Here is a 230,686-nt window from a genome sequence, read left to right as displayed (position 1 = left end):
CGGCCGTCGTCGACGAGCTGCTCGGCGCCGGGCACGAGGTCACCGGCCTCGCCCGCTCGGACAGCGCCGCGCTGGCACTCGGCAAGAAGGGGGCCCGGGTCCGCCGCGGCGACCTCGACGACCTGGCCGGCCTGCGCGACGGCGCGCTCGACGCCCACGCCGTCGTCCACCTGGCCAACAAGCACGACTGGGCCAACCCCGCCGAGAGCAACCGGGCCGAACGGGCCGCCGTCGAGACGCTCGCCGACGCGCTCGCCGGCACCGACCAGGCCCTCGTCGTCGCCGCCGCGCTTTCGGGCCTGGTACAGGGCCGGCCCGCGGTCGAGACCGACGTCTCCCCCGCGGTCGGCCCGGATTCGCCGCGCGGGGGAAGCGAAAACCTGGCGCTCGAATACGCGGGCAAGGGCGTCCGCGCGATGAGCGTCCGCTTCGCGCCGTCGGTCCACGGCACCGGCGACCCCGGCTTCCTCGCGGCGGTCACGGCGGCGGCCCGCCGCCACGGCGTGTCCGCGTACGTCGGCGACGGTTCCGCCGCCTGGTCCGCGGTGCACCGCCCGGCCGCCGCCCGGCTCGTCCGGCTCGGCCTCGAAGCCGCGCCGGCCGGCTCGCGGCTGCACGCCGTCGCCGAGGAAACCGTTACGACGCGCGAAATCGCGGAGGCCGTCGGGCAGGCACTCGCGCTGCCCGTGACGTCGGTGGCGCCGGAAGCGGCCGCCGGGCACTTCGGGTTCGTCGGCCGGTTCTTCGCGCTGGACATGACCGCGTCGAGCGCGCTCACCCGCGAACTGCTCGGCTGGGCACCGTCCGGGCCGACCCTGGTCGAAGACATCGCCGCCGGCGCCTACTCCTGAAAGGAAAGACCATGTCCTTCGAAGCGAACGTGACGGCGTTCATGCTCGTGAAGACGACCCCGGAGTGGCTCGGCCTCACGGTCGAGCAGCGGGTGCACGCCTTCGAAACCGAGGTCCTGCCCGTGGTGCGGGAGAAGGCCGAAGGCGTCCGGTCGCGGTTCTTCGACACCGAGTTCTACTCGGCGCGCGTCACCGACGTCTGGGTCTGGGAAGCCGTCGATCACCAGGCGTACCACCTGGTGATCGAGGCCCTGCGCGAAACCCCGTTCTGGGACCGGTACTTCGAGATCGTCGAGATCCTCGTGGGGGTGGAGAACGGGTACGCGAAGAACTACGGCGTGCCGGCGGTCGCGACGATCACGACCTGACCTGGGGTCCGATCATCGAAGCCGCGTCGATCGGGCCGTTGATCGCGCCCAGCTGCAGCAGCAGGTCCGGGACGCGCTGCATGCGCCTCGAGTCGAGGGTCGTGCGGTAGCTCGGGAGCGTGAGCAGCTTCGCGGTGTCCTCGTCGATCTTGGCGAAGCGGACCAGCAGGGGCTCGACCTTGGACCGGTCGTTCGTGGCTTCGTGGGTGGCTTTCTGCATGGCGCGCTGGAAGGCGGCCAGGGTCTTCGGGTTCTCGCGCACCCACCGCTTCGTCGCGCCGTACCCGGTCAGGGGGAAGTCCTGGCTGGCGCCGGAGTTGATGTCGACCACCGGGATCGCGCCCGCGGTCTTCGCGGCCTGGGTGATGTAGGGCTCCGGCAGGTACGCGGCGTCGACCTGGCCCTGCCGCAGCGCTTCCGCGATGTCGGGCAGCGGGATCAGGATCCATTTCACCTTGCCGAAGTCCACGCCGTGGTCCTGCATCACCGAACGGGTCAGCAGATCCGAAGCGGTGTTCTTGGCCGTGATCGCGATCCGGCTCCCGGCCAGGTCGTAGACCGTTTTGACCGGCGAATTCGGCACGGTGACGATCGCGTTGGTCTTGGCGTTGACCGAGGTCGCGTCGGCGACCAGCTGCATGTCGGCCGCACCGCTGTTCTTCGCGATGAAGAACGGCGGGTAGGTCGAGAACGCGATATCGGCCTCGCCGGAGATCGCTTTCATCAACGACGCCTGGCCGCTCGGGGCGATCACCGACTCGACCTCGAGGCCCTCGGCCTTGAAGTAGCCCTCGGTCTGGGCCAGCCAGAACGGCCCGAGGTCCGTGGTCGGGAGGATCGAGACCTTCAGGTACGACCTCTCCAGGCCGGCCGCGCTCGCCGCGGCGCCCGGGTCGGCCAGGCCGAGCGCGCCACAACCGGTGGCGGCGGCCAGGGCCGCGGCGAGGGCCAGCCCGAGCGCGGCACGGCGAGTGCTCTTGACGGTGTCCAGCAAAGCCTGCTCCTCGAAGAAAGTGCTACGGAGGTACCGAATCCCTGGGAAGTACGTGACTCATTCCCGGGAGTGATGCAGGTCACTGTAAGCACTTCGACTTCGGCTGACAATGAGATGAACCCGATGAAACCTTCCGTTCATCTTGAATACAGATCGAGGTTAATCAAAGCAATTGCCGCCGGTGCCCTCGAGAATAGTTGATCTGACCACAAACGTGGTCACCGGCAAAAGAAGATCTACGAATCTCCGCACGGAACGGGAACCGCCATCGATTCGACGATCGAATCGCGGATCGATGGCGTTTTCCGCTGCTAGAGGACGAAGCCCGCCGGGAAGGGGTCGTCGGGGTCGAGCAGGTAGGTGGCCGTGCCGGTGATCCACGCCCGGCCCGAGAACTCGGGGATCACCGCCGGCACACCGCCCACCTCGGTCTCGCCGACGAGTTCGCCGGTGAACGTCGTGCCGATGAACGAGCTGTTCTCGAACGGCGTGTGCAGCGGCAGCTCGCCGCGCGCGTGCAGCTGTGCCATCCGGGCGGACGTGCCGGTGCCGCACGGCGAGCGGTCGAACCAGCCCGGGTGGATGGCCATGGCGTTGCGCGACGCCCGCGCGTCCGAGCCCGGGGCGAGGAACTGGACGTGCTTGCAGCCACCGATCAGCGGGTCGGCCGGGTGCTCGGGCGGACGCTGCTCGTTGATCGCGCCCATGATCGCCAGCCCCGCGCCCAGGATCCGGTCGCGCTCCGCCCGCTCGAACGGGATGTCCACTTGGGACAGTTCGAGAATGGCGTAGAAGTTGCCGCCGTAGGCCAGGTCGTAGCGGACCTCGCCCAGGCCGGGGACCTCCACCACGGCGTCGCGCTCGGCGAGGAACGACGCCACGTTGCGGAGCTTGACCCGTTCCGCGCGGCCGTCGCGGACCGTCACCTCGGCGTGCACCAGCCCGGCCGGGGTGTCCAGGCGCACCACGGTCGTCGGCTCGGTCACCTCGACCATCCCGGTCTCGACCAGCACCGTGGCGACGCCGATGGTGCCGTGGCCGCACATCGGCAGGCAGCCGGACACCTCGATGTACACGACGCCCCAGTCGGCGTCGTCGCGGCAGGGTGGCTGCAGGATGGCGCCGCTCATCGCGGAGTGCCCGCGCGGCTCGTGCATCAGGAACTGCCGGATGTGGTCCAGGTGCGCCATGAAGTAGCGGCGGCGCTCGGCCGTCGTCGCGCCGGGGATCGTCCCGACGCCGCCGGTCACGACCCGCGTGGGCATGCCCTCGGTGTGCGAATCGACCGCCGTGATCGCCCGTGAGGACCGCACTCACGCCACCCCCAGCGCCGCCAGTGCGCGGCCCATGTCGGCGCGGACCTGCTCGCGCTGGACGTCCGAGAGCGGGCCCCGCGGCGGCCGGCACGGGCCGCCGTACCGGCCCACCATGTCCATCCCGAGCTTGATGGCCTGGACGAACTCGGTGCGCGAGTCCCAGCGGAAGGCGGCGACCAACGGCTCGTACAGCGCACGGGCTTCGTCGAGCTTGCCCGCGGTGGCCAGCTCGTAGAGCCGCGCCGACTCGGCCGGGAACACGTTGGGGAACCCGGCGAACCAGCCGGTCGCGCCCATCAGCAGGCTTTCCAGGACGACGTCGTCGGCGCCGCTGATCACGGCCAGTTCCGGCGCGCGCTCGCGGATCTCCAGCACGCGCCGGACGTCGCCGGAGAACTCCTTGACGGCCACGACGTTGTCGATCTGCGCGATCTCGGCCAGCAGGTCGGGCGTGAGGTCGACCTTGGTGTCGAAGGGGTTGTTGTAGACCATCACCGGCAGCCCGGCCGAGGCGACGGCTTCGAAGTGCGCGAGCACCTCGCCGCGGTTGGCGCGGTAGAGCGTCGGCGGCAGGCAGAGCACGCCGTGCGCGCCGTCCTCGGCCGCCGCCTCGGCCCAGTACCGGGCCTGGTGCGCGCCCGGGCCGTGCACGCCGACGACGACGATCCCGTCGCTGCCGACCGCTTCGATCGCGGTGCAGGCGACGCGGCGGCGTTCCTCGCCGGTGAGCGAGGAGTACTCGCCGAGGGAGCCGTTCGGGCCGACGCCGCGGCAGCCGTTGGCGACCAGCCAGCGGCAGTGCTCGGCGTAGGCGTCGTAGTCGACGGCCAGCCCGGCCGGGGCGGCATCGTCGGCCCGGTAGGGCAAAGCGGCGGCGACGACCACGCCGCCGAGGTCACGGGTGTTCACGGCTGGGCTCCTTCGGGTCGGCGAGCTCGCCCAGGCGGATCGGCTGGGCGATCGGACGGTGGTGGCGCTCGGCGCCCCCGCACAGTTCGGCGACGGCGGGCCCGCACATCCGGCCCTGGCAGGGGCCGAGCCCGGCGCGGGTCCCGAGCTTGAGCGCGTGCGGCCCCGGGTTCGTCGCGTCGCGCGCGGCGCGGGTCAGGGCGCCGTAGGTGGTTTCCTCGCAGCGGCAGACGACCGTGTCGTCGCGCAGCCAGCCGGGCCAGCCCGCGCCGATGGGGTGCGCGGCGGCCAGCCGGCGCGCGAAGGAGCGGGCGTGGTCACGCTCGCGCCGCAGGGCACGGCCGGGGGTGCCGCCCGCCGCGGCCGTCCCGGCGACGGCACCTTCCGCGGCCGCGAGGGCCGCACCGCCGATGCCGGTGATCTCCCCGGCGGCGAACACCCCGGGCACGCTGGTGCGCTGGTCGCCGTCGACGCGGACGAAGCCGCCGTCCAGCACGCAGCCCGCGGCGACGGCCAGTTCGGGCTGCGGCACGAAGCCGTGCCCGACGCACACGGCGTCGACCTCGTAGGTCCGTTCGGTGCCCGGCACGACCGTCCAGTCCGCGCGGAGGCGGGCGGTGACGACCTCGCGGACCCGGTCGTCCCCGCGGGCTTCGACGACCGCGCGGCCGAGCTGGACCGGGACGCGGTGCCGCGCGAGGGTCGCGGCGTAGCGGGCGAGTTCCGCGGCCTTGCCCGCGTGCGCGGCCGCGCGCCACGACCATCCTTTGAGGACGGTCGCGGGCGGGTTCGCCTCCAGGACGCCCACCACTTCCGCACCGACGGTCAGGAGGGATTCGGCCACGGGCAGCAGGAACGGCCCGGCGCCGGCGACGAGCACCCGGCGGCCGACGGCCACCCGCTCCCCCTTCGCCAGCGCCTGCGCGGCGCCCGCGGTGAAGACGCCGGGCAGTTGCCAGCCGGGGAAGGGCAGGACGCGGTCGTGGGCACCGGTGGCGAGCACGAGCGCGTCGGGCTCGACGGTGTGACGCTGCCGCCCGGTGCCGTCGGCCGGGCCGCGCAGGACGTGCAGCCGGTTGCCTTCCAGGGCCCAGACCGTGGTCTCCGGCCACCACGTGCACCGGTCGAGCACCCGGCGCTCGAAGGCCGGCCGGCCGTGCTGCGGGTGCCGGACGGCGGGCAGCGTCCGGTGGTACTGCCCGCCCGGCGCGTCGGCCTGGTCCAGGACGGTGACCTCGGCCCCGGCCCGCAGCGCGTGCTCCGCCGCGGCGAGCCCCGCGGGCCCCGCGCCGACGACCACGACGTGGCTCATGCGGGCTCCTGCCGGGACTGGGTCCGGACGTCGTCGCCGTCGGCGGCGCGACGGCGGCAGGCGCGGACGTCCGGCACGCCGTTCACGGTCAGCAGGCAGTCGAAGCAGGCGCCGATGCCGCAGAAGACCCCGCGCGGCGCGCCGGATCGCGTGGTGCGCCAGGACAGCCGTCCCGCGGCGAGGAGGACACCCGCGACGGTCTGGCCGGCGATGCCCGGCACGGGTTCGCCGTCCACGGTGATCCGGATCGGCGTGTCGGTGCGGCCCACCGGGTCCCGGCGCGCGCTCACGCGAGCACCGCCGGACGGTCCACAGTGAACTCGCCGACCGGCATCGACGGCGCTGCCCCGGTCAGCAGCTCGCGCAGGAGCCTCGCCGTGCCGACACTCAACCCGATCCCGGCGCCTTCGTGTCCCGTTGCGTGCCAGAGGTTTCCGAGCCGCGGATCCTCCCCGAGGACGGGCAGGTGATCGTCCACATAGGGCCGGAACCCGCCGTAGGCCCGCATCACCGCGGCGTCCGCCAGGGACGGGAACAGCCGCAGCGCCTTGGCCGCGATGGCACTCAGCACGCCGGGCAGGATCGCGTCGTCGAAGCCCACGCGGCGGCGGGACGAGCCGATCAGGACCGTGCCGCCCCGGGTCGCCTCGACGACCGCCGACGTCTGCAGCTCGCGGTCGCCGGATTCGACCGCGCCGACGTAATCGGCGTCGTACACCTTGTGCCGCACCACCCCCGGCATCGGCGTGGTCACCAGGACTTCGCCGCGGCGGGGGCGCACGGCGACCGGTGCGCCGAGGCGTGCCGAGACCTCGCCGGCCCACGGACCGGCGGCGTTGACGACGACGTCGGCGTCGATGACCTCGCCGGGCACGCGGACCCCGGTGATCCGGCCGGTCCGGACGGCCGCGCCGATCACCTCGGTGTCGGTGCGCAGCCGCGCACCCTGTTCGAGGGCCGAACCCAGCAGGGCCGACGTCGCGCCGGCCGGCTGGACCTGGGCGTCCTCCGGGTAGTGGACGGCGGCCGTGACTGCGCGCGTCAGCGCGGGTTCGGCGGCGGCCAAGTCCACTGTGGACAGCGACTCGGTGCGCACGCCGGCTTCGGCCTGCTGCGCGGCGAACGCGGTGAGCGCCTCGGCTCCCGCTTCGGTGGTGGCGACGACGATGCCGCCCTTGGGGTCGTACTCCGTCGCCCGCGGATCGAGGTCCGCCGCGATTTCCGGCCACAGCCGGGCCGACAGCTGCGCCAGCCGCAGCTCCGCGCCGGGTCCCTTGTCCGAGACGAGGAGGTTGCCTTCGCCGTGCGAGGTGGTGCCCCCGGCGGGCCGGCCGCGGTCGAGGACCAGGACGTCGAACCCGGCGAGGCTCAGCTCCCGGGCGCACGCCGCCCCGACGACGCCGGCCCCGATCACCACCACCCGCGTTCGGTTCATCGACCCTCCTGCGTTCGGTAAAGCGAACGATCGGAGGTTAAGTCTCGCGGGGCGCGGGTGTCAACGGGTGCGGCCGGCCGTCGAGCCGCTCGTCCGCGCGGTACTGCAGGAGCAGCACGGAGTGCACGGGAGCGGCGAGCGCGGTGTAGCTGTGCGGCTCGCGGGCGTCGAAGGCGACGTAGTCCCCGGGCCCGAGGTCGACGGTCCGCCCGCCGACCCCGACGCGCAGCCCGCCGGTCTGCACGACGGTGTGCTCGACGCCGACGTGCCCCTGCGACCGCTGCGGCGCGTCCCCGCGGACGACCTGGTCGTAGACCTCGAAGACGCTGCTCTCGGCCTCGATCCGGCGCAACGGCCGCAGGTCGACACCCTCGCCGCGGAGCACCTCGACGTCGGCGCCCCGCACGACGGTCAGCCCGCCGCGCGGCCGGTGGTCGAGCAGGTCGGAGATCGCGACCTCGAGGGCGCGCGACAGGCTGAAGACGGTCTCGATGGTCGGGTTGCCGGTGCCCGCTTCGAGCTGGGAGAGCGTCGCCTTGCCGATGCCGGAGCGCCGCGAGAGCTCGGACAGCGACAGCTCACGCGCCGACCGCGCGGCCCGCAGGTTGACGGCCAGCATGTCCCGGATCGACGGGCCGCCGTCTGCGGTCTCGCCGTTCGGTAAAGCGTCCATCCAGCCCCGCCTCCGTTCGGCTTGCCGATCGGGCCAGGCTCATGATGCCACGCCGACCCGCCCGCCGATGAGCAGCCTGCCGCGACTCACGACAGGCCCAGCCAGCGGTAGTAGCCCGGCAGGTCCACGTTGCTGCCGCAGACGATGCTGACCACGTGCCGGCCGGCGAAGCGGGCGCGGTCCTCCAGCACCGCCGCCAGGCCCAGCGCCGCCGACGGCTCCACCACCAGGCCCGCGTGCTCCAGGAACAGCCGCATCCCGGCGATGATCGACTCCTCCCGGACGACCACCGCGTCGTCGGCCACCACCAGGAGGTCGTCGAGCACCTCCGGGATGGGGAACCGGCCGGCCACACCGTCGGCGATCGTGTCGGCCGAGTCCGTCGTGACGACCCGCCGCTCCCGCCACGACCGGGCCATCGCCGGCGCGCGCTCGGGCTGGACGGCGATCACCTCGGTCGCCGGGGCGCAGGTCTTCAGGACGTAGCCGACGCCGGTCGCCAGCGCGCCGCCGCCCAGCGCGACCAGCACCGCGTCGAACGGGCCCGCGTCCGCCAGCTCCAGGCCGATCGTCGCCGCGCCTTCGCACGTCTCGACGTCCAAACTGTCTTCGACCAGCCGGACGCCCCGCTCCCGCGCGAGAGCGACCGCGCGGGAGCGGGCCAGCTCGAAGTCGCCGTCCACCAGCTCCAGGTGCGCGCCCAGCGCGCGGATGCGCTCGAGCTTCGCCGCCGGCGCGAACCGCGACGCCACGACCGTGACGTCCAGCCCGTGCCGCCGGCCGGACAGGGCGAGCGCCTGGCCGAGGTTGCCCGCGCTCGCGCACACCGCGGCGCTCTCGCCGCGCTCGGCGAGACCGTGCACGACGAGCTCGGTGCCGCGGCCCTTGAAGCTGCGGACCGGGTTCGCCGTTTCGAGCTTGATGCTCACCCGGCACCCCAGGGCGCGTTCCAACGGTTCACAGCGGTAGAGCGGGCTGTCGAGGAAGACGGGATCGATCACCCGGCGGGCCGCGCGGATCCGGGTGAGGTCGAGGCGCGTTTCCGGCACGGCTTCGCAGCCTAGCCGCAGCGCGCCACGGCACGCCGTATCCCGGCGGCGGCCCGGTGCCTCCTACTAACCTCGGGGTTGTAACCACCGCCGAGATCGACGCGACTCCCAGGCATCCCCTGTGGACCGAAAGGTGATCGGATGACCGACCCGGACGCCGGCCGGCGCCACCTCGTCGTCTGCTGCGACGGCACGTGGAACACGCCGGACCAGCTGCAACAGGGCCAGCCGGCCCCGACGAACGTCGCGCGGATCCACCACACCGTGGCCGACCGCGCCGACCAGCCGCGGTACTACCACCCCGGCGTCGGCACCGGCTCGGGGCTGCTGAACCGCCTCCAGGGCGGATTGGTCGGCAAAGGACTTTCGGACAACGTCAAGAGCGCGTACGGCTGGCTCGCCCGCACCTACCGGCCCGGCGACGCCATCTACCTCTTCGGCTTCAGCCGCGGCGCGTTCACCGTCCGCAGCCTGTGCGGCATGATCCGGCGGTGCGGCCTGCCCGCCGAGCTGGTGGACGCCGGGTCGACCGAGTTCTGGGCCCGCGTGGACGAGCTGTTCGCCGACGGCTACCGCGCAGAGGTCACCGAAGCCGCCGAGCCGGTCCCGATCGAGTTCCTCGGTGTCTGGGACACCGTCGGTTCCCTCGGCATCCCGGACTGGCTCGGCCCGCTGAAGCTCCTGGAAGACCACACCGGGCACCTCCCCCGGTTCCACGACACCAAGCTCGGCGACCACGTCAAGCACGCCCGGCAGGCGCTCGCGCTCGACGAGATGCGCGGCCCGTTCATGCCGACGCTGTGGTCGAACCTGGCCGAGGTGGGCGAGGGCCGCACCGCCAAGCAGGTCTGGTTCCCCGGCGACCACTGCGACGTCGGCGGCGGCCACGACCACACCGGCCTTTCCGACGGCGCCCTGCAGTGGATGATCGACGAGTGCCGCGCGGTGACGGACCTGACGTTCGACGACGCGATGTACAAGCAGATCGCGCCGGACCCGCAGGACGTGCTGCACAACTCGCTGCACAGCATCTACACCGTGCTGTGCCCGGCGCCGCGGGCGATCCCGTTCCTCACGGCCGGTTCCCCCGACGTCGCACCGTCCGCTGTGGACCGCCAGGCGGCGCCGCCGATCACCACGGGCCCGTACCGGGACGGTCGGCTGCTCGCGGTCGGCGAGTCGGCGACGGTCGACGTCTACGCGGGACGGCCGTGGAACTGGACGGGCCTCTACCTCGAACCCGGTGACTACGAGTTCGGTGCGGAAGGCACCTGGCTGGACGGGAAGGTCGCGCACCACCCGGACGGCACGGAAGCCGACCCGGGCCTGGACTTCCAGGACGTGCTGCACGCGATCGCGACGACGTCGTCCTGGTTCCAGACCCAGCTCGCCAAGCTCGGCGACGACCGCCGGGCGCGTTCGTTCGGCGGCCGCCGCTGCGAAGGCGAGCGCTGGATGGCGCTGATCGGCTCGGTGGCCGCGCAGAAGCTGGACGCAGAGGACGTCCAGCAGTCCTACGACCCGTTCCTGATCGGCGGCCGGCGGACGAAGTGGAGCAACGAGAAGCGGGGCTACTTCTACGCGTACGCCAACGACAGCTGGCTCGGCTACGCGGGGAACCGCGGCTCGCTGCGGCTGACGGTCCGCCGGCTCTCCTGAGGCGGCACGTCGTCGTCGAGCGGCACGCCACGGCGGTCGCGGCAAGCCGGTCACGTCCAGGCGGTCGCGGCCACGAACGCCACCACGACCTTCGCGCAGGCTCGTCAGCAGGCCGGTGAGCAGCCGGGCCACGGTTTCGGGGACGCCGTAAGCGGTTTGGCGTCCGATGAACGCCTCGGGGTCGACGTCGGCGTACTCGATCTCCCGCGCGATCAGCCCGGCCGCTTCGCCGAACCCGACCACCCGCGGGCCGGTCAGGTCGTGGACCTCGCCGGAATGCCGGTCGCCGGTCAGCGCTGCCACCGCAACGTCGGCGAGGTCGCCGGCGTCGACGAACGGCGCGCCGCCGGCCCCGGTCGGCAGGGCCAGGACGCCCTCGCGATCGTCCAGCCGGCACCGGATTCCCGCACGGCCTCCTCGGCCGCGTGCAGCAGCGAGCCGCCGCGCGCCCACCTCCGCCGCGGTGGCCAGGGCGGTCGGGTACGCAGACCCGACCCGTTCGCGTTCAGCGTGGCGTTCAAACGCGTCCGCGGCGCCGGCCCGTCGGACTGGCGCCGCGGCGCGCCGGACGTCACTTCGTGAGGATGGCCGGGTCGCTCGTGCTCGGGCGGCCGGTCTCCAGGTGCCCCGCCAGGCGGCGCAGGAACTTCGGGTCGCGGTCGGAGGTGATCGAGACGTCGTACCAGTTGTTGCTGCGCCGGGTGTCCACGTGCTCGACGACCCGCGCGCCCGGGCGCAGCTGGCGCGTGGTCGAGCAGCGGCCGTAGGCGTCCGCCACCGTCAGCCGCACCGTGGTGGTGCCGGTGTTGGTCAGGACCAGCGCGAGGTCCCCGCCTTCCTGGCGCGCGCTCACCTCCGGCCCGGCGCCGCCGGCCCGGAACTGCCGCACGAACCCGTTGGGCCCGTAGGCGGTGTAGTCGTAGGCCCCGGCCGCGGGCAGCGCGGCCGGCAGCGACTTGCCCGCCCCCGCCGTGTACGTCCGCGGTTCGCCCGAAGGCGTCACGACGTAGAACGTCGCGCCGGCGCGGCCGTGGTTGGCGAACGTCACCGTGAGGGTGCCGCCGGCCAGCTGCGCGTCCGCCGCCAGGTCGTAGGGCAGCGCCCGCGCCGGCCGCAGCCCGCGTTCCTGCTTGGGCAGCACGTTCTTCGCCGGGACGGCGGGCACGTAGTCGGGGTGCCGTTCGCGGTCCGGCGGCTCGTAGCCGGCGGTGTCCGGCAGCGCGGGGACGCGGGCGTCGGTGCGCCCGAAGTCGAACGCCGAGGTCAGGTCACCGCACACCGACCGCCGCCACGCCGTGATGTTCGGCTCGTGCACGCCGAAGCGGCGTTCGATGAACCGGATGATCGAGGTGTGGTCGAACGTCTCCGAGCAGACGTAGCCGCCCTTGCTCCACGGCGACACGACGAGCATCGGCACGCGCTGGCCGAGCCCGTACGGCCCGGCCGGGTTCGCCGCCGAGCCCGCGAAGATCTCACCCGTGGTGTCCACAGTGGACTGCCCGGCGGACGCGTACGGCGGGACGACGTGATCGAAGAAGCCGTCGTTCTCGTCGTAGGTGATGAACAGCGCGGTCTTGCTCCACACGTCCGGGTTCGCCGTCAGCGCGTCGAGCACCTGCGCGATGTACCAGGCGCCGTAGTTCACCGGCCAGTTCGGGTGCTCGCAGAACGCCTCCGGCGCCGTGATCCACGAAACCTGCGGCAGCTTCCCGGCCTTGACGTCGGCACGAAGCTGGTCGAAGTAGCCTTCGCCGGCCTTCGCGTTGGTGCCGGTGCGCGCCTTCTCATACAGCGCGTCGCCCGGCTTCGCGGTGCGGTAGGAGTTGAAGTACAGCAACGAGTTGTCGCCGTAGTTGCCGCGGTAGGCGTCGTCGATCCAGCCCCAGCCGCCGGCGGCGTCGAGGCCGTCGCCGATGTCCTGGTAGATCTTCCACGACACGCCGGACTGCTCGAGCCGCTCCGGGTAGGTCGTCCAGGAGTAGCCCTTTTCGTCGTTGCCGAGGACCGGGCCGCCGCCCTTGCCGTCGTTGCCGGTCCAGCCCGTCCACATGTAGTAGCGGTTCGGGTCGGTCGAGCCCATGAACGAGCAGTGGTAGGCGTCGCAGATGGTGAACGAGTCGGCCAGCGCGTAGTGGAACGGGATGTCCTCGCGCGTCAGGTACGCCATCGTGGTCGAGCCCTTGGCGGGCACCCACTTGTCGTACTTGCCGCCGTTCCACGCCGCGTGGGTGTCGTTCCAGCCGTGCGGCAGGTCCTGGATGAACTGCAGGCCCAGGTTGTCCGCATCGGGGCGGAAGGGGTAGATGTCGCGCTTGCCGTCGGACTGCGCCCAGACGGACTTGCCGGACGCCAGCGTCGCCGGGCGCGGGTCGCCGTAGCCGCGGACGCCGCGCAGCGTGCCGAAGTAGTGGTCGAACGACCGGTTCTCCTGCATCAGGACCACGATGTGCTCGACGTCCCGCAGGGTCCCGGTCGGCCGGCTGGCCGGGATCTCGGCAGCGCGGGCGATGCTCGTGGAAAGCGCGGAAAGGGCGGCGGTGCCGCCGGCCAACTGCAGGAAACGCCGTCTGTTGACGTCCGTCATGGAGACTCCGGGGGTGTCGTGGTGGAGAGCCGGGTCAGTATGTGCGGGCCTTCGAGAACCTGTGCCGGGCCCGAGGCTAACGGCGGGCGAAACCCTGGTAAACGCCTCTCGACGGACATGATCTTGACACAATTACGGAAGCACGTACTAATGTAGTACTTCACTATGAACGACGTATTCGCTCGTGACCTCGACGACCACCTCTACTCCCCCGGCGTCCGCGGCGCGCTGGCCGAGTTCACCCTCGGCGAGGACACCGGCGTGCTCGAAGCGGCGGCGGCCGTCCGCGCGGCCGCCCGGAGCCTGGACCAGCTGCGCGCGCACGGAACCGACAGCCGCGGGCTCAGCCCCGGCGCCCTCGACGTCCTGATCCGGATCGGCACGGCCGAGGCGAACGTCAAGGACCTGGCCACGTCGGCCGGGGTCAGCTCCCGCAACGTGACCGGCCTGGTCGACACCTTGGAACGCGCCGGTCTCGCCGAACGCGCCCCGGACCCGCGTGACCGCCGCTCGGTGCTGGTCCGGATCACGGCGGCCGGCCGCCGGTGGCTGGAGGAGTTCCGACGGCCGTCACAGCTGGCGATGGCCGCCCTGTTCCGCGGCTTCACGGCCGCCGAGACGGCCCAGCTGCGGCACCTCTGCCTGCGGCTCGTGGAGAACCAGCAGCACCTCGCCCGCCACCTCGAGGACCGATGACGACCCGCGCGACGTCCCGGCCCAGTCCCGCGCCCGCTTCGCAGGCGATGCCCGCGGCTACCTGATCGGATCTTCGACGCCACCCGGTGCTGACAGCGGTGCCCGCCCGCCTGCCCGGGGTCTCGGGCTGAGCTCGAACGCGGGCGGCACCGCCGCGCCTTGTTTACCCGGCTCGCCCCGGCGCAAACCCGCGAACCGGATCAGCCAAGCCGGATCGGCTAAGCCGGGGGCCGCCCGGCGCCGGGGTCGCTCGGGTGCGGCTTCACCGGGGTCACCGTGACCGCCATCCACGCGTGCAGCGGCATCGACTCCAGCACCGCCCGCAGCTCGCCGTCGTCGGCGGCGGCGAACAGGCCGATCGTGTGCCACTCGCCCGGGGCTTCCGGCGGCTTCCACAGCCGCAGGATGTGGCCCTGCGCGGCGAGTTCCTTGCTCCGCGCGGCCTCACGGCGCCGTGTGTCGGCGACCGTCTCCTCGGGGGTGCCCGGCGGGACCGTCGTCACCATGTCGACGAGGAACTCCATGCTCGTGCTCCTTTCAGAGCCGGGAGACCTGGTAGTGGGCGATGCGCCAGCCTTCCCCGGTCCGCCGGACGAGCACGCTCAGGTGCACGGAGATCGTCGGCCGGTCGGGGAACGAGAAGTCGACCGCGGCGTACCCGAGGACGACGTCCTCGGCCAAATGGCGGGTCTCCACGATCCGGTAAGCCGCTGTCATGCCGAGCGGCTGGGCGTCGTAGTACGCCGCCACGCCGTCGCGGCCCACGCTGTACGGGTGCAGGCCCTGGAAGATCGCGTCCTCGGTGAAGGACGCCGCGACCCGCTTCGGGTCGTGCGCGTCGACCGCGGACTTCCAGGCGTCCAGCACCTCGGTGAGGATGTCCATGACGTCAGTGTCCCGCGCTCTGGCCGCCGTCGACGTGCAGGATTTCGCCCGTGACGAACGGCGCGCCCTCCAGGTAGACGACCGCGTCGACGATGTCGCCCGGGTCGCCCATCCGCCCGACCGGGTGCAGCCCCGCCAGGGCGTCGTGCGTCGACGCCGGGTGCATCGGGGTGCGGATGATGCCCGGCGACACGGCGTTCACGCGCACCCCGCGCGTCGCGTATTCGATGGCCAGGGACTTCGTGACCGCGTTCAGACCGCCCTTGGTCAGCGACGCCAGCGCCGAGGGCACCGCGCTGTTCGCGTGGTCGGTCAGGCTGGTCGTCACGTTGACGACGTGCCCGCCCCCGCCGTCCAGCATCGCGGCGATCGCCCGCTGCGTGACCGCGAAGAAGCCGCGCAGGTTCACGCCGGTCACCAGGTCGAAGTCGGCGCCGGTGTACTCGGTGAACGGCTTCGCGACGAACACGCCGGCGTTGTTGACCAGCGCGTCGACCCGGCCGAACTTCGCCAGCGCCTCGTCGATCACGCGGGCCCCGACGGCCGGGTCGGCGATGTCGCCCGCGACCGTCGCGATCCCGGCGTCCCCGGACGGCGTGATGGACCGCGAGTTCGCGACGACGGCGTAGCCGAGCTTCCGGTACGCCTCGACCAGCGCCGCGCCGATGCCCTGCGAAGCGCCGGTGACGACCGCGACCTTCTGGCTGTTCATGCATCCTCCTCGTGAGTGGTCCTCCCGAGCCGAGGATGTGCCGGGCGAACCCGCTTCGCCACGACCGGTTCGCTCTCAGCTGGGAGGCCCGGCCTCCCACCGCACTAAGCTCCCGGTATGGAGCTACGCCAGCTTCGGTACTTCGTGGCGGTCGCCACCGAACTGAACTTCGGCCGCGCCGCGGACCGGCTGCGCATCGCCGGGCCTTCGCTGTCCCAGCAGATCAAGGCCCTCGAACGCGACCTCGGCGTGCGGCTCTTCGACCGCGACCGCCGGTCGGTCACGCTCACCGAGTGCGGCGAGGCGCTGCTCCCCCGGGTCCGCGCGCTGCTGGAGCAGGCCGACGAGCTGCGCCGCACGGCCGCCGGGATCGCGGACCGCGAGCCGGTGCGGCTCGGCTACGTGAACTGGCACCCCGCCGACCTGCCCGACCGCGTGGCGGGCGTCGCGCACCTGCACGTCGACACGTGGGTGCTGCCCTCGCACGCCCAGCTGCGCCGGGTCGCCGACCAGAGCATCGACCTCGCGATCTGCTGGACGCGGGCCGCCGACCTGGCCGAGCACGACCTCGAGGCCCGCCTGCTCGGCGCAGACCGGCTGCACGCGATCGGCACCGGCACGGCCGAGGTGCGGGCGGCGGACGTCGTCGTGCTCATCGACGCCGACACGGCGAGCTGGGCGTCGTGGAACGGCTACGCCGAGGAGTTCGCCGAGACCACCGGCGCCCAGGTTGTCCGCACGCACGACGGCGGGATCACCGGGCCGGCGTTCTTCGACCACGTCCGGCGGCTGCGGCGCCCGGTGCTCAACTCCCCGAAGGGCCAGACGGCTCCGGTCCCGCCGGACCTGGCGCGCCGGCCGATCACCGGCCCGGCGCCGTTCTGGACGTGGTCCCTGGTGTCCCGGCGGGACGAGACCCGCGCGCCGGTCCGCGCGACGATCGCGGCGCTCACCCGGGACGTCGGCTCGCTCGGCCTCGACACCGGGTGGGTGCCCGCCGACGACCCGCACGCGGCGCTCAGCCGAACGCCCGGACCGCCACGGCCTGCCAGTCTTCCCACGTCTTCAGCCGGTCCCGGTACTCCTCGCTGACGGCCGCCAGGGACTTGCCGAGGAACATCCGCAGCGGCGGCTCGGGCGCGTCGACGAGCTCGAGGACGGCTTCGCGCGTCGCGGCCGGGTCGCCGACGTCCCAGTGGCCCTCGCCGGCGGCCGGGTAGTCCGGGTTCGGGGTGCTCCGGCGCGAGCCCACGCTCAGCCAGTCGGTCGCGTACGGGCCCGGCTCCAGGTTGGTGACGTGGATGCCGAACTCCGCGACCTCCTGTGCCAGGGACTGGGAAAGCCCTTCCAGCGCCCACTTCGACGCGTGGTAGGCGCCGATGCCGGGGAACGCGACCACGCCGCCTTCGCTGGTGACCTGGACGATGTGCCCGCGGCGCCGGGCGCGCAGGATCGGCAGTGCCGCCTGGGTCACCCACAGCGCGCCGAAGAAGTTCGTCTCCAGCTGCGCGCGGACGTCTTCTTCGCTGAGTTCTTCGACGCGCCCGAAGTGCCCGTAGCCGGCGTTGTTGACGACGACGTCCAGGCCGCCGAAGTGGCCGGCGGCGCGCCGGACCGCGGCGAACGCGGCGTCGCGGTCGGTGACGTCGAGTTCGAGCGGGAGGATCGCGTCGCCGTGCTTCTCGACGAGGTCGTCGAGCCGCGCGGGGGTGCGCGCGGTCGCGGCCACCCGGTCTCCGCGGTCGAGGGCGGCTTCGGTCCACTGGCGGCCGAAACCCTTCGAAGATCCTGTGATGAACCAAATCATGCTTCCATGCTGAGCCCGTCGAGGCATGAGCACCAGCGATGGTTTCGCATGCTTCCCATGCGTGTTCGTGATGGCTAGGCTGCCGCTGTGGCAGAGGTGACGCTGGTCGGCCTGCGCGTGCTCCGCGAGGTGGCGGCCACGGGCTCGTTCACCGCGGCGGCCGCGGCGCTCGGTTACACCCAGTCCGCCGTCTCGCGGCAGGTGGCGATGATGGAGGCCGCGGCCGGCACGGCGTTGTTCGAGCGGCACGCCCGCGGGGTGCGGCCGAGCCCGGCCGGCGCGCTCCTGGTCCGGCACGCCACGACGGCGCTCGCCGTGGTCGACACGGCCGAGCAGGAGCTGGCGGGGCTGCGCGACCGGCTGGCCGGCCGGCTCTCGATCGGTGTGTTCCCGGCCGCGGCGGCGGTCCTGGTCCCCCGCGCGCTGGCCGTCCTGCGCACCCGCCACCCCGGGTTGGTCGTCACGCTCGACGAAGGCGCGACACCGGCGTTGCTCGCCCGGCTGCGCGGCGGACGCACCGAAGTCGTCGTGATCGGCGTCGGCGACGGGCTGCCCGGCTACGACCTCGACGGCCTCCACCAGGACGTCCTGACCGAGGACGACCTGCGGGTCGCCGTCCCGGCCGGGCACCGGCTCGCCCGCCGCGGCCACGCCGGCGTCGCCGACCTGCGGGACGAGACGTGGATCGTCGGGCGCGGCGGCCGCGGTGAACCCCAGTTCGGCGCCTGGCCGACCCTCGAGGAACCCCGCGTCGGCCACGCGGTCCGCAGCTGGACGACCCGCCTGGGCATGGTGGCGGCGGGGCTGGGCATCGCTCTGCTGCCGGGCGTGGCGGCCGCGTCCGTGCCGGCCGGGGTCGAGGTCGTCTCCGTCGAGGACCCGGCGTGGCGCGGCCGGTCGGCGGTCGTCGTCACCCGGCCGGACCGCTCGGCGGGCGCGGCCGCACTGGTCGACGCCCTCCGCGAGCAGGCGGCCCGGCTGCCCGGCTGATCACGCGCCGAAGAACCCGGCCAGCTCGTCGACGACCGCCGCCACCCGGCGGTCGTACAGGTCCACGTGCGTCGCACCCTCGATCCACCGCAGCCGCTTCGGCTCGGCGGCGTTCGCGAAGGCCTCGGTCGTCATGTGCTTCGTGACGGCCTCGGTGCCGGCGATCATCAGCAGCGGCCGCGGCGCGATGAGCCCGATGAAGCGGGCGGCGTCGAAGGCGACGATCCGGTCGAGACTGTCGGCAGTGAACTCCGCGGCCGAGCGCGGGTGGTGGGCGCGCTCGGTGCGGTAGTACTCGAAGCCCTCGAAGCCGTGCTGCCCGCCCGCGGCCCGCGCCTCCTCGGCGGTCGGCGGGAAGATCGGGAACGAGCCCATCTTCTCGCCGCGCGCCTCCGCGGTCCGGGCCGCGGCCGCCACGTCCAGCATCCCCTGGACGATCGCGGGATCCTGGGTGCCGTCGGCGCCTTCGCGGAACATGCGGCCGATGTCGGCGGCGCTGACCGTCGCGACCGCCTTGATCCGGTGGTCGGTCGCCGCGGCGGGGAGCACGTAGCCGCCCGACGCGCAGATGCCGAGGGCGCCGACGCGCTCGGCGTCCACTTCGGGCCGGGTGATCAGGAAGGACACGGCGGCCTTGAGGTCCTCGACCCGGTGCGCCGGGTCCTCGAGGCCGCGGGGCAGGCCTTCGCTCTCGCCCTGGAAGGCGGCGTCGAAGGCGAGGGTCACGAACCCGCGTTCCGCGAGGAGGCGGGCGTACAGGCCGGCGGCTTGCTCCTTGACGCCGCCGGCCGGGTGCCCGACGACGATCGCCGGGCGAGGCCCGGCCTGCTCGGGCAGGTACAGGTGGCCGGCGAGCTCGAGGCCGGCGCTGGGGAAAGTCACGTTCTCTGGCATGCGTCCAGGTTCATCCCGGCGACGCCGGCGCGTAAGAGGCGGGTCTTCGCCCGGGACGCCGTCTTCGGGGGAAGGATCCTGCCCACCCACGGGCGGCGGATCCCGGGGACAATCGACCCCATGGAGCCCACCGGACAGCCGAAGGAGCTCGGCGCCTTCCTCAAAGCCCGCCGAGCCCGGTTGAGCCCGCAGGACGTCGGCCTGCCTGAGCCTGCCTCGCAACGGCGCGTCGCCGGGCTGCGCCGGGAAGAGGTGGCGCAGCTCGCCGCGATCAGCGTCGACTACCTGACGCGGCTCGAACAAGGCCGCGTCCAGGCGTCGTCGGCCGTGCTGGCGACGCTCGCCCGCGCCCTCCGGCTGAGCGACGACGAACAGTCCTATGTGCACGAACTGGCGGCCAAGCCGTTCCGCCGTCCGCGGCGCCGCTCGGCGGAAAAGCCGCGCCCGGCCGTGAAACGGCTCCTCGACCAGCTCGCCGAGACGCCCGCGATGGTGCTCGGCCACCGCCTCGACGTCGTCGCGTGGAACTCCGCGGCGGCGGCGTTGTTCACCGACTTCGCCCGCTACCCGGCCCACCGGCGCAACTACGTGTACCTGCTGTTCGCGGACCCGGCGATCCGCGCCCTCCACGTGGACTGGGAAGAGGCGGCCCGCACGGCGGTGGCCTCGTTGCACCTGGAGGCCGCGCGCGACCCGGACGCCCCGGAGCTGGCGGACCTCGTCGGCGAGCTGTCCGTGCACCACCCGGAGTTCCGCGGCTGGTGGGCGGCGCACCGGGTGACGAGCGCGGGCTACGGCGTCAAGCACTACCGCCACCCCGTGGTCGGCGAGCTGACGCTGGACTGCGACATGTGGGAAAGCCCGGACGGCAGCGGCCAGCGGCTCATGGTGTTGACGGCCGAGCCGGGCTCACCGGCCCACGAAGCGTTGCGGATCCTGGCTTCGTGGACCGCCGAGCCGGTCACCGGGTGAGGTCCGCCGGAGTGGCCGGTCAGCCGGCCGACGAGTCCGGTTCCGGCGTGTTCCGCCGGCGGACGAGGACCGCCGTCGCGAGGATGCCCGCCGCCACCACCGCCGCCAGCGCCAGCATGCCGATCCCCATGCCGTGCGCGAAAGCCGCCCGCGCGGACGCCACCAGCGGTGAGCCCGGCTGTCCGCCGGCGACGGCCAGCGCGCCCGCCAGCGAACCTTCCGCCGCGTCGCGGGCGGGTGGCGGCAGCGCCGAGACGGCCGAGCGGACCGAGTCCGTGTAGGCGGCCGAGAGCACACTGCCGACCAGCGCGATCCCCAGCGCCGCACCGACTTCGCGGGTCGCGTCGTTGACCGCCGACGCCACGCCGTACTGCGACGGCGCCACGTTGTCGAGGATCGCGCTCGTCGCCGCCGGGGCCGTCACGCCGATGCCGCCGCCCAGGACGCACACCGCGACCGCCAAAGCGACATAACCACTGTCCACAGTCAACTGTCCGATGAGGATCATCCCGGCGCCGATCACCGCGAGCCCGCCGCACGTCACCGCCCGCAGGCCGAACCGGCGGACCAGCGGCGCCGAGGCCAGCGCCAGCGGGAACAGCGAAACCGCGACCGGCCACAACGCCAGCCCGGACTTCAGCGCCGAATACCCCTGCACCAGCTGCAGGTACTGCGCCAGCGCGTAGAACATCCCGAACGCCGCGGTGAACTGCACGGTCACCGACACCGAACCGGCCGCGAAAGCCGCGTTGCCGAACAGCCGCACGTCCAGCAGCGGGGCCGCGCGCCGCAGCTCGTACCCGACGAACAAGACGCCGAGCACCAGCCCGGCCGCGATGGACCCGAGCACGACGCCGTCGCCCCAGCCACGGTCGGCGACGCGCAGGATCCCGAACACCACCCCGCCGATCGCCAGGGCGCCGAGCACCGCTCCCATGACGTCGAACCGCTGGGGACGCGGGTCCCGCGACGTCGGCACGGTCAGGCTCGCGACGACGAGAACCACCGAGAACACCGCGGGCCCGAGGAACACCGAATGCCACGAAAAGTGCTGCAGCAGCACCCCGGCGAGCACGAGCCCGCCCAGTCCGCCGATGCCGGCCACCGCCGCCCAGATGCCGATGGCGCGGCCACGCCGTTCCGGCGGGAAGCTCGCGTTGATGATCGACAGCGTCGCGGGCATGATCATCGCGGCGCCGAGCCCGGTGACGGCCCGGGCCACGACCAGCCACGCGGACGTCTCGAGGAACACCGGCGCGGCGCAGCCGAGCGCGAACACCAGCAGCCCGGCGACGAGCACCCCGCGGCGGCCGAACCGGTCCCCCAGCGCGCCGGCCGGCAGCACCAGGGCCGCGAGCACCAGCGTGTAGACGTCGACGATCCAGGTCTGCTCGGCCTGGCTCGCGCCGGTGTCGCCGGCCAGCGCGGGCAGGGCCGCGTTCACGATCGTCACCATGGCGATCACCAGGCCGACGGCCGTGCACATCACGCCCACCGTCCACGCGCGGCGGCCCGGGGTCGGCACGGCCACGCCGGCGGGTTCGAGGTCTGCCCGCATGCACCTCGCTCCTCGTCGCAGGTCTCCCCTCCGACGCTACGTTCGGATACCGAGACTCACCGGCGGGGCCTGTCTCGGTTCCCCGGCTTGAGCACGTCCTCGACCAGGGCGCTCACCATGCCCCGGGGAACGCCCGCGCCGGTCAGGACCGCGTAGACGATCGGGCCGACGAGCGCGTCCAGCGTCGCGTCGAGGCCGAGGCGCGGCGAGACCTCCCCGGCGTCGATCGCGGCGGCGAGCAGGGCGCGTTCCTGCTCGCGGCGCGGCCCGAGGTAGCGCTCCTGAAAGCTCTTCGCGGCGGCGGGATCGTGCTGCGCCTGCGCGAGGAGCGCCAGGTAGACCTGGCCCGCCGGGTCGCGGGTGAGGAACCGCGCGAACGCCCTCAGGTAGCCGCGGAGGCCGTCCGCCGTGGGCTTGTCCACCGGGACGGGCACCTGCTTGGCGCTGTCTTCGATGAGCGTGTCGAGGAGGATCTCGACCTTGGACGGCCACCAGCGGTAGATCGTCTGCTTGGCGACGCCGGCGCCGCGCGCGATCGCTTCGACGGTCAGCGCGGCGAAGCCGTGTTCGGCGAGCAGGTCGTCCGCGGCGTGCAGCACGGCCAGGCGCGCGGCTTCGTCACGCCGGTTGCCGGAGCGCGTCCGGGGCGGCGGAGAGCTGTCGGGCATGCGCGTCACGATACCCGGCGCGGCATTTGCCGAGACGCACCGTCTTGTCTAGACGCAACGTCTCGTCTAATCTCGCGGTCGTCGACCACGAAGGAGTCACCGTGTCCCACCGTCAAGCCCTCGTCATCGGCGCTTCCCGCGGTCTCGGGCTCGTCCTCGCCGGCGAACTCGCGAAGCGCGACTGGCACGTCATCGCCACGACCCGACGTCCCGGCGAAGAGCTGACCGGCGCCGTGGAGGCCGAGACCCTCGAGATGACGAGCCAGGACGAACTGGCCGCGCTCCGCGAGCGTCTCGCCGGCCGCCGGCTCGACCTGCTGTTCGTCAACGCCGCGATCGACCGCGGGAACCTGCCGATCGGCGACGTCCCGACCGCGATGTTCACCGAGGTGATGGTCACCAACGCACTGAGCCCGCTGCGCGTCCTCGAGGCGCTGCGCGACCTCGTGGTGCCCGGCGGGACCGTCGCGGTCATGTCGTCCGAGCAGGGCAGCATCACCCGGAACACCGAAGACGGTTTCGAGCTCTACAAGGCCAGCAAGGCCGCGCTCAACCAGCTGATGCGCAGCTACGCGACCCGGCACGCCGGCGACGGGCACACCAAGCTGCTCATCGACCCCGGCCACAACCGCACCCAGCTGGGCGGCCTCGACGCGCCGCTGGCCCCCGAAGAGAGCATCCCGGCCGTCGTCGACGTCCTCGAAGCCCAGGCCGGTGCACCCGGCCTGCAGTTCCTCGACCGGAACGGCGAAACCGTGCCCTGGTAGCGGCCGCCCGGCCTTGCAGGCAGCAGCGACACCCGAGCGCGCCGGATAAAATGGGTCCGTGATGCTGTCCGGGGAAGAGTGGTTGGCGCGGGTCTTTCGCCCGGCCGTGGCCGGGGTGAGCCGTGCTCAGCCCGTCGGCACCGTTTCCGTGGATCCGTTGCGCCTGCTGGGAAGCCGGCTCGCGGCGCAGGTCGAGGCGCTCGGCGACACCGGGGTGCTCACCGACGAGCAGGAACGAGCCGCGCTCGCCGCTCTCGAGGAAGCAGGGATCGGGCCGGAAGTCCGGTCGATGTCGGCCTCGGCATCGTCTTCGGCGTCCACGGGCGCCTTCGCGGCCGTGCGGGCAGGCGCGGCGCCGGTCAAGCCGCCCGCCCCACCGACGTTGCAGGGCGTGCTGGCGGGACCGCGGCAACTCGGACAACTCGACGGCCGGCCCGTCACGCTGATCTCGGCGGAGCTGTGGAGCGACCGGATCGTGGTCGACCTCTACACGAACCCCGGCCCGGAACACCGCGACAGACGGGCGCAGGCCGCGCGCGAGCACCTGGAATGGGTGAAACGCCAACGCCGCGGGCAGGCCACCGGACGACCGGCCCGGGCGCCCGCCGGCTCGCCCTTGGCCGACCTCACCTGGGACCTACGCGACGCGCCGGGTACCGCATACCGCCGAACCGGTGGCTCGGCCGAATCGGGCGACCACCTCGACCGGCAGCGAATGCACTGGTTTCCGGCACCCCCGGCGGACTTCGGACGGCTGACCCTGCTGGCCACCGACCCCACCGGCACGACCGTGCTCGACACCGAAATCCCCGTCCGTCCGTCAACCGCGTAACGCCACCTGCCCGCAGGGTCACCATTTCCCGAACCGCGTCAATGCCCTGTTATCCGTTCGCGCATTGGTAACCTGACTTGGCTCAAATTAGTGTGCACCGCGGTCGTGGATGCGGGTGAGAGCATCGCGGAGGTCGTCGGGTAGCGGGTCGACGGCGGTGAGGATGTGCTCGCCGGCCGCTGCCTCGCCACCGCCTTGAGTGCCTCCAACGCCGCATCGTCATGCGCCGAGCCGATGTGCTCGATGTCCCGCGACCCGCGACGCGAGGAGTGCACGATCTGCACCGCCCTGGCCCCCGACGCCGTCTTCACCGTGCACACGACGAAACCGCAGCTCATCAGCCAGCACCCTACCCAAGATCAGCGATCTTGAGCCAAAGCCAGGTAAGGTGACGGAATGGTCATGCGGGTGGCGATTCCCGTGCTGCCGTGCCGAGATGTGCAGGCAGCGCGGTCGTACTTCACGGACGCGCTCGGATTCGACACCATATTCACCTGGGAGACCCCGCCTAGCTACGCGGCCGTGATCCGCGACACCGCCGAGTTCCACCTGTACGCCGAAAGCAGCGTCAGCCCGGCCAGGGTGACGGTTATCGTCGACGACGTCGATTCCTGCCACGACGAGCTGCGCGCCCGCGGCGCCGACATCGTCGAACCACTGGCTGACCGGCCCTACGGGATGCGCGACTTCACCGTACGGACACCCGATGGGCACTTGTTGATCTTCAGCCAGCCGCTCACCGAGAACGGGTGACCATCAGCGGACCAGCCGGAAGAATGACCGGACCTCGTCGGCGAACAACGCCGGCTGCTCGAACGCCGCGAAGTGGCCGCCCTTGCCGGGCTCGTTCCAGTACCGGATGTTCGGGAACCGGCGCGCCGGCCGACGCGGAGATCCATTCGTCGACCTGCCGGAGGCTTTCCCAGTACAGCCGGGTGGATGAGGCACCGGTGCCGGGCAGCCAGTAGAGCATCAGGTTGTCGAGCAGCTCATCCCGGGTAATAACCCGATGCAGGTCGCCACCGGAGTCGGTCCACGACCAGGACTTCTCGACGATCCAGGCGCAGAGGGCGGCCGGCGAGTCGACCAGCCCGTAGCCGACCGTCTGCGGCCGGGTCGACTGCTGCGCCGAGCATCCGGAGCCCCTCCCGCAATGTCGCGAGCGCCGCCCGCTCGGCACCGGTGAGGACGTCCAACGTGGCCGGATCGGGCGGTGCGAGCGGCGGCATGAGATGGATGCCGGCAACCCGATCGGGTTGCCGTTGACCGATGCTGGTGCCCCAGTCGCTGCCCTGGGCGCCGAACCGCCGGTAGCCGAGCCGGGCCATCAGCTCGCACCACGCGTCGGATATCCGCTCGATCCCCTACCCAAGAACAGCGATCTTGAGCCAAGTCAGGAACCGCGTAACGCCACCTGCCCGCAGGGTCACCATTTCCCGAACCGCGTTAATGCCCTGTTATCCGTTCGCGCATTTGTAACGGCAGGCATAGTCAGCACGATGCCTCGGCGTGAGCAGACCAAACCCGGCCTGCCCGCCGCACGCGCGCTCCGAGCAGGCTCGTAGGTTGTGGAGAACAAATGGAGATCGTCAACACGCTGTACGAGGTCGGGTTGCCCACACTCGCGGGTCTGTTCGTCTTCCTGGCCTACCTCAAACCCACGATCCGGCTGCTCAACCGCACGATCCACCGAAGGTTCAAGCTCACCCGACTGGTCCGGGCGACCTGGATGGTGCTGACATTCCTCAGCTACGGCCGATCACGCACGGAGCTCTACCGGGCGGCGTGCATGCGCGTCGAGGCCGAATTGCTGCACCCTCGACCACTACGACCGGACCGCTGGGAGTACCGGCACCGGTCCGATTTCCGGCTGGACGTGCAGACCTACCGCAAATCGCTCCGAGAGTGGCGTCGCAAGATCGGTTTGCTGGCCGACAACCTGATGAAGAAGTCCGACAAGAACAAGATAGTCGTGGATACCTGCTTTGCCATTTCGGACGTTCAGGACGAAATTCTGGGCTATTTTCGGGTCCGGCTCGCGGAAAACGCGAAGATCGACCCCAACCCGGAAGTCTTCGTGGCCGAGGTGCACGTGCTGGAGGCCTTCGTGGCGCCCTTGCAGTTGCTGTCCGGGCTACTGGGAAAGTACGACGAAGATTGGCCCCGGCTCATCGAAGGCCACCGCGCGACCGTCGACGAACTGGACGACAGTCTCGGCGACCTCCCCAGGTTTCAGGCTTTTCTGTTCACGTGCTGGCTGACCTGGGGTCCGAGCATCCCGTTCGGCACGTGCCGGCGCTGGGGCGGGCACAAACTCATGCAACTCGGCTACGGAGACGAGAGCAACTCCATTGCGCTCGCCGTGCAAAGCGCCGACGAACCTCCTCCGCCTCGGTCGGCCCGCGGCGGGCACGTGGTCCTCGCCGAAGGCTGGCAGGTGACCGGGGTGATCAAGACGGCGGCCGCGGTCGACCACCTGAAGCTGTGCAGCGCTCAGACCGAGGTGCTGCGCGCCGGACACAACCAGCTCGTGCTGGAGGCGAGCGGCCCGATCAGCGCACCGAGTGAGGCGGACAGCATCTACTACTCGGCCTACATCTGGGTGATCGTCGTCCTCTGCGACACCGATGGGCGACCGAGGCACAGCGAACCGTGGAAGAACATGTTGACGTTCTTCGAGCACGGCAACGTGGCCGACGACGCCACCTACCTGATGCTCAAGCGGCAGCTGGCCACCAAGGTGCAAACCTCCCTGGAGTCGATCCTGCGCGATCATCCCGAGCTGGTCCTGAGCTTTGCCTGCGCGATCGACGAATGCGGCTGTGGTGAGCCGATCAGGTACCCGGCCCCGCCCGGTGAATCCATGCGCGAGCTGCTGTTCACCGAGTCCTGGCTGACGCGGCTGGACGCCGAGGGCCGGCGCGCCCGGATGCGCACCGCGCTCAGCGGCAAGGCCCGCGTCGCGCACGCGGCCTGCAAGCTCCCGAACACCGTGGCCGGCTACCAGAAGGACCAAAGCAGCACGAAACCCGACCCGACCGACCGGCGGCACCCGGAGGTGCTGGTCGGGTGATCCACTTCCACGACCTCACCGCCACCGACGCGGACATCGCGACGCTCACGGCGTTCTACCGGGACCACTACGCCGCCGAGTTCCCCGACCCCGACGAGCGGGAATCGCTGGCCAACATGATCGAGTACCTGCGGCTGCGCGAGCGGGGTTGGTACGGGCACAACAACTACCACATCATTCTCGCGTCGAGGAACGGTGTCACGGTCGGCTGCTCGGTCCTGGACTACTTCGCCGGGCCCAACGCGGGCATGATCGAATTCCTGATGGTGGTCCCCACGATCCGCAACGCGGGCGTGGGACGGGCCCTCCTCGCCGAGACCGAACGCGTCCTCGACGCGGATGCCGTGTCGGCGACCGGCACCCCGCTCGCCCATGTGTTCGCCGAGATCAACGACCCCTTCGTCCCGACCGGGACGCCGGACAACATCGACCCGGCCGACCGCGCGCTGATCTGGGACCGGTGGGGCTTCCGCGGTCTGGACCTGCCCTACGTCCAGCCGGCCCTGTCCGAAACCCAGGAACCGGTCACCAACCTGCTGCTCATCTGCAAGACGTTCGGCAAGCCCTGCACGCCGCGGACCGTGTGCTCGGCCGTGGCCGACTACCTCCGCTGGGCCATGCGCGTGGCGGACCCGGAGCACTGCCCGGAGTTCAAGGCGCTCGCGGCCCACCTGGCCACGCTCGCGTCCGTCGGAACGTTCTCCCTCGCGCGCTACGTGGGACATCCGATCCCGCACGTGCGGCCGCTGACCGCGCCGGCGGACCCCGACTGGGCCGCCACCATGGACCTCTACCGCGGTGCCTTCGGCACCACGGAATACGGCATCCCCGAGTCGGAGTTCACCAGAAAATACCCGGTCCCCCGGCATTTCTGGGCACTGCGCCGCACACCCGGTTCAGCGGTCGCCGGCCTGGTCACGTTCTTCACCCTGACCACCGCCGGCTTCGGCGGCTACGGGCTGTTCACCGGCGACCTGCGCGGCATCGGCGCCCTGCGCCCGATGATCGCCCAGGTGGAGCTCCAGCTGCTCGCCGACCGCCCGGCCACCCGGGGCTGGTACGTCGAAGCGGCGCCGAAGACCGACCGGGCCCCGCTCCGGGCCGTCGGCTTCGTCGAGCTACCGGTCCGGTACACCGTCCCGTCCCGAACCGGCGACGAACTGCCCGCCACGCTGATGTACAAGCCGATCGGCCGGCACTATCCACCGACGCTCCCGGCGGAGTCCGAAGTGGAGGTCGCTGTTCGGGAAATCAGGGAAGTCGTCTACGGAATTCACCCGGGCGAATCGGTTCACCGGCCCTGAAGGAGCGGTCAGAGCTCTCGGACATGACGGACTCTGGAGGCAATCGGGTTTGGCCTACCGGCCGGAACGAGCCCGAGCCGGTGGTGCGGGGCGACGCACCGGCGCCGCCCCGCACCCGACCCGGTGCTACTGGATCAGGAACGGCGCCGACACGTCCACCGCGTACGGTGTCGTGCCGTTCTTGTCCAGCTGCAGCACATAACTGCCCGGCACCACGGCGGGCGGGCCGGACGCGTTGATGTCCGGTGCGCTTTCCGCCAGCGCCGCCGCCGGGAAGGACACGCGCACGACCTGGGAGCGGCCCGGGTCGAGCGTCACCCGTGCGAAGCCGACCAGCCGTTGGGGCGGGACGACCACCGGGCTCACCGGCTGGGCCACGTACACCGGCACGATGTCGGTGCCGGCCCGGGTTCCGGTGTTGGTGACCGTGAACGTCGCCGTGGCTGTGCCGTCGCGCGCGATCTTCGGTGTCACCGCCAGGTTCGTGTGGGTGAACGTCGTGTACGACAGGCCGTACCCGAACGGGAACTGCGGGTTGTACGCGTTGCCCGCCCCGGACGCCGTGCCCGGCAGCTGGTCGAAGAACTTCGGCTGGTCCCCCAGCGGGGACGGGGCCGTCCCGGCGAAGTCACCGCCGACCGCCGGCGCGTCGGACGGCCAGCTGATCGGCAGCTTGCCCGCCGGGTTCGTCTTGCCGAACAGCACGTCCGCCACGGCCGTGCCGGCTTCCGTGCTGCCCTGGTAGGCCATCAGCACCGCGTTCGCCTTCTCCGCCGGGCCCAGCCCGACCGGCCGGCCCGCGACGACCACGACGATCACCGGTTTGCCGGTCGCCTCCAGTGCCGAGATGAGGGCCTGCTGGTCGGGCGCCAGCGCGGGCGCCGGGTTGTCGCCCAGCCCTTCCGCGTAGGCCTTCTCCCCCACCACCGCCACGTAGGCGCTGGTGTCCGCCGCGGCCGCGACGGCGCTGGCCTGGTCCGGCGCGTAGACCGCGGCCGGGTTCGCGGCCCGGATGCCGCCCAGCACGGTGGTGCCCGGCGGAATCTGGTTGTCCGGGCCCATGCAGCACACGTGCCCGGCACCGGCGACGCCCTGCCAGCTGACGCTCCAGCCGCCGAGCTGGTTGGTCATCGAGTCCGCGCTCGGGCCGGTCACCACGACCTTCGCGCCCGCCGGCAACGGCAGCGCGTTGTTCTCGTTGCGCAGCAACGTGACCGACTCCCGCGCGGCCTTCAGCGTCTGGTCACGGCCCGCGGTGACAGCGGCGTTGGCGGCGTTCGGGTCGACGCACGGTTTCGCCGGGTCGGCCACGCACGGCTGGTCGAACAGGCCGAGCTGGAACTTCAGCGTCAGGATGCGGCGCACGGCCTGGTCGATCCGCGCGCGCGAGATCTTGCCCGTGTCCACGTCCTGCAGGATGGCGGTCTGCCACCCGGCCGCGTCGAAGACCTGCATGCTCATGTCGACGCCCGCGTTCACGGCGGCGGCGATGGCCCCCGGGAGGTCCGCCGCGATGTGGTAGGCGGTCTGCAACGCGGTGACGTCCTGGTAGTCGCTGATCACGACACCCGGGAAGTGCAGCTGGTCGCGCAGGACGTCGGTCAGCAGGTAGTGCGACGCGGTGGCGGGCACGCCGTTGATCGAACCGGAGTCGACCATGACGGTCCCGGCGCCCGCGTCGACCCCGGCCGCGTAGGACGGCAGGATCGTCGTCTGGAGGTAGTTCATGGGGAGCAGCGCCTCGACCCGGTCGTGGCCGTTGACCGACTGCGAGTAGCCGGCGAAGTGCTTGACCGTCGCGCTGACGTTCAGTTCACCCCGCTTGCCGGGCGTCTGCATGCCCTTGATGTTCGCGGCCCCCATCGCGCCGGCCAGGGCCGGTTGCTCGGCCCACGTCTCGTAGGTGCGGCCCCACCGGTTGTCGCGCGCGAGGTCCTGGACCGGGGCGAAGTCCCAGTTCCAGCCGGTGGCGCGCAGCGCGTCCGCGGTCGCCTTGCCGCCGGCCTGGGCGAGCGCGGGGTCCCAGGTCGCGCCCATGCCGAGGGACTGCGGGAACAGCGGCGCCTGCCACGGGTGGCCGAAGCCGTGCACCGCGTCGACGCCGAACACCACCGGCAGGTGCAGGCGCGAGTTCTTGATCGCGTACTGCTGGATGATGTTGTACTCGGTGGCCCAGTCGTAGCCGGTGTTGCCGACGCCGCCCTTGCCCGTGGTGTCGACCGGGTTCTCGGTGCCGCCCGCGAGAATCGAACCGACGTTGGCGTCGACCAGGATTTTGCGCATGCAGTCGGGATTCGGGAGGTTGAATCCGTTGTTCCCGCACGTCGTGCCGTTCGGGTCGGTCAGCGTGGTGACCAGCTGCTGGTCCATCTGGCCGACTTTCTCGGGCAGCGTCATCGCGTGCAGCAGCGCCTCCACCCTCGCCGGCACCGGGCGATGGGTGTCCAGCCAGGGCGTGGCGCCCGGGTCGATGGCGGCGCTGCTACTGGCGGTGAACGCGGATACCGTGAGTGAGATCGCTGCCGCGAGCACCGTGACGGTGGCGCGGGTACTGCGTCTGTTTCTGCGGAACACCAGACCTCCTTCAGCCGTGGTCGGCACGGACCGGCCGCGTGGATGCGAGCGCACCGTAGGCACCTTCCGCCGGGCTGTAAAGCGCCGAACGGCGGCCTGGCGCCCATTTGTCCACACCTTTAAGTAAGAGTCGTCCCCGTTGTACGTTGTCGACGAGCCGTCGACGCCGATGGAGAACTTTGGCCGCGTGGCTAGGAGGCAGGGTGCTGGAAGCGCTGGGCATGACTCCCGAGGAAGAACGCGTCTACCGCGTGGTCGTCGGCGGGTACCGGACCGCGCCCGACGAGATCGCGGGCAAGATCGGCGTGGGCCTCGGCGAGGTGGAGCCGATCCTCGACGTCCTGCTGGCCAAGGGGCTCGTCAACCGGACCGAGGGGCACTACGTGTCCGCGCCGCCGGATGTCTCCCTCGGGCCGCTGCTGGTGCACGGCCAGGAGAAGCTGGAGGCCGCGCGGGCCGCGGTGTCCCAGCTCGCCGAGGAGTACCGCGGCAGCGCGCGGCGCCGGGACTCCGCGCAGCTCGTCGAGGTCATCACCGGGGTGGATGCGATCCGGCGGCAGGCCCTCGCCATCCAGCGCGGCGCGCGCGAAGAGTCCCTGTGGTTCTGCCTGGAGGGCAACGTCGCGATGGCGGCGTCGGAGAACGTCGAAGAGGCGCTGGCGCAGGCCCGCGGCGTGCAGTACCGCGTGATCTACGAGACCGGCCTGCTCGAGGAGCCCGGCCGGATCGTCAACGTCCTGGAGGGGATCGAGGGCGGCGAGATCGCCCGCTCGATCCCGAAGCTGCCGGTGCGCCTGGCCATCTCCGACCGCAAGGTGGCGCTGTGCCCGCTGGTCAGCCACGACAGCACGGGCGAGCCCACCGCCGCGCTCGTCCGGGAGAGCAGCCTGCTGTCCGCCTTGGTCGCGTTGTTCGAGGTCTACTGGGAACGCGCGTCGCCGCTGCGGATCGGCGACACCGCGCCCACTCCCCACCTCGATCCCGACGAGCGGCGGCTGTTGTCCCTGCTCATCGGCGGGGTCAGCGACAAGTCGATCGCGACCCAGCTCAACGTCAGCTACCGGACCGTCCAGCGGCGCCTGCAGGACCTGATGCGCCGGGTCGACGCCCGGACCCGGATGCAGCTGGCCTGGCAGGCCAGCAAGCTCGGCTGGCTGGACGAGCCGAGCCCCGGGCACCTCCTGCCGCGTGACGGCGGGAGGCGCCCGGAGCCCGTCCGCTAGCTGAGCCCGTACGCCCGCAGCACCGTCTGGTCGACGGCGTTGCCCGCGGTGTCGGTGGCCTGCACCCGCAACGCGACGTAGGAGTTCGTGGCCCCGAGCGCCGGGTGGTCGATCGTGGCCTCGTAGGACTTCCCGGTGCGCTTGACGTCGGCCGCGCGCCAGGTCTTGCCGTCGTCGTAGGACGCCCAGGCCTGCACCGAACGCACGTCCGGTGTGGCCATGCCGTCCTGGAACCGGGTGGTCAGGCCGATCTTGGCCCGGCGGCCGGCCGGGAGCCGGTTCCCGGCGTCCGCGTCGACCGCGTAGTCCAGCTGCAGCAACGGGAGCAGCGCCGGGGCCGCCGACCGTGCCGAGTGGAACGTCCACGACGTCTGCGTGCTGGTGCCGAACAGCCACTCCGGCGAATCCCGCCGCACCGACAGGTCGAGCCGGTAGGTCGCCGGGTCCGCGCCGGCCGGGAAGGTGCCGAACGCGTACGGCTGTTCCGACACGAGCTTGCCGTCGCGGAACAGCTTCGCCGCCGTGACGGCCGGCCCGGCCTGGTCGTCGCCTTCGTTGAAGCCGTAGTGCCCGGCCTGGCTGTCGACGAACTCCGGGATCCTGATCTGGAGCTTGTCGCCCTCACGGGTCGAGTCCATGCCCGGCACGCCCCGCGGGACGGCCGGACGGACGACCGGCGCGAACCAGTCCTCGGTGACGTTCTCCTTGCCCGTGTAGGTGCGCGGCGCCGCAGTCATGCCGCCCTGGAGCGGGGACATCTCGTCCCAGATCAGGCCGTGCTTGACCCGGTGCTGCCACAGGGTGTCCCCGGAGCTGACGTACTCCTGCCGGGTCGACGGCGTCGTCACGTACCGCTGGTACTCGTTGACGGCGAAGTCCTGCCACGGCTTCCAGGCGAACCGCTGCTCCTTCGCCTCGCCGCCGCTGCCGGTCTGGCGGTAGTGCGTGGTGACGGTCGCGGTGTTCGCCGCGGTGACCTTGTGGACGGGCTTGTCCGGGATCCGGTCGCGCTCGGTCTGCACCACGTCGTAGAGGTACGGGCTGACCGCGACCCCCTGCAGGCTCAGGAACGTCGGGAACCGCTTGATCTTGGCGAGCAGGGCGAGCCCTTCGTCCCGGTCGAGCTGGACGGTCGGGATCGTCAGGAACGGCGCCGCGCTGATCGACGGCACCGAGGCGGTGCCCCAGCCGTCCGGCACGACGATGAAGACGATCGCCGCCCCGGCGGCCGCGGCGGCGCGGGAGACGTCGTCGCGGTTGTAGTCGGCCGGGTCCGGGTCGACGATCGCGGCCTTTCCGCGCACGTTCTTGAAGTCCGCCGGTTTGCCCTGCCCCGCGGAGACGGCCTGCAGCAGCCGCCAGCCGTCGAGCTTGGGCGACCCGGCGAGGTAGCGGTTCGTGAGCGGGTCCCGGCTGCCCAGGACGTTCACCGTCAACGGCGGCGCGATCCTCGACCAGCGGGAGCCGAACTCGAAGGCCCCGGTGGTCACCTTCGGCGTCGGGGTGACGCGGAGTTCCCGGGTGTAGTCGAACTGCATGGCGTAGTTCGCGATCCGGCGCGGGCCGAGCTCCCGGTAGGTGTAATAGCTCCAGATCCCGGCCTGTTCGGACGGCTGCGGGGTCTGGATGTCCACCTTGACCGCCTTGCGGGCGTCCAGCACGACGGTCGTGTCGCCGGTGACCCGGATTTCGGGCAGGACGACCTGGAAGGCGGTGAGCCCGTCCTCCGTGCCGTCGACCTGGGCGGTCAGGTAGTACACGCCGTCGCCGACCTCGACGGTCAGGCTGCCACCGCCCAGCCAGGTGTTGACGTCGTAGCGGTAGTCCTCGCCGTACATCAGCAACCACGGCGCCATGGTCGGCTTGCCCTGCAGGTCGAGGGCGGTGAGGGTGACCTTGTGCTTGGGCGCGGTCTTGTCCGCGCCGAGCGCGGTGTGCACCACCACCCCCTCGGCCGTCGCGGTGAGCCGTCCGCTATAGGTGCCCGCGGCCAGCTTCGCCGGGTCGCCGGTGATCGTGACGCTCGCCCGGCCACCGGCCGGAACGTCCACAGTGGACTTGTCGAGCCGGATCCCGTCCCCGGCGGGGACACCGCCGAGGGACCTGGCGTCCAGCACGAGCTTCAGCGAGACCGGCGTGGTGCCGATGTTGGTGTAGGTGACCTCTTTGGCCACCGGCGCCTTGGCGTTCTCGACCGCGCCGAGGTCGAGCGTGCCGGTGCCGAAGACCTTCTGCTTCACCGCGCGCGCCACGTCGACCCGGCCGCCACCCTGCTCGAACACCGAAAGCCCGTTGGCTGTCAGGGAAGTGCTCGCGAGTGCGTCCTTGAGCTGGCTGCCCTTCCAGTCCGGGTGCTGCTGGGCGAGGATCGCCACCGCGCCCGCGACGTGCGGTGTCGCCATCGAGGTGCCGGAGGCGGCGGTGTAGTGGTCGTCGACGACGTCGCCCATGGCCGTTCCCGCGGCGCGGGCGGCGACGATGCCGACGCCGGGCGCGGTGATGTCGGGCTTGACGGCGTTGTCGCCCAGCCGCGGGCCGCGGCTGGAGAACGACGCCAGGCCCTCGTCCCGGCCGACCGCGCCGACGGTCAGCGCGGCGGCGGCGGTGCCCGGCGAGCCGACCGTGTAGGCGCCCTGTTCGCCGTCGTTGCCCGCGGCCACGACGAAGAGCGTGCCGGTCTGTTCGCTCAGTGCGTCGAGGCCGACGCTGAGTGCGTCGGTGCCGTCGGTCGGGCCGCCGCCGAGGCTCATGTTGACCGCCTTGGCGCCGGAGTGCGCCGCCCATTCCATCCCGGCGAGGACCCAGGACTCGTACCCGAAGCCGTCGTCGTCGAGCACCTTGCCGACGAGCAGTTTCGCGCCCGGCGCCGCGCCCTTGAGCCGCCCGCCCGAGGCGGCGCCGGAGCCCGCGATCGTCGAGGCGACGTGCGTGCCGTGGCCGAAGTGATCGGTGGTGTCGGGGCTGGTCGTGAAGTTGACCGCCTCGCTCACCCGCCCGGCCAGGTCGGGGTGGGTGGGGTCGTAGCCGGTGTCGAGCACGGCGACCGTGGTGCCGGTGCCGTCGAAGCCCGCGGCCCACGCCTCGGGGGCGCCGATCTGCGGGACGCTGCGGTCGAGGGAGACGCGGACCCTGCGGTCCAGGGAGATCCGCTCGACGTTCCCCGACGAGGCCCAGAACGCGGCGGCGTTCGCCTTGCTGGCCCGTGCCGAGCGGCCGTTGACGCTGGTCAGGGTCGCACCGAGGTCGGCTTGGGCGGTGGTTTTCCGGAGGTCCGTGCCCTGGCGGTAGGTGAGGATCAGCGGGAGGGTCGCCGACTGCTCGTCGGCGTAGCCCTCGGCGATCAGCTCGGTGACGTCGAAGAGGGTCTTGTCGACCTGCTTCGCGCCCAGCCGAGGGGTGACGTCCTCGGGGAAGACGCTGAGGTGGCCGTCGACCTCCTGCTGGTGGAACCGGATCTTCTCCCGGCCCGGCGCGGGCTGGACGGTGGCGGCCTGCTTGCCGCCGGGCTGCCGTTCGACCTGGACGACGTCGCCGGTGAGCAGGGTGACCGAGTGCCGTTCGACGCCCGCGGGTGCGGCTTTCGGGGCGGCGTCCGCGACCCCGGTGGTGCCCGCGGCGAGGGCGCCGACGCAGGCCAGGACCAGAACAGATGATCTCCAGTGCATCGCACCAGGCTCGCGCCGGCGCCGTCGGCCGTCACTAGGGCCGGCGCGTCCGAATCACGACACGTCGCATCTTCGTCAGCGGGGGAACGCCGCCACGAGGAGCCGCCGGAGCTCGTGCCGGCCGTGGTCGTCGAGCCCGGCGAGGACCCGGTCCTCGGCCTCGGCGACCTCGGGATCGAGGCGCGCGAGCACGGTCATGCCCTCGCGCGTCAGCGTGGCGGGCAACGCCCTCCCGGACGGCACCGTGGCGGGGCGCGTCACCAGGCCGCGGTCCTGCAGCTCGCGCACCACCTTGTTCATCGCCTGCGGTGACACCTGGGCTTCGCGGGCCAGCTCGGCGTTGGACTTGGGCGACCGCGCCAGCATCCGCAGGCAGAGGTACGCGGGCGCCGCCAGGTCCGCGGGCCCGAGCACGGTGGCGGCCACCTCGGCGCGCAGGGCCGCGGTGACGCGGTGCAGCAGGTAGCCGAGCGGCTCGTCCCGGAAGCTGTCCATGTCAACCATGTTGACATATATCAACCCAGTTGACACTCTGGGGTGCATGAACTCACCGTTGTTCGAATCCGCCTACCGTGGCCAAGCTCCCGAGATGGGGGTGGGCTTCCGTCCGCCCTGGAGCATCGGCGAACCGCAACCCGAGATCGCCGCGCTCATCGACGTGTTCCACGGCGAGGTCCTCGACGCCGGCTGCGGCGAGGGCGCGACGTCGCTCCGCCTCGCCGAGCTGGGCTTCACGACGGTCGGTCTGGACCAGTCGCCGACGGCGATCGAGCTGGCCCGCGCGGAAGCCACCCGCCGCGGCTTGCCCAACGCCGCCTTCGCGGTCGCCGACATCAGCACGTTCACCGGCTACGACGGCCGGTTCGGCACCATTGTGGACAGCACGTTGTTCCACTCGATGCCGCTCGAACTGCGCCGGGGGTACCAGGAATCGATCGTGCGCGCGGCGGCGCCCGGCGCGTCCTACTTCGTGCTGGTCTTCGACAGCGCGACCGTGCCCTCGGACAAGGTCAACCCGGTCTCCGCGGCGGAACTGCGGGAGGTGGTGGGCGCGTACTGGACGATCGACGACATCCGGCCGGCCCGCATCCACGCCAACGTCGCCGAGAACTTCCCGGACTTCGCGGCGTTCGCCGGCAGCGACGTCCGGGAGGAGGGCAACGGCCGCAAGTCGGCCCCGGCCTGGCTGCTGTCGGCGCATTTGTCCTGATCGCGCCGACGAGCGGAAGCTAGAGTCGCGGGGTGGACGACGCTTCGACGCGAACCGCGCTCTTGGTGGCGAGGGCGGCCGAATCCCGCGGTTGCCTGCAGCCGGGCGACTGGCCGGATGTCGCGGTCAGCCTGCTGCTGGAAGGCAACGAAGATCCCGAGATCGCCGAACTGGCCGGGTTGAACCGTCGGGCGAACGGGTGGGACACCGCCCCGTTGGCGGACGCCGTGTGCGCGCGGCACGAAATCCTGGTTCCCGGTGAAGACGAGTCGACGGATCTCGTCGCCCGGTTGATGGCGGACGACCTCCGCGCCCGGCCGGCTGAGGTCAGTGCGCCGATGATTCGCCTCCTGGCCCGGTTCGCGTCCCCGGACTTCGACTCGGACCTGGCGAACCGGTGCTTCGCCGCGGAGGAATATCTGGATTGCGGCTGCGGAGAGGTCGATCTCGAATTCGAGGCAGAGCTGCAATCGATGCCGACTTTGGGGCTGCCCGCGCGTGTCGTGCAAGCACTCGCGCGACGATTGCGTTCGACTCTTCCCGCGACCCAGCCCGCTCACGGGCATCACTTGCCGCCTCCTGGGGCGGTGTCTACGGTCCGGTGATGCCTTTGCGACTGCTGGCGGTGACGTTCGAGGCCGACGACGCGGGTGAAGCGGCACGCTTCTGGGCCGCCCTGCTCGGCCGGGAGGTCGTCGAGGACAACGGCGGTCTGCTGCTGCCCGGCGGGGATACCCAGCTCGGCCTGCGGTTCGTGCCAGGCCGCGCCGGCCGGCCCGGCGCGAACCGGATGCACCTGCACCTGATCGGCGCCGACCAGCGGCACACGGTAGCCACGGCGGTCCAGCTCGGCGGCCGCCACGTCGACGTCGGGCAGCGGCCCGAAGAGACGCACGTCGTCCTGGCCGATCCGGCGGGCTACGAGTTCTGCGTGATCGAGCCCGGCAACGCCTATCTCGCCGGGTGCGGCCCGCTCGGCGAACTCACCTGCGCCGGCAGCCGCGAGACCGGCCTGTTCTGGAGCAAGGCCCTGGACTGGCCCCTGGTGTGGGACCACGGCGAGCAGACCGCGATCCAATCACCGCACGGCGGAACGAAAATCGCCTGGGACACGTGGGACGGCCCGCCCGCGTCACAGGACCGGCAGCGCTTCGAGCTACTCCCCACGGACGGCGACCAGCAGGCGGCGGTCGACACGCTGATCTCCCTCGGCGCTACGCGCCTCGAGGCTCACGACGACGGCACTGTCGTACTGGCGGATCCGGACGGCACGGAGTTCTGCGTGCGATCACCTCAGCCGGGGTGACCGCCGCCGCGTCGTTTCGGACGTACCCCCGGTGATGCCGAACATCCGCACCTGCCACGAGCCGGTCGACGACGGCCGGTTCCCGGCCCTCCCCCGGCTTTCGTCGCCGGGGTTTCAGCCGCACCCTATTTCGCTGGTCACTCCACCAGTGGAATCGCGCCCGATATCAGGCCACATGTACTATTCTCGCGACTGCGTGGCCGGAACGGACACGAAGGGGAGGACCGTTGGGGTTCAGTCGTGACGATGTCGCGTTCGCAGAGCTGGACATGCCGGACGTGTCGGCGGTCAACGCGCAGCTGGACGACCTTTTGCAGCCTGGTGGCGAGCGAGTCGAACCGGCGGCCGAATACGAAGCGCGCGACCCGAGCCGCACCGTCAAGGTGACCGTTGACGCGCAGCGCCGGTTGTCCGATGTCGACATCCAGCTCAGATGGGCCTCGCGCATCCCTGCCGAGCAGCTCGCCGGCGTCCTGTTCGACACCTATGTCCAGGCCGTCCAGCGCGCGATGGTCGTCGAGCTCGCCAACGCCGGCGACGAGCAACCCGGCCGGCCTGGTGAAATCGAGCCCGATGACGTCACCGGAAAGACCTTCGACGAGTGGATCGCCGGCATCAAGGCACGGATCAGCGACGTGGACACGCAGCTGGAAGCGATCCAACGCCTCGAGGCCGGCCGGAGCGGTCCGGTCTCGGCCGAGGTCCGCAGCCCTCTCGGATTCTTCCTGCTCCACCTGCGGGACGGCAGTCCGACCGGAGTGTCCGGCTCGGTCACCACGCTGAGCAGGGCCGGCGCGGACCGGCTGCGGCAGGACTTCGTCGAGGTGTTCGCCACCGCAGGGCTCGCGGCACCCAGCGCAGCGGTCAGCCGGCCGGCACCGCGGTCCCCCGCGAGCCCGGGGGACGACGAAGAGCCCTTCGAATTCCGGTACGACGAGTAGAGGAGGCAGCCAGCCATGGTCGGCTACAAGGTAATCACCTCTGCGGTCCGCGCCGAGGGAACGAAATGGCGTGGATTCGCCGACACCGTGAACAAGGTGACCCCCGTCGTCACCAACGCGACACTGGGCCCGGCCGCGTTCTTCGTCGGCGACCCCGTCACTCTCGTCGTCGGGATGTTCAACGCGTCCGCGCTCAGCGACACCTACGAAGCCTTGCGCTCCTACGTCGAAGGCGCGCTCAAGGGCGCCGCCACCGAATTCGACCAGATCGACGGTGCCCTGCAGAAGACCGCGCAGCTGTACGACCAGGCCGAAGAGATCACCGAAATCGATCTCACACAGATCTACGGAACGCCGCCGAGGTAGCAGATGGACACCCCGTTCAACCCGTTCGGCCCCGCCGGGCCCGAAGAGTTCACCGGCCCCCTCGACGACTTGTTCGGCAAGGTCGAGGCCAAGATCAAGGAAATCATCGACAAGTACAACGCGGCCGTGCACCACATCAACGACTGGAAGTACGTGCTCGGTCCGGCCATGATCTGGATCTCCGACGGGCTGCAGAAAATCCGCGACGGCCTGGACAAGGTCGTGAAGCTGGTCCAGTACGCGGTCGAGCACCACACGCCGGTGGTGTCGCTGGTCGTGCAGAGTTTCAACTGGCAGGACCACGTCCAGAAGGACATGTCCGCAATGGTCGGTTCGGTGGAAACCCCGGCGGATCCCAACCTCGCCTACTGGGAAGGCGGGGGCGCAGAGGCGTATGGGAAACGGGCGGAGAAGCAGCGTGAAGCAGTCGAGGCCATCGGCGCCCAAGGCGGCAAGGCCGATGCGATCAGCAGCTGGCTGATGACCATCGCCAAGCTCAACGTCAACTTCATGACCGGTCTGGTGGAGGTGGTCGCCAACTTCCTCGGCGCCCTGGCCGAAGCCGCGCTCGACGGCGCGACCGTCATCAACCTCCCGTTCGCGGTCAAAGACCTCGCCGGCGCGATCGGCGGGCTGGTCACGGACGCCGTCAAGCGGCTCGGCGCCATCGCCAACCAGGTCATGGACACCCTCAGCAGCATCCGCGACGCCAAGAGCCTGATGGTCGACTCACGACTGCCCGGCGGGCAGTGGCCGCAGGCGGTCAACCTGTGACTCCCGGCCACCCGCCCCACAGCGGGACGCCCCGGCCACCGAAACGCGGACTCGGCACCGGCCCGGTCATCGCCATCGTCGTCATCGGGGTCATCGTCGTGGCCGGCATCGCGGTGGGCGCGTTCGCCCTGCTCGGCCGCGGCGGCGGCCAAGGTGACGTGGACGGCAAGTACCCGGCCACGGCGCTGCCGACCTGCGACGACGTCGCCGGCCGCGTCGGAGATCTCCCGCCGAAGAGTTCCGACACGAAACTCGAGGCGAGCCCCGGCTGGCTGTGCACTTTCACCGATGCGGCAGCTGCGAAATCGACGCATCTCGACTTGGAGGTCGGCACCGTCCAAAGGGAGCACACCGCGTTCGACACGGCTGCCTCATCGGGCGTGTACGAGCTCGACCCGGCCCTGCAGCTGGGCGAGAAAGCGGCCTGGGGTCTCGCGCCCAGCGGGCAGATGTGCGAGCTCGTCGTCCTGGACAGCAACGCGAAGTTCAAGGTCGGCGTCGACGACCCCAACGCCGCCCGCAACGACACGCAAACCTGCAAGGATCGCGCGACCGCGATCGCGCGCACGATCTACGACTTGCTGCAGCCTCGGTAGCCCACGATGAATGACCGGGCGTCGCCGGTCTCCATGAGCGTCAACGCCAGCAGGCTGTCGGCGTTCGGATCCGGGCCCCCTACCTCGGTGCCTGAAAGCCGCCGATCTTCTGCTCCACCAACTCGGCCAACCGCAGCGGGGTGCGGTCTTCGAACATCGGCCCGATGAGCTGGACGCCCACCGGCAGGCCCTCCGGGGACCTGCCCGCCGGGATGGCCGTTGCCGGCAGGCCGGGCATGGTCGCCACCCCCGCCCAGACCAGCTGGTCGAAGTACGGGTAGTCGGTTCCGTCGATGTCGATTCGCCGTTCCAGCGGGTTCGGGTGGTGGTCGTGCGGGAACGCCGGCGTCGGCGTGATCGGGCACAGCACCGCGTCGAACTCCTTGAACAACCGCCGCCAGGCTTGGCGGTGGTGGTCTCGGCGGGTGTTCGCCGCCAGCCAGTCGTGGTGGCTGAACGACAGGGCGCGCCGCCGCACTGCGTCGAGGTTCTCGGCGTCCGGCAAATCGTTCGGGTCCAAGGGGAAACGCGCTACCGAGCCGGAAATCAGCAGTTGCATGTAGAGCGTCGCGGCTTCGGTCAGGTCCGGCAGCAGCGGGCTGTGGCGTTCGACGCGGGCGCCGCCGTCGGTGAGTGCGGCCGCCACGCCGTTGACGGCTTCCCGGACCGCGGCGCCGGTCGGGATCAGCGGGTGCTCGTCGAGGACCAGGACCCGGAAGTCGCGGAGGTGCTCGTGGCGGGCCGGCGGCAGCTCCAGGCGGTACGCCACGCCGTGCGTCAGGGGGTCCGGCCCGGCCATGACGTCCAGCAGGAGCGTGAGGTCGCGGGCCGCACGCGCCATCGGGCCCACGACGGCGAGGTCCAGGTCGACCGGCAGGGCCGGCTCGGACGGCGGGACCATGCCGCGGTACGCCGCCAGGCCGAGTGTCGGCTTGTGCGCGTAGACGCCGCAGAAGTGCGCGGGGGTGCGCAGCGAACCGGCGAGGTCGGAACCGAGGGACAACGCGCCGAACCCGGACGCCAGGGCCGCCGCCGACCCGCCCGAGGACCCGCCCGACGTGCGGCCGTGGTCCCACGGGTTGTTCGTCGTGCCGTAGATCTCGTTGAAGCTCTGGATGTCCTGCAACCCCAGCGGCACGTTGGTCTTGCCGAGCACCACCGCGCCCGCGGCCTTGAGCCGCGACACCTGGACCGCGTCCTCGGCCGGCACGTGGTCGCGGTGCGGCGGCATGCCCCAGGTCGTCGGCAGCCCGGCGATGTCGTACGACTCCTTGACCGTCACCGGGACGCCGAGCAGCGGCCGGTCCTCGCCCCGAGCGCGGGCCTGGTCGGCCCGGCGCGCGGTGGCGCGTGCACGGGCGAAGTCCGGTACGCAGATCGCGTTGATCGCCTTGTCTTCGCGCTCGATCCGCGCGATGGCCTCTTCGGTCAGTTCCACCGACGTCACCGCACCGGCGCGCATCGCGGCGACGAGTTCTTCGGCCGTCTGAAAGCTCCACTCCATGGCGCCGAAGCTAGCCACCGGCCGGAGCAGCCACGAAATTCCCGTTCACGCAACGGCCGGAAGGCGGCGCTCCCCCGTCGAAGGTGCCCCGCCGCAGGTCAGAGCCCCGAAAGTGGCCGGTTGAACGCGCAGGAGCCACGAGCCGCCCCGGCGGGCAACAGGATGGACGTCTCAATTTCCGGGGCCGTTGTCGGATCCGGTGCCGGCCGTTCGTGGAGCAGGTGAGCGGGCCACGACGAGCGCACCGCCAGGACCACAGGAGACGAGATGGCACACCCGGAACCCGTAGCCCGCCGCATGTTCGACCTGGTCGAGCCCATCGGCCTGGTCCCCTACTTCGCCGACGAGCCGGACGCCGCCCTGATGGCCCTGGGCCTGCGCAACCCGTGGGACGCCTACTTCGCCGGACGCGCCGCGCCGCTCGGCCGCGGGGTGCCTGCCGAGCTGGTCCACGCGATCTTCTACAACTTCGCGCCCGGCGAAGTGGCGCGCCACCTCCCGCGCGTCTGGGACCTCACCACGCCCGAGGCCGCACTGGCCGCCCGCGAGCAGGGCTGCGCCGCGGGCATGCGGCGCATCCTCGGCGACCTCGCCGGCGACCCCGCCGTCGCGCGCGCCGGCGATCTCCTGCTGAAGGCCGCGACCAGCGCCCCCGTCGAGGGACGCGCCCTCTTCGCCGCCCTCCGCGCGCTTCCGGCACCGCAGGAACCCGTGGCCCGGCTGTGGCACGCGGCCACGCTGCTGCGCGAGCACCGCGGCGACGGCCACGTCGTCGCCTTGCTCGCCGAGGGCATCGGCGGCACGGAGGCCCACGTGCTCCACGCCCTGTCCGCCGGCATGCCCGCGAAGGAGTTCGGCCGGGTCGGTCACCTCCCCGCCGCGCAGCTCACCGCGGTCATCGACGGCATGCGTGAACGCGGCTTGATCGGGACCCACGGCTGGCTGACCGCCGCCGGCCGGGCCGCGAAGGACCGGGTCGAGGCCATGACCGACCGGCTCGCGAAGGCGCCGTACCGCGCGCTGAGCGCCGACGAGTTCGACCGCCTGGTCGCCGACCTCGAACCGCTCTCCGCCGCCTTCCGGAAGGTCTTCCCGCTGTAGTGGCCGGCGCAGCACGGCGAGGTGGCGGGGACACCTCGGGCGGCGAAAGCTCCCAGGCGCGGGCCTGCTCGCCGGTGGCGTGCCGGCCAGGGTGCGCAGCGGGACCGGGTGCGCGAGTGCCTCCAGCCGCAGCGTGACCGGCTCCAGTGAGACCGGTTTCGACGACCCCGCCGCCGCCGTGCTCCGGACACCGGGACATTTCCCCAAAATCTTGGTAAAAGTCCTTCCGTCACCGAGGTCGCCGGTGGTCCCCTCAGTTAGGAAAGGTTCCTAACGATTGAAGGGAGACACCCCCAGCCATGTCATCCCGTAAGCGCTTCGCTCTGGCGGCCACGACGGTTCTTACGCTCGCCACGCCCTTCGCCCTCCACTCCGCCGACGCCGCCACGATGACCACCACCACCGCCACCCCGGACAGCGCGACCTACACGGCCGCGCAGGTCCTGGCCGGGGTCAAGAAGAACAGCACGACCGCGAACAAGGTCAACTCCAAGCCCCACATCAACACCATGACGCGGTCCCAGAACGTGAACGTCTACCAGGTGACGAAGGGCGTCTACGCCTACAGCTCGAGCTTGGCCGTGGACGACGACGGCAGCGACCCCGACCCCGATCCCGACCACCAGGGCGAGACGACCTTCCAGGACAGCAACGGCAAGCAGCTGGCCGCGCACCACGTGCCGTTCTACGTCCTGGGCGACGACTGCTACGACCGCAAGTCCCCCTGCCCGCACTTCTTCTACAAGGAACACAACATCAAGGGCAGGCAGTTCGCGCTGATGTTCTACAAGAGCAAGGTGATCGGCGCGATCTTCGGTGACACGCAGACCGGCAACAACCAGACCACCTCGGACAACGACTCCCGCGAACTGGGCGAGGCGTCGGTGAAGTCGGCCTCGCTGCTGGGCATTCCCAGCAGCGGCACCACGGGCGGCGTCGACAACGGCGTGACGGTCGTGATCTTCTCCGGCTCGTCCTGGGTCGTGAACGGCACCAACGCCACCCTGAACGGCAACGCCCAGGCCCTGGTCGACAAAGCGCTGAACACCCTCGGCGCGAGCATGGGTCTCTAGCCCGGTCCCCGGCCCGGAGTCAGCGGTCCCTTTCGGACGGCCGGCCCCGGGCCGGGTTCACCGCGGCGTCCTCGGGCCAGTTCCAGCGAAGCCCGAAACACCCGGGGCGGACGTTGCCCGCCGCGGCCGTGAACCCCGTCGCGGTCCGCCGGACGCCCCCGTGCGGGCCGGGTGCCACGACGGCGACCGCGGCCGGCGTCATCGGCGGCGTGAACACCGCGGTCAGCCGCAGATCCCGCACCGTGCGGTGGGTCCGGTGGAACCAGTGGTCGTTGCGGACGTCGTCGTCGAACAGCACTTCGCACTCGATCCGGCCGGCTTCGGACGCGAACAGCGGCCGGTCCAGGTCCAGTTCCAGCAGCGCGAGCCCCTGCCCGGCGACGACCCGGCGGCGGCGCAGGACGCAGCCGCGGGTCCGGCCGAGCACGGGGATCCGGTCCCGGGAAGCACCGCGCACCAGCACGACGGCACTGTGGGCCGTCCCGGTGGCGACCAGCGTCACGGCGGCGACCAGCCGCTGGTTCACGCCCTCGTGGTCGAGGTACAGCGTGTCGCACCGGGCAACCGTGCGCACCGGCGGCACGGTGCAGTCGGCCAGCGCGTCGCGCAGGGATACCGGGGCGCCCCAGGCGTTCGCCAGCCGGTGCACGTCCTGTGTGGACCGGACGGCCGGGCCCCGGCCGCGACGGGCACTGAGCACCGCGGACAGTTCGCCACCGCGCAGGTGCAGGACCTCCTCCAACGTGGCCAGGGTCGTGGCCACGTCGCGCTCGGGCCGGCTGCGACCGCTGCTCCAGTAGCTCAGAGTCGCGACGCTGACCCGCGTGCCGCGCACTTCCAGGGCGCGCTGGAGCCCGCGCAAGCTGAGCCCCGCGCGGCCGATGGCGGCGCTGAGCGCGCAGGCGAACGACGTCTCGGGCATGCGCCGATGATCCTCGCTTTCGCCGCGGAGCACGAGCCCCGAATACTGTTAACGACTTTTGCCGGGTACCCCGCCGAGACGGGAGTGGTCACCCTCGTGGACGTCGAAACCGCTGCGGCACAAGGATTCGCCGCCGACCACGAAGGACCACACCCATGCGGAAAACTGCTGTCACCCGCGTCGCGGCCCGCGCCCTCGCCTGCGCCGTGCTCGCCGCGGGAACCGCCGCGCCCGCCTCGGCGAGCGGGCTGCCGAGCTTCGAGACCTGGCTCGCCGACGTCCACCAGGCCATGACCGGCGGTACCGGCTACCTCGACACCCGGGTCTCCCACGGCGGTTCGAAGCTCGCCATCGTGACCGACATCGACAACACCGCCCTCGAAACCCACTACCGGCCCGGCCACGCCACGCCGGACGTCCTCGACTTCGCCCGGCACGCCAAAAGCCTCGGTGTCAGCGTGCTCGTCGCCAGCTTCCGCAGCGACGCATCGGACGCGAAGGAGGCTCTGACGAGCGTCGGCTACCCCGTTGACAAGGTGTGCGTCCGCCGGAGCGGCGAGCAGCACGCCACCGACACGAAACAGCGCTGCCGCAAGGAGTACGCGGCCGCGGGCTACACGATCATCGCCAACGTCGGCAACCGCCCCGGCGACTTCACCGGCGGAAACTACGAAAAGGCCTTCAAACTGCCCGACTACGACGAGCAGCTGCCCTGACCCACCCGAGCCGGAAGCACCTCCGCCGATACCGCACCACGAACCGGCAAGTCAAGGGTTCCGCGCACCGGAGTACCTGAAGCGGTTCCCCCGAGTGGAGCATTCCGGGTTCCGGTCTCCGGCCATGGCTATGATCCTGCGCAAGGTCACACGACTCCGGGGGCGATCACGCGTACTGTGCGGGTGACCAACCGCTTAGTAGGCTCGCGGGCACGAGCCCGCTTCTCAACGACGAGGAGGTCCCCGTGACCGATTCCCCTTCCCGTGTCGCCGTGGTCACCGGTGCCGGCCGCGGCATCGGTGCCGCCGTCGCCGCGCGGCTGGCCGATGACGGCTTCGCCGTCGCGCTGCTGGACCTGGACGAGGCCGGCGTCAAGCAGGGCGCCGAGGCGATCGTCGCGAAGGGCGGCAAGGCCGTCGGCGTCGCGCTGGACGTCAGTGACGCCGAGCAGGTCGAAGCGGCCGTCACCCGGGTCGCCGACGAGCTCGGCCCGCCCGTCGTGCTGATCAACAACGCCGGCATCACCCGCGACAACCTGATCTTCAAGATGACCGAACAGGACTGGGACTCCGTGCTCGGCGTGCACCTCAAGGGCTCGTTCCTGATGACCCGCGCGGTGCAGAAGTACATGACGCAGGAGAAGTACGGCCGGATCGTCAACCTGTCCAGCACGTCCGCGCTGGGCAACCGCGGCCAGGTCAACTACTCCGCCGCCAAGGCCGGCATGCAGGGCTTCACCAAGACCCTCGCCATCGAGCTGGGCAAGTTCAACGTCACGGCCAACGCGATCGCACCGGGCTTCATCGCCACCGACATGACCGCCGCGACGGCCGAGCGCCTGGGCATGGGCTTCGAGGACTTCAAGGCCGCGGCCGCGTCGCAGATCCCGGTGCAGCGCGTCGGCACGCCCGAAGACATCGCGAACCTGGCGTCGTTCCTGGTCAGCGAGGGTGCCGGGTTCATCTCCGGCCAGGTCATCTACGCCGCCGGCGGACCGAAGGACTGATCACGATGCGCGAGTTCGAGAACCTGGACGCCTTCGCCGCGGCGGTCGGCGAGCACCTCGGCTACAGCGACTGGTACACGATCACCCAGGACCGGGTGAACCAGTTCGCCGACGCCACCGACGACCACCAGTGGATCCACGTCGACGAGCCGATGGCGGCGGCGGGCCCGTTCGGCGGCACCATCGCCCACGGCTTCCTGACGCTGTCGCTGCTCTCGGCGTTCGGCCCGAAGATCTACAAGGTCAACGGCATCAAGATGGGCATCAACTACGGCCTCAACAAGGTCCGCTTCCCGCAGCCGGTGAAGGTCGGCTCGAAGGTGCGTGCCGGGGCCGAGCTCGTCGAGATCACCGACATCGAGGGCGGGAAGCAGGCGGTGTCGCGGTGGACCGTCGAGATCGAGGACGCGGCCAAGCCGGCCTGCGTCGCCGAATGGGTCACCCGCTTCCTCGCGTGACACCTCCCGGTAAGCGTCACTTTCCCGGGAAAGTGACGCTTACCGGGCGTCTCTGTACGTCATACCGACTAGTCGGTATGCTCGCCCGGACGAAGCTTGAGGAGGCTGCATGAACCCGCCAGGACTCGACCTGGTCCGCCTGCGCGCCCACCTGGACGCGCACCGGCCCGGGATGGTCGCCGGGGAGCTGACCGCGGACGTCGTGCAGGGCGGCCGGTCGAACCTCACCTACGTCGTGGGCGACGGCCGCTCGCGCTGGGTGGTGCGCCGCCCGCCGCTCGGGCACGTGCTGCCGACCGCGCACGACATGTCCCGCGAGTTCCGGGTGATCTCCGGCCTGCACGACACCGCCGTGCCGGTGCCCGAGGCGCTGCTGCTCTGCGAAGACCCGGACGTCCTCGGCGCCCGGTTCTACGTCATGAGCTTCGTCGAGGGCACGCCCTACCGCACCGCCGAAGAGCTCGCGGAACTCGGCGAGACCCGCACGCGGGTGATCGCCGACGCGCTCGTCGACACCCTGGTCGACCTGCACGCCGTGGACCCGGCGGCCGTCGGGCTCGGGGACTTCGGCCGGCCGGAGGGCTTCCTGGAGCGGCAGCTGCGGCGCTGGAAGAAGCAGCTGGACGGCTCCCGCAGCCGGGACCTGCCGGGCATCGAGACGCTGCACGACCGGCTCGCCGCGGCGGTGCCGGTGTCCGGGCAGCCGTCGATCGTCCACGGCGACTACCGCCTGGACAACGTGCTGGTCGACGCCGGTGACGAGATCTCCGCGGTGCTCGACTGGGAGATGTCGACCCTCGGCGACCCGCTGACCGACCTCGCGCTGCTGGTGGCCTACGCCGAGCGCGACAAGGTGTCGCTGCAGTTCGTCTCGAACGCGAGCTCGGCGCCCGGCTACCCGACGACCGACCAGGTCGTCGCCCGCTACGCCGAACGCTCGGGGCGCGACGTCTCGCAGCTCAACTGGTACGTCAGCTTCGCGTTCTTCAAGCTGGCCGTGATCCTGGAAGGCATCCACTACCGCTACCAGCAGGGGAAGACGGTCGGCGCGGGCTTCGAGGGCGTCGGGGCCGGTGTCCCGCTGCTCATCTCGCACGGCAACGAGATTCTCAAAGAGGAGAAGTAAATGGACTTCGCGTTCGACGAGAAGACCGAGGAGCTGCGCGGGAAGCTCCTCGAGTTCATGGACTCGCACATCCACCCCGCCGAGCCCGTGTTCGAGCAGCAGCTGGCCGAGCGCGACGACCCGTGGGCGATCCCGCCGGTCATGGACGAGCTGAAGGCCGAGGCGCGCAAGCGCGGCCTGTGGAACTTCTTCCTCCCCGGCGAGCACGGCGCGGGCCTGACGAACCTGCAGTACGCGCCGCTGGCGGAGATCACCGGGCGCAGCATCCGGCTCGCGCCGACCGCGCTCAACTGCGCGGCCCCGGACACCGGGAACATGGAAGTGCTGGCCATGTTCGGCAGCGACGAGCAAAAGAAGCTGTGGCTGGAACCGTTGCTGGAAGGCGAAATCCGGTCCGCGTTCGCGATGACCGAACCGGACGTCGCCTCCTCCGACGCCCGCAACATCGAGACCGCGATCCGGCGTGACGGCGACGAGTACGTCATCAACGGCCGCAAGTGGTACATCTCCGGCGCGATGAACCCCGCGTGCAAGATCTTCATCGTCATGGGCAAGACCGACCCGGACGGTCCGCCCCACAAGCAGCAGAGCATGATCCTGGTCCCCCGCGACACCCCGGGCCTGACGGTCAAGCGCGGCATGCACGTCTTCGGCTACGACGACAGCGACCACGGCGGCCACGCCGAGGTGCTGTTCGAGGACGTCCGCGTGCCGGCCGAGAACCTCATCGCCGGCGAGGGCGACGGCTTCGCGATCGCCCAGGCGCGGCTGGGCCCCGGCCGCATCCACCACTGCATGCGCGCCATCGGCATGGCCGAGCGGGCCCTGGAGCTCATGTGCCGGCGCGCGATCTCGCGCGAGGCGTTCGGCAAGCCGATCGCCCAGCAGGGCGTGGTGCAGGACTGGATCGCCGAGTCCCGCGTCCGCATCGAGCAGCAGCGGCTGCTCGTGCTCAAGACCGCGTGGCTGATGGACACCGTCGGCAACCAGGGCGCGCACACCGAGATCCAGGCGATCAAGATCTCGACGCCGGCCGCCGTGGAGTGGATCCTGGACAAGGCCGTGCAGGTGCACGGCGCGGGCGGTGTCAGCCAGGACTTCCCGCTGGCCGCGATGTGGGCGGGCAACCGCACGCTGCGCCTGGCCGACGGGCCGGACGAGGTCCACAAGCGGTCCCTGGCCCGCCGTGAACTGAAGAAGTACCTGTCGGAGGGCGCGAAGTGACTGTCACCGCCGAAGATCTGACGCGCCAGGCGCAGGAGTTCCTGGCCGCGCACGACCCCGCGTCGACCGACCGCATGGACTTCCTGCGGGCCCGGTTCGACGCCGGGCTCGCCTGGATCCACTTCCCCGCCGGGCTCGGCGGGCAGAACGCGCCCCGGGCGCTGCAGTCCGTTGTGGACGGTGTGTTCGCCGACGCGGGCGCGCCGGACAACAACCCGCGCCGGATCGGCATCGGCCTCGGCATGGCCGCGCCGACCATCCTCGCCTTCGGCACGCCGGAGCAGCGCGAGCGCTACCTGCGTCCCCTGTGGACCGGCGAGGAGGTGTGGTGCCAGCTGTTCAGCGAGCCGGGCGCCGGCTCCGACCTGGCCGCGCTGGGCACCCGGGCCGTGCGCGACGGCGACGACTGGATCGTCACCGGCCAGAAGGTGTGGACGTCGGGCGCGCACGAGTCGCAGTGGGCGATCCTGGTCACCCGCACCGACCCGGACGTGCCGAAGCACCAGGGCATGACGTACTTCCTGTGCGACATGACCGCGCCCGGCGTCGAGGTCCGGCCGCTGCGCCAGATCACCGGCGAGGCCGAGTTCAACGAGGTCTTCCTGACCGACGTCCGGATCCCGGACACCCAGCGCCTCGGCGCGGTCGGCGAGGGCTGGAAGGTCGCGCAGACGACGTTGATGAACGAACGCGTCGCGATCGGCGGGCACGTCCAGCCGCGCGAAGGCGGACTGATCGGCATCGTCGCCAGGACCTGGCGCGAACGCCCCGAGCTGCGGACGCCGGAGCTGCGTGACCGCCTGGTCCAGCGCTGGGTCGAGGCCGAGACGCTGCGGCTGGCCGGCACCCGGCTGCGTCAGCAGCTGACCGCCGGGGCGCCCGGGCCCGAGGGGTCGGCGATGAAGGTCGCGTTCTCGGAGCTGAACCAGGCGCTCACCGGCCTGGAGGTCGAGCTGCTCGGCGAAGAAGGCCTGGCCTACGACGACTGGACGTTCCGGCGCCCGGCGATCGTCGACTTCACCGGCCGCGAAGCCGGCTACCGCTACCTGCGCGCGAAGGGGAACTCCATCGAGGGCGGCACCTCGGAGGTCCTGCGCAACATCATCGCCGAGCGCGTGCTGGGGCTGCCCTCGGAGCCGCGCGTCGACAAGGACGTCGCCTGGAAGGACCTCCCCCGATGACCGACCTGCTCTATTCCGACGTCGAGGAGGACCTGCGGGCTTCGGTCCGGGACCTGCTGAAGGCGAAGGCCACTCCGGAGGCGCTGCTGGCGCGCGTCGAGACGGCCGAGGGCTACGACCTGAAGCTGTGGCGCACGCTGGCCGACGAGGTCGGCGTCGCCGGGCTGGCCGTGCCCGAAGACCTGGGCGGGCACGGCGCTTCGGCCCGCGAGGTGGCCGTGGTCGCCGAGGAGCTGGGCCGCAGCGTGGCGCCGGCGCCGTTCCTGGGCAGCGTCGTGCTGGCGACGACGGCCCTGGTCCGCGCGGGTGCGGCCGAGTTCGTCCGCAAGCTCGCCGAGGGCCAGGCGATCGGCGCGCTGGCCGTTCCGCTGTCGACCGCGCCGGGCGCGGGCTTCCCGTCCTCGGTGACCGTTTCCGGCGGCCGGCTCAGCGGCCGGGTGGGCACGGTGGCCGACGCGTCGGTGGCCGACCTCCTGGTCGTGCCGGCCGCGGGTCCGGACGGGCCGGAGCTGTACGTGGTCGAGGCGGCGGCCGCGACGGTGACCGAGCTGGTGTCGTTCGACCTGACGCGCCGGGTGGCCGACGTGGCGCTTTCGGACGCCCCGGCGGTGCTCGTCGCTTCGGGCCCGGACGCGGCTTCGGCCCTGGAAGAGGCGCTGCTGTTCGGTGCCGGCATCCTGGCCTCGGAGCAGACCGGCGTCGCCGAGTGGGCCCTGACCGAGACGGTCTCGTACCTGAAGGGCCGCTACCAGTTCGGCCGGCCGGTGGGCGGGTTCCAGTCCCTGAAGCACCGGCTGGCGAACCTCTACACGGACCTGGTCCTCGCCCGCGCGGCGGCCCGCAACGCGGCCGACGCGCTGGCCACGGGCACCGACGTCCCGATCGCGGTGGCGGTCGCGCAGGCCCGCAACGCACCGATCGCGGTCAAGGCGGCCGAGGAGGCCATCCAGCTGCACGGCGGCATCGGCATGACGTGGGAGCACCCGGCCCACCTGTACCTGAAGCGGGCGAAGGCGGACGAGCTCGCCCTCGGCACCCCGGGCCGCCACCGGGCCCGCCTGGCCGACCTCGTCAACCTCCCGGCCTGACCCGTCCGTGAAGGCCACCTCGGCTCCCCCGAGGTGGCCTTCACGGACGATTTGTGAATCCTCTTCGGATTCTTTCGTATTTTCGCTCAGATGAGCGAAAATTCTGTGAGCCAGGCCACCCGGTCGGCAAAAGGGTGGCAAAAGTGCCCTTCTTCCCATGGTTCTCCCCTGCCGCCGGGATCTAGCCTGGGCGCCATGGAATTCGCCGTCGCGCCGACGGAAGCCGGGACGCTGGAAGAATTGACCGTCGTCGCCGGCGGCCGGCACCACAGCGCGCTCGCGGCCGGCCCCGAGACGGGCGAGCTCGTCCTGCTGCTGCACGGCTGGCCCGAATTCGCCGACTCCTGGACCGAGCAGCTGCACGCCCTCGGCGAGGCCGGCTACCGCGCGCTGGCCGTCGACCAGCGCGGTTACGCCCGCGGGGCGCGCCCGGACGGCGTCGAGCACTACTCGATCGAGCAGCTGGCCGGCGACGTCCTCGCCTTCGCCGACAGCCAGGGCGCCGACCGGTTCCACCTGGTCGCACGCGACTGGGGCGGCATGCTCGCCTGGGTCGTCGCGACCACGCACCCCGAACGGCTGCGCTCGCTGAGCGTGCTTTCGACACCGCACCCGAAGGCCCTGCAGCACGCCGTCGCCACCGACGACGGGCAGTTCCACGACCTCGGCTACATCCGCTTCTTCCGCCGCGGCGTCGGCAAAGCCGAGAAATTCCTCTTACGCGACGAAGCCGCGCAATTACGCGCTGTCTACAACCGGCGGATTCCGGTCGAAATCGTCGAACGGACCGTCGATCGCCTTTCCGAACCGGGCGCGCTCACCGCGACGCTGAATTGGTACCGCGGCGCCACGAACGACGCATTCGACGTCCCGGCGGGCCGCATCACCGTGCCGACGCTCTACCTGTGGGGCAGCGAGGACCCGTACCTCGGCCAGAGCGCGGCCGAGCTCACGGTCCACCACATCGACGCGGAGTACCGCTTCCAGATCATCGAGGGCGCGAGCCAGTGGATGGCGATGGAGGCGCCCGACGAGGTGATCGCTCTCCTGCTCGACCACCTCCGGCAGCACTAACCGGCCGGCTTGAGCAGCGGCACGTCCCGCGACAGCTCCCGGAACCCGACGCCGTGGTAGAGCCCGCGCGCGGCGGGGTGCCCCGGCGCGCCCAGGCACGCGACGATCGCGTGGTTCGCCCCGGCGTCCCGCGCCAGCCGCATCCCGTGCAGCAGCAGCGCCCGGCCCAGCCCGAGCCGCCGGTGGCCCGGGTGTGTCCCGACCGGCTCGAACTCGACGGTCTTGGTGACCTCGTCGAGCCAGAGGACCGCCGAAGCCGCCATCGTCCCGTCCGGTGCTTCGACGAGGACGTGCAGGTCACCGCGGTAGGCCGGCGTGGCGCGGACGCCCGCGTACGCGACGACGTCGTACGTCGAGGCGGGCCAGGCGCTGCGGTGGGCCTGGACCACGGCCTCCGGGCTCGTTTCGCCGGCGGTGCGGAAGCGGTAGCCGTCCGCCAGGACGGGCGTTTCGACGTCGGTGAGGTCGCGCTCGTTGAGCAGGGTCCACGAACCGGTGTCGCCCTGCCCGTCCGGGTCCGGCCCGTAGCCGTGCGCGGCCCACCGCGCGAGGCCGTGCTCGTCGGCGGCGCCCGGCAGCACGGTCCGCTCGACGGCCCCGGCCGTGGCGTCGAACCAGCCGATCACCTCGTCGGCCAGCTCGGCCGCACCGGGGTGCACCTGGTACGCCAGATAGGCACCCCTGACGTCCTTGACGGACCCGTCGGTCCGCCGCACCCGGTGCGGCAGCTGCGCCCAGCCCCAGGCGACCAGCTCGGCCCCGGAGAACCACAGCCGGCGCCGCCAGCTCGCACCCAGGGTCGCCTGGCCCCTGCCGAAGTTCCAGGCCAGCTCGCCGTACGACGCGTCGCTGTTCACCAGATCGGGGCGCGTGGCGGTGACCCGCTGCGCGAGGTCCTGCATGAGCTGGACGTCCGCGGCGGTCAGGAGGTCGTCGTCGGCCATGGCGCGACTGTGCCAGCACTCCGCGCGGCCGTCGAACCGATTTCCGGGCTAGGCGACCGGCGGCCTCAGGGCGTCCAGCAGCAGGTCCGCGTAGTGGTCACCGACCTGGCGCGCCGTCAGGGTGCCGCCGCGGCGGTACCAGGAACCGAGGTGGTGGACCGAGCCGAAGAAGAAGTCGACGACCACGTCGGCCGGCTTGTCCGTGCGGAACTCCCCCGACGCCTGGCCTTCCTCGATCAGGCCGCGGAAGCGCTCGTGGTACTTGCGGCGCTCGGCGCGCACGTCCTTCTGCTTGTCCGGGGACAGCTGGTGCATCGACTGCAGGAAGATCGTGTTGTCGTCGAGGTTGTCGATGCTGGACACCACGACGTCCGACGCCGCGGCTCCGAGCCGCTCCCGCAGCGGGGCGTCCGACGAGGCGACGCTCTCCAGCTGCCGGGTCTGCTCGCGCAGGACGCGCGCGTAGATCTCGTAGAGCAGGTCGTCCTTCGAGCCGAAGTAGTGGTACATCGCGCCCTTGGTGACGCCCGCGGCCTCGACGATCTCCTGGACGGACGTGCGGTCGAAGCCCTTCTTGGCGAACAGCTTCGTGGCGTGCTCCAGCAGCCGCCGCGGCACGGCGGCCTGGTCGTCGCCCGCTTCGCCGGGCTTACGGGTGCTTGCTCGGGTCACCGCAAGAACCCCCTCTCCGCGTCAAGACGCACCAGGATAACGGCTCAGCCGCGCCACGACAGGAAGCGCCGCGGATTGTCCACGAGCATCGTCGTGATGTCCGGTTCGGACACCCCGCGCTCCCGCAGCGCGGGCAGCACGTCGCGGGTGATGTGCAGGTAGTGCCAGTTCGGCGTCAGCACCGGCAGCTGCTCGGCGGGCAGCCAGTCGATGTAGCAGGACGCGTCGTGCGAGAGCACCATGCTGCCCGCGTAGCCGCGTTCGCACATCGCCGCGACCGTGTTCACCCGCTGCTCGAACGGCAGCAGCAGGTCGAGGCCGAACCGGTCCATGCCGAGCAGCGACCCGCGGTCCGCCAGCTCGGTCAGGTAGCCGAGGTCGGTCGAGTCGCCGGAGTGCCCGAGCAGCACGCGGCCGAGGTCGACGCCCTCGTCCTCGAAGACGTTCTGCTGCTCCAGCCCGCGCCGGGTGCCGGCGTGCGTGTGGGTCATGATCGGCGCGCCGGTCTCGTTGTGCGCCTTGGCGACCGCGCGCAGCACACGCTCGACCCCGGGCGTCACCCCGGGTTCGTCGGTGGCGCACTTGAGGAGCCCGGCCTTGACGCCGGTCCCGGCGATGCCCTCGCGGATGTCGCCGACGAACATCCCGACGAGCGGGTCCTCGCCCTGCAGCATCGTGCCCGGCCCGCGGAAGTGCAGGTAGTGCGGCACATCGTGGTAGGTGTAGAGCCCGGTCGCGACGACGATGTTGACCTCGACTTCGGCGGCGACCCGCTGCACGCGCGGGATGTAGCGACCCAGGCCGATCACCGTCGGGTCGACGATCGTGTCGATCCCGGCGTCCTTCAGCTCCTTGAGCCGCCGGATCGCTTCGGGGACGTGCTCCTCCTCGCGGAACCCTTCGTGTTCCGGGTAGTTCTCGGCGAATTCGGGGCTGAGCACGAAGAGGTGCTCGTGCATCAGGACCTTGCCCAGTGCTTCCGGCGCGATCGCGCCACGGACGGTCTCGACCACGCCGCTACCCCCGGGCCCGCAGTTCGCGGCGCAGGATCTTGCCGCTGGTGGTCTTCGGCAGCTCGTCGAGGACTTCGATGGTGCGCGGGTACTTGTAGGCGGCGAGCCGCTCCTTGCACCAGGCCACCAGCTCCGCGGGATCGGCGTTCGCGCCGGGCGCCGGGCTCACGTACGCCTTGACCGTCTCGCCGCGGTACTCGTCGGCGACCCCGACGACGGCGGCCTCGCGGACCGCCGGGTGCGTGTACAGGACGTCCTCGACCTCGCGCGGCCAGACCTTGAAGCCCGACGCGTTGATCATGTCCTTCTTACGGTCGACGACGTAGACCCAGCCGCGCTCGTCCATGAACCCGATGTCGCCGGTGAGCAGCCGCCCGCCGGGCAGCGCCTCGGCCGTCGCGTCCGGCCGGTTCCAGTAACCGGAGACGACCATCGGGCCCTCGACGGCGATTTCGCCCGCCTGCCCGAACGGCAGCTCTTCGCCGTTCTCGCCGAGGATCCGGACGATCGTGTCCGGCACCGGCAGGCCGATCGAGATCGTGCCCGACTCCGGGTCGATCGGCGCCTCGAGGTGCCCCGGGACGACGACGCAGCCGGCGGTCGTCTCGGTGAGGCCGTAGCCGTTGTGGATGTAGTGCCCGGTCTTCGCGCGGAAGGCCTCGACGACCGCGGGCGGCAGCGCGGCGCCGCCGGAGTAGAGCAGGTGGAACGACGAGAAGTGGTCGCGGCCGAAGTCCGGGTGGGCCATCAGCGCCATGTAGGCGGTCGACGGCCCGACCGTGTAGGACGGCCGGTGCTCGAGGAAGGCGTCGAGCACGACCCCGGCGTCGAAGCGGTAGGCCAGGGCGAGCGTGCCCTCGATGTCGATCGCGGAGCCGACTTCGCAGACCATGCCGGTGATGTGGAACAGCGGCGCGAGCCCGAAGAGCGTCGAGCCGGCGGGCAGGCCGCTGAACGAACCGAGCCCCGCGGCGTTGGTGCCGAGGTTGCCGTGGGTGTTGGTCGCGCCCTTCGGCGTGCCGCTGGTGCCGGAGGTGTAGCTGATCAGCGCGGTGTCGTCGAGCGCGAACGCCGGTTCCGGCGGCTTGGGGCCGGGGGTGGCGGCGGCTTCGAGGAGTTCGGTGGCACCCGGCGTTTCTTCGCGGGTGACCTTGCCCAGCACGCGTTCGTCGTTCCGGGTCTGGAACTCCAGCTCGCTGGTGGTGAGCCTGATGTCCAGGCCCGCGGCCGTTTCGCCGATGTAAGCGTTCCAGCCGCGCTGCGAGCAGACGATCGCCTTGACGCCGGCGTCGGTGAAGACGTGGGTGAGCTCGCGCTCGCGGTACATCGGGTTGACCGGGACGACGATCCCGCCGGCCTTCCACGTGCCGAGCAGCGCGATGACGAACTGCGGGATGTTCTGCAGCACCAGGGCGAGCCGGTCACCGCGCTCGAACCCGTGCCCGGTGAGGTAGCGGGCGACGCCGTCGGAGAGCTCGTCGAGCTCGCGGTAGGTCAGGCTCGCGTCGAAGTAGGCGATCGCCGCCCGGTCGGGCACGTGGTCCGCGGCGCGGCGGAACGTCTCCGGCAGGGTCGTCGGCTTCGCCGGTTCCGCGGCCCGGACCCGTTCGTCGTAGCTCGCGAGCCAGGGCTTCGCGTCGTACCAGCTCACTCCAGTGACCTCCCTTGGACACCGACCGGTCGGTATGGCGACGCTAGGAGGCCGTGGTGGTCCACGTCAAGACCCGGGTTCCCCGCGTGGCCAGGAATTGCGCTTCACCGGACAATACGGCGCCCGGTTCGAAATGGTTCAGCCGCGCGCCGCTCGTCGCATTCCACTGGACAACGCCCTGGTCGAGTGGCCACGATGACGTCCGCGGCCGGCTCGGCCGCACCATTCGGAAAAACCGCGCGCTGCCCGGGTGGCACCTCTGTGTTCACGCTAACTTGGAGTGATTCATGCCTGGTACCGGACGGCACCGCCTCTCGCGGCGGACGAAGATCGCGACGGCGGCCCTCGGCCTCGCCCTCGCGGCGGGAGCACTGGTGATCGCGACGACGGTCGGCCGGCCCGGCGCGGCGAGCGCTGCCTCGGGCGGCCGGATCAGCTGCCCGGACGTCGCCGCGCAGCTGCCCGCCATCCCGGCGTCCGCGCAGGCCGAGGTGCAGCGCAACCTCGCCCTGCTCGACACGCAGGTCACGGAGGCCGACAACCGGCTCGCGACCAGTGCCGGGCAGGGTGGGCCGAACTTCGTGCAGAACGCGATCCTGGGGCCGCTGAAGGACAAGCGCGCCTCGACGATCGACCGCATCGCGATCGCCATCGGCCGTCAGGGCACGAAGCCGCAGAACCTCGGCGGCCTGGCGACGTGCTCGCTGGGCGGCCAGGCCCCTTCGGCCACCACCCCCGCTTCGAACACGGGCGCCGCCGCGGCCGGGCGGATCACCTGCCCCGACGTCGCCTCGCAACTGCCCGCCATCCCGGCGTCCGCGCAGGCCGAGGTCCAGCGCAACCTCGACCTGCTGAAGACGCAGATCGCCGAAGCCGACAACCGGCTCGTCACCAGCGCGGGCGAGGGCGGTCCGAACTTCGTGCAGAACGCCATCCTCGGCCCGCTGGAAGACAAGCGCGTCGCGACGATCGACCGGATCGCCACCGCCATCGGCCGCACCGCGGCCAAGCCCCGGGGCCTGGACGCGCTCGCGCCCTGCAGCCGTTAGCGCGCTGATCCGCGGGAAATCCAACCCCGGCCGGCCGAGCGCGGCCGGAAAGCCCTATCGCACAGGGTTTTCCGGCCGGCCGGCGGGTTCGGTGGTTTCGAACCGCGAGTCCGCCGGGTGCGCGGGGCGTTCCGTGGTTACGATGCAGTCGACGATCACGGGAGCGGGAGGGCATGTGGCGCACGAGGGTGGGTCCGCGCCGGAGCCGCAGAGCGTCGTCGCGCCGCTGACCCGGACCGCGGTCTTCCTGCTGGTCCGGATCGGGACCGGCGGTGAGCAGGCCGTGAAGGACCTGCTCGCCGACCTGTCCGGGTTGTGCCGCACCGTCGGGTTCCGCGCCCAGGACGGCGGGCTGACCTGCGTGGCCGGGATCGGCTCCGCGGCGTGGGACCGGCTCTACGGCGGGCCGCGGCCCGCCCTGCTGCACGAGCTGCCGGTGTTCGAAGGCGCCCGCCACACCAGCGTCACGACCGACGCCGACGTGCTGTTCCACCTGCGCGCCGAGCGGATGGACCTGTGCTTCGAGCTCGAGACGCTGATCATGGACCGGCTGCGCGGCGTGGTCACCGTCGTCGACGAGGTGCACGGCTTCCGCTACTTCGACGCCCGTGACGTGCTCGGCTTCGTGGACGGCACCGAGAACCCCACCGGCCGGGGCGCCGCCGCGGCCGTGTTCGTCGACGACGACCCCGCGTTCGACGGCGGCAGCTACGTGGTCGTCCAGAAGTACCTGCACGACATGGCGGCCTGGAACGCGCTGAGCACCGAGCAGCAGGAGCTGGCCATCGGCCGGCGCAAGCTCTCCGACCTCGAGCTCTCCGACGAGGAGAAGCCGTCGAACGCGCACATCGCGCTGAACGTGATCACCGACGAAAACGGCGACGAGCTGGAGATCCTGCGGGAGAACATGCCGTTCGGCCGGCCGGGCCACGACGAGTTCGGCACCCTCTTCATCGGCTACTGCAGGACGCCGGCCGTGATCGAACGGATGCTCGAGAACATGTTCGTCGGCTCCCCGCCCGGCAACCACGACCGCATCCTCGACTTCTCGACCGCGCTGACCGGCGCGTTGTTCTACGTTCCCACGGTGGACTTCCTCGAGGACCCACCGGACTTCCCGGCCGCGCCGGGGCCTGCGGCGACCGTGCCGGATTCGCCGTCGTTGGGTATCGGCAGCCTTCGAAGGAGCACTCGGTGACGAACAACCTGCATCGCGAACTCGCCCCGATCTCGGCCGCCGCGTGGGCGGACCTGGAAGCGGAGGCCAAGCGCACGTTCAGCGAGTACTCCGCCGCGCGGCGGGTCGTCGACGTCGTGGTCGCCGGGGACCCGGCGCTCGCCGCGATCGGCACCGGCCACCGCGACGCGGTCGACGGCCCGGCCGACGGCGTCTCGGCGAGCCTGCGCACGGCCCAGCGGATCGTCGAGCTGCGGGTGCCGTTCACGGTGTCGCGGGAGGACGTCGACTCCGTGGAGCGGGGTGCCCGGGACGCCGACTGGCAGCCGGTCAAGGACGCCGCGCGGCGGATCTCGCTCGCCGAAGACCGGATCGTGGTCGACGGGTTCGCGAACGCCGGCATCCAGGGGATCCGCCCGGGTTCGTCGCTGGCCGCGTTGTCCCTGCCGGGCGAGGCGCGGAACTTCCCGAAGGCGATCGGCGACGCGGTGGCGGCGTTGCGCGCGGCCGGGGTCGGCGGCCCGTACGCCGTGCTGTTCAGCGACGCCACGTACGACGCCATGGTCGAGACGGCCGACCACGGCTACCCGGTGCTCGACCACGTCAAGGAGCTCGTCGACGACCTGGTGCGCGCGCCCGCGATCGACGGCGCCTGCGTGCTGTCCACCCGGGGCGGTGACTACGAGCTCCACTTCGGACAGGACCTGTCGATCGGCTACGCCGGCCACGACGCGTCCACTGTGGAGCTGTACTTCTACGAGACGCTGACTTTCCTGGTCAACACGGCCGAAGCCGCGGTCGGCCTGACGTCCTGAGCCCGCAACCCCGAGGAGACGTCATGTCCACAGTGGACGGTGTGCGGTACGCGGCGGACGGCGCGGTCGCGACCCTGACGTTCGACAAGCCCGAGCGCAGCAACGCGATGGACGTGCCGATGCAGGCCCGCTACGGCAGTCTCCTGCGCCAGGCCGACGCGGACCCGGACGTGCGCGCGGTGGTCGTCACGGGCGCGGGGAAGGCGTTCTGCCCGGGCGCCGACCTGGGGTTGCTGGACGACATCGCGACCGCTCCCCCGGCGGGCGGCGGCGGGCACGAAAACTTCCGCGACGTGCTGGCGGCGTCGTCGGTGGGCGTCCCGGTGGTGGCGGCGATCAACGGCGGCTGCGCGGGCCTGGGGTTCGTGATCGCGTGCTCGGCGGACGTCCGGTTCGCGGCAGCGGGCGCGAAGTTCACGACGGCGTTCGCCCGGCGCGGGCTGATCGCGGAGTACGGCGTCGCGAAGCTGCTGCCGTCGCTGATCGGCGAGGGCCGGGCGCGCGACCTGCTGCTCTCGGGCCGGACGTTCACCGCGGAGCAGGCGTTCGACTACGGCCTGGTCCAGGAAGTGGTCCCGGCGGAGGAACTTCCGCTGCGCACCCACGCGTACGCGACCGAGCTGGCGACGTACAGCGCTCCGCGCTCGATGGCCGTGATGAAGGCGCAGTTCCTCCGCGAACCGCTGCTCCCCCTGGCGGACGCGGCCCGCGAGGCGACGGCGTTGATGATCGAGTCGTTCGGCCGTCCGGAGCTGGCCGAGGGCCTGGCCAGCTGGAACGAGCGCCGCGAGCCGAAGTTCCCGCCCTATCCGGCCTAGGGGTCTGCCGCAGTGGTCGTGAATGGTCAGGGCGGCGGGAACCGCCCTGACCATTCACGACAGCGTCAGCCGAGGGTCCACTTCTGGGCCGCGCTCTGGTTGCAGTCGTAGATCTGCAGCTGGGTTCCGTCCGTGGTCGTGCTGCCCGGGTCGTCCAGGCACTTGCCCGACTGGGGGTTGACCAGCGCGCCGCCCGTGGCGGGCTGCCATTTCTGGGCGCCCGTCGTGTTGCACTGCCACAGCTGGACCTTCGTGCCGTTCGCCGTGCCGCTGTTGCTCACGTCCAGGCAGCCGCCCTGGGCCTGCAGGGAGCCGTCCGCGGCCGCGAACCACTTCTGGGCGCCCGTCGAATTGCACGTGTACAGCTGGACGTGCGTGCCGTTGCCGGTGCCGCTCTGTGCGACGTCCGCGCACTTGCCCGCGATGCCCGACGTCAAGGCGCCCAGGTGCGGCAGGGTCCCGTCGTACGACGGCGGCGGGTTCGACGCCGCCCACGACGTGTTGGCCGAGGTGCCCAAGGCGTACGCCAGGGTGCCGCCCGAGGTCAGGGCCGAAGTCGGCGCGTAGGCGTTGTTCCACGCCGAGCCGTTCCACGACGCGCTCTGGACGTACGGGGCGTTGTCCGCCGCCGCCGGGGCGTTCACCGTCAGCGTGGTGCCGCTCGGGAGCGTCACCACCGCCTGGGTGAACAGCGGGCTGCCCAGCGCCAGGTCCGCCGTGCCCGGCGTCATCGGGTAGAAGCCCAGCGCCGAGAACACGTACCACGCGCTCATCGCGCCGAGGTCGTCGTTGCCGGCCAGGCCGCCCGGGGCGTCCGTCCAGATCTGGTCCTGCACCTGCCGCACGACCTTCTGCGTCTTGTACGGCTGGCCGACGTAGTCGTACTCCCACGGCAGTTCCAGACTCGGCTCGTTGCCGAGGTCGGCCTGCGTGCCGCCGCTGCCGTGGAACCCGGCCAGGACGCTGTCGAGGTAGCTCACCAGCGACGCGTTGCCGCCGCGGGCCGCGGCGAGGCCCGCGACGTTGAACGGCACCATGCCGGTGTACTGCCACGACGTGCCCTCGACGAAGTTCGAGCCGCTCGCCGGGGTGAAGCCGCCGGTCCAGCCTCCACCGGCGTCGCGAGGCTGCATGAACCCGCTGGCGCTGTTGAAGGTGTTCTTCCAGTTCTGCGCGCGGCCGGCGTAGAACGCCTGGTTCGCGGTGTCGCCCAGCGCCCCGGCGAACGCCGAGAGCGCGAAGTCCGCCGTGTCGTACTCCAGCTGCGTCGAGACCGGGCCGTAGAAGTTGCAGCACTGGTAGGTGCCGTTGGCCGGAAGGTAGCCCGGTGCGTTCGTCGCGTTGAGACCCGGCCGGACGTTGTTGGGCGTGCTCGCTTCCTTCAGCATCGCTTGCAGGGCCGCCGCCGTGTCGAAGTTCCGGGCTCCGAAGGCGTAGTAGCTCGCGAGGATCGCGGTGCCGGGGTCGCCGACCATCACGTACGTCTCGCCGTTGTTCTGCGACCACTTCGGCAGCGTGCCGCCCTGGGCGTAGTCGGCGATCATCGACTGCGCGATGTCGCTCGTCTGCGCCGGCGCGAGCAACGCGGACAGCTGCGCCTGCGTCCGGTAGATGTCCCAGCCGGAGAAGTTGGCGTAGTGCGCCGAGTGTCCACTCGCGACGGTGTGCACCTGGTTGTCGAACCCGATGTACTGGCCGTTGCGGTCGGAGAACACGTTGGGGTGCAACAGCGAATGGTACAGCGCGGTGTAGAAGACGTGCTGCTGCGCGGAAGTCCCGCCCGCGACCTGGATCCGGCCGAGCAGGGCGTTCCAGCTGTCGTGCGCAGCCTGCTTGGTCGCGGCGAAGTCGAACGCCGGGATGTCGGCCGCGCGGTTGGCGACCGCGTTCGCCACCGAGACGTAGGAGATGCCGACCTTCGCCTGCACGGTCGGGTTGCTCGTCGTGTCGAACCGGACGTACGCGCTGCCCGGGCCCGCGTCCGGGGTGGCGGCCTTGGCCGTGGCGGTGCCGTGCAGCTTCCCGGGCGACGCCTTCGGGGTGACGGCGGCCGCGGCGGCGGTCCCGCTGGAGCTGAACGCCCGGTCGAAGACCACGTCGAAGTACAGCGTGTAGGTGAACCCCGCGCCGCAGAAGTGCCCCGAGGTGACCGAACCGGACACCTCGGTCGGGCTGACCACCGTCCACGTCTGGTTCGACGTGCCGTTCTGGCTGCCGTTGAGCTTGAACTGCAGGTTGGCCTGCGACGTCGAGGGGAACGTGAAGCGGCCGATGCCGGACCGCAGCGCGGTGGTCAGCTCGGTGTTCACGCCGTTCGCGAGGTTCACCGAGTAGGCGCCCGGGCTCGCGGATTCGTTGCTGTGGCTGAAGGACACGCTCGCGCCGGTGTTGACCGCGCCGACGGTCGGCAGGATCGGGACGTCGCCGTCGGCACCGCAGCCCGGCCCCGAAAGGTGCGTCAGGCTGAAGCCGGTGATGGACGAGTCGTTGTACTCGTAGCCGCCGCCGTCGGGGCGGCTCGGGGTGTCGGGGCTCCACTGGACCATGCCGAACGGGACGTCCGCGCCGGGGAAGTCGTCGGCGGCGTTGGACGTGCCGATGAAGGGGTCGACCAGCGACGCCGGATCGGTGACCAGCTGCGCCGCGGACGCGGGGACGGGGATCAGCCCGGCCAGAGCCAAGGCGGTGGCGGCGGAAAGCCGCACGAGGGTACGCAAGACCATGTCACTTGTCCTTCGCCGTTGAGCACAAGTTCAGCCGATGCGAATCGGAACGGTCCTCGCGCGGTGACACCGTTGTCAACGGTCCGTGGTGATCCTGTCGCGTTCCGGACACGGCCGGGTGAAACCGATGACTTTTTCCGGCCGCCGCCGTCAGTACTGAAGTCCGCGAACCGGCTCAAAGGAGACATCATGGCGAAACTGCTCTACGGCTTCAGCTGCTCGGTCGACGGCTTCATCGCCGGCCCGGGCGGCGACATGTCCTGGCTGACGCCGTACCTCGGCCCGGATCCGCTGGTCGACGAGCTGATCCCGGAGATCGGCGCGCTGCTCGTCGGCCGCCGGACCTACGGCGGCGACGATCCGCACCGGGGCACCGAAGGCGAGGGCAAGGCGTTCGGCGGCGGCTGGGAGGGACCGCAGTTCGTGCTCACCCACCGGCCCGCCGCGCCCGCGCCCGGCGTCACCTTCGTCGACAACCTTGTCGGCGCGGTCGCCGCGGCCAAGGAGGCAGCGGGCGAGAAGTACGTCAACGTCCTCGGCGCCGACGTCGCGCGGCAGTGCCTCGACGCCGGCGTGCTCGACGAGATCCTCGCGATGCCCGTCCCGGTGCTGCTCGGGGACGGCGTGCGGATGTTCGACCGCCCCGGCGGCAAGCCCGTCGGGCTCGAGCCGCTGCGGCCGAACTGGTACCGCGTGGTCTAGGGGCGCATCCCGAAGGACGGGCGGCCCAGCAGCTTCGGCAGCACCGCGTAGGCGTCCGGCACCCAGTCGCACAGCCGTGCGCGGGTTTCGCGCGGGTCGATGACGTCCTCGACCGAAAACCGCTCGGCGGTCCGGAACGGCGAGCGCACGGCGTCCAGGCGGGCGCGGATCTCCTCGATCCGCGCCTCCCGGTCGTCGGCCGCGTCCAGCTCCGCGCGGTACGCCGCCTCGATGCCGCCTTCGACCGGGAGGGAACCCCAGTCGCCCGAGGGCCAGGCCCAGCGGCGGACCAGGCGGTGCCGGTTGACCTGGCCGGCGCCGCCGACGCCGAACACGCGCCGGACGATCACTTCGGCCATCGGGACCCGCGCCTGGTAGACCGCCGTCACCGCGCGGGCGCCGTGCCGGATCGCGCCCGCGCGTTCGGCGGCCGCGCCGATCACCATGCCCGCCTGGTCGGTCAGCGACACCAGCGGCAGGTGGAACGTCTCGCAGAGGTCGACGAACCGCGTCATGACGTCGGCGCCCTCGGGTGTCAGCGTCGCGCCGCGGTACGGGTCGGTGGCGAGGACGCCGACCGGGTGCCCGTTCAGCCGCGCGAGTCCCGCGTAGGCCGGGCCGCCCGACACGGCGTAGTCGAACACCGAGCCTTCGTCGAAGACGCCGTCGAGCAGGGGCCGCAGCCGGTACGGGTGCCGACGGTTGCGCGGCACCAGGGAAAGCAACGCTTCGTCGCGGCGGTCAGCCGGATCCGCGGCGGACCCGACCGGCGGCAATGCGTCCACAGAGGACGGCAGGTACGACAGGAACTGCTTGGTGACGACGAACGCCTCGGCCTCGGACGCGACGATCCGGTCCACGGCGCCGCTGCGGCGGTGGACCGCCGCGCCGCCGAGCTCTTCCTTGGTGAGGTCCTCCCCCGTCGCGTGCTTGACCACCGGCGGCCCGGCGACGAACAGCTGCCCGGCGCCCTCGACCAGGACGTTCAGGTGCGACATCACCGCCCGCGCGGCGCCGAGCCCGGCGACCGGGCCCAGGCAGAGCGCCACCACCGGCACCGTCGAGAGGTTGTCCACCACGAGGTCCCAGCCCGGGTTGACCGGGACGTAGGTGAACCCGTGCTGCTCCAGCATCTTGACGCTGCCGCCGCCCCCGGTGCCTTCGATCAGCCGCACCAGCGGCAGGCCCAGCTCGTTCGCGAGCCGCTCGGCGTAGACCTGCTTCTCCATGATGGCAGCGTCGGCGGCGCCACCCCGGACGGTGAAGTCGTCGCCGCCGATCGCCACCCGGCGACCGTCGAGCTTCGCGGTGCCGAGCACGAAGTTGGCCGGGGTGAACGCGCCGTCCACGGTGGTGCCGGCGAGCGCGCCGATTTCGTCGAAGCTGCCGGGGTCGGCGAGCGCGGCGATGCGCGCGCGGACGGTCGAGCGCCCGGCCGCGTGCTGGCGGGCCACCTTCTCCGGCCCGCCCATCCGCTCGGCCAGCTCGCGCCGCCGCGCGATCTCGTCGACCTCCGGCTGCCAGCTCATTCGGCCTCGAGCGCCGCTTCGACCTTGCGCTGCAGCTTGTTCATCCCGCCGAGCCACCGGTCGGTCTCGGTCGCCCGTGCCGCGTAGTAGCCCGCGACCTCGGGGTGCGGCAGCACCAGGAACCGGTTCTCTTCGATGGCCGTGAACAGCGCGTCCGCGACCTGCTCGGGCTCGATCGCCGAAGCGCCCATCAGCAGCTGGCCCGCGGTGCCGGTGCTCTCCAGCATCGCCGTGCGCACGCCCTGCGGGCAGATGGCCTGCACGGTGATGCCGCGGTGGCGGTAGGTCGCCGAGAGGTACTCGGCGAACGCCAGCGCGCCGTGCTTGGTCACCGAATACGGCGCCGAGCCGAGGCTGGTCAGGAGGCCGGCCGCGGAGACCGTCGCGATGAAGTGGCCCTTGCCGCGCTCGAGCCACGCGGGCAGCAGCAGGTTGGCGGCGCGGACGTGCGCCATGACGTTGACTTCCCAGGTGCGCGCCCAGACGTCCTCGGGGCTCTCCGGGCCGCCGAACGGCGCGATGCCGGCGTTCGCGCAGAAGACGTCGATCTCGCCGAGGGTCTCGCGGGCGCTCTCGACCAGCTTCGCGACGCCTTCGGGGCTCGCGACGTCGCCGGCGAACGCCGTGCCCTTGACCTCGGCCGCGACCTCGGCGGCCTTGTCGCCGTCGAGGTCGGCGACGAGCACCTGGGCACCGTCGGCGGCGAAGCGGCGGGCCAGCGCGGCGCCGATCCCGCCGCCACCGCCCGTGACGACGACCCCGGTCACAGGCCACCGCCGAGGGTGACGCCGCCGTCGAGGACCATGGTCTGGCCGGTGATCCAGCCCGCGTCGTCGGACAGCAGGAACGCGACGGCGCCGGCGATGTCGGCCGGCACGCCGAGGCGCTTCATCGGGTAGGCCGCCGAGACCTCTTCTTCGCGGCCTTCGTAGAGCGCGGTGGCGAACTGCGTCTTGACGACGGCGGGCGCGACGGCGTTGACGCGGATCTTCGGCCCCAGCTCGGCGCCGAGCTCGACGGTGAGGCGGATCAGCGCGGCCTTGCTGACGCCGTACATGCCGATGCCGGGCGACGCGCCGAGGCCGGCGACGGAGGCGACGTTGACGACGGCGCCGCCGTGCTCGCCCATCCACGCGTCGCGGGCGCGCTTGGTCCAGCCGAGCGGCGCGAGGACGTTGACGCCGAGGATCTTCGCCGCGGCGGCGGGGTCGATGTCGAGGGTGGGCCCGTAGACCGGGTTGATGCCGGTGTTGTTGACCAGGTAGTCGAGCCGGCCGAAGGTTTCGATCGTCTTCGCGATCGCCTCGTCCTGGTGGTCGGTGTCGTCGGACTTGCCGGGCACGAACAGGGCGACGTCGGGCCCGCCGAGCTCGTTGACGGCCGCTTCGAGGGCCTCGGGCTTGCGCGCGGTGATGCACACCTTGGCCCCGCGCTCGACGAGCGTCTTCGCGATCCCGAGGCCGATGCCCCGGCTGGCCCCCGTGACGATCGCGACGCGATCCTTGAACGAGTTCACGGCAGTGTGTCTCCTTCGCTGTGGTGCCCGGCACATACCAAGCGGTCGGTCAGGTGCCCATTATGCGCGATGCCGCCATCCTCTCAAGCCGACGCTCATCACACCGCCCGGCGACCCAGCGTGTTCGGCGGTCACGCAGCGCCAGACCGCCGCGCTGTAACGCGTCACCGCGTGGCCGACGACTCCTGGGCCGGAAGACTCGGTCAGGAGGAACACCATGACGGTCGGTGCCGGCACGAGGCGGAACCAGAACTGCTGGCGGTGCCGGGAGATCAACCTGCCGGGCGACGGGTTTTGCCAGCGGTGCGGTGCTTCGCTGGTGACCCGGGACAACACGACGCGCTACCTGTGCGCCGCCGCGCAGATCAGCGAAGACTACGCGAACGCCGCGATGCGGGAATTCCTCGTCGAACCCCTGCGCTCGATTCCACCCGCTCCCGGGGTGGACAACGCCTCGGTGCTGCGGGAGGCGGTCGCGTCGCGGGCGCGGCGGCGCATCCGCGACGCCGCGCTGCTGGTGCTCGTGCTGGTGTTCCTGTTCGTCGACCCGTCGCTCCTGGTGTTCTGGGTGGTCACCGCCGTCGTGCTGGCCGTGCTGCCGTGGCGGTTCCGGGTGCGCCGGGCCGGTGACTACGTCGTCGCGGTCGGGTTGCTGGCCGCCGCCGCGATCGTCATGGGCGCCGACGTCGCCGGCGGCTTCGGGGAGCTGTCCGGGAGTGCCTCGGGCCTGCCGTACTCGATTTCCCCGCCCGCGGCCGAGGACAGCGTCGTCCGCACCGTGGTGCTCACGATCCTGCTGACCGTGCTCATCGCCGGCGTCCTGCTCGCCGACCGGCTGGTCGTGCGGTTCCTGGTGTTCGGGCGGTTCCGCCGCGGCACCTTCGTCGCGGACGGGCGCGCCAGTGCCTCCGAATGGGAACGGCGGCTGCGCGGGCTGGGGCTCGACGCCTTCGACCAGCCGCTGGAGCGGGTGGTGGCGGCCGAGGAGGGCGGCGCGGGTCACGAGGACAGCGCGGACGTCGTGGTGCACCGCGGGTTCTCGCCGTTCGTGGGCGCGGGGATTCCGGTGCACCGGCAGGTGATCACGCTGCCGCTCGACTCGTCGGACGACGGCGCCGTGCCGCGGGGCATCAGCGTCACGGAGCTGCAGCAGCACGTCGGCGCGGCGATCGAGCAGCTCAAGGAAACGTCGTCGCTGGGGCCCGGCCGCCGCTTGGAGCACCTGACCCACCGCGAGCAGGTCCTGGTGCCCGCGGACCGGCTCGTCGTCGACCACCGGTCGGTGCCCGAGGTCCTCGCCGGCCTCGACCGGCCACCGGCCCGCCGGCTGCCGCTCGAGCGCGCGCGGGCCCTGGCCGACAGCGTGGTGGAATGGGCGCGCTACTACCGGTGCTACCGCGTCGAGTCCTGGGACCGCGACCTGACCACGTCGTGCTACCTGCACGCCGGGACCGACCAGCGGATGCTGTACCTGGAGTGGCAGTTCCTCGCGCTGCTGCCGATCGACCCGGAGTTCCGCGCGATCGACCGGCACCCGTCGACGGCGCGGCTGCTGGGCCACACCCTGGTGGACCTGTGGCTCCTGCCGGCGACGATGTGCCACCGCGCGGCCTCCGTGGTCCGGCCGTTCAAACCGCTGCGCCAGGACCACGACGAGGTCGTCCCGGCCAAGTACGGCGCCGATCGCAGCCTGCGCGAGCTGGCCCAGGCGGACCGGGTGCAGAGCTACTTCCAGGACGTCGACGCCGAACGGTACGTGAAGATCCTGGACGCGACGCTGTTCCGCGCGGTCGGGCAGTACCTGCAGGACCGCGGCTACTCCGTGGTCGAGTTCATGAAACTGGCCGACCCGGTCGTCAACAGCTACGACATGCGCGGCAGCACGTTCGTCGACTCCGCGGTCGGCACGAACAGCAAGGTGACGAACTCCGGTACGGCGAAGGGAAAGCAGACCCATGGGTGACCGGTTCGACCTCCGGGACGCGACCATCTCCGGCAGCGCCTTCGGCACGGGCGCCACCGTCCACAACGACTCCGCGGCGGCCGCGTCGGTGCCGGACCTGATCGCGGCGCTCACGCGCTCGCGGGAGGCGATCGCCGATTCGGCGGCCGAGCACGACCGCGCGGAAGTGCTCGAAGCACTCGGGAGAATCGAAGCGGAACTGCGGAGCGACACCCCCCGCGGCGCGGTCGTCAGCTCCCGCTGGAAGACGGTCACCACCCTGCTCGGCACCCTGACCGAACCCGCGGTCAAGGTCGCCGACCTGGTGGCCAGGCTGTTCGGCTAGCGGGGCTTGGAGTTGCCCGCGGGGCCGCCGGTGTGGGTCAGGCGGCTCGCGTGGCAGTCCTCGCGGGCGAAGTTCTGTTCGTCGCACCAGGTGTTGGCCGCGTCGGCCGTCGGGAAGGCGGTCGCCGCCAGGGTGACCCAGAAGTCCTTCTTCGAAAAGTTCGCGTAGTCGCTCGAATTGACCAGGACGGCGCCGGGGAAGCGGGCGCGCAGGCTCTGGAAGTCGGCCACGATCGCCGGGTAGTCGTAGGTCACGGTGCCGACGACGAGACCGGGACGCTTCGAGGAAAGCTGCGGAACCCACTGCCCGACAAGGCTTTCGGCCACCGCGTGGTCTTCGGCGGTCTGCCGGCGGAGGTCCGCTTCGGTGGCCGGTGCCGCGACCGCTCCGGCCGGCGCGCTCGGCGACGACCGCGCCGTGGTCGTGGCGGCGGTCGCGGGGACGGTGGCCGGGACGACGGTGGCCGGCGGCGCGGCGTCCGTCCCGCGGGTCAGGGCGAAGATCGTCGCGCCGCCGGCGACCACGACCACGGCCGTGGCGGCCACCACGATGGCCGCCGTGGGCCGCGGTCCCGTCCGCGCGGCGGCGTGGCGTTCCGCTCTCGGTGCGGGGGCGGGCCCGGCGACCGGAGTGCCGCACGAGCCGCAGAACCTGGCCTGGGGACCGAGTTCCCGGCCGCACGTCGAGCAGGGTTTCATGCCCCGTAGTCCCCGCGCGGCCACGAGGTGTTACACCGCCCGCCGCGGAAAACCGCGCGGCGGTAACGGTTTCGGTGGCTGCCGCGACCCATCGGGTGTCTGGCTCCCGGGCCCGCCGGAGGATTCCCATGCGCACTCGCGACTCGGCCGACGACCTGCAGGTCCACGCCATCGCCGGCTCCTACGCCGTGCTGCTCGGCATCGACCTCGCCCAGGAGGCCACGCCGGGCCTCCTGGGGTTCGCGATCGAACGGTCCGACCCGGCGAAGAACGAACACCACTGGCTGCGCGGCATGAAGGTCTTCGAAGAGACCTCGCACGGCATCCCGCCGGGCCGGTCGGTCAGCCTGCGCGACCACCCGCTGCAGTCGTTCCAGTGGGGCGACTACACCACCGAGCCCGGCCACGAGTACACCTACCGCGTCGTGGCCCTCTACGGAGAACCGAAGAACCTCGAGATCCGCCACGAGGTGACCACCACCGTGACGACGGAACCGGTCGACACCGGCACCCACGCCGTCCACTTCAACCGCGGCGTGGCCGCCAGCCAGGCCTATGCGCAGCGGTTCGGCCGCCCCCCGCGCAAGGACGACCGCAGCGACCCCGCCTACGACTGGCTGGCCCGCGGGCTCGACCGGGCGCTGCTGACGTTCATCGGCTCCGCCACGGGGCCCGGGTTCGCGCTGCGCGGGTCGGTCTACGAGTTCTCCTACCCGCTGGTCCTCGCCGCGCTGAAGGCCGCCGCGGACCGCGGCGTCGACGTGAAGATCGTCTACGACCGGCGCGGGAAGGCGAGCACGGACCCGAACCGCCGCCAGGTCTGGCAGGAGTCCGAACCGGCCATCGAGGCCGCCGGCCTCGGACCGAACATGATCCCCCGCACGACCAACAGCGCCATCTCGCACAACAAGTTCCTCGTCCTGCTGCACGAAGACGAGCCGCAGGCCGTGTGGACCGGGTCGACGAACATCACCTGGGGCGGGCTGTTCGGCCAGTCCAACGTCGGGCACCTCGTCCGCGACCCGGCCATCGCCGCCCGGTACCTCGACTTCTGGACCCGCCTGGCCGCCGACCCGGACTACGCGCGGATCCGCCCCGGCAACACCGACGCCACGCCGACGCCGAGCAGCCCGCCGCCGGCCGGCATCTCCCCCGTGTTCAGCCCGCGCACCACGCTCGACCTGATCGACTGGTACGCCGCGCAGGCCAAGAGCGCGCAGCGGTCGTTCTTCATGACCGCCGCGTTCGGCGTCCACGACCGGATCGCCGAGGCGATCGGGACGGAGTCGGACGTCCTGCGCTACCTCGTCCTCGAGCAGCCGCCCGACAGCGGCGACGTCGCGTTCACCCGCGACCACGACGTCAAGGTCGCCGTCGGTTCGCTGCTGAGCTCGGACATCCTCGACCGCTGGACGAAGGAGCAGCTGACCGGGCTCAACGTCAACGTCCGCTACACCCACACGAAGTTCATGCTCGTCGACCCGCTGGGCGACACCCCGCTGGTCATCACCGGGTCCGGCAACTTCAGCGACGCCTCGGTGCACGAAAACGACGAGAACATGCTGATGATCCAGGGGGACACCCGCGTCGCGGACATCTACCTCGGCGAGTTCATGCGGCTGTTCAACCACTTCTACTTCCGCTACCTCCACCAGAAGCTGCGGAGTGCGGACGACGACAAGACCGTCTACCTGGTCCCTGACGACTCGTGGGTCCACCGCTACTACGACCCGGCCACGCCCAGCTTCCGGCAGCGGCTGCTGTTCCGCTGAGCCGCGGGACTCACCTTCGATTGGCGCAGGCGATGCAGATCCGCGTCGCCGGGAGGGCGGTGAGCCGGTCTTCGGCGATCGGGCCGCCGCAGCGTTCGCAGACCTCGTAGACGCCGGCGCGCACCCGCTCGGCGGCCTTCGCGAGGGCTGCCAGCTCGTCCTGGGCCTGCCGCAGCAGGGCCTGGACCTGCTCCCGTTCGAAGGCGATGGTGGCGCCTTCCGGGTCGTGCTCGTCGTCGGCGCTGCTGAACTCCGACGCCGCCACGATCTCGGCCCGTTGCCGGGCCAGCGCCGTGGCCAGCCGCGTGGTTTCGGCCCGGGCGTTCTCGATCAGCTCGGTCGCGCTGCGTTCGTCCATGTCCGTTCCGTTCAGGCCGGCGGGGTGAAGCGGCCGTCGACGGCGGTCCAGCCCCCGTCGACCATCATCGTCGACCCCGTGACGAAGCTGGCCGCCTCCGAAGCCAGGTAGACCACCGCGCCGGCCAGTTCCGACGGCCGGGACCACCGGCCGAGGGCGCTCTTCGCCGCGTAGGCCTCGTACCAGTCCGGGTTCGCCTTGATCTGGCTCGTCAGCGGGGTTTCCACCACGCCCGGCGCGATCGCGTTGATCCGCACCCCGGCCGGGCCGAACTCGGCCGCCGCCGTCTTCACCAGCTGGATCACCCCTGCCTTCGTCGCGGCGTAGACCGACTGGCCCGGTTCCACGACCTGGGCCCGGACCGACGAGAACACCACGATGCTCCCGCTCCCCCGCGCGACCATCCGGCGTCCGAACGCCTGCAGGACCGTGAAAGTCGCCTTCAGGTTCAGCGCGACGACCCGGTCGAACTCCTCTCCAGTGTAGTCCAGCAGCCGCTTGCGGACGTTCGTCGCCGCCGTCAGCACCAGGACGTCGACCGGGCCGGCGCTCTCCGCGGCGCGCGCGACCGCGTCGGCGTCGGTGATGTCGAGCTCCAGTGCGTCGTCGGCGGTGGCTTTCGCGGCCTCGGCGTCCTTGTCCGCGCACAGCACCTGCGCGCCGTGGGCCGAGAGCGCCCGGGCCGATTCGCGGCCGATGCCGCCCGCGCCGATGACCAGCGCGCGCTTGCCGTCGAGCCGGAACAGCTTCTCGTAGGTCATGGGATCGCTCATTCCGGCCGGATGACGGCCATGCGGGTGACGGTCAGTTCCTCGATCGCGAACCGCGGGCCCTCCCGGCCGATGCCGGAGTCCTTCACGCCGCCGTAGGGCATGATGTCCGACCGGAACCCCGGCACCTCGTTGATCACGACCCCGCCCACCTCGAGCTCCTCGATCGCGCGGAACGCGGTGGCGAGCGACTTCGTGTAGACGCTGGCGTGCAGGCCGTAGCGCGAGCGGTTCACCATGTCCAAGGCCGCCGGCAGGTCCGGGACCGAGCGGATGGCCACGACCGGCGCGAAGATCTCCTCGCACCACGCCTCGGCCGTCTCCGGCACGTCGAGCAGCAGGGTCGGCTCGATCGTGCGGTCGACGACGCGGCCACCGTGCAGGAGCTTCGCCCCGGCGGCTTCGGCCTTCCCGATCCAGTCGAGGACCCGGCGGGTCGACGCTTCGTTGATCAGCGGCGCGACGCGCGTCCCGGCCGAACGCGGATCGCCGACCGTGAGCTCGCCGATCCGTGCCGTCAGCTTCCCGACGAACTCCTCGCGCACCGGCTCGCACACGATGACGCGCTGCACCGCGATGCACGCCTGGCCGTTGAAGTAGAAGCCGCCGCGCAGGACGGCGTCGGCGGCCTTGTCGAGGTCGGCGTCGGTGTCGACCACGAGGGCGGCGTTGGACCCCAGCTCCAGCACCACCTTCCGCGGCGCCGCGTCCCGCGCGATCCGGTGCCCGACGGCGGCCGAGCCGGTGAAGGACACCGCGGCCACCCGCGGGTCGGTGACCAGGAGCCGGCCGACCTCGGCGTCGCCGGTCACCACCTGCACGATCTCCGGCGGGGCGCCGTGCCGCTCGGCGGCCTGGCGGACGAGGTCGGCGAGCCACAGGGTGGCGAGCGGCGTGGCGGGCGCGGGCTTGCAGATCACCGGGCAGCCGGCCGCGATGGTCGGGGCGATCTTGTGCGAGGCCAGCAGGAGCGGGCCGTTGAAGCCGGCCACGCCGACGACGAGCCCGATCGGCTTGCGCGTCCAGAACCCGATCAGTCCGGCGCCGGATTCCTGGACGTCCAGCGGCACGGTCTCCCCGTGCAGCTGCGCGACCTGCTCGGCCGACGCCGACCAGGTGAACAGGGTGCGGTCGAACTCCACCGTGCAGTCCGTGCGGGTCTTGCCGGTCTCGGCGATCAGCAGCTCGACGAACTGCTCGCGGTGCGCGCGCAGGCTCGCCTCGACGTCGAGCAGGACGGCCCGCCGCACGGCCGACGAGAGCTTCCCGACCGCCTTCACGACGGCCGCTCCGGCGTCGAGTGCGGCTCGCGCGTGCTCGGCGGTGCCCACCGGCGCCTCGGCGACGACCGAGCCGTCGTAGGGGAACACGACCGGTTCCGTCCGGGTGCCGGTGACCCAGCCCGGCCCGATCGGCAGGCCGGCCCGGAACGCGGGAACGGCGAACGCCGGATGCGATCCCATCAGCGACTTCTCCTCCACGACGACGGTGTCCTGGGTACGGCCAGCGGCGCCGCAAGGGTGCTCCGGCGTCTGCTGGTCCGACCAGCTCTGACCAGGGTCAGGATGCCTCTACCAGCGACATCGGTCAAGTGCGACCACTTGACGCAGGTCACAAAGTGCGTCAAGGTGCCCTGTATCCAATCCGCGAAAACCCGAGAAGGGATGTCGGATGGCGGCACGCATCCCCCTCGTCGACGAGGTGACCGCGATGCTCCGGGAGCGCATCTACGCGCAGCGCTACCCGCCCGGGGCGTGGCTGCGGCAGGAGCAGCTGTCCGCGGAGCTCGGCGTCAGCCGGACCCCGCTGCGCGAAGCCCTGCGGGTCCTCGAACAGGAGGGCCTGGTCCAGGTCGTCGCCGGACGGGGCGCGCGGGTCGTCACCGGCGACGTCGAGACGCTGCTGGCCGCGTACGAGCTGCGCGCGGTCGTCGACGGCCTGGCCGCGCGACTCGCCGCGGAGCGCTCCCCCGGCGAACGCGTGCGGTCCCTGCGGCGGGCGATCGACGTCCAGCGAGCGGCCGTCGCTCCCTGGGCCGCCCGCGACTACAGCCAGTCCAATGTGGACTTCCACGAGGAGATCACCCACCTGTCCGGCAACGACTTCGTCATCGGGCAGCTGCCGATCCTCCGGATGACCGCGCAGGTGTTCGCGCCCGTGGCGCTGATCCGCCCGGACAGTGCGCTGCGGGCGATCACCGAGCACACGGCGATCACCGACGCCATCGAAGCCGGCGACGGGCCCGGCGCCGAACGCCTGGCGCGCGCCCACATCGAAGCCACCATCCGCCAGCTGAAGGAGAACGCGAAGCAGGCGAAGGGCGAAGGCGTGTCCTGACCGGGCACCCGAAGCCGCGACACAAAGGAGTGATCCGCCGCCATGTCCCCCTACTACGTCGCTTCCGACATCGGAGGCACCTTCACCGACACGGTCGTCATCGACTCCGCGGGCTCGGTCGGCCGGTACAAGTCCTCGACCGTCCCGGACAACCCCGCCCAGGGCGTGCTGGACACGCTGGTCCTCGCCGCCGAAGAACGCGGCACCCCGCTGGCGGACTTCCTCGCCGGCGTCGAGGTGTTCGCGCACGGCACGACCGTCGCCACCAACGCGATGCTCGAAGGCCGCAACCGGCGGGTCGGGCTGATCCAGACCCGCGGCTTCGGCGACACCCTGACCGTGATGCGCGGCTTCAAGGGCATCGGGCTCGAGGAAGAAGCCATCAAGCGCTTCCGGACGCTGGTCAAGCAGCCGGCGGCGGTGCCGCGGCAGCTGACCGCCGAGGTCACCGAGCGCGTCGACTACGCGGGCCGGGTGGTGTGCCCGCTCGACGAGGACGACGTCCGGCGCGCGGTCGCGGAGCTTCGGGACGCCGGGGCCGAGGTGTTCGCCGTGTCCCTGCTGTGGTCGTTCGCCAACGACACCCACGAGCGGCGCGTCGCGGAGCTGATCGAGGAGGTCGTCCCCGGTGCTTCGGTGACGCTGTCGTCGGAGTTCCTGCCGCGCATCGGGGAGTACGAACGGACCCTGACCACCGCGGTCAACGCCAGCCTGCGGCCGGTCCTCAAGACGTCGCTGGACTCGTTCGAGAACACGTTGACCAAGGCGGGCCTGAAGTCCGGGCCGCTGCTGATGCAGTCCAACGGCGGGCTGGCCACCTTCGCCGAGGTCGAGAAGCGCGCCGCGGCCACGGTCCTGTCCGGCCCGGTCGGCGGTGTCGTCGCGTCGCAGTTCCTGGGCGCCCGCAACGGGTACCGCACCATCGTCACCACCGACATGGGTGGCACCAGCTTCGACGTCGGCCTGGTCCTCGACGGCCGGCCCGTGATGTCGAACAAGACCCTCATCGGCCGCGACGAGCTGGCCCTGCCCTCGGTCGCCGTCCGCGCGATCGGCGCGGGCGCCGGATCCATCGCGTCCGTGCGGGGCGGCGTCCTGCAGGTCGGGCCCGCGTCGGCCGGCGCGCGGCCCGGCCCGGCGTGCTACGGCCGCGGCGGCACCCGGCCCACCGTCGCCGACGCCGACCTCGTGCTCGGCTACCTCAACCCGGGCAACTTCCTCGGCGGCCGCCTGACCCTCGACGTCGAGAAGGCCCGCGCGGCCATCGACGAGCACGTCGCCACGCCGAGCGGGCTGAGCGTCGAGGAGGCGGCCGAAGGCATCAAGACGATCGTCGACGCGCGGATGGCCGACCTCGTCCGGCAGGTCACCGTCGAGCAGGGCTACGACCCCACGGACTTCGCGGTGTTCGCCTACGGCGGCGCCGGGCCGCTGCACGCGTTCTCCTACGGCGCCGAGCTCGGCTGCCCGCAGATCGTCGTCCCGATCACCGCGTCGGTGCACTCGGCCTTCGGGATCGGCTGCTCGGACCTGACCATGGTCGAAGAGCTGTCCAAGCCGATGCAGACCCCGCCCGGCACGACCGACCACGCCTCGGCGCTGCCGCCGGACGAGCTGAACGCCACGTTCGACGAGCTCGCCGCGCGCGCCCGCCGCGACCTCGTGGCCGCGGGCGCCGCCGAGAGCGGGATCTCCTACGGCAAGTTCGTGGAGATCCGGTTCCGCGCCCAGATCCACGTGCTCACCGTGCCGATCGACGCCGAGCGGATCACCGCCGCCGACGTCAACGCGATGGTGGACCGGTTCGTCGAGGTCTACGAGGGCCGCTTCGGCAAGGGCGCCGCGTTCCTCGAAGGCGGCGTCGAGATCACGACGTTCCGCGTCGTCGCCACGAGCCCGGTGCCCCGCGCGGAGTTCGACACCGGCGCGCTCGCCGCCCAGGACGCCCCCGAGCCGGGCACCCGCCCGGTCTTCTCCGGCGGCGAATGGCGTGACGCCACGGTTCTCCGCACCGAGCACCTGCGTGACGGCCTCCGCATCGAAGGGCTCGCGATCGTCGAGCTGCGGGACACGACCGTCGTCGTCGGCCCGGGCCAGGACGCCGAAGTCGACGCGTTCGGCGACATCGTCATCCAGAACCGCTGAGGCGGAAGGGACAAGCGCATGACCACCACCGTCGATCCGGTCACCTACGAGGTCATCCGGCACAAGCTCTGGTCGATCAACTCCGAGGGCGCCACCACCGTCGAGCACGTCTCGGGCTCGCCGGTCGTGCACGCCACCGACTACAACTTCGGCATCTACACCGCGGCCGGCGAGATGGCGATCATCGGCACCTACCTGCTCACGCCCATCTACACCGGCGCGATGGCGATCGAGGTGTTCCTCGGCCGCTACGACGACATCGAGCCCGGGGACGTCTTCATCATCAACGACCCCTACCTGGCCGCGATGCACCAGAACGACGTCCAGTTCTGCAAGCCGGTGTTCCGCGACGGCGAGATCGTCGCCTGGCTCGGCTGCATGGCCCACCAGGTCGACCTCGGCGGCATGGACCCCGGCAGCTGGTGCACCACCGCCACCGACGTCTTCCAGGAGGGCATCCGGATCCCGCCGGGCCGGATCGTCCGCAAGGACGTGCTCAACCAGGAGCTGTGGGACACCATCGTCCTCAACTCGCGGATGCACGACACCGTCGCCAACGACTTCCGCGCGTTCCTCGCCGGGCTGCGCGTGGCCGAGCAGCGCTTCCACGAGCTGTGCGCCCGCTACGGCGCCGGCGCCGTCCGCGCGACGATGGAGAAGACCCTCGACAACTCCGAAGCGGACCTGCGGGCGATGCTGCGCGAACTGCCGGACGGGGTGTACGAGCACACGTCCTATTTGGACCGGCCCGACGGCGCCGAGGGCATCGAACTGCTGCAGGTGCCCTGCCGGCTGGAGAAGACCGGCGACCGGATCGTGTTCGACTTCTCCGCAGCCAGCCCGCAGTCCCCGGCCTACGGTATGACCACGCGCGGCGGGCTGCTGGGCGCGGTCGCGACGCTCATGCTGTGCACGTTCGGGTCCGACATCCCGTGGAACCACGGGCTGATGCGCCCGGTCGAAGTGACCGCGCCCGACGGGCTGTGCGTCACCGCGGTCGAACCGATGCCGGTCTCCGGCGGCGCGGCCGGCGCGAACTGGACGGCGACCTGCTCGGCGGGCGGCGCGATCGCGAAGATGCTGTCGTTCTCCGAGAAGTACGAAGGACACGCCTTCGGGCCCTCCGACGGGTCGTGGCAGCTCAACCAGTTCGGCGGCATCGACCAGCACGGCGAGCCGTTCGCGTCGATGTACATGGACTCCCTGCTGTGGGGCGGTCCGGCGTTCTCCTTCCGCGACGGGGTCGACGCCGGGGGCGCGATGGTGATCCTCGCCGGCGGCGCCACCGACGTCGAACAGCAGGAGATGCGGCACCCGCTGCTGTACCTGTGGCGGCGCACGGTCGCCGACTCCGGCGGCGCGGGCACCTACCGCGGCGGCAACGGCATCCAGTTCGCGCTGACCCCGATCGACACCACCGAGGTCACCGGCGTGCTCGGCACCCACGGCGTCGCGCTGCCGAACCGGACCGGGCTCTTCGGCGGCCTCCCCGGCTCGTGCGCCCGGTTCGAACGCGTCACCGGCGCCGATCCGCTCGCCCACCTCGGCGCCGGGAAGTCCGTCAGTGCCTTGCCGGAGCTGGACGGCGACCACCAGGTCCTGCCGGGCGTCGCGCCCGCCGCGCGGATCGCGCACGGCGACGTCTTCGAATGCACCGTGCAGAACGGCGGCGGCTACGGCGATCCGCTGCTGCGCGACCCTGCCAAGGTCGCCGCCGACGTCGCCGCCCGCACGGTCAGCGCGGAAGCCGCGGCCCGGCTCTACGGCGTCGCCCTCCGCGACGGCGAGGTCGACGCGGCGGAGACCGGCCGGCTGCGGACGCGCATCCGCGAGTCGCGGCGCGGCCGGATGACCGCTCCCCCGGCGTCGACGCTGAGCGCGGGCGAGCCGACGGGCATCTGGGGCGCCGCCCTCACCATCCACGGCGAGGTCGCGTCCTGCCGCCACTGCGGGACCGTCCTCGGCGAGCTGGCCGGCGGCTGGGAAGCCATCGCCGGCCGCGTCCCGCTCGGCGCCGACGACCTCGGCGCCCGCGTCGAGGTTCACCCGGACCTCTCGGCGGTCGCCTACGTCTGCCCGCACTGCGTGACTTCGCTGTGGGTGGACGTCGAGCCGGCGGCCGGGAAGACCTGGCGGGACTTCGCCCTGCAGTCCTGACCCGCCCCCCTTCGAGGAGACCGGAACCGCATGCGCACCCATCACCTGGCCGTCATCGGCGGCGACGGCATCGGCCCCGACGTCACCGCCGCGGCGCTGGCCGGCGTGCGGGCGGCCGCCGGCCGGTTCGGCTTCGCCGTCACGACCACCGAGTTCGACCTCGGCGCCGAGGCGTACCTGCGCACCGGCGTCGCCATCGACGACGAGACCACCGCGCGGCTGCGGGAGCACGACGCGATCCTGCTCGGCGCGATGGGCGATCCCCGGGTCGCGCCGGGCGTCCTCGAACGCGGCTTCATCGTCGCGCTGCGGGTGGCGTTCCGGCAGTCGGTGAACATCCGGCCCGTCCGGCTCTACCCCGGCGTCACCAAACCCGGTCGCCGGGGTCACGCCGGACAACTGCGACCTGGTGATCATCCGCGAGAACACCGAGGGCCTCTACACGGGCGGCGGCGGGCTCTCCCACCCCGGCACGCCGCACGCGGTGGCGCTCCAGAACTCGGTCACCACGGTCGCGGCGACGACCGAAGCCGTCGACTTCGCGTTCCGGCTCGCGGCGTCGCGGCGCGGTCGGCTCACGTTGTGCCACAAGAAGAACGTGCTCCTCCACGCGGGCGGGCTGTGGCAGGACATCGTCGACGACGTCGGCACGCGCTACCCCGGCGTCGAGCACGACTACGTGCACGCCGACGCGATGTGCCAGCACCTGCCGCTGGACCCGGGCCGGTTCGACGTGGTCGTCACCGACAACCTGTTCGGCGACATCATCAGCGACCTCGGCGCCACCGTGCAGGGCGGCCTCGGCCTCGCCGCCAGCGCCGACTACAACCCGGCGGGCAGCGCGCCGAGCATGTACGAACCGGTCCACGGCTCGGCGCCCGACATCGCGGGCAAGGGCTGGGCCAACCCGGCGGCCGCGGTGCTGTCCGCGGCCCTGTGCCTGGCCGGGCTGGGCGAGCGGGACGCGGCGCTGGCCCTCGAAGCGGCGGCCGCGTCCGTGCTCGCCGAGATGCCCGCCTTCGCCGGCCCGGAGATGGGCGGCAGCACCGCCGAGCTCGGCGAGCGCATCGCCACGCGCGTCGCCGGCGTCGACCCGGCGGAGATCGGCGACCCGGCGCGGTCGCTGATGAGCGCCTTGGCGCGGCAGGCGGCCGGTATCCTCGATCGCTGACGGAAGGGGGCGCGGTGCCGAACCAGCCTGCGACGGCGAACGGGCGGGTCTTCCAGCGCGTGGTCGACTACGTCCAGACCGCCATCGCGGGCGGCGAGCTCAAGCCCGGCGACCGGCTGCCGAGCGAGCGCGAGCTGGTCGAGAAGTTCGGCATCGGGCGTGCGTCGGTCCGCGAAGCGCTGCGGGTCCTGGAGAACATGGACCTGGTCCGCTCGCAGCCCCGCGACCCGCGCGGCCCGCTCGTGCTGCCGATGTCGGTCGAGCCGGTGCGCCGGACGATCGCGCTGCTCGCCTCCACCGGTCAGCTGCCGCTCGCCGAGCTGGTGCAGTTCCGGATGATCGCGGACGCGTCGGCGAACCTGCTCGCCGCGGCCCGGCGCACCGACGAGCAGCTGCTGCGGCTCGAACGGAACATGGCGCGCATGCGCGAGTGCATGAACGTCGGCTACACCGAGTTCGGCCAGGCGGACATGGAGTTCCACGAGATCATCGCCGAGGCGGGCGGCAACAAGCTCGTGCAGGTCTACGGCGACGTCACCCGCGAGGCGGTCCTCAAGCTGATCCAGCAGACCATCCTCGACGCCGACGACGAGACCGCGCTGATGCTGCAGTCCATCCGCCACCACCGCGCGGTCTTCGCGGCGATCTCCGAACAGGACGGGCTGCGCGCGTCCCGCCTGGCGCGCGAAAGCCTCTACGCCTACTACGCCGACCACGTCGCACCGGCCGACCGGGCGATCATGGCCGACCTGGTCCGCGAGTGCGGTGGCGTGGTGCCGGACTGAGCCTCATCGCGCACGACAACGGCCCCGGGGGCAGCGCCCCGGGGCCGTTCGCCGGTTACTTCGTCTTGCGCTGCGCGCTCCCGGCGGGGGCGTGCCCGTTGGTCCCGCTGTCGGCCGGCTTGGCCTTCGGGGGCGCCGGGTTCGCGGCCGGCTCGGCCGCCGGCTTCTCCGCCACCGGCTTCGCGGTCTCGGCCGGCTCGGTCACCGGCTTCTCGGCCTGGTCCGCCTCGACCAGGGGGTTCGAGCGCCGGACCTGCAGGACCGCCGCGACCGCGGCAGCGACCCCGGCGAGGGCCAGCAGCCACGGCCAGCGGGCGCGACGGCCGCGTTCACCGCGGGCCACGCTCTTCGCTTCTTCGAGCGCGACGGCGAGGTCGCGCTTGGCCGTCGCGACGGCCTTGCGGCGCTTGCGGTTCGACTCGCCCGCCGAGCCCGCCACCGTCGCGATCGCCTGGGCCGCCTTGCGACCCGGGTCGCGCAGCTTGACCGCGCGGGACACCACTTCGTCGCGGGCGGCGACCGAGTGCTTCCGCAGCTTCCGGCGCGAGGACCGCGTGCTCTTGTCGAAGTCCTTGCTCGCCGAGCGGCCGACCTTCGCGAGCTCGTCGGCGCCTTCGGTCAGCTTGCGATCGGTGATCTCCACCGCCCGCGCCGCCGCGGCCGCTCCCACTCGCGCCGCTTCCGCGGCGAGGTCCCGGACGCCGGCCGCAGCCGTCTTCACCGATCGTCCGACCGGAGCATCGCCCTGGCTCATTGTGACCACCTCTCACTAGTCCGGCAGGCAGGGCCTGCTCAGCCTCACACCTGTGGGCTACCCACCGAACGGCCGTCCGGAACCTCGGACCACCCGTTGGAGTCGGTCAGGCGTGCACGTCGGGCAGGCTCGTGCCGCGCTGCCGGCGCCACGCGTCACCCGATTCGTCGTGGTCGGTGGAGGTGCTCAGGTGGGCCCACTTCGCGTCGGTGTCGACGCGGTGCTGCCACGCTTCGCGCCCGAACTCGTAGGCGTCGCTGCCGGCGAGCAGGCGCAGCGGCGGCTCGTCGAGGCCCGCGACCGTGAGCACGAGGCCGGCGACCTTGCGCGGGTCGCCGGTGGCGTGCTGCTCGAAGCCGGCCATCGCGCGGGCGGACGCGCCGACCGTCGCCTCGTAGGGCGCGCTGATCGGCGGCGTCGTCATCGAGGCGCCGCCCCAGTCGGTGCGCATCCCGCCCGGCTCGAGGACGGTGAGCTTGATGCCCAGCGGCGCGACCTCGGCGGCGAGGGCCTCGGTGAACCCGCCGACGGCCCACTTCGCCGACTGGTAGGCGGTCATCCCGGGGCTGCCGACGCGGCCGCCCACGGACGAGACCTGGATGATCCGGCCGCCGCCCTGCTCGCGCAGCACCGGAACCACGGCCTTCGTGACGTAGACCGTGCCGAAGAAGTTCGTCTCGATCTGGCGCCGGAAGACCTCGAGCGTCGTGTCCTCGAGGGACACGCGGTCGCCCTGGCCGGCGTTGTTGACCACGACGTCGAGCCGGCCGAAGGCGGCGACCCCCGCGGCCACCGCGGCTTCGGCGGCCGCCGGGTCGGTGACGTCGAGCGCTTCGACGTGGACCTGCTCGCCGTACCGGGCCACGAGGTCGTCGAGCGCACGCGGGTCCCGCGCGGTGGCGACGACGCGGTGCCCGGCGGCGAGGGCCTGCTCGACGACCCGGCGGCCGAGGCCGCGCGACGAGCCGGTCACGAAGAACACTGAACTCATGGGAAGCTCCTCAGTTAACGCAATGTCTTTGCGTTAAATCCGACGCTACGCCGGCCGTCGAGTTAAGTCAAAGCGGTTGCGTTATCGTGGACGGGTGTCCCAGCCCCGCCAACGCGCCCGCTCCGACCAGGACAAAGAGGTCCGCAAGACCGCCCTGCTGACGGCCGCGCGCGAGCTCGCGGCCGAGCGCGGTGTGCGTGAGGTCACGCTGACGGAGGTGACCACCCGGGTCGGCCTGCACCCGTCCGCGCTGCGGCGGTACTTCGAGTCCCGCGAGGAGCTGCTGCTCGAACTGGCGGAGCAGGGATGGGCGGACTGGCGCTCCCGGCTGCTGGCCGAGCTGGGCGGCCGTCAGCTGACCGCGGACACCCTGGCCGAGGTCGTCGCCGGGTCCCTGGACGCCCTGCCGCTGTTCTGCGACCTGCAGACCCACGTCGGGCTCAGCCTGGAAGGCGCGGTCCGGCTGGAGCGGGCCCGCCAGTACAAGACCGCGGCGTCCGCGGCGTTCGACGACATGACGGACGCACTGGTCGAGACGGTCGCCGGCCTGAGCCTGGACGGCGCCCGGACGGTGCTGACGGCGGCGATGAGCTGCGCGGCGTATCTGTTCCAGCTTTCGCGGCCGTCACCGACGCTGCGGCAGCTGTACGACGAGGAGCCCCGGTGGGCGCACAGCGCGCTGCGGTTCCGGGAGCAGCTGACGACGTTGCTGACGGCCGTGGCTCGCGGTGTCACGAAGGGCGGCTGACCATGCACATGCGCCAGCGGATCTTCCCGATCACGCTGAGCTTCGGCTCAACCGGTGTGCCGTGTACGACGCCCGTGACCGGTTTCGCCTCCGCGGGGTGACGTCCGGGCGGCCGGCGCCTGGCACCGTACGGGCGTCGGCCGCCTGCCCCGGGAGGTTCCGCATGGTGCGAGTGTCGATCGTCGATTTCCCCGCCTACCGGTTCACCTTCGCGTGGCGGGGCCGGTCGGGCACGGCGGGCCGCCGCCGTGAGCCGCCGCCGGTGCCGTGGCCGCCCGAGACCGGCCCCGGCTCCGGCGGCCCCGTCCTGCCCCGTGCGCTCGTCGTGCTGCTCGGCGCCGCCGCGACGGTCGTCGTGCTCGCCGGGGTGCGCGCGGTCGCCTGGCTCGCCGGCCCGGTGTTCCTCGCCCTGGTCGTCGTGATCACCCTCGACCCGGTGCGGACCTGGTTGCGGGACAAGGGACTGCCCCGCTGGCTGACCGTGACGGTGCTGGTGGTGACCGTCTACGCGGCCCTGCTCTCGTTCTTCCTCGTCGTCGTGGTGTCGGTCGCGCAGCTGTCGGCCCTGCTCCCCCGCTACACCGGGCGGGTCGACGAACTCCTGCACGACGGGCTGACCGCGCTCGGCCGGTTCGGCGTCGGCCGGTCCGAGCTGCGCTCCATGCTGTCGTCGGTCGACGCCGGGAAACTCGTCGGCCTGGCCGGTTCCCTGCTCGCGTCGGTCGGCGGCCTGGTCACCAACCTCGCGTTCCTGCTGGCCCTGCTGCTGTTCCTGAGCGCCGAGTCGGCGTGGGCCGGGCAGCGCCTCGGCCGGATCTCGGGTGACCGGCCATGGATTTCCGCGTCACTGCGGGGTTTCGCCTACGGAACCCGCCGGTACCTGCTCGTGACGACGGTGTTCGGCGGCATCGTGGCCGCGCTCGACACCGGCGCGCTCGCCCTGCTCGGCATCCCGGGCGCGGTGCTGTGGGGGCTGCTCGCCTTCGTCACCAACTACGTCCCCAACATCGGCTTCCTGATCGGCGTGGCCCCGCCGGCGGTCATCGCGCTGCTCGACGGCGGCTGGAGCGCCCTGCTCGTGGTGCTCATCGTGTACGCCGGGCTGAACTTCGTGGTGCAGTCGCTGATCCAGCCCCGGTTCGTCGCCGGCTCGGTCGGACTGTCCACTTTGGTCACCGTGCTGGCCCTGGTGTTCTGGACCTGGCTGCTGGGCCCGCTCGGCGCGATCCTGGCCGTGCCCGCCACCCTGCTGGCCAAGGCGCTGCTCGTGGACGTCGACCCGCGCGCCCGCTGGGCCGAGGCGCTGCTGTCCGCGCCCCGCCGCGACGACGGCTGACGGCTCAGGTCAGGCCGTGCTGGCGCGCGACCACGACGGCGGAGCGCCGGTTGTTCACGCCCAGCTTGCCGTAGATGGCCCGCACGTGGGTCTTCACGGTGTTGACCGAGACCGTGAGGTCCGACGCGATCTCGTCCAGCGACCGCTGGGAGGGCAGGCGCCGCAGCACCACCTGCTCCCGGTCGGTCAGGTCGCTGGACGGGTCGTGCGGGACGAGCCGGCCGCGCACCGACTGCGCGAAGCGGTCCAGGGAGCCGAACCCGCCCGAGTGGTCGATCAGCAGGTCCGCGACGCGCGGCTCGGCGAGCGCGAACGGCCGCACGAGCCCGTTCGGCCGGGCGAGGGCGAGCGCGCGGTCGAGGGCGTGCAGGGCCTTGGTGCGCCGGTGCGAACGCAGCGCGAGCGCGGTTTCGACGAGGCAGAGGTCGACCGGGGTCGCGGGCAGCGACGCGGGCCCCACGGGGGTGTCCCGCAGGATCGCTTCCGCCGCTTCGGTTTCGTCGGCGGCGAGGTGGGCCCGCAGGTGCAGGAGCGTGAGCTCGCCGCTGCCGGGCAGCCGTTCCTGGGCCCAGGCGTGCACTTCGGCCGCGTGCAGTCCTTCGCCGAGGGCGAGCGCCGCGTGGTGCTCCGCGACCGCGCAGACGCCGGCGATCTCGCGGGGCAGCTCGATCCCGGTGAGCCGGTGCCGCGCGGCCCGCATGGCCTGCGAGCCGCCCGCGCGGTCGCCGTCGTCGAAGCGCACGACACCTTCGAAGAACTCGCGCAGCGGCCCGAGCAGCGGCGCACCCCCGGGGACCTCCGCGGCCGTCGCCTGGGCGAGCTCGCGGGCCGCGGCGACGGGCTCGGCCCGCATCAGGTCGTCGTAGGCCAGCAGCAGGTGGCACTCGGCCACGCCCGGCGACCGGCGCCGGCCGCGGCGGCGCGCGACGGCGAGCGCACCCGTGCAGGCGCGCCGCATCGCCGGGTGGTCGCCGTGGAAGGCGGTGGCGACGGCCAGCGCCAGTCTGCTGTGGAGCGCGAGGTGGTCGAGCCGCTCGCCGTGGGCGAGGCGCAGGGCCTCCTCGGCGCGGGTGACGGCGTGCCGGCGGGCCCCGCGGTGCAGCGAGCGCCACGCGAGGTCGAGCTTCGTCCAGGCGTCGAGCTCCGGAGACCGCACGGGCACGGAGATCTCGGCCTCCGGCGGCCGCTTCCCCGTCACGAGGGCCAGGTGCCGGACGGCGAGGGTCCACAACGCGTCATCAGCGTCGGACCCGGGCAGCGGGTGCGCCGCCCCCGGCTCCCCCAGGTCGGCCGCGGCTTCGGCGAGCTGCCCGCGCTGGATGTGCTCCAGCGCCGACGCCAGCCGCAGCCGGGGGTTCAATGCCACCGTCTCCGCGCCCAGGTGGGTCAGCGCGACGCGCACCGGGTCGCCGTCGCCGGCCAGCACCTGCCGTACCGCGTGGTCGCAGGCCAGGGTCAGCACGCGCTGCCGGTCGCGGCCCGACACCGCGTGCCCGAGCGCCTCCCCGAACCGGCCTTCGCCGGTGTACCAGCGCGCGGCGATCCCGTGCAGCCGCAGCACCCGCTCCGGGCCGCGGCGGGCCAGCTCCGCCCGCAGGAAACCGCGCAGCAGCGGCGGAAGCCGGTAAGTCTCGGCCGGGGTGCGTGTCACGAGCCCCATCGCGCGCTCGAGCTCGTCCAGCGTCGCCCCGGCGTCCGGGCGGCCCGACAGCCGCACGGCGAGCGTCGCGCTCACCGCGTCGCAGACACTGATGCACAGCAACAGGTCCGACGTCGACGCCGGCAGCCGCGAGAGCACTTCGTCGGCGAAGAACCGCGCCACGGCACGCTCGTCGCCGGTGACCGAGGCGACGAGCCCGTCGGCGTCTTCGGCTTCCCGCACCGAGACCGCGGCCCAGCCGAGCGCCGCGGCCCAGCCGGCCGTGCGTTCGGTGAGCTCGCGGACGCGGTCGTCGCCCACCGCGGCGCCGGTCGCCCGCAGCAGGCACGCCGTTTCCCGCACGGTGAAGCGGAGTTCGGCCGCGCCCACCCGGGACAGGGCCGCTTCCACGTGCAGGCGGGCCAGCCGCAGCCGCGGCTCGACCCGGGTGGCGAGCACCAGCCGCAGCGCCGAGGGCAGGTGCCGGGCCAGCGCCGCGAGCGCTTCCATCGGCTCCGGGCGGGCGATCTCCTGGAGGTCGTCGAGCACCAGCCGCACCGGGCCCAGCCCGCGGAGAGCGTCGTCGAGGTCGGCCAGGAACTCCTGCCGCTGGCCGGGCGGCGGCGGGGAAAGCCGGTGCAGCGCGCGGTCGGCGGGCACGGCCGGACAGCGGCGGAGCGCGCCGAGGATCGCCGCCCACAGCCGGCACTCGTCGTTGTCGTCGTCGTCCAGCGACACCCAGGCGACGTCGTGGCCGTCCCCGGCCCAGCCCGCCAGCGCGGTGGTCTTGCCGGCCCCGGCCGGGGCCCGGACCACCGTGACGGGCCGGGCCGTCGCGCGGTCGAACAGGGCCCCGAGCCGGGGCCGGGGCACGAAGATCCTCGGCAGCCGCGGCACCGTGACCTTCACGCCGGGGATCCGCCGGTACCGGGACGTCGTTCGAACGGGCACGTCAACCTCTCGGCTGTCGGGAGAAACGGGCCCCGGTTCCGCGGTCGACGCCGGGCGGAGGCCACGACTTTACTGATCACCGGAACGCGGCCGGCGGCCGCGTTCCCCGGCTCACCAGATTTCGTAGGTGGCTTCGTCGCCGTGCACGATGACGGCCCAGATCACCAGGACGTCGAGGGCGATCACGACGAGGCCCCAGAACGGGTACGCGGACAGGAAAGCCAGCTGCGCCAGCGCGTTGAAGCCGGCGAGCGCGACCGTGACGACCCGGGCCCACTGCGCACCGGTGAACAGCGCGATGCCGGTCAGCACGGCGAGGACGCCGACGATCAGGTGGATCCAGCCCCAGCCGGCCAGCGAGAACACGAGCAGGCCCGACGGGCCCAGCACGTAGTAGTCCCGGTCGAACAGCGCGACCAGGCCCTCCACCGCGTTGAACAACCCGGCCAGGATGGTGATCGCGCCGGCGAACCAGAGCCAGCCGACCCGCCGCGACCGGGCCACGGCGGGCGGTGGCGTGCGGGCGCTCGTCGGCCCGGTCCGGGATTGCGTGTGTTCGGACATGGTCCCTCTTTCCTTCGGGGGCTGCGGACCCGGGCGATCGTGGCCGGTTCCCCGTCCGGCGGGCCTCGCCCACCCCAGGTGAGATCACCCGGCCTGCCCGTGGCTCACACGGCGCGGGCGATGCCGGCACGGCGGCATCCGCAGCACAGTGCGGCGAAGACCACCGAAACCGGACCGAGGAGGAATGTCATGGCCGCGTTGACCGTCTGGCGGTTCCCCACCGTCGAAGGCGCCGAAAACGCACTGGACCTGTTACGGCAGTTGCAGAAGCAGCAGCTGATCTCGATCGCCGACGCGGCTTTCGTGAGCTGGCCCGAAGGGCGGAAGAAGCCGAAGACCAAGGACCTCGGTTCCCTGACCGGGGCCGGCACGCTCGGCGGCGCGTTCTGGGGCCTGCTGTTCGGCCTGATCTTCCTCGTCCCGTTGCTGGGCGCGGCCGTCGGCGCGGCTGCGCGACGCCTTCGGCGAAACCCCCGAACCGGCGCCCCTGTGACCGACGGCGTCATCCGCGCGAAGGCCGCCCGGCGAGCACGCGCAGCAGCGCGGCGACCGCTCGCCGGAGGCCGCCCGGGACCGCCGCCGACGCACCGGGCGCGTCCGGCGGCAGGCGGACCCGCAGTGCCGCGGGCAGCACGCCGAACCGCAGCGGCGGCGCGCAGCGCGCGGGTTCGCCGTCCACGGCGGCGTCGACGAGCGCGGCCGCGGACTCGACCGTGAACTCCCGCGTGCGCCACGCGCGGTACCCCGGAAACCGGGTCAGGTCGCCGCGCAGTTCGGCGGCGACCAGCTCCGGCACGTCCCGCGCGTGGTCGACGGCGACCGTGACGATCCCGAGCGTCCCCCGGTCGAGCCGGTCGCGGCCACCGAACCCGCTGAGCCGATCGAGGCGGTACGGGCCGTTGGCGACGAGCAGGACGTCCACCGGCGGCATCGGCCGCCCGTCCGGCCCGGGGAAGGCCAGCGGCCGCCGGGCGGCCGGGCCGAGCAGGCCGGGCAGGCACCGGGCGATCGTGGCGACCCGCGCGTCGCGGTAGCCGGGCGCGCGGACGAGGTCGGCGTAGACGCCCAGCGAAACGTTGTTGACGAACACCCGGCTCCCGAGGAGCCCCAGGTCGACGCGCCGCTCGACGGCCTCGCCGAAGGCCGCCAGCGCCGCCGCCGGGTCATCCCGGTCCAGCCCGAGGTCGCGCGCGAAGTGGTTGCGGGTGCCCGCGGGGACGCAGACGAACGGCAGGCCGTGCCGGCGGGCGACGTCGGCGACGACGGCCTGGCAGCCGTCGCCGCCCGCCATCCCGAGCACGTCCGCGCCCTCGGCCACCGCCCGTTCCGCGAGCTCGCGCAGGTCGCCGCCGAGTTCTGGTTCGAGGGGCCGGATCCCGAGCGCGCGGGCCCGTTCGCCGAGTCGCGACGCCGTCGCCGAACCGTTGCCGGACAACGGGTTGAGCAGCAGGACGCCCGCCGATGCCGGGGCGACGCGGCGAGTGGGCGGCGCGGCGGGCAGGTCTGGGCCGAGCGCGGTCCGCGCGGTCGCCAGCGACGTCGCGGCGAGCCCGGCGGCGGCCGCGAGCAGGGCGTAGGGGTGGATCCCGGGCAGCAGCACGAGCAGGACCGCGGCGGCGCCCCCGAGCGCCGCCGCGGCCACCCGCGAGAGGCCGCGGCGCACCAGCGCCGCCCCGCCGGCCGCGAGCGCACCCCCGAGCAGGAGCACCGCGAGCACGAGCTGGACGGGCTGGCGGAGCAGGGCACCGGACACCACGGCGAACGCCGCGAACAGCGCCGTCACGGAGATCCCCGCGCACACCCGCCGGGTCGCCGACGGCCGTCCGTCCGCCCGCTCCGCCATCACCGCACCTCCGCGGCCCACCCTGCGGTGCGGGCGGGCCCGAGTCGTCACCCGTGGTGGATGACTCCCGCTTCACCCCCGGCGGGCGACGCCCCGGCCGGGCGCGCGGCCGACGATCCCGTCCATGTCACCGAACCAGGACACCGCGACCCGCGACGACCGCGTCGCCAGGGCCCACGCCGCCGGGATCGCCGTACCGCGCGCGGACCACGCCGAGTTCCCCGCCCCCGGCCGGCGGGCCGACCCGCTCGCCCTGCTCGCCCGCCAGGACGCCGACCGCGTCCCCGAACTGCTGCCGCTGCGCTACGGCCGGATGGCCGCGTCGCCGCTGGCCTACTTCCGCGGGGCCACGCTGCCCGCGGCGGCCGACCTCGCCGCGACGCCGCGGACCGGGTTCACGGTCCAGGCGTGCGGCGACGCCCACCTCGGCAACTTCGGCCTGTTCACCTCCCAGGGCCGGCGGCTCGTGTTCGACTTCGCCGACTTCGACGAAACCCTGCCCGCGCCCTGGGAATGGGACGTCAAGCGCCTCGCCGCGAGCTTCGAGGTCGCCGCGCGGGAGAACGCGCACCCCTCGATCCAGCGCCGGCGCACGGTGCTCGCGGTGGTCGAGGCCTACCGCCTGGCGATGCACGACTTCGCCCGCCGGACGGCCCTCGAGATCTTCGCCGCCCACGCCGACACCGCGACGCTCCGCACGGTCGCGGCCCACCGCCTCGGGCCGGCGAGGCGGCGCGCGCCCGGCCGGGACGCCACGGTGCGCCGGTTCACCGAGGTCCGCGACGGGCAGCTGCGGCTGACCGCCCGGCCGCCGCTGGTCGTCCCGGCCGGCCGGCTCGCCGGTGACGGCGACCCGGCGACGCTCGCGGACCGCCTCCGGGACGTGCTTTCGCGCTACCGGCGCACCCTCGGGCCCGCGCGGCGCGCGCTGCTCGACCGCCACCAGCTGGTCGACGTCGCCCGCACGGCCGCCGGGGCGAGCGGCGTGGGCACCCGGTGCTGGGTGGCGCTGCTGGCGGGGTCGGGCACCCGGGACCCGCTCTTCCTGCAGCTGAAGGAAGCCCGGCCGTCGGTGCTGCAGGACTACACCGGCGCCGCCGTTCGCGGCGGGGCCGGCCGGCGGGTCGTCACCGGGCAGCGGCTGATCCAGGTCACCGGCGACGTCTTCCTCGGCTGGGCCCACGTGACGCGGTTCGACGGGCGCGCGTGCGACTTCCACGTCCGCCGGCTGCGCGGCGGCCAGGGCGGCGCCGACGTCACGGCGATGACCCCGGCCGTGCTGCGCGCCTACGGCCGGCTGTGCGGGTGGACCGTGGCCCGGGCGCACGCCCGCACCGGCGACGCGCTCGCCATCGCCGCCTACCTCGGCTCCGGCCCGGTGTTCGCCGAAGCCGTCCGCGAGTTCGCGGTGGCCTGCGCCGACCAGAACGAACGCGACCACGCCGCCCTGCGCCAGGCGATCCGCCTCGGTCACGTCACGGCGGTGCCCGGGTGGTGAAGTGCCGGTCCGTCAGGGGAATCCGCGGTACTCCTCGCTCGGGAGCTCCCGGACCCGGTGCACGGACTCGACGCGCATCCCGAGCACCTCGAGCCGGCACAGGATTCGCGGAAGGCTGCCGGGATCGGCCACCGTCCCGAAGACGATCGTTTCCGGAGGAACGGGAACCACGAGCACACCCCGGAAATCCTCGACGCCTTCCCCCGCCCGATCCGGAATTGCGCCGTGGCCCCGGAAGACGTAATTCACGCCCGTCCGGCGGCCGAGCAGCGCCGGCCGGGTCACCGGGTGCCCCCGCCCCGGCGGGCCCGGCCCGCCGCGTACCAGGCGCCGGCGACCAGGACCGCGTCAAGCGCCACCACGGCGGCCGACCAGCCGCGCGGCGGCAGGAAGAACAGGCGGGCGACCAGGTCCGCGGCGGCGCGGACGCCGATGCGCACCTCGGCCGCCGGGCTGAGCGCGGCGAGCGCGACGGCCAGCCAGAGCAGCAGGGTCGCGACGCCGACGCGGCCCGTGCGCACCACGTCGAGCACCACGAGCTCCCCCGGCCCCAGCCAGAGGAACCGCGCGGCGGCGAATCCGCGCGGCCCGCGGCCACGGCGGCTTTTCCCGGAATCTCCACGGCTTTTCACGCGCCACACGATTCTGCGCGCGCCCGGCGTTTTCCTCGCCCGCAGCGGGTGAGCCGGACGAATTGCGTGGCAGGATCCGCCGGGACGTTCCGGAACCGATCGCGAAGGAGAATTGCGCATGCGCCAGTGCTGCGATGACTCGCCCCGAAGACGGGTACCGAGGACGAAGATCACCGTCCCCGGGCCGCCGGTGGACCTCGTGTCGCGGCCGCGGTTGCGCACCGTCCTCGACGGAGCGGGCGACGCGGCCATGGTGTTCGTGGGCGCGCCGGCCGGGTTCGGCAAGACCGTGCTGCTCGCCGACTGGGCCCGCGGCCACGACGGCGGAGCGGTCGCCTGGCTCTCGGCCGACCCCGACGACAACGACGACCGGCTCTTCTGGTCCGCGGTCCTGGAGGCACTCGGCGGCTGTGACCGGATCCCGGACGGCAATCCGGTGCGGCGGCTGGCCGTGCCCGCCGCGCCGAGCGCCGATCTCGCTTTCCTGGCCCGGCTCGCCGACGCGCTGGACACCCTGCCCGAGCCGGTCCTGCTCGTCCTCGACAGCGCGCAGGAGATCACCGCCGCGGCCCCGTGGCACGGACTGCAGACCCTGTTGCGGCACCAGCCGGCGGGCCTGCGCCTGGCCGTCTCGAGCCGCCGGGAACCACCGCTGCCGCTGGGCCGGGCCCGGCTCGCGGACCGGCTCGTCGAAATCGGCGCCGCGCAGCTGCGGTTCTCCGAGGAGGAGGCCGAAGCCCTGGTGGCCACCGGCGACGCGAACATCCCGCGCGACCAGGTCGGCCCGCTCGTCACCCGGACCGGCGGCTGGCCGGCCGGGCTGCGCCTGGCCGCGGCGTCCGCGGCCCGGCACGGCAGCCTGCGCGACTTCCTCGCCGGCCGCGACCCGGCCGTGCTCGACTACCTGACCGACGAGGTGCTCGCCCCGCTGCCGCCGGACCGGCGCGAGCTGCTGCGGGTGCTCAGCGTCTGCGACGACGTCCCGGCCGGGCTCGCCCCGGTGCTCAGCGGGCGGGCCGACGCGGAGGCGGTGCTGCGGGAGCTGGGCGAGCCGGTCACCCGGGTCGTCGAAACCGGCGGCACGCCACCCCGGCACCGGGTGACGCCGTTGCTGCGCACCTACCTGCGGGCCGAGCTGCGGCGGCGGGCCCCGGACCGGTGCCGCACCCTGCACGCGGCGGCCGCCCGCTGGTTCGCCGAACACGGCAGTCCCGCGGCGGCGCTGCGGCACAGCGTCAGCGCCGGGAACCCCGCCCGCGTCGCGGAACTGCTGCGCGAGCACGCCGTGACGTTGTTCCTCGCGGGGGAACACGACGTGCTCCGGCCGGCGCTCGCCGTGCTCGAAGACGGGCGGATCACGGCCGATCCGCTGCCGACCCTGATCTCGGCCTCGCTGAGCCTGGAGGCGGGCGAGACGTCGGCGGCCGGGCTGCGGCTGGCCCGCGCGGAGGCGGCGTGGCCGGACTCGCCGACGGCGGAGCAGACCGTGCTGCGCCAGCTGGCGTACTCCCGGCTGGCCCAGCTCGACCGCACCCCGGCCCAGGCCGTCCGCGCGGCCGGGGAGGTCGACGAAGACCTGGCCGCCGAGGCCGGTCTCGGCGGGCTCGCGGCCCTGCACCGGGCCGCCGTCCTGATCGCCCGCCACGACCACGACGCGGCGCGGGCGTCGCTGGTGCCGGTGCTCGCCGCCGCGGAGGAGCGCGGCCAGGACTTCACCGTCGCCCAGTGCCTCACCACGCTGGGCGCGCTGGCCTGCCACGACGGCGACTACCGGGTGATGGACACGCTGGCCCGCCGGGCCGAAGACCGCCGGCCCCACCGGGATCCCCGGCGATCGCTGCAGGGCGCCCGCGTGTCCGCGATGCTGGCCTACGGCGGGCTGCTCCGCGGCGAACCCGCCGAGTGCCTCGAGCAGGCCAAGCGGATCGGGCAGCTGCTCGGGGACGCCCCCGCCCGCGCGGCCGGCGACCTGCGCCTGGTCGCGGAAACCCTGCGCGGTGCCGCGGAGTTCGAGCTCGGCGCGTGGCACGCGGGGCTGCGGCGGATGCGCCGGGCCCGCACCCGGCTGGGCACCGGACGCGGGTGCCCGGCCGGGCACGCGGCCCTGTGCGCGGTGCTGGAGCACCGTGCGGCGCTGCGGCTGGGCGCGGCGGGCCAGGCCCGGGAAACCGTCCGCTGGGCCCAGCCGGTGCTCGCCGGTTCGGGGGAACTGCTCCTGATGCGGGCCCGGACGCAGCTGCGGCTCGGCCGGCAGGGCGCGGCGAGCTCGGTGCTGCGGTCCCTCGTGGACGACGTGGCGCCGATGGTGCTGCCGTGGGGCGCGATCGAGGCGTCACTGGTCGGTGTGCAGGCCGCGCTGGCCGCCGGGGCGCGGGAGCGGGCGGCCCGCCTGCTCGACGACGCGCTGCGCGCGGCCGAACCCACCGGCGTCCGGTTCCCCCTCGTGTTCGCCCCGCCCGAAGTCGTCGGGTTCCTCACCAGCCGGCTCGGCGGCCTCGGCGCGGGCGAACGGTTCGCCGGGGAGGTGCTCGCGCTGCGCCGCCGGCTGCGCACCCCGCCGATGCCGGCCCCGCTGACCGAGCGCGAACGCGGCGTGCTGCGCCTGCTGCCGACGCAGCGGTCGATCGAGGAGATCGCCCAGGACCTGACCGTCTCGCCGAACACCGTCAAGACCCACGTCCGCGGCATCTACGCGAAGCTCGACGTCCGCAGCCGGCGCGAAGCGGTGGCGATCGCGCTGGAACGCGGCCTGCTCGACACCGAGGTCGCCGACTTCACGGTCTGACGCCGCTCGCCCCACCCGTCGCGGGTGAGGCGGGCGGGCGCGGGATCGGGTCGAGTGTGCCCGGCCCGATCCCGTATCCGTGAGGAGAAGTCATGGCACTGGCGAGCGCGGAGTACCCGTTCCTCGATCTGATGTGGACGATGCTGGTGTTCTTCTGCTGGGTGGCCTGGTTCTGGCTGCTGTTCGTCGCCCTCGGCGACCTGTAGCGCCGCTCGGACGTGTCCGGCTGGGCCAAGGCGGGCTGGACCGTGCTGGTGATCGTGCTGCCCCTGCTGGGGGTCCTGCTCTACCTGGCCACCCAGGGCCGGCACCTGGCCGAGCGGCAGCAAGCGCGTGAAGTGGCTTCGCGGCGGCATTTCGAGGAGTACGTGCGGTCGGTGTCCACAGCGGACACGAGCGGCGCGGCGCAGATCGCCGAAGCCCGGCGGCTGCTGGAAGAAGGGATCATCGACGACCGGGAGTACCACGCGCTCAAGCAGAAGGCCCTCGCCCGGTGATCGCGCGGCGGTGGCGGTTCGTCCACTTCGCGGTGCTGCGGCCCCTGCTCACGGTCACGGCGCTGCTCTGCCTCTACTACCTGCTCCCGGTCGACCAGGCCCTGCGGCCGTGGACGGTGGCCGTCTTCGCCGGCGGGCTCGCCGTCGTGGTCCTGCTGGTCGTCGGCGAGGTGCGGCTGATCCTGCGGTCGCCGTTCCCCGCCTGGCAGGGGATCCAGGCGCTCGCCCTGATCCTCCCGCTGTTCCTGCTGCTGTTCGCGGACGTCTACTACGTGCTGGCCCACGACCGCGCCGGCGCGTTCAGCGCGGGCCTGACCCGGACCGACGCGCTCTACTTCACGGTCACCGTCTTCGCCACGGTCGGCTTCGGCGACATCACCCCGGTGTCGGCCGCCGCCCGGGTGCTGGTGACGGCGCAGATGGTCGCGGACCTGGTGGTGCTGAGCGTCGTGCTGCGCGTGATCGTGACGGCGGTGCGATCGTCCACATCGGACGCTTCAGTCCGGCGGCGGGAGCCGCAGCGCCGCCGCCAGGCCGGCCAGGGCCGCGACGACCAGGGTCGTGAGGGCCAGCGCGAAGGACCGCCCGCCGAGGTGCGGCGTCCCGGCGAGGACGGAGCCGGCCAGCGCGGTCCCCACCGACGAGCCGAGGTTGGACACGCTGCGCGACACCCCCGAGATGTCGCCCTGGTCGGCGTCCGGGAAGCGGGACTGCACCAGGTTCACCGACGCCGTCAGCATGATCCCGACCCCGGCGCCGAGCAGCAACAGCCCGGGCACCGCGCTCGCCACCCCCGAGTCCGCCCGCACCAGCAGCAGCACGAGCACCAGCCCGGCGACGGCGAGGACGAAGCCACCGCGGACCAGGCCGCGCTGGGAGCGCCGCCGCGCCATCCGCCCGGCGGCCGCCGAGGCGCCGAGGATCCCGATCGTCGCGGGGGTCAGCATCAGGCCCGTCTCGATCGCGTCGTAGCCGCGAACCTGTTGCAGGAACACGGCGATCACGAAGAACGAGCCCTGGAGCACGAGCCACTGCACGTGCTGGGTCGCCAGCCCCAGCCGGGTGACGCGGTCGCGGAAGAGCCCCGACGGCACCAGCGGCGCCAGCCCCGCCCGCTCCCGCGCCCGGACGTGCGCGAAGAACCACACCAGGATCACTCCCCCGAGCGCGGCGAACACCCACACCGGCGAGAGCCCGCCGGCCGGGAGCAGCACCACCCCGCCGACGGCGAAGTCCGCGCGGGAGACGAACCAGCCGTAGGTGCCCGCCTGCAGGACGCCGGCCACGACGAAGAACAGGCCGGCCGCGGAGAGGACCGCGCCGGCGACGTCGAACCGCGCCTCCCGCGGCGGCGCGGGCGGCTCGGTGGCCCGGGCCGTGAGCAGGATGATCAGGACGACCAGAAGCACCTGCAGGAGAAAGGAAGCCCGCCACCCGAGCCACGTCGTGACCAGGCCGCCGACGAGCGGGCCGGCCGCGGCGCCGAGCGCGCCCGCGCCGCTGACGAGGCCGAAGGCGCGGGCACGGGTCGCGACGTCGGGACAGGTGACGGTGACCAGGATGTAGATCGGCGGGATCATCAGCGCCGACCCGATCCCCTCCAGCAGCGAATACCCGGTGAGCAGCAGCCCGGGCCCGGGCGCGACGGAGGCCAGCAGCGCCCCGGCGCCGTAGACGGCCAGGCCCGCGAGGAAGCACCGCTTGCGGCCCAGGACGTCGGTCAGCTTGCTGCCGGGCACCATCAGCGAGGCCATGGTGAGGGTGAACAGGGTGATCGCGGTCTGCACGCCGATCACGGTCGTGCCGAGGTCCGCGGCGATCACGCTGACGGCCACGGTCATGGTGGTCGCGGCGTAGCTCGCGACGAACTGGGCGAGGGCCAGGGGCAGCACGGTCATCGGCGGGCCTTCCGGTCGGGTCCGCACACGGTGGCGCGCCCGGAGCCGGGCCACCTCACCCCACGCGGATGAGGCAGCCCCCGGCCGGGCCCGAGACGGTGCTCTCGACCGCTTACGGCGTCCCGAGGAGGAAAGATGACCGAGACCGCGATCGCCGAGCACGGGCTCATCGGCGACCTGCAGACCGCCGCGCTGGTGACCACCGACGGGTCGATCGACTGGTTCTGCAGCCCGCGCTTCGACTCGCCGTCGGTCTTCGGCGCCCTGCTCGACGACGAGCGCGGCGGCCGGTTCCGCATCCGCCCGGCCGGCGCCTGCGCGGGGTCGCAGATGTACTACCCGGACACCGCGGTGCTGATCACCCGGTTCTCCGGGCCGGACGGCATCGGCGAGGTGGTCGACTTCATGCCGCCGTGCGACGGCGTCGCGACCACCGGGCACCGGATCGCCCGGCTGGTGCGCTGCGTCCGCGGCCGGATGACGTTCGACGTGCTCGTCGCGCCCCGCTTCGACTACGGCCGCCGTACGCACCAGGCGATGCTCGCCAAGAACGGGGCGGTGTTCGTCGCGCGCGAGTCGTCGCTCGTGCTGCACCCGGTGCGCGAGCGCGACGACGAGCACTTCGCCGAGGCGCGCGTCGAAGGCGGCGACGTCCACCTGCGGCTCACGCTGACCACGGGCCAGGTCCGCGGCGTCGTGCTCGAGACGGACGCGGCCGAGCCCCCGCACGAGATCCGGCCAGACGAGTTCACCGACCTGCTGGAGTCCACTGTGGACTGGTGGCGGTCGTGGCTGGCGGGGTCCACCTACCGCGGCCGCTGGCGGGAGATGGTGACCCGCTCCGCGATCACGCTCAAGCTGCTCACCTACGCACCCACCGGCGGGCTGGTCGCGGCGCCGACGCTCGGGCTGCCCGAACAACTCGGCGGCGAGCGCAACTGGGACTACCGCTACACCTGGGTCCGGGACGCGTCGTTCTCGGTCTCGGCGTTGCTGGGCCTGGGGTTCGTCGAAGAGGCGGCCCGGTTCGGGGAGTGGCTGGGCGACCGGATCCGCGAAGGCCGCGGCGGCGCGTCGGGCCCGCTCGCCGTCCTCTACCGCGTCGACGGGACGACCGACCTGCGCGAGGAGAACCTGGCGCACTGGGCCGGGCACCGTGGGTCGAGCCCGGTCCGGATCGGCAACGACGCGGCCGGGCAGCTGCAGCTCGACATCTACGGCGAGGCGCTGGACAGCGTCTTCACCGCCGACCGCGCGGGGTTCGGGCTCCCCCACCGCGGCTGGACGGCCGTCCGCGCGGCGCTCGACTGGCTCGGCGAGCACTGGGACCAGCCCGAGGAGGGCATCTGGGAAACCCGGGCGGGCCGCCAGTGCTTCACCTACGGCCGGCTGATGAGCTGGGTGGCGTTCGACCGCGGCATCCGGATGGCGGCCACCCACGGCCGCCCGGCGCCGGTCGAGGACTGGACGTGGCAGCGCGACAGCATCTACGACCAGATCCTGAACCGGGGCTGGCACCGCGCGCGGCAGGCGTTCGTCCAGCACTACACGGGCGACGAGCTGGACGCGTCCCTCCTGCGCATGCCCCGCACGGGTTTCCTCCCGTCCCGCGACCCGCTGTGGCTCTCGACGCTCGACGCGATCCGCGCCGGCCTGGTGACCGACAGCCTGGTCCACCGCTACGACCCGGCGGCGTCCCCGGACGGCCTGGCCGGCACCGAAGGCACGTTTTCGTTGTGCAGCTTCGCTTACGTCGACGCGCTGGCCCGCGCGGGCCGCCTGGAGGAGGCCCGCACGGCGTTCGAGAAGATGCTGACGTACGCCAACCACGTCGGCCTGTACGCCGAGGAGATCGCCCCGACGGGCGAGCAGCTCGGCAACTTCCCGCAGGCCTTCACCCACCTGGCGTTGATCGACGCGGCGGTGACCCTGGACGCCGCGCTCGGCTGAGGCCTGGCTTAGTGGGTCTCGGTGCTGTAGCCGCCGTCGAGGGTGAAGGTGGCGCCCGTGATGTTGCCGGCCACCCGGTCGCTCGCCAGGAACGCCGCCAGGTTCGCGATCTCCGCCGGCTGGGTGAAACGGCCGGTGACCGCGTGCGCCGCGGCCTCGCCGGCGACGGCTTCGGGGTTCGCGCCCGTGGCGCCGGCGACCGTCTCCGCGACGCCGCCGGCGCCCAGCCACAGGTCCGTCGCCACCGGGCCCGGGTTGATCGCGTTCGCGCGGATGCCGTGGGAGCCGAACTCCTTCGACACCGACTTCGTGAAGTTGACCAGCGCGGCCTTCGCGGCGCTGTAGTCGATGACCGCCGGGTCGGGCAGGTACGCGTTGATCGAAGCGATCGTGACGATGCTCCCCCGGCCGGCCGTCACCATCGCCGGCAGCACCGCGCGCGTGGCGCGGACCGCGCTGAGCAGGTTGAGGGTGACCGACCGCGTCCACTCGTCGTCGGTCACCAGCAGGAACCCGTTCGGCCGGGGCGTCACCGCGCCGACGTTGTTGACCAGCACGTCGACGCGGCCGAACTCGTTCAGCGCCAGCTCCGCGAGCCGGCCCGGGCCGTCGGCGGTGCCGAGGTCCACGGCCAGCGCGTGCGCCTTCCCGGCCCGGACCAGGGCGTCCAGGCCCTTCCCGGGGTCACGGGCGCCGGCCACGACGTGGGCACCCTCGGCGACGAGCGCTTCGGTGACGGCCAGGCCGATGCCCCGGCTGGCGCCGGTGACGACGGCGACCGTGTCCCGCAGTCCCAGGTCCACCGGCCTAGAGCCCGTGCTCGCGCAGCCAGCCGAGCACGGCGTCGGCGACGTCCCGCCAGCCGCTGTCGATGGTCAGCGAGTGGCCGCGCCCTTCGAACTGCTTCAGCTCGGTGACGGCGGCCGAGTCGCGGTACTGCTTGAGCGTGGAGCGGGTGACCACGTCCGGGACCGTGTGGTCCGCGGTGCCCGAGATCAGCAGCAGCGGGCCGCGGTCCGCGCGGTGGGTGTCGACCTTCGCCTGGGAGTGCAGCACGAAGTTCGCCGCGGCGGCCTGGAACAGCGGCCGCGCCGGCGACGGGATCGTCCAGCGCTCGTACAGCGCGGCCGACTCCTCGTCGGTCAGCGCGTTGCCGAAGCCGAACCGGAACTCCTTCTCGGTGAGCGACACCGCCCGGTGCAGGTTCGCCGGGTTCCCCAGCGCCGGCAGGCCCGCGCGCAGCTGCGCCAGCGGGAGCGGCAGGACGCCCTTGATCTGGGCGGGATCGATGGCGACGCCGGCCGCGCCGATGCCCTGGCCGAGCAGCTTCTCGGTGATCAGGCCGCCGAAGGAGTGGCCGATGATCACCGGCGGCCGCGGGAGGCCGGCGATGATCGACGCGAAGTGCTCGGTGGCGTCGTCGATCCCGATGTCCGCGACGGCCTCGGGGTGCTCCCGCGCCTGTTCGACGGTTTCGGGCTCGTGCGGCCAGCCGGGCGCGACGGGCTCGTACCCGGCCGCCCGGAAGTGCTCGGCCCACGGGGTCCACGAGGTGGCGTGCAGCCACAGACCGTGGACGAACACGACCGGGGTGCGCACGTCTGTCATCGGTTCCTCCGCCTCGCTCGGGGTTCTCAGCGAAGCCAACACGATGCGCGGCAAGGAAGTCCAGGGCCTGTCGCGTGCGAATCGATAGCCGGGGTGGCATCGTTGGCGTCCGTTCCTTCGTCGCGCGCGGAAGGCCCGCATGGACCTCGATCTCAGGCTGGTGCGGTACTTCGTCACGGTCGCCGACGAGCTGCACTTCGGGCGGGCCGCCGCCAAGCTCTTCATCAGCCAGCCGGCGCTGTCCAAGCAGATCCGCCGGCTCGAAGCCGACGTCGGGGCGCCGCTGCTGGTGCGCGACAGCCGCCACGTGACCCTCACCCCGCGCGGCGAACGGTTCCTGGCCCTCGCGCGGCAGCTGCTGGCCACCGCCGACCAGATGCTGCGCGAACCCGCGCCGAACCGCCTGCGGGTGGCCCACATCTTCGAGCTGGACACCAGCCGCGTCGTCACCGACGCGTTCCTCGCCGCGCACCCTGGCGTCCCGGTGGTGCAGAGCCAGATGGACAGCGCCCGCCAGCTCGCCGCGCTGCTGGAGGACCACCTCGACGTCGCGATCCTGCGCGTCACCACGGCGTTGCGGGCCGAACACCCGGCCGGCTGGCACCACGAGCTGCTGCGGCTGGAGCCGTTCTGGCTCGTCGGCCGCCCCGGCGACCCGCGCCGGCCGACCGCGTCGGTCCACGAACGGCCCCTCGAGGTGTTCGCGGACGCGCCCGGCACGGCCCTGTACAACGTGCACGGCCACTACCTGAGTTCGCTGGAGCAGCACACCGGCCTCGCCCTGCGCTGGCTGGGCAACCCCGGCACGTTCGACCACTGCCACGCGGCCCTGACCCGCGCGCCCGAGAGCGCGTACCTGCTCGAGTTCGACAGCTACGCACGCCGCTTCGCCGGCCACGGCCTCCCGGTCCACCGGCCACGCGAGCTGCAGCCGGTCTACCCGTGGTCACTGGCCTGGCGCGAGGGCGAGCAGCCGGAGACGGTCCGGGAGTTCCTGCGGATCGCCCGCGAAACCGCGGGCCGGCACCGGTGGCTGCACCCCGCCCGCGCGGACGCGGCACCGCTGTGGGCCCCGCCCGGAGACCTGGCGGTCGAGCCCAGTTGAGCGGCCGACGACCTGAGCCACCCCCTTGGCGGGCGGCGCCGAGCCGGACGCGGCCCTGATCGGCTCGTGCGACGTCAGCCGAGCCGACGGCGCGCCTGTTCCCGGATTTTGCCGGGTGTACGCGGGTCGTCGACGAGCCTTTGCATCGCCGGCCGCGCCAGCCTTCTGTCGTGATCCATCGCGATGTCCGCGGCCTCGAGACGAACCGTGTGGTTACGGTCGTGCGTCGAAACGTAGACAAGGGCTTCGGCGACCGACGAGTTTCCCGGGAGGGCCTGAGCGGCGAGAATCCGGATCCGCCCCTCCGCTCCTCTGACGATGGCCTGCAGTGCCGCCTTCCCGCCCGAACGATCATGGGGAAGGAGCGCCTTCGCGGCCCGAAGGCGAGCATTGACCGGGTGGGCGGTCGTCGCGAACCGACGGAGCACGCTCACCCCGTCGGCCCCGGCCTCGATCGCCGCGGTGATCCGCAGCTCGATGGGTGCCTTCGGTCGCTCGGCCACCTTGAGGAACAACCGGCGGCCGCTCGGGACGTCCCTTTCGGCGACGTTTCGGGCGGCCTCCATCGCCGTTTGATCATCGGAGTTTTCGACCATCGAGCGGTAGAGAGCGAAGATCCGGTCACGACGGAGGGTGGGCAATGCCACCCGCACGGCTTCGAGCCGGACCTTGCCCGGGACCTGCCGGTCCTCCGCGAGTTCGGCGAGCACTGACGTGGTCATCGCGGCGTCACACTTGTACGCCTCGCGCAGCCAGTTCAGCCTGGCGACCTGGCTCGACGAGCCATTCGTCGCGATCGAGATGAACAGCCGGGCCGCCAAGGGCTTGTCGACGCCACCGACAGCCCGAGCTGCGTCTCCGCGGTACACCGCTTCAAGCTCGCGGTTTTCCGCCAGGCCGACCAACGTTGCCGTCGATCCGCCATGGGTGGCGACGATTCGGGTTCCCGCAGCCACCCGTAAACTCGGAGACACCAATGGAAGAGCGGCGAACCGTTCCAACGCCGGAATGGCCAGCGCAGGCTCGATCTCACCGATCATGACCGCGGCGCGGTACCCAGCTTGCCCGTCGACCAGATCCCGACGGTCGAGCAGGTCCTCCAAGATCCGCGAACCTGCCGCGGGGTCACGGCCACGGACCAGGTCGGCGATCCGCACGGCGGTGCCCACCTCGGCGGCCGTCGCCGCGAACTTCCTCGCCGCGGCGGCCCAGTCCGAGCCCGGCAAGGCCAGCAGGGCAGCCAGGATTTCCGCTCGCTTCCGGTCGGGCAGCCCGTAGCCTGCCGCGATGAACTCCTGCATCAACTCGGGCGCCCCGATGAGGATCACCGCGTCCGCACGCAGGTCCTCCATGTCGCGGCTCGCAGCCAGCAGTCCGAGGGCACGGATCCCCTGTGCCCGGTCATGCGCCAAGATCAGGTTCGCGGTGTCGAATCGATCCCGTGGTTCGCCCGTCAAGTTTCCCGCGAGGATGGCGAGGCTCTTCGCGCCTCGGAGCTTGTCGCGGCTCGTGATCTCGCCGACCGCGGCGAGCCGTCGGCGGTCCGTTGTGCCCTGGCCGGGATTCCGGACCATCGACTCCAGTTCGGTGAGAGCCTGGCCGCCGTCGAGCTCGAACAGCCAGCCGACCGTTGCCTTCCACGCGTCGGACTTCGCAAGGGCCTCGCGCAGTACCTCGAGGACCTGCTCGCGGACACCGCCGTCCGCAAGCAGGTCCCGCCGGGACAGTTCGATCACGAACCGGATGTTCGGATCCCGGTTTCGCTCGTGCAACAGGGTACGAATCCGCTGCTCCACAACCGGCCGGGCGGAACGCCACCACAACGCGGCAAGGATCTGCTGCATCCCGGCGTCCGGCCACGGCCACATCGCCTGTGGCGCCAGGTACTTCCGCACTCGAAGGGACCGGGCGCGGGGGTACCGCCTGACGACGTAATGTGCGTGGAGGTAGTCCGCCACATCAGGGCGATCGAACTGAAGCCTGCCCTCGCCGGCCGCGAAAAGGGTGGTCGTGCGCAGCAGGTCGGCCGATCTGCGACGACGTTCGGCATCGGACATCTCACGTGGCCAATCGAACCCGGCGAGTCCGTCTCCCCCGCGCGCAACGTCTTCCAGAACCCCACGGGCACCGTCAGGCCGAAGGAACGGCGCCGCGGCAAGCTTTCCGACCGCGGACTGCACCAACTGCTCAAGCTCTTCCAACTCGTGTGGCAAGCGCTCAGCGGTCACGATCGACCATGCTAATGACGCCGCGAGGCAGTGCCCATGACAAAGACGGGACACTCGACGGACAAACCACTTCCCGTTGTCTGGTGGTCGAACTCGTCTCCTGACACCACCGCAAGGATCTTCAAGACCCCGGCGCCGCGTCCGGGCAGGCTGTGCGGATGACGTTCATCAGCCGGGAAACCGTGATCGAAGCCGCTGCCGGGGACGTGTGGGAGGTGATCGGCGACTTCGCCGCGGGGCCTTCCCGGATGGCGCCCGGGTTCGTGCTGGACACGCGGGCCGAAGGCGATTGCCGGGTGGTCACCTTCGCCGACGGCACCGTCGTGCGGGAACGGCGGATCGGCGTCGACCACGACCTCCGCCGGATCGCCTACTCGGTCGTCGGCGGGAGTGTGCGGCCCGAGCACGACCACGCCGTCATGCAGGTCTTCGCCGACGGGGCACGGCGGTGCCGGCTGGTGTGGAGCCGCGACGTGCTGCCCGAAGCGCTCGCCGGCTCGATGGCCGAGGCGATGGCGCACGGGCTGGGCGTCGTCAAGCGGACCCTCGATCGTCCCCGGGGCTGACGGTCAGGCGCGGCCGATGAGCCGGTACCCCGACGCCGAGAACTCCGCCGTCAGCGCGTAGCGGTCGCCGCGGACCAGGGTGTGGCGCCACTCCACCGGGCGGCCGCGCGCGTGGCTGAGGCGGTTGATCGCGAACGCCGCGACGTCGTGCGCGCAGGCGAGCTGGCTGCGCTCGGCCGCCGTCGGGATCACCGCGTGGACCTCTTCCCGGCCGTGGTCCAGCCGGACGCCGGTGCGCGCGGCCAGCTCGGCGTACAGACCGGTGTGCGTGAAGTCGGCTTGCAGCACCGGTTTCGCCACTTCCGCCGGGAGCCAGACGCGGTCGAGGGCCAGGGGCTCGTCGCCGGCCAGGCGCAGGCGTTCGAGGTAGACCAGCGGCGTCGACGCCTCCAGCTCGAGCCGCTCGGCGACCAGCGCGTCGGCCCGGACGTCGAACGCGCGGACGACGCTGCGCTGGGTCAGGCCGGCCGCCTCCACCGACGCGAACAGGCTGTACAGGGCGCCCATCGGCTGGGCGATTTCGGCCGGGGGCGCGACGCGGGGCTGGCGGCCGCGCTCGGCGACGATCACACCGTCCGCGCGCAGCTGCCGCAGCGCCTGGCGCACTGTGCTCCGGCTCACGCCGTACTCCTCGACCAGCGCGAGCTCGCCCGGGAACTGGTCGGCGAACTCGCCGGCGTCGAGCCTGGTCAGCAGCTCGTGCTGCAGCTGGCGCCAGAGCGGCTCGGAGCCGGACCGGCTGAGCGTCCGCGGTGGCATGGCGTCCCTCCCGGGTGTCGGCCCGACCCTACCCATGGCCAAATGTCCGGACATCCTCTAAGTTGAATGTACGTACATTTCTTCGCGGAGGCTGCCCCGGTGACCACGACCCAGAACGCGCCCGTCGACCGGCCGTCGCCCGCGCCACGCCCCCGCGGCGTGGTGCCGGGCCTGCTGGTCGCCGTCGGCGTCGCCGCGGTCGCGACCGCGCTGGGCGAGCTGGCCCCGGTCGTCGGCGCGCCGGTCTTCGGCATCCTGCTCGGCGCGCTGGCCGCGGCCGTCGTGCCGGGGCTGCGCGCCGAGCGCTGGGCGCCCGGCTACGCCGTGGCCGCGAAGCCCGTGCTGCAGGCCTCGATCGTGGTGCTCGGCACCGGCCTGTCGCTGCGGCAGGTGCTGGCCGTCGGCGGCGGCTCGCTGCCGGTCATGCTCGGCACGCTCGCCGTCGCGCTCGGCGGCGCGTGGCTGCTCGGCCGGTGGCTCGGCGTCCGCGGCGACACGCAGACGCTCATCGGCGTCGGCACCGGCATCTGCGGCGCGTCCGCGATCGCCGCCACCACCGCGGTCATCCGGCCGAAGCAGGCCGAAGTCGCCTACGCCATCGGCACGATCTTCACCTTCAACATCGCCGCCGTGCTGCTGTTCCCGCCGCTCGGGCACCTGCTCGGGATGAGCCCGCACGCCTTCGGCCTGTGGGCGGGCACCGCGATCAACGACACCTCGTCGGTTGTCGCCGCCTCCTTCGCCTACGGCGGCGACGCCGGCTCCTACGGCTTGGTCGTCAAGCTCACCCGCACGCTCACCCTGATCCCGGTCGTCGTCGTGCTCGGCTTCCTGAAGGCCCGCCGCGAGACCGGCGCCGGGTTCAGCGTCGCGGCGATGCCGTGGCGCCGGGTCGTCCCGCTCTTCCTCCTCGGCTTCCTCGCCGCCGCGACGCTCAACAGCCTCGGCTTCTTCCCGGCCTCGTGGCACCCCGTCCTCTCGGCGCTGGGCACCTTCCTGATCACGACGGCCCTGGCCGGCATCGGGCTTTCCCTGCGCCTGGCCGACATGCGCCGCGCCGGCGCCCGCCCGCTGCTGCTCGGCGGCCTGCTGTGGATCGCCGTCACCGCGACGAGCCTCGGCCTGCAGGCCCTCACCGGGACGCTCTGATCACCGGCGCGGGCTCGCGCCCTTCGTCTCCGGCGGTGGTGCTCGGCAGCGTCGTGGCGAGTGTCCGGTCGGACGCCCGGGGCGACGTTCGTCGCGCGGCTCAGCCGCCGAGGTGGTCGCGGTAGGCGGCGGCGAGGACCCGCAACTTGAGCCCGAGGTGCAGCACGAGCCGGTCGTCGCCGGAGTCGAGGCTGCACCCGGTGATCTGCTCGATCCGCTTGAGCCGCTGGTAAAGCGTGGCGCGGTGGACACTCAGGGCGTCGGCCGTGCGCTGGATGTTCCCGCCGTGGTCGAAGAAGCTCGTGAGCGTGCCGATCAGGACGTGGTGGGTGTCCTCCTGCTCGACCGCCGCGAGCGCCGGCACCGGGGAGGCGGTGAGCAGGTCCTCCGGCGGCAGCTTCAGCAGGAGTTCGTACGGCCCCAGCTCACCCCAACGGGCCAGCGACCCGATGCCGGGCAGCAGCAGGGCCGCGCGGGCGGCCAGCAGCGCCTCCCGGTAGGACGCCACGACGTCGCCGAGGGCGGTCACGGTGCCACCGAGCCCGAACACCGGCCGCGCGCTCTCGTCCCCCAGGCGCCGGAAGCGGGCGGTGATCCGCTCGGCGACGGCGTCGACCAAGGCCCGGGTCGGCGGGACCCGTTGCACGAGCAGGATCCAGGCGCGCGACCGGTTCGCCGCCATCAGGGCGACGTCGTCGGCGACCGCGCGGACGCCGTCCTCGACCGCCGCCTCGAACGCGACCTCCTGCGGTGCGGCGGCCGCCCGGCACTGCACGGCCAGCACGGTGAAGTGCGTGCTCTCGTCCCCGAAGAGCTGCTCGGCGCGCAGGTCTTCGATCGCCTGCGCGCGCACCGCCGCGTCGCCGGAGACGAGCTCCCGCAGGATGCCTTCCTGCCGGGCCTTCGACCGCTCGTGCAGCAGCAGCCTGCGCAGCAGCATCGCGCCGGCGGTGGCGGCCGCCTCGCCCGCGGCGGCCGTCTCGGCTTCGGTGAACGCGCCGTCCTTGTCGATCAGCCACAGGTAGCCGAGCAGCATGCCGTTGCAGCGCACCGGCGCGCACAGCCGCGACCACGCGCCCTCGACGCCGACCACGCCGGGCGTCACCCAGCGGCTGATGCCCTGGGCGAGGATGTGGTCGACGATCTCCGGCTCCACGGCCCGGTTGAGGACCGAGTTGACGCGCAACGCGTCCTCGTCGCCGAAGTGGCGGCTCGCCGCGAGCAGCCGGATGGCCGGGTCGTCGATCGCGACCGACCGCTGCAGGCGCTCGGCGAGTTCGTCCACGATGGACTGGAGGTCGCGGTCGGCCACGGCACCCCTTCCGCTCGGCGGCTGCCGTCCACCGTAGCCCGCGTGCGGGGGCACCGCTCAGCCCATCACCGTGCCGGAGCTGCCGGTGTTGCGCTCGCGTTTGCGGGAGAACGCGCCGAGGTCGATCTCCAGCCCGGTGTGGACGCCCTTGTAGCGCACCGGGTCGGCGTCGTGGTCCACGCCCGCTTCGACCTGCTCGATCAGCGTCGTCATGAGCCTGCCGACGACCGGGGCGTTCTTGAACTGGTTGCCGCTGGTGCCCATCGCGACGTAGAAGCCCGGCAGCTCGGTGCGGTCGTAGATCGGCGTCCAGTCGTCGGCCGCGTCGTACACGCCGACCACCCCGCGCGCCCGGTTCGGCACCCGCAGCCCGGGCAGGCGCCGCGCGGCGCGGGTGACCTGGGCTTCGAACACGGCCATGGTCGGGTGCTCGCCGGCGTCGTCGGGGTCGTCGAGCCAGTGCAGCGGGTCGCAGGGCGGCTCGGTGCCCCCGACGAGCAGGCCGCCGCCGACCTCGCCGCGGAAGTAGGTGCCCAGGTCCATGTCGGCCACGGCCGGGCCCACCCCGCCCGCCGGGTGGTAGCCCTCGGGCGCGAGCACGTGGGCGACCTCCTGGCGCAGCGGCCGCACGCCGATCGTGAAGTCCGCCCCGACCACGGCCAGCGCGTTGAGCCGGCCCGACCACGGCCCCGCCGCGTTGACCACGACCGGCGCGAAGATCCTCGTGCCGTCGGCCAGCACGACACCGGTCACCCGGCCGCCGGAAACGTCCACACCGGACACCGTGCTGCGGAACCGGAACCACGCGCCTTCCTCGGCCGCCGCGTCCGCGAGGTTCCGCGCCGCGAGCTGCGGGTCGGTGACGTACCCCGCGTCGGGGGTGTGGACCCCGCCGAGGGTGCCCGCGGCGTCCGCCCAGAACGCGTCGTCGTCGATGCGCCGGGGCGGCCAGAACCGGCCGGGATCGATGCCGGGCACCCGCTCGGCGAGCGTGGCGCTGTCCCACTCCTCGTACGGCACGCCGACTTCGTCGAACAGCGGCAGCCAGCCGGCCCGCGGCGCGGCCTCGACGTCGAGCATGACCAGGCCGCTGCGTTCGAACCGGGCCAGGTCCCCGACGTCGTGGCCGAGGTGGTCGGCCCACGCCGACCAGCAGAAGTGCGCCTCCCAGGCGGCGGCCACCCCCGGCAGCGTCGAGAAGTTGTACCGCACCACGGCACTCGACGCGCTCGTCGAGCCCTGCCCGGCGCCGCTCGCGCGATCCACGACCACCACCCGGCGGGTCGTCCTGGCCAGTTCGAGCGCGATCGCCGATCCGATCACGCCCGCGCCGACCACCACGGCGTCCGCGCTGACTTCCGAGCTCATCGCCTTCGTCCTCCCTGTGCTCCCGGCATCCCAGTGTGCGGCGCCCGCGGCCCGCCGTCGCCCGACAGCTGTCGCGATCCGGCGGGACCGGGAGCAACGGATGTCCATTGGCCCCGGGAGGCCCGCCAGCCCCCGGCCTGAGGCGCCGCGCACCCTACGATCGCCGCGAGAACGCCCGGCAGGGCACGACATTCCTCGCTCGGCTACCGTGTTGACTGAAGCTTCGGTCAAGGGGGTTCGAGGTGGCGGGCAAGCGAGACAGCATTCTCCGCGCCGCGGTCACCATGGTCGCCCACAGCGGCGTCCGGGGGCTGCGCGTCGAGGAAGTCGCGGCGGCGGCGGGCGTCTCCACCGGGCTGATCTACTACCACTTCAAGGACCGCGCCGGGTTGCTGCGCGCGACGCTGGACCACGTCAACGACCGGGCCGGGAACTACACCGTGCCGACGGCCCCGGACGCGCGAACCGCACTGGAACAGCGGCTGTTGCTGGAGTTGCAGGACCTGCCGGAGATCCGCGAGAACAGCACGGCGTGGGGCGAGCTGCGGGCCAGCGCGATCTTCGAGGACGGTTTGCGGGAGCGGCTCGCCGAAGCCACCCGGATCTGGGTGGAGGAGATCGCGGAGCTGGTGGAGGCCGCACGCGCTGCTGCGGCGGTTGGTGCGCCGGGCGAAGCCGCACACTCCTCCAGCCCTGCCGCCGCGCCGGGCGAGACCGCGCACCCTTCCCACCCCACAGCCACCGCCCCAGGCAACGCCGCACACGCATCCAACCCCACCGCCGCCGCCCCAGGCAACGCCGCACACGCCTCCGGCCCCGCCGCCGCCACGGGCGAGGCCGCGCACCCTTCCCACATCGCTGCACCAACCCCCGCCCGCCCGACCAGCCCCGCGGCCGACGTCGCCGAGCGGCTGACCGCGCTGGTCGAAGGCCTGTCCGAACGCTGGCTCTCCGGCACCCTCGACCTGCACCGGGCCCGTGGCCTGGTCCTCGGCGCAGTCACCGCCGAACTCGGCGGCTGACCCTGTCACCCACCTCACTGAAAATTCCGTCAGCTCCGATTTGACTGAACTTTCAGTCAGTGTCAGGCTGGGTCCACCGCACCCCGGCCGAAGCAGGAGCCCGCCCGATGACGCACGCACCCCTTTCCCGCCGCACCGCGCTCGCCGCCGCGCTCGGGCTCGGCGCCACCGCGCTCACCGTCGCCGCGTGCGGCACGGAGACACCGCCCGAGACCGCCGTGGCCGGCGGCAAAACCGCGGCCGCCGGGCGGAGTTTCGGTGCCGAGTGGGAAAACCACGCCCGCACGCTCATGGCCTGGCCGGCGTCCGACGGCATCTGGGGTGCGGACCTGCCCGCGGTGCAGGCCGACATCGCCCGGCTCGCCCGGGCGATCGCCGGGCACGAACACGTCGTCCTCCTCGCCGGGCCCGAAAACCGGGACGCCGCCCAGGAAGCCGCCGGCCCGGACGTCGAAGTGGCCGAGATCGCGGTCGACGACCTGTGGGCCCGCGACACCGCCCCGGTCTTCGTCCGGGACGCCGGGAAGCCCGCGGGTGTCGACTTCGGTTTCAACGGCTGGGGCGGCAAGCAGCAGCACCGCCGCGACGGCGCGGTCGCCCGGGCCGTGCTGGAGAAGTACGGGCTGCCCCGGCTGGCCGCCCCGCTCGTGGCCGAAGGCGGCGCGCTCGAAACCGACGGCCAGGGCACCCTCCTGGTCACGGAAAGCTCGCTGGTCAACGAAAACCGCAACCCCGGCAAGGACCGCGCACGGGTCGAAGCCGAGCTGAAGCAGACGCTGGGCGTCACGACGGTGATCTGGCTCGCCGGCGTCAAGGGCGAGGACATCACCGACGCCCACGTCGACTGCCTCGTCCGCTACACCGCGCCCGGGGTCGTCCTGCTGGACAAGCCTTTCCCGGGCGCACCCGAAGACGTCTGGTCACGCGCCTCGGCCCAGGCCCGCGGCGTGCTGGCCGCCGCGACGGACGCGGGCGGGCGGCGCCTCGAGGTCGTCGACCTGCCGCAGCCGGACCCGGACCGGATCACCGGCCGGGGTGAGGCGTTCGTATCGTCCTACGCCAACTTCTACGTCGCCAACGGCGCCGTGTTCCTGCCCAAGTTCGGCGACGAGGCCGCCGACGACCGCGCCCGCGGCATCCTGGCCGAGCACTTCCCGGGGCGCGAGGTCGTCCTGGTCCCGATCGACGGGATCGCCGCCGGCGGTGGCGGGATCCACTGCTCGACCCACGACATGCCCGCTTAGGCCGTCGACTTCGACCGCGCATGACGGGCAATTCTTGCTCGACTCTGTACGTAAATTTCCGAAAGTCGTTCGACTCTTGCCACCTCTTGCCGCGGAGCCTACAGTCCCGGCATGGGAATCTCCCGCAGGACGTTCATCGGTTCGGCCGCCGCCGCTTCGGCGTGGGGAGCGCTTTCCCTCGCCGGCGCGCGGGTGGCCGCCGCGGCCAGTCCACCCGGGGACGTCGTCGGCAAGATCACCGTCGGCTACCAGGGCTGGTTCGCCTGCGCCGGCGACGGCGCCCCGATCAACGGCTGGTGGCACTGGAGCCAGGACTGGGGCCGGACGCCGTCGCCGGCCAACAACGTCATCAAGGCCTGGCCGGACATGCGCGAGTACACGCACACGTACCCGACCGCCTACGCCAACTTCGGCAACGGCCAGCCGGCGACGCTCTTCTCGTCCTACGACCAGCAGACCGTCGACACGCACTTCCTGTGGATGCAGCAGAACGGCTGCGACACCGCCGCGTTGCAGCGCTTCAACCCCAACAGCAGCGAAGGCCCGACGCGTGACGCGATGGCCGCCAAGGTCCGCAGCGCCGCCGAGGCGCACGGCCGCAAGTTCTACATCATGTACGACGCCACCGGCTGGGCGAACATGCAGTCGGAGATGAAAGCCGACTGGACTGCGAAGATGTCCGCGCACACGGCGTCGTCCGCCTACGCGCGCCAGAACGGCAAACCGGTCGTCTGCATCTGGGGCTTCGGCTACGACGACGGCAACCACCCGTGGGACGCGAACACGTGTCTCGACGTCGTGAACTGGTTCAAGGGCCAGGGCTGCTACGTCATCGGCGGCGTCCCCCGCGAATGGCGCACGAGCGACGGCGGCTCGCGGCCGGGCTTCGGCGACGTCTACCGCTCGTTCAACATGATTTCGCCGTGGATGGTCGGTGCCGTCGGCGATGTGGCGGGCTCGGACTGGATGTACCAGAACCTGAACGTCCCCGACCAGGCGGACTGCACCGCCCACGGCATCGACTACCAGCCGTGCGTCCTGCCGGGCGACGTCTCCGGCCGCCAGCGCGCCCACGGCGACTTCATGTGGCGCCAGTTCTACAACATGGTCCGCGCCGGCGCGCAGGGCATCTACATCTCGATGTTCGACGAATACGGCGAAGGCAACCAGATCGCGAAGACGGCGGAGAACGCGTCGATGACCCCGGTGGGCTCGGGTCTGCTCGCGCTGGACGAAGACGGCGTCGCCTGCTCGTCCGACTACTACCTTCGCCTCACCGCGGACGGCGGCCGCATGCTGAAGGGCCAGATCCCGCTGACGGCGGTCCGCCCGACCTCGCCGACGCTCACCACGGGCGGCTCGACCGACCTGGCACGCGGCCGTCCGGTCGGCGAAAGCAGCCACACGCAGAACTACGGCGCGGCCAACGCCGTCGACGGAAACCCGGACAGCTACTGGGAAAGCGCGAACAACGCGTTCCCGCAGTGGCTCCAGGTGGACCTCGGCGCGGCGACCGCGGTGTCGCGGATCGTGCTGGCCGTCCCGCCGTCGAGCGCGTGGGGCACCCGCACGCAGACGCTGACCGTGTCCGGCTCCACCGACGGCACGACGTTCGACACGCTGGTCCCCTCGACCGGCTACGTCTTCGACCCGGCGCGCGGGAACAGCGTCACCATCACGCTTTCCGGGGCGAGCCGCCGGTTCCTGCGCGTCACGTGCACGGGCAACACGGGCTGGCCGGCGGGGCAGCTCGCCCGGTTCGAGGCGTACAGCTGACCGTCAGCCGGGGATGGTCCGGTGCCCGAAGAGGCCGAGCAGCCAGGTGTGCCGGATGGCTTCGCGGGCCCGGTCGTACGCCTCGTCGGTGGCGGCCCAGATCGCCTGGGTGAGCAGCTCGATCGTCGCGGCGACGACGGTGCGGGCGGTGAACGGCGGCGGAAGCGGCACCTCCGGGTCGGTGGTGCGCAGCCACGCCGCCGTCCGGTCGAACACCGCTTCGCCGGCGCGCAACACCTCTTCGCGTGCCTCCAGGCCCGCGTCGCCCACCGCGTAGATCTCCAGCAGGACCGCGCGGGCGGCTGCCGGACGTCGGCGCACGTAGCCGACGACGAAGTCGCCGCACGCGGTGACCGCGGCGAGCGGGGTCGGCGCCTCGGCCGAGATCGCGACGCCCTGGGCGAGGAACCGCCCCGTCACCGTGCGGTAGGCGGCCAGGAACGCGGCCTGCTTGCCGGAGAACTGCTCGTAGAACGACGTGCGTGACACGCCCGCCGACGCCGTGACGTGGCCGACCGTCGTGGCCGCGTAGCCGCGTTCGCCGACGTTGGCCAGCACCGCGTCGACCAGCCGGGCGCGCTGCGCGCCGGCCACCTCTTCCCGGCTGAGGCCGTGCGGCCCCTTGGGCAGCCGGTCCTGGGTTCTCATCCAGGGCACCGTACCCGGCGGACCGGCCGGGACGACCGGTCCGCCGGGGAGGTCAGGCCGGCTGCTCCGGGGCGAGGGAGTTCCCGGCCGGGATGTGCCCGCAGCTCGACGGCGCCGGCTTGCCCGCGAACCGGTCGGCCAGCCAGGCGATCGCGGTGGGCGCCCACGCCGCCGCGCCGCCGACGTGGCTGAGCGCGTCGTACTGCGTGTACTTGATCGAGTCGTTGCCGGTGGCGCAGTACTGGCGGGCCAGCGCGCGCACGTCGCCGGCCACCATCACGCCGTCGCCCGTGCCGATGCCGGGCAGATTGCTCGTGGTGCCTTCGAGGAACCCGGCGTTGCCCTGGGCGATGAACCCGGGCACCGACGGCGTCGGCGCGGACCCGATGTTGACCTTGTTCACCGCTTCGACGAACGGCGGCACCGAGTTCGGGTTCGCGTACTCGGGCTTGGCGATCTTCTGCCACGTCAGCCCCGGGTAGCGGCCGAGCGCGTTGGCGATCGACGCGTGCTCCAGCTCGTCGAGCACCTTCAGCCCGTACTCGCTCGCGTACGGCCGCAGGTCGATGCCGAAGCCGCGCGCGACGCCGATCAGCGCCATCGGGATCACGCCGGACCAGACCGGGCTGCCGCTGACGTACTTCAGGTTGTGCGCGGGGTCGACGAGAACGCCGCCTTCGGTGAAGCCGACGAGGTTGTCGTTGACGTCCGGGGCGTAGCTCGGCGCCAGCGCGGCCGCCCAGCCGGTGGCGATGGCCCCGCCCGAGTAGCCGAGGAGCCCGAACTTGGTGTGGCCGGTCATGCCCGTCGCGGCCGAGCTCGTCGCGGCCCGGATCGAGTCGAGCGTGGTCGTGCCGTACTCCGGGCCCGCGGCGAAGTCCGCGGTCTGCCCTTCGGTGTCGGGCACGACGACGTTGTAGCCCAGCAAAAGCGACGGGAGCAGCAGCAGCGATTCGCCGTTGGGCAGCAGCCCGCCGAGGGTGACGTCCCCGGCGATCGCCCGCGACGGCGCGTCGGCGGGGTCGAGCGAGTCGTAGGCCGACTGGTACGACACGGCTTTCGTGTGGTCGCCGGTGATGCTGCGGACGACCGAGGTGACGTTGGCCGACGGCCGGCCCTGCGCGTCGGTGGTGCGGTAGAGCAGCTGGACGGCCTGCACGGGCGTCGAGAGGCCGACGACGTGGTAGCTCAGGGTGCGGGTCTTCAGGACCGTCCCGGGTGCGTACGACGACAGCGGAGCGCTGCCGTCGTAGGAGTAGAAGGAATCGGGCGACGCGGCGGCCGGGCTCGCCGGCGCGGCGGCGAGGGTCAGCGCGAGTGCGGCGGCGAGCGCGGTGAAGCGCACGTGGTTACGGATCATGACTCCCCTTTGAATCATGAAGTGGATCACGCGGATCGCCGTAACCTACCAGCCAGTAGGTGTGGTGTACAGCGGCGTACACGATCGGTGGGTCAGCGCACCACCGGGACGTGCCGCACCGGGAAGTTCACCGAGTTCGCGACGAAGCACTGCTCGTGGGCGTCGCGGTGCAGGGCGGTCGCCTTCTCGACCATGCCCGCCTCGGCGACCGTGACCTCCGGCCGCAGGACGACTTCGGCGAAGCGGCCACCGTGGGCGCCGTCTTCCCGCATGACGCCGCTCGCGTGGTCGACGTAGCCGGTCACGACCACGCCCGTCCGCGCGCACACCGACAGGTAAGTCAGCATGTGACACTGCGAAAGCGAGGCGACCAGCAGGTCTTCCGGGTTCCAGCGGCCGGCCGCCCCGAGGAACGCCGGATCGGCGCTCGCGGCGAGCGTCGGCTTGCCGGCGGCCTCGACGTCGTGGTCACGGCCGTAGGTGCGGTAGCCGGTGGTCTCGCCGGTCCAGCGCACGGTCACGGCGTAGTGGTGTTCCCTGCTCATGACGCGGTTCCTCCCAGTGCGGTCATCGTGGCCAGGACGTGGGCCCGAGCGAGAGCGGCGGCGTCTTCGGCCCGTCCTTCGGTGATGGCGGCCAGCAGCTGCCGGTGTTCGTCATCGACCTGGCCGGTCCGCACGGGCTCGGCCAGCGACGCCCGGGTGGAGACGGTGATCCGGTCCCAGAGCCGGTCGAGCGCCTCGGCGGCGGCCGGGTTGTCGGCGAGTGTCGCGATGTGGCCGTGGAACGCTCTGTTGTGCCGGACGCCTTCGGCGAGGTCGCCGCTCCGGGTCGCCCGGTCCGCTTCGACGGCGAGCCCCTCGAGCCGCGCCAGGTCGGCCGGGGCCAGTTCGCCCGCCCTCTGCCTGGCCGCGGCCAGTTCGGCGGTCAGCGCCTCCAGTGCTGCGCGCACGAGATAGGCGTCTCGTAAGGCTTTCGAGCCCAGTTCGACCACTGTGACGCCACGCCGGGCCGGTTGGACGAGACCGTCGCTCTCGAGCCGGCGCAGCGCCTCACGCACAGGGGTGCGGCTGACGCCCAGCCGGTCGCAGAGTTCCTGCTCGGTCACGGGCTGCCCGGCCGGGTAGGTCCCCAGCACGATCAGGCCGCGAACCTCGTCGTATACCGGGTTCACCTGGCTGCCTCCTCGCTTGTATGCAATGTATACGAAGAGGGTGTTCGAAGGGAAGCCCGGCCATGTCGGACACCGACGGGCCGCCGTCAGAGCCTGTCGCCGCGCGCGCCTCGCCCCGGCGCTGACCGACCGGCGACCTGCGCACCGGACTTTGCTGCGTTCGCTCGCTTTCCTGCGCCGCAGGAAGACCGATCCGGTGATGGCCGGGGATTTGCTCGCGCGACCTCGCGCTCCTCAGCCGGAGTGGTGGCCGACCTGGCGGCGATCACCGCACCGACGTTGATTCTGGCGGGCGGACCGTGGAGCCGCCTGGACCAGTCGCGCTACGCCTCGGCCTTCCCCTGCGCGGGACGTCGGGCATCGGATCCACTCCCGGGCTCCGTCGCGCTGGTCGGCCGCGGTCTCGGATTTTCTCGAAGCTGCTTAGTCCGAGTGCTCTCGCAAGCGATCACCGGCTTCGGCGCGGCCGGTCAGCCGTCCTCCGGAGCGGCATCCGGCACGGCGGAAGGCACCGCCGCGGGCGCCGCGACGGCCGACCCTTCGGCAACGCCGAGCGCCATCGCGGACGCGACGAGCACGGTGATGACCTTCGATCTCAGCTTGAAACCACGCCCGCAGTCCTCAAGGTGTCGACGGATTGTCGACGAACTGTCGACGGTCGCTGCGACCCTCGGTCCCGGGAGCGAACGCTGGGGGGACACCGCATGAGCATCGTCCGGTTGAAGTGGGCGGACACCGCCGGCACCGATCTGCACCTCGTGCCCGGCCTCGCGTCGCCGGAACTAGTGCGGCTGCTGCGCGTCGACGACCTCACCGGGGAGACGCTCACGCCGGACCAGCCCTTGCCGGCGAGTGCCTCGGTGACCTTCACGCCACAGCTGAAGGTCGGCGACGACCACGGTCTCGAGCTGACGGCCGCCGGCGAGGTCACCGTGAAGGCGGCCGCGCTGCGCGGGCATTCGTTCCTCCTCAAGGTCTCGCTGGACCAGGACCCGGCGATCACCACCCGGATCCGGATCCACGTGCACGAGAAGCTCTCCTCCCTGTGGCTCACCCCGGCGCGCCTGACCGTGCGGCAGGGGTCCGGCCAGGCGCGGTTCTCCGTGCTCGCCCTGTTCGACCAGGTCCTCGACGGGAACGTGGTGGTCAGCGACGGCGTCATCGGCGACATCACCAACTGGTCGCCGTTCCGGACGCCGGCCGCGAACGAGCTCACCTACGTCCACCTCGCGCACACGACGACCGCCGCGCTCACCTGGGCGGCGACCGGCGGCCCGATCACCGTCGACGCTCGGACCGGGGTGCTCACCGCACCGGCCGAGTCCGGTCCGGACACCAGGGTGACGGCCACGAGCGGCGCGCTGCACGCCGACGGCGCCGCCGTCTGCGGCCCGTCCTGGTCCACCCACGTGAAGCTCGCGCACCTCGGCGGCCCCGGCGTGAAGCAGGTCGACACCGTGCCGAACTTCCTCTTCCTGCCCGACGGCTTCCAGGACACCGAAACCGACCGGGCGCAGTACAACCGGATCGTCGGGATCCTCAAGGACCGGCTGGAAACCCGGGCCCACGCCCGGCCGTTCGCCGCCTTCACCGGCCGGGTCAACTACTGGCGGGGCTGGGTGCCCTCGCCCGAGGCGGGTGTCACGGTGCTCGACGAGCTCGACCCGAGCCCGGCCCCCGGGCAACTGCCGGCGACGGCGCTGCCGTTGCCCCTGCCGAGCGTGTCCCGCCCGGCGGCCGGCTGGTCGCTCGCCGACGTCGTCAACGCCATCGGCCTGCCGAACCCCGCCGACTACCCGGCCGGCACCACCGTCGAGAGCAAGATCGGCTTCCTGCAGAGCGTCTACGGCGACTCGATCACCGCGGACCTGCTGCGGCCGAACTTCGCCGCGTGGGTCGCGCTCAACGACCGGCTGCTCCTCAACGAGCGCGACACCGCGTTCCACATGGCCTTCAGCGAGCGCCCCTCGGCCGACGCGAACCTGCTCGAGCAGTACGTCTCGACGAACCCGCGCCGGATCTCCGACAACGACTTCAACAAGTTCCTCGACGCCCTCAGAGGCGAGAACGACGAGGTCCTGCCCGCCGGGCTCTGGTCGACCGGCAAGGACCGGGACCGGGTGATCGTGCTCTGCCGGTCTTCCCGGCGCGCCGGGCTTTCCGCCCGCCGCAAGGTGAGCGACACCTCGACCGGCATCACCGTCGGGGTCAGCCTGGCCGACCGCCCGTTCCACCAGGTGCGGCCGAACGACCGGGGCAACGGGTTCGACCTGAAGCCGGACGACATCCCCACCGACGTCTTCTACGCGGTGTGGCTGACCCTCGCCCACGAGCTCGGGCACGCCTTCGGCGGTCTCGCCGACGAGTACGGCGGCCGGACCTCCGCGCCGACGCCGCTCAAGATCCGCCAGGTGCGGGCCGGCCCGAACGTCCAGGACCGGGCGTCGCTCTCGGCCGACGGGACGCCAGACGGGCCGATCGACGTCGGGAAGATCAAGTGGGCCGAGTGGCCGCGGATCGCCCGGGCCGGCCTGCTCAAGAACGGGCTCACGCCCGCGGTCGGCGGCCGCCTCACCGTCGACCTCGTCAACGCCAGGGCAAGCGGCCTGCGGACCGACGACATCGTGATGTTCCGCCGCCGCCCGCTGGCCACGGCCGGGGCGCCGTCCTCGATCGGCAAGGTCGTCGCGGTGGACCAGGCGGCCGACCGGGTGTTCGTCGAGCCGCTGTTCGGCGCGGTCATCGACCCCGCCGCGTTCCCGGCCGGGAGCATCCTGCTGGCCTACGTCCGCAAGCCCGACCCGGACTTCAAGGCGAACCAGTTCGGTGGTCTGCTGACCCTCGCCGACCCGGACGTGCTGCAGCGCATCACCGACACGCAGAACCCGTTGAACGCCAACCCGCTGGCGGGCGAAGCCGACGGGCCGACCGACGATCGCGGCCGCCCCTGCGGCAACGTCCAGCTGCCGAGGCCGACGTTCGCGACCAACTTCCCGCACCGCAGGGCGCCGACGCCGCCGAGCGACTCGTTCCGGATCATCGGGCTGTACGAGAACGGCAGCGAGCACAACTGCGGCATCTTCCGCCCGACCGGCAACTGCATCATGAACCGCCAGTTCTTCGTGGAGCCGCGGACGAAAACCGTGAACCTGTCGGACTTCTGCATCGTCTGCCGCTACGCCTTCGTCGACAACGCCGACCCGACCCTGCACGGCGAGGTGGAGGCGGACTTCCGCGATCGCTACGGGAAGCGGGGCGCGCGATGACCGAGCCCACCGGCGATCGCGGCACCCTGGGCCTGATCGCCCACCACCTCGTCGAAGCCGTCCGGCCCCTCGAAGACGCCTTCTCCGACGCGGCGGCCTTCACGACGCTGATGCGGCAGATCGGCTGGCAGGTACCCGGCCTGCCGCCGTCCTACCCCGCCGTCGCGACCGCGGTCACCCAGGCCGTCAACGCGCTCGAACTGCTCGCCGACGGCGCAGGAGTCGCAGAAATCCTCGCCGTCGTGGGCAAAGCCGGGGACGTCTACCGGGCGATCTCGGCGCTGACCGAGGCCCCGGCCGGGATCGACCCCGGCGTGTTCCTCCCGGGGCTGGCCCGCCGGCTCTTCGAATACCTGCTGGGCCGGCAGCTGCTGGCCGAGGCGCCCGGCTGGTACGCCGGGCTCGAGGCGCTCGGGATCATCGCGCCGGAGTTCCAGCCGGCCGCGGCGGGCCGCGCCGACCACGTGCGCGTCCGCTTCGACTGGGACCGGATTCCCGCGCTCCTGACGAACCCGTCGCTCGTGCCCGCGGCGGTTTACGGCTGGGGCACGCCGAACCTGGCGTTCGGCAAGCTCGCCGAACTGCTCGCCGGGCTCGTCGCGGGCCTCGGCCCGGCGGTGACGCTCGACCAGCTGTCCGACGACGAAGTCGCTCCCCTGCACGCGGAGGCGTCGCAGCCACTGGGCGAAATCGCCGCGCAGGGCCTGACCTTGCTGCTCGGCGAGGTCGCCCTGCCCGGCGGGACGGTGGCGCCGATCGGGCTGCAGCTGACCGGGCTGCCGGCCGACGGTGCCGCGCCGCCGGGCATGATCCTGCTGCCGCGGGTGCCGGACGGCGCCGACGCGGCCGTGCCGCTCGGCCGCGACTGGACGCTCGTCGTGCGCGCCGGCACGGACTTGAGCCGGCAGCTCGCCGTGTTCGCACGGCCGGGCGACGTCGGCGTGCGCTACCCGGGCGCGCCCGGCCGGCCGCTGCCGAGTGCCGGCTTCGGGGTGTCGCTCGTGTTCGCCCCGGACACCGCCGTCCGGTTGTTCGGCCAGCCCGGGCAGACCCGCCTCGAACTGACCGGGGCGACCCTCGAAGCGGCTGTCGACGTGCGGGCCGGCGAACCCGAGCTGGGGTTCCGCGCCGCCGTCGACGGCCTCGCGCTGGTCCTCTCCGCGGCCGGGGCGGACGGGTTCCTGGCCGCCCTGCTGGGCGATACCGAACTGCGGGTGGCGATTCCCGCCGAGCTCGCCTGGTCGAGCCGCTCGGGGCTGCGGTTCGCCACCCAGGCCGGGCTGGAAGTCACCGCCACCCCGGACGTGGACCTCGGGTTCACGCACGTCGACCGGGTGACCCTGGCCGTGAAAGCCGGCTCGACGGCCCTGGCCACCCGCGCGCAGGCCGCGTTCTCCGGCAAGTTCGGCCCGTTTTCCTATGTCGTCGACGGGTTCGGCGTCGAGGTACCGGTCACCTTCGCCGACGGCAACGCCGGGCCGTTCGACGTCGGGCTGCGCGTGACGCCGCCGGCCGGGGTCGGGCTCGCCGTGGACGCGGGGGTGATCTCCGGCGGCGGGTTCCTCGCCTTCGACGCCGAACGCGGCGAGTACGCCGGCGCGCTGGAGCTGGAACTGGCGGACTTCGTGGCGGTCAAGGCGATCGGGCTGATCTCCACCCGCCAGGCCGACGGGTCGCGGGGGTTCTCGCTGCTGATCGTGCTGACCGCCGAGTTCGGCACCGGGCTGCAGCTGGGAGCGGGTTTCACGCTGCTGGCCGTCGGCGGGCTCGTCGGGCTCAACCGCGGCCTGAACCTGCAGGCGCTGGTCGAAGGCGTCCGCACCGGCGCGATCGAGTCCGTCGCGTTCCCGAAGGACGTCATCGCCAACGCGCCGCGGATCCTGTCGGACCTGGCCAAGTACTTCCCACCCGAACAGGGCACGTTCCTCGTCGGGCCGATGGCGAAGATCGGCTGGGGCACACCCACCCTGGTGACCGTCTCGCTCGGCGTGATCATCGAAATCCCGGGCAACATCGCCGTCGTCGGCGTCCTCAAGGCCGCGCTCCCCAACGCCGACCAGCCGCTCCTGGTGGTGCAGGCCCAGTTCGTCGGCGCACTCGAACTCGACAAGTCCCGGCTGTGGTTCTTCGCGAAACTCTTCGACTCCCGCATTCTCACCATGACCATCGACGGCGGCATGGGCGTCCTCGTCGCCTGGGGCGACAACCCCGACCTCGTCCTCACCGTCGGCGGCTTCCACCCCGCCTACCGGCCACCACCCCTCCCCTTCCCCGTCCCCGACCGCTTGTCGGTCGACATCCTCAACCGCAGCAACCAGCTCATCCGCGTCGCCGGCTACTTCGCCGTCACCAGCAACACCGTCCAATTCGGAGCGCAAGCCGAACTACGGCTCGGATTCAGCGCCTTCCGCGTCGAAGGCCACCTCGGCTTCGACGCGCTCTTCCAGCTCTCGCCGTTCCGATTCACGATCCACATCAACGCCCACGTGTCGCTGAAGGCCTTCGGCGTCGGCGCGTTCGGCATCGACCTCGACTTCCAACTCGAAGGGCCCGCACCCTGGCGAGCACACGGCCGCGGCTCGATCGGATTCCTCTTCTTCTCCATCTCGGCCAACTTCGACATCACCTGGGGTGAAGACCGCGACACCACCCTCCCCCCGGTGGCCGTGCTTCCCCTGCTGGCCAACGAAATCGGCAAGACCGAAGGCTGGGAGGCGCGGCTGCCCGCGGGCGGGAACCGCACGCTGGTCACCCTCCGGGAGCTGCCCGACACGGGCGAGATCGTCCTGCACCCGCTCGGCACCCTCTTCGTCCGGCAGCGTGCACTGCCGCTGAACGTCCGGGTCGACCGCATCGGCGGGCAGAAAGCCGGGGACGGCAAGCGGTTCACTGTTAACCCCGTCGACGGCACCGGCCTCAAGCGCGTCTCGGACACCGGCGACCGCTTCGCGATGGGCCAGTTCCAGACCCTCTCCGACGCCGACGCCCTGTCCCGGCCGTCCTACGAAACCCAGGACGCCGGGCTCGAACTGACCGCCGACACCGCCCTCGCCACGGCGCGCGTCGTCCGCCGCAGCGCCCGCTACGAACTGCACGTCATCGACAGCGCAGCCACCCCGCGCGCGACCGCGTCGGCCGCGCCGCAGAAACGGTTCCACAGCGTCAGCGGTCCGGTCTTCGACGAACTCACCAAAGGCAGCAGCACCAGCCGTGCCACCCTGTCGGCCCGGCAAGCCACCCAGAAACAGCCGTTCGTCACCGAGGACACCGTCCGCGTCACCGAACAGCGGTTCGTCGTCGCCTACCGCAAGAGCAACCGGCAGGCGTTACCGCTCGGCCGGACGAGCGTGACGACCTTCCGCAGCCGGACCACGGCCGAGGACGCGCTCGCCGAGTTCGTCACCGCCGACCACGGCCTGGACGGGCTGCTGCACGTGATCCCGGTGGCGGAGGCGGCGGCGTCCCCGGCCGCGTCCGGAACGTGGGCCGGCGCCGGGGCGCTGCCGGTGCCCGCGGCCGAGACCGACCTGGTGCCGCTCGCCGACGGCCGGGTCCTGCTGGCCGGCGGCACCGGCCCGAGCGGGACGCCGCTCGCCGCCACGGCCTTGTTCGACCCCACCGCCGACGCGTGGACGGCCGGGCCGCCCCTGACGACCGCACGCCGTCGCCACACCACGACCCGGCTCGGCGACGGCCGCGTGCTCGTCGTCGGCGGGCGGTCCGGCACCGGCGTGCTGGCTTCGGCCGAGATCTTCGCCGCCGACGTCTGGACTCCCGCCGCCGCGATGGGCACGGCCCGCCACGGCCACGCGGCGACCGCGCTGCCCGACGGGCGGGTCCTCGTCACCGGCGGCAGCGGGGGCCGGCCCGGGCAGGAGGACGGCGCGCTCGCGTCCGCGGAGCTGTTCCACCCGGCCACCGGGACGTGGACCGCGGCGGCCCCGATGGGCGACGCGCGCACCGGGCACCAGGCGGTCGTCCTCGGCGACGGCCGGGTCCTGGTCGCCGGCGGCGCCGTCCCGACGGGCAACGGACGCGAAGAAGCCCTGACGTACTGCGAGCTCTACGACCCGGCCAAGGACGAGTGGACCCCGACCGGGTCCCTTCTCCGGGCACGCCGGGGTCATCAGGCGACCGTGCTGCCCACCGGGCGGGTGCTCGTCACCGGCGGCGACCCGGTCGTCGCCGCCGACGGCACCCTCGACCCGCACAGCCTGGCCACCGCCGAACTGTTCGACCCCGGCAAGCAGGAGTGGTCCCCCGCGGCGGACCTGCCCGGCGGGCGCGCCCGCCACCGGAGCCTGCTCCTGCGCTCGGAGCTCGTCCTCGTGCTCGGCGGGACCGGCGCGCCGGAGGCGACGGCGGGCTACCGGTCCGTCCTCGCCTACGACCACACCGGCGACTCGTGGTCCACAGTGGACGGTCTCGGCACGGGCCGGTCCGGCTTCGGCGTCGTGGAGCTGGCGGACGACCGCGTCCTGGTCGCCGGCGGGATCGCCGGTGCGGGCGCGGCCGCGGAAAACCCGGACGCCGGAACCCCGGCCCGACGCAGCGAGGTGCTCATCCCATGACGCAGTCCCAGGACTTCCGCCTGCTGCTCGGCCCGGAGCCGTTCGACCCGCTCGACGTCGCACCCGGCGCGCCCACGGCGGGCCGGAAGGCGACCGTCGTCCAGTTCACCGCCGCCCTGACCGAGCCCGACGTCGCTCGCCTGAAGACCGCGTACGGCCTGGTCCTCGACCGGTTCATCCCGAACCTGGCCTACCTCGAGCACCTCGACGACGACAGCGCCGCCCGGGTGCGGGCCGACTTCCTCGTCCGCTCGTGCACGGCATTGGACCCGGCGTTGAAGCTCGCGCCGTGGATCCCCGCCACCGGCACCCCGCTCGAGCTGGTCGTGACCCTGTTCGACGACACGGACCTCCCGGCCGCCCGGACGGCGCTGACCGCGGCCGGCGCCGGGGATGTCGAGGTCCTCGACAACCGCGAGATCGGCAGCCACCCCGTCGCGCGGTGCACGATCGACGACCGGGCCGCCTTGGCCGCGATCGCGGCGCTCGACGACGTCGTCTGGGTCGAGCCGGAGCAGGACGCCGTGTCCTTCGACGTCGAAGCGGCGGAGACGATCCAGTCCGGCGGGGTCGGCGAGCACGCGGGCACGATCTGGGACCGGCAGATCCACGGCGAGGGCCAGGTGATCGACATCATCGAGAAGGACGGGACGATCGACCTGAACCACTGCTTCTTCTTCGACCCCCAGGTCGCCGTGCCCGGCCCGCTCCACCGCAAGGTCCTCAAGATCACCTCCAAGAACGGCGCCCTGGTGAACGAGCACTGCATGTTCGTCGCGGGCATCGCGGCGGGCAACTCCTTCACCGAACCGGGCACGCACCCGCACCGGGGCGGGGCGTGGGCGGCCAAGATCGTCTTCCGCACCCGGGACGACCACCTCGTGAACATGCTCGAAGACGGCAAGGCCGCCGGCGCCACCATCCACAACACCAGCTGGGGAGTCGAAAAACCGGCCTACGACAAGACCGCGCGGGACGCCGACGACTTCAGCTTCCGCAACGAGGAGCACGTGGTCGTCGGCGCCGGCGCCGACTTCCACGACCCCGACAACACGCCGCCCGGCATCGCCAAGAACGTGCTCTGCGTCGCGGCGACCGACGCCTTCCCCCTCGAACTGCACCTGACCGAAGGGGTTCCCGGGCCGACGAGCCCCGACCGGCGCCGCAAGCCCGAGATCCTGGCCGTGGGGGCCGGGATCAGCTCGGCGCTGCCGAGGTCCTCGCCGGCCCCGGGGCCCTACTGCGAGACCGGTCCGCCGAAGGTGTTCCACCCGGCGGCGACGAGCTGGGCGGCCCCGAACGTCGCGGCCGCGGCCGCGCTCGTGCGCCAGTACTTCACCGAGGGGTACTACCCCCGCGGGGAACGGCTGGGCAACCGGCCGTTCTTCCCGACCGGTGCGCTGATCCGGGCCGTGCTGCTCAACTCGACCGTCGACGTGACCAGCACCGACCTCCCCAACACCAGTGTCAAGGGCTACCCGACGAACGCCGAGGGCTGGGGACTCGTCCGGCTCGATCGCACCCTCTTCTTCCCCGGTAGTCCTCGCCGGCTGTTCGTGACCGACGTGCGGCACCTCGCCGGCGTGACGCTGGCCCAGGTGCAGTCGAAGAAGGTGCGGGTCGAACGGCTGGCCGAACAGCTCAAGATCACGCTGGTGTGGACCGATCGGCCCCCCGCCGAGAGCTCCTTCCAGCACCCGGCGTGGAACGTGCTCCGGCTGGAAGTGCAGGACCCCCAGGGCACCCGGTACTTCGGCAACGACATCGACGTGCCGACGGGCCTTTCGAAGCCGAACGGGGCCGGTCCGCTGGACACCGCCAACAACGTCCAGATGGTCATCGTCGACGAGCCGGCCGTCGGCGACTGGACCGTCAGCGTCCGCGGCTCCGCTGTCTTCGGCACCCAGGGCTACGCACTGGTGGTGTCGGGAGGCTTGAAATGACCGACTTCCGCGTGTGGCTCGGCCCCGAGCCGTTCGACCCCGCCGAGGTGCCGGCCACCGAAGCGCTTGCGCCGAGCCGGAAGGCGACGCTCGTGCAGTTCCGGGCGTCGCTGAACGAGCCCGACGCCGCGCGCGTGACGGCCGCGTACGGGCTGCGCCTCGACCGGTTCGTGCCGAACTTCTCGTTCCTCGAACGGCTCGACGACGACACGGCCGCGCGGGTGCGCGCGGACTTCCTGGTGCGCACGTGCGTTCCGCTCGACCCGGCGCTGAAGCTCGCTCCCTGGCTCTCCGCGGGCGCAGCCCCGCTCGCCCTGATCGCGACCCTGTTCGACGACGCGGACCTCACGGCCGTCGGAGCCGCGCTGGGCGCACTCGGCGCGCACGACGTCGTGCTCACCGACGACCGGCCCTCCGGCGGCCGCCAGTACGCGGACTTCACCCTCGACGACCCCGCCGAGCTGCCCCAGGTCGCGGCCATCGACGACGTCGTCCTGGTCGAACCGGTGCCGGAGCGCGAGGTCACCGACGTCCCCGCGGCCGAGGTCTTCCAGTCGGGAGTCGCCGGCTTGAACACCACGCCGGTCTGGGACCACGACCTGCACGGCGAGGAGCAGGTCATCGGGCTCATCGACGAGGGGCACCTCGACCTGAACCACTGCTTCTTCAACGATCCCGGCCACGCCAAGGCCGGCGAAGACCACCGCAAAGTGCTCGCCATGATCGACCAGAACGACGTCGGGGCTTCGGAGCACTTCATGTTCGTCGCCGGTATCGCCGCCGGCAACTCGCTCGACAAGAACGGCACCCACGAGCACCGTGGTGGCGCCTGGGCCGCCAAGATCGCCTGCCACAGCCTGAACGACATGTTCGGTTCGGTGGCGGTCAAGTTCCAGGTGATCCTCGACCGGCTCAAGGCCGCGGGTGCGTTCATCCACACCAACAGCTGGGCGGGCGGCCTCCCCGTGTACAACACCGACGCGATCGGCGCGGACAGGTTCAGCTTCGAAAACGAGAACCACGTGGTCCTCGCCGCCGGGGGCAACACGAAGGACCGGTCCGGCAACGGCGCGCCCGGGATCGCGAAGAACGTGCTGTGCGTCGTCGCCTCCCAAGGCCCGCCCGACCAGATGAGCTTTGGCAGCGGAAAGCCCGGGCCCACCGCGGACGGACGTCGCAAACCCGACCTCATGGCGGTGGGCAACGGCATCCAGTCCGCGTCCCTGAAACGGAATTCGACCGCCCTCTACTGCGAAACCGGTCCCTACTTCAAGGATCCCGACCTGGCGGCGACGAGCTGGGCGACCCCCAACGCGGCGGCCGCGGCGACCCTGGTGCGCCAGTACTTCACCGAGGGGTGGTACCCCCACGGCGAGAAACGCGCCGATCGCCGGATCGTCCCGACCGGTGCCCTGATCCGCGCGGTGCTGCTCAACTCGACGACGAACCTGACCGGTGTCCCCGGTTACCCGTCCGACGTCGAAGGCTGGGGGCAGATCCAGCTCGACCGCACGCTCGTCTTCAAGGACGGCCGCCGGCGCCGGCTGCTGGTGAACGACGTGCGGCACAGCGCCGGGCTGACGGTGGCGGCGAGCGCCCCGCAACGCTTCTTCGTCGGCGACGACCACGAAGAGCTCAAGATCACGCTCGTGTGGACGGACCCGCCCGCGGCCGAAGCCGCGACCCAGCCCTCGCGCAACGTCCTCAAGCTGACGGCCCAGGATCCGCTGGGGATCACCTACCAGGGCAACGACTTCGACGCCGCGACCGGCGAATCCCGCGAAGGCGCGCCCGGCAGGCCGGACGTGCTCAACAACGTCCAGATGATCGTCGTCACCCGGCCGTTCAAGGGCCGGTGGACCATCACCGTCAGCGGGACCGTCGTCTTCGGCAAGCAGGGCTACGCCCTCGTCGTGACGGGCGTGTGACATGAACGACCCCAGCACCGCGTCAGTCGGAGGCACCGGATGGCACTGACCGTCGAAACCCTGTTGCTCGAAGCCGGGCGCGCGTTCGCGCCGCTCGAACAGCGCTTGCGCGGCGCCGAAATCCCGCTCCTGTTCGCCGAGATCGGGCTTCCGGCCCCGGACGTCGTGCTCGGCGCGCAGGCCGTGCAGACCGCCGTCGGCGGCGCGGCGACCGCGCTCAGCTCGCTGCCGCGGGTGGTGGACGACCTGGCCGCCGCGATCGACGCCCGCGACACCGCCCGGATCAGCGCGGCCGTGGCCGCCGCGGCACCGATCGTCAAGGCCGTCGCCACGGCCGTCGACGTGGTGTCGACCGCGATCACCGCGGCGGCGCGGGCCGCCGGGCCGGGCCAAGCCGAGGTCGAGGCGTTCGCCGCCGAACTGGCGCAGCGGCTGTTCGGCTTCGCGCTCATCACCTACCTGGAGGACCGGATCCCGGTCGCCGGGTACCTGCTGGGCCTGCTCGGGGTCCTCGAGTCGACGCCGCTGGCCGCGACGCCCGCCGCGCCCGCGCACGTGCGCCGCGTGCTGCGCGTGGACCGGGTGACGGCCCTGCTGCGCGACCCGGTCGGCGTGCTTTCCGACGTCTACGCGTGGGGCAGTCCCGAGTTCGACTGGGACCTGCTGCTGCGGCGGCTCTCGATCTTCCTCGTCTCGGTGACGGACTTCGCCTTCGTGCAGGCCGGCCCGCCGCCGTTCCTGCGCATCGCCGCGGTCGACGTCGGGGTCACCGACGACCCGGTGCCCGGCGTCGAGGCCCAGCTGCGCCTGGCCGCCGACGAACGCCTGGATCTGACCATCCCGATCAGCGACACCGTCGCGCTGGTCGTGACGGCCGACGCGGCACTGGAGGAAAAGGCCGCCGTCGAACTGCTGCCGCCGGCCGTGCTCCGGGTCGTCCCGCCGACCGCCGAAGTGCGCGGTGGGGTCCGGCTCGGCCTGCAGGCGCCCTACGCCGACGGGGCACCGCCGATCGTCGTGCTGGGCACGGCGGGCGGCTCGCGGATCGAAGCACGGCGGCTGAGCACGACCGTCGGCGCCGACCTCGTGTGGAACCCCACCGAGCGGCGGGCCGACGGCGCGCTCGTGTTCGAAGCCGCCGTCGAGGGCGGCAAGATCATCCTGGACCTGGCGGACGCGGACGGCTTCATCAGCGCGCTCCTGCCCGCCGGCAAGCTCGAGTTCGACGTCGACTTCGTGCTGACGTGGTCGTCGGCCACCGGGCTTCGGTTCAAGGGATCCGGTGGCACCGAGGTGGACTTGCCGGTCGACATCGGCGTCGGCCCGGTGACCCTGAACAGCCTGCACCTGGCCCTGGTGCTGGCGAGCGGCGGCCTCACGTTCGAAGCGTCGGCGTCGGTTTCCGCCCAGCTCGGCCCGGTCTTCGCGGCCGTCGACCGGCTCGGTGCCGTGGTGCGCGTGACGCAGCCCCCGAGCGACGGCAGCCTGGGGCTGGCCGACTTCTCCGTCGGCTTCAAGCCGCCCACCGGGGCCGGCCTGTCGGTCGACGCGGGCGGGATCTCCGGCGGCGGCACGCTGTCGTTCGACCCGGACCGCGGGGAGTACTCCGGTTCGCTGGAACTGGAGTTCGCGGACTTCCTCGCGCTGAAGGCGATCGGGCTGATCACGACGCGCCAACCGGACGGCTCGCCGGGCTTCTCGCTCCTGATGGTCCTCACCGCCGAGTTCGGCAGCGGTATCCAGCTGGGGTACGGCTTCCGGCTGCTGGCGGTCGGCGGGCTCGTCGGGCTCAACCGCGGGATGAACCTGCAGGCGCTGGTCGAAGGCGTCCGCACCGGCTCGATCGAGTCCGTCGCGTTCCCGAAGGACGTCATCGCCAACGCGCCGCGGATCCTGTCGGACCTGGCGCGGTTCTTCCCGCCCGAGCAGGGCACGTTCCTGATCGGGCCGATGGCGAAGATCGGCTGGGGCACGCCGACGCTCGTGAGCCTCTCCCTGGGCGTGATCATCGAAATCCCCGGCGCCATCGCGGTCCTCGGCGTCCTCAAGGCCGCGCTCCCGACCGAGGACGATCCCCTGCTGGTGGTGCAGGCCCAGTTCGTCGGCGCGCTCGAACTCGACAAGTCCCGGCTGTGGTTCTTCGCGAAGCTGTTCGACAGCCGCATTCTCACGATGACCATCGACGGCGGCATGGGCGTCTTGGTGGCGTGGGGCGACAACCCGGACCTGGTGCTGACGGTGGGCGGGTTCCACCCGGCCTACCGGCCACCGCCGTTGCCGTTCCCGATCCCCGACCGGCTCTCGGTGGACATCCTCAACCGCAGCAACCAGCTCATCCGCGTCGCCGGGTACTTCGCCGTCACCAGCAACACCGTCCAATTCGGAGCGCAAGCCGAACTGCGACTGGGATTCAGCGCCTTCCGCATCGAGGGGCACCTCGGGTTCGACGCGCTGTTCCAGCTGTCGCCGTTCCGGTTCACGATCCACATCAACGCGCACGTTTCGCTGAAGGCCTTCGGCGTCGGTGCGTTCGGCATCGACCTCGACTTCCAGCTCGAAGGCCCGGCGCCGTGGCGAGCACACGGCCGGGGCTCGATCGGGTTTCTGTTCTTCTCGATTTCGGCCGACTTCGACATCACCTGGGGCGAGGATCGCGACACCACCCTTCCCCCGGTGGCCGTACTTCCCTTGCTGGCCAACGAAATCGGCAAGCTCGAAGGGTGGGACACCCGGCTGCCGTCCGGGGACAACCGGACGCTGGTCACCCTCCGGCAGCTGCCCGAGACCGGCGAGATCGTGCTGCACCCGCTCGGCACGCTGTTCGTCCGGCAGCGCGCGCTGCCGCTGGGCGTCCGGCTGAACCGCGTCGGCGGGCAGAAAGCCGGGGACGGCAAGCGGTTCACCGTCAACCCGGTCGACGGCACCGGGCTGAAGCGGGTGTCGTTCACCGGCGACCGGTTCGCGATGGGCCAGTTCCAGACCCTGTCCGACGCCGCCGCGCTGTCGCGGCCGTCGTACGAGACGCAGGACGCCGGGCTCGAACTGACCGCCGACACGGCCCTGGCGACCGCCCGGGTCGTGCGCCGTAGCGCGCGGTACGAACTGCACGTCATCGACAGCGCCGCGACCCCGCAGGCGATCCGGCTGGCCGTGCCGCAGAAACGGTTCCACAGCGTCAGCGCACCGGTCTTCGACGAACTCACCAAGGGCAGCAGCACCAGCCGTGCCACCCTGTCGGCGCGGCAAGCCACGCAGAAACAGCCGTTCGCCGCGCAGGACACCGTCCGCGTCACCGAACAGCGGTTCGTGGTCGCCTACGTCAAGAGCAACCGGCAGGCCTTCCCGCCCGGCTCGCTCGCCCGGGCGAGCGTGACGACGTTCCGCAGCCGCGCGACCGCCGAAGACGCGCTCGCCGACTTCGTCGCCGCGGACCGGACCCTGGACGGCCTGCTGCACGTGATCCCCGCGGCCGAGGCGGTGGGCACCCCCGGCGTGCCGGGCACCTGGTCCCCCGCGGGCGTGCTGCCGGCTCCGGTGTCCACTGTGGACGCGGTGCCGCTCACCACCGGGCGCGTGCTGCTGGCCGGCGGCACCGGCCCGGACGGCGAGGCCGTCGCCACGACCACGCTGTTCGACCCGACCGCCGACTCGTGGACCGCCGGTGCGGCGCTGGGCACCGCCCGCCGCCGGCACACCACCACCCGGCTCGACGACGGCCGGCTGCTCACCGCGGGCGGCCGCGGCACCGACGCCGTGCTCGCGACGGCCGAGGTGGCCGACCCCGCCGCCAGCGCGTGGCGGCCGGCCGCGGCGCTGGGCGTCGCCCGGCACGGCCATTCGGCGACGAAGCTGCTCGGCGGCCGGGTGCTGGTCGCGGGCGGCAGCGGGGTGCGGCCCGGTCAGGACGACGGCGCCCTCACCGCGTGCGAGGCGTTCGACCCCGGCACCGGCACCTGGGCACCGCTGCCGCCGATGACCGACGCGCGCACGGATCACCAGGCGGTCCTGCTGCAGAACGGCGACGTGCTGGTCGTCGGCGGTGCCGTCCCGCGCGGGAACGGCCGGAGCGGGCAGCTCGCGTACTGCGAGGTGTTCGACCGGACGCGGGAGGACTGGGTCGTCACCGGCAGCCTCGCCCAGGCCCGCACCGGCCACCAGGCGACGCTGCTGCCGGACGGCACGGTCCTGGTCACCGGCGGCGACCCGGTAGTCGCGCCCGACGGCACGCTCGACCCGCACGGCCTCGCCACCGCCGAGCGGTACGACCCGAAGGACGGGACGTGGCGCCCGGCGGCCCCGATGCCGGGCGGCGGGCGCACCGGCCACCGGGCCCTGCTGCTGGGCTCCGGGCTGGTCCTGGTGACCGGCGGCACCGGCACCCCGGAACGGACGGCGGGCTACCGCTCCGCCCTGCTCTACCACCCGGAAACCGACACCTGGACAACGGTTTCGGGGCTGCTGACCGGCCGGTCCGCGCACGCCGTCGCCGCACTGCCCGACGACCGGGTGCTCGTCGCCGCCGGCGTCGCCGGTCCCGACCCCGCCGCCACCGGCGAGGTGCTCATCCCATGACGTCAACGAAGGAACCCACGATGACCACGCTCACCGCGGCTCTCGGCACCTGGACCGACGCCCACGACCTGCCCACCCCCGCCGCCTGGTACGGCCAGCACGACGGCGCGGTCGCCCTCGGCGCCGGCGTCGTCCTCGTGGCGGGCGGCACGGACGCCACCGGCGCCGCGCTCAGCACCGCCGCGACGCTCGGCACGGCCGGCACCTGGACCCCGACCGGCACGATGCGCTCGCCCCGGCAGCTGCACACCCTCACCCGCCTGCAGGACGGGACGGTCCTCGCCGCCGGCGGTCTCGGCGGCTCGTCCCCGACCGGGCCCGGGCTCGGCAGCGCCGAGATCTACCACCCGGACGGCGACACCGCCAACCAGTGGACCACCACGGGCACGATGCTCACGCCCCGCTGGGGCCACAGCGCCGTGCTGCTGGACGACGGCTCGGTGCTCGTCGCCGGCGGCAGCGCGGCCCGCCCGGGCGGGAGCACCACGGCCCTGCGATCGGCGGAGCGCTACACCCCGAGCGACGGGAAGTGGCACGAAGCCCCCGCGATGACCGACGCCCGCACCGGGCACACCGCCGTCGCGCTCGACAACGGGATGGTCCTGGTCGTCGGCGGCGTCGTGCCGGTGGGCGTCCCCGACGACCCGGCGCTCGCCTTCTGCGAGCTGTACGACTCGGGCAAGAAGGTGTGGGCCCCGACCGGCGCGCTGCTGCGGGCCCGCCGGCACCACCAGGCGACCCGGCTGTCCGGCACCACCGTGCTCGTCACCGGCGGGACCGCGCCGGGCTCGCCCGGCACCGCCCCGTACGACCCGTTCAGCCAGCGGTCCACCGAGGTGTTCGTGCTGGGCGACGGGAAGTGGACGGAGAAAGCCCCGATGCCGGCCGGGCGGGCGTTCCACCGGGCCGTCCCGGTCGGCGAGGGCCGGGTGCTGGTCGTCGGCGGAGCCGCGAGCGACCGCGACGAGGCCGGCTACCGCAGCGCGTTCGTCTACGACGCCGGCCACGACGAGTGGACGGCGGCCGCCGGGCTCGAGACCGGGCGGTGGGCCTTCGCCGCCGCACCCCTCGGCGACGGCGGGGCGGCGATCGCCGGCGGCGTCGTCCGGTCCGGGCTGGCCGCCGCCGACCCGGCCGTCACCGAGCTGACCCCCACCACGGAACTGTTCGCCGGGGGTGACGCGTGACCACGAACGCCTACACCTTCCTGCCCTGGCTGCGGACGGGGATCAGCACCCAGGTGACGGCCCCGCCGCAGGCCGGCGTGCGGGCCACCGTCCAGGTGCGGCTGCTGGTCTCCGGCGACCCGGTCACCGGGCACGAAACCCTGACCCAGCCGGTGAACCGCGACGTCCAGCTGTACGGGCCCGGCGACGTCGTCGGCGTCGACCCGCGGGCGATCTCCCGCACCGAACCGCGGGCCGGCGTGCCGAACTTCGAGCCGAACTACCTGGCGCACATCGAGTTCTCCGAAGAGGACTTCCTCTGGCGCTACAGCCCGGCCGCCGCGGACGGGCACACCGCGCGGCTCACGCCGTGGCTGGCGCTCGTCGTGCTGGCCACCGGCGAGGAGTTCACCGAAGTCCCGAAGACCGGCGGGCCGCTGCCCGCGATCACCGTCGCGAACCCGGCCGGCACCCTGCCGCCGCCGGACCAGCTCGGCGCCTGGGCGCACGTGCACGTCAACGGCTCGCTGGCCGATCCGGTCGCCACCGACGGCACGGCCGCCGCGCTGGCCGCGTTCACCGAAGTGGTGCGCACCAACGCCGACAACGCCTGCTCCCGGCTGATCTGCCCGCGTCACCTCCAGCCGGACACGGCGTACGAGGCGTTCCTCGTGCCGGCCTTCGAGTCCGGCCGGCTCGCGGGGCTCGGGCTGGACCCGGCGGTGGCGCCGAACGCGCTGTACTCGAGCTGGGGCCCGCACTTCGCGAACCGCCCGCTCGAGGGCGTCCTGCCGTACTACCACCGCTGGGCCTTCTCGACCGGCACCGCGGGCGACTTCGAGTTCCTGGTCCGGTTGCTGCGCCCGCAGGCGCCGGACCCGCGGATCGGCCGCCGGGACCTCGACGTCCACCGGCCGCCCGGCCTCGCCCTGCCGCCGATCACGGACCAGGGTGGCGTGCTGCCGCTGCGCGGCGCGCTGAAGGTGCCCGAGCGCACCGGCGACCCGGTCGACCCGGCGGACAACTGGGACCACTTCGTCGACACCGGCGAGGCACCGCCGTACCCGCACCCGTTCGAAGTGGCCATGGCCGGCTTGGTCAACCTGGCCGACGACTACCAGCGCCACGAGCCCACGGCGGCCCACGCGGCGAGCCCGGCGGCCACGACCGGCCCGGACCCGGTGATCACGCCGCCGCTGTACGGGCGCTGGCACGCGCTGACCACCCGGCTGCTGAACGACGAGGACGGCACCCCGGTCTCCCCGGAGGTCCTGCGCGGCTGGCTGCACCGGCTCAACCTCGACCCGCGGTTCCGGATCGCGGCGAACCTCGGCACCGGCGTCGTCCGCGCCCACGACGAGGAGCTGATGGCCGCGGCCTGGGCCCAGGTCGGCGACGTCCTGGTCGCGAACGCCCGGATCCGGGCCGCGCAGCTCGCCCGCGAGGTCGGGAACGTCCTGCAGGCCAAGCACATCGACCCGCCGGCCGGGAGCGGGTTCGCCGCGCTCGCCGCCGCCCCGGCGTCGGCACCGGGCCGGTCGCTGACGCTCACGGCCCCGGCGCATTCACGGGTGACCACGACGGCGAGCAGCACCCCCTCCGCCACGGGAGCCGACAGCGGCACCGCGAGCGGCGAGGGTCGCGGGGCCACCGAGGGCGGCGCGCGCGACGGCGACCCGGCAAGCAGCGGCGGCCCCGCAAGCCGCGGGAGTCGCGTGGCCACCGAGGGCGGCGCAAGCGCTACGGGCCCCGCAAGCCGCAGGAGTCGCGTGGCCGCCGGGCTGGTCGCCGATCCCGGCGACCAGGTCGCCGTCGGGTTCCGGGTGGCGAGCAGCCGGGTCGCCGCCGCGCCCGTGTCGCCCGCGATGCGCCGCATCACCCGGCCCGGCTCGCGGCTGATGCGGACCCTGCCCTTCGCCGGGCAGGCCGGCGCGCTGCTGTCCAGAATGGACGCTGCCGTCGACCCGGTCGTCGCCGCGCCGGTGAAGGTCACCCCCGGTGCGCTCGTCACGCCCCGGGACCTCGCCGCCACGCTGCACCCGACCCGGCCACCGGACGCCGATCCCGTCGACTCGCTTCCGCAGAGCCCGGACTTCGTGCTGCGCGCCCTCGGCGACCCGGTCGCGCCGCACCCCGGCACCGCCGACAGCGCCGAGGCCCAGCGGTTCAAAGCCGCCCTGCGCGAACTGCACCAGGGCTTCGACGCGGGCGTGGCGGCCGGGCACGTCAAACCCGCGCCGGCACTGGACGTCGTCGAGACCACCACCTCGGTGCTCGCCGGCCTGAACGCCGACGAGACCGTGCCCCGCGCGCTGCTCGAAGGCTCGGTCAGCCTGCCCGAACGGCTGCGGCCCTTCGCCGCGCAGTTCATCGAGGCCATGGCCTACCCGGTGTTCGACGTCCCGGCCTACAAGACGCTGCTGGACGTCTCGGTCGACAGCCTCGTCCCCAACCTGAGCCTGCTGCCGCCGAACTCCATCACCCTGCTGGCGAACAACCGCGAGTTCATCGAGTCCTTCCTCGTCGGCCTCAACCACGAATTGGCCCGCGAGCTGCTGTGGCGGGAGTACCCGACCGACCAGCGCGGGACGCCGTTCCGGCAGTTCTGGGACCCGGTCGCAACACTGCCCGTGCCGGACGAGACCCCGGCGCAGCGGCGGGAACGCGGCTACGACATCCCGCCGATCCACGAGTGGCCGACCACGACCCGGCTGGGGGACAACGAAAACCGGAAGCCGGACGACCCGCGTCCCGGTGGCCCGCAACGCGACGACCTCGTCCTGGTCGTCCGCGGCGAGCTGCTCAAGAAGTACCCGACGGCCGCGATCTACGCGCAGCGCGCGCAGTTCCCCGGCGACGACCCGTCCCAGCCCCGCGAGCTCGCCGACCTGCCGCTCGACGGGCTGCCGTCGCCGGAGCTGGTCCGGCTGCCCCGGTACGAGGCCAAGGTCGAGCCGGACATCTACCTGCTCGGCTTCGACCTCGACGCCGACGAAGCCCTGGGCACGCCCGGGGTCGACCCCGGCTGGTTCTTCGTGCTGAAGGAACGCCCCGGCGACCCGCGCTTCGGCGTCGACGACGGGCCGCCCACCCACGTCGAGGTGTGGAACGACCTCACCTGGGACGACGTCGACCCCGGCCGGACCGGGTTCCTCGAGCTGGACCCGGCCGTCCAGGTCGCCCTCGGCGACTTCGACCACTCCGGCGACGACCGCGAGAAGAAGGACCAGCGCGCCGAAGACGAGAACCTGCCGCTGTGGTTCTCGGGCCTCGGTTCGGCCGACCTCGCCTACATCCTTTTCCAGGTCCCCGTCATGGTGGCCGTGCACGCTCAGGAGATGTTGCCGCGATGACCGCCTTGAGTGACGACTTCCCGGTGCTGCTCGGCCCGGTCCGGCTGGAAACCCGGTTCACGGCGACCGAGCTGCTGGTCCGGGTGTTCCCGGACGAGTGGTCGGTGGACAAGTTCGAAACGAAGCCCGCGACGGCCGAGATCGGCGCGGTCGACGCATACTGGACCGCCCGGTGGGCCGCCGCGAACCGGCCGGTCCCCCTGGACGCCGCGTGGCAGGAGCTGACCCGGCGCGTCTCCCCGGGGCGCGCCGCCTGGCTGCTGACCACCCGGGTGCCCGCGAACCCCGCCGACGAGCCGGGCGGGCTGCCGGACACCACCGTCGTGCTCGTCGTGCGGACCACCGCCGCGGTGGCCGCGAACGACAAGGCGCCGGCGATCGCGTACTGGACCGCGGTGTGGCGGGCGCACGGCGACCGGCTGGAGCTGCGGCAGGCGGACGCCGCCCTGCGTGCCGCGGTGGGCAACAACGACACGCGGGCGAACGCGATCCGCGCCCGCCGTCCGTCCGGAGTGGACGGTGCGGCGGTGAGCGCGGTGGACGACGTCGCGGTCGCGTTCCTCGTGCTCGCCCCGCCGCCGGCCGGCAGCACCGCGGCGGACTCGTGGACGCAGCCGGCGCGCGCCCAGCTGCTGCCGGACCGGTTCCAGGTGCGCGGCTACCTCGGGAGCCGCCAGGTCGTGTCCGTGACGGGGGCGGCGGTGCCGGCGACACTGTCGGTCAGCCCGGACCCCAACGCCGCCGACCAGATCAGCGTGAACGAGCAGACCGGCGCCCTGCACGTCCCGGACGACCTGCGGTGGCTGACCGACTTCGACCGCGCGGTCGCGGTCGGGATGGGCGTGCGGATCCCGCTGACCGACGAGATCCGCGGCGGGCTCGACCGGCTCGTCGCGTTCGGGCTGCGCGAGCAGTCCGCGCCGGCCAAGACCGCGACCGACCTCGCCGGCCTCATCACCCGGCAGCTGCGCGGCCCGGACGGGTTCGCCCTGCTGCCGCAGGGCACCCCGACGAACAACACCGACACCCAGGACGCCGGGCAGGCCGCCGAGGACGAAGCAGCCGCGGCCTTGCGCAGCAGCACCGGCGCCGCCGCGACCGCCGCCGCGGCGGACTGGACGAGCCGGACCGACGGCCGGATCTTCGCCGACCTGCTCGGCCTCGACGCCGGCGTGCTCACCGGGATGCCGAACGCCGACGGCACCGACCAGCGCGACGCCCGGGCCGCCAACACCGCGCTGTGGCCGGCGACCTGGGGCTATTTCCTGCAGACCGCGCTCAACCCGCTGCTGGGCCCCGACGCCGTCGCCGCCACCCGCGACTTCTTCCTGAAGTACGTGTCCGGCCGCGGCCCGCTGCCCGCCGTCAAGATCGGGCGCCAGCCCTACGGCATCCTGCCGACGACGGTGTTCTCCAAGCTCGCCTACCCCGACACGGCCACCCACCGCCGCGCGCTGAACAAGGTGCTCACCGCGGCGGGCGCGGACTGGACGGCGGCCGTCGCCCGGGTGCCGCGCCTGGACCCCGCCGCGCCCGACCCGCACCAGCGCCTCCTGGACCTCGTGGCGCTGCAGCCGACCTCGGCCGAGTACCACCAGCGGTACGCCCAGAGCGTCGAGGACCTCTTCAACCGGGAGAACCTCGGCGGGCTGGGCTCGACCGTGCAGCCGGCGCTCGACGGGCTGGGGCTCACGGGACCCGTGCGGGCCCTGCTCGCGCGCTTCGGCGCGGACACCGGCCCCGGCCGGGACCCGGACCTGCTGCGCCGGTTGTTCACCGACTTCCAGCAGCCGATCCTGGCGCCGCTCGTCGACGACCGCCCGCTGTCGGAGACCGACCCGATCCGGGACTACACGCCGGACCACAAGAACTACGTGCGCCGGCTGGCGGACCTGGCCGGCACCGACCTCGACGCCATCCGGCTGGAGCTGGGCTTCACCGACGACACACCCCCGGCGGCGGTGTGCTACCTGTTGCTGCGGCACGCCGTCCTGCTCGGCTGGGACGACGCGGCCCGGGCCCTCGCCCGCGCCGCCGGCGTGCCCGGACTGTCCACAGCGGACTCGCCGTTCATCCACGTCCACCTCCCGGCCGACGGCGAACAGACGCTGAGCGAGAGCCGGTTCCGGCTGCTGTACTCCCCCGCGCCCGCCGTCACCGGCGACCCGCAGCAGCTGCTCGTCGACTTCATCCCGGGCGTCCTGCACCAGCCGGGGCCGACCGCCGCGCTGGCCGAGCAGGTCACCGCGCTCGGGCTGCTGGCCGGGCTGCCCACGGCCAAGCTGGAGCGGGTGCTCGCCGAGCACCTCGACCTGGCCGCGTACCGGCTCGACGCGTGGCGGCTGGGGCTGGCCACCGAACGGCTGGCCGAGCTGCGGTTCGGGCCCGGCGGCACCGGCACCGCGAAGCCGGGGCTGCACCTCGGCGCGTACGGCTGGCTGGAAGACGTCCGCCCGAGCACCGACCCGCTCACCCCGGTCACCCTCACCGGCCCGCTCGCCACGGTGTTCGCCGGCGGGAAACCGTTGCTGCACGACGAAAAGAACGAAGGCTTCGTGCACACGCCGTCGCCGGCGCACGCCCGCACCGCGGCCGTGCTGCGCGCCGGCTACGCCGCCAACCGCACCCCCGAAAACCCCGGCACGTTCGCGGTGAACCTCGGCTCCGACCGCGTCCGCGTCGCGCTGGGGATCCTGGGCGGGCTGCGGCAGGGCCAGTCGCTCGGCGCGCTGCTCGGCTACCGGTTCGAGCGCGGGCTGCACGACCGCCACGCCCAGGCCGAGGTCGACCGGTTCATCGCCGGGCTGCGGCTGGCGTTCCCGTTGCGCGCCGGGAAGATCACCGAGACCGCGGCCGAGCCGGACAAGATCACGCAGGTCGAGGCCGGGAACGTCGTCGACGGGCTCGCGCTGGTGCGGCACCTCAACACCGCGGGGGTGTCGCAGACCTACCCGTTCGGCCTCGACGGCCTGCCCGGCGCGGACGCCGACCAGAAGAAGGCCATCAGCGACGAGGCCGCCCTGCTGCTCGACGCCAACGACGCCGTCGCCGACCTCGCCGTCGCCGAGTCCGCCCACCAGGCGCTCGCCGGCAATGCCGAGCGGGCCTCGGCGACGCTCGACGCCTACGCCAAGGACGGCCTGCCGCCCGAGCCCGCGGTGATCGAAACCCCGCGCAGCGGCACGACGCTCACCCACCGGTTCGGTCTCCGGTTGCGCACCGGGCTGAACCCGGGCGGCAGCGACTCGCCCCGCGCCAAGGCCGAACCCGCCGTCGACGACTGGCTGCCGAGCCTGCTGCCGTCGCCGAGAAACGTCGCGGTCCACGTCACCTGGACCGACGAGGACGGCCACCCGCAGCACCACGACGTCACCCAGGACGAGCTGGGCCTCTCGCCGATCGACCTGCTCTGGGCGGTGCGGCCGACCGGCGACCCGGCGATGGCCGAGCTCGACGACCGGATCGTCGGGGTCGTCGTCGAGCACGACCACCCGCGTCCCGACGCCGAACTGACCATCAACTACACCCAGCGGATCGACGGCAAGATCACCTTCTTCGAGCTGTCCCCGCTGATCACCGCGCTGCGGACGCTGCTGACGACCGGGCGTCCCCTGCGCCCGACCGACCTCGTCCCGGCGGCCGGGACCGCCGCGGTGGACCGGACCCTCGACGACGCCGTCACGGTCACGCGCCGGCGACCGGAAGCGGTGCGGGACGCGCTCGGCGACCTGGGCGACGACGTCGCGGCCTACATCGGGGACGTCGCGCGGCTGTACCCGCCCTCACCCGCGCCGCCGAAGCGCGCCGACGTGCTCGACCGCATCGACACGCTGCTGACGCGGTACGCCGAACTGGTCACCACCGCGGCCGGCTTCGGCGTGGTCCGCAGCGGCTGGGGCGAGCTGGTGGCGTGGCGGCGCGGGGTCTTCTCGGCCGTGCTGGCCGCGGTGGCCGCCGTCGCCGACCGGATGGCCGGCGCGCTCGCCGCCGCCAACGCGCTGCTCACCGCGTACGACGCGCTGCCGAAGTCCACTCCGGACGCCGAGCGCATCCGGCTGCTGCGGCAGGCCGAACGGCTCGTCGCCACCACCCCGGTCCTCGACCCGAAGACCCCGAACGAGTTCCGCTCGACGGTCCGCCACAAGCGGGACGACTTCGCCGACAGGCTCCACGACCTCCAGGGCATCGCCGGCACCGGCACGTCGACGCTGTCCGACCTGCTCCACGACGTCGCGCGCCTGCTGCCGCTGACCGCCTTCGACCCCACCGGCCTGGACCTGACCCCGGTCCAGGACCAGGTCGTGGCCTTCGGCCTCGAGCTGCTGAGCCGGGCCCGCGCGCTGCAGACCGAGGTCACCGGCCGGCTGGCGGCGGCGGCCACCGCGCTCACCGCCTTCGACCAGGCCGTGACGCCGGCGGACCGCACGAAGTCCGCCATCGAGGCCCTGCGGGCGATGCTCGGCACCGACGTCCTCGTGGTGCCCGAGTACGCGCTGCCCGGCCCGCTCGCCGCGGACCTGCACGACGCCCTCGACGACAGCGACGACCTCGTGAAGCACCTGACGCAGGCCCCGCTCAACCGGGACTTCCCGGTGGACGACTGGCTGCACGGCATCGCCCGGGTCCGCGAAATGCCGCGGCTCTGGGAACGCGTCGTCGTGCTCAGCGAAGCCCTGCGCGGCGACGACGACTTCGACGACGGCACCACGCTCCTGCAGCCGATCCAGCTGCCGCTGCGGTCGAACGACCACTGGCTCGGCCTGGAGTTCGCGGCCGGCGCCGACCTCACCGAGGACCGGTTGCTGTTCACCGCGCACTACGCGACCGAACCGGCGCGCAATGCCGACAGCGAATGCGGCCTGCTCTTCGACGAGTGGACCGAAGTGATCCCCGCCGACAAGGAGACCACGAGCATCGCCGTCCACGCGGACAGCCCGGACTCCGAGCCCCCGCAGGCGATGCTGCTGGTGACCCCGCCGGTGAAGACCGGGACCTGGGCGGCCGACGACCTCGTCGCCGCCGTCAACGAAACCTTCGACCTGGCCAAGACCCGGCTCGTCGAACCGGTGCACTTGGACGACACCGGGTACGCGCACCTGCTGCCGGCCACCGTGCTGTCGGCCACCGTGCAGCCGATCACGATCAGCACCGACCTGGCGATCGCCAACTCCCGCTGGAAGGCAGACCATGAGTGAGCTTCGCATCGCCGACCTCGCCGGCGCGCTGACCCGCCGCGAAAACCCGGCGGTCGGGGTCTGGAACCGCCTCGAAGGCCGGCCGCGCACGACCGACTTCGGCCGGGCGCTGCGCGCCGACGTGCGCGACCCGTTGTGGCTGCTGGCCCGGCAGTGGCAGCTCGGCGAGTTCCGCGGCAGCGACGCCGGTTCGCCGGTGACCGCCACCTATTCGGTCACCGCGAGCACGCCGGGGCAGTTCCGCACCGACGCCGACCCGGACGGCACCCCGGGCCCGCTGCCGCCGGACCGTCCCCTCGAGACGGTCGCCGAGCGGCGGCCGCTGCCGTTCGCGTTCGGCGACGAGCCGATCTCGTTCGACCTGCGCCTGGCGCTGGGCCGCCGGTGGCTGCGGCTGCTCGCCAAGGCGTCCGGGCTGCACGACACCGCAGACCAGTTCGTCGCGCTGTACCCGATCGCGCTGCCCGGCCCGGCCGACGCGTCCCAGCTCGCCCACCCCGAGGTCTGGGCGGCGACGCAGGCGGTGGCCGGCCGCCGGATGGACGGGTACCTGCTCTACCAGCACCTCAAGGGCGGCGGGCACGCCTCCGACGGGCTCAAGAACCAGTCGCGCCAGCGCCGGATCCAGCTCGACGCGCTGGGCCCCCGGCTGACCGGGTGGTTCGACGACCTGATCGACCAGCCCGGCGGGATCACCGCCGACCGGCCGTCGGGCGACTCGGCGTGGGATCCCCGACGGCTGGAGCACCGGTTCTCCGTCGGCGCCGGCGACCGGGTGCTGACCGCCCCGGAATACCCCGGCGGCGAGCTGGACTGGCACGCGTTCTCCGCCGCGCCGGGGTCCCTGGGCACCACTCCGGTGCCGGTCACGCTGAACCGGACCGTGTTCCCCTCCCCGGTGCGGTACTCGGGCATGCCGCTGCCGCGCTGGTGGGCGGTCGAGGACGGCAAGACGAACTTCGCCGCGGTCACCCCGGACAGCACCGACCTGGCCCGGCTGATCTTCCTCGAGTTCGCGCTGGTCTTCAGCAACGACTGGTACCAGCTGCCGTGCGACCTGCCGGCCGGGACGTTCGCCACGGTCCAGGGCCTGTGCGTGACCGACGTGTTCGGCGAGCGGCGCTGGATCACCCCGGCCGGCGCCGCCGAGCACTGGTCGATGTACCGCCTGGGTGGGGACCCCGGCCTGCTGCTGCCACCCGGGACGCCGAAGGTGGCGACCGGCCCGGCGCTCGAGGACGTCGCCCTGGTGCGCGACGAGAGCGCGAACCTGGTGTGGGGCATCGAGCAGACCGTCCGCACGACGACCGGCGAAGGCCGTTCGGGCGACGAGATGGCGGCCGAATCGCTCGCCTTCCGCCGCCGGCAGCACCAGGAGCCCGCACCGGACGCCCCGCGCGCGCCGATCGCGTACGACGCGATCAGTTCCGTGCCGGAGAACTGGATCCCGTTCATCCCGGTGCACGTACCGGGCGACACCCGCGCGGTCCAGCTGCAGCGCGCGGCGATGCCGAGCGAGGTGGACGCGAGCCTGATCCGCCCGAGAACCGCCCTGCTGCGCGAAGGGTTCGACCGCGGCGACCGGTACTTCGTCAACGAGGAAGAGGTCCCGAGATCGGGCACCCGCTTGACGGTCGCGTACAACCGCACCCGCACGAAGACCGGCCGGGTGGCCCTCTGGCTGAGCGTCCACCGCGACGTCGGCCGCGGCGAACGCTCTTCCGGCCTGTCGTTCGACCTGACGAAGGAGGCGTGACCGGGGTCGGTCGCATCGGAAAATTCCCCACCAGCACGGGAAATCGTTGGTCCGGCCGCCTGTCGGCCGGGCCGATGGGGCGAAGTAGAGTCCAGAGCTCGCTCCTTCCCGTTTGGTAAAGGAATTCCCATGAACTCCACCGGCTTGGCGTCGGCGCCGGTTTTCGACCCGGCCGCGGCCTACCCGGAAGCCGGTGTGCTGAGGTCCGCGGCGGAGGCGGGCGACTGGCCGACCGTTTCGGGCTTTTTCGCCCGGTTCACCGAGCCGGACGAACGCAGTTTCGGCGTGAGCATCACCATGGCGGTCCCGGCGGCCGAACCGATGCTCCGCGCCGTCGTGGAACGGGAACCCCGCGCCACGCTGGCCCGGGTACTGCTCGCCGCCCAGCTCGTCCAGCGGGGGTGGACGATCCGTGGCTCGGGCCGGGCCAGCGGGGTCAGCCGCGAGCAGTTCGCCGCCCTGCACGACCACTTGCGGCAGGCCGAGCAGCTGCTGATCGACGTCACCGCCCGCGAACCGGAGAACGAGACGGCCTGGTGGCTGCGGCTGACCACCGCGCGCGGGCTGGGACTGGGCCAGAGCGAGGCACGGCGCCGCTACGACCGGCTGACCGCCCACCACCCCGGTTTCCTGGCCGCGCAACGCAACCTGCTCCAGCAGGTGTGCCCGAAATGGGGCGGTTCCTGGGAAGCCGCGCACGCGTTCGTCCGCGAATGCACGACCGCCGCGCGTCCCGGCGGCCCCCAGGGCGTCCTGGTCCCGGAGCTGTACCTGGAGCTCGGCGCCAAGGCGGGCGACGACTACCTCCGCCAGCCCGCCGTGCGGGAAGAGATCATCGCCGCGGCGTCGGCGTCGGTGCTGCACCCCGCCTACCGCTCGCGGTTCGGCTGGGTGGCCGGGCACAGCACGTTCGCCATGGCGTTCAGCCTGATCGGCGACCTGCCGCGCGCGGCCGTGCACTTCCGCGCCCTCGACGGGCACGCCAGCGAACTGCCCTGGCAGTACCTGCCCGACCCGGTCGCCGCGCACGCGCAGCACCGCGCCCGCGCCCTCGCGAAAGGCTGAACCATGCTGTCCACCTTCGAGGTCGACGGGGTTCCCGCCGTCGCGGTCAAGAGATCCGGGCCGCTGAGCGCCGGCCTGGTCTTCCGCGTCGGCCGGGCCGACGAGACCCTCGCGACGGCCGGCGTCACGCACCTGGTCGAACACCTCGCGCTGCACCGGTTCGGGGTCGGCGAGCACCACTTCGGCGGCGCGACGGCCGCCGACCACACGTACTTCGAAATGGCGGGTACCGAAGCCGAGGTCGTCGCGTTCCTCGGCAGCGTCTGCGCGTCGCTGAACGAACTCCCGATGGACCGGCTGGAGACCGAGAAGTCGATCCTGCGCACCGAAGAGGCCCGCCGCGGCGGGGGTGGCCTGCTGTTGCGCCACCGCTACGGGGCGCAGGGCTACGGGCTGGCCGACTACCTCGAGCTCGGCCTCCCCCGGCTGGGCCCCGCGGAGGTCGCCCACTGGGCCCGGACGTGGTTCACCCGCGAGAACGCGGCGCTCTGGATCGCGGGCGAGCACGTCCCGGCGGGGTTGCGGCTGCCGCTCCCGGCCGGTGTCCGGCGGCCGGTACCCCCGCGGCCCGCCATCCTGGGCGACGGACCGGCCTACTTCGCCCACGGCGAAGGGAGCGTCGGCTTCAGCACGGTGGTGCGCCGGGGCCCCGCGGCCCAGGTCTTCACGAAGGTCCTCGAACGCGAGCTGTTCCGCGAGCTGCGGCAGGAAGGCGGCTACTCCTACCAGGTGTCGACGGCGTACCAGGTCCGCGGCGACGGCTTCGCGGAGATCTACGGGCTGGCCGACGCGCTGCCGGACAAGCAGGCCGCGGTGCTCGGCGGCGTCGTCGACGTCCTGGCCCGGTTCAAGGTCGGCCGGATCGACCCCCGCGACGTCGAAACGGTCCGCGCGCAGGCCGAATCCGCGCTCTACGGCGAGGACGCGGAGGTGGCGCGGCTGCCCGAGCACGCGGCCGCGCTGCTGTCCGGCGCGCCGGTCCCGACCGCCGAAGCCCGGATCGCCGAGCTGCGGGCGGTCGGCCCGGCCGAGGTCCACGCCATCGCCGTCGAGGCCGGCGCGTCCGTGCTGCTGCGCACGCCGCACGGCCGTTCGGCGGACTGGGCCGGATACCGGGCGGTGCCCGGGTTTTCCCCGGCCGCGGTCGCGGGAAACCGCTTCCCGGCGCACAACAAGGCGGACGCGGAGCTGGTCCTGGGCGCCGACGGGTGCAGCGTGGTGACTGCGGAAGGCGTGTCGACGGTGCGGTTCGCCGACTGCGTGGCCATGCTCGCCTGGCCCGACGGCGGCCGCCGCCTCATCGGCACCGACGGCCAGTCGGTCCAGGTCGAGCCGACGCTGTTCGCCGGCCTGTCCCCGGCGGCAACCGCCACGGTCGACGCGGCCGTGGGTCCCCATCGGACACTCCCCCAGGCACCGCGTCAGCCGCAGGAGGTACCGGCCCCGGCAGCCCGGCCGGCGGCGTCACCGCAGAAACGCGCGTCGAGGGTCCTGTTCATCGTGGCCGCGCTGTTCGGCACGATCGCCCTGCTCGCCACGGCGGGCATGGCGATGGACCCACCCGACGCCGGCGGCTGGGTCGGCGCGGGGTGCCTGTGGCTCCTCTGCGGCCTGTTCGTGTTCACGGCGATCCGGCGACGGCGGATCTGAACGCCGGCGCCGTGTGCGGGAGTGCCACCGCGAGGGGGCACTCCCGCACCGTGGTCAGCTCAACGTCAACGCCGTGTCGTCGATGCAGAACGACGTCTGCAGGGACGAGTCCTCGGCACCGGTGAAGGTCAGCGTCACCGTCTGCCCGGCGAACGCCGACACGTCCACCGTGCGCAGCTGGTAGCCGGTGGCCTTGTCGAGGTTCGAGTAGGACGCGAGCGTCGTCGAGCCCGCCTTGACGGTCAGCTTGTCGTACTGCGTCGTGGTCGTGGTCTCGGCCGTGTCGATGTGCAGGTAGTAGGTCAGCGTCGCGTGGCAGCCGGCCGGGATGGCCACCGACTGCGACAGGGTGTCGGTGTGCGTGCTGCCGTAGCCGTCCAGGTAGGCCAGGTGGCTGCCGGCGTGCGGGGCCTCACCGGAGGACGAATCGGTGATCACGCCGCTGGTCGCGGTCCACGAACCGCTGCCCTCGAAGCCGGGGTTGCCCAGCTTCTGGCCGGAGCAGCCACCGCCGCCGGACGGGTTGATCGTCCAGCTGAACGTGGTGCTGCCGGTGGCCCCCGAAGAGTCCTTCGCGGTCGCCGTCACCGACGAGGTGCCCGCGGTGGTGGGGGTGCCGGAAATCAGCCCGGACGTGCTGATCGACAGCCCGGCGGGCAGGCCGGTGGCCGTCCAGGTGTAGCCGCCGCTGCCGCCGGAAGCCGACAGCTGCAGGCTCGCGGCCGTCCCGACGGTGCCGGTCTGGTTGCCGGGGTTGGCCGCCGTGACCGGGCCGGGACCGGAACCGCCCGCGGTGAACGCGGCGGTGCCGTTGGGGGTGCCGAGCCCGGTCGGGCCGTCCCAGCCGGCGCCGGCGTTGCACTGCACGGTGACCGAGCAGCTGCCGTTGCTGCCGGAGGTCACGTCGTTGAGGTTTCCGGTGTGGGAGTAGGGATACGCGGCCGGCGTGTCGGACGCGCCGGGCGTGCCGGCCAGCGCGTAGACCGAGGCGATGATCGGCGAAGAGGCGCTGGTGCCACCGTAGACGGCCCAGCCGCTGCCGCCGTAGGTCTGGTAGACCGCGACGCCGGTCTGCGGGTCGGCCACGGCCGAGACGTCGGCGTTGGCGCGCTTGGCACATCCGGTGGTGACGTTCTGGAACGACGGCTTGGCCACGCTGGTCGAGCAGCCGCTGCCGGCGCCGCTCCACGCGGTTTCGGTCCAGCCGCGGGTGCCCCCGCCCTGGGTCAGCGACGTGCCGCCGACCGCGGTGACGTACTGCGACGACGCCGGATAGCTGATGCCGTAACCGGAGTCGCCGGTGCTGGCGGTGATCGCGACGCCCGGGTGGTGGAAGTAGCTGGAGTCCGAGCTGTTCTCGGTGCCGTCCTCGCTGCCGCCGTAGCTGTTCGACACGTACTTCGCGCCCATGGCGACCGAGGTGTTCACCGCGGTGCCGAGGTCCGCCATGCTCGGCTGGTTCGCCTCGACGAGCAGGATGTGGCAGTTCGGGCAAATCGCCGAAACCATGTCCACGTCGAGGGAAATCTCACCGGCCCAGCCGGAGTCCGCCGTGGGCAGCGGGCTGGTCTGGCCGTTTTCGTTGACCTTCTTGAAACAACCGTTGGCGGTGGTGCAGGCCGGCAGGCCGTACGTCGACCGGTACGTGGCGAGGTCGGACTCGGCGTTCGGATCGTCGTTGGAGTCCACAATGGCCACGGTGGCGGACGAGCTGCCACTGGCGGTCAGGTTGTAGGCGGAGCGCAGACCCGAGGGACCGAACCCGCTCGGCAGGGCGTTCGGCGCGAGGAAGGCCCGCATCGTGTCGGTCTGGCGTTCGGCGAAACACGTTGCCATGCCAGGCTTTGCCGTCTGGGCGCAGACACGGGCGGTGGGATGCACGACGGCCGCGGAGGCGGTGCCGGCTTGTACTGCGGGCATGATCAGTGCCAGCGCCGACAGACCGGCGACGGCGAGGATTCTTCGGGGTGAACGGGACACGATCCCTCCCAGAGAGATGCATGCGAACGGGTTTGACCCATCGGTCGGTCCACTGTCTACCCGGCGCGATCGCGCCCGGGTAGCGACCTTCGGACGGTGACGCGAAGTCGCGAGCCAAGCCTCCGGAAAAGCGACCGAATGGAGCACGAACCAATCGGCTATCTCATGACGCTCGCCGGCAAAGGGGACGAATCCGAAACCGGAAAGGACATACTTTAGTCGGGGGAACCTGCGGTCACCGCTTCACGGACGAACTGCGCGCCCACCCAGGAGTCCGCCCGGCCACCCGACCTTGCAAGCGCTCGCCTCGATCGACCAGGACGGCGACCCCGCGGACATCCGCGACCGCATCCAGGCATCGAGTTCCCTCGGCGTCCCACGGTCCACTGTGGGCGAACAGCGCCGTCGGCCCACCGCCTCGCGACCGAGTCCTCGTACGTCAGCCCTGCCGGAGATTGGCGATCACGAACTGGGCCATCGTCGCGACACCACCGCACCGGTCCTCGTCCCAGTAGCTCCCGGGCAGATTCTTGCCGGTGACCTCGAACGTCAGCATCTGGTCGTCGGTCACCTGAACCGAGACCGAGCACTCGTCCATGTGCCCGAACTCGTGGTAGACGACTGCCGGGAAACCCTCGATCGACGTCTCGGACCACGGTTCCAGCTCACCGGAAGTCTTCAAAGTGGACGCCGACAGCTCCGTGAGGGTTCGCGGGCTTTGCACCGGCTTCAACGCCGAGAACGGTGCGCCCAGTGGCAGCGTCCAGGAGCACCCGAAGGCGGGTAGGGTGTCCCGCCGGTTGGCCCGGACCTCGTTCGGCGGGTCGGACACCACGGCGGCGGCCTGCTCCTTGGTCAGCAGACTGCACGCGTCGGAGTCGAACTTCGCGAGGTCGAGGGGCCGATCGACCTGCGTCAGCGGCAGGGGCGCACCGGTCTGCGGCGGAGCCGGGGGCTGGGCCAGCACCCGCTCCGGCGTTGCCGCCCCACAGCCGCCGAGCACGCTCACCGACATGACCACCGCGCAGGTCAGGATCAAGGGCCTCATGCCGGCGCCGCCGTCGGGTCGATGCGCCACTGCTTCTCGTCACCGATGCCGGAGTTGCCCGGCAACTCGGGGATGCCGGGGAAGTTGGTGTTACCTTGCGCCAAGGCGACGGCCTGCCTGTGGAACCCGCCCAAAGTGCTCTGGGCCTGCGAGAACAAGCCGTTGATCGACGAGACGAGCGTGCTGAACGCGTCGAAGACCGCATCGAGGACCTCCTTGGACGTGAACACGTCCACGATGGGAATCGTCGAGGTCGCGATCGCGATGATCGTCTTGTAGCCCAGCTTGCCGAGTGCGACAGCGCACGTGCCGATGAACTCGATGGCCTTGCTGTAGGTCGAGATCACGCAGTCGGCGATCTGCGCCAGGATTCCCGAGAGGCTCGAGACGACGGACTGCTGCCCGGTCAGCGCCTTCCCGGCATGCCCGGCATAGACGTTGAACTGGGAGGCCCCGCGGCCGTTCCACGTCCCGGCCACCGCCTGCACGGCGTTGTCGATGTCGTCACCGGCGTTGGCGAGCGTGCGGTTTTGCGCGAACTCCATCGCCAGGTTCTGCACCTGGACCGCGTTACCCAGCACTTTGTTCCGGACGTCTGCCAGCAACTGGAGGATCTCGCCCCGGCCGAGCATCTCCGCGATCCTGGCGATCTTCCCGGCCGCCTCGTCGGGAAAAGGCTGGGGCGGCGCGGCCGGGATCGGCGGGGGAACCGTCGGTGTGGTCATGATCGGTTCAGCCCCGCTCCGAGGTCACGCAGTCGCCTGAAGTCGGCATCATCCTGCGTTTCGTAGTAGTCCGCGGCCTTGTCCAGCGCCTCGCCGAGCCGCTCCAGCTGCATCGCGCCCTTGGCGGACTTGTCCCGGATGTGGGCGACAGCCTCGTTGAACGCCCGTACGACACCCGCCGCCACGCCGAGCATCCCGACGTCGTCGTCGCGCAGGACGATCTGCGCCAGGTCCTCGTTGCCGAACGCCACGACCTTGTCGCGCGCGGCGTACACGTCATCGGTCGCGGCCCGCAACGCCTCCGGGTAGACCTCGAAGCTCGAACCCGCGACGGCGTTGCCGAGGGGGTTGAAGCTGCCGCTGCTCATCGGACCTCCCGCGCTGCCTCGTCGACCATGCTCTTTCTCCGGTCCGCGGCCGCCGATTCGGCGTTGGTGATCGCACGCAGGACGTGCGCGGCCAGGCTGGCGCCGTTCTGCCCGGCGACGGCGTCGCGGGCGAGGTCCACGGACACCAGGCCGCCCAGTCCGTCTACGGTCACCGAACCCAGACCTGCCTCGATCGCCAGGACCAGCGGCAGGCTTTCCCCTGCCTTCGCCGCCTGCTCCACCGCCGCGACCCGCGCGTCGATCTCCCTGGCGAGGTTGAAGAGCCTCTCTTCGCTGTTCACCACCGAGCACCTTCGGATTCGGATCCGTCGTCGGACAGGAAGTCGAACTCCTCGAAGCTTTCGTCCTCGTCGGGCTCGGCCGACCGCCGCGCCGGCTCCGGTGACATCGGCCGGTCATCGGAGATTTGCTCCGGGCCTTGCGCAGCCGGCGGGAGAGGTTGTTTGCCGAACAACGCGTTCAGCTGCGGCAGCGACGCCGCCCCGGCAGCGGTTCGGGCAGTTCGGACGGCTTCGACGATGCCGAGCCCCACCTTCTGCGCATGTGCCCCGTACAGCGCCCGGTCCTCGATCCGCAGGTCGACCAGCTTGCCCTGACCCGTCACGACCGCGGTGACCAGCTGGTCGGCCGAGCGCCCGGTGTGCCGGGCGCTCGCCAGCCGCGCGTCCAGCTCACCGGCCTGCCGGCGCATCAGCCGCGGATCCCGGTTCGGTGCGATCACTGGCGCATCACGGCGTCACACATTCCCGCTCCCCTCTCCAGTCCCGTCAAGTGACGGAACGTGCCCCGCCGGGTACCCTACTGCCGCTTCGAGCCGACGCAAGCACGACTCTCGAACGCCGGTCGAGGCCTGGCACCGGTACGAAGCGCCGGCCGTCTTGAGCGGTCGACCCGGCGCAATGCGGTACACCGTCCCCGGCAGCGGGAGGTCTCCCCGGATCAGCCGACTTAGGGCCCGCTTCCCTGCGGCTTCACGGGACCAGCCCCCTGCCCCAGCCTCCGGAGACTTACCCTCCGCACGCACACGCTCACGCTGTTCGAACTCGATCGACACCGGAGGCGGCGTGTTTGACCGACCCATCCCTCCGGTCGCGCCTCCTCCCCCAGCGACCCCGCCGACCGCAGACCTGTTCCAGGGATTCGCGCAGCGGCCGCCCCTAGCACGGCTGCTGCTCCAGCCAGCAACTGCCAACAGCCGGCCAGCCGAGTAGAAGGCAATGAAGATCGAGATCAGGGCGGACAAGACGCTGAGGTGCTGGACCGGCAACTGGGCCTGCCCGCCAACGGCATGGGTGCCAGACACGGCCACGAAAGAAGGCACCGCTTGGATCGCGTGTGGAGTTGACCGCGAAGCCGAATGCGTCGACCCACACGATCGCGACCAAGGTCCCCGCGGTAAACACGACCAGATTGCCACCAGCGGCCAGGGACAAGAGCCCCCCGACCACGAGGCCGCAGATGGATGATGAATCCGGGTAATGCTGCCCAACCCCGTACCCACAACATGCAGTCACCATAGCAACGCAGACAGTGGTAATCATGTCGAAATCCGCACTTCGACCAGCCCTTCTCCTGATCAGCCCAAAGTGCGGTCGGCGTCCGCATCGCCGGGCAGGTTCGGGAAGCCGGTGACCTGCCAGCTCCGGACACCGGCACGTCGGTCGGCGTAACAGCGTGGCGGCAACTCCCGATCCATCTCCGAACGAGTCAACTGGAGACAACGATGGGTCTGCTCTACAAGCTCTTTATGCCGAAATCCGTCAAACGTGTAAGGCGCAAGGTCACCCGGATCTCCCACCCGGTACGGACGGCGAAACGCGCAGTTACACCGCGAGCCGTCAAGGCCGCGATGAACCCCATCGGCTACACCAAGGGCGCGGTCGAGAACCAGATCGTGCGAGCAGTGAAAGGCAAGGGGACTTCGACGCGTTCCGGGCCGACCGTGACCTGCCAGCACTGCGGGACCCGAGCCAACGGAGTCATGTGCCCCACGTGCCGGCGTCGCATGCGGCCGAAGGCGGGCTGAGTCCTGCGGCACGGTCAGCGCTGCGGTCGCGCCGGCGGCAAGTCTTGCCCGGTCTGCTGGTACACCAGCAGACCGGGCACGCAACGTGCGGCTTCATGAGGCAATTGAGTGTCCGACGGGTTGATCTGTAACCCACCCTAGAATTTGCCACGGACCTGCAGCTTGAGTGATCCGCCACCGAGCGCAGGTCACCTTCCGCACCACCGAGCGTTGACACCTCGCACGGGTCTGCTCAGGGTGCCGCTGCCGATGTGTTTGCGCTGTCGTGAACGATCTGTGCCGGGCTGCACAGGACCTGGTAGTGGTCGAGGCCGAAGCCGGAATCGACGGGTGACGGCGACTGCCCCAGGACGACTCCCACCACTACACCGGTGAGAAGTGTCCAGAAAATGAGCCAGATCAGCGTGCTGACCGAGCATAAGACCTTCATCTCGTTCTCCCGGTTTTCGACCACGATCGTCGGATGACATGGACGGAGGGCATCGCACCTGCCCCCCTAAGTGCGGTGGTGCGGGCATCAGACCCGCACCACCGACTGTGCTCAGGGCAGGTAGTACGCGGGGTCGCACTCCCATGTCTGCGGACGTGGTGTCGCCGCGGTGCCAGGGGTGTTCAGGTTGTGGTCGTTGATCCACCCGTACGAGTTCCGGGAACGGTCGTACGCGTGGTACCAGAGGGTGTTGCGATAGGGTCCGGCGACACCACCGAACGTGTAGCACCCCAGATCGATTGCGTCACCGGTTGCGAAGCCGATGCTCGACGCGTGATCCCAGTTCGGGAAGTTCCGCCAGGCGACGGTGCCGGCCGCGTCGACCGCGGAGAACACGGCACCGCTGTAGTTGTCGTCGCCGACACCGTACCCGGACGTGTCGTTGCAGATGCCGGTCTGCGGCTGTGGCGCGGTGGCCGTGCCCGGTGTGTTGAGGTAGTGGTCGTTGATCCATCCGACGGCGTCCGTCGTCTCATCGTAGGCGGCGTACCACAACGTGTTGCTGTACGGGCCGGCCGGACCGCCGAACTCGTAGCACGAAAGTTCGACGATCTGCCCGTTGACGAATCCGCCGACGTCGCCGACGTCATTCCAGTTCGGCGAGTTGCGGAAGCTGACCGCGCTCGGCGCACCCACCACCGTCCATCGGTCTCCGGCCGCTGCCGGATGAGAGCCGGGTGCGACGGTCGTCGCGGCCTCCGCCTGCACTGCTCCGCCGAGCAGCGCCGCGACGGCGGCGGTCACCGTCGCAGCTCTGGCTGCGGTCAGACGTGTACTCATGTTGGCTCCTGCTGTTCTCGTGGGGTTTCGCGGCGTCAAGCCGCAGCGCAGAGCAACTGCGCCCACTCAGAAAACAGCTCACTGGAGGTCACAGGTAGTGACGCTGAGTTGCTCGTGCGAGTTCGTACAGCCTCGAGATCTCCGAGGAGACGTCCGTACACGTCCGTACATACGGCGTGACCGTCCGATCCCGCTTTCACGGGTTCCAGCCCGGCACCGGGCGACCGCTCTGGGCCGGGCAACTCAGCGCCGCCGGTACGGTCAGAAGTCTCGGCCCCGTCATGAGGCGGGCGTACTTCTCATAGGCCTGCTCATGATCCAGGTCGTAACCACAGACGAGTACTCGTAGCCGAGTCGCCAGGCCGGCCGCCCTGATGGCCGGAAAGTAGGTTCCTCGGATCGACTCGTAGTCGTCGGTCGCCGTCAGAGTGCCGGCGACGACAACGAGCCGATGATCCGTTCCCGGCATGCCAAGCCACCAAGCGAGAACGTTCGACGCATCGACTTGTGGTGCGGAATCGCACGATCCATTGAAGTCCTCGGGAGAACCCGGGTCGTACATCACGATGTAGTCGATGTCGCGAGCCACTGCTGGAGCGTGCGAACGAAGGTAGCCGAGCGCGTAGATCGGCCCCAGCCGGCCCAGGCTCCACCCGGCCAACCGCGTGATCCGGTATCCCCCGAAAGCGACCGCGGAGGCATCGGGTTGGCAGGACTGCTGCCCAGGCCACCTACCGTCGAAAGTCCCGTCGACAGTAAGGACGCGAGCTGCTCCGAGAGACTGTGCGGTTTCCGCGCCGGCGTGCCCGACACCGGAGTAGAAAACGACGTTTTCGATGATTCGATCCTGCCCGGCGGCCGCTTCCCCGGCGACCCCGCAGGTCAAGAACAACGCGGTCGCCACTCCTGTCGCGGCCAAGCTTCGGATCTTCATGGTTCTCCCGTCTCCCGCGACGCATTGCGGCTTGTGCCGCTTCAGGACAGATTTCGCCACTCGAAGAGCCGGGGTTACTCTCGATGGCCGAGCGCGGAGATGGTCGTACACATTCGTACACCATCGGATTGGATCGATCACGGGCACGGAGGCAGGTAGGGGCGGCCGGGTACGTACTTTTCCCACTCGCTCCGACTGATCGGCTCACCGGCGGCCGAACAGATCCAGCTCGCCAGTGTTTCGGGGTCGGTGGTCCACAGCCGGACGGATCGGTCGTGACCACCTGCGGCGAGCGTCCGGCCGTCCGGTGCGAAGGCGACGGTCAAAACGCCCTGCGTAGGGCCGGTGAGCGTAGCCAGCCGGCGAGGGGCGCTCGGAGTCGACACATCCCAGAGCCAGACGGTGTTGTCCGTGCTCCCGGTGGCCAGCGTGCCACCCGTCGGGTCGAACGTCAGTGAGTAGATGTATCCGACCGGGCCGGTGACCGGTCGGCCGAGAGCGGCCGGATTTCGCGGATCACTCACGGACCACAGCCGCACTGTGTTGTCGGCGCTGCCGGCGGCCAGAGTACGCCCGTCGGGACTGAACGCGACCGAGTAGGCGGCGGCGCTGAATCCTCCCGATACGGACAAGAGCTGTGGATGGGCCCGATCACGGATGTCCCACAAGTAGACTTTGCCGTTTTCGGCGACGGCCGCGAGCAGCAGCCCGTCGCCGCTGAAGGCCGCCTGATAGAACTTGACGGCATCTGGTGGGCTGACCCTCGACAGCGCGTGAACCGACCCTGTCTCGGAAAGCGCCAACAGGGCCACGGCTCCATCATCCGCGCTGACCGCCAGAAGTTTGCCGTCGTGGCTGAGGTTGACCGACTCCACGAGTTCTTGGCCCGTGCTCGCAGCGAACGGCGGTCCCGCTAGCCGCGGCCCGGCCGGGTCCGAGATGTTCCAGATTTGGACGGTGCCATCACTGCAACCGACGACGAACAGCCTGCCGTCCGCTGTCAACGTTCCGGAGCCGGAAAACCGGCCTGCACTCGGATCGTCGACGACCGTGGTTCGCAAAGTCGGGCGAAGCCGATCCTTCACGTTCCACACCGTCAGCGTATTGCCGTCCGACCCTGGCCCCACGGCGAGCTCAGTGCCCGTCGCGTCGAAGCTGACTGCGAAGATGGAGTCGCGTGCGCCGGAAATGACCGGCCCCGGCACGTTCCACCGGCGCACCACCCCTTCATCAGAGAGAGTCAGCACGACACCCGGTGCAGCGAAGGCCACGCCGATGACCGGGTTCGGGTGCGGTAGCTGCCCGATCGGACGCCCGGTCGCCACATCGAACAACCACAGCAGACTGTCCGAACTTCCGGCGGCAACGATGGCGCCATCCGGGCTGAAAGATACCGAATTCACCCAGCTGGCTGGACCGGTGAGGGGTGCGCCTACGGGAACGGGACGAGCCGCATCGGAAACGTCCCACACGTAGACGTCGTGCTGGGCACCGGTCCCCGCGGCCAGCCGGTGGCCGTCGGCACTGAAGGCAAGCGAAAAGATCCTGCTCGCCGACCCACGTGGGCTGCCAGCCAAAACCGGCACACCGTCGTCGACGACGTGCCCGAGCACCACGGTTCCCTGGTCGGTTCCAGCTGCCAGAGTCTGTCGATCGGGAGACCAGCTCACCGACGTGACAGGCCGGCCCGAGGGCACATGCAAAGTCTTGGGCGGTGCGGAGGTCCGGAGATTCCAGATATACAGATCCCCCTTGTCGGTTCCAGCCGCGACCAGACGACCATCAGCAGAAGCCGCGAAAGACTCGATCGCCCCGACGTAGCCGGACAACGAACCAAGGTCACGTGGCCGAGAAGGATCGTCCAGGTTCCAGAGATGAGGGGTCGCCTGGCCTCTTTGGGTGACCAACAGCTTGCCATCATCCGCGAGGGCGACCGTCGAAACGGCCAAGCCGGCCTTCCCTGCCACACCGACCGGGATCAACTTTTGTGCGTCATCAGCGCGCCAAAGTTCGACCACGCCGCCCGTCGTCCCTGCAGCGACGAGTCCGCCCTGACGTGCCACGGCAACCGCTGTCCCGGCTCCGGAAGCGGGTTTTGCCCGGGTGGCGGGCGCCACCGCTGACATGTTGAGAAGACTTGACCTGGCTTCGGCAGTCGGAGCGATCCGATAGCCGGCGAGTGCAAGTTGCATGGCCAACGGCACGTCCTTGGCGCGGAGCCGATCAGCCTCATCCGCCACGAACCGGGAGAGCGACTCGGTGTTCTCCTTACTGGCATTTTCCCGGTCGTGCTCTGCAGTCACCTGCACCTGTCGCGCGTACGCGCCGACCCCCAATGCGGCAAGGACCAGGACGACGAGCACGGCGACCACCTGGTTCCGCTGCCGAACACGGCGGCGAGCGCGCTGCCGTTCGTTGTGCTGCCGCTCCAGGCTCGCATCCAGAAACTCCTGTTCAACCTCGTTCAAGCGCAGTTCTGCCGCCTGTTGGGCAGACCGTTCTCTGGCTACTTCGAGGGCCCCACCGCGGTAGAGGAGATCAGGATCGCGCCCTGCCTCCTGCCACGCCGCCGCCGCCTGCGCCAGGTGCCGATGAATACGCAGCCCGACCTCGTCCGCTTCCAGCCATCCGCGCAGGCGCCCCCACGCCACCAGCAGGGCCTCGTGGGTGATCTCGATGGATTGCTCGTCGGCGGACAGCAGCCGAGCCTCGATGAACTGGTCGACCACCCGCTGGACTTCGTCGGTCTCGGTTCCCTCGCCACGCCCGGAGAGTTCCTCACGCCGAATCCGTCGACGAACCGGCACGGCATCATCGCTGGTGAGCACGAGGCGGAGAAACAACCTACGAGCCGCTTCACGCTGCCCTGCCGTATCGAGGCGACCGTATGCATCTTCGGCCGAACGGGAGATCGCTTCGTGGATGCCGCCGGTCGAACGATAGTTGGCCAACGTCAGTCTTCGACTGGTTGCTTGCTCGTACGTGGCCAACAAGGCGTGCGAGAGCAACGGCAGTGCACCGGCTTCGTGGCCGGCGCTCAGTCGCCGGGTCCCAGCCGGAGCGATCTCCTCCAACAAGAGATCGACCAGCCCCTGCTCGAAGCTCAACCTTGCTTCTCTGGCCGGGCCGGTGATCGCCTCTGCGAGTTCCTCGCGGCTCATGGGTCCGACGATCAACTGTGCCCGCTGAAGTCCCACTCGAAGCTGCGGAATCTGGAGGGCTCGGGCGTAGAAGTCCGCGCGCATACCGAACACGACCGCTACCGGGCGCGAGCCGTCTCCGTCCGCGGGATCGGGGCGGCCGACTGCGGCGCACAGCGCGTCGACGAAGCTTCTCCGCCGAGACTCGTCCGAGCACTGCGTGAAGATCTCCTCCAGCTGATCGACGACGACCAACAGGCCTCTGTGCCTGATCCCAGCGGACACGTCCGCTTCGTCCACAGTTCGAAGCAGGGCACCGAACTGCTCCGGTTTCCCAGCCAAGGCCGACGCGAATTCCTGGATGCGGCAGCTTGACACGTTCGCAGCTTCGCGCGCGAGAACGTCAAGTGGCCGCGGCCCCGGCTTCAGAACCAGACAATCGTAACTGTCCGAGAACCGCGGGATCATTCCCGCGCGAAGAAGTGAAGATTTTCCGGACCCCGAGGGCCCGACGACGACCACAGGAACCGATTCGACCTCCGCTCGCTGAACCAGCGAGCACAGTTCACCCGACAGCGCCGACCGTCCGCAAAAGTACCGCGCGTGCTGAGGTTCGTAGAACGCAAGTCCCCGAAACGGCGAGGCGTCGTCCCCCGGCCGCGGACCAGGCGGGCGACGGACGACGTGTAGCGCCCGCAGCCACCGCTCGACGACAGTCGGATCATCTTCGCCACAAGCGTGGAGCACCCCTTCGAACACAGTCGACAGCTTCGGCGTAGGAAGATGACTTCCGCTGAACCAGCCTCCGAGCGTGGAAGACGGGACAACCTCGCCCGTTTCCTCCTTAAGTTTCTCCGCCAGCCCGCGAATCGAGAGCCCGGCCTGATCACGAAGAGACGTCAACGCCTCGCCGAAGTCCGACGGAGACGCGATCTCGAGCGGATCGGGACGCGGCTGACCGGAAGATTTCGCTCCTTGTTCATCCACGACCGGATCACTCTCCCCAATGATCAAATCGACCGCACGAGCCACTAAATGGCGAGCTAGCGTAGCACGAAATCACCTCATATTTCGGCACGACAGGTATCGAGTCAGCACGCCAGCCAAGAGACGACAAAACATGGACAATTTGTGAGCCAGCTTGTCACAGTCGCAAAGATCATTGACGATCGGGGTTTCCTCGGAGGAGTTAGCGCACCACTCGACCGGACGGACGACGCCGGTCGTCTCCTCCTCCGCGCTGGCTCACTGGCCAGTGCGACGCTCCCTTTGTCCGGGCTCTACCGCGCTCGGAGACGACCAGGCGGACGAGCAGCTGGGTGCGACAAGGTTCCCGCTGGAAACGCCTCCAAAGTCTGGTCGTCGACACCGACCCCGGCGGCTGCAGACCCAGGTGATCGCCGCCCACCGGTGATCGTCCTCTTGTTGCCCGAAGGGACTCCCTGGAGCGCAGTGCCGTCCGCAGGCGTGGTCAGCAAGTGGTACCGATTGTCCAGAGTCACCTGGTTCACCATGACCACGTTCGCTCCTGAGAACCCCGGCAGCGCGCCGTGGTTGTACAGCCGCAACGCGGCGCCGCCGGCGACCGGTAGACGATCCCGGTCTCGGCCGAACCCGGCCAGGTCCCGTCGACCGGTACGGACCTCATGTGGTCCAAGGTGGCGAGCGAATCGTAGTTGACGTCGACGACGCGGCCGCCGTCAAATCCGGGGACCGCGCCCCAGTCGAACAGCCGCAGTGGCGCCCCGCCGGCGAACCGGTAGATCCCACTGCCCCGGCTTCCACAATGTTGATGTACGAACCATCGGCAGGCACTGGTGCCATGTGGTCCAGGTTCGCGAGCGACTGGAAGTTGACGTCGACGACGCGCCCACCGTCGAACCCGGGAATCGCTCCCCAGTTGAACAACCGGACCGGCGCGCCGCCGACGACCGGTAGATCCCGCTGCCGCCCGCTTCCACGATGTTGACGTATGCCCCGTCGGCCGGGTAGGCGGGTATCTGGTCGATCACCTGCTGGTGCACCATTGTTGTCACGGAGCCGCTGAACCTCGGCACCGCACCTTGGTTGTACAGCCGGATCGGCGCACCGCCGACCACGCGGTAGACGACACCCGTCTCGGTCGATCCGAGGACGGCACCTTCGACGAAGCCGGCGCCGGTCGACGCGATGTCACGCGCGTAGATGTAGTGAAATGCCGATACAGCGGTCCTCCGCTCGTTGTAGGTGCCGGTGTAGTCGTAGTTGTATTCCTCGATCGTCACGGTCCGTCGTCGTTCAGGCCTCGACCGAGGCGAGGTGCCCCGACGACTCCGCGATCACCCCGACCGCCGGGTTGCCGTTCACGGCGTAGACTCGTGCACTCCCGGTTGTAGTAGCCCCGCGAGTCGTACGCCGAGTCTTGGGCTGCGGTACGCCATGGCGACGGGTAGTCATCCGTCCAAGCCGATGCCGCCGGAGCGACTCCCAAACCCAAGAGAACGGCGATCACCAGCGCAACCAGCAGCCGCACTCGACCTACGACACCTTCCACCTTGCCACCAAGCCCAACGCGACCAGTCGCCCCGTTGTGGTGCCAACGCATGCTCGCCGTCACCGAGCTCCGCACCAACAACGGCGAACATTCGCGCCTGCTCTTTCCGCGAAGCGGACAACAGATCCTTCAACGGTCATGCCAGACCGTGAACTGCGTGGCCTGCTCCCCTTCCGCCATCCTCGCTCGAGGCGACTGACCGGCCCGCCGCCGCGCTCCTCTCGAAGCGCATGCGCCGATGAACGAACCGAGGTGCCGGCCCCACGCAGCCGGCACCCCGCCACGAGCGTCCGGACCTCCGACCTGCGGAGAACGAGCAGTTCCGCGGTACCGGGCCGGTCTATGCTCTGCCGGTGGCGATCGACTCCCCCGCGCTGAAGACCCGCCTGGCACGGCCCAGGGACTGGGTTCCACAGTGGTCCACGCCCGCCGCTCTGCGCGCGGTCCGCGCCACTCTCGTGGTGCCCGCACTGTTCGCGTTCAGCATCAAGGTGCTCGGCGACCTGCAGGTGGCCACGTTCGCCGCGTTCGGCGGGTTCGCCACGCTGGTCCTGGCATCGTTCGGCGGCGACCGGGCGGCCAAGCTGCGAGCCCACTTCGGGCTCGCCGTCACCGGCAGCGTTTTGCTGGTCGTCGGCACCGCCGCCAGTGCGTCGCTGCCGCTGGCGGCCGTAGTGACGCTGATCGTCACCTTCCTGGTGCTCTTCGGCGGCGTCGCGGGACCGAACGCGGCCTCGGGCGGCACCGCCGCCCTGCTCGCCTACGTTCTCCCGGCCGCCTCACCCGGCACGATGAGCATGGTGCCCGCCCGCCTCGGCGGATGGTGGCTGGCGTCGGTGGTGGGCACGGCCGCCGTCCTGCTGCTGTCCCCACGGTCCCCCGCCACGGCCCTTCGCGACGCGACGGCCCGCGCCGCCGGCACCATGGCCGGCTACCTCGACGCGGCCCTGCGCGGCGACCCCGGCGTGAGCACGGCGCGTGAGGCGGCCATCGAGGCCAAACACCGCCTGATCGACGAGTTCACCGCGACGCCTTACCGCCCCACCGGCCTGGCCACCGCCGACCAGGCCCTCAACAGCCTGGTCGGGTTGCTCGAGTGGTGCGGTTCGGTCATCGCCGACGCCCTGCACGAGTACCCGGACCTCAGCGGGGCGCCCGAGGTCGAGCGCAAACTCCTGGCCGACGCCGCCGCCGGCCTGCGAACGGTCGACCGGTTGCTCTCCGGTGAACCGGCCACGCCCGATCCGGAGGAACTCGAACGGAGCGTCCAGCGGAGCGTGGAATGGCTCCGCGACCTGAGCTCCGACGATCCCCGCTACGCCGACGCGGTGCACCTGTCCTTCCACGCCCGCACCACGGCCTTCGCCGTCGGCACCGCGATCGTGGAGGCACTCGCCGCGACACCCGGCCGGACGCGCGTTATCCGGCCCGGCGGCCTCTCTTTGGCCTCGTTGACGCGGGTAGCGTCCCCTCAGGCCAGCATCCGGTCCGTCTGGTTCGTCAACAGCCTCCGCGGTGCCGCGGCGTTGACCGCCGCGGTGGTCGTCGCCGGGGTGAGCGGCGTCGAGCACGGGTTCTGGGTGGTGCTCGGGACGTTGTCGGTCCTGCGCGGCAACGCGGCAGCGACCGGGTCGACTGCCCTGCGCGCCTTGGCGGGGACCGCACTGGGTGTCGTCATCGGCGCGCTGCTGTTGCTGGTCATCGGCACCAGCGCGCCCGCGCTGTGGATCGCCCTCCCGGTCGCGGTGCTGGTCGCCGCCTACGCACCGGGTGCCCTGCCCTTCACCGTCGGCCAGGCAGCCTTCACCTTGACGGTGTCGGTGCTGTTCAACCTGCTCGCCCCCGCCGGGTGGCAAATCGGGGTCGTACGGATCGAAGACGTCGCGATCGGCTGTGCGGTCAGCCTCGTGGTGGGCACGCTGTTCTGGCCCCGCGGCGCCGGAGCCGTGGTCGCCGACGACCTCGCCGACGCCTTCCGCACAGGTGGGGTGTACCTGGCCGCAGCCGCGAACTGGGCACTGGGCCTGCGCCGCGACCCGCCCGCTCCAGCCGCGGCGACCGCAGCCGGCGCCCGGCTCGACGACGCGCTCCGCGGATTCCTCAGCGAACAGGGCACCAAGCACGTGCCCAAGCCCGACTTGTGGCGGCTGGTCATGGGGACGCTCCGGGCCCGGCTGACCGCGCACTCCCTGGCCGGCCTGCCCAATCCCCACGTTGCCCCGGACCCGTTCCGCCGGATGCTCGGCGAACAGGCGGGCCAGCTCGCCGCCTGGTACGACCACCTGGCCTCCCGCCTGGACCGCACCGATCACGGCGACGTGCCCATGCTCGCCCCACCCGAGTTCGCCGACCCCCTCCAGACCCATGGTGCCTCGGTCCACGACCTCGCCTGCGCGCTCTGGGTTCACGAGCACATCAAGCACATCACGCCGCGGCTCGCCGAGCTCGTCGAGCCGGCAGGCGTGGTCGCGGCCCAACGCCACCGGCCCTGGTGGCGATAGCTCGCCACGACCGCGTCCTCGAGGATCGACGAGCACCCCGCATCGTCCACGATCCTCCTGCGCATCAGTAGCCAGCGTGTCATCGACCACCCTCGCACGCGGTCGCCACCACCGTGTCGCCCGCGTCCAGGGCCTGCCACGCGATCTCCAAGCCGAACCCTCGGGACATCCTGGTGATCAACCAGATCTTCATGCCCGCCCGGCCCTCCGACAAAGCCCCGCCGACGGGTCGCACGTGGCGCGGTTCGTTCGGGAAGTCCCCCCGGGCCTTCACCGCGCGGCGGATACGGGCGTGGACGCTCTCGAGCGCGTTGGTCGAGCGGATATCACGCGCCGGATCTCCGGGGCGAAGGCCAGGAACGGCACGAACTCCCCCACGCGTTGTCCCACAACCGCACGATCGCCGGATACCGGCGGCCTCCGTGGCCGCGGTGCAGACCGGCTTGAGTGCCTTGGCGATCGCGTCCCCATGCTGACGGCCGGCATAACGGAAGCTGTTGCGCAGCAAGTGCACGATGCAGGTCTGGGTGATCGTCCGCGACCAGACCGCGGTGATCGCGTCCGGCAGCCCGGCCAGCCCGTTACAGACGACCATCAGCACGTCGGCGACACCGCGGTCCTTCAGCTCGGTAAGTACGGTCAGCCAGTACTTGGCGCCCTCGCCGCCGTCCCCGGCCCACAACCGAGGATGTCGCGGCGGCCCTCACGGGTCACCGCCAACGCGACGTAGATCGGCCGGTTGGCCACCTGCCCATCACGGATCTTCACGTGGATCGCGTCCACCCCGCCCAGGCGTTTCTGCCGCTTGGCCACGATCTTCGGCTCGAAGCGCGGACTCCGGCAGCCGTTTGGTCAGCTGCGCCACCAGTTGCTCGTCCAGGCCGTCCAGCCCGGTCTCGGACTTTTCTCCACGCCGGACATCGGTGCGAACATCAGGCACAGTGCGGCGGTCAGGGTCAATGTGCGCTTCATTTGCCGGCAGGTTGCTCTCGTCATCGGGATGTGGGGACGGGCTGCTTGCCATGTTGTATTGGCTGGTGGAGTTGTTGTCCAGGTACTGGCCGTAGACTCACGCCATGGCCGAATCGACCACCGTGTCTGCCGGGCAGGTCGTGGTACTCGTCGACCGCTGGCCGGATCCGGTGCCGCCCGTCGAGTTGCCGGTCCGTCGCCCTCTGCGAACGATCAGCCGCGTCGTCGTGGTGACGCTCCTCGTCCTTGCCGCGGCCGTGGGCGTCGGGGCGATCGTCCTGCTGTGGACGGAGCCGTCCCCCGGCTGGTGGTTCTCTCTCCTGTTCACCCTCGTGTTCACGGCCCTCGTTGTCGTGCTGTGGATCGCGTATTTCGCCGCCGTCGCCCGGAGCGCCGAGCGCGTGCGCGCCCGCTCTCGCTGGGCGGAAGCGAACGGTCGAGTGGAATTGCTCGACGGTACCGTCTCCGCTCGCACGGTCTCGACCATCGAGGATGGCGGTGTCGACAGCTTCACGCTCATCGTCGACACCGCGAAGGGACCGATGTGCGCGACGTGGGAGCGCGCGACGTCGCGATCGCCGATGCTTTTCCAGGCTCAGGTGCCGGAGGCCGGCGCGCGTGCGCGGGTATGGCGGCTCCAGGACGCGGGCGGCGACGCACCGATCGTGATCGAGGTGTGCGATCCCTCGGTCGGAGAGCATCGGCGCTAGCCCGCTGTTGTGCAGTTCCTGATCAGGCAGTTCGTGTGGCGTGCGGTCTACCCGCCGCAGAACGGTGACGCTGTTCTGCGTCCAGGTGGAGGAAGTTCCGAAGACGAGGCATTTTTGGGCGTGGACCTGGGTATGTTCTGCGCGCGGGCCCGGTCGTTACCTCCCCCCCCTCGATGACCGGGCCCGCCTCCGTGACACGGGCTGGCCGTCGGGCGGTGGGAGTGGTGGAAAGCCGGGGAGCAGGGACGCCGTTCCGCGTGGCAGCGCGGCGCGGGCCCGATCATAACGATGATCAACACGTCGGCCGGCATGATCGCGCGAGGGCGGCCAGGAACCCGGCCCGGTGTCGGCTTGCCCGCCCACATGGAGCGCTGCACCAGTGCAGGCCGAGGGCGATGCCGGTCAGGTGCCGCACGCGCCCCGCTCGTCGGCGGCCAGGTGCGCCATGATCCGGCGCACCGAGTCCTCGGCCGACGAGGTGGCGGCGATGACCTGCTCGCCGGGTATGTCGAGGCGCCCGCTCGCCGCGTACCAGCCGCGCATGTCCGCAGGAGTGAATTCGCCGGCTTGGGGGCGGGTGGCGTGGCGGCGCACGGTCTCGGCGAAGGGCACGTCGAGGTAGAAGAAGCTGGTGCGGCCCTGGTGGTCGGTGGCGAGCTGGCGCAGCATCGGCCCGTACCGGGCTGCGGTGAGGATGCCTTCGAGGACGACGTGATAGCCGGCGTCGAGGCTGAATCGGCAGACCGTCGCGATCAGCGCGATGTTCAGCCCGCCGGGGACGTCGTGCTCGCGAAGGACAACGCGCCGTAGGACGTCCTGCTGGACCAGCGCGACGCCGCGGCCGAGGCGGGCGCGCACAGCGGTAGCGACCGTGGTCTTGCCGGCGCCGGACGGACCCCGGAGCACGACCAGCCGGGTGTGCAGTGAGCCAGTCAGTCCGCTGGGCAGCTCCTGCGACATCGCCGCCGTCGCCGGTCCAGCCGTGTCGTGCGCTGCCGCGCGAGCCCCGATCGATCCGGCATCAGCGGCCTCGAGGCGTGGTCCGTCGCTCCGCTCGGTCACGATGCCCGCTACTACCCGACGAGCAGGATGACAGTCGAGGGGACCACCTCGTCGTGTGCCTACGCGACGCACGGCATTCAGCACACGGCCGGAATCCACCCTGGCCGTTCACGCGCAGGCTTGGCGCCATTGCAGGGCGGCGCGCCAGGTCGCGATCAAGGCTTCGTCGTCGGCGAAGCTGGGCGATGCGCCGAGCGGTACCCAGGTCTGCTCCACCGGCAGCCGTCCTCCACGTGCACCACCTCGCCTTTCGGTTCGGCGGAGATGCTGACTTGGCTGGTGACCACCAGCCGCACTTGCCGTTCACCCACCACGCGCCCCCGCCTCGTAGTCGACAACTGGTGGGTGCCGGTGGTGGTCTGGTTCGGATGAATCCGACTGCCGCGGCGTCCTTGGGCGAATTCGGTGGGCTGAAGAGGGAGATCGACGGTCCGGATGTCTCGGCCGCACGTCAGCCGTTCGAACTCGACCCCGAACTGGGCTGTTCGCTGTTCCCAGTTGGCACATTCGACCCCGGGTGGTTTTTCCTCGGTATCTCGATAGGTGACACCGCGCTGGAGAACCTCATCCTGGGCGTGGCACCTCGAGCAGCCGCCGAAGGGGGTTTCCCCCATGACAATTGGGCCCCCATCAGAAATAACTAACGGCCGAAACCGGGGAACCGACCCGAACGGACTCAGCGGACGGCTTCGGGCACCGCACCCGTACGGTCGGGCAGGGCCTTCCCGAAACTCCGCGCCGCCAGTCCGAACAGCAGGCCACCGAGGATGAACCACGGGTTCCAGAGCGCCAGCGTCCAGAACTTCTGCGCGGAGCTGACCGCTCCCCCGATCTCCTGGGCGCCACTGAGGATCAGCAGCTCGATACCGATTCCCCGGACGAGCAGCAGGACCGCCACGGCCCAGCCGAGCAGCTTGAGGAGCCGCCACCTGCGCCCGCGCACCCCGCGCCGGCACAGCCCGAGCGCGATCAGCGCCCCGACCAGGCACAGGCCGCCGACCCCCCAGAGGCCGCCGGCCACGAACCAGCCCGGCCGCTCAGCGGCCAATTGGGTCCCCGCCGAGATGTCCAGACCCACCGCGCCGCCGAGCGCCCAAAAGAAATGCACACCCGCGAATATCACGGCCCAGCCCGCGGCGAGATACCCGGACCACACGAGGTTCGAACGCAATCTTCCCGTCACCTGGATAACCCTATCCCACCAGGCGTGACAATCCCGCGCGTCCGCGTCAGCGGTTCGGCGCGCAGCGCAGTGAACCAACTTTCAACCACTTATCGACTGAGTGACAGCGACTTGTTCCCGGCCGGGTTTGTTTCGCACCGTAATCGGGGCGCGCATTCCGCGGCCGCCGGGCACGAATACCGGCTCGGCCGATTCTGCAGTTGTCCGCACCGGGCACCCGCGTCCGCCGGCTCACAAACGTGACTCGGACGGGAAGCCCCTTGGAGAAACCGAGCACGCCCTCGGAAGATGCGTTTTTCGTGCCTGCACCCGATGATCCCGCGTTCGCACGCGCAGCAGCGACTGTGGTTCCCCAACCGGCTGGAAGGTCCGAACGCCACCTACAACATGCCGGCGGTGCTGCGGCTGACCGGTGCGCTCGACCGGACCGCGCTGACCGCGGCGCCCCAGGACCTGCTGGACCGGCACGAACTGCTCCGGACCCTCTTCGTGGACCAGGACGATGTGCCGTACCAGCGCATCCTCGGCACCGGCGACGCGCGGCTGACGGTGCCGGTCACGGAGATCGCCGCGGCCGACCTGGCCGGCGTGATCCACCGGCCGGCCGCCCGTCCGTTCGACCTCGACACCAAGGTCCCGATCCGGGCGGAGCTGTTCGCGCTCTCCGAGCGCGACCACGTGCCGGCCACGGTGATCCACCACATCGCCGGTGACGGCCGGTCGATGACACCGCTCGCGCGAGACATCCGGCACCCCCGCCTGCCTACCCGCACACGAACGCCGACGACGGCAGATCCCACGCCAACGCCCGCGCTGCGACGCCATCAACCGCCGCGAACAAGGCATCCGCCACGAGGACGATCGGGCCCCGCCGCCGTGGTCGGTCACCGGGCGTCGGCAAAACGACCGCTTAGTCTGTGACCGGCGTCTCAGGCCGAGCGCCGAGCATCCGCAGCACGAGTTCGCCGTACTCCTTGCCGAGCGCGGTCGGCGTCTGGCGCGCGCGTTCGGAGTACCAGCGGGCGACGTCGACGCCCAGCGAAAGCACCGCGCGGGCCGAAACGTGCGGGTCGGAGACGGTGAACACGCCGTCCGCGACGCCGTCCGCGATGACCTTGCGGACGATCCGCTCGATGCGCCGCCGCAGCTCGGCGACCACCTCGAACTCCTGCTCCGGCAGGGCCTGCAGCTCGTACTGGACGACCCGCGCCACGGTGTGCCGCCGCGCGTGCCAGGCCACGAAGTCCTCGACGATGAGCCGGATCCGCTCGACGGGGTCGGACTCCTTGGCGACGACGTTCTCGACGAGGGCGAGGGTCTGCTCGTGGCCGTACCGGCTGATCGCGAACAGCAGCGCGGCCTTCGAGGGGAAGTGCACGTAGAGCGCGGCGGGACTCATCCCGGCGGCCCCGGCGATGTCCCGCGTGGTGGTGGCGTGGTACCCCCGCTTGGCGAAGGCCTCGACACCGGCGAGCATCAGCCGCCGAGCGGTCTCCGGCTGAACGTCCGGCCACAGTTCGGCCGACAGCGACATCGTCATCCGGTGATCCTCCCAGATAGCACCGCCCGCGGTGGCCGGCTCCGACCGTGCCCATTGTAAGCGGGCGCTTTGCTGGCGTAGTGCGAGAGCTTTGCCGTGTTCGCGTCGTCATGGGCGGGCAAGCCGGTCCTGCTGGGCTTGGGTGCTGGGCCTCGCCTTCCTGGCCGCCTGCACGACGATCTTCCCCGTGGTGATCGTGCGGACAGAGCTCACCGGCGCTCAGCTCGCGGCGCTTTCGCCGGCCGACTACGTGAAGGCCGTCAACGACGCGCGGCTGGCGCTGCTGCAGGGCATCGCCGGCGCGGTGCTGCTCCTGGGCGCCTACGGCACGTGGCGCCAGCTGCGGCACACCGTCGAAGACAGCCGCGAGCAGCGGGAGATCGAGCGGCAGGGCCAGCTCACCGAGCGGTTCGGGCGTTCGGTCGAGCTCCTCGGGAACGAGAACTCGTCGGCCCGGCTGGGCGGCATCCACGCGCTCGACCGGATCGCCTCGGAATCGGCGCGCGATCGCGAGGCCATCGTCCACATCCTCGCCGCCTACGTGCGGGTGCGGTCGCCGTGGCCACCCCCGGACGGCTCCGGCCACCCTGCCGACCAGCCGATCGACGCGACACCACCCTTGCGGGTCCGGGCCATGGACGTCCAGGCCGCGCTCACCGTCCTGGGCCGGTGGGGCCCGGGCGAAGACGCCGACGCGTCCTGGCCCACCGCCGACCTGAGCCACGCCGACCTGCGGCTGGGCAACCTCGAGAACGCCCGGCTGTGGCGGGTCCGGCTCCACGGCAGCAACCTCGCCCAGGCCAACCTCCGTGGCGCCGACCTTCGCGGCGCCGACCTGGAGGAAACCGTGCTCGAGGACGCCGACTTGGCGGGTGCCCTCGCCGACGAGACCACCTGGTGGCCCGGACCCGGCTCTCACTGAGCGGCCGCGGCATAACGCCGTGACAGACGCGCGAAGGCGTCCTTCAACTCCGGTGGCCCCACGACCTCGACGTCCGCGTCGAAGCGCCCGATCGACGCCGCCAGGCCGACCCACGACCACGCGCCCAGCACCAGGCGGCAGCGGTCCGGGCCCAGCTCCTCCACCACGCCGTCGCGGGCGTACGTCGACACCACGCCCGCCGGGAGGTCCAGGATCACCTCGCCGCGGCATTCGTCCTTGCCCGAAAAGCGGTCCGCCACGAACGCCGCCACGTCGCCGCCGGGCAGCTCCCGGGGCGCGAACCGCGGGCCGGTCGGGATGCGCGGGGTCATCCGGTCCACGCGGAACGTGCGCCAGTCCGCGCGGTCGAGGTCCCACGCCACCAGGTACCAGCGGCCGCCGCGGGTCACCAGGTGGTGGGGCTCGGCCCGGCGCGGGACGCCGGCCGGGGCGTAGCCGAACCGCAGGACTTCGCGGGCTTGGACCGCCGCGCTGAGCGTCGCCAGCACCGACGGGTCCACCGGCGGCCCCGCGGGCGAAACGGCCGTGACGTGCAGTGCGTCCACGCGGTGGCGCAGCCGGGCCGGCATCACCTGCCGGACCGTGGTCAACGCCCGCGCGGCGGCTTCCTCGATGCCCGCGCCGGTCGCCGTCCGCAGGGCCACGGCCAGCGCGACCGCCTGCTCGTCGTCGAACAGCAGCGGCGGCAGCTCGGTGCCCGCGCCGAGCCGGTAGCCGCCGTCGGGGCCCTTGGTCGTCGCGATCGGGTAGCCGAGTTCCCGCAGGCGGTCGACGTCGCGGCGGACCGTGCGCGCGCTGACCTCGAGGCGCTCGGCCAGCAGCGGCCCCGGCCAGTCGCGCCGCGCCTGAAGGAGCGAGAGCAGGGCCAGCAGGCGCGCGGAAGTTTTCGGCATCCCCCGATCTTGCCCGAAGTAGCGGACACTCCCTGTCCGCTACTGCTGCCATGCTGGTCGCATGACCCACGAAACCGAACGCGACGACCTCATCGCCGAGCTCGCGGCGGCCCGCGCCGCCCTCGTCGGCACCACCAACGGCCTCACCGACGAGCAGGCCTGCGCGCGGCCGACCGTGAGCGCGCTGTGCCTCGGCGGGCTCGTCAAGCACGTCGCATCCATGGAAGAGAACTGGCTGCGCTTCGCCGTCGAAGGCCCGTCGGCCATGCGGTACGACCTGCCCGACGGTGTGACCTGGGCGGACATGGCGGCCGGGACCGCCCGCGAGTACCCGCAGTGGGCCGTCGACCACCAGAACGAGTTCGCCATGCAGCCCGGTGAGACCCTCGCAAGCGTGCTCGCGCGCTACGAAGACGTCGCGAAGCGCAGCGAGGACGTCGTCCGCACCCTGCCCGACCTGTCCGCGGCGCACCCGCTGCCGGACGCGCCGTGGAACCGCCCCGGCACGGTCTGGACCGCGCGGCGCGCCATCATCCACGTCATCGCCGAGACCGCCCAGCACGCCGGCCACGCGGACCTCCTGCGCGAGACGCTCGACGGCCGGAAGGCGACGTGACGGTTCTCGGCACGCGGGCGCTCAACCGCGCCACGCTCGCCCGGCAGCTGCTGCTCGACCGCGCCGAGCTGCCCGTGCACGACGCCGTCGCGCACCTGGGCGGGCTGCAGGCGCAGGAGCCGCAGGAGCCGTTCACGGGGCTGTGGTCGCGGCTGCGCGCGTTCGACCCGGCGGAGCTGTCCGGCCTGCTCACCGGGCGGCGGGTGGTGCGGACCCACCTGATGCGCCGGACCGTCCACCTGCTCACCGCCGAGGACGTCCTGGCGTGGCGGGCGCGCTTCGACGGCATGCTGCGCCAGCGCGTCCTCGGCACCTACCGCCGCGAACTCGACGGCGTGGACCTCGACGATCTCGCGGCGGCGGGCCGGGCGGTGCTGGCCGACGGCGAGCCGCGGTCGATGGGCGACCTTGCGCGCGCGGTCGCGGACCGGTGGCCGGCCGCCGGGCCGCGACCGCTCGGCGAGATGCTGGTCGCCGCGCTGATCCCGGTCGCGCAGCTGCCGCCGCGCGGGCTGTGGCGCGCCAAGGGCGGGGTCCGGAACCTGCCGCTCGCGTCGTGGCTGGGCCGCGACGTCGACCCGCCGGACGCGGCCGACGGGGTCGGGCAGGCGCTGGTGAAGCGCTACCTGGCCGCGTTCGGCCCGGCGGCGACCGCCGACCTGCGGATGTGGAGCGGCCTGGCCGGGCTCCCGACGGCGGTGAAGGCCGTCCGCGACGAGCTGGTGGTCTTCCGCGACGAGCGCGGCCGCGAGCTCCTCGACCTGCCGGACGCCCCGCGCCCCGACGCGGGCACCCCGGCCCCGGTGCGGTTCCTGCCCGCGTTCGACAACGCGATCCTCGGCTACGACGACCGCGGCCGGATCATCGACGACGCCCACCGCGGGCTGTCGGTGGCCGGCGAACGCGTGGTCCTGGTCGACGGCCGCGTCTCGGCGACCTGGACGACCGACGACGGCACGGTGACCGTGCGGCCGTTGCGGCGCCTGACCCGGCCCGAACGCGCCGCGGTGACGGCTGAAGGAGGCGAGCTGGCGGCGTTCCTCTCCGACGGCGAAAGCGAGCGCGTCCGCGTCGAACCGGGCTAGCCGACAGCCCGGGCGAAGCGCTCGGCCACCGTCCGCAGCCGCTCGACCAGGCCCGGCGGTGCCTCCTCCACCACGAAGTCGAACCCCCACTGCGCGAGGTAGTACGGCACCGTGTCCAGGGTGTTCGCACCGGTCCGCACGCGGCAGCTGTGCTCGTCGATCGCCTCGACGGCCCCGGAAGTCGGCGGGATGCGCCGGGCGAGCACCTCGGCCGGCGCCGCCACGCGCAGCACGAACCGGTGGGGGTAGGGCGCCGTCGAGATCTGGCGGGAGACGTACGCCGCCAGGTCCTCGGCCGGCGGTTCGCGCGGGGTGAACCGGAAGCTCGGCGCCGGGACGCCGGTGATCCGGTCGACGCGGAACGTGCGCCAGCCGGCACGGTCGAGGTCGTAGGCGACGAGGTACCAGCGCCGTCCCGTGTGGACCAGCCGCAGCGGCTCGACCGAGCGCTCGGTCTCCGCGCCGGAGCGGTCGCCGTAGCCGAAGCGCAGGCGCTCGTGGTCGCGGCAGGCCGCCGCGATCACGGTCAGCACCGACGCGTCGACCGTCGGGCCGCCGCCCGGGAGCGACATCGTGGCCGCGTGCAGCGCGCCGACCCGCGGCCGCAGCCGGGCCGGCAGCACCTGCTCGAGCTTCGCCAGCGCGCGCACCGACGTCTCCTCGATGCCGCTGACCGTGCCGCTCGCCGCCGTGCGCAGGCCGACCGCGACGGCGACGGCCTCGTCGTCGTCCAGCAGCAACGGCGGGAGCGCGGCGCCCGCGCCGAGCCGGTACCCGCCGGCCACGCCGGGCGTCGCGTGCACCGGGTAGCCCAGGGAGCGCAGCCGTTCGACGTCGCGGCGGATCGTGCGGACGTCGACCTCGAGCCGCGCCGCCAGGTCGGCGCCCGGCCAGTCGCGCCGGGCCTGCAGCAGCGAAAGCAGCCTGAGCAGGCGTTCCGATGTCCCGTACATGGCACGCAGTGTGCCAGACATCGCGGACAGTTCCGGTCCTCGATCCACCTGGGAGGTGGCCGGCCACTTGCCACGGACCACGTCCGGCGGAAAGAGTGGCGCATGCCGATCGACCCGGACACCCTGCTCGCCGTCGCCCGCGAAGAAGCCGAACTGGGCAAGGCCGAGGGCGGCGTGCCGATCGGGGCCGCCCTGTTCGACACCGCGGGCACCCTGCTGGGCCGCGGGCACAACCGGCGGGTGCAGGACGACGACCCCTCGATGCACGCGGAGACCTCGGCTTTCCGCGCTGCCGGGCGCCGCCCGCACTACCGCGACACGATCATGGTCACGACGCTTTCACCGTGCTGGTACTGCTCCGGTCTCGTCCGTCAGTTCGGGATCGGGCACGTAATCATCGGCGAAGCGGAGACGTTCCACGGCGGGCACGACTGGCTCGCCGGGCTCGGCGTGGAGATCACCCTGCTCGACGACCCCGCCTGCACCGCGCTGATGACGGAGTTCATCGCCGCGCGCCCGGACCTGTGGTTCGAAGACATCGGGGTGGAGAAGTCCGAATAGGACAGGAGCCGGTATGCCGTCAACCGTTCCCCTCGTGGACCTCTCGCCGTGGTTCGCGGGCACGTCCGAGGGCCGGGCCGAGGTGGCGACGCGGATCGACGCGGCGCTGCGGGAGTCCGGATTCCTGCTCGTCACCGGGCACGGCGTCCCGGACGAGCTGCGCCGCGGGACCCGCGAGCTGGCGCGGGAGTTCTTCGCGCTGCCCGAGGACGTCAAGCAGCGCTACGCCGTCACCGTCGGCGGCCGCGGCTGGCTGCCGCCGGGCGTCGAGGCCAACGGCTACGCCGAAGGCACCGAGACCCCGCCGGACCTCAAGGAGTCGTACTCCGCGGGCGCGGATTCCGGCGTGGGCGTCGCCGAAATCGACGGGTTCTGGTTCCAGCCCAACGTCTGGCCGGACGAAGTGCCGGGCCTCGCCGAGACGGCCACGGAGTACATGCGCCGGATGCGCGCGCTCTCGGACCACCTGCTGGAGATCTTCGCCGCCGCGCTCGGCCTGGCGGAGAGCCACTTCACGCGGCACACCGCGCACCCGACGTACACGTTCAACATCAACTGGTACCCACCGATGTCCCACGTCGGGACGCCGGAACCGGAGCAGTTCCGGATCGGCCCGCACACCGACTTCGGCACGGTGACCGTGCTCGACCGCCAGGCCGGCGTCGGCGGGCTGCAGATCCACACGGCCGACGGCGAGTGGGAGGACGCGCCGTTCCACCCGGACGCGTTCACGGTGAACATCGGCGACCTGATGGCCCGCTGGACGGGTGACCGCTGGCGGTCGACGCGCCACCGCGTCCTCCCGCCCGCGGCCACCGCCCCGGACGAGGACCTGGTGTCGCTGATCTTCTTCTACGAAACCGACCACGACGCGCGGATCACGTCACTGGCCCCGCCCCTGGGCAGGACGACGTACCCGGAAGTGATCGCTTCGGACTACCTCCGCGAGAAGCTGGACGCGATCACGGTCACTCACTGACAGATCTTTTTCGCGATCGCGGCCGGAATTTCGTCGCACACTTCCGCGGTGCCCCCGCGGGCCGCGACCCACTTTCCGTTCCGGTAGGCGAAGAGAATGTGGCCGCCGTCGATTTCGTTGGTGAAATGCGTGTACGCCCAGGATTCGGCGCAGTTGATGCCCTGCAGCCCCTTGCGGTCGATGAGCAGCGCTTCGGCCATACCTTTGTTCGCCTTGAGCGCGGCTTCCAGCGTGGCCTTGGTCGCCGAGGCGCACGCGCTCACCTTGGCCGGCGCGGGCTTCGCCGCCTGCGCGGACGTGGTGACCTGCGCGGGAACGGCGGTCGGCGCGGTCGGCGTGCTGGTCGCGGTCGTCGGCGCCGCCGGTGTGGTGGTCGCGGTCGTCGGCGCCGGCGTGGCGACCGGCGAATCCGGCTGGGCGGTGCACGCCGACAGAATCACGCCCGCCACCACAATGGCACCGGCCCCGACGGCACGACGGAATACCCGCATCGTTCCCCCTGAATTCCCCCGGGCGGCCCCTCGCCGCCTTCCTGCCGTTCAAGACGCCCGGCGGTATTCCCGGTTGCACGCCGTGCCTAACGGAAGGATCACGGCCCCGGCTCGGCGCAGATCGTCCGGTTGCGGCCCGCCGCCTTCGCGCGCAGCAGGGCCGCTTCCGCCGCCAGCAGGGCCTCCGCGAGGAGGCCGTCCGGGCAGCCCGCCACGCCGATCGACACCGTGACGCCGACGAAGTGCGGCCCGTCGCCCGACGCCTTGAGCGCCACCAGCGTCGCCGCGACCCGCAGCCGGATGCGCTCCGCGATCGCCATCGCGTCGAAGGGGCCCGTGCCGGCCAGCAGCACCGCGAACTCCTCGCCTCCGGAGCGGCCCACGAGGTCGGCGGCCCGGACCTCGTCGCGCAGGGTGTCGGCGACCGCGCGCAGGACGGCGTCGCCGATGCGGGCGCCGTAGCGGTCGTTGAGCTGGCGGAAGTGGTCGAGATCGAGCAGCAGCACGGCCTGGCCGGGGCCGTGGCGGCCGAGCCGGGTCAGCTCGGCTTCGGCGGCTCCCCGCCACGACGCGGCGGTCAGCACCCCGGTGCCGGGGTCGAGGGTCACGTGGTCGCGGCGGCCGTGACCCTGCCCGCCGCGGTGCAGCACGACAGTGGCGCCGGCCAGCAGCGGGACGAGCAGCGGCGCGGCTCCGACGGCCCAGGCGAGCGGCAGGGCGGACGTCGTCATCGCGGCGTCGAAGGCGTGGCCCGGCAGGGCTTCGCGGAGGCGGCGGGGACCGTCGGCGGCGGTCACGAGCGCGGCGTTCACGGCCAGGAAGACCACGCCGGCGACGGCCAGCAGGCCGACGGTGCGGGCGTCGAGGACCTCGCCGAGCGGCCGGACGCCGGTCGTGGTGAGGAACGCCCCGGCGGCGAGCCCGGCCAGCGCCGTGGCCGCGGCGCCGAACACCTGCCGGTACACGGGTCTTCTGCGGACCCGGAACCACTGGTGCAGCGCGGAGAGCACGACCAGTGCGACGGCGAGGCCCGGCCGGAGCACGAGCACCCCGGCGAAGATCCACGGCGTGTCGACGCCGGGGCCGAGGAGCGTGTCCTCGCGGTGCCGCTCCACGCCGCGGGTGAGCTCGGCCGACACCAGCAGCCCGCCGAGCAGCAGCGCGAACGGCGTCAGCATCGCGGCGAACGGCGGGTACCGGACGGCGGCCAGCGCGGTGGCGGCCACGGCGAGGACGTCGACCGCGACGAGGTAGCAGACCTGGGCCCGGCGCGGCAACCGCCACAGGGCCCACCGCTGCAGGACGACGGCGGGCAGGAACCGGCCCGGGCGGCGTCCCCCGCCGGCGGCGACCGTGGAATCCCCCACCATTTCGGCAAAGTAGCCGGAATGCGGGGCGGTGTCACTCCGCCTTCAGGGGAATCTCACACCGCCGACGCACCGGAGCCGTGCGCGCACGGTAAGTCATTTTTCCGACCGAAGAAGGGTTGACACGCCACATTGGTCTAGTCCACTGTGTGGTGGCACACAGCGCTCCTCCCGGGATGATCCCGCCGCCTCAAACCGGAGGTGCTCCAACCTGCTCCTTGGAGGACCCCATGCTGCACCGCTTGCCGCCGATCCGACCGCAGTCACGGCCGAACGACCTTGGCGGGAAGGTCGCCCGCCGCTCGCGGGGTGGCCTGCTTCCGGCCGGATCGGCGACCCCCGTGCGCCGGCTGGTCACCCTCGCCCTCGCGGCCGGAGCCGCGATGGCGACGGCGGTCGGCTTCGCCCCGCAGGCCATGGCCGCGGTCGACCCCGTGCTCGCTTCCCCGTACCTGTACCAGTGGGCCGGGCAGACCAATCCGACCGCGGCGATGTCCGCGACCGGCGTGAAAGCGTTTACCCTCGCGTTCGTCCTGTCCGACGGCACCTGCAACCCGAAGTGGGACGGCAGCCGGTCGCTGACCGGCTCGGACAAGACGATGATCCAGAACATCCGCAACGCGGGCGGGGACGTCGTCCCGTCGTTCGGCGGCTGGTCCGGCACGAAGCTGGGCTCGAAGTGCACGTCGGCCTCGGCGCTGGCGGGCGCGTACCAGAAGGTGATCGACGCCTACGGCCTCAAGGCGATCGACCTCGACATCGAGAACACCGACGAGTTCCAGAACAACACCGTGCAGGACCGCATCCTCAACGCGGTCAAGCTGACCAAGCAGAAGAACCCGAACCTGAAGGTCGTCATCACCATCGGCACCACGACGACCGGCCCCGACTCGTGGGGCAAGCGGCTGATCAACCAGGCCAAGGCGATCGGCGCGCCGGTCGACGTCTGGTCGGTCATGCCGTTCGACTTCTCCAGCGGCGGCGACATGGCCGCCATGACGAAGTCCGCGGTCGACGGGCTGAAGAACCAGCTCAAGACCACGTTCGGCTGGAGCGACGACACCGCCTACCGGCACAGCGGCCTCTCCTCGATGAACGGCAAGACCGACAACGCGGGCGAGACCGTCACGGTCGCGAACTTCACCTCCATCCGCGGCTACGCGACGAGCCACCACCTGGCCCGCTTCACGTTCTGGGCCACCAACCGCGACTGCAGCGGCGGCGGCGAGTGCAGTGGGATCTCGCAGGACAAGTACGCGTTCACCAAGATCGTCGCCGGGTACACCGGCTGACACCAGACCCGTAGTGGGGCTGTCGGAGGCCCTCTCACCGGCATCGGGGCCGGTGAGGGGGCCTTCGCGGGTACCGGTGACCGGAACCCGTGCCGGTGAGCGGGAACCCGGACGTCACACCGGCGCAATCTCCGTCGCCTACCGTCTTCCCATGGCGAACCCCACCTACGGCGGCAAGGTGGTCGCGGTCGAGCCGGGCGGGGTCGAACCCGTCGCCGACGCCGACCGGCACGGCACCCCGCGGCAGCTGGCCTGGACCTGGGCCTCCCCCAACCTCGAGTTCGCCACGGTCTTCGTCGGCGTCCTCGCCGTCACCGCCTTCGGGCTCTCGTTCTGGCAAGCCGCGCTCGCCGCCGTCCTCGGGAACGGGCTCGGCGCGCTCGCGCACGGCGCCCTCTCCGCCCGCGGCCCGCGCTACGGCGTGCCGCAGATGGTGCTCGGGCGGGCCGCCTTCGGCTACCGGGGGAACCTGCTGCCCGCCGCGCTGATGTCGGTGATGGCCGGGGTCGGCTGGTTCGCCGTCAACAGCGTCAGCGGTGCCTTCGCGCTCGCCAGCCTCACCGGGCTGCCGACCGTCGCCTGCCTCGTGCTCGTCGTCGCGCTGCAGATCGTCATCGCCTTCTTCGGGCACAACCTCGTGCAGGCCTACGAAAAGTACGTCTTCGCCGTCCTGGCCGTCGTGTTCGGCGCCGCGAGCGTCGTCGTCTTCGCGAAGGCCGGGCCGACGGCCAACACCGGCAGCACCGGCGGGTTCCTGCTCGCCGTCGGCACCGCGTTCGGCTACACCGCGGGCTGGAACCCGTACGCCGCCGACTACACGCGCTACCTCCCGAAAACCGCGTCAAGACGCGCGATCGGCCTCTACGCGGGCAGTGGCCTGTTCCTTTCGACGACCGTCCTGATGCTCGCCGGCGCCGCCTCGACGACCCTCGGCGGCCCGGCCGACGACAACCCCGCGACGGCGTTCACCGGCCACCTGCCCGGGTTCCTCGCCGCCGCGACGCTGCTGGCCATCGCGCTGGGCGCGGTCGCCGCGAACGTCCTCAACGTCTACTCCGGCGCGCTCGCCTTCCTCGCGCTCGGCGTCCGGCTGCCGCTGGCCTGGCGCCGCGCCGTCGTCGCGCTGGCGTTCGGCGCGGTCGGGTTCGTGCTCGCCTGGCTCGGGCTGGCCGACGCCGGCCACGCCTACGAGAACTTCCTGCTGGTCATCGCGTACTGGATCGGCCCGTGGCTGGGTGTCCTGCTGGCCGACCACCACCTGCGCCGCGGCACGGAGTTCGGCGAGCTGCTGGCCGACCGGCGGCACCGCAACGTCGCCGGGTTCACCGCGTTCGCCGTCGCGCTCGTGGTGTCGGTCGGGCTGTTCGCGAACCAGGCGCTCTACACCGCGCCGATCCCGAAGGCCGTGCCCGCCACCGGCGACCTGACGTTCGCCGCCGGGTTCGTCCTCGCGGCCGGGATCTACCTGCTGCTGCGTCAGCGCACCGGTGTGCCGTCGCGACGGCAGCCGGCGGGGTAGCAGCGGTACGGGGACGTCGGGAGCGTGATCGTGATCGTCGGGGACGGCGGCAGGTTCACCGTCACCGTCGGCGTGGGCGTGGGCGTCGGGGTCTCGCGCGCGTGCATGACCACCGGGGACGGCGTCGTCGTCCGGGTCGGCGCGGCGATCGCGGTGGACGTCGGCACGCCGGTCGCCGGCTGCAGCTGCGGGAACTGCGTCGTACCCGGGACGGGGTCCTGCCGGGTCGCCAAGGCGAGTACGAGCCCGCCGAGCACCACGAGAACCGCCGAGGCCAACGCGATCCGGCCCGCGGCACCGCCGCGCGCCTCGGCTTCCGGACCTCGCCGGGCCGCCGCCTCGGCCGACCGCGAGCCGGGCCGCCGCGGCCGCAGGCCGGCCTGCCGCAGCAGTTCGTCGACCGCGACCCGGTCCCGGCGCCTGCGCGCGCTGCGCGTCATGAACCACCCCTTCGCTGACCGGGTGGATATTAGGAAGCGGCGCCGAAATTGTAAACGCGCTGATCGCAGCGGTCTCGTTACCGTTTCGAGACAACCGGATCGGCCTCCCGGCCGTAGTCGTCAACGAGCGGCGAACCGCCGCAGGAGACCGCCCACGCGGCGGGTCACCGGGGTGAACTCCGGGAGCTTCGCCAGGGCCAGCACCCCGAACGGGACGGCCATCCCGAGCAAGGTCTGGACCGGCAGTTTCACCCAGGCGGCGGGGATCGCGCCGAGGGAGCCGGGCACGGCGTAGCCGGCGAGCACCGCGGCCCCGACGCCGAGCGCGCTCGCGGAGAGCGTGATCAGCCCGACCCGCAGGGACCGCTTGCTCCGCAGGTGCCCCAGCCGGACCCACAGCCAGACCTGCCCGAGCACGGCGCCGACGACGAACCCGGCGCCGTTCACGAGCATCACGCCGTAGACGATGTGCTCGCCGTCGAGCAGGCCGCGGCACAGGAACAGCAGCGGGATCTTCACGGCGGTCATCACGAGCATGATCAGGGTGGGCGTGCGCGCGTCCTTCATCGCGTAGAACACGCGCAGCTGCAACATGACGAGCGCGAAGGGCAGCAGGCCGACGGCGGAGACCGCGAGGGTCTGGCCGAGCCGCTCCGCGTCGTCGAGGGTGCCGCGGCCCCAGGTGAAGATCGCGATGCCGACCGGCGTGCCGACGACGGCCAGCACCGCCGAAATCGGCACGAAGAGCACGGTCGAGATGCGGGAGGCCAGGGAGAGGTCGCCGACGAGCGCGACGGTGTCGCCGTCCGCGGCCGCGCGGCTCATCCGCGGCATGAGCGCCGTCAGCAGGGAGACGCCGAGGATGCCGTACGGCAGCTGGAAGAGCAGCGACGCGTAGCTGTAGGCGGTCACGCCGCCGCTGGTCCCGCCGGTCAGCACCCGGGTCGTCACGACGAACCCGACGTGGCTCACCACGACGTAGCCGAGGATCCACGCGGCGAGCCCGCCGAACTCCTTGATGCGCGGGTCGAAGCCCCAGCGCCAGCGGAAGCGGAACCCGGTGCGCAGCAACGCCGGGATCAGCACGACCGCCTGCACGACGATGCCGAGCGTGGTGCCGAGGCCGAGCACGAGCAGCTTCGGGTCGCTCATCCGGACCGGGTCGAGCGTCAGCTCCCCCGGCATCAGCGCGAACACGACGAGCGTGGCGGTGACGACGACGTTGTTCAGCACCGGCGCCCAGGCCGGCGGGCCGAAGACGTTCTGGGCGTTGAGGATCGCCGAGAGCAGCGCGAAGAGGCCGTAGAACAGGATCTGCGGCAGCAGCAGGTAGGCCAGCGCGGTGGTGAGGGCGGGGTTGGCGGTCGGAGAGGACTTGTCGACGTAGAGCGCGGTGAACAGCGGCGCGATCGCGACCGCGACGGCCGTCCCGACCGTGAGCAGCACGAGCCCCATGGTGATCAGGCGCTGCGTGTAGGCACGCCCGCCGTCCGGGTCGTCCTGGGAGCGGACGAGCAGCGGCACGACGACGCTGGCGAGCACGCCGCCGAAGAGCAGTTCGAAGACGATGTTGGGCAGCGTGTTCGCGACGGTGAAGGAGTCGTTGACGACCCTGGTCCCGACCACCGCGGCCAGCAGCAGCTTCGCGACGAACCCGGTGATCCGGCTGACGGTCGAGGCGACGGCCATCCGGCCGCTCGAACGGGCCAGCGACGAGCCGGCGCCTTCCCCGCGGCCGGCGGTGACGGGCGAGGCGGGCGGCCGGGCGACGATCTGGGTGGCGAACTCGTCGTAGGGCCGCCGGGAAAGGTCCAGGTCACGGGTCGGCCAGTGCGGGCCGCGCAGTTCCTTCGGGAGGAAGACCGTCGCCTCGTTGTCCACCGGTGGTGGGGGTTCCGCCATGGCTCAAGCCTGCCAGGTCGGGCGAGCCATGGGAATTCGAACACCTGTTCGACGTCACGACAGTGCGTGACGTCGGATGCGGCCGATCAGGCGGCGGCGGTGATCTCCAGCGCGGCACGGCCGGCCTCGGTCAGCTCGGCCGGGACGCGGCCGGTGGTGCCTTCGACCGCGGGCCGCAGGTAGCCGCCGTGGGCCAGCGCGTGGGCCGTGATCTGATCGCAACAGGCGAATCCGTCGATGAAGAGGTCGGGCTCGCAGCTGCACGACATCTGCGCGCGGCCTGCTGCCACCGCCTTCAGCATCGCCATCGCGCGGTGGGTGAGCTCGACTCCTGAACCGGACACCGGACTGCCTTCCTCTGAGATCCGCTACTAATAGTCATTCGCCCATTGGGCCGATTGTGTTACTTACAGCACTATGACGCTTTGACCACGGGTGAGGTTCCGCGGCACGCCGAAGACGCGCCGAACGGTGTGCGGGCTGCGCCGACAGGCGGCACGGGCGTCGCGAACGGCGGAGCGCGCCCCTCAGTTCAGCCGCAGCTCGAGCGTGCGGGCCCACTCCCGGACGATCTGGCGCCGCCGCCGCGTGTCGTCGGTCAGCAGGTTCGCCAGGCCCAGGCCGCGGCCCAGGTCGAGGGTGGCCTGGACCAGTTCGCGGACGCCCGGGCGGGACTCGTCGACGCCCAGCAGCTCCACCGCCACCCGGTGCGCTTCCCGGCCGACCCGGGCCTCCAGCGGCACCAGCACGGCGCGCAGGGCGTCGTCGGTCGCCGCGACCGACCAGAGCTGCAGGGCCGCGCGGAACAGCGGGCCCGTGTAGAGGTTCAGCACCATCTCGACGACGCGCTCGATGCGGGACGCGCCGCTCGGCAGGTCCGCGGCCTGCGCCCGCAGCTCGTCGATCTGGGACTGGCCGAGCAGGTCGACCGCCGCCACCACGAGGTCCTCCCGCGTCGGGAAGTGGTGCTGGGCCGCGCCGCGGGAGACGCCCGCGCGCTCGGCGATGCCGGCCACCGTGACGCCGTGCCAGCCGCGCTCGCCGAAGCTGTCGAGCGCGGCCTCGATCAGCCGCCGCCGCGTGGTGCGGCTGCGTTCCTGCTGGGGTTCGCGGACGCCGGTCAAGCCGGGTCGACCCAGAAGTCGAGCTGGAGGTCTTCCTCCGAGCCGCCGATCCGGTACTTCGCGAAGTCGGTGACCCCCTCGGCGCGCAGCACCTCGTCGTCGAGGAAGAAGTTCCCGGTGACCTCGCGGCTCGGCTTGGTGAGGATCGCGTACGCGGCGTCGGCCATGATCTCCGGCGTCCGGCTGCGGTCGGCCAGCTCGGCCCCGACGACGTTGCGGATCGCCGCCGTGTCGATCGTCGTGCGCGGCCAGAGCGAGTTGACCGCGACGCCGTCCTTCTTCAGCTCGGCCGCGAGCCCGACGGTCACCAGGCTCATCGAGTACTTCGCGATGCTGTACGCGAGGTGCCCGGCGGTGAACCACTTCTCGTCGAGGCTGATCGGCGGCGAGAGCGTCAGGATGTGCGCGTTCGCCGCCTGCTTCAGGTGCGGGATGGCCAGCTTGGACAGCAGGAACGTGCCGCGCGCGTTGATGTCCTGCATGAGGTCGTAGCGCTTCATGCTGACGTGCTCGGTCGGCGTCAGGTCGATCGCGCTGGCGTTGTTGACGACGATGTCGATGCCGCCGAACTGTTCGACCGTCTTGGCCATGGCCGCGGCCACCCCGTCGTCGTCGCGGACGTCGCCGAGGATGGGCAGCGCGTGCCCCCCGGCCTTCTCGATCGCCTCGGCCGCCGTGTAGATCGTGCCGGGCAGCTTCGGGTGCGGTTCGGCCGTCTTGGCCAGCAGGGCGACGTTCGCCCCGTCGGCGGCGGCCCGGAGTGCGATCGCCTCGCCGATGCCCCGGCTGCCGCCGGACATGATGATCGTCTTGCCGTCCAGTGTGGACATATCGACCCTCCTAGTAGGACTTGGGGAGGCCGAGGCTGTGCTGGCCGACGAAGTTGAGCACCATCTCGCGGCTGACCGGGGCGATCCGGCCGAGCCGCACCGCCGTGACCAGCGTGCCGAGGCCGTACTCGGTGGCGAGGCCGTTGCCGCCGTGGGTCTGCACGGCCTGGTCGGTCGCGCGGATGGCGACCTCGGCGGCGGCGTACTTGGCCATGTTGGCCGACTCCCCCGCGCCGAAGTCGTCGCCGGAGTCGTAGAGCGACGCGGCCTTCTGCGTCATCAGCTTCGCCAGTTCCAGCTCGACCTTGATCTCGGCCAGCGGGTGCGCGAGACCCTGGTGGGCGCCGATCGGCGTGCCCCAGACCTGGCGCTGGTTGGCGTAGGAGACGGCCTTGGCCAGCGCGTAGCGGGCGATGCCGAGGGAGAACGACGCGCCCATGATGCGTTCGGGGTTGAGGCCCGCGAACAGCTGCGCGATCGCCGCGTCCTCCTCGCCGACCAGCGCCTCGGCCGGGAGCTTGACGTCGTCGAGGAACAGCGAGAACTGGTTCTCCGGCGCGACGATGTCCATCGGGATCTTCGTGTACTCGAAGCCCTCGGTGTTCGTCGGCAGGATGAACAGCGCCGGCTTGAGCTTGCCGGTCTTCGAGTCCTCCATGCGGCCGACGATGAGCACGGCGTCGGCCTCGTCGACGCCCGAGATGTACACCTTGCGTCCACTGAGGACCCACCCGTCACCGTCGCGCTTGGCGGTGGTGGTGATCTTGTGCGAGTTGGACCCGGCGTCCGGCTCGGTGATCGCGAAGACCATCCGCTTGGTGCCGTCGGCGATGCCGGGCAGCCACTGCTTCTTCTGCTCGTCGGTGCCGAAGCGGGAGATCACGGTGCCGCAGATGGCCGGCGAGACGACCATGAGCAGCAGCGGCGAGCCCGCGGCGGCCAGTTCTTCGAGCACCGCGGCGAGGTCGGCGATGCCCGCGCCCCCGCCGCCGTACTCCTCGGGGATGTTGACGCCGAGGTAGCCGAGGCGCCCGGCCTCGTCCCACAGCTCGTGCGTCTTCTCGTCCGCACGGGCCTTCTTCGCGTAGTACTCGTGCCCGTACTTGGCGCCGAGCTCGGCGACGGCCTTGCGAAGCGCGATCCGCTCCTCCGGCTCGATGAAGTTCATCGCGTTCATTCTGCTTCTCCCACCACCGCGAGGATCGTGCCCACTTCGACCTGCTGTCCCACTGTCACCGGCAGTTCCGCGACCACGCCGTCGGCGGGCGCGGCGATCCGGTGTTCCATCTTCATCGCTTCGAGCCACAGCAACGGGTCGCCCGCCTTCACGGGGTCCCCGGCCTGCACCGCGAGCCGGACGACCGTGCCCGGCATCGGCGCGACCAGCGACCCCGCGGCCAGCGCCGCGTCCGGGTCGGCGAACCGCGGCTCGGCCCTGAGTGCCACCGACCCGAGCGGTGAGTCCACGTAGGACACCCCGTCGTGGCGGGCGACGTCGAAGACGCGCCGCACCCCGGCGACGTCCAGCACGACCCGCCCCGGTTCGGCCTTGACCAGCTCGGCTTCGTAACCGTCGGCCTTCAGCCCGTCCCGGGTCAGGGAGTAGCTGACTTCGTACTCGCGGTCACCCGCCGTGAAGACCTTGCGCTGCCCGGCCGAGCGGACGTTGCGCCAGCCGCTGGGCAGCCTGCGCTGCGTGGTCGCCGAGGCCCGGTTGCCCGCCGCGTCGGCCAACGCGGCGGCGAGCGCGGACAGCCGCTCGGTGTCCACTGTGGCCAGCGGCGCGGCCAGGGTGTCGAGGCCGTGGCGGTCGAAGAACGCCGTGTCGGTCTCGCCCGCCAGGAAGGCTTCGTGACGGAGGATGTTCACCAGCAGGTCGCGGTTGGTGACGACGCCGTGGATCTTCGTGGCCGCGAGGGCCTTCGCGAGCCGGCGGGCGGCCTCGGCGCGGGTCGGCGCCCAGGTGATCACCTTGGCGAGCATCGGGTCGTAGTGGACACCCACCACCGAGCCGGTCTCGAACCCGGAGTCCAGCCGCAGCCCCGGCCCGTGGGTGAACGCACGGTTCACGCCGGGCACTTCGAACGTGTGCAGCGTGCCGCTCTGCGGCTGCCAGCCCGCGGCCGGGTCTTCGGCGTAGAGCCGGACCTCGATGGAGTGCCCCACGGTCGGCGGCGGGCCGGCGGGCAGCCGCTCACCCTCGGCGACCCGCAGCTGCAGCGCGACCAGGTCGAGGCCGGTGACGTTCTCGGTGACCGGGTGCTCGACCTGCAGGCGGGTGTTCATCTCGAGGAAATAGAACCTGCCGTCCGGCCCGGCGAGGAACTCGACCGTGCCCGCGCCGACGTAGTCGATCGCCTGGGCGGCCTTGCGCGCGGCGTCGAACAGTTCCTCGCGCATGGCGTCGTCGACGAACGGCGACGGCGCTTCCTCGACGACCTTCTGGTGCCGGCGCTGGATCGAGCACTCCCGCTCCCCCACCGCCCACACCGTGCCGTGCCGGTCGGCGAGCACCTGGACCTCGATGTGCCGCCCGGTCTCCAGGTACCGCTCGCAGAACACGGTCGGGTCGCCGAACGCCGACCCGGCCTCCGCACTGGCGCCTTCGACCGCTTCGGCCAGCTCGTCGAGCGAGCGGACCACGCGCATGCCACGGCCACCGCCTCCCGCGGAAGCCTTGACCAGCAACGGCAGGTCGTCTTCGGTCACCGACGCCGGGTCCAGTTCGGACAGCACCGGGACACCCGCGGCCGCCATCAGCCGCTTGGACTCCACTTTGGAGCCCATGGTCTCGATGGCCTCCGGCGGCGGCCCGACCCAGGTGAGCCCGGCATCGAGGACGGCCCGCGCGAACGCGGCGTTCTCGGACAGGAAGCCGTAGCCGGGGTGGACGGCGTCGGCACCCGTGTCGGCCGCGGCCTTCACCAGCAGCTCCGCCCGCAGGTACGTCTCGCTCGGCGCGTTGCCGGGCAGCCGCACGGCGGCGTCGGCTTCGAGGGCGTGCGGCGCGGCGGCATCGGCGTCGGAGAAGACCGCGACCGTGCCGATCCCGGCGTCGCGGCAGGTGCGGAAGACGCGGCGGGCGATCTCGCCGCGGTTGGCGACCAGCAGGTTCTGGATCATCGCTCACTCACATCCGGAAGACGCCGAAGCCCTCGGCGCCCTTCACTGGTCCATTGTGGATCGCGGACAGGCTCAGCCCCAGCACCGTGCGGGTGTCGCGCGGGTCGATGATGCCGTCGTCGTAGAGCATGCCGGAGAGGAACATCGGCATCGACTCGGCTTCGATCTGGCCTTCCACCATGGCGCGCATGGCCTTGTCGTTGTCCTCGTTGTACTCCTGGCCGCGCGCCTCGGTGGCCGCGCGGGCCACGATGGACAGCACGCCGGCCAGCTGCGCCGGGCCCATCACCGCGGACTTCGCGCTCGGCCAGGCGAACAGGAAGCGGGGATCGTAGGCGCGGCCGCACATGCCGTAGTGCCCGGCGCCGTAGGACGCTCCCATGAGGACGGACAGGTGCGGCACCTTCGAGTTCGAGACGGCGTTGATCATCATCGCGCCGTGCTTGATGATGCCGCTCTGCTCGTACTCCTTGCCGACCATGTAGCCGGTGGTGTTGTGCAGGAACACCAGCGGGGTGTCGATCTGGTTGGCCAGCTGGATGAACTGCGCGGCCTTCTGCGACTCCTCGCCGAACAGCACGCCCTGGGCGTTGGCCAGGATGCCGACCGGGTAGCCGTGGATGCTCGCCCAGCCCGTGACGAGCGACGAGCCGTAGAGCGGCTTGAATTCGTCGAAGTCGGAGCCGTCGACGACGCGGGCGATCACCTCGCGCGGGTCGAACGGCACCTTGAGGTCGGGCGGCACGATGCCGAGCAGGTCCTCGGCGTCGTACAGCGGCTCTTCGTAGTCCGGCTTCGGCGTCGGCCCCTGCTTGGTCCAGTTGAGCCGTTTGATGATGTTGCGGCCCAGGCGGATCGCGTCCTGTTCGTCGACGGCCAGGTAGTCGGCCAGGCCGGACGTCCGCGCGTGCATCTCGGCGCCACCGAGCGACTCGTCGTCGGACTCCTCGCCGGTGGCCATCTTGACCAGCGGCGGCCCGCCGAGGAACACCTTCGCGCGTTCCTTGACCATCACGACGTAGTCCGACATGCCCGGCAGGTAGGCCCCACCGGCGGTGGAGTTGCCGAAGACCAGCGCGACCGTCGGGCAGCCCGCGGCCGAGGCGCGCGTGATGTCGCGGAAGATCCGGCCGCCGGGGATGAAGATCTCCTTCTGCGTGGGCAGGTCCGCGCCGCCGGACTCGACGAGGTTGATCGACGGCAGCCGGTTCTGCGCGGCGATGTCCGCGGCCCGGAAGGACTTCTTCGTCGTCCACGGGTTGCTGGCGCCGCCCTTGACCGTCGGGTCGCTGGCCGAGATCAGGCACTCGACGCCTTCGACGACCCCGATGCCGGTGACCAGGCTCGCGCCGACGCGGTAGTCGGTGCCCCACGCGGCCAGCGGCGACAGCTCGAGGAACGGCGAGTCCTGGTCGAGCAGCAGCTCGATCCGCTCGCGGGCGAGGAGCTTGCCGCGCTTGCGGTGCCGCTCGACGTACTTCTCGCCGCCGCCCGCGACCGCCTTGGCCTGCTCGGCGTCGATCTCGGCGAGCTTCTCCAGCATCGCTTCGCGGTTGGCGCCGAACTCGGCGGCCCGCGTGTCCACTGTGGACCTCAGGGTTGTCACGAGGTGTATCCCAATCGCTTCGCGGCCAGGCCGGTGAGGATCTCGTTCGTGCCGCCGCCGATGCCGAGGATCCGGACGTCGCGGTAGTGCCGCTCCACCTCGGCCTCGCGCATGTAGCCGAGCCCGCCGTGCAGCTGGACGGCCTCGTTCACCACCCATTCGGCGGCTTCGACGGCGGTGTTCTTGGCGAAACAGGCTTCGGCGATGACTTCTTCGCCCGAGACGTGCCGGATCGCGGCCTGCCGGGTGTAGGTCCGGGCCACGTCCACGCGACGCGCCATCTCGGTGAGCTTGTGCTGCACGACCTGCCGCGAGATGAGCGGGCGGCCGAACGTCTCGCGCAGCCGGCACCAGTCCAGCGTCAGGTCGAGCGCGCGCTGGGCGTGCGCATACGCCTGCACGGCCAGCGAAAGCCGTTCCGTGACGAACTGGGTGGCCACCTGCGCGAATCCGCTGTTCTCGGTGCCGACGAGGTTCTCGACCGGCACCCGGACGTCCACGTAGGACAGTTCGGCGGTGTCGGAGCAGAGCCAGCCCATCTTCTCGAGCTTGCGCGACACGGTGAACCCGGGCGTCCCGCGCTCGACGACGATCAGCGAGATGCCGTGCGCGCCGTCGCCGCCCGTGCGCACCACGGTCGTGACGAAGTCGGCACGGCAGCCGGAAGTGATGTAGGTCTTGGCGCCGTTGATGACGTACTCGTCGCCTTCGCGGACGGCGGTGGTGCGGATCCCGGCGACGTCCGAGCCGCCGTCCGGTTCGGTGACCGCGAGGGAGCCGATCTTGGTCCCGGCGAGCGTCGGGCGGACCCAGCGTTCGACCTGGACCGGGTCGCCGGCCTCGGCGATGTGCGGGACGGCGATGCCGCAGGTGAACAGCGAGGCGAACAGCCCGCCGGACCCGCCCGCGTAGTGCATCTCCTCGGCGATGACCAGGGCGTCCAGGTAGTTGCCGTCGCCGCCGCCGACCTCTTCGGGGAAGCCGACGCCGAGCAGGCCGAGGTCCCCGGCCGTGCGGTGCAGCTCGCGCGGCAGCTCGCCGGCGCGCTCCCAGTCGTCGAGGTGCGGCAGGACCTCCTGCTCGACGAACTTCCGCACGGTCTTGCGCAGTTCGGCCCGTTCGGGCGTCCGGAAGGGGTCGGTCACAGGAGCACCTCGGGGATGTCGATCTCACGGGACCGCAGCCACTCGCCGAGGGCCTTGGCCTGCGGGTCGAACCGCGCCTGCGACGCGACGCCCTCGCCGAGGATGCCCTCGACGACGAAGTTCATCGCCCGCAGGTTCGGCAGCAGGTAGCGCGTCACCGGCAGGTCGGCGGTCTCGGGCAGCAGCAGCTTGAACTCGGTGACGGTCAGCCGGTGCACCAGCCACCGCCAGGCCGCTTCGGACCGCACCCAGACGCCGAGGTTGGCGTTGCCGCCCTTGTCCCCGCTGCGTGCCCCGGCGATCGTGCCCAAGGGCGCGCGGCGGACCGGGCCGTGGTCGAGCGGCTCGGGCAGGGCGGGCTCGTCCACATCGGACAGGTCCCGAGTGGACACCGATGGCGCTATGTCGACACGCATGCCGTCCGGCAGGACCGCGACGTGCGGAACCTCCTCCGCGGCCACAAAAGCCGCGGTGTAGACGCCGAACGGCGACGCGTCCGACGGCGGCGCGGTGACGTGGAAGCCTGGGTAGCTGGCCAGCGCCAGTTCGACCGCGGCGCCCGTGAAGGCGCGGCCCGCCACCTTGGGGTCGGCGTCCTTGACGGCGACGTGCAGCAGCGCGCTCGCGGTCTGCTCGGTGTCGGCGTCGGCGTGGTCGGTGCGCGCCAGTGTCCACTTGACCTCGGCGGGCGGCCGGTCCTTCAAGGACAGTTCGAGCTGGTCCCTGACCAGAGCGGCTTTCGCCTCGATGTCGAGTCCGGTGAGGACGAACGTCGTTTCGTTGCGGAACCCGCCCAGGGTGTTCAGCGCGACCTTCAGCGTCGGCGGCGGCGCCTCCCCGCGGACGCCGGAGATACGGACGCGGTCGGGCCCGTCCTCGGTCAGCGAGAGCGTGTCGAACCGGGTGGTGACGTCGGGTCCGGCGTACCGGGCGCCGGTGATCTCGTACAGGAGCTGGGCGGTGACCGTGCCCGTGTTCACGACACCGCCGGTGCCCGGGTGCTTGGTGATGACACTGGAGCCGTCGGCCTCGATCTCGGCGATCGGGAAGCCGGGCACGCCCAGGGAGTGCTCGGTGAAGAAGGCGTAGTTGCCGCCGGTGGCCTGGGCGCCGCATTCGATGACGTGCCCGGCCGCGACCGCGCCGGCCAGGGCGTCGTAGTCGTCGCGGGCCCAGCCGTAGTGCGCGGCGGCCGGGCCGACGATCACCGAGGCGTCCGTGACGCGCCCGGTCACGACGACGTCGGCCCCCGCGTTGAGGCACTCGACGATCCCCCACGCACCGAGGTAGGCGTTGGCGGTCAACGGTTTCCCGAGGCTCAGCTCGTCCGCGCGCGCCACGAGGTCGTCGCCTTCGACGTGCGCGATCTTGACGTCGAGCCCGAGCTTCGCGGCCAGTTCGCGCAGGGCGTCCGCGAGCCCGGCCGGGTTGAGCCCGCCCGCGTTCGCGACGATCTTGACGCCCTTTTCCTTCGCCAGCCCGAGGTTTTCCTCCATCTGGCGCAGGAAGGTCCTGGCGTAGCCGCGGTTGGCGTCCTTCATCCGGTCGCGGCCGAGGATGAGCATCGTCAGCTCGGCCAGGTAATCGCCGGTCAGGACGTCGAGGGGGCCGCCGGTGAGCATCTCGCGTACGGCGGAGAACCGGTCGCCGTAGAAACCGGACGCGTTGCCGATGCGGTAGGTCATGCGAACTGCCCCGGCTTCCGGCCTTCCCCAGGAGGTCCGGCGAAGGCCTGCGCGATCGTCAACCACTCCTCGACGTCGGCGCCCTGCGCGACCAGGTCGGTGTCGTCCGGGTGCCGTCGCTGCGTGACCACGAGGCAGAAGTCGAGCGCGCTGCCGGTGAGCTTCTGTTCGGCGTCTTCCGGGCCGAACGCCCAGGTGGTGCCGTCCGGCGCGGCCAGCTCGACGCGGAACTCCTCGACCGGTGGCGCCAGCGAGTTGACCTTGTAGGCGAAGTCGCGGGTGCGGGTGCCGAAGCGGGCGATGTGCCAGATGCGGGCGGTGGGCTCGCGGCGCAGGCCGAGGGTGTCGAAGACGTCCTGCCCGTGGGCCCAGGTCTCCATCAACCGCGCGGTCGCCATCGAAGCCGCGCTCATCGGCGGGCCGTACCAGGGCAGCTTCTGCCCGTCCGGCACCGCGCCGAGGGCTTCGGCGAGGGCGGCTCGCCCGGCACGCCAGTCTTCGAGGATCTCGCGCGGTGGTCGCCGGGCCCCGGCCGCGGCGCCGTCGTCGACGTAGGTCTCCCCCGTCTTGAGCAGCTCCTCGACCTCGGCCTGCCAGTCCTCCGGGTGCGCGGCCGCGATCAGGGCCTTCCGGTCGGTCCAGGCCAGGTGCGCGATCTGGTGCGCGATCGTCCACCCCGCGGCGGGTGTCGCCCGCGCCCAGTCCGACGCGGGCAGGTTCGCCACCACGTCGTCGATCGTCCGTGTTTCCGCGTCGAGATCCCCGAGGATCACGCCGAGGTCCGCCATCCGCCGCCTCCTTGCGTCCTGGCGCCCAGCGTCGCACCGGCCGCCGGAAAAATCAAGCACGCCTGATTGTTTCGTCCCGGACGCTGCGGACCCACTATTGACATCTTGCCAGTAGTGGCGGACTGCCTTAGTTTCATCGCCATGGCCGAGACCACCTACGCCGTCGCGGACCGGATCGCCACGGTGACGCTGAACCGCCCCGAGGCGCGCAACGGCTACACGATCCGGATGGCCGACGAGCTCGGCGCGGCCATGGACCGCGCTGACCGCGACGAGGACGTCCGGGTGGTCGTGCTGACCGGCGCGGGCAAGGACTTCTGCGTCGGCGCGGACCTGTCGCAGGGTGGTTTCGACTTCGACCCGGCGACGGGCCCGGACGCGGCGTGGCAGGAGCCCGCCGGCCGCTGCTCGAAGCGGATCTTCACGATGAACAAGCCGGTGATCGCGGCCCTGCACGGCGCGGCGGTCGGCGCCGGCAGCACGATCACGCTCCCCTGCGACTACCGGCTCGCCGCCGAGGACTCGCGGTTCGGCTTCGTGTTCACCCGCCGCGGCATCTACCCCGAGGGCGCGTCGGCGTGGTTCCTCCCCCGGCTCGTCGGGATGGGCACCGCGCTCGACTGGATGATCAGCGGGCGGGTGTTCCCTGCGGCCGAAGCCCTGGAAAAGGGCTTGGTGCACCAGGTTTTCCCGACCGGGACCGTGCTCGACGAAGCGTACAGGCTGGCCCGGGAGATCATCACGAACACCGCGCCGGTGTCGGTCGCGGTCACCCGCCAGCTGCTCTACCGGATGGCGAGCGCCGGCTCGCCGTTCCCGGTGCACGAACTGGATTCGAAGCTGATCGGCGGCCTGGGCGCGAACCCGGACGCCGTCGAAGGCGTCCTGTCGTTCCTGCAGAAGCGGCCGCCGTCGTTCGGCATGCGTGTCGACAAGGACCTGCCCGGTTACCTGCCCTGGTTGGAGAAATGAGCAGCTACCCACCGCAGCCCTGGAACCTGACCGCCGACGCCCGGGTGTCGGTCTGGCGCGTGCCGGTGTCGGACCTGCCCGCGGTTCCCGCCGAGCCACTGGTGATCGCCGGGCACGCGTCGGTGTTCACGGCGTGGATCGACTACACCCCGCCGGGCGAGCTGTCCTACCACGAACTGCTGGCCGCGGTGCCGGTCAAGGCACGCCGGGTTTCCTGTTCCATCACGGAGATCTGGGTGGACAGCGAGGCGTCCCTGACGGGCGGCCGCGAGCTGTGGGCGATCCCGAAGGACCTGGCCACGCTGACCTTCCCGGGCGGCCGCACGTTCCAGGCCACGGCGGCCACGGCCGACGACTGGATCGCGACGGCGGCCTTCACCCGCCGCGCCGCGGTGCCCCTGCGGCTGCCGACGACGTTCGAGGTGGTCCAGGAACGCGACGGCCTCCTGCGCACCCCGGTGGCCGCGAAGATCCGCCCCCGCCCGGCATCGGCGGACTGGAGCTTCAACCCGGACGGCCCGCTGGGCTACCTCGCCGGGCGACGTCCCGTCGCGAGCCTGGAGCTGCCTTCTTCGAGATTGCGCTTCGGCGCCTGACGCGCGCCCGCCGGGCACCCTCTTTCGAGTGTGCTCCGGCGCTCGACGCCCGCGCCCGGCACCGGCGGTCCCTGCCGCGGCTCCGCCGGGCCTTCTGCGACGGTGCGCTCCGGCTCCCGGCGCCCGCAGCGGACCACCCGGCCGCCGCGGTCCGCTGCCGTCGGAAAACAGCCCAGGAACGTACCCCCGAAAACCCGCGCCCACCTCTTGAACTGCACCTCTGGGTGATCACGTAACCCGCCAGGGTGAGGGCGCGACACGCCACCCCTTGGGGCCCGTGCGAGCGTCGACCCCTACATGTAGTCTCTGGTGACCGGCAGGGCCCAGCGACGGGGAGACCGCTGCAGAGTACTGCCGGGCAGCTTTGAAGAACCTGCAGCGCACGGCCTCGTGAGGCCGTGCGGCGATCCAACGCGCCCAAAACTTGGAGACACGCATGTCAGTCGATACCGGTCAGCGGCCGTCCGCCGCCGACACACCCACCGCGATCCGGGTCATCCGGCGGGACGGCAGCGTGTCGCCGTTCGACGCCGGGAAGATCTCGGTCGCGCTGACCAAGGCGTTCCTCGCGGTCGAGGGTGGCGACGCCGCCGCGTCCTCCCGCGTGCACCACGTCGTCGCGGAGCTGACCCAGCAGGTCGAGACCACCCTGCTGCGCCACGCCGGCCCCGAAACCGCCCTGCACATCGAGCAGATCCAGGACATCGTCGAGCTCGCCCTCATGCGCGGCGAGCACCACAAGGTCGCCCGCGCCTACGTCCTCTACCGCGAGGAGCGCAGCAAGGCCCGCGAGGCCGCCAAGCCGGTCGCGACCGAGTCCGCCCTGAACGTCAAGGGCGCCGACGGCGTCCTGCGCCCGCTCGACTGGGCCCGCGTTTCCCACGTGGTGGGCGAGGCCGTCGCCGGGCTCGAGGACGTCTCCGCGGAGCCGGTGCTGGCCGAAGCCAGGCGCAACCTCTACGACGGCATCAGCGCCGACGAGCTCGCCCTGGCCCAGGTCCTGGCCGCCCGCGTGCTGGTCGAGCAGGAGCCGAACTACTCCTACGTCTCCGCCCGGCTGCTGCTGGACAAGCTGCGCGGCGAGGCCCTGAGCTACCTCGCGAAGAAGCCGCGCCAGGCCAGCCAGGACGAGATGGCCGCCGAGTACCCGGCGTACTTCCGCGCCTACCTGCGCCGCGCGGTCGAGCTGGAGCTGGTCGACGGCGAGCTGCTGCGCTTCGACCTGGACAAGATCACCGCGGCCATCCACGCCGAGCGCGACCTCGACTTCGGCTTCCTCGGCCTGCAGACCCTGTACGACCGGTACTTCCAGCACCACGACGGCACCCGGTTCGAGCTGCCGCAGGCGTTCTTCATGCGCGTCGCCATGGGTCTCGCGATCCGCGAGGACGACCGCGAAGCCCGCGCGATCGAGTTCTACGAGCTGCTCTCGACGTTCCACTTCATGGCGTCGACCCCGACGCTGTTCAACTCGGGCACCACCCGCGCGCAGCTGTCGTCGTGCTTCCTGACCACGGTGGACGACGACCTGGACTCGATCTTCCAGGCGTACAAGAACAACGCGCTGCTGGCGAAGTACTCGGGCGGCCTCGGCAACGACTGGACGCCGGTCCGCGGCCTCGGCGCGCACATCAAGGGCACCAACGGCCAGTCGCAGGGCGTCGTGCCGTTCCTCAAGATCGCCAACGACACCGCCGTCGCGGTCAACCAGGGCGGCAAGCGCAAGGGCGCGGCGTGCGCGTACCTCGAGACGTGGCACGTGGACATCGAGGAGTTCCTCGACCTGCGCAAGAACACCGGTGACGACCGCCGCCGCACCCACGACATGAACACCGCGAACTGGGTGCCGGACGAGTTCCTCCGCCGCGTCGAGGCGAACGGCGAGTGGACGCTGTTCTCGCCGAACGAGACGCCGGACCTGCACGACCTCTACGGCAACGAGTTCGCCGCCCGCTACCGCGAGTACGAGGCGATGGCCGACCGCGGCGAGATCAAGGTCTTCCGCCGCCTGCGCGCGGTGGACCTGTGGCGCCGCATGCTGACCATGCTGTTCGAGACCGGCCACCCGTGGATCACGTTCAAGGACCCGTGCAACCTGCGCTCGCCGCAGCAGCACGTCGGCGTCGTGCACTCGTCCAACCTGTGCACCGAGATCACGCTGAACACCACCACCGACGAGGTCGCGGTCTGCAACCTCGGCTCGGTGAACCTGCTCAAGCACGTCACTCCGTCCGGTTTGGACACCGAGCGCCTCGAGAAGACCGTGCGCACGGCCGTCCGGATGCTGGACAACGTGATCGACATCAACTTCTACACGATCCCGGAGGCGCGCCGCTCCAACCTGCGTCACCGCCCGGTGGGCCTGGGCATCATGGGCTTCCAGGACGCGCTGTTCGAGATCGGCGTCCCGTTCGCCTCCGAAGAGGCCGTCAAGTTCGCCGACGTCTCCATGGAGCACCTCTCCTACTACGCGATCTCGGCCTCGACCGACCTCGCCGAGGAGCGCGGGCAGTACCAGTCGTTCGAGGGATCGCTGTGGAGCAAGGGCATCCTGCCGATCGACTCGCTGCAGCTGCTCATCGACGCCCGCCAGGGTGACGGCCTCGACATCGACACCTCCACGACGCTCGACTGGGCGCCGCTGCGCGAGCGCGTCAAGACCGTCGGCATGCGCAACTCGAACGTGATGGCGATCGCGCCGACCGCGACGATCTCCAACATCTCGGGCGTCGGCCAGTCGATCGAGCCGCTGTTCCAGAACCTGTTCGTCAAGTCGAACATGTCCGGCGACTTCACCGTGGTGAACCCGCACCTGGTCAAGAGCCTCAAGGAGCGCGGGCTCTGGGACGAGGTCATGGTCAGCGACCTCAAGTACTTCGACGGTTCGCTCGGCCAGATCGACCGCGTGCCGGACGACCTGAAGGCGCTGTACGCGACGGCGTTCGAGATCGAGTCGAAGTGGATCGTCGACGCCGGTTCGGTGCGCCAGAAGTGGATCGACCAGGCGCAGTCGCTGAACCTCTACATCGCGGCGCCGAGCGGCCGCAAGCTCGACGAGCTGTACCGCTACGCGTGGCACAAGGGCCTCAAGACCACGTACTACCTGCGGGCGCAGTCCGCGACGCACGTGGAGAAGAGCACCCTGCGCGGCACCGACGGCAAGCTGAACGCCGTCTCGGCCACCCCGGCTCCGGCCGCGGTCCCGGCCGCGGCGCCGTCGCCTTCGCCGGCCCCCGAGCCGAAGCCGGCGCCGGACGTCGACTTCGTGGCCACTGAAGGCGCCGCCTGCCGCATCGACGACCCCGACTGCGAAGCCTGCCAGTAAAGGAATCCCTGCAGACATGACCAACGTGGAGACGACGGACGCGACCGGCCTCGGGGAGATCGAGGTCGGCGCCGCCCGGATCAACGTCGACGACAAGCGCATGATCAACGCGCGCGCCGACGTCAACCAGCTGCTGCCGATGAAGTACACCTGGGCCTGGGAGAAGTACCTGGCCGGCTGCAACAACCACTGGATGCCGACCGAGGTCGCCATGCAGGCCGACATCGCGCTGTGGAAGTCGAAGGACGGCCTCACCGAGGACGAGCGGCAGATGCTCAAGCGCAACCTGGGCTTCTTCGCGACCGCGGAGTCCCTGGTGGCCAACAACATCGTCCTCGCGGTGTACCGCCAGATCACGAACCCCGAGTGCCGCCAGTACCTGCTGCGCCAGGCGTTCGAGGAGGCCGTGCACACGCACACCTTCCAGTACATCTGCGAAAGCCTCGGCCTGGTCGAGGGCGAGCTGTTCAACATGTACCGCGAAGTCCCCTCCATCTCGGAGAAGGACGCGTGGGCGCTGAAGTACACGCAGAACCTGGAGAACCCGGAGTTCGAGACCGGCACGCCGGAGGCCGACCAGGCGTTCCTGCGTGACCTCGTCGCGTTCTACGTGATCTTCGAGGGCATGTGGTTCTACACCGGCTTCGCGCAGATCCTGTCGCTGGGCCGCCGGAACAAGATGGTCGGCATCGCCGAGCAGTACCAGTACATCCTGCGCGACGAGTCGATCCACCTGAACTTCGGCATCGACTGCATCAACCAGATCAAGATCGAGAACCCGCACCTGTGGACCGAAGAGTTCCAGGCCGAGGTGCGCGGCATGCTGAAGGAAGCGTGCGAGCTCGAGGTCAACTACGCGCGCGACACGATGCCGCGCGGCATGCTCGGCCTGTCGGCGCAGCTGTGCGAGCAGTACATGCACTTCATCACCGACCGGCGCGCGCAGCAGATCGGCCTCCAGCCGATCTTCGGCGAGACCGAGAACCCGTTCCCGTGGATGTCCGAGGCGATGGACCTGAAGAAGGAGAAGAACTTCTTCGAGACCCGCGTCATCGAGTACCAGTCGGGCGGCGCGCTCGACTGGGACTGACCCGCACCGCTGAGCTCGGCCACGCCCCCGGTTCCCCCGGGGGCGTGGCCGAGCTGCGTTCCGGGAAGCCACCCGAAAAGAGGACAGCCCAGCTGTTGTCAGGTCGTCAACAAGGGTGCATCGTGGAGGGGTCGCCGATCTCAGCGGGGAGATGGTCACTTTGCCGAGCACTGTCAGCCGAGCCGCCGAAGCGCTGCGCGAACGCGTTCCGCCCCTGACCGCGCTGCCGCTCCCCCACAAGCTCGACGAACGCTGGCTGGCCTCGCGCTGGCCCGTCAAGGAGCTCGCGACGCCGCCCGCGGGCAGCGGCCTCAAGCCCGTGCTCGGCGACGAAGGCCCGCCCGTCGTCGGGCACATGCTCGAGATGATGCGCTTCGGCCCCGCCTTCGGCCTGCGCCGCTACGAGCTCTACGGCCCCGTCTCGTGGACCGCCGGCTTCGGGCGGCGGATCGTCGCGCTGTCCGGGCCCGAAGCCACGCAGATCGCGCTCGTCAACAAGGACAAGGCCTTCTCGCAGGAGGGCTGGAAGTTCTTCATCGAGAAGTTCTTCGAGCGCGGCCTGATGCTGATGGACTTCGGCGAGCACCACCTGCACCGCCGGATCATGCAGGAGGCGTTCACCCGTCCGCGGCTCACCGGCTACGTCAACGAGATGGGCCCGGCGCTGCGCGAAGGCGTCGCGAGCTGGGGCGAGAGCGAGCGGCCGCGGCTGTACTGGGCGCTCAAGCAGCTGACCCTCGACGTCGCGACGCGCGTGTTCATGGGCATGCGCAGCGGCGCCGACGCGCACCGGATCAACCGCGCGTTCGTCAGCTCCGTGCGCGCCGGCACCGCGTTCATGCGCTTCCCGGTGCCCGGCGGCCGATGGTCGGCGGGGCTGCACGGGCGGAAGGTCCTCGAGCGCTACTTCGGCGAGAACCTCCCGGCGAAGCGGGCTTCCGACGGCGACGACCTGTTCAGCGCCCTCTGCCACGCCAGGACCGAAGACGGCGACCGGTTCACCGACACCGACGTCGTCAACCACATGATCTTCCTGATGATGGCCGCGCACGACACGACGACCATCACCAGCAGCGCCATGGCGTACTACCTGGCCAAGCACCCGGAGTGGCAGGAGCGCGCCCGCGAGGAGTCCCTCGCCCTCGGCGACGACGTCCTCGACATCGACGCGGTCGACGAGCTGGAAACCCTCGACCTCGTCATGAAGGAGGCCCTGCGGCTGGTCGCGCCGGTGCCGACGCTGACGCGCCAGACGGTCAAGGACACCGAGGTCCTCGGGCACTACATCCCCGCCGGCACCCTCTGCGGCGTCTCGCCGACGGTGAACCACTTCGCCCCCGAGTGCTGGACGGACCCGTTCGCGTTCGACCCCGAGCGGTTCGCCGAACCGCGCCGCGAGGACAAGTCGCACCGGATGGCGTGGATGCCCTTCGGCGGCGGCGCGCACAAGTGCATCGGGCTCCACTTCGGCGGCCTCGAGGTGAAGTTGCTGATGCACGAAATGCTGCGGGCCTACCGCTGGTCGGTTCCGGAGAGTTACACCGCGAAGTGGGATTACGTGTCCCTGCCGGTCCCCGCCGACGGTCTTCCGGTGCGCCTGGCCCGCCGCTGACGATCACCCGTCCGCGCACACGCACACGCCGTGACAAAATGTCACCGCATGTGGAGATTCGTTCACTCGTTCAGCCGGTAGACACCCCGTGACGCGCATGATGGCGTGGCATCGATCGCGGCCGAGGGGTACCTAGTGTGGCGTCATGATCCCCGACACCGCGTCTGAGCTGGCCTGACCTGTGCGTGAAGAGGTGGAGTGTGCCTGAGCCCGGTGCCGCGCCAGGGTTGCTGGACGTGGCTCGCCGGTGGGCGGCGACGTTGGCCGACACCAAAGGAGTAACACTTCCCCCGGAGGAGCTCGAACCCCTGCTGCTGGAGATCGCGCACGACGCGGTCGGCCACGCCGGCTCGGGGCGCGACGGCGCGCTGCTGCGGTTCACCGCGCTCTACGCCGCGTCACCGATGGGGATCGCGCTGGCCGACCCGGACGGCGAGATCGTGGAGGCCAACATCGCGCTCGGCCAGCTGCTCGGCAGCTCGCCGGACCGGTTCCGGGGCCGGCACATCACCGACCTCGGCTCGACCGACCACGACGTCTCGCGGCTCAAGGCCGGGCTCGAGCAGGTCCGCAACGGGCGCGAGCGTTACCAGGAGCGCATGCTGCTCGACCACACCGAAGACGGGCAGCTCTGGACCGACGTCACCCTCGCCCGGCTGCCCGGCGACCGGCCGGGCTCGATCTACCCGGTGCTCATGGTGTCCGACGCGAACGAGCTGCACCTGCTGCAGGAGCGGCTGCTGCACCAGAACGTGCACGACCCGCTGACCGGGCTGCCGAACGCGTCATCCTTCACCACCAAGCTCGAGGCCGCGCTCGGCGCCGGCGCGCGCGACGACATCGCGCTGATCTACCTCGACGTCGACGGCTTCAAGGTGGTCAACGACGGCCTCGGCGCGGGCGTCGGCGACCAGGTGCTGCGCGGGGTCGCGGGCAAGCTGTCGGCGGTGTTCACCGGCCACCACGACGGGTTCGTCGCGCGGCTGTCCGGCGACGGCTTCGCGGTGCTGCTGCGCGGCGAGCTGTCCGCCGCCGAGGTCGTCGAGCTCGTCGAACGGGCACTGGAGGACCTCAACGAGCCGATCTACCTGGGCGGGCACGGCATCGGCGTCAGCGCGAGCGCGGGCATCGTGGTGCGCGCGGCCGTCGAGGGCGGTGCGGCGGAGCTGCTGCGGGCGGCGGAGATCGCGCTGCACCGGGCCAAGGAGGCCGGCAAGGCGCAGTGGATGCTGTTCGACCCCGAGCTGGACGCGCGCGACCGCGGCCGTTACCAGCTCGGCGCGGTGATCGCGGGGGCGTTGGAGAACGGCGAGTTCTCGCTCGTCTACCAGCCGACGGTCCGGCTCGCCGACCCCGAGCGGCTCGCCGCGGTCAACGCCGGGCTGCGCTGGAACCACCCGGAGAAGGGCGAGCTGGACTCGGACGAGTTCTACCCGCTGGCCCAGACGACGGGCATGACGGTCCCGCTCGGCCGCTGGCTCCTGGCGGAGTCCCTGGCGGCGACGTCCCGCTGGCGCGCCCGCTTCGGCGACGCGACCCCGGACGTCTGCGTCAAGCTCCCCCCGCGGCTGGCGATCGACCCGGACCTGGTGCTGCTGGTGAAGGAGCAGCTGGACAAGCAGGAGCTGCCGGCGAACGTGCTGCGGCTGTGCACGGACCGCGACTCGATCCTCGACCCGCGCGGCGAGGTCCTGGACTCGTTCGCCGTGCTGTCCGACCTGGGGACGCAGCTGGTGCTGACGATCACGGGCTCGGCGGACCTGGAGCTGATCCCCCGCCACCACCTCCCGGTGCGCCACGTGATCCTCTCGGGCGCGGTGGTCGACGCCCTGGACACCGACGACCCGCCCGACCCCGCCATCCGCCTGGTGACCCAGCTGGTCACGCGGGCCCGCGAGCTGAAGCTGAAGGTGGGTGCGGAGGGGGTGCGCACGCACGAGCAGGCGGCGCGGCTGCGTCAGCTGGGCGTCCTGGCGGCGCGCGGGCCCTTCGTCCTCGACTCGGCCACCGGCGACGAGGTCGACGAACTGATCGCCCGCCACCCCGGCAGCTGACCCCGGGGTGACCAAGCCGATGCGGCGGCGGCTCCGAACCCCCGGCAAGATGGGTTCTGCCGCCGACGAGAAGGGACCTCCATGGACGCCGGAGACCTCGCCCCCGACTTCACGCTGCCCGACGACCAGGGCCGCGACCGCACGCTGTCGGACTTCCTGGCCACCGGCCCGGTCGTGCTGTTCTTCTACCCCGCCGCGATGACGGGCGGCTGCACCGCCGAAAGCTGCCACTTCCGCGACCTCGCCGCGGAGTTCGCCGAGGTCGGCGCGCACCGGATCGGCATCAGCCCGGACGGCGTCACCAAGCAGCGCCAGTTCTCCGAGGCCAACGACTTCGACTACCCGCTGCTGTCCGATGTGGAGGGTGTGGTCGCCAAGCAGTTCGGCGTCTGGCGGAAACTGGTGCCGCTGCACGCCAAGCGCGTCACGTTCGTGATCGGCGAGGACCGGAGGGTGCTCGAGAAGATCAAGAGCGAGCTGAACTTCACGGTCCACGCCGACCAGGCGCTCAAGGTGCTGCGGGAGCGCGACAAGGTGTCCTGAGCGTCACCGGCGCCACCCGCGCGGAGGCCACCCCGGCGGCCGGCGCACTCCGGCCGCCGGCCAGCCGCGCGGACGGTCCCGCCGGCGCCGCCGGACCGCGTACTCGTGCGCTTCCGCCCGGTTCCCGCGCTTCTGGGCCCGGTTCCCGGATTCGCGTCGCTCGCACAGCCACCGGTGACTGAGCTCGGTCCCCCAGGTGATGGTCATCGCGGCTCCCTACGCCACACGTGATCGGTCCCCGTGCACGCCGGGGCGAGCGGTTTCTCCGCCGGCTCTTCGCGCACCTTCTCGAAGCCCAGCCGAGCCGGCACGGCTCCACTCCGGACGTTCGCCTCGTCGTGCTTGATCTCGACGTACCCCGCGCCCAGCCGGAACGCCTCCGTCGTCAAGAGCGAAACCGCGCGGGTCATCAGGCCGCGGCCGGTGGCTTCGCGGGCGAGCCAATAGCCGATCTCGACGCCGCCCCCGCGCGCCCTGACGCCGACGCCGCCGACCGGCGAGCCGTCGACGCGGATCGCGTACTCGTACGCTTCCCCGCTCTCCCAGCGCTTCGCGGTCAGCCGGAGGAACTCGGCGCTGTCGTCGGCCGAATAGCTACCGGTCGCCCAGATCAGCCAGGCACCCAGGTGCTCGAGCGAGCCGGTGACCGCCGCGAGCAGCGCGGCCGCGTCCTCGGGCTGCCAGCGGGCCAGTGTGAAGCCGTCCCCGGCATACGTCTCGTTCACGGCTTCTCCTTCCGCCACACCTGTTTGACGCCCGCGCACGCCGGCGGCCGGACGCCGTCTTCGGCGGGTTCCTTGCGCACCGGCGAAAACCCCAGCCGCGCCGGGACCGCTCCACTTCGGACGTTCGCCTCGTCGTGCCGGATTTCGGCGTATCCCGCGCCGCGCCGGAAGGCGTCCGAAACCAGCAGCGAAACCGCGCGCGTCACCAAACCGCGTCCGGTGAAGTCACGAGCCAGCCAGTAGCCGATCTCGACGCCGCCCTCGCGCGCCATCACGCCGACGGCCCCGGCGAGCGAGCCGTCCACGCGGATCGCCCACTCGTACGCCCGGCCGGCTTCCCAGTTCTCGTGCGTCAGGCGGAGAAACGCCGCCGCGTCCTCGCCGGTGTAGCCGCCGGCGGCCCAGGGCACCCAGTCGGCCAGGTGCGCGCCGGACCCGGAAACCGCGGCCTGGACCGCGCCGGCGTCGGCGGACGTCCAGCGGGTCAGCGAAAACTCTTCGCGGGTCAGGGTCTCGGCCGGGATCTCCATGCGCTTCATGGTGCCCCGGCCGGGACCCGTCCCGCGAGCCATTAATTGACGATGACGCTGTCCGGGATCTCCGTGTCGTTCTTCAGCGCGTCGAACAGCTGCTTCGACTTCGTCTTGTCCCAGTTCTCGGCCGACGCGCTCGTCACCGGGACCGTCGTCGTCACGACGCCGCCCGAGGAGATGCCGCGCATCGCCCACGCCAGCCCGACGAGGTTGTGCACGTGGTCGCCGGAGTCCATCGTCAGCGCGTCCGGCCCGGAGCCCAGCAGCGGGAAGAAGTGGAACGGGTTGAGCAGCGTGCCCGGGCTCGCGATCTGGCTGACCAGGGCGCCGATGAACTTGCGCTGGTTGACGACGCGGTCGAGGTCCGAGCGCGGGGTCGCGTCGCTGTGGCGCATGCGCACGAAGCCCAGCGCCGAACGGCCGTCGAGCGACTGGCAGCCCGCCTTGATGCTGATGCCGGTGACCGTGTCGTTCATGTCCTTGTCGATGCACATGTCGACGCCGCCGATCGCGTCGACGATCTTCGCGAAGCCGCCGAAGCCGATTTCCGCGTAGTGGTCGATGTGCAGGCCCGTGGCGCCTTCGACGGTCTGCGCGAGCAGTTTCGGCCCGCCCAGCGAGAACGCCGCGTTGATCTTGTTCTTGCCGTGGCCGGGGATCGACACCTGCGAGTCGCGCGGCAGCGAGAGCAGCGTCGGCTTGGTGGAGTTGTCCGGGAGGTGCGCGACCATGATCGTGTCGGTGCGCTGCCCACCGCCGGCCGCGGCGACGTCGCCGGTGGCGAGGCGTTCCTCGTCGTCGGCCGTGAGGCCTTCGCGGCTGTCCGAGCCGACGATCAGCCAGTTGGTGCCGGCCGCCGCGACCGGGCGGCCGGAGTAGTCGGCGAGCGCGTCGACGCGCTTGATCGAGAACTCCAGGTAGACCCAGATGCCGGCGAGGAACACGACGAACACCAGCAGCAGGGTCATCAGGATCCGGCCGAAGCCCCAGCGACGGCGGCGCCGGGGCGGGCGGGACGGCGGGTAGTCGTCGTCCGGGCGCGGAGGGTCACGCCGGGGCGGCGGGGGCGGCGCGTACTGCGGCTCCGGCTCCCCCATCGGGCGGGTGCGCTCGTCGTACGGGCTGCGGCCCCGCCCGGGCAGCGGCATCATCTGCGCGCGCTGGTGGTCCCGGGGGCGGCCGGCGGGCCGGGGCGGCATGCGGCGGCCACCGTCGTCGCCTCGGTACGTCATCACATCACCCAATCCGGTCATGCGGTGCGGGCGTCCCAGGCCGATCGCACGCGCTCAAGAAGAAGACGTGCGGCACCCTGACACGGTTGTTCGACCGCGGCAACGCGAACGGGTGTGACGCAGCTCGCTACCGGTTCGGGACCTCGTAGCCGAACTGGTGGACCTTGAGGTACCCGGAGCGGAACCCGGCTTCCGAGTACGCCAGGTAGAACTCCCACATCCGCCGGAAGACGTCGTCGAACCCGAATCCGGCGACGTCGGCCCAGCGGTGCAGGAACCGTTCACGCCACAACCGTAGCGTGCGCGCGTAGTCCTGGCCGAACTCGCGCATCCCGGCCAGCTTGAGCCGGGTGTTCGCCACGACGCCCTCTTCGATCGAGCGCACGGACGGGATGATGCCGCCCGGGAAGATGTACTTGTGGATCCAGGTGTAGGCGCGCGAAGCCGCCATCATCCGATCGTGGTCCATCGTGATGGCCTGCAGGCCGAACCGCCCGCCCGGGCGCAGCCGCTGCCCGATCGTGGCGTAGAACGTCGGCCAGTAGGACGCGCCGACGGCCTCGATCATCTCGACGCTGACGACGGCGTCGTACTGGCCGCTCGACTCGCGGTAGTCGCACAGCTTCACGTCGACGCGGTCGGAGAACCCGGCCTTGGCGATGCGCTCGGTGGCCAGCGCGCGCTGTTCCTCCGAAATGGTCAGCGACGTCACGTGCGCGCCGCGTGCCGCGGCGCGGATGGCGAGCTCGCCCCAGCCGGTGCCGATTTCGAGGACCTCGCTGCCGTCGCGGACGCCGGCGTAGTCGAGCACGCTGTCGATCTTGCGGTGCTGGGCGGCGGTGAGGTCGTCGGCCGGGCCGAACAGCGCCGAGGAGTACATCATCGACTCGTCGAGGAAGGCGCCGAACAGGTCGTTGGACAGGTCGTAGTGCCGGTGGATGTTGGCCCGCGCGCCTTCGAGCGTGTTCTCCTCCGACGGCGGCTGCGTGCGCTCGGCGATCCGGCGGAACTTCTGCAGCACCGGCGGCACGAGCGTGGCCATCCGCTCGGCGAACGGGGTCAGCACCTCGGCCAGGTCGGACGCGGTCCAGTCGCCGGCCATGTAGGACTCGCCGAAGCCGATCTTGGCGTCGACACCGAGGCGGTGGAAGAACGCTTCGGGACGCAGAATGCGCATTTCGGGCGATTCGGGCCCGCCGGCGCCGAGGACGGTGCCGTCCGGGAACGTCACGCGGAGGTCGAGCGGGCGGACCGCGCGGCGGAACAGCGTGACGGCGATCCGCGCGCGCAGCGCCGAATGCGGCGGGGTGGCCAGACCCGGCCACCGGGACTCGTCGGGCACGTCCTGGGCCGACGCCCGGTCAACACTCGAGGTGGTCACGATTCTCCCTCCGCCGGCCAGGTGCGCCGGTGATCGATTTTAGTCGCCGCACCCCCGCGGCGCGCTTCGTCGAATGCCCTGTTCGGAAGCCTTTCACACCGGTATTCGCAGCCGCTGCGGCCCGGGCTCGGCCCAGGCGCCACGGAGTTCGTCACCGATGTCTCCGGCGAACACTTCCAGTGTGAAAGCCGTCGTCAGCCGGGTCCACACCGAGGACCGGCGCAGCATCGCGTGGCCCTCGTTGGCGATCTCGAACCGCGCCACGCGGGCGGCGACGCCCTCGGCGCGTTCGGCGAAGGCGTGGGACTCGGCCGGGCTGGTCATCCGGTCGCGGGTGCCGTGCACGATGAGCACGGACCGCCCGGCGACGGCCTCGACCGGCTCGCCCCGCGGCGTCCACGGCGCCAGCGCGCAGACCCCGCGCACGGCCGGGTCGTCGGCGACGCGCAGCGCGACGCGCCCGCCCATGGAGTGCCCGACCAGCACGACGGGCAGGCCCGGGTGGTCGGCGCGGATGCGCTCGAGGGCCCAGCGGGCGTCTTCGACGGGGTCCAGCACGGGCGCGTTCCAGCCGTAGCGGCGGTTGCGCAGCAGCCGCACCTCGACGCCGTCGCGCCGCCCCGCGCGGTGCAGGGCGCGCGCGATCGGGACCATGCGCAGGAACGCGAGCTTCCAGGGCGGCACCCGGCCCGTGCCGTGCTCGGCACCGCCGTGCAGCACGAGCACCACCGCTTCGGTCCGCCCGCGTGCCGGCCACACGGACACCGCCGGTTCTCCGCTCACCCCTGGTTCCTCCTCGCCCGCATCAGGACCAACCCCGCCCGCCCACCGGGCTATTCCACCGCGTCTCCCCATTCTCGCGGTAGATTCGGCGCCCGATCCCCGACGGAAGGGTGGGTGTGGTGAGCGCCACGGACATCTCGGGCAGTGTCGCCAAGCAGCTGGCGGACGTCGAGCAGGCCAACGCCGAAGCGGTACGGGCGGCGGCGGACCTGGTGCTGGGGGTGATCCGGGCCGACGCACTGGTCTATACCGCGGGCGCCGGGCACTCGCTGGCGGCCGTCGCGGAGACGTTCTACCGGGCGGGCGGCCTGGCGTGCGTCTACCCGCTGTACCACCCGGACCTGCTGCCGCTGCACGGCGCGGTGTCCAGCACGAAGACCGAGCGGCGCAGCGGGCTCGCCGCGGAGGTCCTCGCCGAGCGCGCGCCGGGCCCGGACGACGTGCTGGTCGTGTTCTCGACGTCCGGTTCGAACCCGTACCCGGTCGAGCTGTGCGTCGAGGCCCGGAAGCGGGGGGCGGCGGTCATCGCGGTGACGTCGCGGGCGTGCGTGGCGGCGGCGCCGAAGCGGTCGTCCAGCACCCTGGTCGAGCAGGGCACGGTGGTGCTGGACTCGCTGGTGATCCCCGGCGACGCGAGCTACCCGCCGGACGCGCCGCGCACCGCGCCGCTGTCCACTGTGGTCAACGCGTTCCTGTGGAACCTGGTCCTCGCGCAGGTCTACGACCGCGGCGCGGCCGAGGGCCTCGACGTCCCGCTGTGGCGCAGCTCCAACGTGGAGGGCGGCGACGAGGCGAACGCGGCGCTGCTCGAGAAGTACTCCGCGATCGTGCCCCGGCTGCGCTAGCCGGTTCGTGAAAAAGCACCGGCCGGGCACGCCTTGACGGGCGTGCCCGGCCGCTTTAGCGTCTGCATACCGACTGGTCGGTGTGGATCGGTCGAGGCGCTCGGAGGAGGGTCCCATGACCGGTTCCACCGCGACAGTGCAGGGCGAGTGCGCACCCGGGTTCGAGCCGGTGCGCGAGGCTTTCGAAGCGAACTTCAGCGAGCGCGGCGAACTGGGCGCCGCGTTCACGGCCATCCGCGACGGCGAGGTCGTCGCCGACCTGTGGGGCGGCTGGACCGGGCCGGACCGCACGACGCCGTGGCAGCCCGGCACCCTCGCCAACGTGTGGTCGACGACCAAGGGCATGACCGCGATCTGCGCGCACAAGCTCGTCGACGCCGGCGAGCTGGACGTCGACGTGCCGGTCGCGAAGTACTGGCCCGAGTTCGCCGCGGCGGGCAAGGCCGAGGTCCCGGTGCGGTGGCTGCTCACCCACCGCTCCGGCGTGCCCGGCATCGGCCTCGACCGGCCGGTGCGGGTCGAGGAGCTGTACGACTGGGACCTCATGACGTCGCTGCTGGCGGCCCAGGAACCGTTGTACGAGCCCGGTTCCGCGGGCGGGTACCACGCGCTTGCGTACGGCTGGCTCGTCGGCGAGGTCGTCCGGCGGGTGGCCGGGCAGGGCGTCCGGGAGTTCTTCGCCGAGCAGGTCGCGCGGCCGCTCGGCGCCGACTTCTCGATCGGGCTGTCCTCGGACGCGGACCTGGCCCGGTGCGCGACCCTCGTCGACCCCGTGATGAGCGAGGAGATGGCGAACGCGCTGGCCTCGGCGTTCGCCGCCGCCGGCCCGGTCGCGCAGGCCGCGTTGACGAACCCGCGTCTCGAAGGCCACCACGCGAACGACCCGGCGTTCCGCCGCGCCGTGCTGCCGGCGCTGAACGGCCACGGCACGGCCCGCGCGATCGCGACGATCTACGGCGGGCTGGCCACCGGCGACCTCCTGTCCGCACCGACACTGGCCCGCGCCCGCGAAAGCCAGGGCAAGGAGATCGACGCGGTGCTGGGCCTGCCGAACGAGTGGGGCCTGGGCTTCTACCTCGGCAGCGACGCCCGCGGCTTCGGCCCGAACCCGGCGGCCTTCGGCCACGACGGCCTGGGCGGCTCAACGGGCGGCGCCGACCCGGAAAACGGCCTCTCGTTCGGCTACACCCTCAACCAGCTGGGCCCCCTGATCCGCGACGACCCCCGCAAAATGGCCCTGGTCACCGCCCTCTACACGTGCGTCGAGGGGCATCACGCGTGATTCGAGGGGACACACCCGTGATTGGCGGGGCATCACCGTGATGCCCCGCCAATCACGTGTGATGCCTCTTCAATCACGTGTGATGCCTGCTCAATCACGCGTGATGCCTCTCTGATCACGCCACCGCGGGTTCTTCCTCCGCGAACTGGGTGGCGTGGAGGGTTGCGTAGCGGCCGTTCGCGGCCAGGAGTTCCTCGTGCGTGCCGCGCTCGACGATCTCGCCGTGCTCCAGGACCAGGATCTGGTCGGCCGCGCGGACCGTCGACAGCCGGTGCGCGATCACCAACGCCGTGCGGCCGGCCAGCGCGTGCGTCAGCGCCTCGCCGACCGCCGCCTCGGACTCGGAGTCCAGGTGCGCGGTCGCCTCGTCGAGGATGACGACCTTGGGCTGGGCCAGCAGCAGCCGCGCGATGGTCAGCCGCTGACGCTCGCCGCCCGACAGCCGGTAGCCGCGCTCGCCCACCGTCGTGTCGAGACCGTCGGGCAGGGACCGCACCAGCTCACCGAGCCGGGCCCGCTCCAGCGCTTCCCAGATCTCCTCGTCCGTGACGCCGGGACGCGCGTAGGCCAGGTTCGCGCGGATCGTGTCGTGGAAGAGGTGCCCGTCCTGCGTCACGACGCCGACGGTTTCCCGCAGCGAAGCGAAAGTCAGGTCCCGGACGTCCACATCGGACAGCCGCACCGAGCCGGAGTCGACGTCGTAGAGCCGCGGCAGCAGCGACGCGATCGTCGACTTCCCCGCCCCCGAAGACCCGACCAGCGCGACCATCTGGCCCGGCTCGGCGCGGAAGGAGATGCCGTGCAGCACCTCTTCCCCGCCGCGGTGGTCGAGCGTCGCGACGTCTTCGAGCGACGCCAGCGAGTACCGGTCCGCCGCCGGGTACCCGAACCGGACGTCGGAGAACTCCACCGAGACCGGCCCGGACGCCAGCGCCCGCGCGGCCGGCTTCTCCTCGATCATCGGCTTCAGGTCCAGCACCTCGAAGACCCGCTCGAACGACACCAGCGCGGTCATGACGTCGACGCGCACGTTGGCCAGCGCGGTCAGCGGCGCGTAGAGCCGGGTCAGCAGCAGCGCCAGCGCGACGACGGTGCCCGGTGCGAGCACGCCGGTCAGCGCGAGGTACCCGCCCAGGCCGTAGACGAGCGCCTGCGCCAGCGCCGAAACGAGGGTCAGGCTGGTCATGAACCAGCGGGTCAGCATTGCGGTCCGCACGCCGATGTCGCGGACGCGCCCCGCGCGCAGGCCGAAGTCGTCGGCTTCCTGGACCGGCCGGCCGAAGAGCTTCACCAGCGTCGCGCCCGGCGCGGAGAACCGCTCGGTCATCTGCGTGGTCATGCCGGCGTTCAGGTTCGCGGCCTCGCGCTGCAGCCCGGCCATCCGGCGGCCGAGCCGGCGCGCGGGCACCACGAAGATCGGCAGCAGCACCAGCGCGATGAGCGTGACCTGCCACGACAGCGTGAGCATGACGGCCAGCGAAAGCACCAGCTGGATGGTGTTGGTGACCAGGCCCGACAGCGTCGCGGTGAACGTCCGCTGCGCGCCGATGACGTCGTTGTTCAGCCGCGAGACCAGCGCGCCGGTGCGCGTGCGGGTGAAGAACGCGATCGGCATCCGCTGCACGTGCTCGAACACCGCGCGGCGCAGGTCGTAGATGATGCCCTCGCCGATGCGGGCGGACTGCCACCGTTCGATGAGCCCGAAGCCGGCGTCGGCGACGGCGAGCAGCGCGATGACGACGGCGAGCCAGACGACGAGCGGCAGGTCACGCCCGGCGACGATCGCGTCGACGACCTTGCCCGCCAGCACCGGCGTCGTCACCGCGAGGACCGCCGAGACGACGGTCAGCACGAGAAAGGCCAGCAGCCGTCGCCAGTGCGGCCGGGCGAACCGCGCGACGCGTTTGAGCGTGCCGCGGGTGAGCCCCTTCGGCACGTCGTTGGCGCGCATCGCCGAGCTCAGCAACGCCCAGGTGTTGTCCATGGGAAACCCCCAGTGTCAAAACCTCTACTATAGCTGAGGTTTTCTCCGGATATGACCTGGACAACGCCCTCGTCGTCCGATTGCTTCCCGCCGCCGTTCACTCCCCGCGAACAACCCGGTGCAGGGCGGCGCGCAGCCGTTGCGCGTCATCATCGGCCAGCGGCGCCAGCAGGAGCGCCTCGGCCTGCCTCGTGACCTCTTCGCCCGCCTCGCGGACCCGCTCCCCTTCGGCGGTCAGCGTCACCAGCCGCTTCCGGCGGTCGCCCGGCGCGACCTCGCGCCGGACCAGCCCCTTGGCCTCCAGCTCGTCGACGAGCGCGACCATTGTCGTCCGGTCGATGCCGAGGCGGGCCGCGCCGTCCTGCTGGGACAGGGCCGGCCCCTCGCCGAACAGCGTGAGCAGCGCGAGCTGGCGCCCGGTGATCCCGAGCGGCGCGTACAGCGGCTCGGCCAGCTCGGCCAGCCGCAGCTGGGCGTGCTTGAGCAGGTAGCCGAGCCGGCGGGTGACGGCTCCGAGGTCACTGGACACGCGAGAACTCTACACTTACGCTGATCGTCAGTCTTACTGATGATTTGTCACACTGATAATCAGGAGTACCTATGACCACGATCGGGCTGAAGCCACCCCAGCAGCACATCGGCGTCGGCGCACTCCGCGAGATCTGGGCCATCGCCGACGACGCCGGTTTCGACGGCTGCTGGGTGTTCGACCACCTCGCCCCGATGGGCCGCGACCGCACCGGCGACGTCTTCGACGGCTGGAGCCTCCTCGCGGCGATGGCCGAGGCGACGAAGCGCGTCCGGATCGGCTGCCTGGTGTCGGGCACCACCAACCGCCACCCGGGCACGCTCGCGAAGATCGCCGCGACCGTCGACCACCTGTCCGGCGGCCGGCTCGACGTCGGCCTCGGCGCGGGCGGCGACGCGCTCACCGACGCGATGATGGGCACCCCGACGCCGCCGGCCGTCGAACGCGTCGAAAGACTCGCCGAGACCTGTGAAATCCTCGGTCTGTTGTGGACGCACGGAGAAACCGATTACCGCGGCCGCCACTACACCCTGACCGGCGCGGTCAGCGATCCGAAGCCGCAGCAGGCGAAGCCGCCGTTGTGGCTGGGCAGCAGCGGCGAGAAGCTCGGCCTGCGGGTGGTCGCGTCGCACGCCGACGTGTGGCTCAACGCGGCCCTGCCGGGCACCGAAATCGCCGAACTGCAGCGGCTTTCCCGCGTCCTCGACGAGCACTGCGCGGCGGTGGGCCGCGACCCGGCGACGATCCGCCGCGCCACGCAGTTCCGCCTGCCGTCCGATCCGGACACCGCGCTGCGGCTCGCCCGGAGCCACCTGGAGGCGGGGTTCACGGAGCTGGTCCTGATGGCGACCGGCCACGACGACCCGGTGAAGGCGGCCGAGGCGGCCGCGGAACTGCTCCCCCGCCTGCGGGAGCTGGGTTGAGGGCCCACGGACGATGCCGGGTTCGGCGCACCTCCGCGGCGTGCCACAACGCCGGGGCGACGCCCCCACCACCGATGAGCCCCGCTGAACTCGGCCACCAGCCCACGGCATAGCGACGCCGTCTTGCCCGGTGAAAGCCCGGCTGAACTCGGCCGCCGTCCCACCGGCGCAAGCGGCGTGCCCCGGCCGAACCTGGCCACCAGCCCACGGCAAAGCAACGCCGTCTTGCCCGGTGAGAGCCTGCCTGAACCGGGCGGTCGGCGACGATTCCGGCGTGCTCGGTAGCCTGGCCGGGTGGGAACGGAGGTGGGCCGGGCGCCCGCATGGCGGCGCGCGGCACGGCTCTTCACGGCACCCGCGAGCACCCTCGAACGCGCACCCCTGCGCTGGGACCTGGGTTTTTACCTCGCCTGCCTGGCCTTCGCGCTGCCGACCGCGCTCGTCTCGGAGTTCTACGGCTATCGCGCCTGGGGGAACTTCGCGACCGTCGCGTACGGCTTCGGCGTGCTGCACAGCGCGTGGCTGCTGTGGGCGGCGCGGAAAGGCCGTACGCCGCACGGGGTGCTCGGCTCACGCTGGTGCGGGATCGCCGCCGTCGCCCTGTTGGCAATGATCCTTCCGTTGGCAGTTCTGGTGATTCGCCGACTGACCGGAGTGGACTGGCTGGTCACGCCGGTCTCGTGGGCCGCGCAGCCCGAGGTCTGGGTGATCGAGCGCTCGGCGGATCTGCTGCTGCACCACGGAACCCCGTACGTCGACGTCACCGCGCTCGGGCGGGCGCCGGTGGTCAACGACTACACCCCCTACGGGCCGGTGATGACCGTCTTCGGCCTGCCGCGCGCGCTGTTCGGCGGCACGCCGCTGACGAACGCGCTCACCGACGCCCGCTGGATGTTCGCCCTCGCCGCCTGCGTGTGCGTGCTGGGCACGCTGAAGCTGCTGAAGTGGCCGAAGGTCCCGGTGGGCGCCGCACAGCTCGCGCTCGCCTGCCCGCTCACCGCGCTGACCTGGGCCGTCGCCGGCCCTGACCTCGCGATCGTCGGGCTGCTCGTGCTTTCCTGCGCGCTGGCCGCCACCGGGCGGATCGCCTGGTCGGGGCTGGTGCTGGCGCTCGTGATCAGCGCGAAGCTCATCGTCGCGCCCGCGGCCGCGGTGCTGGCGGTGTTCGTGCTGGTACGGCGGGGGAAGGGGCTCGACTGGCCCGCGCTGGGACGGTTCGCGTCCGCGCTGGTGGCGACGACGGCCGCGCTGCACCTGCCCGTCTACCTGGTGGATCCGGCGGCGTTCGTCGAGCACGTCTTCCGCTTCCCGCTGGGGATGGGCGTCGTGCGGTCGCCCGCGGCGAGCCCGCTGCCGGGCCACCTGATCGCCGAGACCGGGAAGTTCGGCCAGGTGGCGGCGTTCGTGCTCCTCGGCGCCGCGGCCGTGGCCGTGCTGGTCTGGCTGGTGCGCCGGCCCCCCGCGAACGGCTCCGGCGCAGTCCTGCGCATCGCCGTCGGACTCGGCGCGTTGATCCTGCTCACCCCGGCCACCCGCTACGGCTACCTGGTGTATCCCCTGGTCCTGCTCGGGGCGTACCTGGCGTTCCTGGCGGCCGAAGATCCCGCTGCGCCCCCCGCGCAGCAGTCCGCGATTACTTCTTCTTGACCCTGGTGGCCCCGCCGCGCCCCCGCAGCTGGACTCCGGACTCCGACAGCACCCGGTGCACGAACCCGTAGGACCGGCCCGTCGACTCCGCGAGGGCCCGGATGCTCGAGCCCTTCTCGTATTTCTTCTTCAGGTCAGCGGCCAGCTTGTCGCGCGTGTTGCCGGTGATCCGCGCGCCTTTCTTGAGATCAGCCACGTCGATCGCCTTCCCGCCGAGAGTGTTCTGGGCCACATATCGGCCCCTGCCGGGGCAATGATCGAACACTGAGCGCCGGATTGCCAGACGACAGACGTAAAACGACCGAAATTGCGATCACATTGGGCCATTCCAGTGCCGGGCGGTAGTGATCTTGCACCCGAATGGACGCATCGATCACGCAAGCTGGACAAGTTCCAGATAGTCCGCCGACCAGTGGTCCTCGGTGCCGTCGGGCAGCAGGATGACCCGCTCCGGCTCCAGGGCCTCGACCGCGCCGGGGTCGTGCGTGACCAGTACGACGGCGCCCGCGAAGCTGCGCAAAGCGTCCAGGACCTGGGCACGGCTGGCCGGGTCCAGGTTGTTCGTCGGCTCGTCGAGCAGCAACACGTTGGCAGCGCTGGAGACCAGGCCCGCGAGCGCGAGCCGGGTCTTCTCGCCGCCGGAAAGCGTGCCGGCCGGCTGGTCGAGCTGTTCGCCGGTGAAGAGGAACGAGCCGAGCAGGTTCCGCAACTCCTGAGCACCGGTGTCCGGCGCGAGGTGTCGGATGTTTTCCCACACCGACGCATCATGATCAAGAGTTTCGTGTTCCTGTGCGTAATAGCCCAAACGCATTCCGTGACCCGGAACGACGGAACCGGTGTCCGGAGTTTCCATTCCGCCGAGCAGCCGGAGCAAAGTGGTCTTTCCCGCGCCGTTCAACCCGAGCACGACCACCTTCGACCCGCGGTCGACCGCGAGATCGACGCCGGTGAAGATTTCCAGTGAGCCGTACGACTTCGAGAGCCCCTCGGCGGTGAGCGGGGTCCGGCCGCAGGGCGCGGGCTCGGGGAACTTGATCCGGGCGACCTTGTCGGCCTGCCGGGTGTCCTCGAGCGAGCTCAGCATCTGCTCGGCGCGGCGGGCCATGTTCTTGGCCGCCACGGCCTTCGTCGCCTTCGCGCCCAGCTTCGCGGCCTGCGCCTGCAGAGCCGACGCCTTCTTCTCGGCGTTGGCTCGCTCGCGGCGGCGGCGCTTCTCGTCGGTCGCGCGCGCGTCGAGGTAGCGCTGCCAGCCCATGTTGTACAGGTCGAGCTCGCCGCGCGTGGCGTCGAGGAACCACACCTTGTTGACGACGTCGGCCAGCAGCTCGACGTCGTGGCTGATCACGACCAGGCCGCCGTCGTGCTGCTTGAGGAACCCGCGCAGCCAGTTGATGGAGTCGGCGTCGAGGTGGTTGGTCGGCTCGTCGAGCAGCAGGATCGTCTCGGACTTGCCGCCGGCCCCGGCTTCGGCCGCGGCGAACAGGATCCGCGCCAGCTCGACGCGGCGGCGCTGGCCGCCGGAAAGCGTCTGCAGCGTCTGCGCGAGGATCCGGTCGGCGAGGCCGAGGTTCGAGCAGATCCGCGCGGCTTCGCTCTCCGCGGCGTACCCGCCGAGGGACGCGAAGCGCTCCTCGAGCCGGGCGTAGCGGTTGATGGCCTTGTCGCGCGCGGCGTCGTCGACCAGCTCGGCCATCGAGGCCTGAGCCTTCTCCATGTCGCGCATCAGCTTGTCGAGGCCGCGCGCGGAGAGCACGCGGTCCTTCGCGGTGACCGAAAGATCACCTTCGCGCGGGTCCTGCGGCAGGTAGCCGAGCTCGCCGGTGCGGCGGACCTCGCCGGCGTGCGGCTCGCCTTCGCCGGCGAGGACCTTCAGCGAGGTGGTCTTGCCCGCGCCGTTGCGGCCGACGAGGCCGATGCGGTCGCCGGGCTGGATGCGGAGGGTGGCGCCGTCGAGCAGGATGCGCGAACCGGCGCGCAGCTCAAGGCCAGTGGCCGTGATCAAGGAAGACTCCCGTGGAAAGGGGGCGTACAGAGGGACAGTGCCTACCAGTCGACCAAGGCAGGCGGCTACTCGGCTCGTTCGTCCGGCAGCGGCGTCACTCCAGCTGGATATCCACGGAACCCAGTGTACGGGGCGCTGTCGACAGGATTTTCCGGACGTGTGCGGTCTCACCCGTCGCGCAGGGTGATCCGCACGGCGATGGCCCGTCTGGCCGCCTCGTCGAGGACCGCGCGACTGGGCTCCCCGATCTCCAGCACGCGGGGTTCGGCGCGGTCGAACAGCGGAGCCAGCCGACGGTCCGCGCGCAGCTCGTCGAGGGCCCGCCGGTCACCGCCGAGCACCACGGCGTCCACTTCGGACAGCAGCGGCACGAGCACTTCGAAGACGTCCTGGGCGGCCGCCTGCACCGCCTGCCGGGCCTGTCCGCCGCGACGGCGCGCGAAGCGCTGCTGCGACCAGCCGCCCGCGGCGGAACGGCCCTGCACGAGCCGGCGGTCCGTGCGGGAGAGCTCGATCCGGCCGTTCCACGCGACGCCGACGCTGTGCGCGCCCCGCCGGAGGAGCACGAGCGCGATCCGGCGGGGCACCAGTGCGTGCGCGACGAGCGCGTCGACGACCAGGCCGTCGTAGGTGCCCGGCGGCGCTTCCAGCGGTCCGAACGGGACGGTCGCGGTCGCCGAGGCGCCGTCGGCCGCCGCCGCGCGGACCGCGTACGCGGCGACCTCGGTCGTCACGACACCGTCGTGCCGCGCGGAGAAGCGGTCGAACCAGCCGGCGAGGCGGTCCGGCGGCACCTCCACCGCGCGACCGCCACCCGCGACCTGCCGTGGCTTCGCCATGGAAAAAACGGTACGGGGCCGCCGCGTCACCGCGACGGCCCCCGTTCGGGTTGTTCGGTTCAGCGAGGAGCGTTACAGCGGGTGCACCGGGCCGTTGTTCGTGTAACCCCGCACGTTCGACGGCGCGCCGGGCGCCGGGGGCTGCACGAACCCGTTGATGTGCAGGGCGACCGAGCGGATCGAGCCGACGTCGCCGCCGGCCGCGTCCACCACGAAGAACGTCCAGGTGCCGTCGACGGCCGCGCCGGTCAGGTTGCCGGTCAGCGACTGCGTCGGGCGCCAGGTGCCGGTGAACGGCGCGTTGGCCGAAGTCACCGTGCTGAACGCGGCCGCGGCGGTGTCGGCGAAGACGACCTGGCAGAAGTTCTTGCCGGAGCCGCCGTTGCGCTGGAACACCGTCGCCTTGGCACCCGAGGGCGCGGTCAGCGTGCCGACCAGGTCACCGACGTAGGAGTGGTTGAGCCCCACCGTCGTCGAGGTCGGATCGGTGCTGCAGGTGGTGCCGTCGACGGAGAACGTCACCTTGGACGCGCGGCCGACCCCGGTGACCGGGATGGTCACCGACGCGCCGACCGGGCTGTTGTCCGGGATCGCCACCGGCGCCCCGGTGTAGGCGAAGGTCTGCGCGACCGGCGACGGGGTGCCGACCGGCAGCGAGAACGTCGACGTCGTCGGCGAGTGCGCGCCGGCGAAGGTGACGCGGGCGTTCAGCACCACCGGCACGCCGAGCTGCTGCGTCGCCGGCACGGTGATGGTGAAGTCGTTGACGCCGGTCTGCCCCGGGCTGATGGTGCCGTAGGACTTGGACCGCGGCGCCACCGTGACACCCGGGGTCGGGCTGGTGAGCACGACGCTGGTGGACACCGCGGTGCCGTCACCGTCGTTGGTCACCGGCAGCGTCACCTTGGCCGTGTCGCCCGGGTCGAGCGACGAGCCGCCGTCGGCCGGGGTGACGGTCGGCTGCTTGGCCACCGCGAGCGGCTGCGGGCTGGCGCCGGTGTAGGCGAGCACCTTGTCCGCGAGGATGACGCCGGCGCCGGTGAAGTTGTCGCGGCCGGGGGCCTCGATGTCGACCGCCGTGTTGAGCAGTGCTTCACGGACCTCCGACGGCGGCAGGCCGGGGTTGCCCGAGAGGACCAGCGCCGCGATGGCGCCGGCGTGCGGGGCGGCGGCCGAGGTGCCGAAGAACGGGCTGAAGCCGGTGACGCTGGTCTTCACGCCGTCGGCCGCGGTGATCTCCGGCTTGTTCCGGACCTCGCCGCCGGTCGAGGAGACGTTGCCCGGGGTGATCGGGGTGCCGTCGGCTTCGTAGAACATGCGCCGCGGCCCGTCCGAGGTGAACCGCTCGGCCTTCGACGCGCCGCTGAACGAACCGGGGTACGGGCCGGCCGGGTTGGCCGGGTCACCCGGCTCGAGGGGACGGCCGAACGCCGCCGCCGCGGGCGTGGCCGCGACGCTGAAGGCGTCCCGCGCGGCCGAGTGGCCGACCGTCACGCCCGGGGTGTTGTAGGCCTTGAGGCCGTCCGCCGAGTCCTTGAACCGGCCGCGCAGCGCGGACAGCGACAGGTAGCGGTTCTGCCCCGAGAACTTCACGACGGCCAGGCGCAGCCCGGTGCCGCCGAAGGCCGGCGTCTGCAGGATTTCGTACGGGTCCTGGGTGCCGTCCTGGACGTTCTGGCTGAAGCTGACCACGGCGCCCGCGGAGTTGAGCAGGTAGAGGTCGTAGTCGTTGGCCGAGTGGCCGAGCGGGTCGGACCAGTGCAGCGTCACGGGTACGCCGGCCGAGGACGCGTCGGAGATGGGCTCGTAGATCTGGTTGCCCGCGGCGCCGGCGAAGTTGTGCGCGGCACCGGCGAACTTGCCGACCGACTTGCCCGAGTCGACGAAGTCGCCTTCCCAGTGGGCGGCCGTGCCGTCGGCGACGTTGCCCTCGTTGCCCGCCGAGGAGAAGTACAGCGCGCCGTTCGCGGTCACGTCGTTCACGGCCTGGGCGATGATCCAGTCCTGGAACGGGGATTCCTTGAAGTAGATGACGTCGTCGACGATGACGTCGCAGTGCGATTCGAAGCGCAGCTTGCGGATGTTGTCGGCGAAGCTGGCGTCGGAGTTGAACGCCGAGGCGAAGCCGAGCTTCGCGTTGGGCGCGAGGTCGTGGATGATCTCGAGCATCGCGGTGCCCTCGTCGCCTTCACCCTCCTGGCCGGCGATGACGTCGACGTCCGGCGGGAGCTCGCCCTTGGCGACCGAGGAGGCCAGGGAGTCGACGCCGTCGGACAGGGCGCACGCCTTGACGCCGACGCCGGTGACGCCGAACTGCTGACGGGCGATGTCGGCGTTGTGGGCGCGGTCGCCTTCGCTGGTGAGGGTCGCGGCGGCGGCGGCACTGCTGCGCTGCGACTTGGCGGAAACCGCCTTCTGCAGCTCGCCCGCGATGCGGTCGGCCTTCTGCTGCTTGGTTTCGGTCTTCGCGGGCGTGGTCGAGGGGGTGGCCAGCTCGTGGGCGGTCATCGCCCCGTCGGCCTGTTCGATGCGCTGGACGTCACCGCGGGCGGCGATCTCGCTGACCTTGGCCACCGGGACCTCGGCGCGGATGCTGGCGTACCGGTCCGACACGGCGCGGATGCCCGCTCCGGCCTTGGTGAGCGAGGAGACGAGGTCCGGCGAGACCTTGCTCGCGCGGATGTCGACGAGGGCGGTCCCGGCGGACGAGACGCCCGACTGGAGCGCGTTCAGCTGCTTTCCCAGGCCCTTTTCGGCGACCAGCAGCTTGCTGTCTACTTTGGACTCGGTGGCGGTGCGGCCCGCCTTGACCGCCTGCAGGGCGGCGATCTGCTGTTGCGCGGTTTCGCTGAAGGTGTCCGGTGTGGACGCGGTGGCGGCGCCCGCGGCGGGCGGCGACACCAGGCCGAGGGCGGCGAGCAGTGCCGCGGCCCCGGCGGTGAGCACGGTGGTTCTCGATCTCGTGGAACGGGTACGACGCACGTGCGCCTCCGATTCTCCAGGCGCGTGCCCCGACTCACGCTGACCGACGCCGGTGATCACCGGCTGGATCAAGCTAAGTACGGTGAGTTCTCCGTAAAAAGCGGCCGTTGGAGTGACAAAGGACGGATAATTTCCCCAACCGGCCGGAGGTCGTAGGCCGTTCAGCGCAACGGTGAATTTCCCACCGGACAGCTACAGGACAAACGAGTCCGACCACGGCTGCGCGGCCCGGCCCGACAGCGCGTCCAAAAGGGTCACGGCCTGCTTGTCCGTCAACGAAGCCACGAAGTCCACCACCGCGCGGCCCCGCGCGAGGCCGCGCACCGCGTCCGCGCCGGTCACCGGCTCCCCCGTCGCGCCGATCAGCAGTTCGGGCGCCGTCCGCGCCAGCTCCGTGTACTCGGCATGCGCCAGCTCGACGAGGTCGTGCAGCCGCCGCGGCAGCCGGGAAACCTCGTCGCGGTCGAGCAGCCACGCGTCGAGCGCGTCGACCAGGCTCGACACCACCCCGGCCTGGCCGCGCTGGTGCAGCGCCAGGTCCGGCCGCAGCAGCACGAACCGGCGGTGCACGAACTTCAGCACCTGGACCTCGTGCCACTGCGCGGGCCGCAGCGACACGTGCCCGGTGCGCGTGGACGGCGACGCCAGCACGAACACGCCGTCGACGAGCCGGGACGTCCAGTTCGCGGAGAACGCCGCCGTCGCCTGCTCGGCCTCGATCGAGCCGTCGAACTCGGCCGCGAGCAGGCCGTCCACCAGCTCCGCGCGCACCCGCGCGACCGCGGCGGCGAACGCGTCGTCGTCGACGATCCACGCGTCCTTCACGTGCATGCGGCGGCGAAGGCGTTCCAGCGACCGGCCGGGCCGGCGCAGCCCGGCGTGCAGGGTTTCGTCGTCGAGCGCGGCCAGTTCGCCCGCGTGCTCGAGCCACTGCCCCAGCTCGGCCGCGACGGGCGCGTGCTGCAGGACGCCGATGCGGTGGAAGTCCTGGAGGTCGTGGATGGCGTAGGCGATGTCGTCGGCGGTGTCCATCACGGACGCTTCGACGGTCTGCTGCCAGCCTTCGAGGCGGCCCGCGAAGGCCGCGCGCGCCTGCTCGAAGTCGTCGAGTTCGGTGGCGTAGGCGGAAAACTTGGCCGCGCCGGTGCCGGGCGCCCCGTCCGGCTCGCCGGCGCCGCGGGGCGGCACGGCCATCGCGGACGGGTGCGGCGCCGGGTGGTGCAGCCGCAGCCACGGGTACTTCAGCACGGCCGCACGTACCGCGGCGGTCAGGTCGAGCCCGATCGCCGACGGCCCGCGCACGTCGGTCGTGGTGAGGATGCGGAAGGTCTGCGCGTTGCCCTCGAAGCCGTCGGCGAGGCCGAAGCGGTGCCGGGCGATGCGGTCGAGCGTCTGCTCCCCGAGGTGCCCGAACGGCGGGTGCCCGAGGTCGTGGGCGAGCGCCGCGGCCTCGGCGACGTCGGGGTCGCAGCCACCCAGCTTATCGGCGAGACCGGCGTCGGTCCCGGCGGTGATCCGCTCGGCGATGGCCCGCGCGACCTGCGCGACCTTCAGGCTGTGGGTCAGCCGGTTGTGCAGCAGCCCGGCACCGCCGGCGCTGACCACCTGCGTCACCCCGCCGAGCCGGGCGAAGAACGGCGACGCGGCGATCCGGTCGCGGTCGATCCGGAACGGGCTGGTCGCCAGGTCGGTGAACCCACCGACGTTCGCCACGGGATCCCGCCGCGCGGCCCGCGGGTCGGTCTGCTCGCTGCCCTGATCCATGCGCCCGACCCTATCCGGAGGTGCCGCGACCGGCCGCCGAGACCGTGTCGACCCTCCCATCACGCATGATGCCCCTCCAATCACGCGAGATGCCCGCCCCATCACGAGTGATGCCCGTCTGATCACACGTGAAGCCCGCCCCACCACGCGTCAGGCCGCTCGGCGTCCGTGCACGGACGGGTCACAACCGTGATCGGAGAGGCATCTCGCGTGACTGCGGGGGCATCTCGCGTGATCGGAGGGGCATCACTCGTGATCAGGGGGACGACACGGCGTCAGGTCTGTGGCGGGGTCGTGTAGGCCTTCAGGGTCCGGTCGGCGGCCGTGCGGGCCTGGGACGGGTCCGCGCCCGCCGCGACGTCGGCCGCGTACCAGGCCTCGCCCGATGCCGTCATGAACTCGATGCCCTCCGGGGACATCATCCAGGACATCGCCGCTTCCGGGTCGACCGCCGAACCCGCGGACAGGTGCAGGACCAGGCCGACCAGCGCGCCGTCCCAGCCGATGCCGACCGCGCCCGGGCCGAACTCGTCCCAGCGGTCGTCGACGTGCGCGACGTGCTCCAGCTCGAACCGGGTGCCCTCGCCCTCGGGCGTGAGGCGGACCTCGATCCAGCTGACGTTGCCGCCGAACTCCCAGGTCGCGGCGAAGCTCTTCGGCGGGTCGCAGCGTTCGACCGTGCCGCCCGCGTTGCCCTCGAACTGGTACTTCCCGCCCGGTTTCAGGTCGCCGGAGACCGGCAGGAACCAGCGCGGGATGCGCTCGGGGTTCGTGCAGGCGTCCCACAGGTCGTCGAGGTCGGTGTCGTAGACCTGGCTGATCGTCAGGACGCGCGCCTCCTTGCCCTCCAGCACGCGGTCGCCGAGCGTCCGCCGGACGGCGCTGATCTGGTGGCTGACGTCGATCACGGGGAGTCTCCTTGGTTCAGTCGCCGTTCGCGCTTGCCGCGGGCGATTTCGGTGGCCAGGGCGTCCAACGGCGGGGTCCAGTACCGGCGGAACCGGCCCAGCCAGTCGTCGACGTCCTGCAGGGGGGCGTGCCCGACCGCGTACAGCCGCCGCGTCCCGTCCTGCCGGACGACCGCGAAGCCGTTTTCGCGAAGCACCTTCAAGTGCTGGGACACCGCGGGCTGCGAGATGCCGAACTCGGCCCGGATCACCTCGGTCACCGCGCCGGCGGCCCGCTCGCCGTCGGCCAGCAGCTCGAGGATCCGGCGGCGGACCGGGTCGCCGAGGACGTCGAACGCGTGCACCTCGTCAAGCTACAAGCCGCTACTTATATAAGTCAACACTGAACAAGTGGCCGACGTCACCGCGTGTTAGCCCGATGTGGGTAATGGCGGTGAACATCAGTCGACATCCGTTTCGTTTCGCCGGGCGACCCGCGACGATCGGGGCGTGAAGTCGCCACGCGCGGTCCGCTTCGCCTACCAGCCGCTGTACAGCCTCCACACGGGAGGCGTCGTGGCTCACGAAGCGCTGGCCAGGCCGGGCCAGGGCACCGTCCCCGAACTGCTGGCGCAGGCGCGCCGCGACGGCCGGCTCGCCGACGTCGACCTCGGGCTCGCGATCGCCGCCGTCCGGCAGGCCGAGTCGCCGCTCCCCCTGCACCTCAACCTCTCCGCCCGCACGCTCGCCGCACCACAGGCCATGTACGAAGACCTGCTGGAAGAGCTCGGCGACGCCGGTCGCCGCACCCGCGACGTCGTCCTCGAGATCGGCCCGCCGTTCGCCGCGGTGCCCGCCGACCGCGCGCTCGCCGGGATGCGGGCGCTCACCGAGCACGGCTTCCGGCTCGCGCTCGACGGCCTCGGCCGCGGCGACCTGCCGCTCGGCCTGCTCGTCGAGGCACCGATCGACCTGGTCAAGCTCGACCGCACGGTGCTGCGCGGGCTGCCGGACGAGCCGGCGTCGGCCGCGCTCGTCGAGGCCCTGCTGCACTACACCAACCGCACCGGCACCCGGCTGGTCGCGACCGGCGTCGAGACCGACGCCCAGCTCGACGCCGTCCGCGGCCTCGGCATCCGGATCGCCCAGGGCAACCTGCTCGCCCCGCCGACCGCGGCCGGCCCCGCGCCGGCGCTGCTCACGCGGACCCACACCACCACGCGCGCGCCCGGTCCGGCGCAGTGCGTCGGCGACTTCCTGCGCCCCGCCACGACGCTGCCGGAGACGGCCACCTGCGACGACGTCCGCGAGAAGCTCGCCTCGGCCGACGCGCCCTCGGGCGTCGTCGGGGTCGACGAGCTGAACCGGCCGCGCTGGTCGGTCGACCGGACGCGGTTCCTGGTCGCCGTCACGGGGCCGTACGGGCACGCGCTGCACGCGAAGCGCCCGGCGGCGCGGCTCGCCGACACCCCGCACACGATCGAGGCCCGCGCGGGCGCGATGGAGTTCCTCGAGCTGGTCACCGACGCCGACTGGGGCCGCACCGGCGACGACGTCGTCGTGGTCGACGACGTCGGCCGCTGCCTCGGCGTGGTACTGGTGACCGAAGTGGTGCGCGGCGTGGCCGAAGCGAAGGTCGAAGCCGCGGCGTCGCTGAACCCGCTCACGCGGTTGCCGGGCAGCGACACGGTCGCGCGCGACGTCGCCCGCCGGATCACGATCGGTGAGCCGTTCGTCGCCGGGTGGCTGGACATCGACTCCTTCAAGGCGGTCAACGACACGGCTGGCTTCGCCGCGGGCGACGACCTGATCCGCGAACTGGGCGGCGCGCTCACGGAGCTGACCGGCCGGCTGCGGCGGCTGCGGGTGAGCCACGTCGGCGGCGACGACTTCCTGGTGGTCTGCGACGTCGACGAGATCGCGACGGTGGCGGGCGCCCTGCTGGACCGCCGCTGGTCGGCGGACGGCATGCCGGTGACGGTCTCCCTGGCGACCCTGGTCTGCGCGAGCGGCTCGATCCGCTCGTACCAGGAGGCGTCCCGGCTGCTGGCCCCGCTGAAGAAGCGCGCGAAGGCGGTGCCGGGATCGAGCTGGGTGCTCGGCCGCCCGGGCTCGAACCGCGTCGAAGTGCTGCGCGGTATCGGGACGAGGGGCCTGCAGGCCGCGGCGGGCTAGAAGTACTCGCGCAGGTAGCCCGCGAAACGCTCGTCGACCTCCGCCGCGGTCAGGCCGAACTCTTCGAGGGTGTACCGGTGGGCCGGTTTCCGCTCGCCCGAACGGCTTTCGCCGTGCAACGCGGTCATCGCCGCGCGGGCCTCCGGGGTGAGGGTCAGTCCGAAGTGGTCGTACACAGTGGACACCGTCCCGATCGGGTCCGCCACGAAATCCTCGTACGCCACATCGCAGAACTGGGCCGCGTCGTAGCGGGTGCGGGCTTCGCGGAACTCGTCGGCGCCACGGCCCCACAGCTCCAGCTGGCTTCGGCCGATCACCTCGCCGCGGAACTTCGTCGACCAGCCGTCCGCGGCCTTTTCGGCGAGGCTGCACATCGAGCCCATGATCGTCCGCGGTGCGCGGTGCGTCTGGATCACCAGCGCGTCCGGGTAGGCCGCCATCAGCGCGTCCAACGCGAAGAGGTGGCTGGGGTTCTTCAGCACCCAGCGCTTGCCCGCGTCCGGCAGCCCGATGAGCTGCAGGTTCCGCCGGTGCCGGGCGTACGCGTCCGTCCAGTCCTGCTTCGCGAGCCACCGCGAGTAGCGGGGCACGTGCGCGAGGCACTCGAACGACAGCGACCGCATCGACTGGCGCAGCAGCTGCCAGCACTCCTCCACCTGGTCGGCGGACATGTGGTGCACGCCCATGAACTCCGGGTGCTCGACGTGGTGGCGTTCGTACCCGGCCTGGATCCCCTGGAACACCGGGTTCTCCGCCCACGTCTCACGCGGCGGCCGCGGCTGCGGGACCTCCGCGAGCCACACCTCCAGGCCCTGGTGCCCGGGGTCCTCGGCGAGCAGCCGGTGCAGCGCCGTCGTGCCGGTGCGGGGCAGGCCGGTCACGAAGACCGGCCGTTCGATGGGCACCGACGCGGACTCCGGGTGCTGCTTCCAGCCCGCCTCGCTGAGCAACCGCGCCACGAGCGCGCCGCGCAGCATCGCGCGGTGCACCTTGTTGCCGAACAGCGTCAGCTCCTCGTCGGCGTCGTAGGACTCCAACAGCACGCGCAAGCCTTCGACGTACTCGTCGCCGCCGAAGTCGTCGAGCCCGGTGAGCTTCGTGGCCGACGCGTGCAGGTCCTCGACGGTGCCGACGTCTTCCCGGCCGGGGAGCATGGATCCTCCTAGTGGTGGTACTCGCCGCCGTTGACGTCGAGGCACTGCCCGGTGATCGCCCGCGCCATCGGCGAGGCGAGGAACACCACGGCGTCGGCGATCTCGTCGGGTTCCGGCAGCTTCCGCAGGTCTATTGTGGACGCCGTTTCGGCGTACACCTCTTCCGGCGTGATGCCGCGTTCCTTGGCCAGGTAGGTGAAGTACCACTTCAGGTTCGGCGCCCAGATGTAGCCGGGCGCGACGGTGTTGACGCGCACGCCGTCCGGCCCGAGTTCAGTCGCGAGGCTCTGCGAAAGCGACAGCAACGCCGACTTGGCCATCTTGTAGGCGCCGAACGTCCGCCGTGAATGCCGGAGCACCGCGGAGTTGATCATCACCAGCGAGCCCTTGCTCTCCTTGAGCGCGGGCAGGAACAGCCGGGTCAGCCGCAACACCGAGATCCCGGCCGTCTCGAACCCGGCCCGGACGGCGTCGAGGTCCACAGTGGCCAGATCGGTCAGCGGCGGCACCGCGAAGGCGTTGTGCACCACGGCGTCCACGCGGCCGAACGCCTCGACCGCCGCACTCACGAGGTTCGCCGCGGAGTCCTCGTCGTCGATGTCGGTCCGGACCGCGACGACCCGGCGGCCGAGATCCGTGATCTCCTTCGCGACCTCGGTCAGCCGCGACTCGGTGCGCGCGGCGACCACGACGTCCGCGCCGGCCATCGCGCTCCGCACCGCGATCGACCGGCCGAGTCCCGGGCCGATGCCGGAAACGACGACGACCTTGTCCCGCAGCAGGCTCTCCACGCTCACCCCAGCATCCGGGCGGCGACGGCGTCCTGCCGCGCCGCGATCCGCGCCGCCCACTCGGCCGGCGTCACGCGTGCGTCGTCGTAGTACGGCAACCGGTCCGGCAGTTCGTCCACTTTGACCACCTCGACGACCGGCCCGTCAGCCGGACCGAGGTCGCGGGCGAGGCGCTGCCAGCGGATCTGGACGTAGCCGCGGTCGTGGCCGGTGCGCTCCAGCCAGTTCGCCACGCCGGGGTCGCGCTCGCTGATGACGAACCGGATCCTGCCGTCCGGGTCGACGCGCGCCTGGTCGGCGGTGAGGCTCGTCTGGTGGTTGATGTAGTCGAGCGAGACGTACCAGAGGCTGCCGAGCTGGATGCCCTGGTAGGGCGCGTCCGCGCAGCGTGGCACGGTGACGACCATCGCCTCCTCCTCGCCGAGCTCGTAGTGCCCGGCCGAGGAGAACTGCGTGGTCAGCCCGCCCGGCGTCGAGCGCGGCTCGGTCATCGTGTTCACCGGCAGGTTGTCGTAGAACCACTTCGGGAAGGCGAGGAACGTCTTGAGCCGGCTCAGGAGGATCTTGCCGGTGACGCCGTAGCGCTTGGCCATGGCCGACCGGTCCGGCACCGGCGGCGCCTGGCCCGCCGTGTCGACGCACCGGATGCGGATCTCGCCGCGCTTCTCGGTCGCCCAGTCACTGTGGACCTCGCGGACCACGAGCATCGACGAGCCCTCGCCGAGGACGAAGTAATTCGGTCCCGGGTTCTCGCGAGCCGGGCCGAAGCGCAGTTCGAAGCGCCCGTCGGGACCGATTTCGAGGGCGCGGTCGTCGAACGCGGCGAGGCTGTCGGGCACCACCACCGGCGAGTAGTCGCCGTTGAGGATCTGGAAGCTCAGGTCGGCGGTGGTCCCGCGGACACCGGTCACGACGTACTCGCGGTCGGCGCGGATGTTCGCGTTGAAGTAGAGCGTGTCCGGGTTGTCCAGGCCCATCTTCGTGTACGGCCCGGTGGACGCGGTGAAGTACGGGAAGTCGCGCTGGTAGGCCCAGGCCATCTGCAGCGACGCACGGATGCTGCCGGCGAGGTAGTCGTAGCCCTCCAGGAGGCCCAGCTCGGTCTGCGCGGGAGGGGCCGCGGCGATCAGCTTCTCGGCCTCGGCGATCGCGTCGGCGAACGGCCGCGTCAACGAGAACTCGTTCTCGATCATGCGGGCACGGCCCAGCGGTTGGCGAGCAGCCGGAAGCCGGGGTCCTTCGCCCACGACTGCATCGACTCGTAGGTCCGGACGTACCCGATGTGCGTCGTCCGCCAGGCGCCGTCGGCCTCGCGGCGGTAGGTGTCCTCGTAGAACGCGGCACCCTCGATGATCACCTTGTGCTCGGGCACGATGACCTTGTCGGTGAACGCCCAGCGCCCGGTCGCGGTGTCGCCGTCGACCTCGATCTCGGGCTGACCTGCGTGGTGCACGGTGATGATGCCGTTGCCGAGGCTCTCGGTGAGGAACGCGACGATGGCGTCACGCCCTTCGAAGTGCTTGCCCTCCTCACCGGTCGCGCGGGTCCCGTAGTCGGCCGTGGCGTCGGCGGTGAACGTGTCGGCGACTTCGTCCCACTGCTTCAGGTCGACCGCGCGGAGGTAGCGGTACTTCAGCCGGCGGATCTCTTCGAGTACGACCAGGTCCATCGTCCTAGGGTCTCGCACCGCTTGACCGATGACAAGAACATGTTCTACTTTTTTCCGGTGTCCGTGGCTTATGAGCTGTCGCACCTGGCCGCGCTCGAAGCGGAGGCCGTGCACGTCTTCCGCGAAGTCGCGGCGACCTTCGAACGTCCGGTGCTGCTCTTCTCCGGCGGCAAGGACTCGGTGGTGATGCTGCACGCCGCCGCGAAGGCGTTCTGGCCGGCGCCGCTGCCCTTCCCCGTGCTGCACGTCGACACCGGCCACAACTTCGACGAGGTGCTGCGCTTCCGCGACGAGACCGTCGCCGCGCTGAACCTGCGCCTCGAAGTGGCGAGCGTGCAGGACGACATCGACGCCGGCCGCGTCACCGAGGAGACCGGGCCGGGGGCCAGCCGCAACCGGCTGCAGACCGTCACGCTGCTGCGCGCGATCCGCGAGGGCGGGTTCGACGCCGTGTTCGGCGGCGCCCGCCGCGACGAGGAGAAGGCCCGCGCGAAGGAGCGCGTGTTCAGCTTCCGCGACGAGCACGGTCAGTGGGACCCGCGCGCGCAGCGCCCGGAGCTGTGGAACCTCTACAACGGCCGGCACCGGCGCGGCGAGCACATCCGCGTCTTCCCG

Annotated in this window: 192 protein-coding genes and 5 pseudogenes (2 of these 197 running past the window's edge); 93 read left to right on the top strand and 104 right to left on the bottom strand. The window is 71.8% G+C overall.

Annotated features, from left to right (window positions below):
- Together ACWEN0_RS21745 and ACWEN0_RS21740 are read left to right on the top strand one after the other, a co-directional pair.
- Positions 1–851, top strand: partial view of an SDR family oxidoreductase gene (locus ACWEN0_RS21745; RefSeq protein ID WP_451976148.1) — the 3' portion only. Its footprint begins 40 nt before the window's first position; only the last 851 of its 891 coding nucleotides appear in the window; the start codon falls outside the window, past its left edge; its stop codon occupies positions 849–851.
- An 11-nt stretch (positions 852–862) separates the two neighbouring features.
- Positions 863–1,219: a darcynin family protein gene (locus tag ACWEN0_RS21740; protein ID WP_451976145.1), complete on the top strand. Its 357-nt coding sequence runs from the start codon at positions 863–865 to the stop codon at positions 1,217–1,219.
- Here ACWEN0_RS21740 and ACWEN0_RS21735 read toward each other — a convergent pair.
- The 8 genes from ACWEN0_RS21735 to ACWEN0_RS21700 all read right to left on the bottom strand — a co-directional run bounded on the left by ACWEN0_RS21735 (position 1,209) and on the right by ACWEN0_RS21700 (position 8,907).
- Positions 1,209–2,213 (bottom strand): ABC transporter substrate-binding protein, encoded by a 1,005-nt coding sequence (locus ACWEN0_RS21735; protein WP_451976142.1) that lies wholly within the window; start codon positions 2,211–2,213, stop codon positions 1,209–1,211. The genes ACWEN0_RS21740 and ACWEN0_RS21735 overlap by 11 nt on opposite strands.
- A gap of 311 nt (positions 2,214–2,524) precedes the next feature.
- Positions 2,525–3,526: a proline racemase family protein gene (locus ACWEN0_RS21730; RefSeq protein WP_451976139.1), complete on the bottom strand. Its 1,002-nt coding sequence runs from the start codon at positions 3,524–3,526 to the stop codon at positions 2,525–2,527.
- Complete coding sequence (locus tag ACWEN0_RS21725; protein ID WP_451976136.1) at positions 3,527–4,438, bottom strand: dihydrodipicolinate synthase family protein; 912 nt, start codon at positions 4,436–4,438, stop codon at positions 3,527–3,529.
- Positions 4,425–5,750: an FAD/NAD(P)-dependent oxidoreductase gene (locus ACWEN0_RS21720; RefSeq protein ID WP_451976133.1), complete on the bottom strand. Its 1,326-nt coding sequence runs from the start codon at positions 5,748–5,750 to the stop codon at positions 4,425–4,427. Before ACWEN0_RS21720 ends, ACWEN0_RS21725 begins: the two co-directional genes overlap by 14 nt.
- On the bottom strand, positions 5,747–6,040 hold the full coding sequence (locus ACWEN0_RS21715) for a (2Fe-2S)-binding protein (protein ID WP_451976130.1): 294 nt from the start codon (positions 6,038–6,040) through the stop codon (positions 5,747–5,749). The genes ACWEN0_RS21720 and ACWEN0_RS21715 overlap by 4 nt, the downstream gene beginning before the upstream one ends.
- Positions 6,037–7,185, bottom strand: a complete 1,149-nt coding sequence (locus ACWEN0_RS21710; RefSeq protein ID WP_451976127.1) for an NAD(P)/FAD-dependent oxidoreductase — start codon at positions 7,183–7,185, stop codon at positions 6,037–6,039. The genes ACWEN0_RS21715 and ACWEN0_RS21710 overlap by 4 nt, the downstream gene beginning before the upstream one ends.
- Before the next feature lie 37 nt (positions 7,186–7,222).
- On the bottom strand, positions 7,223–7,858 hold the full coding sequence (locus ACWEN0_RS21705) for a helix-turn-helix domain-containing protein (protein WP_451976124.1): 636 nt from the start codon (positions 7,856–7,858) through the stop codon (positions 7,223–7,225).
- Between the two features lie 86 nt (positions 7,859–7,944).
- Entirely contained in the window at positions 7,945–8,907 is a 963-nt protein-coding gene (locus ACWEN0_RS21700) for a threonine ammonia-lyase (protein WP_451976122.1), read from the bottom strand.
- Positions 8,908–9,048: 141 nt separating this feature from the next.
- Here ACWEN0_RS21700 and ACWEN0_RS21695 point away from each other — a divergent pair, with 141 nt between their 5' ends.
- On the top strand, positions 9,049–10,566 hold the full coding sequence (locus ACWEN0_RS21695) for a DUF2235 domain-containing protein (protein ID WP_451976120.1): 1,518 nt from the start codon (positions 9,049–9,051) through the stop codon (positions 10,564–10,566).
- Between the two features lie 451 nt (positions 10,567–11,017).
- Positions 11,018–11,148: pseudogene (locus tag ACWEN0_RS21690) on the top strand (AraC family transcriptional regulator); the annotation flags it as partial.
- Here ACWEN0_RS21690 and ACWEN0_RS21685 read toward each other — a convergent pair.
- A complete protein-coding gene (locus ACWEN0_RS21685) occupies positions 11,138–13,150 on the bottom strand; it encodes a phosphocholine-specific phospholipase C (protein ID WP_451976117.1) in 2,013 nt (670 codons plus the stop codon). The pseudogene ACWEN0_RS21690 and the gene ACWEN0_RS21685 sit on opposite strands and share 11 nt — an antisense overlap.
- A 165-nt stretch (positions 13,151–13,315) precedes the next feature.
- Between ACWEN0_RS21685 and ACWEN0_RS21680 the strand changes: the two genes are divergently transcribed.
- Positions 13,316–13,846 (top strand): MarR family winged helix-turn-helix transcriptional regulator, encoded by a 531-nt coding sequence (locus ACWEN0_RS21680; protein ID WP_451976114.1) that lies wholly within the window; start codon positions 13,316–13,318, stop codon positions 13,844–13,846.
- A 218-nt stretch (positions 13,847–14,064) separates the two neighbouring features.
- On the opposite strand, the gene ACWEN0_RS21675 is transcribed toward ACWEN0_RS21680, so the two are convergent.
- Genes ACWEN0_RS21675 through ACWEN0_RS21665 form a run of 3 tightly spaced genes read right to left on the bottom strand, consistent with a single transcriptional unit; the run spans position 14,065 to position 15,443 of the window.
- The gene (locus ACWEN0_RS21675; protein ID WP_451976111.1) at positions 14,065–14,370 is read right to left on the bottom strand and encodes a muconolactone Delta-isomerase family protein; all 306 of its coding nucleotides are present in this window, start codon (positions 14,368–14,370) and stop codon (positions 14,065–14,067) included.
- A gap of 13 nt (positions 14,371–14,383) precedes the next feature.
- Positions 14,384–14,731 (bottom strand): SgcJ/EcaC family oxidoreductase, encoded by a 348-nt coding sequence (locus tag ACWEN0_RS21670; RefSeq protein ID WP_451976108.1) that lies wholly within the window; start codon positions 14,729–14,731, stop codon positions 14,384–14,386.
- A 4-nt stretch (positions 14,732–14,735) separates the two neighbouring features.
- Complete coding sequence (locus tag ACWEN0_RS21665; protein ID WP_451976105.1) at positions 14,736–15,443, bottom strand: SDR family NAD(P)-dependent oxidoreductase; 708 nt, start codon at positions 15,441–15,443, stop codon at positions 14,736–14,738.
- 117 nt (positions 15,444–15,560) lie between these two features.
- Between ACWEN0_RS21665 and ACWEN0_RS21660 the strand changes: the two genes are divergently transcribed.
- Positions 15,561–16,535, top strand: a complete 975-nt coding sequence (locus tag ACWEN0_RS21660; protein ID WP_451976102.1) for a LysR family transcriptional regulator — start codon at positions 15,561–15,563, stop codon at positions 16,533–16,535.
- Here ACWEN0_RS21660 and ACWEN0_RS21655 read toward each other — a convergent pair.
- The gene (locus ACWEN0_RS21655; RefSeq protein ID WP_451976099.1) at positions 16,462–17,250 is read right to left on the bottom strand and encodes an SDR family NAD(P)-dependent oxidoreductase; all 789 of its coding nucleotides are present in this window, start codon (positions 17,248–17,250) and stop codon (positions 16,462–16,464) included. The two genes, ACWEN0_RS21660 and ACWEN0_RS21655, sit on opposite strands and share 74 nt — an antisense overlap.
- Positions 17,251–17,337: 87 nt before the next feature.
- Here ACWEN0_RS21655 and ACWEN0_RS21650 point away from each other — a divergent pair, with 87 nt between their 5' ends.
- On the top strand, positions 17,338–18,240 hold the full coding sequence (locus tag ACWEN0_RS21650) for a LysR family transcriptional regulator (protein WP_451976096.1): 903 nt from the start codon (positions 17,338–17,340) through the stop codon (positions 18,238–18,240).
- Here the strand turns inward: ACWEN0_RS21650 and ACWEN0_RS21645 are convergent, their stop codons facing one another.
- Complete coding sequence (locus ACWEN0_RS21645; RefSeq protein WP_451976093.1) at positions 18,241–19,134, bottom strand: alpha/beta hydrolase; 894 nt, start codon at positions 19,132–19,134, stop codon at positions 18,241–18,243.
- A 120-nt stretch (positions 19,135–19,254) separates the two neighbouring features.
- Between ACWEN0_RS21645 and ACWEN0_RS21640 the strand changes: the two genes are divergently transcribed.
- Positions 19,255–20,106 (top strand): helix-turn-helix domain-containing protein, encoded by an 852-nt coding sequence (locus ACWEN0_RS21640; protein WP_451976091.1) that lies wholly within the window; start codon positions 19,255–19,257, stop codon positions 20,104–20,106.
- Between the two features lie 19 nt (positions 20,107–20,125).
- Here ACWEN0_RS21640 and ACWEN0_RS21635 read toward each other — a convergent pair whose 3' ends face one another.
- Positions 20,126–21,664, bottom strand: a complete 1,539-nt coding sequence (locus tag ACWEN0_RS21635; RefSeq protein ID WP_451976088.1) for an MFS transporter — start codon at positions 21,662–21,664, stop codon at positions 20,126–20,128.
- A 56-nt stretch (positions 21,665–21,720) separates the two neighbouring features.
- Positions 21,721–22,332, bottom strand: coding sequence for a TetR/AcrR family transcriptional regulator (locus ACWEN0_RS21630; RefSeq protein WP_451976085.1), 612 nt, complete (start codon positions 22,330–22,332; stop codon positions 21,721–21,723).
- Positions 22,333–22,433: 101 nt separating this feature from the next.
- Here ACWEN0_RS21630 and ACWEN0_RS21625 point away from each other — a divergent pair, with 101 nt between their 5' ends.
- Both ACWEN0_RS21625 and ACWEN0_RS21620 read left to right on the top strand, forming a co-directional pair.
- Complete coding sequence (locus tag ACWEN0_RS21625; RefSeq protein WP_451976082.1) at positions 22,434–23,099, top strand: SDR family NAD(P)-dependent oxidoreductase; 666 nt, start codon at positions 22,434–22,436, stop codon at positions 23,097–23,099.
- Positions 23,100–23,256: 157 nt separating this feature from the next.
- Positions 23,257–23,931 carry a hypothetical protein gene (locus ACWEN0_RS21620; RefSeq protein ID WP_451976079.1) on the top strand — a complete coding sequence of 225 codons (675 nt, stop codon included), beginning with the start codon at positions 23,257–23,259 and terminating at the stop codon, positions 23,929–23,931.
- Positions 23,932–24,047: 116 nt separating this feature from the next.
- Here ACWEN0_RS21620 and ACWEN0_RS21615 read toward each other — a convergent pair.
- Positions 24,048–24,269 (bottom strand): annotated as a pseudogene (locus ACWEN0_RS21615) (IS1634 family transposase); the annotation flags it as partial.
- Between the two features lie 58 nt (positions 24,270–24,327).
- Here ACWEN0_RS21615 and ACWEN0_RS21610 point away from each other — a divergent pair.
- Positions 24,328–24,684 (top strand): bleomycin resistance protein, encoded by a 357-nt coding sequence (locus ACWEN0_RS21610; protein WP_451976077.1) that lies wholly within the window; start codon positions 24,328–24,330, stop codon positions 24,682–24,684.
- Here ACWEN0_RS21610 and ACWEN0_RS21605 read toward each other — a convergent pair.
- Entirely contained in the window at positions 24,668–25,111 is a 444-nt protein-coding gene (locus ACWEN0_RS21605; protein ID WP_451976074.1) for a hypothetical protein, read from the bottom strand. The two genes, ACWEN0_RS21610 and ACWEN0_RS21605, sit on opposite strands and share 17 nt — an antisense overlap.
- A 399-nt stretch (positions 25,112–25,510) precedes the next feature.
- On the opposite strand from ACWEN0_RS21605, the gene ACWEN0_RS21600 reads away from it, so the two are divergent.
- Positions 25,511–27,004, top strand: a complete 1,494-nt coding sequence (locus ACWEN0_RS21600; protein WP_451976071.1) for a hypothetical protein — start codon at positions 25,511–25,513, stop codon at positions 27,002–27,004.
- Positions 27,001–28,308, top strand: coding sequence for a GNAT family N-acetyltransferase (locus tag ACWEN0_RS21595; protein ID WP_451976068.1), 1,308 nt, complete (start codon positions 27,001–27,003; stop codon positions 28,306–28,308). The genes ACWEN0_RS21600 and ACWEN0_RS21595 overlap by 4 nt, the downstream gene beginning before the upstream one ends.
- A 126-nt stretch (positions 28,309–28,434) precedes the next feature.
- On the opposite strand, the gene ACWEN0_RS21590 is transcribed toward ACWEN0_RS21595, so the two are convergent.
- Positions 28,435–30,882 carry a glycoside hydrolase family 3 N-terminal domain-containing protein gene (locus tag ACWEN0_RS21590; RefSeq protein ID WP_451976065.1) on the bottom strand — a complete coding sequence of 816 codons (2,448 nt, stop codon included), beginning with the start codon at positions 30,880–30,882 and terminating at the stop codon, positions 28,435–28,437.
- Positions 30,883–31,085: 203 nt separating this feature from the next.
- Between ACWEN0_RS21590 and ACWEN0_RS21585 the strand changes: the two genes are divergently transcribed.
- Positions 31,086–32,105 (top strand): LuxR C-terminal-related transcriptional regulator, encoded by a 1,020-nt coding sequence (locus tag ACWEN0_RS21585; RefSeq protein WP_451976062.1) that lies wholly within the window; start codon positions 31,086–31,088, stop codon positions 32,103–32,105.
- Here ACWEN0_RS21585 and ACWEN0_RS21580 read toward each other — a convergent pair.
- Both ACWEN0_RS21580 and ACWEN0_RS21575 read right to left on the bottom strand, forming a co-directional pair.
- Positions 32,102–35,770: a S8 family serine peptidase gene (locus ACWEN0_RS21580; protein ID WP_451976059.1), complete on the bottom strand. Its 3,669-nt coding sequence runs from the start codon at positions 35,768–35,770 to the stop codon at positions 32,102–32,104. The two genes, ACWEN0_RS21585 and ACWEN0_RS21580, sit on opposite strands and share 4 nt — an antisense overlap.
- Positions 35,771–35,845: 75 nt before the next feature.
- Positions 35,846–36,265, bottom strand: coding sequence for a MarR family winged helix-turn-helix transcriptional regulator (locus tag ACWEN0_RS21575; RefSeq protein WP_451976056.1), 420 nt, complete (start codon positions 36,263–36,265; stop codon positions 35,846–35,848).
- A gap of 94 nt (positions 36,266–36,359) precedes the next feature.
- Here ACWEN0_RS21575 and ACWEN0_RS21570 point away from each other — a divergent pair, with 94 nt between their 5' ends.
- From ACWEN0_RS21570 to ACWEN0_RS21540, 7 genes are all read left to right on the top strand, one after another.
- Complete coding sequence (locus tag ACWEN0_RS21570) at positions 36,360–36,980, top strand: class I SAM-dependent methyltransferase (protein ID WP_451976053.1); 621 nt, start codon at positions 36,360–36,362, stop codon at positions 36,978–36,980.
- Positions 36,981–37,012: 32 nt separating this feature from the next.
- Positions 37,013–37,585 carry a hypothetical protein gene (locus ACWEN0_RS21565; RefSeq protein ID WP_451976050.1) on the top strand — a complete coding sequence of 191 codons (573 nt, stop codon included), beginning with the start codon at positions 37,013–37,015 and terminating at the stop codon, positions 37,583–37,585.
- Complete coding sequence (locus ACWEN0_RS21560) at positions 37,585–38,286, top strand: VOC family protein (RefSeq protein WP_451976047.1); 702 nt, start codon at positions 37,585–37,587, stop codon at positions 38,284–38,286. Before ACWEN0_RS21565 ends, ACWEN0_RS21560 begins: the two co-directional genes overlap by 1 nt.
- Before the next feature lie 227 nt (positions 38,287–38,513).
- Positions 38,514–39,227 carry a hypothetical protein gene (locus ACWEN0_RS21555; RefSeq protein ID WP_451976044.1) on the top strand — a complete coding sequence of 238 codons (714 nt, stop codon included), beginning with the start codon at positions 38,514–38,516 and terminating at the stop codon, positions 39,225–39,227.
- A gap of 96 nt (positions 39,228–39,323) precedes the next feature.
- Positions 39,324–39,593 (top strand): hypothetical protein, encoded by a 270-nt coding sequence (locus ACWEN0_RS21550; protein WP_451976041.1) that lies wholly within the window; start codon positions 39,324–39,326, stop codon positions 39,591–39,593.
- A gap of 3 nt (positions 39,594–39,596) precedes the next feature.
- Positions 39,597–40,367, top strand: a complete 771-nt coding sequence (locus ACWEN0_RS21545) for a hypothetical protein (RefSeq protein WP_451976038.1) — start codon at positions 39,597–39,599, stop codon at positions 40,365–40,367.
- 98 nt (positions 40,368–40,465) lie between these two features.
- The gene (locus tag ACWEN0_RS21540; RefSeq protein ID WP_451976035.1) at positions 40,466–40,963 is read left to right on the top strand and encodes a hypothetical protein; all 498 of its coding nucleotides are present in this window, start codon (positions 40,466–40,468) and stop codon (positions 40,961–40,963) included.
- Positions 40,964–41,042: 79 nt separating this feature from the next.
- Here the strand turns inward: ACWEN0_RS21540 and ACWEN0_RS21535 are convergent, their stop codons facing one another.
- The gene (locus tag ACWEN0_RS21535) at positions 41,043–42,467 is read right to left on the bottom strand and encodes an amidase (protein ID WP_451976032.1); all 1,425 of its coding nucleotides are present in this window, start codon (positions 42,465–42,467) and stop codon (positions 41,043–41,045) included.
- Positions 42,468–42,734: 267 nt separating this feature from the next.
- Between ACWEN0_RS21535 and ACWEN0_RS21530 the strand changes: the two genes are divergently transcribed.
- Together ACWEN0_RS21530 and ACWEN0_RS21525 are read left to right on the top strand one after the other, a co-directional pair.
- A complete protein-coding gene (locus ACWEN0_RS21530; RefSeq protein WP_451976029.1) occupies positions 42,735–43,568 on the top strand; it encodes an SCO6745 family protein in 834 nt (277 codons plus the stop codon).
- Between the two features lie 389 nt (positions 43,569–43,957).
- Positions 43,958–44,641, top strand: coding sequence for a glycoside hydrolase family 75 protein (locus tag ACWEN0_RS21525; RefSeq protein ID WP_451976026.1), 684 nt, complete (start codon positions 43,958–43,960; stop codon positions 44,639–44,641).
- Positions 44,642–44,660: 19 nt separating this feature from the next.
- On the opposite strand, the gene ACWEN0_RS21520 is transcribed toward ACWEN0_RS21525, so the two are convergent.
- Positions 44,661–45,563 carry a hypothetical protein gene (locus ACWEN0_RS21520; RefSeq protein ID WP_451976023.1) on the bottom strand — a complete coding sequence of 301 codons (903 nt, stop codon included), beginning with the start codon at positions 45,561–45,563 and terminating at the stop codon, positions 44,661–44,663.
- 155 nt (positions 45,564–45,718) lie between these two features.
- On the opposite strand from ACWEN0_RS21520, the gene ACWEN0_RS21515 reads away from it, so the two are divergent.
- From ACWEN0_RS21515 to ACWEN0_RS21480, 8 genes are all read left to right on the top strand, one after another.
- Positions 45,719–46,279: an HAD family acid phosphatase gene (locus ACWEN0_RS21515; RefSeq protein ID WP_451976020.1), complete on the top strand. Its 561-nt coding sequence runs from the start codon at positions 45,719–45,721 to the stop codon at positions 46,277–46,279.
- Between the two features lie 245 nt (positions 46,280–46,524).
- Complete coding sequence (fabG, locus tag ACWEN0_RS21510) at positions 46,525–47,286, top strand: 3-oxoacyl-ACP reductase FabG (protein WP_451976017.1); 762 nt, start codon at positions 46,525–46,527, stop codon at positions 47,284–47,286.
- Between the two features lie 5 nt (positions 47,287–47,291).
- Entirely contained in the window at positions 47,292–47,744 is a 453-nt protein-coding gene (locus ACWEN0_RS21505) for a MaoC family dehydratase (protein ID WP_451976014.1), read from the top strand.
- A gap of 109 nt (positions 47,745–47,853) precedes the next feature.
- On the top strand, positions 47,854–48,870 hold the full coding sequence (locus ACWEN0_RS21500) for a phosphotransferase family protein (protein ID WP_451976012.1): 1,017 nt from the start codon (positions 47,854–47,856) through the stop codon (positions 48,868–48,870).
- Positions 48,871–50,094 carry an acyl-CoA dehydrogenase family protein gene (locus ACWEN0_RS21495; protein ID WP_451976009.1) on the top strand — a complete coding sequence of 408 codons (1,224 nt, stop codon included), beginning with the start codon at positions 48,871–48,873 and terminating at the stop codon, positions 50,092–50,094. It abuts the gene before it with no gap.
- A complete protein-coding gene (locus tag ACWEN0_RS21490) occupies positions 50,091–51,275 on the top strand; it encodes an acyl-CoA dehydrogenase family protein (RefSeq protein ID WP_451976006.1) in 1,185 nt (394 codons plus the stop codon). The genes ACWEN0_RS21495 and ACWEN0_RS21490 overlap by 4 nt, the downstream gene beginning before the upstream one ends.
- Positions 51,272–52,363, top strand: a complete 1,092-nt coding sequence (locus ACWEN0_RS21485; RefSeq protein WP_451976003.1) for an acyl-CoA dehydrogenase family protein — start codon at positions 51,272–51,274, stop codon at positions 52,361–52,363. The genes ACWEN0_RS21490 and ACWEN0_RS21485 overlap by 4 nt, the downstream gene beginning before the upstream one ends.
- 195 nt (positions 52,364–52,558) lie before the next feature.
- A complete protein-coding gene (locus ACWEN0_RS21480) occupies positions 52,559–53,437 on the top strand; it encodes an alpha/beta fold hydrolase (RefSeq protein ID WP_451976000.1) in 879 nt (292 codons plus the stop codon).
- Here ACWEN0_RS21480 and ACWEN0_RS21475 read toward each other — a convergent pair.
- The 4 genes from ACWEN0_RS21475 to ACWEN0_RS21460 are packed head-to-tail and all read right to left on the bottom strand — an operon-like array spanning position 53,434 to position 57,717.
- Complete coding sequence (locus tag ACWEN0_RS21475) at positions 53,434–54,381, bottom strand: GNAT family N-acetyltransferase (RefSeq protein ID WP_451975997.1); 948 nt, start codon at positions 54,379–54,381, stop codon at positions 53,434–53,436. The two genes, ACWEN0_RS21480 and ACWEN0_RS21475, sit on opposite strands and share 4 nt — an antisense overlap.
- A 48-nt stretch (positions 54,382–54,429) precedes the next feature.
- Positions 54,430–55,053, bottom strand: coding sequence for a TetR/AcrR family transcriptional regulator (locus tag ACWEN0_RS21470; RefSeq protein WP_451975994.1), 624 nt, complete (start codon positions 55,051–55,053; stop codon positions 54,430–54,432).
- Positions 55,054–55,097: 44 nt separating this feature from the next.
- A complete protein-coding gene (locus ACWEN0_RS21465) occupies positions 55,098–56,066 on the bottom strand; it encodes a phosphotriesterase family protein (protein WP_451975991.1) in 969 nt (322 codons plus the stop codon).
- A gap of 4 nt (positions 56,067–56,070) precedes the next feature.
- Positions 56,071–57,717: an AMP-binding protein gene (locus ACWEN0_RS21460; protein WP_451975988.1), complete on the bottom strand. Its 1,647-nt coding sequence runs from the start codon at positions 57,715–57,717 to the stop codon at positions 56,071–56,073.
- Between the two features lie 287 nt (positions 57,718–58,004).
- Here ACWEN0_RS21460 and ACWEN0_RS21455 point away from each other — a divergent pair, with 287 nt between their 5' ends.
- The 4 genes from ACWEN0_RS21455 to ACWEN0_RS21440 all read left to right on the top strand — a co-directional run bounded on the left by ACWEN0_RS21455 (position 58,005) and on the right by ACWEN0_RS21440 (position 61,576).
- The gene (locus tag ACWEN0_RS21455) at positions 58,005–58,766 is read left to right on the top strand and encodes a hypothetical protein (protein ID WP_451975985.1); all 762 of its coding nucleotides are present in this window, start codon (positions 58,005–58,007) and stop codon (positions 58,764–58,766) included.
- Positions 58,767–58,941: 175 nt separating this feature from the next.
- On the top strand, positions 58,942–59,964 hold the full coding sequence (locus ACWEN0_RS21450) for a Dyp-type peroxidase (RefSeq protein WP_451975983.1): 1,023 nt from the start codon (positions 58,942–58,944) through the stop codon (positions 59,962–59,964).
- Positions 59,961–60,758, top strand: a complete 798-nt coding sequence (locus ACWEN0_RS21445) for a family 1 encapsulin nanocompartment shell protein (RefSeq protein ID WP_451975980.1) — start codon at positions 59,961–59,963, stop codon at positions 60,756–60,758. Before ACWEN0_RS21450 ends, ACWEN0_RS21445 begins: the two co-directional genes overlap by 4 nt.
- A 23-nt stretch (positions 60,759–60,781) precedes the next feature.
- Positions 60,782–61,576, top strand: coding sequence for an enoyl-CoA hydratase-related protein (locus tag ACWEN0_RS21440; protein ID WP_451975977.1), 795 nt, complete (start codon positions 60,782–60,784; stop codon positions 61,574–61,576).
- 65 nt (positions 61,577–61,641) lie between these two features.
- Here ACWEN0_RS21440 and ACWEN0_RS21435 read toward each other — a convergent pair whose 3' ends face one another.
- Complete coding sequence (locus ACWEN0_RS21435; RefSeq protein ID WP_451975974.1) at positions 61,642–64,299, bottom strand: lectin; 2,658 nt, start codon at positions 64,297–64,299, stop codon at positions 61,642–61,644.
- Positions 64,300–64,488: 189 nt separating this feature from the next.
- On the opposite strand from ACWEN0_RS21435, the gene ACWEN0_RS21430 reads away from it, so the two are divergent.
- The gene (locus tag ACWEN0_RS21430) at positions 64,489–65,001 is read left to right on the top strand and encodes a dihydrofolate reductase family protein (protein WP_451975971.1); all 513 of its coding nucleotides are present in this window, start codon (positions 64,489–64,491) and stop codon (positions 64,999–65,001) included.
- Here ACWEN0_RS21430 and ACWEN0_RS21425 read toward each other — a convergent pair.
- Genes ACWEN0_RS21425 through ACWEN0_RS21415 form a run of 3 tightly spaced genes read right to left on the bottom strand, consistent with a single transcriptional unit; the run spans position 64,998 to position 68,046 of the window.
- The gene (locus tag ACWEN0_RS21425) at positions 64,998–66,530 is read right to left on the bottom strand and encodes an acyl-CoA carboxylase subunit beta (RefSeq protein ID WP_451975968.1); all 1,533 of its coding nucleotides are present in this window, start codon (positions 66,528–66,530) and stop codon (positions 64,998–65,000) included. The genes ACWEN0_RS21430 and ACWEN0_RS21425 overlap by 4 nt on opposite strands.
- Entirely contained in the window at positions 66,527–67,297 is a 771-nt protein-coding gene (locus ACWEN0_RS21420) for an SDR family NAD(P)-dependent oxidoreductase (protein WP_451975965.1), read from the bottom strand. The genes ACWEN0_RS21425 and ACWEN0_RS21420 overlap by 4 nt, the downstream gene beginning before the upstream one ends.
- Positions 67,294–68,046, bottom strand: a complete 753-nt coding sequence (locus tag ACWEN0_RS21415; RefSeq protein ID WP_451975962.1) for an SDR family oxidoreductase — start codon at positions 68,044–68,046, stop codon at positions 67,294–67,296. Before ACWEN0_RS21415 ends, ACWEN0_RS21420 begins: the two co-directional genes overlap by 4 nt.
- A 217-nt stretch (positions 68,047–68,263) precedes the next feature.
- On the opposite strand from ACWEN0_RS21415, the gene ACWEN0_RS21410 reads away from it, so the two are divergent.
- Positions 68,264–70,009, top strand: coding sequence for a hypothetical protein (locus ACWEN0_RS21410; RefSeq protein ID WP_451975959.1), 1,746 nt, complete (start codon positions 68,264–68,266; stop codon positions 70,007–70,009).
- Entirely contained in the window at positions 70,002–70,334 is a 333-nt protein-coding gene (locus ACWEN0_RS21405; protein WP_451975956.1) for a hypothetical protein, read from the top strand. Before ACWEN0_RS21410 ends, ACWEN0_RS21405 begins: the two co-directional genes overlap by 8 nt.
- Here the strand turns inward: ACWEN0_RS21405 and ACWEN0_RS21400 are convergent.
- A complete protein-coding gene (locus ACWEN0_RS21400) occupies positions 70,331–70,882 on the bottom strand; it encodes a zinc ribbon domain-containing protein (RefSeq protein ID WP_451975953.1) in 552 nt (183 codons plus the stop codon). The two genes, ACWEN0_RS21405 and ACWEN0_RS21400, sit on opposite strands and share 4 nt — an antisense overlap.
- 278 nt (positions 70,883–71,160) lie before the next feature.
- Here ACWEN0_RS21400 and ACWEN0_RS21395 point away from each other — a divergent pair, with 278 nt between their 5' ends.
- Positions 71,161–72,804 carry a phospholipase D-like domain-containing protein gene (locus ACWEN0_RS21395; protein ID WP_451975951.1) on the top strand — a complete coding sequence of 548 codons (1,644 nt, stop codon included), beginning with the start codon at positions 71,161–71,163 and terminating at the stop codon, positions 72,802–72,804.
- A gap of 10 nt (positions 72,805–72,814) precedes the next feature.
- Here the strand turns inward: ACWEN0_RS21395 and ACWEN0_RS21390 are convergent, their stop codons facing one another.
- From ACWEN0_RS21390 to ACWEN0_RS21380, 3 genes are read right to left on the bottom strand one after another with little or no spacing between them, the layout of a single operon-like run.
- Positions 72,815–73,162, bottom strand: a complete 348-nt coding sequence (locus ACWEN0_RS21390; RefSeq protein ID WP_451975949.1) for a TraR/DksA family transcriptional regulator — start codon at positions 73,160–73,162, stop codon at positions 72,815–72,817.
- An 11-nt stretch (positions 73,163–73,173) separates the two neighbouring features.
- On the bottom strand, positions 73,174–73,923 hold the full coding sequence (locus ACWEN0_RS21385) for an SDR family NAD(P)-dependent oxidoreductase (RefSeq protein ID WP_451975947.1): 750 nt from the start codon (positions 73,921–73,923) through the stop codon (positions 73,174–73,176).
- Positions 73,924–73,931: 8 nt separating this feature from the next.
- Entirely contained in the window at positions 73,932–75,395 is a 1,464-nt protein-coding gene (locus tag ACWEN0_RS21380; protein WP_451975945.1) for an aldehyde dehydrogenase family protein, read from the bottom strand.
- Positions 75,396–75,603: 208 nt separating this feature from the next.
- Here ACWEN0_RS21380 and ACWEN0_RS21375 point away from each other — a divergent pair, with 208 nt between their 5' ends.
- The 5 genes and pseudogenes from ACWEN0_RS21375 to ACWEN0_RS21355 all read left to right on the top strand — a co-directional run bounded on the left by ACWEN0_RS21375 (position 75,604) and on the right by ACWEN0_RS21355 (position 82,527).
- On the top strand, positions 75,604–76,269 hold the full coding sequence (locus ACWEN0_RS21375; protein ID WP_451975943.1) for a GntR family transcriptional regulator: 666 nt from the start codon (positions 75,604–75,606) through the stop codon (positions 76,267–76,269).
- A gap of 42 nt (positions 76,270–76,311) precedes the next feature.
- The gene (locus tag ACWEN0_RS21370; RefSeq protein WP_451975942.1) at positions 76,312–78,414 is read left to right on the top strand and encodes a hydantoinase/oxoprolinase family protein; all 2,103 of its coding nucleotides are present in this window, start codon (positions 76,312–76,314) and stop codon (positions 78,412–78,414) included.
- An 18-nt stretch (positions 78,415–78,432) separates the two neighbouring features.
- Positions 78,433–80,571: a hydantoinase B/oxoprolinase family protein gene (locus ACWEN0_RS21365; RefSeq protein WP_451975941.1), complete on the top strand. Its 2,139-nt coding sequence runs from the start codon at positions 78,433–78,435 to the stop codon at positions 80,569–80,571.
- Positions 80,572–80,601: 30 nt separating this feature from the next.
- Positions 80,602–81,742 (top strand): annotated as a pseudogene (locus ACWEN0_RS21360) (3-isopropylmalate dehydrogenase).
- Positions 81,743–81,756: 14 nt separating this feature from the next.
- Entirely contained in the window at positions 81,757–82,527 is a 771-nt protein-coding gene (locus ACWEN0_RS21355) for a FadR/GntR family transcriptional regulator (protein WP_451975938.1), read from the top strand.
- 55 nt (positions 82,528–82,582) lie between these two features.
- On the opposite strand, the gene ACWEN0_RS21350 is transcribed toward ACWEN0_RS21355, so the two are convergent.
- Together ACWEN0_RS21350 and ACWEN0_RS21345 are read right to left on the bottom strand one after the other, a co-directional pair.
- Complete coding sequence (locus ACWEN0_RS21350) at positions 82,583–83,248, bottom strand: hypothetical protein (protein ID WP_451975935.1); 666 nt, start codon at positions 83,246–83,248, stop codon at positions 82,583–82,585.
- A 139-nt stretch (positions 83,249–83,387) separates the two neighbouring features.
- Entirely contained in the window at positions 83,388–84,272 is an 885-nt protein-coding gene (locus tag ACWEN0_RS21345; protein WP_451975932.1) for an SDR family NAD(P)-dependent oxidoreductase, read from the bottom strand.
- A 94-nt stretch (positions 84,273–84,366) separates the two neighbouring features.
- On the opposite strand from ACWEN0_RS21345, the gene ACWEN0_RS21340 reads away from it, so the two are divergent.
- Together ACWEN0_RS21340 and ACWEN0_RS21335 are read left to right on the top strand one after the other, a co-directional pair.
- Positions 84,367–85,020, top strand: coding sequence for a TetR family transcriptional regulator (locus ACWEN0_RS21340; RefSeq protein ID WP_451975929.1), 654 nt, complete (start codon positions 84,367–84,369; stop codon positions 85,018–85,020).
- 163 nt (positions 85,021–85,183) lie between these two features.
- Positions 85,184–86,356, top strand: coding sequence for an AI-2E family transporter (locus tag ACWEN0_RS21335; protein WP_451975926.1), 1,173 nt, complete (start codon positions 85,184–85,186; stop codon positions 86,354–86,356).
- Between the two features lie 4 nt (positions 86,357–86,360).
- Here ACWEN0_RS21335 and ACWEN0_RS21330 read toward each other — a convergent pair whose 3' ends face one another.
- The 3 genes from ACWEN0_RS21330 to ACWEN0_RS21320 all read right to left on the bottom strand — a co-directional run bounded on the left by ACWEN0_RS21330 (position 86,361) and on the right by ACWEN0_RS21320 (position 89,851).
- On the bottom strand, positions 86,361–88,946 hold the full coding sequence (locus ACWEN0_RS21330; protein ID WP_451975923.1) for a LuxR C-terminal-related transcriptional regulator: 2,586 nt from the start codon (positions 88,944–88,946) through the stop codon (positions 86,361–86,363).
- Positions 88,947–89,057: 111 nt separating this feature from the next.
- Positions 89,058–89,510, bottom strand: a complete 453-nt coding sequence (locus tag ACWEN0_RS21325; protein ID WP_451975920.1) for a DUF7144 family membrane protein — start codon at positions 89,508–89,510, stop codon at positions 89,058–89,060.
- 104 nt (positions 89,511–89,614) lie between these two features.
- Entirely contained in the window at positions 89,615–89,851 is a 237-nt protein-coding gene (locus ACWEN0_RS21320; RefSeq protein ID WP_451976193.1) for a hypothetical protein, read from the bottom strand.
- Here ACWEN0_RS21320 and ACWEN0_RS21315 point away from each other — a divergent pair.
- Positions 89,754–89,960, top strand: a pseudogene (locus ACWEN0_RS21315) (DUF1269 domain-containing protein); the annotation flags it as partial. The gene ACWEN0_RS21320 and the pseudogene ACWEN0_RS21315 sit on opposite strands and share 98 nt — an antisense overlap.
- Before the next feature lie 52 nt (positions 89,961–90,012).
- Here ACWEN0_RS21315 and ACWEN0_RS21310 read toward each other — a convergent pair.
- Complete coding sequence (locus tag ACWEN0_RS21310; protein WP_451975917.1) at positions 90,013–91,353, bottom strand: diacylglycerol/lipid kinase family protein; 1,341 nt, start codon at positions 91,351–91,353, stop codon at positions 90,013–90,015.
- 124 nt (positions 91,354–91,477) lie between these two features.
- Here ACWEN0_RS21310 and ACWEN0_RS21305 point away from each other — a divergent pair, with 124 nt between their 5' ends.
- Positions 91,478–92,851 carry a DUF2252 domain-containing protein gene (locus ACWEN0_RS21305; RefSeq protein WP_451975914.1) on the top strand — a complete coding sequence of 458 codons (1,374 nt, stop codon included), beginning with the start codon at positions 91,478–91,480 and terminating at the stop codon, positions 92,849–92,851.
- Between the two features lie 12 nt (positions 92,852–92,863).
- On the opposite strand, the gene ACWEN0_RS21300 is transcribed toward ACWEN0_RS21305, so the two are convergent.
- Positions 92,864–93,136, bottom strand: coding sequence for a hypothetical protein (locus tag ACWEN0_RS21300; protein ID WP_451975911.1), 273 nt, complete (start codon positions 93,134–93,136; stop codon positions 92,864–92,866).
- Entirely contained in the window at positions 93,133–93,483 is a 351-nt protein-coding gene (locus ACWEN0_RS21295; RefSeq protein ID WP_451975908.1) for a hypothetical protein, read from the bottom strand. Before ACWEN0_RS21295 ends, ACWEN0_RS21300 begins: the two co-directional genes overlap by 4 nt.
- Positions 93,484–93,601: 118 nt before the next feature.
- On the opposite strand from ACWEN0_RS21295, the gene ACWEN0_RS21290 reads away from it, so the two are divergent.
- The 3 genes and pseudogenes from ACWEN0_RS21290 to ACWEN0_RS21280 all read left to right on the top strand — a co-directional run.
- The gene (locus ACWEN0_RS21290; protein ID WP_451975906.1) at positions 93,602–96,268 is read left to right on the top strand and encodes a LuxR C-terminal-related transcriptional regulator; all 2,667 of its coding nucleotides are present in this window, start codon (positions 93,602–93,604) and stop codon (positions 96,266–96,268) included.
- 218 nt (positions 96,269–96,486) lie between these two features.
- Positions 96,487–96,765 carry a hypothetical protein gene (locus ACWEN0_RS21285; protein ID WP_451975903.1) on the top strand — a complete coding sequence of 93 codons (279 nt, stop codon included), beginning with the start codon at positions 96,487–96,489 and terminating at the stop codon, positions 96,763–96,765.
- Positions 96,762–97,181 (top strand): annotated as a pseudogene (locus tag ACWEN0_RS21280) (ion channel); the annotation flags it as partial. The gene ACWEN0_RS21285 and the pseudogene ACWEN0_RS21280, both read left to right, overlap by 4 nt.
- A gap of 81 nt (positions 97,182–97,262) precedes the next feature.
- On the opposite strand, the gene ACWEN0_RS21275 reads toward ACWEN0_RS21280, so the two are convergent.
- Positions 97,263–98,663: an MFS transporter gene (locus tag ACWEN0_RS21275; protein WP_451975901.1), complete on the bottom strand. Its 1,401-nt coding sequence runs from the start codon at positions 98,661–98,663 to the stop codon at positions 97,263–97,265.
- A gap of 135 nt (positions 98,664–98,798) precedes the next feature.
- On the opposite strand from ACWEN0_RS21275, the gene ACWEN0_RS21270 reads away from it, so the two are divergent.
- On the top strand, positions 98,799–100,613 hold the full coding sequence (locus ACWEN0_RS21270) for a glycoside hydrolase family 15 protein (RefSeq protein ID WP_451975898.1): 1,815 nt from the start codon (positions 98,799–98,801) through the stop codon (positions 100,611–100,613).
- 8 nt (positions 100,614–100,621) lie between these two features.
- Here the strand turns inward: ACWEN0_RS21270 and ACWEN0_RS21265 are convergent, their stop codons facing one another.
- Both ACWEN0_RS21265 and ACWEN0_RS21260 read right to left on the bottom strand, forming a co-directional pair.
- A complete protein-coding gene (locus ACWEN0_RS21265; RefSeq protein WP_451975895.1) occupies positions 100,622–101,416 on the bottom strand; it encodes an SDR family NAD(P)-dependent oxidoreductase in 795 nt (264 codons plus the stop codon).
- A gap of 4 nt (positions 101,417–101,420) precedes the next feature.
- Positions 101,421–102,221 (bottom strand): alpha/beta hydrolase, encoded by an 801-nt coding sequence (locus ACWEN0_RS21260; protein ID WP_451975892.1) that lies wholly within the window; start codon positions 102,219–102,221, stop codon positions 101,421–101,423.
- 139 nt (positions 102,222–102,360) lie between these two features.
- Here ACWEN0_RS21260 and ACWEN0_RS21255 point away from each other — a divergent pair, with 139 nt between their 5' ends.
- Complete coding sequence (locus ACWEN0_RS21255) at positions 102,361–103,326, top strand: LysR family transcriptional regulator (protein ID WP_451975889.1); 966 nt, start codon at positions 102,361–102,363, stop codon at positions 103,324–103,326.
- Positions 103,327–103,400: 74 nt separating this feature from the next.
- On the opposite strand, the gene ACWEN0_RS21250 is transcribed toward ACWEN0_RS21255, so the two are convergent.
- Positions 103,401–105,554 (bottom strand): hypothetical protein, encoded by a 2,154-nt coding sequence (locus ACWEN0_RS21250; RefSeq protein ID WP_451975886.1) that lies wholly within the window; start codon positions 105,552–105,554, stop codon positions 103,401–103,403.
- A gap of 158 nt (positions 105,555–105,712) precedes the next feature.
- Here ACWEN0_RS21250 and ACWEN0_RS21245 point away from each other — a divergent pair, with 158 nt between their 5' ends.
- Positions 105,713–106,120 (top strand): SRPBCC family protein, encoded by a 408-nt coding sequence (locus ACWEN0_RS21245; protein WP_451975883.1) that lies wholly within the window; start codon positions 105,713–105,715, stop codon positions 106,118–106,120.
- A gap of 3 nt (positions 106,121–106,123) precedes the next feature.
- On the opposite strand, the gene ACWEN0_RS21240 is transcribed toward ACWEN0_RS21245, so the two are convergent.
- Positions 106,124–106,879: a GntR family transcriptional regulator gene (locus ACWEN0_RS21240; RefSeq protein WP_451975880.1), complete on the bottom strand. Its 756-nt coding sequence runs from the start codon at positions 106,877–106,879 to the stop codon at positions 106,124–106,126.
- 99 nt (positions 106,880–106,978) lie between these two features.
- Between ACWEN0_RS21240 and ACWEN0_RS21235 the strand changes: the two genes are divergently transcribed.
- A complete protein-coding gene (locus ACWEN0_RS21235) occupies positions 106,979–108,028 on the top strand; it encodes a YeiH family protein (protein ID WP_451975877.1) in 1,050 nt (349 codons plus the stop codon).
- A gap of 100 nt (positions 108,029–108,128) precedes the next feature.
- Here the strand turns inward: ACWEN0_RS21235 and ACWEN0_RS21230 are convergent, their stop codons facing one another.
- On the bottom strand, positions 108,129–109,340 hold the full coding sequence (locus tag ACWEN0_RS21230) for a PucR family transcriptional regulator (protein ID WP_451975874.1): 1,212 nt from the start codon (positions 109,338–109,340) through the stop codon (positions 108,129–108,131).
- Positions 109,341–109,397: 57 nt separating this feature from the next.
- The gene (locus ACWEN0_RS21225; RefSeq protein ID WP_451975871.1) at positions 109,398–110,708 is read right to left on the bottom strand and encodes an NAD(P)/FAD-dependent oxidoreductase; all 1,311 of its coding nucleotides are present in this window, start codon (positions 110,706–110,708) and stop codon (positions 109,398–109,400) included.
- A gap of 242 nt (positions 110,709–110,950) precedes the next feature.
- Between ACWEN0_RS21225 and ACWEN0_RS21220 the strand changes: the two genes are divergently transcribed.
- The 3 genes from ACWEN0_RS21220 (at position 110,951) to ACWEN0_RS21210 (ending at position 114,750) form a co-directional block, all read left to right on the top strand.
- A complete protein-coding gene (locus ACWEN0_RS21220; protein WP_451975868.1) occupies positions 110,951–111,730 on the top strand; it encodes a TetR/AcrR family transcriptional regulator in 780 nt (259 codons plus the stop codon).
- A 107-nt stretch (positions 111,731–111,837) separates the two neighbouring features.
- A complete protein-coding gene (locus tag ACWEN0_RS21215) occupies positions 111,838–112,974 on the top strand; it encodes an agmatine deiminase family protein (protein WP_451975865.1) in 1,137 nt (378 codons plus the stop codon).
- A gap of 111 nt (positions 112,975–113,085) precedes the next feature.
- Complete coding sequence (locus ACWEN0_RS21210; RefSeq protein ID WP_451975863.1) at positions 113,086–114,750, top strand: discoidin domain-containing protein; 1,665 nt, start codon at positions 113,086–113,088, stop codon at positions 114,748–114,750.
- Between the two features lie 3 nt (positions 114,751–114,753).
- Here the strand turns inward: ACWEN0_RS21210 and ACWEN0_RS21205 are convergent, their stop codons facing one another.
- The 4 genes from ACWEN0_RS21205 to ACWEN0_RS21190 all read right to left on the bottom strand — a co-directional run bounded on the left by ACWEN0_RS21205 (position 114,754) and on the right by ACWEN0_RS21190 (position 117,932).
- Positions 114,754–115,398, bottom strand: a complete 645-nt coding sequence (locus ACWEN0_RS21205) for a TetR/AcrR family transcriptional regulator (RefSeq protein ID WP_451975860.1) — start codon at positions 115,396–115,398, stop codon at positions 114,754–114,756.
- Between the two features lie 52 nt (positions 115,399–115,450).
- Positions 115,451–116,758 carry a lipase family protein gene (locus tag ACWEN0_RS21200; RefSeq protein WP_451975857.1) on the bottom strand — a complete coding sequence of 436 codons (1,308 nt, stop codon included), beginning with the start codon at positions 116,756–116,758 and terminating at the stop codon, positions 115,451–115,453.
- Positions 116,759–116,850: 92 nt separating this feature from the next.
- Positions 116,851–117,303 carry an OsmC family protein gene (locus tag ACWEN0_RS21195; RefSeq protein ID WP_451975855.1) on the bottom strand — a complete coding sequence of 151 codons (453 nt, stop codon included), beginning with the start codon at positions 117,301–117,303 and terminating at the stop codon, positions 116,851–116,853.
- Positions 117,300–117,932: a GntR family transcriptional regulator gene (locus ACWEN0_RS21190; protein WP_451975852.1), complete on the bottom strand. Its 633-nt coding sequence runs from the start codon at positions 117,930–117,932 to the stop codon at positions 117,300–117,302. Before ACWEN0_RS21190 ends, ACWEN0_RS21195 begins: the two co-directional genes overlap by 4 nt.
- A 246-nt stretch (positions 117,933–118,178) precedes the next feature.
- Here ACWEN0_RS21190 and ACWEN0_RS21185 point away from each other — a divergent pair, with 246 nt between their 5' ends.
- The 12 genes from ACWEN0_RS21185 (at position 118,179) to ACWEN0_RS21130 (ending at position 148,397) form a co-directional block, all read left to right on the top strand.
- Positions 118,179–118,640, top strand: coding sequence for a hypothetical protein (locus ACWEN0_RS21185; protein ID WP_451975849.1), 462 nt, complete (start codon positions 118,179–118,181; stop codon positions 118,638–118,640).
- Positions 118,637–121,198, top strand: coding sequence for a hypothetical protein (locus tag ACWEN0_RS21180; protein ID WP_451975846.1), 2,562 nt, complete (start codon positions 118,637–118,639; stop codon positions 121,196–121,198). The genes ACWEN0_RS21185 and ACWEN0_RS21180 overlap by 4 nt, the downstream gene beginning before the upstream one ends.
- The gene (locus ACWEN0_RS21175) at positions 121,195–125,769 is read left to right on the top strand and encodes a DUF6603 domain-containing protein (RefSeq protein WP_451975843.1); all 4,575 of its coding nucleotides are present in this window, start codon (positions 121,195–121,197) and stop codon (positions 125,767–125,769) included. Before ACWEN0_RS21180 ends, ACWEN0_RS21175 begins: the two co-directional genes overlap by 4 nt.
- The gene (locus tag ACWEN0_RS21170) at positions 125,766–127,712 is read left to right on the top strand and encodes a S8 family serine peptidase (RefSeq protein ID WP_451975840.1); all 1,947 of its coding nucleotides are present in this window, start codon (positions 125,766–125,768) and stop codon (positions 127,710–127,712) included. Before ACWEN0_RS21175 ends, ACWEN0_RS21170 begins: the two co-directional genes overlap by 4 nt.
- The gene (locus tag ACWEN0_RS21165; RefSeq protein ID WP_451975837.1) at positions 127,709–129,640 is read left to right on the top strand and encodes a S8 family serine peptidase; all 1,932 of its coding nucleotides are present in this window, start codon (positions 127,709–127,711) and stop codon (positions 129,638–129,640) included. Before ACWEN0_RS21170 ends, ACWEN0_RS21165 begins: the two co-directional genes overlap by 4 nt.
- 39 nt (positions 129,641–129,679) lie before the next feature.
- Positions 129,680–134,212, top strand: a complete 4,533-nt coding sequence (locus ACWEN0_RS21160) for a DUF6603 domain-containing protein (protein WP_451975834.1) — start codon at positions 129,680–129,682, stop codon at positions 134,210–134,212.
- A 20-nt stretch (positions 134,213–134,232) separates the two neighbouring features.
- Positions 134,233–135,399 carry a Kelch repeat-containing protein gene (locus ACWEN0_RS21155; RefSeq protein WP_451975831.1) on the top strand — a complete coding sequence of 389 codons (1,167 nt, stop codon included), beginning with the start codon at positions 134,233–134,235 and terminating at the stop codon, positions 135,397–135,399.
- The gene (locus ACWEN0_RS21150; RefSeq protein ID WP_451975828.1) at positions 135,396–138,731 is read left to right on the top strand and encodes a hypothetical protein; all 3,336 of its coding nucleotides are present in this window, start codon (positions 135,396–135,398) and stop codon (positions 138,729–138,731) included. Before ACWEN0_RS21155 ends, ACWEN0_RS21150 begins: the two co-directional genes overlap by 4 nt.
- Positions 138,728–143,926, top strand: a complete 5,199-nt coding sequence (locus tag ACWEN0_RS21145) for a hypothetical protein (protein ID WP_451975825.1) — start codon at positions 138,728–138,730, stop codon at positions 143,924–143,926. The genes ACWEN0_RS21150 and ACWEN0_RS21145 overlap by 4 nt, the downstream gene beginning before the upstream one ends.
- The gene (locus tag ACWEN0_RS21140; RefSeq protein ID WP_451975823.1) at positions 143,919–145,682 is read left to right on the top strand and encodes a hypothetical protein; all 1,764 of its coding nucleotides are present in this window, start codon (positions 143,919–143,921) and stop codon (positions 145,680–145,682) included. Before ACWEN0_RS21145 ends, ACWEN0_RS21140 begins: the two co-directional genes overlap by 8 nt.
- A gap of 129 nt (positions 145,683–145,811) precedes the next feature.
- Positions 145,812–146,747 carry a hypothetical protein gene (locus ACWEN0_RS21135; protein WP_451975820.1) on the top strand — a complete coding sequence of 312 codons (936 nt, stop codon included), beginning with the start codon at positions 145,812–145,814 and terminating at the stop codon, positions 146,745–146,747.
- Positions 146,748–146,750: 3 nt separating this feature from the next.
- Entirely contained in the window at positions 146,751–148,397 is a 1,647-nt protein-coding gene (locus ACWEN0_RS21130) for a M16 family metallopeptidase (RefSeq protein ID WP_451975817.1), read from the top strand.
- A 54-nt stretch (positions 148,398–148,451) separates the two neighbouring features.
- On the opposite strand, the gene ACWEN0_RS21125 is transcribed toward ACWEN0_RS21130, so the two are convergent.
- From ACWEN0_RS21125 to ACWEN0_RS21075, 11 genes are all read right to left on the bottom strand, one after another.
- Positions 148,452–150,377 carry a putative Ig domain-containing protein gene (locus ACWEN0_RS21125; RefSeq protein ID WP_451975814.1) on the bottom strand — a complete coding sequence of 642 codons (1,926 nt, stop codon included), beginning with the start codon at positions 150,375–150,377 and terminating at the stop codon, positions 148,452–148,454.
- Positions 150,378–150,816: 439 nt separating this feature from the next.
- Positions 150,817–151,425 (bottom strand): DUF3558 domain-containing protein, encoded by a 609-nt coding sequence (locus ACWEN0_RS21120; RefSeq protein WP_451975812.1) that lies wholly within the window; start codon positions 151,423–151,425, stop codon positions 150,817–150,819.
- A complete protein-coding gene (locus tag ACWEN0_RS21115) occupies positions 151,422–152,150 on the bottom strand; it encodes a hypothetical protein (protein WP_451975809.1) in 729 nt (242 codons plus the stop codon). The genes ACWEN0_RS21120 and ACWEN0_RS21115 overlap by 4 nt, the downstream gene beginning before the upstream one ends.
- Positions 152,147–152,518 (bottom strand): hypothetical protein, encoded by a 372-nt coding sequence (locus ACWEN0_RS21110; protein WP_451975806.1) that lies wholly within the window; start codon positions 152,516–152,518, stop codon positions 152,147–152,149. The genes ACWEN0_RS21115 and ACWEN0_RS21110 overlap by 4 nt, the downstream gene beginning before the upstream one ends.
- Positions 152,515–152,820: a hypothetical protein gene (locus tag ACWEN0_RS21105; RefSeq protein WP_451975803.1), complete on the bottom strand. Its 306-nt coding sequence runs from the start codon at positions 152,818–152,820 to the stop codon at positions 152,515–152,517. The genes ACWEN0_RS21110 and ACWEN0_RS21105 overlap by 4 nt, the downstream gene beginning before the upstream one ends.
- Positions 152,817–153,260 (bottom strand): YbaB/EbfC family nucleoid-associated protein, encoded by a 444-nt coding sequence (locus ACWEN0_RS21100; RefSeq protein WP_451975800.1) that lies wholly within the window; start codon positions 153,258–153,260, stop codon positions 152,817–152,819. Before ACWEN0_RS21100 ends, ACWEN0_RS21105 begins: the two co-directional genes overlap by 4 nt.
- A 1,537-nt stretch (positions 153,261–154,797) precedes the next feature.
- Positions 154,798–155,019 carry a hypothetical protein gene (locus tag ACWEN0_RS21095; RefSeq protein ID WP_451975797.1) on the bottom strand — a complete coding sequence of 74 codons (222 nt, stop codon included), beginning with the start codon at positions 155,017–155,019 and terminating at the stop codon, positions 154,798–154,800.
- Between the two features lie 87 nt (positions 155,020–155,106).
- Positions 155,107–155,799, bottom strand: coding sequence for a hypothetical protein (locus ACWEN0_RS21090; RefSeq protein WP_451975794.1), 693 nt, complete (start codon positions 155,797–155,799; stop codon positions 155,107–155,109).
- Between the two features lie 232 nt (positions 155,800–156,031).
- The gene (locus tag ACWEN0_RS21085; protein WP_451975792.1) at positions 156,032–156,769 is read right to left on the bottom strand and encodes a hypothetical protein; all 738 of its coding nucleotides are present in this window, start codon (positions 156,767–156,769) and stop codon (positions 156,032–156,034) included.
- 137 nt (positions 156,770–156,906) lie between these two features.
- Positions 156,907–160,941, bottom strand: coding sequence for an nSTAND1 domain-containing NTPase (locus ACWEN0_RS21080; protein WP_451975789.1), 4,035 nt, complete (start codon positions 160,939–160,941; stop codon positions 156,907–156,909).
- 668 nt (positions 160,942–161,609) lie between these two features.
- A complete protein-coding gene (locus ACWEN0_RS21075; protein WP_451975786.1) occupies positions 161,610–162,173 on the bottom strand; it encodes a hypothetical protein in 564 nt (187 codons plus the stop codon).
- Between the two features lie 622 nt (positions 162,174–162,795).
- Between ACWEN0_RS21075 and ACWEN0_RS21070 the strand changes: the two genes are divergently transcribed.
- Positions 162,796–164,943, top strand: a complete 2,148-nt coding sequence (locus ACWEN0_RS21070) for an FUSC family protein (RefSeq protein ID WP_451975783.1) — start codon at positions 162,796–162,798, stop codon at positions 164,941–164,943.
- Between the two features lie 79 nt (positions 164,944–165,022).
- On the opposite strand, the gene ACWEN0_RS21065 is transcribed toward ACWEN0_RS21070, so the two are convergent.
- From ACWEN0_RS21065 to ACWEN0_RS21055, 3 genes are read right to left on the bottom strand one after another with little or no spacing between them, the layout of a single operon-like run.
- Positions 165,023–165,625 carry a transposase gene (locus ACWEN0_RS21065; RefSeq protein WP_451975780.1) on the bottom strand — a complete coding sequence of 201 codons (603 nt, stop codon included), beginning with the start codon at positions 165,623–165,625 and terminating at the stop codon, positions 165,023–165,025.
- On the bottom strand, positions 165,583–165,690 hold the full coding sequence (locus ACWEN0_RS21060) for a hypothetical protein (RefSeq protein WP_451976187.1): 108 nt from the start codon (positions 165,688–165,690) through the stop codon (positions 165,583–165,585). Before ACWEN0_RS21060 ends, ACWEN0_RS21065 begins: the two co-directional genes overlap by 43 nt.
- A gap of 7 nt (positions 165,691–165,697) precedes the next feature.
- On the bottom strand, positions 165,698–165,967 hold the full coding sequence (locus ACWEN0_RS21055; protein WP_451976190.1) for a hypothetical protein: 270 nt from the start codon (positions 165,965–165,967) through the stop codon (positions 165,698–165,700).
- Between the two features lie 52 nt (positions 165,968–166,019).
- On the opposite strand from ACWEN0_RS21055, the gene ACWEN0_RS21050 reads away from it, so the two are divergent.
- On the top strand, positions 166,020–166,625 hold the full coding sequence (locus ACWEN0_RS21050) for a hypothetical protein (protein WP_451975777.1): 606 nt from the start codon (positions 166,020–166,022) through the stop codon (positions 166,623–166,625).
- A gap of 402 nt (positions 166,626–167,027) precedes the next feature.
- On the opposite strand, the gene ACWEN0_RS21045 is transcribed toward ACWEN0_RS21050, so the two are convergent.
- Positions 167,028–167,585 (bottom strand): kinase, encoded by a 558-nt coding sequence (locus ACWEN0_RS21045; protein WP_451975774.1) that lies wholly within the window; start codon positions 167,583–167,585, stop codon positions 167,028–167,030.
- Between the two features lie 778 nt (positions 167,586–168,363).
- The gene (locus tag ACWEN0_RS21040) at positions 168,364–168,810 is read right to left on the bottom strand and encodes a DUF3995 domain-containing protein (RefSeq protein ID WP_451976184.1); all 447 of its coding nucleotides are present in this window, start codon (positions 168,808–168,810) and stop codon (positions 168,364–168,366) included.
- Positions 168,811–169,158: 348 nt separating this feature from the next.
- On the opposite strand from ACWEN0_RS21040, the gene ACWEN0_RS21035 reads away from it, so the two are divergent.
- Positions 169,159–169,791 carry a condensation domain-containing protein gene (locus tag ACWEN0_RS21035; RefSeq protein WP_451975771.1) on the top strand — a complete coding sequence of 211 codons (633 nt, stop codon included), beginning with the start codon at positions 169,159–169,161 and terminating at the stop codon, positions 169,789–169,791.
- Here ACWEN0_RS21035 and ACWEN0_RS21030 read toward each other — a convergent pair.
- Positions 169,781–170,410, bottom strand: a complete 630-nt coding sequence (locus ACWEN0_RS21030; RefSeq protein ID WP_451975768.1) for a TetR/AcrR family transcriptional regulator — start codon at positions 170,408–170,410, stop codon at positions 169,781–169,783. The two genes, ACWEN0_RS21035 and ACWEN0_RS21030, sit on opposite strands and share 11 nt — an antisense overlap.
- A gap of 142 nt (positions 170,411–170,552) precedes the next feature.
- On the opposite strand from ACWEN0_RS21030, the gene ACWEN0_RS21025 reads away from it, so the two are divergent.
- Positions 170,553–171,332 (top strand): pentapeptide repeat-containing protein, encoded by a 780-nt coding sequence (locus tag ACWEN0_RS21025; RefSeq protein ID WP_451975765.1) that lies wholly within the window; start codon positions 170,553–170,555, stop codon positions 171,330–171,332.
- Here the strand turns inward: ACWEN0_RS21025 and ACWEN0_RS21020 are convergent.
- The gene (locus tag ACWEN0_RS21020; RefSeq protein WP_451975762.1) at positions 171,326–172,246 is read right to left on the bottom strand and encodes a helix-turn-helix transcriptional regulator; all 921 of its coding nucleotides are present in this window, start codon (positions 172,244–172,246) and stop codon (positions 171,326–171,328) included. The two genes, ACWEN0_RS21025 and ACWEN0_RS21020, sit on opposite strands and share 7 nt — an antisense overlap.
- A 61-nt stretch (positions 172,247–172,307) precedes the next feature.
- Between ACWEN0_RS21020 and ACWEN0_RS21015 the strand changes: the two genes are divergently transcribed.
- Together ACWEN0_RS21015 and ACWEN0_RS21010 are read left to right on the top strand one after the other, a co-directional pair.
- Positions 172,308–172,862: a DinB family protein gene (locus ACWEN0_RS21015; protein WP_451975759.1), complete on the top strand. Its 555-nt coding sequence runs from the start codon at positions 172,308–172,310 to the stop codon at positions 172,860–172,862.
- Positions 172,859–173,947 carry a winged helix DNA-binding domain-containing protein gene (locus ACWEN0_RS21010; protein WP_451975756.1) on the top strand — a complete coding sequence of 363 codons (1,089 nt, stop codon included), beginning with the start codon at positions 172,859–172,861 and terminating at the stop codon, positions 173,945–173,947. The genes ACWEN0_RS21015 and ACWEN0_RS21010 overlap by 4 nt, the downstream gene beginning before the upstream one ends.
- Here ACWEN0_RS21010 and ACWEN0_RS21005 read toward each other — a convergent pair.
- On the bottom strand, positions 173,944–174,900 hold the full coding sequence (locus tag ACWEN0_RS21005; RefSeq protein ID WP_451975754.1) for a helix-turn-helix transcriptional regulator: 957 nt from the start codon (positions 174,898–174,900) through the stop codon (positions 173,944–173,946). The genes ACWEN0_RS21010 and ACWEN0_RS21005 overlap by 4 nt on opposite strands.
- Positions 174,901–175,002: 102 nt before the next feature.
- Between ACWEN0_RS21005 and ACWEN0_RS21000 the strand changes: the two genes are divergently transcribed.
- Both ACWEN0_RS21000 and ACWEN0_RS20995 read left to right on the top strand, forming a co-directional pair.
- Entirely contained in the window at positions 175,003–175,461 is a 459-nt protein-coding gene (locus tag ACWEN0_RS21000) for a nucleoside deaminase (RefSeq protein ID WP_451975751.1), read from the top strand.
- Between the two features lie 13 nt (positions 175,462–175,474).
- Complete coding sequence (locus ACWEN0_RS20995; RefSeq protein ID WP_451975749.1) at positions 175,475–176,440, top strand: isopenicillin N synthase family dioxygenase; 966 nt, start codon at positions 175,475–175,477, stop codon at positions 176,438–176,440.
- Here ACWEN0_RS20995 and ACWEN0_RS20990 read toward each other — a convergent pair.
- Positions 176,434–176,892 (bottom strand): hypothetical protein, encoded by a 459-nt coding sequence (locus tag ACWEN0_RS20990; RefSeq protein ID WP_451975746.1) that lies wholly within the window; start codon positions 176,890–176,892, stop codon positions 176,434–176,436. The two genes, ACWEN0_RS20995 and ACWEN0_RS20990, sit on opposite strands and share 7 nt — an antisense overlap.
- A gap of 137 nt (positions 176,893–177,029) precedes the next feature.
- Entirely contained in the window at positions 177,030–178,301 is a 1,272-nt protein-coding gene (locus ACWEN0_RS20985) for a diguanylate cyclase (protein WP_451975743.1), read from the bottom strand.
- Between the two features lie 338 nt (positions 178,302–178,639).
- On the opposite strand from ACWEN0_RS20985, the gene ACWEN0_RS20980 reads away from it, so the two are divergent.
- Together ACWEN0_RS20980 and ACWEN0_RS20975 are read left to right on the top strand one after the other, a co-directional pair.
- Positions 178,640–179,590 (top strand): chitinase, encoded by a 951-nt coding sequence (locus ACWEN0_RS20980; RefSeq protein WP_451976181.1) that lies wholly within the window; start codon positions 178,640–178,642, stop codon positions 179,588–179,590.
- A 151-nt stretch (positions 179,591–179,741) separates the two neighbouring features.
- On the top strand, positions 179,742–181,109 hold the full coding sequence (locus tag ACWEN0_RS20975; protein WP_451975740.1) for a purine-cytosine permease family protein: 1,368 nt from the start codon (positions 179,742–179,744) through the stop codon (positions 181,107–181,109).
- On the opposite strand, the gene ACWEN0_RS20970 is transcribed toward ACWEN0_RS20975, so the two are convergent.
- The 11 genes from ACWEN0_RS20970 to ACWEN0_RS20920 all read right to left on the bottom strand — a co-directional run bounded on the left by ACWEN0_RS20970 (position 181,067) and on the right by ACWEN0_RS20920 (position 193,752).
- Positions 181,067–181,549 (bottom strand): hypothetical protein, encoded by a 483-nt coding sequence (locus ACWEN0_RS20970; RefSeq protein WP_451975737.1) that lies wholly within the window; start codon positions 181,547–181,549, stop codon positions 181,067–181,069. The two genes, ACWEN0_RS20975 and ACWEN0_RS20970, sit on opposite strands and share 43 nt — an antisense overlap.
- Before the next feature lie 120 nt (positions 181,550–181,669).
- Positions 181,670–183,451 (bottom strand): murein biosynthesis integral membrane protein MurJ, encoded by a 1,782-nt coding sequence (murJ, locus tag ACWEN0_RS20965; RefSeq protein WP_451975734.1) that lies wholly within the window; start codon positions 183,449–183,451, stop codon positions 181,670–181,672.
- Positions 183,452–183,537: 86 nt separating this feature from the next.
- Positions 183,538–183,795: a hypothetical protein gene (locus ACWEN0_RS20960; RefSeq protein ID WP_451975731.1), complete on the bottom strand. Its 258-nt coding sequence runs from the start codon at positions 183,793–183,795 to the stop codon at positions 183,538–183,540.
- 183 nt (positions 183,796–183,978) lie between these two features.
- Positions 183,979–184,575 (bottom strand): TetR/AcrR family transcriptional regulator, encoded by a 597-nt coding sequence (locus tag ACWEN0_RS20955; RefSeq protein WP_451975728.1) that lies wholly within the window; start codon positions 184,573–184,575, stop codon positions 183,979–183,981.
- Entirely contained in the window at positions 184,572–185,405 is an 834-nt protein-coding gene (locus tag ACWEN0_RS20950) for an SDR family oxidoreductase (RefSeq protein ID WP_451975726.1), read from the bottom strand. Before ACWEN0_RS20950 ends, ACWEN0_RS20955 begins: the two co-directional genes overlap by 4 nt.
- A gap of 10 nt (positions 185,406–185,415) precedes the next feature.
- Positions 185,416–186,582 (bottom strand): acyl-CoA dehydrogenase family protein, encoded by a 1,167-nt coding sequence (locus ACWEN0_RS20945; protein WP_451975723.1) that lies wholly within the window; start codon positions 186,580–186,582, stop codon positions 185,416–185,418.
- A complete protein-coding gene (locus tag ACWEN0_RS20940; RefSeq protein ID WP_451975720.1) occupies positions 186,579–188,528 on the bottom strand; it encodes an acetyl/propionyl/methylcrotonyl-CoA carboxylase subunit alpha in 1,950 nt (649 codons plus the stop codon). Before ACWEN0_RS20940 ends, ACWEN0_RS20945 begins: the two co-directional genes overlap by 4 nt.
- A gap of 7 nt (positions 188,529–188,535) precedes the next feature.
- A complete protein-coding gene (locus ACWEN0_RS20935) occupies positions 188,536–190,134 on the bottom strand; it encodes an acyl-CoA carboxylase subunit beta (RefSeq protein ID WP_451975717.1) in 1,599 nt (532 codons plus the stop codon).
- A complete protein-coding gene (locus ACWEN0_RS20930) occupies positions 190,131–191,279 on the bottom strand; it encodes an acyl-CoA dehydrogenase family protein (RefSeq protein ID WP_451975714.1) in 1,149 nt (382 codons plus the stop codon). The genes ACWEN0_RS20935 and ACWEN0_RS20930 overlap by 4 nt, the downstream gene beginning before the upstream one ends.
- A complete protein-coding gene (locus ACWEN0_RS20925; RefSeq protein WP_451975712.1) occupies positions 191,276–192,964 on the bottom strand; it encodes an acyclic terpene utilization AtuA family protein in 1,689 nt (562 codons plus the stop codon). The genes ACWEN0_RS20930 and ACWEN0_RS20925 overlap by 4 nt, the downstream gene beginning before the upstream one ends.
- Positions 192,961–193,752 carry a TIGR03084 family metal-binding protein gene (locus tag ACWEN0_RS20920; protein WP_451975709.1) on the bottom strand — a complete coding sequence of 264 codons (792 nt, stop codon included), beginning with the start codon at positions 193,750–193,752 and terminating at the stop codon, positions 192,961–192,963. Before ACWEN0_RS20920 ends, ACWEN0_RS20925 begins: the two co-directional genes overlap by 4 nt.
- A 141-nt stretch (positions 193,753–193,893) precedes the next feature.
- Between ACWEN0_RS20920 and ACWEN0_RS20915 the strand changes: the two genes are divergently transcribed.
- The 7 genes from ACWEN0_RS20915 to ACWEN0_RS20885 all read left to right on the top strand — a co-directional run bounded on the left by ACWEN0_RS20915 (position 193,894) and on the right by ACWEN0_RS20885 (position 203,944).
- A complete protein-coding gene (locus ACWEN0_RS20915; RefSeq protein WP_451975706.1) occupies positions 193,894–194,724 on the top strand; it encodes an enoyl-CoA hydratase-related protein in 831 nt (276 codons plus the stop codon).
- The gene (locus ACWEN0_RS20910; RefSeq protein WP_451975703.1) at positions 194,721–195,320 is read left to right on the top strand and encodes an acetoacetate decarboxylase family protein; all 600 of its coding nucleotides are present in this window, start codon (positions 194,721–194,723) and stop codon (positions 195,318–195,320) included. Before ACWEN0_RS20915 ends, ACWEN0_RS20910 begins: the two co-directional genes overlap by 4 nt.
- A gap of 436 nt (positions 195,321–195,756) precedes the next feature.
- Complete coding sequence (locus tag ACWEN0_RS20905; protein WP_451975700.1) at positions 195,757–198,645, top strand: ribonucleoside-diphosphate reductase subunit alpha; 2,889 nt, start codon at positions 195,757–195,759, stop codon at positions 198,643–198,645.
- 16 nt (positions 198,646–198,661) lie between these two features.
- A complete protein-coding gene (locus tag ACWEN0_RS20900; protein WP_451975698.1) occupies positions 198,662–199,735 on the top strand; it encodes a ribonucleotide-diphosphate reductase subunit beta in 1,074 nt (357 codons plus the stop codon).
- A 151-nt stretch (positions 199,736–199,886) separates the two neighbouring features.
- Positions 199,887–201,347 carry a cytochrome P450 gene (locus ACWEN0_RS20895; protein WP_451975695.1) on the top strand — a complete coding sequence of 487 codons (1,461 nt, stop codon included), beginning with the start codon at positions 199,887–199,889 and terminating at the stop codon, positions 201,345–201,347.
- A 236-nt stretch (positions 201,348–201,583) separates the two neighbouring features.
- Positions 201,584–203,401, top strand: coding sequence for a putative bifunctional diguanylate cyclase/phosphodiesterase (locus tag ACWEN0_RS20890; protein ID WP_451975692.1), 1,818 nt, complete (start codon positions 201,584–201,586; stop codon positions 203,399–203,401).
- Between the two features lie 81 nt (positions 203,402–203,482).
- On the top strand, positions 203,483–203,944 hold the full coding sequence (locus ACWEN0_RS20885) for a peroxiredoxin (protein WP_451975689.1): 462 nt from the start codon (positions 203,483–203,485) through the stop codon (positions 203,942–203,944).
- 203 nt (positions 203,945–204,147) lie between these two features.
- Here ACWEN0_RS20885 and ACWEN0_RS20880 read toward each other — a convergent pair whose 3' ends face one another.
- The 5 genes from ACWEN0_RS20880 to ACWEN0_RS20860 form a co-directional block, all read right to left on the bottom strand.
- Positions 204,148–204,669 (bottom strand): GNAT family N-acetyltransferase, encoded by a 522-nt coding sequence (locus ACWEN0_RS20880; protein ID WP_451975686.1) that lies wholly within the window; start codon positions 204,667–204,669, stop codon positions 204,148–204,150.
- On the bottom strand, positions 204,666–205,199 hold the full coding sequence (locus ACWEN0_RS20875) for a GNAT family N-acetyltransferase (protein ID WP_451975683.1): 534 nt from the start codon (positions 205,197–205,199) through the stop codon (positions 204,666–204,668). Before ACWEN0_RS20875 ends, ACWEN0_RS20880 begins: the two co-directional genes overlap by 4 nt.
- A 41-nt stretch (positions 205,200–205,240) precedes the next feature.
- Positions 205,241–206,434, bottom strand: coding sequence for an LCP family protein (locus ACWEN0_RS20870; protein ID WP_451975680.1), 1,194 nt, complete (start codon positions 206,432–206,434; stop codon positions 205,241–205,243).
- A gap of 127 nt (positions 206,435–206,561) precedes the next feature.
- Positions 206,562–207,815, bottom strand: a complete 1,254-nt coding sequence (locus ACWEN0_RS20865) for a class I SAM-dependent methyltransferase (RefSeq protein ID WP_451975677.1) — start codon at positions 207,813–207,815, stop codon at positions 206,562–206,564.
- 93 nt (positions 207,816–207,908) lie between these two features.
- Complete coding sequence (locus tag ACWEN0_RS20860; protein WP_451975675.1) at positions 207,909–208,598, bottom strand: alpha/beta hydrolase; 690 nt, start codon at positions 208,596–208,598, stop codon at positions 207,909–207,911.
- Positions 208,599–208,714: 116 nt separating this feature from the next.
- Between ACWEN0_RS20860 and ACWEN0_RS20855 the strand changes: the two genes are divergently transcribed.
- Together ACWEN0_RS20855 and ACWEN0_RS20850 are read left to right on the top strand one after the other, a co-directional pair.
- Complete coding sequence (locus ACWEN0_RS20855; RefSeq protein ID WP_451975672.1) at positions 208,715–209,443, top strand: SIS domain-containing protein; 729 nt, start codon at positions 208,715–208,717, stop codon at positions 209,441–209,443.
- Between the two features lie 115 nt (positions 209,444–209,558).
- Positions 209,559–210,725, top strand: a complete 1,167-nt coding sequence (locus ACWEN0_RS20850; protein WP_451975669.1) for a serine hydrolase domain-containing protein — start codon at positions 209,559–209,561, stop codon at positions 210,723–210,725.
- A gap of 115 nt (positions 210,726–210,840) precedes the next feature.
- Here the strand turns inward: ACWEN0_RS20850 and ACWEN0_RS20845 are convergent, their stop codons facing one another.
- A complete protein-coding gene (locus ACWEN0_RS20845) occupies positions 210,841–212,709 on the bottom strand; it encodes an ABC transporter ATP-binding protein (protein ID WP_451975666.1) in 1,869 nt (622 codons plus the stop codon).
- A 97-nt stretch (positions 212,710–212,806) separates the two neighbouring features.
- Entirely contained in the window at positions 212,807–213,238 is a 432-nt protein-coding gene (locus ACWEN0_RS20840; RefSeq protein ID WP_451975664.1) for a MarR family winged helix-turn-helix transcriptional regulator, read from the bottom strand.
- Between the two features lie 71 nt (positions 213,239–213,309).
- On the opposite strand from ACWEN0_RS20840, the gene ACWEN0_RS20835 reads away from it, so the two are divergent.
- Both ACWEN0_RS20835 and ACWEN0_RS20830 read left to right on the top strand, forming a co-directional pair.
- Positions 213,310–214,161: an LLM class flavin-dependent oxidoreductase gene (locus ACWEN0_RS20835; RefSeq protein WP_451975661.1), complete on the top strand. Its 852-nt coding sequence runs from the start codon at positions 213,310–213,312 to the stop codon at positions 214,159–214,161.
- Positions 214,162–214,455: 294 nt separating this feature from the next.
- Positions 214,456–215,808, top strand: a complete 1,353-nt coding sequence (locus ACWEN0_RS20830; RefSeq protein WP_451975658.1) for a glycosyltransferase 87 family protein — start codon at positions 214,456–214,458, stop codon at positions 215,806–215,808.
- Here the strand turns inward: ACWEN0_RS20830 and ACWEN0_RS20825 are convergent.
- From ACWEN0_RS20825 to ACWEN0_RS20795, 7 genes are all read right to left on the bottom strand, one after another.
- Entirely contained in the window at positions 215,795–216,004 is a 210-nt protein-coding gene (locus tag ACWEN0_RS20825) for a helix-turn-helix domain-containing protein (RefSeq protein ID WP_003071237.1), read from the bottom strand. The genes ACWEN0_RS20830 and ACWEN0_RS20825 overlap by 14 nt on opposite strands.
- A 177-nt stretch (positions 216,005–216,181) precedes the next feature.
- Entirely contained in the window at positions 216,182–217,810 is a 1,629-nt protein-coding gene (locus ACWEN0_RS20820) for an ABC-F family ATP-binding cassette domain-containing protein (RefSeq protein WP_451975655.1), read from the bottom strand.
- Positions 217,811–217,977: 167 nt separating this feature from the next.
- Positions 217,978–218,649 (bottom strand): acVLRF1 family peptidyl-tRNA hydrolase, encoded by a 672-nt coding sequence (locus ACWEN0_RS20815; protein ID WP_451975652.1) that lies wholly within the window; start codon positions 218,647–218,649, stop codon positions 217,978–217,980.
- A 72-nt stretch (positions 218,650–218,721) separates the two neighbouring features.
- Complete coding sequence (locus ACWEN0_RS20810; RefSeq protein ID WP_451975649.1) at positions 218,722–221,595, bottom strand: S8 family serine peptidase; 2,874 nt, start codon at positions 221,593–221,595, stop codon at positions 218,722–218,724.
- A gap of 228 nt (positions 221,596–221,823) precedes the next feature.
- Complete coding sequence (locus ACWEN0_RS20805; protein ID WP_451975646.1) at positions 221,824–223,395, bottom strand: deoxyguanosinetriphosphate triphosphohydrolase family protein; 1,572 nt, start codon at positions 223,393–223,395, stop codon at positions 221,824–221,826.
- A gap of 275 nt (positions 223,396–223,670) precedes the next feature.
- The gene (locus ACWEN0_RS20800) at positions 223,671–224,303 is read right to left on the bottom strand and encodes an SRPBCC family protein (protein WP_451975644.1); all 633 of its coding nucleotides are present in this window, start codon (positions 224,301–224,303) and stop codon (positions 223,671–223,673) included.
- Positions 224,300–224,647, bottom strand: coding sequence for an ArsR/SmtB family transcription factor (locus tag ACWEN0_RS20795; protein WP_451975641.1), 348 nt, complete (start codon positions 224,645–224,647; stop codon positions 224,300–224,302). The genes ACWEN0_RS20800 and ACWEN0_RS20795 overlap by 4 nt, the downstream gene beginning before the upstream one ends.
- Before the next feature lie 145 nt (positions 224,648–224,792).
- Between ACWEN0_RS20795 and ACWEN0_RS20790 the strand changes: the two genes are divergently transcribed.
- Entirely contained in the window at positions 224,793–226,457 is a 1,665-nt protein-coding gene (locus ACWEN0_RS20790; RefSeq protein WP_451975638.1) for a GGDEF domain-containing protein, read from the top strand.
- On the opposite strand, the gene ACWEN0_RS20785 is transcribed toward ACWEN0_RS20790, so the two are convergent.
- The 4 genes from ACWEN0_RS20785 to ACWEN0_RS20770 are packed head-to-tail and all read right to left on the bottom strand — an operon-like array spanning position 226,454 to position 230,071.
- The gene (locus ACWEN0_RS20785) at positions 226,454–227,611 is read right to left on the bottom strand and encodes a sulfotransferase family protein (protein WP_451975635.1); all 1,158 of its coding nucleotides are present in this window, start codon (positions 227,609–227,611) and stop codon (positions 226,454–226,456) included. The two genes, ACWEN0_RS20790 and ACWEN0_RS20785, sit on opposite strands and share 4 nt — an antisense overlap.
- A gap of 8 nt (positions 227,612–227,619) precedes the next feature.
- Positions 227,620–228,408, bottom strand: coding sequence for an SDR family oxidoreductase (locus ACWEN0_RS20780; protein WP_451975633.1), 789 nt, complete (start codon positions 228,406–228,408; stop codon positions 227,620–227,622).
- Complete coding sequence (locus tag ACWEN0_RS20775; RefSeq protein ID WP_451975630.1) at positions 228,405–229,595, bottom strand: hypothetical protein; 1,191 nt, start codon at positions 229,593–229,595, stop codon at positions 228,405–228,407. The genes ACWEN0_RS20780 and ACWEN0_RS20775 overlap by 4 nt, the downstream gene beginning before the upstream one ends.
- On the bottom strand, positions 229,592–230,071 hold the full coding sequence (locus ACWEN0_RS20770; protein ID WP_290052783.1) for a nuclear transport factor 2 family protein: 480 nt from the start codon (positions 230,069–230,071) through the stop codon (positions 229,592–229,594). The genes ACWEN0_RS20775 and ACWEN0_RS20770 overlap by 4 nt, the downstream gene beginning before the upstream one ends.
- 39 nt (positions 230,072–230,110) lie before the next feature.
- On the opposite strand from ACWEN0_RS20770, the gene cysD reads away from it, so the two are divergent.
- On the top strand, positions 230,111–230,686 hold the 5' portion of the coding sequence (gene cysD / locus ACWEN0_RS20765; RefSeq protein ID WP_451976178.1) for a sulfate adenylyltransferase subunit CysD. It continues 354 nt past the right edge of the window; the window shows 576 of its 930 coding nt (coding positions 1–576); its start codon is at positions 230,111–230,113; the stop codon falls past the right edge of the window.

The sequence above is a fragment of the Amycolatopsis sp. NPDC004378 genome, assembly GCF_053602455.1.
The sequence above is the reverse complement of the archived record's forward strand: the minus strand, read 5'-3'. Positions and strand labels throughout refer to the sequence as shown.

What these genes read in the sequence shown, in the direction of transcription:
- ACWEN0_RS21740 (WP_451976145.1), top strand. Translation starts at nt 863, where the DNA reads ATGTCCTTCGAAGCGAACGTGACGGCGTTCATGCTCGTGAAGACGACC.
- ACWEN0_RS21720 (WP_451976133.1), bottom strand. Translation starts at nt 5,750, where the DNA reads ATGAGCCACGTCGTGGTCGTCGGCGCGGGGCCCGCGGGGCTCGCCGCG.
- ACWEN0_RS21710 (WP_451976127.1), bottom strand. Translation starts at nt 7,185, where the DNA reads ATGAACCGAACGCGGGTGGTGGTGATCGGGGCCGGCGTCGTCGGGGCG.
- ACWEN0_RS21705 (WP_451976124.1), bottom strand. Translation starts at nt 7,858, where the DNA reads ATGGACGCTTTACCGAACGGCGAGACCGCAGACGGCGGCCCGTCGATC.
- ACWEN0_RS21695 (WP_451976120.1), top strand. Translation starts at nt 9,049, where the DNA reads ATGACCGACCCGGACGCCGGCCGGCGCCACCTCGTCGTCTGCTGCGAC.
- ACWEN0_RS21685 (WP_451976117.1), bottom strand. Translation starts at nt 13,150, where the DNA reads ATGACGGACGTCAACAGACGGCGTTTCCTGCAGTTGGCCGGCGGCACC.
- ACWEN0_RS21680 (WP_451976114.1), top strand. Translation starts at nt 13,316, where the DNA reads ATGAACGACGTATTCGCTCGTGACCTCGACGACCACCTCTACTCCCCC.
- ACWEN0_RS21675 (WP_451976111.1), bottom strand. Translation starts at nt 14,370, where the DNA reads ATGGAGTTCCTCGTCGACATGGTGACGACGGTCCCGCCGGGCACCCCC.
- ACWEN0_RS21670 (WP_451976108.1), bottom strand. Translation starts at nt 14,731, where the DNA reads ATGGACATCCTCACCGAGGTGCTGGACGCCTGGAAGTCCGCGGTCGAC.
- ACWEN0_RS21665 (WP_451976105.1), bottom strand. Translation starts at nt 15,443, where the DNA reads ATGAACAGCCAGAAGGTCGCGGTCGTCACCGGCGCTTCGCAGGGCATC.
- ACWEN0_RS21660 (WP_451976102.1), top strand. Translation starts at nt 15,561, where the DNA reads ATGGAGCTACGCCAGCTTCGGTACTTCGTGGCGGTCGCCACCGAACTG.
- ACWEN0_RS21655 (WP_451976099.1), bottom strand. Translation starts at nt 17,250, where the DNA reads ATGATTTGGTTCATCACAGGATCTTCGAAGGGTTTCGGCCGCCAGTGG.
- ACWEN0_RS21645 (WP_451976093.1), bottom strand. Translation starts at nt 19,134, where the DNA reads ATGCCAGAGAACGTGACTTTCCCCAGCGCCGGCCTCGAGCTCGCCGGC.
- ACWEN0_RS21640 (WP_451976091.1), top strand. Translation starts at nt 19,255, where the DNA reads ATGGAGCCCACCGGACAGCCGAAGGAGCTCGGCGCCTTCCTCAAAGCC.
- ACWEN0_RS21635 (WP_451976088.1), bottom strand. Translation starts at nt 21,664, where the DNA reads ATGCGGGCAGACCTCGAACCCGCCGGCGTGGCCGTGCCGACCCCGGGC.
- ACWEN0_RS21630 (WP_451976085.1), bottom strand. Translation starts at nt 22,332, where the DNA reads ATGCCCGACAGCTCTCCGCCGCCCCGGACGCGCTCCGGCAACCGGCGT.
- ACWEN0_RS21610 (WP_451976077.1), top strand. Translation starts at nt 24,328, where the DNA reads ATGGTCATGCGGGTGGCGATTCCCGTGCTGCCGTGCCGAGATGTGCAG.
- ACWEN0_RS21600 (WP_451976071.1), top strand. Translation starts at nt 25,511, where the DNA reads ATGGAGATCGTCAACACGCTGTACGAGGTCGGGTTGCCCACACTCGCG.
- ACWEN0_RS21580 (WP_451976059.1), bottom strand. Translation starts at nt 35,770, where the DNA reads ATGCACTGGAGATCATCTGTTCTGGTCCTGGCCTGCGTCGGCGCCCTC.
- ACWEN0_RS21575 (WP_451976056.1), bottom strand. Translation starts at nt 36,265, where the DNA reads ATGGACAGCTTCCGGGACGAGCCGCTCGGCTACCTGCTGCACCGCGTC.
- ACWEN0_RS21570 (WP_451976053.1), top strand. Translation starts at nt 36,360, where the DNA reads ATGGGGGTGGGCTTCCGTCCGCCCTGGAGCATCGGCGAACCGCAACCC.
- ACWEN0_RS21560 (WP_451976047.1), top strand. Translation starts at nt 37,585, where the DNA reads ATGCCTTTGCGACTGCTGGCGGTGACGTTCGAGGCCGACGACGCGGGT.
- ACWEN0_RS21545 (WP_451976038.1), top strand. Translation starts at nt 39,597, where the DNA reads ATGGACACCCCGTTCAACCCGTTCGGCCCCGCCGGGCCCGAAGAGTTC.
- ACWEN0_RS21535 (WP_451976032.1), bottom strand. Translation starts at nt 42,467, where the DNA reads ATGGAGTGGAGCTTTCAGACGGCCGAAGAACTCGTCGCCGCGATGCGC.
- ACWEN0_RS21530 (WP_451976029.1), top strand. Translation starts at nt 42,735, where the DNA reads ATGGCACACCCGGAACCCGTAGCCCGCCGCATGTTCGACCTGGTCGAG.
- ACWEN0_RS21525 (WP_451976026.1), top strand. Translation starts at nt 43,958, where the DNA reads ATGACCACCACCACCGCCACCCCGGACAGCGCGACCTACACGGCCGCG.
- ACWEN0_RS21520 (WP_451976023.1), bottom strand. Translation starts at nt 45,563, where the DNA reads ATGCCCGAGACGTCGTTCGCCTGCGCGCTCAGCGCCGCCATCGGCCGC.
- ACWEN0_RS21515 (WP_451976020.1), top strand. Translation starts at nt 45,719, where the DNA reads ATGCGGAAAACTGCTGTCACCCGCGTCGCGGCCCGCGCCCTCGCCTGC.
- ACWEN0_RS21505 (WP_451976014.1), top strand. Translation starts at nt 47,292, where the DNA reads ATGCGCGAGTTCGAGAACCTGGACGCCTTCGCCGCGGCGGTCGGCGAG.
- ACWEN0_RS21500 (WP_451976012.1), top strand. Translation starts at nt 47,854, where the DNA reads ATGAACCCGCCAGGACTCGACCTGGTCCGCCTGCGCGCCCACCTGGAC.
- ACWEN0_RS21495 (WP_451976009.1), top strand. Translation starts at nt 48,871, where the DNA reads ATGGACTTCGCGTTCGACGAGAAGACCGAGGAGCTGCGCGGGAAGCTC.
- ACWEN0_RS21485 (WP_451976003.1), top strand. Translation starts at nt 51,272, where the DNA reads ATGACCGACCTGCTCTATTCCGACGTCGAGGAGGACCTGCGGGCTTCG.
- ACWEN0_RS21480 (WP_451976000.1), top strand. Translation starts at nt 52,559, where the DNA reads ATGGAATTCGCCGTCGCGCCGACGGAAGCCGGGACGCTGGAAGAATTG.
- ACWEN0_RS21475 (WP_451975997.1), bottom strand. Translation starts at nt 54,381, where the DNA reads ATGGCCGACGACGACCTCCTGACCGCCGCGGACGTCCAGCTCATGCAG.
- ACWEN0_RS21455 (WP_451975985.1), top strand. Translation starts at nt 58,005, where the DNA reads ATGCCTGGTACCGGACGGCACCGCCTCTCGCGGCGGACGAAGATCGCG.
- ACWEN0_RS21440 (WP_451975977.1), top strand. Translation starts at nt 60,782, where the DNA reads ATGTCCACAGTGGACGGTGTGCGGTACGCGGCGGACGGCGCGGTCGCG.
- ACWEN0_RS21435 (WP_451975974.1), bottom strand. Translation starts at nt 64,299, where the DNA reads ATGGTCTTGCGTACCCTCGTGCGGCTTTCCGCCGCCACCGCCTTGGCT.
- ACWEN0_RS21430 (WP_451975971.1), top strand. Translation starts at nt 64,489, where the DNA reads ATGGCGAAACTGCTCTACGGCTTCAGCTGCTCGGTCGACGGCTTCATC.
- ACWEN0_RS21425 (WP_451975968.1), bottom strand. Translation starts at nt 66,530, where the DNA reads ATGAGCTGGCAGCCGGAGGTCGACGAGATCGCGCGGCGGCGCGAGCTG.
- ACWEN0_RS21410 (WP_451975959.1), top strand. Translation starts at nt 68,264, where the DNA reads ATGACGGTCGGTGCCGGCACGAGGCGGAACCAGAACTGCTGGCGGTGC.
- ACWEN0_RS21405 (WP_451975956.1), top strand. Translation starts at nt 70,002, where the DNA reads ATGGGTGACCGGTTCGACCTCCGGGACGCGACCATCTCCGGCAGCGCC.
- ACWEN0_RS21395 (WP_451975951.1), top strand. Translation starts at nt 71,161, where the DNA reads ATGCGCACTCGCGACTCGGCCGACGACCTGCAGGTCCACGCCATCGCC.
- ACWEN0_RS21390 (WP_451975949.1), bottom strand. Translation starts at nt 73,162, where the DNA reads ATGGACGAACGCAGCGCGACCGAGCTGATCGAGAACGCCCGGGCCGAA.
- ACWEN0_RS21385 (WP_451975947.1), bottom strand. Translation starts at nt 73,923, where the DNA reads ATGACCTACGAGAAGCTGTTCCGGCTCGACGGCAAGCGCGCGCTGGTC.
- ACWEN0_RS21380 (WP_451975945.1), bottom strand. Translation starts at nt 75,395, where the DNA reads ATGGGATCGCATCCGGCGTTCGCCGTTCCCGCGTTCCGGGCCGGCCTG.
- ACWEN0_RS21375 (WP_451975943.1), top strand. Translation starts at nt 75,604, where the DNA reads ATGGCGGCACGCATCCCCCTCGTCGACGAGGTGACCGCGATGCTCCGG.
- ACWEN0_RS21370 (WP_451975942.1), top strand. Translation starts at nt 76,312, where the DNA reads ATGTCCCCCTACTACGTCGCTTCCGACATCGGAGGCACCTTCACCGAC.
- ACWEN0_RS21365 (WP_451975941.1), top strand. Translation starts at nt 78,433, where the DNA reads ATGACCACCACCGTCGATCCGGTCACCTACGAGGTCATCCGGCACAAG.
- ACWEN0_RS21345 (WP_451975932.1), bottom strand. Translation starts at nt 84,272, where the DNA reads ATGAGTTCAGTGTTCTTCGTGACCGGCTCGTCGCGCGGCCTCGGCCGC.
- ACWEN0_RS21335 (WP_451975926.1), top strand. Translation starts at nt 85,184, where the DNA reads ATGGTGCGAGTGTCGATCGTCGATTTCCCCGCCTACCGGTTCACCTTC.
- ACWEN0_RS21325 (WP_451975920.1), bottom strand. Translation starts at nt 89,510, where the DNA reads ATGTCCGAACACACGCAATCCCGGACCGGGCCGACGAGCGCCCGCACG.
- ACWEN0_RS21310 (WP_451975917.1), bottom strand. Translation starts at nt 91,353, where the DNA reads ATGGCGGAGCGGGCGGACGGACGGCCGTCGGCGACCCGGCGGGTGTGC.
- ACWEN0_RS21305 (WP_451975914.1), top strand. Translation starts at nt 91,478, where the DNA reads ATGTCACCGAACCAGGACACCGCGACCCGCGACGACCGCGTCGCCAGG.
- ACWEN0_RS21290 (WP_451975906.1), top strand. Translation starts at nt 93,602, where the DNA reads ATGCGCCAGTGCTGCGATGACTCGCCCCGAAGACGGGTACCGAGGACG.
- ACWEN0_RS21275 (WP_451975901.1), bottom strand. Translation starts at nt 98,663, where the DNA reads ATGACCGTGCTGCCCCTGGCCCTCGCCCAGTTCGTCGCGAGCTACGCC.
- ACWEN0_RS21270 (WP_451975898.1), top strand. Translation starts at nt 98,799, where the DNA reads ATGACCGAGACCGCGATCGCCGAGCACGGGCTCATCGGCGACCTGCAG.
- ACWEN0_RS21260 (WP_451975892.1), bottom strand. Translation starts at nt 102,221, where the DNA reads ATGACAGACGTGCGCACCCCGGTCGTGTTCGTCCACGGTCTGTGGCTG.
- ACWEN0_RS21255 (WP_451975889.1), top strand. Translation starts at nt 102,361, where the DNA reads ATGGACCTCGATCTCAGGCTGGTGCGGTACTTCGTCACGGTCGCCGAC.
- ACWEN0_RS21245 (WP_451975883.1), top strand. Translation starts at nt 105,713, where the DNA reads ATGACGTTCATCAGCCGGGAAACCGTGATCGAAGCCGCTGCCGGGGAC.
- ACWEN0_RS21240 (WP_451975880.1), bottom strand. Translation starts at nt 106,879, where the DNA reads ATGCCACCGCGGACGCTCAGCCGGTCCGGCTCCGAGCCGCTCTGGCGC.
- ACWEN0_RS21225 (WP_451975871.1), bottom strand. Translation starts at nt 110,708, where the DNA reads ATGAGCTCGGAAGTCAGCGCGGACGCCGTGGTGGTCGGCGCGGGCGTG.
- ACWEN0_RS21215 (WP_451975865.1), top strand. Translation starts at nt 111,838, where the DNA reads ATGACGCACGCACCCCTTTCCCGCCGCACCGCGCTCGCCGCCGCGCTC.
- ACWEN0_RS21210 (WP_451975863.1), top strand. Translation starts at nt 113,086, where the DNA reads ATGGGAATCTCCCGCAGGACGTTCATCGGTTCGGCCGCCGCCGCTTCG.
- ACWEN0_RS21205 (WP_451975860.1), bottom strand. Translation starts at nt 115,398, where the DNA reads ATGAGAACCCAGGACCGGCTGCCCAAGGGGCCGCACGGCCTCAGCCGG.
- ACWEN0_RS21200 (WP_451975857.1), bottom strand. Translation starts at nt 116,758, where the DNA reads ATGATCCGTAACCACGTGCGCTTCACCGCGCTCGCCGCCGCACTCGCG.
- ACWEN0_RS21195 (WP_451975855.1), bottom strand. Translation starts at nt 117,303, where the DNA reads ATGAGCAGGGAACACCACTACGCCGTGACCGTGCGCTGGACCGGCGAG.
- ACWEN0_RS21180 (WP_451975846.1), top strand. Translation starts at nt 118,637, where the DNA reads ATGAGCATCGTCCGGTTGAAGTGGGCGGACACCGCCGGCACCGATCTG.
- ACWEN0_RS21175 (WP_451975843.1), top strand. Translation starts at nt 121,195, where the DNA reads ATGACCGAGCCCACCGGCGATCGCGGCACCCTGGGCCTGATCGCCCAC.
- ACWEN0_RS21170 (WP_451975840.1), top strand. Translation starts at nt 125,766, where the DNA reads ATGACGCAGTCCCAGGACTTCCGCCTGCTGCTCGGCCCGGAGCCGTTC.
- ACWEN0_RS21165 (WP_451975837.1), top strand. Translation starts at nt 127,709, where the DNA reads ATGACCGACTTCCGCGTGTGGCTCGGCCCCGAGCCGTTCGACCCCGCC.
- ACWEN0_RS21160 (WP_451975834.1), top strand. Translation starts at nt 129,680, where the DNA reads ATGGCACTGACCGTCGAAACCCTGTTGCTCGAAGCCGGGCGCGCGTTC.
- ACWEN0_RS21155 (WP_451975831.1), top strand. Translation starts at nt 134,233, where the DNA reads ATGACCACGCTCACCGCGGCTCTCGGCACCTGGACCGACGCCCACGAC.
- ACWEN0_RS21145 (WP_451975825.1), top strand. Translation starts at nt 138,728, where the DNA reads ATGACCGCCTTGAGTGACGACTTCCCGGTGCTGCTCGGCCCGGTCCGG.
- ACWEN0_RS21140 (WP_451975823.1), top strand. Translation starts at nt 143,919, where the DNA reads ATGAGTGAGCTTCGCATCGCCGACCTCGCCGGCGCGCTGACCCGCCGC.
- ACWEN0_RS21135 (WP_451975820.1), top strand. Translation starts at nt 145,812, where the DNA reads ATGAACTCCACCGGCTTGGCGTCGGCGCCGGTTTTCGACCCGGCCGCG.
- ACWEN0_RS21130 (WP_451975817.1), top strand. Translation starts at nt 146,751, where the DNA reads ATGCTGTCCACCTTCGAGGTCGACGGGGTTCCCGCCGTCGCGGTCAAG.
- ACWEN0_RS21120 (WP_451975812.1), bottom strand. Translation starts at nt 151,425, where the DNA reads ATGAGGCCCTTGATCCTGACCTGCGCGGTGGTCATGTCGGTGAGCGTG.
- ACWEN0_RS21115 (WP_451975809.1), bottom strand. Translation starts at nt 152,150, where the DNA reads ATGACCACACCGACGGTTCCCCCGCCGATCCCGGCCGCGCCGCCCCAG.
- ACWEN0_RS21110 (WP_451975806.1), bottom strand. Translation starts at nt 152,518, where the DNA reads ATGAGCAGCGGCAGCTTCAACCCCCTCGGCAACGCCGTCGCGGGTTCG.
- ACWEN0_RS21085 (WP_451975792.1), bottom strand. Translation starts at nt 156,769, where the DNA reads ATGAAGATCCGAAGCTTGGCCGCGACAGGAGTGGCGACCGCGTTGTTC.
- ACWEN0_RS21055 (WP_451976190.1), bottom strand. Translation starts at nt 165,967, where the DNA reads ATGGCAAGCAGCCCGTCCCCACATCCCGATGACGAGAGCAACCTGCCG.
- ACWEN0_RS21050 (WP_451975777.1), top strand. Translation starts at nt 166,020, where the DNA reads ATGGCCGAATCGACCACCGTGTCTGCCGGGCAGGTCGTGGTACTCGTC.
- ACWEN0_RS21045 (WP_451975774.1), bottom strand. Translation starts at nt 167,585, where the DNA reads ATGTCGCAGGAGCTGCCCAGCGGACTGACTGGCTCACTGCACACCCGG.
- ACWEN0_RS21035 (WP_451975771.1), top strand. Translation starts at nt 169,159, where the DNA reads ATGCGTTTTTCGTGCCTGCACCCGATGATCCCGCGTTCGCACGCGCAG.
- ACWEN0_RS21030 (WP_451975768.1), bottom strand. Translation starts at nt 170,410, where the DNA reads ATGACGATGTCGCTGTCGGCCGAACTGTGGCCGGACGTTCAGCCGGAG.
- ACWEN0_RS21020 (WP_451975762.1), bottom strand. Translation starts at nt 172,246, where the DNA reads ATGCCGAAAACTTCCGCGCGCCTGCTGGCCCTGCTCTCGCTCCTTCAG.
- ACWEN0_RS21015 (WP_451975759.1), top strand. Translation starts at nt 172,308, where the DNA reads ATGACCCACGAAACCGAACGCGACGACCTCATCGCCGAGCTCGCGGCG.
- ACWEN0_RS21005 (WP_451975754.1), bottom strand. Translation starts at nt 174,900, where the DNA reads ATGTACGGGACATCGGAACGCCTGCTCAGGCTGCTTTCGCTGCTGCAG.
- ACWEN0_RS21000 (WP_451975751.1), top strand. Translation starts at nt 175,003, where the DNA reads ATGCCGATCGACCCGGACACCCTGCTCGCCGTCGCCCGCGAAGAAGCC.
- ACWEN0_RS20995 (WP_451975749.1), top strand. Translation starts at nt 175,475, where the DNA reads ATGCCGTCAACCGTTCCCCTCGTGGACCTCTCGCCGTGGTTCGCGGGC.
- ACWEN0_RS20985 (WP_451975743.1), bottom strand. Translation starts at nt 178,301, where the DNA reads ATGGTGGGGGATTCCACGGTCGCCGCCGGCGGGGGACGCCGCCCGGGC.
- ACWEN0_RS20975 (WP_451975740.1), top strand. Translation starts at nt 179,742, where the DNA reads ATGGCGAACCCCACCTACGGCGGCAAGGTGGTCGCGGTCGAGCCGGGC.
- ACWEN0_RS20970 (WP_451975737.1), bottom strand. Translation starts at nt 181,549, where the DNA reads ATGACGCGCAGCGCGCGCAGGCGCCGGGACCGGGTCGCGGTCGACGAA.
- murJ (WP_451975734.1), bottom strand. Translation starts at nt 183,451, where the DNA reads ATGGCGGAACCCCCACCACCGGTGGACAACGAGGCGACGGTCTTCCTC.
- ACWEN0_RS20950 (WP_451975726.1), bottom strand. Translation starts at nt 185,405, where the DNA reads ATGTCCACACTGGACGGCAAGACGATCATCATGTCCGGCGGCAGCCGG.
- ACWEN0_RS20945 (WP_451975723.1), bottom strand. Translation starts at nt 186,582, where the DNA reads ATGAACGCGATGAACTTCATCGAGCCGGAGGAGCGGATCGCGCTTCGC.
- ACWEN0_RS20940 (WP_451975720.1), bottom strand. Translation starts at nt 188,528, where the DNA reads ATGATCCAGAACCTGCTGGTCGCCAACCGCGGCGAGATCGCCCGCCGC.
- ACWEN0_RS20925 (WP_451975712.1), bottom strand. Translation starts at nt 192,964, where the DNA reads ATGACCTACCGCATCGGCAACGCGTCCGGTTTCTACGGCGACCGGTTC.
- ACWEN0_RS20920 (WP_451975709.1), bottom strand. Translation starts at nt 193,752, where the DNA reads ATGGCGGACCTCGGCGTGATCCTCGGGGATCTCGACGCGGAAACACGG.
- ACWEN0_RS20915 (WP_451975706.1), top strand. Translation starts at nt 193,894, where the DNA reads ATGGCCGAGACCACCTACGCCGTCGCGGACCGGATCGCCACGGTGACG.
- ACWEN0_RS20910 (WP_451975703.1), top strand. Translation starts at nt 194,721, where the DNA reads ATGAGCAGCTACCCACCGCAGCCCTGGAACCTGACCGCCGACGCCCGG.
- ACWEN0_RS20905 (WP_451975700.1), top strand. Translation starts at nt 195,757, where the DNA reads ATGTCAGTCGATACCGGTCAGCGGCCGTCCGCCGCCGACACACCCACC.
- ACWEN0_RS20900 (WP_451975698.1), top strand. Translation starts at nt 198,662, where the DNA reads ATGACCAACGTGGAGACGACGGACGCGACCGGCCTCGGGGAGATCGAG.
- ACWEN0_RS20895 (WP_451975695.1), top strand. Translation starts at nt 199,887, where the DNA reads ATGGTCACTTTGCCGAGCACTGTCAGCCGAGCCGCCGAAGCGCTGCGC.
- ACWEN0_RS20885 (WP_451975689.1), top strand. Translation starts at nt 203,483, where the DNA reads ATGGACGCCGGAGACCTCGCCCCCGACTTCACGCTGCCCGACGACCAG.
- ACWEN0_RS20875 (WP_451975683.1), bottom strand. Translation starts at nt 205,199, where the DNA reads ATGGAGATCCCGGCCGAGACCCTGACCCGCGAAGAGTTTTCGCTGACC.
- ACWEN0_RS20870 (WP_451975680.1), bottom strand. Translation starts at nt 206,434, where the DNA reads ATGACGTACCGAGGCGACGACGGTGGCCGCCGCATGCCGCCCCGGCCC.
- ACWEN0_RS20850 (WP_451975669.1), top strand. Translation starts at nt 209,559, where the DNA reads ATGACCGGTTCCACCGCGACAGTGCAGGGCGAGTGCGCACCCGGGTTC.
- ACWEN0_RS20845 (WP_451975666.1), bottom strand. Translation starts at nt 212,709, where the DNA reads ATGGACAACACCTGGGCGTTGCTGAGCTCGGCGATGCGCGCCAACGAC.
- ACWEN0_RS20835 (WP_451975661.1), top strand. Translation starts at nt 213,310, where the DNA reads ATGACCACGATCGGGCTGAAGCCACCCCAGCAGCACATCGGCGTCGGC.
- ACWEN0_RS20815 (WP_451975652.1), bottom strand. Translation starts at nt 218,649, where the DNA reads ATGGCGAAGCCACGGCAGGTCGCGGGTGGCGGTCGCGCGGTGGAGGTG.
- ACWEN0_RS20805 (WP_451975646.1), bottom strand. Translation starts at nt 223,395, where the DNA reads ATGGATCAGGGCAGCGAGCAGACCGACCCGCGGGCCGCGCGGCGGGAT.
- ACWEN0_RS20785 (WP_451975635.1), bottom strand. Translation starts at nt 227,611, where the DNA reads ATGCTCCCCGGCCGGGAAGACGTCGGCACCGTCGAGGACCTGCACGCG.
- ACWEN0_RS20775 (WP_451975630.1), bottom strand. Translation starts at nt 229,595, where the DNA reads ATGATCGAGAACGAGTTCTCGTTGACGCGGCCGTTCGCCGACGCGATC.
- ACWEN0_RS20770 (WP_290052783.1), bottom strand. Translation starts at nt 230,071, where the DNA reads ATGGACCTGGTCGTACTCGAAGAGATCCGCCGGCTGAAGTACCGCTAC.